This window comes from Pseudomonas sp. Root401 (genome assembly GCF_001425105.1).
GTDB lineage: Bacteria > Pseudomonadota > Gammaproteobacteria > Pseudomonadales > Pseudomonadaceae > Aquipseudomonas > Aquipseudomonas brassicacearum.
Genome location: NZ_LMDO01000012.1, coordinates 55,758 through 286,443 on the forward strand (window position 1 = coordinate 55,758; position 230,686 = coordinate 286,443).

A 230,686-nucleotide genomic window follows, 5' to 3' on the forward strand; every position below is an offset into this window, starting at 1 on the left:
GGAGTTCTCGCTGTTCGACTTCGAGCTGCACGCCACCCACGGCGATGGCCGCAGCGTGCTGCAAGTGCTCGAAGGCGTACGCGACGAAGTGTCGGTCATGCGTCCACCAGCCTACAACCGCTTCCCCAACAGCTTCGCCCACATCTTCGCCGGCGGTTATGCGGCGGGCTACTACAGCTACAAATGGGCGGAAGTGTTGTCGGCCGACGCATTCTCCAAGTTCGAAGAGGACGGCGTGCTCAACGCCGACACCGGGCGTGCCTTCCGTGAGGCGATCCTGGCCCGTGGCGGCTCGCAGGAGCCGATGGTGCTGTTCGTCGACTTCCGTGGCCGTGAGCCGTCGATTGACGCACTCTTGCGCCACAGCGGCCTGACCGAGGACGCGGCAGCATGAGCGAGGGACCTGTGATTACCAAGCGACGCTTTATCGCCGGGGCGGTCTGCCCGGCCTGCAGCGAGCCGGACAAGTTGATGATGTGGAACGAAGACGGCGTGCCGCACCGTGAATGTGTGGCCTGCGGTTATTGCGACACACTCAACGAGCAAGGCCTGTCGGTGCCCAAGGAATTGGGCACCCGGGTCAATACCTCGGCGCTCAAGGCTCCGGACGCCAAGGTCCAGGCGGTGCAGTTTTTCCCCAACCCCAAGTTGAAGAAAAAACCGACTGAATGATCCGGTATCACCTTCCGGGCCCCACGGCCCGGAAGCGATACATATATACCGCCCGCCACCACACCTTCCTTTGCAGACTGTTCATCACGTCCAGACTGAGAGGAAGGCTGCCATGCCCGACGATGCCAATCCGCTGTTGCAGGCCTATGACCTGCCCCCTTTTTCGCTGATCCAAGCCGAACACTTTTCACCGGCCCTTGACCGGATTCTTGCCGAGAGCCGCGCTCAAGTCGCCGAAATCATCAAGACCCAGACACCCTTCCCCACCTGGGACGACCTCGTGCTGGCGATGGACGAGATCCACGCCCGTTTGAAGAGCTTCGGCTATGTGCTGGAGCGACTGAGCTGGAACAGAATAGGCGACGCCTGGGTCCAGGCCTGGCTGGACTGCAGCGAACGGCTACAGGACTTCCAGCGGTCGCTCAAACACCATCCCGACCTGTTTCAGCTTTATCAGCGCTTGGCGAACAGCCCGATAGCCCGACATTTCACGCCGGCGAGAAAAAGAACCCTGGCAAAGGTCCTCCGGCAGTTTCGCCAGAACGGCTTGGCGCACACCGCACAGGCCGACTTGAAAGACCTGCAACTGCGTATCCAAGGCGCCCGGGACTTGTTCCTGGAACACTTGCACGAGGCCAATAAAGCCTGGAGCCGAACGTTTGACGACGAGGCCCGGTTGAGCGGTCTGCCGTCGTCCTTCAAACAACGCATGACCGACCAGGCGCGGATGGCTGGACGCAAGGGCTGGTTGCTGACGCTCAACGAGGAGTCGTTTCGTATCGTCACCCGTTACGCTGACGATCACGCTTTGCGCAAGCAAATGTACGTCGCCTTCAGTACGCGTGCATCGGATCAGGGGCCCCATGCCGGCGTGTTCGACAACGGCGAAGTCCTCGCGCAGTTGCTCAGGGATCGCCATGAGCACGCCACGTTACTGGGCTATTCGAATTACGCTCAAATGGCGCTCGAACCAGAGCAGGCCGAGTCGCCGGAACAGGTCCTGTCGTTCTTGCAGGAACGGCTCGCCCAGCAGCGCAGCGTATTTGCCCGGGACACCGAGCAACTGGAAAAATTTGCCGCAACGCAAGGCTTCAGCGGCCTCCAGCCTTGGGATCATCAATACCTGGCCGAAAAGCTTCGGCGGCAAACGACTGGGGTTTCGGAGCAGGCCACCTGTGCCTGGTTTGAACTGGAGTCGACTTTTGCACAGCTGTTGCTGATCGCCAGGGACCTGTTCGGCGTGAACATCGTTGAACGCCAGGACGTGGCGACCTGGCATCCGGACGTGCGCCTTTTTGAAGTCCGCGAGGGGGACGAGACCGTGGGCTACCTCTATTTCGACCCGTTTGCAGAGGCGAACCAGGACGGTTTTCCCAATACCACCACCCTGCGCAATCGCCGCGTCACCGCCGAAGGCCGGCCTCGGCTCCCCATCGCGGTCTTGCATGGCTGGTTGCCGCGTGGCTCAGGCGCAAACCCGGTGTTGCTGGATCATCGGCAGCTGCGCATCCTCTTTCATGAGTTCGGCCATTGCTTGCATCACGTCTTGACCCGGGCTGAATACCACGAAATTTCGGGCATCTCGGAACTGTCCCGGGGTACGGCCGAATTCGCCGGGGTGTTGTTCGAGCAATGGTGCTTCGCCAAACCCTGCCTGATGCGTGTATCGAAACATCACCAAACCGGGGCGCCCTTGCCGGACACCCTCGCCGATCAATGGCTGGCCTACCTCCATACCCAGACCAGTTGGGACAGCGCCTCGTTCTTGCGTGATGCGCTGTTCGACATGGAATTGCACCGCAGCCACGGCGACGGACGCACCGCCCAACAAGTATTCGATCAGGTCAGCGCACAGGTCGGGCATCTGCCGGTGTCTGCAACCGAGCGCTGGCCCAATGGCCTGGACTACATGGTGACCGGCTATGGTGCCGGCCTCTATGCCTATGCCTGGTCGAGGGAATTGGCGAAAACCGTTTTCCAGAGATTCAAGCGCGACGGGCTGTTCAACCGGGAAACCGGGCAGGCGTTGCGCGAGACGATTTTCGGGCCGGGCGATTCGCGACCGTTGTCTGAGTCGATCACGGTGTTTCTGGGCACGTAGCGATCATCGCTCGGGAAGCACAACCTGAGGGTCGAGGTGACGCGTCGTCGTGGTTGAGTTGACCCAGCTTTCCAGGGAACAAAGGGCAAAGACGCTGGTGCTGCAATCGCCATTCGCCAGCGCCACGCGGAGTTTGTCGACATCGGCCTGCATCATGTAGCGCACCCCGTCCTTGAAGTGATGACTGTCACCGAAGCCCCCTTCGGTCATTTCGTTCAAGGCGTCCTCTTTGCTCCAGCCCTGCACCACCACCCGGTACATGGCGGCGACCAGGCCAGTGCGGTCCGAGCCGTGCTTGCAGTGCATCAGCACCGGTCCCTTGGCTTCGGCCGCCTGGACGGCGCGCAAAGCCCTGAGGATGTCGCTGTCATCGACATGATTGGTGCGATAGGGCAACTGCACTTGCTCGATGCCGGGGGTGGACAGCCAACGCTTGTCCGACTCCGGCAGGAAGGTAATAACCGTGCCGATCCTGAGTTTGCTCAGCAAGGGCAGCGCTGCGCCATCCGGCAGGGAGCTGCGGTAAAGCGTCGGAGACATCTGGTAGAGGTTGTAGGCCTTTTCCACCGGCTGCGCCCATTCAGCGGGCCTTGCGTCAGGGGAATCGGCCGCTTGGGCGGGGATCTCGGCCAGTCCGACGAGCAAGGCCAGGCACAGCAGTGAACGGGAACAGAGCTTGAGCATGCACGGACGACCGAAAACGAAGGAATGCGAGATCAACAGTTTCGGCTCGCTGCGGTTAAAAGCCTGTGAGGAGAACGTCAAAGCGTTGTGAACGATGATCGGGTATTCGGGCTGCTGAATGGCACTGGTCTTAATCGAATGCAACGAATACTGTATGCACATACAGCTTTTCGGAGTACTCCCATGTCAGCTTCACTTCCGCCTCGCGGCCGCGGCACCGCGACCAACCCGCACAACCGCTTCGCCCCGAGTCGCTCGGTGGCCGAAGATGACGGCTGGTATCAGGAAGTCCCGCCGACCCAGGGCACCGAAGTGCGCATCGAAATGGCCAAGACCATCATTACCCGCAACACCTCGTCCGATATCCCCTTCGACCGCTCGATCAACCCGTACCGAGGCTGCGAACACGGCTGCATCTACTGCTATGCGCGGCCCAGCCATGCCTACTGGGACATGTCGCCGGGGCTGGATTTCGAAACGAAGCTGATCGCCAAGACCAATGCCGCCGATGTGCTGGAAGAGCAATTGTCCCGGCGCGGCTATCAATGTGCGCCAATCGCGCTGGGGTCCAACACCGATCCCTATCAGCCTATCGAACGCGAACAACGGATAACCCGGCGGATTCTCGAGGTGCTGCTGCGCTATCGGCATCCGGTGACCATCGTCACCAAGGGTTCGCTGATCCTGCGCGACCTGGACCTGCTGACCGAGCTGGCGCAACAACGCCTGGTGCACGTGATGATCAGCCTCACCACCCTGGACGATGAGCTCAAGCGTATTCTCGAACCCCGTGCGGCGGCGCCCAAGGCGCGGTTGCGGGCGATCAAGGTCATGCGCGAGGCGGGCATTGCCGTGGGGGTGCTGTGTGCGCCGATGATCCCGATGATCAACGACAGCGAGATCGAAAGCCTGCTGGCCGAAGCCCACGCCGCCGGTGCGCAGAATGCCGCCTACGTCATGCTGCGCCTGCCGCTGGAAGTCGCGCCGCTGTTCGAGGAGTGGTTGCAGGCGCACTACCCGCAACGCGCCGCCCATGTGCTGAGCCTGGTCCGCCAGAGCCGTGGCGGTGAACTGTATGACAGCCGCTTCGGTGCGCGGATGCGTGGCGAAGGCCCGTTCGCCGACCTGCTGGCCCAGCGTTTCGCCAAGGCACTCAAGCGCTTGGGGCTTGAGCGTCGCGACGGATACCATCTGGATTGCGATGCCTTCTGTCCGCCGGGCCGACAGATGTCTTTGATTTGATTAAAGTTGACCTTGGAACGGCTGCTGGACATGATCTGCGCCAGTGTTTTGCCACCCCTGGAATCGTTGTCCTAGAGCCTTGGATTTCAGTTTGAGTTAAGTTTCGGCCGCTACCTTGTTCAGCGAGTGACTGACGGGTCGAACACCTCGACCTGGATGTTTTTTAACCAGCCACTGGCGTCAACGTCAAAGAGGATGAATCATGAGTGACAAGGATAAACAGCCGTTGGCTGCGTCGGCTTCAGCCCAACCCGAGGCGGAAACCGCCGATGCAGCGCTGCAGCACATTGTTGACGGCTTTTTGCATTTCCATCACGAGATCTTTCCGCAACAGGAAGAGCTCTTCAAGAAACTCGCCACCGCCCAGAAACCCCGGGCGATGTTCATCACCTGCGCCGATTCGCGCATCGTGCCCGAGTTGATCACCCATAGCTCCCCCGGCGACCTGTTCGTGACCCGCAACGTCGGCAACGTCGTGCCACCTTATGGGCAAATGAACGGCGGCGTCTCCACCGCCATCGAATACGCCGTACTGGCCCTCGGCGTGCAGCACATCATTGTCTGCGGCCATTCCGATTGCGGCGCCATGCGTGCGGTGCTCAACCCCGATACCCTGGAAAAAATGCCCACGGTCAAGGCCTGGCTGCGCCACGCCGAAGTGGCCAAGACCATGGTCCATGACAACTGTCCGTGTGGCGACGAAAAACAGATCATGCCGATCCTCACCGAAGAGAACGTGATCGCGCAGTTGCAGCATTTGCGAACGCATCCGTCGGTCGCATCGCGCATGGCCAATGGTCAGTTGTTCATCCATGGCTGGGTGTACAACATCGAGACCAGCGAGATCAAAGCCTATGACGCGGACCAGGGACGTTTCCTGCCGCTCGATGGCAGCCATCCGATACCGGTGGCGACGCCCAAAGCGCGCTTCTAACCACTCCTAAACATCCTTGTGTGGTTCAGCCTTACCGCTATTTGCGCGGTAGGGCCTCGCCATGCCTGAAGAAAACTTCGGGAGAGTCGCCATGCGTGCTCAATTAAAAGCTGTTCTGCCACGGGAGCTGTTGGCTTCGGTGGTGGTGTTCCTGGTGGCGCTGCCCTTGTGCATGGGCATTGCCATCGCCTCCGGCCTGCCACCGGCCAAAGGCCTGATCACCGGCATCATCGGTGGTCTGGTGGTGGGTTTCCTGGCCGGTTCCAAGCTGCAAGTCAGCGGCCCGGCCGCCGGGTTGGCGGTGTTGGTCTTCGAATTGGTGCGCCAGCATGGCGTGGCCATGCTCGGGCCGATCCTGCTGCTGGCCGGTCTGTTGCAATTGTTGGCCGGACGCTTTCGCCTCGGCTGCTGGTTCCGGGTCACCGCGCCTGCGGTGGTGTACGGAATGCTCGCGGGTATCGGCGTGCTGATCGTGTTGTCCCAGGTCCATGTGATGCTCGACGCGGCGCCCAAGCCGTCAGGGCTGGATAACCTGGCGGCGTTCCCGGCGGCGGTGGCCCAGGCCTTGCCGTCCTTCGGCTGGCAGGCTGGCCTGCTTGGTTTGTCGACGATTGCGGTGATGTGGCTGTGGGAGAAGTTTCGTCCCCACAGCCTGCGCTTCGTTCCCGGCGCCTTGCTCGGTGTTGGCCTGGCGACCGTCGCCAGCCTGCTGCTGGCCTTGCAGGTCAAACGCGTGGAAGTCCCGGAGAACCTCGCCGAAGCCATTGATTGGCTGCGCCCGGCGGACCTGCTGAACCTGGCCGACCCGACGCTGCTGATCGCCGCCTTCGCTGTCGCCTTCATCGCCAGCGCCGAAACCCTGCTGTCGGCAGCCGCCGTGGACCGCATGCACAGCGGTGACCGTGCGGACTTCGACCGCGAACTGTCGGCGCAAGGTATCGGTAACATGCTCTGCGGCCTGCTCGGCGCCCTGCCGATGACCGGGGTGATCGTGCGCAGCTCGGCCAACGTCCAGGCCGGGGCCACCACGCGGATGTCGACGATTTTCCACGGCCTGTGGTTGTTGCTCTTCGTGCTGTTGCTGTCCAGCGTGCTGCAAAGCATTCCGGTGGCGAGCCTGGCGGGGGTGTTGGTGTACACCGGTTTCAAACTGGTGGACCTCAAGGCGTTTCGCAGCCTGGGTCGCTATGGCCGGATGCCGATGTTCACCTATGCCGCAACGGCGCTGGCGATCATCTTCACCGACCTGCTGACCGGTGTGCTGATCGGCTTCGGCCTGACCCTGGCGAAACTGGCCTGGAAAGCCTCGCGACTGAAAATCAGCCTGATCGACCTGCCCCAGGAAGGCGAGATGGAACTGCGCCTGGTCGGCGCGGCCACCTTCCTCAAGGTTCCGGCGCTGACCCAGGTGCTGGGCAGCATACCGACAGGCGCGACCGTGCATGTGCCGCTCAATAACCTGAGCTACATCGATCACTCGTGCCTGGAGCTACTGGAAGAATGGGGCCGGGCGAATGCCAGCAAGGGTTCGAAGCTGCTGATCGAATCCCGCGGGCTCAAGCGCCGGTTGGAAGGGCGGTTGCGTACCACCGTAGGGGTTGGCGCAGCGACCGGTTAACCCTGCCCCTGTGGGAGCGAGCCTGCTCGCGATTGCGGTGGATCAATCGACATAAATGTTGAATCTCCAACCGCTATCGCGAGCAGGCTCGCTCCCACAGGATTTTGCGGTGAGCACAATGATTGTGAACACCCACAGGGGTTGTGTTTTGCTGCTGGATCAAGCCGCTGGCTGATCCAGCTCCAGCCCAACGCCCAGCTGGCGCGACAGGCAAGGCCAGCGCTTCCAGGCAGCGCCCGTGTCCGGGCTGCCGAGTTTCTCCCGGTAAGACTCCACCGACTCCAGCGCAAAGCTGTCTTCGTCGAGCATTTCGTCCACGGCGTGATGCACGGCTTCGTCCAACTGGTTGGCGAAGGGTTCGCCGATCAAATGGTGAGCGATCAGGTTGGCGACTGTCATGTCCAGCGGGATCAGCGGTTGGCTGAAATGCTTGATGTACAGGTCGTTGACCTCCTCTACCAGCCGATGGGCCAGGTAGGCTTCGTCCAGCAGGCTGTCCAGGCCAACGTGGCCCTCCATCAACTTCGGTGGCTGGAGGAAAAACTGTTCGGCGATTTTCAGTACCGGCTTGATCTGCGATTCGATACCGGCTTCGCGGGCCACCTCGTTGGCGGCGTCCAGCAGGTCTGGCACTTGTTCGATGTAAGCGGTGACAAAACGGGTCATGACGCCCTTCGCGTCGATGTCTGGCAATTGGATCGCGGCATGCAGGTGCGGTAGCTGAGCCTCCAGCTGACGGGTCAACTGGCCGGTCTCGGCCTCGTGTTGTTGGGCTTTTTGGATCTGCTCGCGCAATGCGGCGGTGTTCATGACAACTCCAGGAAACAAAGGCAATGAAATAGGGAAGACATAACTTAGCTGGCGCAAAAACACTCCTAAGACCTATTTTTCATAACCGCCCCTTCCTTGCTGCGTCACAGTTATATCGGTTTGCCATCACTCAGGTTCGCATCCTTCTCCATTCGTGGGCTCTAGCGCAAGCCCCGGCTGTTTCAAACGATTTACGCCATCGCGTTGCGAGGTTGCAGGTGCTGTCTATACTCGGGTTGGAATGGAGTTAGCTGATGACACCCGATTGCATGTGCAGCAAGGCGCGGCGAGTCAATTAAGCAGTCTGAATAGCCGATCCCTTGCCGCAGGCTTTACGCCTACGGGATAACAAGAACGATAAGGGGAACCCGCAATGACGCGACATCCACACGTATGGATGGGCCTCCTGTTGTGGTCGATTTTCAGCCAGGCACAAGCGGCCTGGACTGTGAATATGGCGCCTGGAGCGACACAGATCAGCAACGCAGTGTTCGACCTGCACATGACCATTTTCTGGATCTGTGTGGTCATCGGCATCATCGTCTTCGGCGCCATGTTCTGGTCGATGATCATGCACCGCCGGTCAACCGGCCAGAATGCCGCGCATTTCCACGAAAACACCCGCGTCGAAATCCTCTGGACCATCGTGCCCTTCCTGATCCTGGTGTTGATGGCGATTCCTGCCACCGCCACCCTGATCAAGATGTACGACTCCAGCGAATCGGACATCGATATCCAGGTCACTGGCTATCAATGGAAGTGGCACTACAAGTACCTGGGCCAGGACGTCGAGTTCTTCAGCAACCTGGCGACCCCTGCCGAACAAATCCATAACCAGAGCGCCAAGGGCGAGCACTACCTGCTGGAGGTCGACAAGCCGCTGGTGCTGCCGGTCGACGCCAAGGTGCGCTTTCTGGTGACCTCCGCCGACGTGATCCACTCCTGGTGGGTGCCGGCCTTCGCGGTCAAGCGCGACGCGATCCCAGGCTTCGTCAACGAAGCCTGGACCCGTGTCGACAAGCCCGGCCTGTACCGCGGCCAATGCGCCGAGCTGTGCGGCAAGGACCACGGCTTCATGCCGATCGTGGTGGAGGTCAAGAGCAAGCCCGACTACGAAAAATGGCTGGGCGAACGCAAGGCCGAAGCCGCGCAGCTCAAGGAACTGACCAGCAAGGAATGGACGCGCGAAGAACTCATCGAGCGTGGCGACAAGGTCTACCACACCACGTGCGTGGCCTGTCACCAGGCCGAAGGCCAAGGCTTGCCGCCAATGTTCCCGGCACTCAAGGGTTCGAAAATCGCCACCGGGCCCAAGGCTGACCACCTGAGCCTTGTCTTCCACGGCAAACCCGGCACCTCCATGGCCGCGTTCGGCAAACAGTTGTCGGAAGTCGATATCGCCGCGGTCGTGACCTATGAACGCAACGCCTGGGGCAACAACAAGGGCGACATGGTTACGCCTAAAGAAGTGCTGGAACTCAAACAGGCGGAAAGCAAATGAGCCGGCCTGACGTTTGTTCCCGCAACCGCTCGGGGCTCACCGCCCCGGGCCGCCCAGCCCACTCGTTCGAAGGAGACAGGACATGAGTGCTGTGATCGATGACCACGGTCATGCCGACCACGCCCACGGCCCCGCCAAGGGCCTGATGCGCTGGGTACTGACCACCAACCACAAGGATATCGGCACGCTGTACCTGTGGTTCGCCTTCTCCATGTTCCTGTTGGGCGGCTCGTTCGCCATGGTGATCCGCGCCGAGCTGTTCCAGCCCGGCCTGCAGATCGTGCAGCCGGAATTCTTCAACCAGATGACCACCATGCATGGCCTGGTGATGGTCTTCGGCGCGGTGATGCCGGCGTTCGTCGGCCTCGCCAACTGGATGATCCCGCTGATGATCGGCGCACCGGACATGGCCCTGCCGCGCATGAACAACTTCAGCTTCTGGCTGTTGCCGGCGGCGTTCCTGATGTTGGTCTCGACGTTGTTCACAGCCGGTGGCGGGCCTAACTTCGGTTGGACCTTCTACGCGCCGCTATCCACCACCTATGCGCCGGAAAGCGTGACGTTCTTCATCTTTGCCATCCACCTGATGGGCATCAGCTCGATCATGGGTGCGATCAACGTGATCGCCACCATCCTCAACCTGCGCGCCCCCGGCATGACCCTGATGAAAATGCCGCTGTTCGTCTGGACCTGGCTGATCACCGCGTTCCTGCTGATCGCGGTGATGCCGGTGCTGGCCGGCTGCGTGACGATGATGCTGATGGACATCCACTTCGGCACCAGCTTCTTCAGTGCCGCCGGTGGCGGTGACCCGGTGCTGTTCCAGCACGTGTTCTGGTTCTTCGGCCACCCCGAGGTGTACATCATGATCCTGCCGGCCTTCGGCGCCGTCAGCTCGATCATCCCGGCGTTCTCGCGCAAGCCGTTGTTCGGCTACACCTCGATGGTCTATGCCACGGCCGCCATTGCGTTCCTGTCGTTCATCGTCTGGGCGCACCACATGTTCGTGGTCGGCATTCCGCTGGTGGGCGAGCTGTTCTTCATGTACGCGACCCTGCTGATCGCCGTGCCCACCGGGGTGAAGGTGTTCAACTGGGCCAGCACCATGTGGCAAGGCTCGCTGACCTTCGAGACGCCGATGCTGTTTGCCGTGGCGTTCGTGATCCTGTTTTCCATCGGTGGTTTCTCCGGGCTGATGCTGGCCATCGCCCCGGCGGACTTCCAGTACCAGGACACCTACTTCGTGGTCGCGCACTTCCACTACGTGCTGGTGCCTGGCGCGATCTTCGGGATCTTCGCCTCGGCCTACTACTGGCTGCCGAAATGGACCGGCCACATGTACGACGAAACCCTCGGCAAGCTGCACTTCTGGCTGTCGTTCGTGGGGATGAACCTGGCGTTCTTCCCGATGCACTTCGTCGGCCTGGCGGGCATGCCCCGGCGGATCCCCGACTACAACCTGCAGTTCGCCGACTTCAACATGGTCTCGTCCATCGGCGCGTTCATGTTCGGCACCACGCAAATCTTCTTCCTGTTCATCGTGATCAAGACCATCCGTGGCGGCGAGCCGGCACCGGCCAAGCCGTGGGATGGCGCCGAAGGGTTGGAGTGGAGCGTGCCGTCGCCGGCGCCGTATCACACCTTCACTACGCCGCCGGAAGTGAAATGAACACGCAAGCTTCTGTGGGAGCGAGCCTGCTCGCGATAGCGGTAGACCAGGCACACCGCGTCGCCTGCATCGCGAGCAGGCTCGCTCCCACAGGGCTCGGTGCACGGAGCAGGAACCATGGCTGATTCGATTTCGATGAAGAAACTGGTCACCCGCCTGCTGCTGGTGGTGGTGGCCATGTTCATCTTCGGGTTTGCCCTGGTGCCGATCTACGACGTGATGTGCAAGGCCTTCGGCATCAACGGCAAGACCGGCGGGCAGTACGAAGGCGAACAGACCGTCGATGAATCACGGCAGGTGCGCGTGCAGTTCCTGTCGACCAATTCGGTGGACATGGTCTGGGACTTCTACCCCAAGGGCGATGAGCTGGTGGTCAAGCCGGGAGCGGTGAACGAGATGGTGTTCGTCGCCCACAACCCCACCGACCGGCCGATGAGCGCCCAGGCGGTGCCAAGTATCTCGCCGAGCAACGCGGCGGCGTATTTCCACAAGACCGAATGTTTTTGTTTTACCCAGCAAGTGCTGCAACCCGGCGAACGCATCGAAATGCCCATGCGCTTCATCGTCGACCGGGACATGCCCAAGGAAGTGAAGCACCTGACGCTGTCCTACACGCTGTTCGACATCACCGCTCGTCATCCACCGGTGGCTCTAAACACTGACCGATAGCGTGCCCGATAAGGAGAACAATAAATGGCAACTCACGAACACTATTACGTTCCGGCCCAGAGCAAATGGCCGATCATCGCCACGGTCGGGATGTTCGTCACGGTGTATGGCCTGGCAACCTGGTTCAACGACATGAAGGCGGCGCGCCCGGATTCCCACGGCCCGCTGATCTTTTTCGTCGGCGGGCTTCTGCTGGCCTACATGCTGTTCGGCTGGTTCGGCGCGGTGATCAAGGAAAGCCGCGCCGGGTTGTACAGCGCGCAGCTCGACCGCTCGTTCCGCTGGGGCATGAGCTGGTTCATCTTTTCCGAAGTGATGTTCTTCATCGCCTTCTTCGGGGCCCTGTTCTATGTGCGCGTGATTTCGGCGCCAGGCCTGGCGGGGGAAGGCACCAAGGGCCTGTCGGAGATGCTATGGCCGAACTTCGAATATGTCTGGCCGTTGCTGAACAACCCCGATCCTAAACTCTTCCCGCCGCCCAAAGACGTCATCAGCCCCTGGGGCTTACCGCTGCTCAATACCATCCTGCTGGTCAGTTCCAGCGTCACAGTGACCATCGCCCACCATGCCCTGAAAAAAGGCCATCGCGGCGCGCTGAAAATCTGGCTGGCGATCACCGTACTACTGGGTTGCGCCTTCCTGGGCTTCCAGGCCGAGGAATACATCCACGCCTATAAAGAGCTAGGCCTGACGCTGGGCTCGGGGATCTATGGGGCAACCTTCTTCATGCTCACCGGGTTCCACGGCGCCCACGTCACCATGGGCACGATCATCCTGTTCGTGATGCTGATGCGCATCATGCGTGGGCACTTCGACAACGAGCATCAGTTCGGCTTCGAGGCGGCGAGCTGGTACTGGCACTTCGTCGATGTGGTGTGGATCGGCTTGTTCGTCTTCGTCTACATCCTCTGACGCAACCGTTATCAGGGCGGCTCTTTACCAAGGAGCATGCGACACCAACTGGCCGCTGAAGAAACCCCAGGCAATCAAGCCGACGGTGGCGGCGGCCAGGCTGACTCGGATCGCCAGGGCGATGACCAGGCGATTGGAACTGCTGTCGTCCTTGACCAGAAAAAACAGGCCGCTGAACAGGCTGGCAATCGTGGCAATCAGCATCAGGACGATGGCTGCTTTGAGCATTAGGGACACTCCGGGGGGACGCGATGCACGTGAGTATAGCTATCCCGTTCGACGGCTTTCGGACGGCGCCATGAAAGGCTTCCGGCCAGGCCTCGTGCCGTCATTGGTGGTGGCCGTGCTGGTGCCGGTGATGGTGTGCCTGGGGTTCTGGCAATTGAGCCGGGGCGAACAGAAGCGCGTGCTCATGGACACTTACGCCGAGCGCCGCGTGGCACCGCCGATGGACAGCACTGAGCTGGCGCACACCGCCGATCCGGCCTTTCGCCCGGTCACGCTGCAGGGCCAGTTCGACGCCGAGCACAGCATCCTGCTGGATAACCGCCAACACGACGGCAAGGTCGGCGTCGAGTTGCTGCAACCGTTCCTCGACCACCGCACCGGGCTGTGGCTGCTGGTCAATCGCGGCTGGCTACCCTGGCCGGACCGGCGCACCCCGCCGGCCTTCAACACGCCGGAGCAACCGGTGAGCCTCCAGGCCTGGGTCTACGTCGCACCCGGCGCCACCTTCCAGCTCCACGCCGACCCGGCCGATGCGCCCTGGCCGCGACTGGTCACCACCATTGAGCCGGACAAGCTCTGGTCTGATCTCGGCCGCAACGGCTTCGCCTATCAATTACGCCAACAAAGCGGCCCCGGCGCCTACCGGACCGATTGGCCGGTAGTCGCCATGGGCCCGGAAAAACACCTCGGCTATGCCGTGCAGTGGTTCGCCATGGCGGCGGCACTGTTCGGCCTGTTCCTTTATCTCGGATGGCACAACGCAGGGAGACACCATGGGAAGCACCATGAATCCAACCAACACGTCTGAGGCGCCCGTGGCGCACAACCGTCGCAAGGGCCGCCTGCAACTGCTGCTGATCGTGCTCGGGGTGGTCGGCCCGATGATCCTGGCCACCGGCATGTACAAATTCCAGTTCTGGGTGCCCGACAGCCGCAGCTACCACGGCGAACTGATCGGCACCGGCCAGACCCGCGCCGAGATTGGCGTGCAGGCCGATGAACAGCGCTGGCAGATCCTCGTCACCGCACCGCAGGAATGCTCGGTGGATTGCCGGCAACTGGTGTACCTGGCCCGGCAGGTGCAGATCGGCCTCGGCCGTGAAGCCGGCCGCGCCAGTCATGCCCTGGCGATCGCACAACCGCTCGATGCCGAGTACGACGCCCAACTGCAGCGTGAATACCCACAACTGCAACGCTACCCACTGGACCTGCCGGCCTATCAGAAAGGCGCCCAGGGCTCCGGCGGCGCCCAACTGTGGATCATCGACCCCCACAGCAACCTGGTGCTGCGCTACGACGCCCGGGTCAAGGGCAAGGACTTGCTCAACGACCTGCGCCACCTGCTGAAACTGTCGAACATCGGATGAGGGCATCGACATGGCCAAACCTGGATTTCGCCTCGCGCTGTTTGCCACGTTGCTGGCACTGATCGTCGTATTGTTGGGCGCCTACACCCGGCTGACCCACGCCGGCCTCGGCTGCCCGGACTGGCCCGGTTGCTACGGGTTCATCAGCGTGCCCAAGAGCGAAGCCCAACTGGCCCATGCCGAGTTGCATTTCCCCGACACTCCGGTGGAGGCCCATAAAGGCTGGAACGAGATGGTCCATCGTTATTTCGCCGGGGCCCTGGGGCTGATGATTACAGTGCTGGCCGCCCGGGCCTGGATGAACCGTCGCCGCCCCGGCCAGCCTGTGAAGTTGCCGCTGTTCCTGCTGGCCGTGGTCTTCGCGCAAGCGGCGTTCGGCATGTGGACCGTCACGCTGAAGCTCTGGCCGCAGGTGGTCACCGGGCATTTGCTCGGCGGCTTCGCGACGTTGAGCCTGCTGTTCCTGCTCACCTTGCGCTTGTCCGGGGTGTTGCCGGCGCTGACCGTGCCCAAGCGCCTGCAACATTGGGCCACGGCCGGGCTGCTGCTGGTGATCGGCCAGATCGCCCTCGGCGGCTGGGTCAGCTCCAATTACGCGGCGGTGGCCTGCATCGATTTCCCCACCTGCCACGGCCAATGGTTGCCACCGGCCGATTTTGCCAACGGCTTCCACCTGACCCAGCACATCGGCCCGAACTACCTGGGCGGGCAACTGGACAGCGACGCCCGCACCGCCATCCACCTGACCCACCGCATCGGCGCCTTGCTGGTGACCGTGGTGCTGCTGGGCCTGGCCTGGCAACTGAAAACCGTCGGCATGACCCGCTTGGCCGGCCTGGTGCTGGCCGCGCTGGCGGCGCAGATCACCCTGGGCATCAGCAACGTGCTGTTCCATCTGCCGTTGCCGGTGGCCGTCGCCCACAACGCCGGGGGCGCCGCACTGCTGCTGACCCTGGTGCTGGTCAACTATCACGCCCGGACCAGCCTGGTCCGGGTCAAGCATCAAGTCCCGCTGCGCTGGCGGTTCAACCCGCCTAAACACGGCGCCAGCCCCATAACAATAAAAGGAGAGATGCCATGGCAACCTTGACCGGTGAACGCCACAGCCAAGCGATCTGGCGCGATTACCTGGAGCTGACCAAGCCCAAAGTGGTGGTGCTGATGCTGATCACCTCGCTGGTCGGCATGTTCCTCGCCACCCGCGCCGGGGTGCCGTGGACCGTCCTGGTGTTCGGCAACCTGGGCATCGCCCTGTGTGCCGGCGGCGCGGCGGCGGTCAACCATGTGGTGGACCGGCGCATCGACGCCGTGATGGCCCGCACCCACAAACGGCCATTGGCCGAAGGGCGAATCTCACCCACCGCCGCACTGACCTTCGCCGTGGCACTGGCCGTGGCCGGCCAGGCCATGCTGCTGGCGTTCACCAACCCGCTGACGGCCTGGCTGACCCTGGCCTCGTTGCTGGGGTATGCGGTGATCTATACCGGTTTCCTGAAACGGGCGACGCCGCAGAACATCGTCATCGGCGGCCTGGCTGGCGCGGCACCACCGCTGCTGGGCTGGGTCGCGGCCACCGGTCATGTCAGCGCCGAACCGCTGCTGCTGGTGCTGATCATCTTCGCCTGGACCCCGCCGCATTTCTGGGCCCTGGCGATTCACCGCAAGGAGGAATACGCCAAGGCTGACATCCCGATGCTGCCGGTGACCCACGGCGAGCACTACACCAAGATCCATATCCTGCTGTACACCCTGGTGCTGCTGGCGGTGAGCCTGATGCCGTTCGTGATCCAGATGAGCGGGATGCTGTACCTGATTTGTGCCCTGGTACTGGGCGGCAGGTTCCTGCAATGGGCCGTGGTGTTGTACCGTGGCAGTCGGCCGCACGCGGCGATCAACACCTTCAAGTACTCTATCTGGTACTTGTTCCTGCTGTTCATCGCCCTGCTTGTAGATCACTACTTACTGTTGAGCCTATGACTCGAACCCAGAAAACCGTCTTCATCCTCGCGGCCGTGATCGCAGTGATCCTCGGCCTGACCATCAACAAGGTGCTGTCCGGCAAAGGCCAGGGCGACCCGACCGCGCTGATCGACGCCGGCATCATCCTGCTGCCCCAGAGCCGCAACCTGCCGGACGTGAAAATGACCGACCAGGACGGCCAGCCCGTGGCGATGGACGGGTTGAAAGGCAAATGGAGCCTGCTGTTCTTCGGCTACACCTTCTGCCCGGACATCTGCCCGACCACCCTCGCCCAACTGCGCCAGATCAAAAGCGAACTGCCGCCCGAGGCTGTGGATAAGTTGCAGATCGTACTGGTCAGCGTCGACCCCAACCGCGACACGCCCAAGCAACTCAAGCAGTACCTGGGCTACTTCGACCCGCAGTTCATCGGGCTGACCGCCGCCTCAGTGGAAGACCTGCAGAAACTGGCGAATGCGGTGAGCATTCCGTTCATCCCGGCGGATACCAGCAAACCCAACTACACGGTTGATCACAGCGGCAACCTCGCCGTCATCGGCCCGGACGGCACCCAGCGTGGGTTCATTCGCGCGCCACTGAATAATCAAAAGCTGGTGGCGCAGTTGCCGGAGATGCTCAAGCGTAAATAACGGAGCGGGGACTCGCTCCACCTGTAGAAGCTGTGAAGAGCTGTGTAGGAGCTGTCGAGTGAAACGAGGCTGCGATCTTTTGATTTTGATCTTTCACTCATGACTCAATTGTCTGGGGCAAGATCGCAGCCTCGTTTCACTCGACAGCTCCTACACAGCTCCTACACAGCTCCTACCAGCCCCTACCACCTCCTACCAATCCAGTTGTTTCAGGAACACCGTCATTTCCGCGCTAGATAGCTATCGCGAGCAAGCCCCCTCCCACCCCGGACGGTGGTGAACACAATATCTACAACACCCCCAATCCCCCTGCGGGAGCGAGCCTGCTCGCGATGACGCCCGCCCAGACACCCCCTTGGCGAGGGAGCTTGCTCCCGCTCGGCTGCGCAGCAGCCGCAAAACCAGACAATGCAGCTTGCCTGGAAACATGCAGGGGCCTGCTACTCAGGCCAGCGGGAGCAAGCTCCCTCGCCACAGGGGTTAGTGTCGAACCGAATATCCAGCCCAACGCCACCCACTGTGGGAGCGGGCTTGCTCGCGAAAGCGGCGGGTCAGCTTGCATCAATATTGAATGTGCCACCCTCTTCGCGAGCAAGCTCGCACACACTGGGCGGCGGTGAACACAGTATCTGCAACAGCCCCAATCCCCCTGTGGGAGCGAGCCTGCTCGCGATGAAAACGACACGGTCCCAGAGCCAAACAACCCGCCCGTATCACCAAAAAGTCTCCCTCCTACAGCCCCGACCTACACCCCTCTATCAAGCTACGCATCCTTGCGCCTTTGCCTACAACTACGCCAGAATCCGCCCGCTTGTGCGCATTGTCCCCGGGTTCTATTGTCTTTCCTGCCACTGCCCATCAGTGGTCGGGTTTAGTAGCCCGGTTCACATCTCGGTTGTACAAGCTCTATCAGTCAGGTACCTGCCTGTTCTTGATGGTGGCTGTGTGCATGGCGCCCTCGGGCGCGCCGGGTTTGGTGTGATCACCGGTCTACTAACTTGCGCACAGCCGCCACCCTTCCGTTTAGTAGCGAGATGGTGCGGCCTACTATGAGGGTCACACCGATGTACAAAATAACTCCGAATCCACCGGAAACAGGTTCCACCCCACAATCCGCAAAATCCAAAGCCAAGCAGCAAGACGAAACCACCAAACGCGTGCTCGATCACTACTTGCTACCAAAACCGGATAAATCCCAAGACGCCCCCAAACCGGGCCAGCTATACACCGTCGTGAAAGGCCTCGATAACGAATGCCTGCTCGCCAACCTCAGCGAAACCCTGGCTTCGGCTGATGCGATGGTGAGTGATTTGGCGTTTGATCTGGATGGATCGAGGCGTCATGTGGCACAGGGGATTCAGCAGTTGATTGAGCTGAGTTCGTTGTTGGCGAATCGGGTGTTGGATAACGTGGAGCCGCGGCAGTAGTACTTTTTCTCCAATGAAAAAACCCGACGTTTTGCGTCGGGTTTTGGTTCTTCTATCTGCAGAAGCGGACGAATAAGCTGTAAATATTCTCAAATTCCTTTTCCCGCAGATCCCTCCACGGTCCTTCCTAGCGATAGGCTGCAAACGGCCATAAACAGACGTTCGAGCATGCGCTGCTCCCGGCGAGCTTATGAAACGTTCCAATCAAAACCTCCTACCGGTTTACTATTATCCGTCGAGGTTTTTTTAGACATCAAGAGTTCGCGAGATTATTTGCTGGAGTTCATAAGCAACTATAATTGGTAAATCAGTAACGCATTACGTTTTTAGCTAAACACGATCTTCATAATATCTATCCATCAGACTTTCGTGAACAGCGATGACACTATTTAGTTTTATCGCAACTTTATCCAACTCCGCTGCCTCTGCCTCGCACTCCGAGCGGCAACAAATTCTATGAGCAGCATCACAAAAAAATAGTACCGCATTAGTTGCAAGGTAGTAAGCCAAGGATAATTTTTCAGCCTTCTGAGCTTTTAATAGCGCGTGCTTGACATCTATTTCATTAGGAGACAGGTCAATTAAAAGACTATTAAAAATATCCTCTGAAAAGCCGTGAACAGAATCAGAAGTCGGCGCGAATAGAATGTGATAAAAAGCTTCTAACCCCACGGATCTAAAGCGACTGCGAGCGTCAGGCCAATGAGGAAAAGCATCGCTATTGTTTATATCCTTGAATATACCTGAAATATTTTCCATATGATCAGAAAAGATTTTCGCACGCTCTAGATATTTGGCGTCGTCTATTGTTTTTGCGTAATTCAACCAATGAACTGCTCGCTTACTGGAAGACGTAAGGTACGATTTAATAAGTGAGCGAGGTTTGAGAGAATCCCTATCCTTTATGACATACATTAAATTTATTGAGTTTTCGATGGAAACTCGCGCCAAAGACTCAACTGCTGAATAGCAATTAATCTCTAAGCTTTGAAGCATTCCATGATTTATGTCATCGATATTTTCAGCCATTACATAGCATGCGACCTTGGAGATAAACTTATATTCCCCAGCAGCTTTGAGGTCAATTGTTTTTAAAACTCTATAAATATCCCGCTGGCACTCTTTCAATACTCCCAATTGATCTTTGTGGGTTTCATGTTGCTGGGCGTGATCGTTAATACGTTCAATGTTAACCAAGAGCTGAGAGTCCTTCACATGACAATTACTTGAATGGCCATTCACCCATGTGAGCTTCGAACAACTGAGGCGCACCGGGTTTCAACGATATAGTTGAATAACTGTCTTTTGGTTATGATCGCTTATCTGGATAGACAGTTACCACTCCGAAATTTACAGCGGGCAAAGCGAAATTAATCAGCAGCATTTTTTTCATAACAATCTAGTGATTTTATTTGGGGGGCTTTCACCTCCCTCACCATACTAATGTCTAACCGTTATCTGTAACGGGGACTCCCAAGAAGACTCGAAACTCGAACCCGATCACCAAACCCACGGTGTGCTGCCGCGGCGCGTACTGCCTCAATATCGGATTCGACTAGAGAAGGACCTAAGTAAATCCTATCAACTAGTACATCAAGATCGAATTCGATAAACACTCCAAGTTCAGGTACCGCGACACCGAACTCTTCTGCCATCCTAACGGATACCGCTAAACGAAATTCACGCTCCCACGAGAACGCCATGTGTTTGTACCAAAACCGTTCCATCATGCTTAGGTTAAGTCGCCGTTTGAGAAGGTCAACATACGTAACATTTCCACCCCAAAGCTCCTCCTGTGCATACTCAGGCTTTAGGCGGAAGGGTTTCACTGCCGCTATAATCCGCTCAAGAGTCGTTCTAATTGCCACACCCTTCCAATCTTCTGCGTAAAGCTGCCACATCGCATCACTTTCGTACGAGGCGCGATGCCAACAACTTATTTTAGTTAGCCGGCGCAGCTGCTCGAATGCTCTATCGTCACCATTGGGTTCGGTATATCGGGGATCAACTGGAAATCCTGGCGGAAGAACAGCCACAGCCCCTTCAAACGGATCCTGAAACTGCCTAGCTGACGAGAAGTATAAATTTCCCGTTTCCAAAAAATTGACAATACGCTCCGTCTTAAAGTATCGCCACAGCGGCTCAGTCATATCGATGGTTTGATTGGCTATTAAACGCAAGGCTTGTCCTCCATGAAAAACTTAAAAAAACGAGGTGCGTCAGTTATAAACTTTTGATTCTAATCGAACGCTTTTTTCCTATCGAAGGACAATAGGAAGGTCGCGGCGTAGCAGTTCGGTCAGCTCGTGATCTGGAAACTTGTCTATTGCGGCCTTCCACACACGGATCGCATCCTCAACTTCTCCTGCGTTCCAATGCACACCCCCCATATTGAACCACGCTAGCTCATAGTCGGAATTAAGCGCAATGGCACTCTTATAAGCGCTGATCGACTCGCGAACCTGTCCCAGTTTCTCGTAGGCCACTGCGACCTGAAACCAGCTCATATCATCCACCTGAATCTCTTTAGCTTGTAATAGCAAAATCGGCAAACTCTCCTCAGGTCGATTGAGGAAGTTCAGTGCGGTACCGAGGCAATAACCATAGTGCCCGCCAGCAAGATCATACGCGGCCCGAAAGCAGAGCTCCGCTTCCTCCCATTTGTCTTCATCCTGCGCCCAGTGCCCTAGGCGATCCCAGAGATCAGCTGCTGGCTCGTCACTCAAAAACTGGATATTCGCCTCGAATTCACTTTTGAATGCGGGATAAGTCATATCCACGAACAAGCCTTCCGAGCGCAAGTACAGCCTATTCAGCAGACGTTCTCTCACGCCATTGGGACAGTTCGGATGTGCCTTCAGATATCGATCCCAGAATGGGATGCTAAGCCTCGCATTTTCTGGTGAAGTGCGTCCGAAGCAAGCGACTTGCTGACCACACCAGGGCCAGATCCAGTGATAGCTCGCAGCATCACTTAGCAGCGTATTTATCTCGCGAAACGCAGCTTTCCCGTCGCCGAGACTGAAGAAAACGTTTATTCGCCACCCCGAAACCGAAGATTGCTTTCCCAACTCACGTTCGGCGAAAACCACTTGATCAAAATGTTCGAGTGCCTCTTCGTACTCTCCTTTCCGGTGACAATAGAGACCTAAGGCATAGTGCGCTTCGGGAAGCTGAGGATTATGACGCAACGCTTCACGATAAAATTCAGCAGCCTTATTCGCATTGCCTAACTTGTCGTAGCTGGAACCGAGGTTCTTATTGCACTCCGCAAGCAGCGTAAAACCGTGGGTGCCAGTCAGGTGGTGAAGAGCCGCCTCATATGCCTTTGAGGCTTCATCTTCGCGTCCTAGCGCTGAAAACCCGTTGCCAATTGAGTAGTGGAGGCTTCCCACGTCAATACGCCCGTTGTCGAGTCTAGACGCGAGATAGGCAATTCCATCCGTGATGCGAGCAGCGTTGTCGCCACACCCACCCATGCCGAGATTGATCTCCGCCATATAGCAGAAAATCATCGCCTCATGGTCTAAAGATAAGACTGATGCGAACTTCTCAAACGCGGCGCTGATTACGGCATCCGCGCCTCTGTCATAGAGGTTTGCAAGCATCGCTGCAGCCTGCCCTTCATCTACTGGAACATGCAGATCTGAGCAGACCGTTTTTATGGTTTTGAACAGATTTTCGGTACGAGCGGTTGTTTGCGCGACCCGTGCATTTCGTGATGACCAGGCGCCGAACTTCGCCAACGCTGCCAAGGACTTTAGGCGGGCATTGGTAAGAATTTCCGAGAAGTTAACGGTGAGTGTTCGCTGCTGCGCCCAATTTTGCCCGCTATGTTCGTACCGCCGCATTACGGCGTCGGCGGAGCAAAATCGCAGCGTATCGGTAGGAACGTGGTAGCAGACGAAAATTGAATGAGGCTGTACCAGTAAGTAATTTAAATTGGATCGCCGTATATCGATACTGACCGACCCGTCTGCATTTTCATTACCTTCTGTGCCTTTTAATTGGACGTGGATTCTGACGTTCGTAGCACTTTCGCCATCAATAACTTCGATCTGGCTGTCGGTTCCATAATCCTTTCGGTCGGAGGCCTGCAGCACAAAGACTTCGGAGGCTGATATCAAACTCCGAAAAGCCGCTTCCGCTCTGTCTTCCGTTACATGATTACTGTGACGTGTCGGTAGATCGTTGAAGTGATCCATCTTCTGTATCCCAGGCACCAAGCACCTACGCGTAGTGCTTTTGCGGGAATAGTAGCAGGCTTAGTGATGGCAATTGCTACGCCACAATCGGGATCATGCGCGACAACAGCTAAGTGTTGCCGTCCAGAAGGTCCGACACACGCCGTTGTGTAGTTCAACTGCCTTTGAGAGCAGGGCGTACTCCCTGCTTTCACCCGGAACCACCTAGAATTTCTCTATGGCTGTCGGTTAAAAAACAACGCCAATTCGAACGTCAGCTTCTGGCCGTTCTCTGCCGGTCGCCTCTTCGGCGGATATTGGTCAATGCCTAATGCAAACTGTGGTCAGCACCCATGCAATTGGCTGGTCGATAGGAACGAATACGGATGGTCACGCGGGATGCATTTGGGTGGGTCACATTCACTGGAACCGGATGTCAGCATCACTGAAATACACACCCGCCCTCAGGCACGGGTTAGCGGGTAGCCAGGCAGGATCCACCGACCGCTGTCGCCCGGCGTAACTGTGACATGACGTTCCCCGCCGTAATCACCGCTGCAGGCGACATTGGGCAGTTGCTCGCGGCCAGCGCCTCTGCGACCCAGGTATTGCAGGTATAAAACAGCGAATAGCTACCCTCGGCCTGGTAGAACCGGCTCTCTCCATACAGGCCAGGCCCGAGCACCACCAAGGTGCCCGTCGCTGAGTGGGTGAAGGTCCCGGCCACGAACGCGAGCAGTCGTCGGTAGCTGTCCTCCGTCACCCGCACCTCGATGACCTCGCTTGCGGCGAAACGCTGCCTGGGGTCACCGTCAATCTTGACCGCATGCAGCACGGTTGCCGTCGACCCGAACAAGGCTCGCAGGGCCAGGCTCAAGGTGGCCTGTGGGGCTCGGTAAAAACCCTCGTCACCCCAGCCGAACTCAACGAAGTCGCCGTCGCTAAATTCTTCGGCCAGTGCGGGAAGCACCTGAAGCAGATCGGTGCGCGCAATTACCAACCCGGTATGCAGGCCATGATTCACCACATAGAAGGACCGCCAATCGCCACCCTCGCCCCTCGGCGGGTCCGACGCGGTAGCGCAGCCGAACAGCGTGAGGACCAGGGCTAGCACTACAATGCGCATACACAAGGGCTCGCTCACTTAAGGGGACCACTTAAGAAGACGGATTTATTTTCTGATATTAATCCATCCGCCTTTCCCGCTCAGCCAACCTCCTCAAACCGCCGCCGCTTCATGAACAATCCCATCCCTATCACCACGGCAAAAACCGACAGCAACCCCAGATCAAACCCCAACAAGCGGTTCTGACCTGCGACAAAGCAGCCAACCGCACCCGCCGCCACCAACGCCACGCCTAGCCACTTGCGTAGCAGATAGGGTTTGAGGAATCGATCGAGCAGAAAGGAAACCACCAAGGCAATGACCAATTGAGTAATGTCGGACATATACGTCTCCGGTCAGGCCTTGATGATCAATGTCGAGAGGGTGCGTTGCGGGCCGATACCGCCGTTGACCTGCGCCTCGATGCTGACCAGTACGTCGCCAGCATGGTAGGTGGGTAGAATTTGATTGGTATACGCGCGCACACCCACCCCTACAGACGCCGCCAGACTAAATAAGGGGACGGATTTATTTTCTGGGATCCATGTCGACTTCAAAAAATATCAAAGCCTACTGAAAGATAGCTATAACTAGCTGAATTTATTAGTTTTCGCTATACACGACTATCATTCTATATGAGTCGAAATTTTTCCTAATGTTAGATCCGCCCCTTTCCACTGGAAAGGAGGGTTGACTCGTGTGGCTAAGAGATCGGTTGGGCCGTGTGAACCTAGCGGTGGGGGCGTTTGCAGACCAAGCGGCATTCGGCTTTCTTGAGATCGTTCCCACGCTCTGCGTGGGAATGCCTCCACGGACGCTCTGCGTTCGGCTCTTGGGGGACGCAGAGCGTCCCTAGCTGCATTCCCACGCGGAGCGTGGGAACGATCAAATGGCTAAGAGCAAGGAATCACCAGGTCTGCGTTTTACACCCAGACGTCGTTAACCAATCCAATCAATTGAATAGCCTCCTCTTCCGCAGGCTCGGCGAAGATGATGTTCAAATTACCGTAACCGGAATGGTCCCCCACCAAGCTCAACTCGAATCGAGCCCCAGAGGCGTCAGCTTCATAACTCTTCAAATAAGTCAGGTTCTTGGCTTCATTGAAAATCACGTCCAACGTGCCGTTGTAACCATTTCCCAGCCGGGTAAAGCCCAAGGCGGACAAGTCGATCGTGTCTTCACCGACGGTATAGTCAATCAGGCGATCAGTGTGGTTTTCGGTGGCGGTACGGTAGCTGTCGCTCAGTCCGTCGAAGCGGAACACATCGTTGTTACCGCCACCCGCCAATAGGTCCCGGCCCTCTGCGCCAACCAATACATCATTGCCTAGCGCTCCATAAAGGCGATCATCGCCCGCCAACCCTTCGATGATTTCGCCGCGAGCGTTGCCTTGTAAACGATCGGCCCCTTCGGTGCCCGTCAACCTGGCTTGCTGAAACAGGAGGTTGGTTTCATTCAGCGCTTGGCCCAAGTTACCGTCGAAGACCACTTCGAAGCGTTCCCCATCGGCGTTGGCCTCGAAGCTTTTGAGGTAGGTCCGCGTCCCGCTTTCATTGACGCGTATCGCCAGCGTTCCGTCATGTCCATTGCCCAGCCCGAGGAAGCCCAGGGAGGCGAGGTCGAGCGTATCGGTGCTGGGGTCGAAGTCGGTGATTCGGTCGCTATGGGCCGCGGTGGCGGTTCGATAACTGTCTGTGACTGACTGGTAACGGAACGTATCGGCCCCGGCACCGCCCGTCAGCAGGTCACGACCTTGCTGGCCGTCGAGCAGATCGTTACCGGCCCCGCCAAGGATCGCATCGTCGAACGAGTCGGTACCGAGCAAGAAGTCAGCATCGCCGCCACCGTCAAGGTGGTAATAGCCGTCGTCGGGATTGCCAAAGCTGTGGTCCAGGCGGCCGTCGGGGGTCAACTGGACCAAGGCGGCCAGATAGCCGTCCGCGCTCGTACCTTGGCTTCCACCAATCAATAATTTGCCGTCGGCCAGCATGATCATGTCGGCGACTGCGAAAGGAGCGCTTTCCGAGCCCCAACTGACCCGCCCCTGATCGCCGAAAGCGGTGTCGAGCGAGCCGTCGGCATTGAGTCGGACGACGGTCGCCACGCCGCCCGAGGCGCCCGCCAGCAGGATTTTGCCGTCATCCTGGATGACGAGGGCGCCTGCGTGAACATCCAGGGCCAGGCTGCCGCCGTTCGCAAAGCTGCTATCCAGCGTACCGTCCGGGTTGAGGCGGGTCAGGGTATCTTGCCCAGTGACCAATACCTTCCCGTCCCCCTGCAGCGAAACGTCGAACGTGCCACTGGGGTGAATGCCGACGGACGCGGGTAGGTGCAGGATCCCTGCCTCTCCAAAAGACGAGACCAAGGCCCCCGTCGCGTCGAAGCGGGCGATATAGATCTCCCCGGACGGATACCCAGCGCTTGCGAAGAAGCTGCCGTCGCGTTGCACGGAGAACGACGCTTGCTGGCCTAGATCTTCATTCCAATAGAAAGGCACTGTCACGGTGCCGCCGTTCCCGAAACTCGTATCGAGGCTGCCGTCGGCCAAGTTACGACTGATGCCCGACACCCAGACGTTGTCTACGTTCACGTAGCGCGCCACCAGGTAGCCCCCTTCCGGCTGCACGGCGGCATTGCCGCCGTCCTCGATATCGAGCGACACAGGGAGCAGGGATCTACCGTCGCCACTGAAGGTGCGGTCCAGGCTACCGTTGGCATTGAACCGGACCAGGCTGCCGGTGAAGCCTGAATCCTCTTCGCCTCCCAGCCCCAGGCGACTATAAGCACCAAGCCAGATAGCACCGTCCGGATCGACCGCGATACCTGCGATTTTGTCCGAGCCCCATAAGGTCGTGGCGACCATGCCTGTTTTTTGCGCAGTTGAAGCGGCGGGCGAAATGCTCTGGCTCATGTCCAAGCCTCCGATAGATTTGGCGCCAAAAACTATAGACACGGCTCAGTCAGGTTGCCATTTTGCCTTCAACGACCAAGCGACAACCTATATTCTTGAAAATTGGATCCAATATAGCAAATGGGTATATGACGCAAAGAAATAATAGTGTCGTTTATCAAAATGGTTATGTTAGTTTCGCTCTGCCTTGCAATGAAATGCGAACGGCATAATCTTTCAAAAAAATGGAGCTTTTTATGAAACTCGATATGTCCAAACTGATCGTATCTCAATCCGCACTGAGCCTGACTGCAATGGTTGCGCTGTCGAGCGTAAACAAATCTATCGGCGAATAAATTTCGACGGTGATTTATTAGAAGGACTGCCATATCGCTATGGCGGTCCTTCTTTTTATGGAGAGTCCGCTTTCAAGGAGAAATCAAGTGAGCATCTTAATCACAAATGAAGAGTATCGCCAAGATTCCTACGCATTGCTCAATCAATACAAAGAGTCGATGAGCTACTTGGCGAGCGTGTTTAATGATGACTATCAAAAATCCGACTCTGTGACCAAGCTGTCTTGGAAGTCTTTCGCATTCTACAATAAGTGCATCAAAAGCTTGCAAGCCAACGATGCAGATTCAGGCTTACAGTTTTTTCAAGAAGCCAAGCAAAACGAAAGACAAGGATCAGAAGGATTCAGGGTTTCTGGCTTCTCTGAAAACAACCGAAAAGAAGAAATCGACTTGGTTGCCGATGAAGTACGAGAAGAGGCGTCTGGCAAAATCAGCATTGGTTTCATCAGCGCTGATGTTGCTGAGATAGAGAAAGCCAAATTAATAGCAGGCATAGAACTTCTCAAGGCCCAATCGTTAGACCTCTACAATGAAGCTGAGGTCTTAATAGATGAAATAGTCTTGACGGGGCCAGGTGATGAATACCATGTCAGATCGGCCAGCAGTTACAATTTATTAGGGCTGGTTTTGATATGGGCCGATGAAGTCCATAGCCCCATCTATTACGCACAACAAGTAGTCCATGAGGCCGCCCATTTAAGACTGTTTTTAAAAAGCACAGATGATAAGTTTGTTTTGAATCCAGAGAGTGAATTATACACAGCGCCATTCAGGCCTGACGCACGTCCCATGCTCGGTATATTTCACGCACTTTTCGTACTGGCTAGAATTGCACTGGCGATGGCTGGCTTGGGGAAAATAGCGCCTGGAAAACTGGCAGAGGAAGCGCTTGAGAAAGGGCGGGTGGCTGAGAAGAGATTTTTCGCGACCGCAGCGCAGATCAAGCGGGACGGTGTGTTGACGCCCATGGGACAACAGATTTTCGATGAGTGCTTGCAGGAAATGACCAAAATATCACCTTTTCGTAATGTCTATGATGACATGCTGAAAAGTGGATTCTGAGCAATGAACAGTTTTAAAAAAATCGCCCCACATGATTACGCATTCTTATTGCTAGTGGCGCTGATCTGGGGGGGAAACTTCGCCTTGATTAAAGTAGGGCTTGAACAAATCAAACCCTTCGTGATGACCTTCATCAGGTTTTCGCTTTGCGTCTTCCCGTTTGTATTTTTCATGCCAAGACCTAAGATTCCAGCTTATGTGCTCGCCGCCTATGGAATATTGTTTGGTGGCGGAATATGGGGGTGCGCCAACATTGCCATCTATACAGGCACCTCTCCCGGCACTGTATCCCTCATCATTCAGCTCAGCGCATTCATTACATTTATCATTGGCTTGATTGCCTTTAAGGAAAGAGCTTCCAACATCAGCATTATCGCCCTCGCGATATCACTCTCTGGTCTTTTCTTGATGCTAATTAATAACAATCAGGGTTCAGGTCCGTTGGGTATTGCTATCTGCTTGCTCGCGGCTTTTTGCTTTAGCCTGTGCACTTTCATTATTCAAAAATACAAGCCGAAAGACCTGCTACCCTTTATGGTTTGGAGCTTCTTATTTAGCCTTCCAGTTCTATTTGTTCTTGCCTGGTACTTTGAAGGTGCCGAGTCATTCTATAGTCTGAAGGATGCGATGAACTACAAAGTCATAGTGTCGCTGATCTCACAGTCTTACGTGACGACTCTGCTGGGGTACTGGATATGGAACTACAACATCAGAAAATATTCCGGCTCCACCGTGGCCCCCATTGGTTTGCTGGTTCCGTTTTTCGCCATCATCATTTCCTACCTGTTTTTCAGCTACCCGATAAACGGAACAGTCATTCTATCGATAGGCTTGGTTTTCTGCGGCGTGATCTTGTTCAACCTACGACATAGCATTGAGCAGTTGTCTAACAAGACTGCCATACAAAGATGACATAACATTGGCCGCGGGAACGCATGCACCACTTCAATGCCGCTTCGGCCAAACCGCCCAAAAAAAGTGCGTTCCACTGGTCATTCTGGAATGCATTTTTTGCTCGTTAGTTTAACTTTCAAAGTGTCTTAAAAACGGGGTTTTAGCGTGCACAAAAACGCTATGGCCAGTATTGATCATGGTCCAAGCGGTCGTTCACAACGCTCAAGGATGCCGTTCACTTCCGTCATGCCGAAACGCTCACGATAGGGAAATCTTCATGAAGAACTTTTCAAAAGAATTGGCCATTTTTTTAGTCTGCTCAACGGCTTACCGCCTATGTTCCGGGGCATTGGTGGTCTCCCTGACGTGGACCATCCTCAACCAGAACGAAGGTGGTTATTTGCCTTTGGCCTTGGCGATTTTTTGCTCCTTCATTCCGGCCTTCATCACGCCGGTGATTATCAAGCGGCTGTCGGCGCGAATGAACGGGCGAAAAATGAGCAGCTGGTTTACGTTTTGTCTGGCCGGTCTCAGCCTGGTGGTAGGGGCAAGCCGAGACATCACCATCGCTCTGCTAGCCGCCAACCTCTTTGTCTGGCTGGTGTTCATGCTGCTCGAAGCCAGCTTGGATATGTGGTTCACCCAGGTTCAGCGCGGTATGGATGAAGCCTCTGTCAGGCGAATCAGTGGTGCAACCACTGCAACCGGTCAAGCGGCCCTGATGATTGGGCCATTGTTGGCAGCCGGCTTGATGCCGATCCTGCCGGGTATGGGGTTCTTCATTTTTCTGGGCGCAGGATTCCTGCTGGTATCGGCGATTTGTTACATCCGCCATGGTCTCTCGGTGGTGGCACAAGAGGCTAGCGAGACAGTTGCGCCAGCCAAGCTTCCACTCACCCTGTTTGTGCCAATGGTACTGATCTGGCCAATCCTCGGTGCCTTCAACTTCATGCTTCCCGTGTATGTGTCGAGCCATGGCTGGGCGCTATTTGAGCTTGGTGTGCTGGATGCAGTGTTTGGCATGGGGATGGCGCTGGTGGGAGTGCTGATCATTCTGAGTAATACCGGTCGCAATCTATCGGTATTTCTCTCGGGACTGATCGGGCTGGCCGTCATTTCCGCAGCGGTATGGTTTATGGTGCCAGATACCCTGCTGCTCAAGGCGCTGAGCCTGCTGATCCTTGGCATGGCCTTTGGCGGTGCGCGGGTGCATATCCGAGCAGCCATTGCCTACCGCTACAGCGAGGCTGCCGTTGGTGCGTGTGTTAGCCGGGCGAATGCCCTCGCAACGCCGGTCCTGCTGTTAATCCTCAGCCTGCAGCTGGCATTGATCGAGAGCGCGTGGCTGATACCGTTTCTGATGATTACCTTGTCCATTGTCCTATTGCTGCAGACATCGGCGACTCGCTTTGCCCAGGGGCACACGAGCCCGGTAACAGCAGGTGCCTGATAGTCCTTATCCGGGGGTGACATAGCCCCCGATTGGGGCAGGTTTGTCGACAACGGGTTTGGCTGGTCTATCGCTATCGCGAGCAAGCTTTGCTCCCACAGATTTTGCGTCGGCTGAGCTTTTAGCGGATCGGCGGTGGATTGGGGGGTGAGTGCTTCGCACTCAAGCGGGAGCAAGCTCCCTCGCCACAGGTGCGTGGCGTTCAGGGATGGCGATCCAGTTTTTTGAGGAACACGGTCATTTCTTTTTCGGCTTGTTTGTCGCCGTGGGCTCGGGCGGCTTCCAGGCCTTGTTCCCAGGCTTGGCGGGCTGCAGCGGCGTTGCCTTGGCCTTGGTGGGCCTTGCCTAGGAGTTTCCAGGCCGCTGAGTATTTGGGGTCGAATTCGACGCAGCGTTGGAGGTGTTCGGCGGCGCGGGGGAATTCGCCGAGGTCGAGGTAGCCCTTGCCCAGGCCGAAGCGCAGCAGGGCGTTGTCCACGCCCTTGGCGAGCATTTTTTCCAGGGAGTCGAGCATTTTAAAAACTCCTCATGACTAAGATCGTTCCCACGCTCTGCGTGGGAATGCAGCCCGGGACGCTCTGCGTCCCCTCAAGAGCCGAACGCAGAGCGTCCGTAAAGGCATTCCCACGCGGAGCGTGGGAACGATCAGTGGGGTCAGAAGAAGCTCAACCCCACATGGAACAGCTTCTCGACATCGCGGATGTGCTTCTTGTCCACCAGGAACAGGATCACATGGTCGCCGGTCTGGATGGTGGTGTCGTCGTGGGCGATCAGCACTTCTTCGTCGCGGATGATCGCGCCGATGGTGGTGCCGGGCGGCAGGCCGATGTCGCGGATGGCCTTGCCGATCACTTTGCTGGACTTGGCATCGCCGTGGGCAATGGCCTCGATGGCCTCGGCCGCGCCGCGGCGCAGGGAGTGGACGCTGACGATGTCGCCGCGGCGCACGTGGGCCAGCAAGGTGCCGATGGTTGCCAGTTGCGGGCTGATGGCGATGTCGATGTCGCCGCCCTGGATCAGGTCGACGTAGGCCGGGTTGTTGATGATGGTCATGACCTTCCTCGCCCCCAGGCGCTTGGCCAACAGCGACGACATGATGTTGGCTTCGTCGTCGTTGGTCAGGGCCAGGAAGATGTCGGCGTCGGCGATGTTTTCTTCCAGCAGCAGGTCGCGGTCCGAGGCACTGCCTTGCAATACCACGGTGCTGTCGAGGGTGTCGGAGAGGTAGCGGCAGCGCGCCGGGTTCATCTCGATGATCTTGACCTGGTAGCGGCTTTCGATGGCTTCGGCCAGGCGCTCGCCGATCTGCCCGCCGCCAGCGATGACGATGCGCTTGTAGTTCTCGTCCAGGCGGCGCATTTCGCTCATGACCGCGCGAATGTTCGCCTTGGCGGCGATGAAAAACACCTCGTCGTCGGCTTCGATCACCGTGTCGCCCTGGGGCAGGATCGGCCGGTCACGGCGGAAAATCGCTGCGACCCGGGTATCCACATTCGGCATGTGCTCGCGCAACTGGCGCAGTTGCTGGCCCACCAGCGGCCCGCCGTAGTAGGCCTTGACCGCCACCAGTTGTGCCTTGCCTTCGGCAAAGTCGATCACCTGCAAGGCGCCGGGGTGCTCGATCAGGCGCTTGATGTAGTTGGTCACCACCTGCTCGGGGCTGATCAGCACATCCACCGGGATCGCTTCGTTGTCGAACAGGTCGGCGCGGGTCAGGTAGGACGCCTCGCGCACTCGGGCGATCTTGGTCGGGGTGTGGAATAACGTGTGGGCGACCTGGCAGGCGACCATGTTGGTTTCGTCGCTGTTGGTCACGGCCACGAGCATGTCGGCATCGTCGGCGCCGGCCTGGCGCAGCACCGTCGGCAACGAGCCGCGGCCTTGTACGGTGCGGATGTCGAGACGGTCGCCGAGGTTGCGCAGGCGTTCGCCGTCGGTGTCGACCACGGTGATGTCGTTGGCCTCGCTGGCCAGGTGTTCCGCCAGCGAACCGCCGACTTGTCCTGCGCCGAGGATGATGATTTTCATCCAGTCACTCCTATCGAATCGGTCTTAACCGCGTGCGGCGGCGATCTTGATCAGCTTGGCGTAATAGAACCCGTCATGTCCGCCCTCTTGGGCCAGCAACTGCCGGCCGTGAGGCTGCTTGAGGCCGGCCTGGCTGGCAATGTCCAGCTCCCGGGCGCCTGGGGTGCGGGCGAGGAAGGCGTCGATCACGTCGGTGTTCTCGGTCGGCAAGGTCGAGCAGGTGGCGTAGAGCAGCATGCCACCCACTTCCAGGGTCGGCCACAGGGCATCGAGCAGTTCGCCCTGCAACACGGCCAATGCGGCAATGTCGTCCGGCTGGCGGGTGAGCTTGATGTCCGGATGGCGGCGGATCACGCCGGTGGCCGAGCATGGGGCGTCGAGGAGGATGCGCTGGAACGGCTTGCCGTCCCACCAGGTCGCGGTGTCGCGGCCATCGGCGGCGATCAGCTCGGCCTCCAGGCCCAGGCGCTCGAGGTTTTCCTTCACGCGCACCAGGCGCTTGGCTTCCAGGTCCACCGCCACCACGCCGGCCAGCTTCGGCTCGGCCTCGAGGATGTGACAGGTCTTGCCTCCCGGCGCGCAGCAGGCGTCCAGCACCCGTTGACCGGGCGCCAGTTCCAGCAGGTCGGCGGCCAGTTGGGCGGCTTCGTCCTGGACGCTGATCCAACCCTCGGCAAAGCCCGGCAAGGCGCGCACATCGCCCGGGGTTTCCAGGACGATGCCGTCGCGGCTGTACTGGCACGGGATGGCCGGGATACCCGCCTCGCCCAGTAACGCCAGGTAGGCGTCGCGGGTATGGTGGCGACGGTTGACCCGCAGGATCATCGGCGGGTGGGCATTGTTGGCCGCGCAGATGGCTTCCCATTGCTCGGGCCAGAACGCCTTCAGGGATTTCTGCAGCCAGCGCGGGTGAGCGGTGCGGACCACCGGGTCGTGCTCCAGCTCGGCCAACAAGGTTTCGCTTTCCCGCTGGGCGCGGCGCAACACGGCATTGATCAGGGCCTTGGCCCAGGGCTTCTTCAGCTTGTCGGCGCAGCCCACGGTTTCGCCGATGGCGGCGTGGGCCGGGACGCGGGTGTAGAGCAGTTGATAGAGCCCCACCAGCAGCAGCGCCTCGACGTCGGCATCGGCGGCCTTGAACGGCTTCTGCAACAGCTTGGCCGCGAGGGCCGACAGCCGCGGCTGCCAACGGGCGGTGCCAAACGCCAGGTCTTGGGTGAAACCGCGATCACGGTCTTCCACCTTGTCCAGTTGGGTCGGCAGGGAGCTGTTCAGCGAGGCTTTCCCGCTGAGTACGGCGGCAAGTGCCTTGGCGGCGGCCAGACGCGGGTTCATGAGGCGTCCGTCGCTTGGCCGAGGACGGTGCCGACGGCAAATTTCTCACGGCGGCTGTTGAACAGGTCGCTGAAGCCCAGCGCCTTGCCACCGGGCAGTTGCAGGCGCGTCAGGCACAACGCCTGTTCACCACAGGCCACGACCAGGCCGTCCTTGCTGGCGCTGAGGATCTCACCCGGTGCGCCCTTCCCTTCGGCGCAGCTGGCCGCCAGCACTTTCAGGGCTTCGCCGTTCAAGGTGCTGTGGCAGATCGGCCAAGGGTTGAAGGCCCGCACCAGGCGCTCCAGCTCGACGGCTGGGCGGCTCCAGTCGATGCGGGCTTCGTCCTTGTTCAGTTTGTGCGCGTAGGTGGCGAGGCTGTCGTCCTGCACTTCGCCTTCCAAGGTGCCAGCGGCCAGGCCGGCAATCGCCTGGACCACCGCTGGCGGGCCAATGAGCGCGAGGCGGTCGTGCAGGCTGCCACCAGTGTCTTCGGCGCTGATGGGGGTGCTGACCTTGAGCAGCATCGGCCCGGTGTCCAGGCCGGCTTCCATGCGCATCACGGTCACGCCGCTCTCGGCATCGCCCGCTTCCACGGCGCGCTGGATCGGCGCGGCACCGCGCCAGCGCGGCAGCAGCGAGGCGTGGCTGTTGATGCAACCCAGGCGCGGGATATCCAGCACCACTTGCGGCAGGATCAGGCCGTAGGCGACCACCACCATCAAGTCCGGCTTGAGCGCCGCCAGTTCAGCCTGGGCTTGCGCATCGCGCAAGGTCGGCGGCTGCAGCACCTCGATGCCGTGCTCCAGGGCCAGTTGCTTGACCGGGCTGGGCATCAGTTTTTGCCCGCGACCGGCCGGCCGGTCAGGCTGGGTGTAGACCGCGACGATTTCGTGGGGGCTGGCCAGCAGGGCCTTGAGGTGTTCGGCGGCAAATTCGGGAGTGCCGGCAAAGACGATGCGCAGGGGCTCAGTCATGGGTAGCTCTCAATTACAAAGCAGTCGCAAAAAGAAAAAGGCTTGCCGCGGCAAGCCTTTGAAGGGGGGCATCAAGCATTCTGGCGATGAAGTTTTTCCAGTTTTTTCTTGATGCGGTCACGCTTGAGGGTAGACAGGTAATCCACGAACAACTTGCCGTTGAGGTGGTCACACTCGTGCTGGATGCACACGGCCAGCAAGCCTTCGGCGATCAATTCATAAGGCTGGCCGTCACGGTCCAGGGCATTGATCTTGACCTTCTGTGGACGGTCAACGTTTTCGTAGAAGCCCGGCACCGAAAGACAGCCTTCCTGGTACTGGTCCATCTCGTCGGTCAGGGTTTCGAACTCGGGGTTGATGAACACCCGAGGTTCGCTGCGGTCTTCGGAGAGGTCCATGACGACGATACGCTTGTGCACGTTGACCTGGGTCGCGGCGAGGCCGATGCCTGGCGCTTCATACATTGTTTCAAACATGTCATCGACCAACTGACGCACTTCGTCGTCCACTACGGCCACTGGTTTGGCGATAGTGCGCAGGCGCGGGTCCGGAAATTCGAGAATGTTCAAAATGGCCATAAGCTTGATAAATGCACGTGTGAGGTAAAGTCGGGTGGCTGGCCTGGCGTGTCTTGGGATGCAGGCTACCGTTGTAAAACGTTGCTCTTGTGGAGAATAGCTCCTTAAGCAGCGAGCCACGGGGGCTCTGGCGTTTTACGCGAACGCACATAATAAAGGGATTCACCGCATGAGGAAATCACTACTCGCCCTGCTGCTCCTGGCCTCGGTCGGTATCGCGCACGGGCAAGTGCAACTTCGGGAAGGTTTTCCCCAGCAATACACGGTGGTGACGGGGGACACACTGTGGGACATTTCCGGCAAGTACCTGCGCGAGCCGTGGAAATGGCCCGAGCTCTGGCAGGCCAACCCGCAGATCGAAAACCCCAACCTGATCTATCCGGGCGACACCCTGTCGCTGGTCTACGTCAACGGCCAGCCGCGCCTGACCCTCAATCGCGGTGCCTCACGCGGCACCATCAAGCTGTCGCCGCGCATTCGCAGTTCGCCAGTGGCCGACGCCATCCCGAGCATTCCACTGCAAGCCATCAACAGCTTCCTGCTGAGCAACCGCATCGTCGACACGCCTGAGGATTTCAACAAGGCCCCCTACGTCGTCGCCGGCAATGCCGAACGGGTGCTCAGCGGCATGGGGGATCGGGTCTTTGCCCGTGGCTCGTTCGATGCGAACCAGACGGCGTACGGCATCTTTCGCCAGGGCAAGGTCTACACCGACCCCGAGACCAAGGAATTCCTGGGCATCAACGCCGACGACGTCGGCGGCGGCGAGGTGGTCGCCACCGAAGGCGATGTCACCACCCTGGCCCTGCAACGCACCACCCAGGAAGTGCGCCTGGGTGATCGCCTGTTCAGTGGCGAAGAGCGCTCGATCAACTCGACCTTCATGCCCAGCGCGCCGAAATCGGACATCCACGGGTTGATCCTGGACGTGCCCCGGGGCGTGACCCAGATCGGCGCGCTGGACGTGGTCACCCTGAACAAGGGCCGCCGCGACGGGCTGGCCGAAGGCAATGTGCTGGCGGTGATGAAGACCGGGGAAACCGTACGCGACCGCATCACGGGCGAGCGGGTGAAGATCCCAGATGAGCGCGCCGGCCTGCTGATGGTTTTCCGCACCTATGACAAGCTCAGCTATGGCCTGGTGCTGTATGCATCGCGCTCGTTGGCGGTGCTCGACAAGGTCCGTAATCCGTAACGGTTCTCACAAGTTACCAACAGAGTTATCCACAGCTTGTTCCCGTTTGAACGGGGCTCATAACGATCAAGGATTGATCGCATGCCATTACCTGAATCTACGCCGGTTTCCCCTGCGGAACTGGAGGCCCGGCTACGCCTTCACCGCTTGCCGGAGCTGGGATCCAAACGTTTCATGACGCTGATGGAGGCCTTCGGCTCGGCCTCCAAGGCCATCAGTGCACCGGCCAGCGCCTGGCGTGCGCTGGGCTTGCCGCTGGCCTGTGCCGAGGCGCGGCGCAACCCGGATGTGCGTGACGGCGCCGCCCATGCATTGGCCTGGCTGGAGCGTGCGGGCCAGCATTTACTGATGTGGGACCAACCCGACTACCCGGCGCTGCTGGCGCAGATCAGCGACGCGCCGCCGCTGCTATTCGTCGCTGGCGACACCTCGATCCTGGAAAAACCCCAACTGGCGATGGTCGGCAGTCGGCGGGCATCGCGGCCGGGCATGGACACTGCGGCGGCGTTTTCCCGCAGCCTGGCCGGGGCCGGTTTTGTCATCACCAGCGGCCTGGCCCTGGGCATCGATACGGCGGCCCATCAGGCGGCGTTGGATGTTGGCGGGCGCACCGTCGGCGTGCTGGGCACCGGTCTGGAAAATTTTTATCCACAGCGCAATCGTCGACTGGCGGACGCGATGATTGCCCAGGGCAGCGCGGTGTTGTCCGAATTCCCGTTGGACGCGCCGCCCCATGCCAGCAACTTTCCACGGCGCAACCGGATCATTAGCGGTTTGTCCCTGGGTGTGCTGGTGGTGGAGGCCAGTGTCGCCAGCGGTTCGCTGATCACCGCGCGACTGGCGGCGGAACAGGGCCGCGAGGTGTATGCCATTCCTGGATCGATCCATCACCCCGGGGCCCGGGGCTGCCATCAGTTGATCCGCGACGGTGCGGCGCTGGTGGAAACCGTCGAGCACATCCTCGAAGCGCTGCGCGGTTGGCAGCGGTTGCCGCCGGCCTCGGAGCCCGTGCCCGTGACCCATCCGCTGCTGCGCCTGCTGCATGCCGCGCCGCTGAGCAGTGAGGCGCTGGCCGACGCCAGTGGCTGGGGCTTGCCCAAAGTGCTGGCGGCGTTGACCGAACTGGAGATGGAAGGACGCGCCACCTGTGATAACGGACGCTGGTTTGCGCGCTAGGTTTTATGGGGAAGATCGGTAAACTGCCCACAGCCTTATTTGCGTTGCGGGAGAATCTTTCATGGTCAACAGTTGGCGTGTGCAACAAGCCGCGCGAGAAATTCGCGCCGGGGCGGTGATTGCCTATCCAACCGAAGCGGTCTGGGGCCTGGGTTGTGACCCGTGGAACGAGGAGGCGGTGGAACGCCTGCTGGCGATCAAGTCGCGGCTGCCCGACAAAGGCCTGATCCTGGTGGCTGACAACATCCACCAGTTCGACTTCCTGTTCGAAGACTTCCCCGAAACCTGGATGGACCGTATGGCCAGCACCTGGCCGGGGCCCAATACCTGGCTGGTGCCGCACCAGAACCTGCTGCCGGAATGGATCACCGGGGTGCATGACACCGTCGCCCTGCGGGTCAGCGATCATCCCACCGTACGCGACTTGTGCTCGCTGGTCGGGCCGCTGGTGTCCACCTCGGCCAACCCCCAAGGACGCCCGGCGGCGCGCACGCGGATTCGCGTCGAGCAGTATTTCCGCGGGCAGATCGACCTGGTGCTGGGCGGCAACCTGGGCGGACGCAGAAACCCCAGCGTGATTCGCGACCTGGCTACCGGCAAGGTCGTGCGGCCGGACTGATACCGCGTCATCGTTCATCGCGGGCAAGCCTTGCTCCCACAGAGTAAAACCTGTGGGAGTGAGGCCTACTTTCACAGAACATAGCCTGTGGGAGATCTACTTCCACAGAGCATGGCCTGTGGGAACATGGCCTGCTTTCACAGAACATGGACTGTGGGGCATGGCCTACTTTCACAGAACATACCCTGTGGCAGCATGGCCTACTTTCACAGAACATACCCTGTGGCAGCATGGCCTACTTTCACAGAACATACCCTGTGGCAGCCTGGCCTACTTTCACAGAACATACCCTGTGGCAGCCTGGCCTACTTTCACAGAACATACCCTGTGGCAGCATGGCCTACTTCCACAGAACATACCCTGTGGGAGCATGGCCTACTTTCACAGAACATACCCTGTGGCAGCCTGGCCTACTTTCACAGAACATACCCTGTGGCAGCCTGGCCTACTTCCACAGAACATACCCTGTGGGAGCATGGCCTACTTTCACAGAACATACCCTGTGGCAGCATGGCCTACTTCCACAGAACATACCCTGTGGCAGCCTGGCCTACTTCCACAGAACATACCCTGTGGCAGCATGGCCTACTTTCACAGAACATACCCTGTGGCAGCATGGCCTACTTCCACAGAACATACCCTGTGGGAGCAAGGCTTGCCCGCGATGAGGCCATTACAAACACCCTGTAATTCAAGGCAGGAGAACGGTCGACCCCATCGTGCGCCGCGCCGACAGCTCGGTATGAGCCTTGGCCGCTTCCGCCAGTGGATAGCGCTGGTTGATGTCCACCTTGAGCTTGCCGCTGGCGATCATTGCGAACAGTTCGTCGGCCATGCACTGCAGGTTTTCGGCGTTGTTGGCGTAAGTCGCCAGGGTCGGGCGGGTGACGTAGAGCGAGCCCTTGGCCGCGAGGATCCCCAGGTTCACACCGTCCACCGCACCTGAAGCATTGCCGAAGCTCACCACCAGGCCGCGGGGGGCGACGCTGTCCAGGGAGGTCAACCAAGTGTCCTTGCCAACCCCGTCGTACACCACCGGCACCTTCTTGCCGTCGGTCAATTCCAGCACCCGCTGTGCGACGTTTTCCTTGCTGTAGTCGATGGTTTCCCAAGCGCCATGGGACTTGGCGATGGCGGCCTTTTCCGGCGAGCTGACGGTGCCGATCAGCTTCACGCCCAAGGCCTTGGCCCACTGGCAGGCCAGGGAACCCACGCCACCGGCAGCGGCGTGGAACAGGATGGTTTCGCCGCCCTTGAGTTCATAGGTCTGGCGCAACAGGTACTGCACGGTCAGGCCCTTGAGCATCACGCCCGCCGCTTGTTCGAAACTGATGGATTCGGGCAAATGAACCAGGTTGGCCTCAGGCAACACATGCACATCGCTGTAGGCCCCCAGCGGGCCGCTGCCATACGCCACCCGGTCGCCGACCTTGAACCGCGTGACGTCCGAGCCGATCGCCTCGACCACCCCCGCGCCTTCGGCACCCAGGCCTGATGGCAACGCCGGTGGCGGATAAAGGCCGCTGCGGTAGTAGGTGTCGATGAAGTTCAGGCCGATCGCCTTGTTGCTGACGCGCACCTGCTGCGGGCCGGGCTCGGCAGGCGAGTAATCGACGTACTCGAGCACTTCGGGACCGCCGTGGGAACTGAACTGGATACGTTTGGCCATCTTCACTTTCTCCTTGTCGCAGGACTTTTACCAAGCCTGCTATCGGACTCCTAAGCTTGACCGTCGTCAACTGTGGTGTGGGCAAGTGCGGTGGTATCCTGTGCGCCCATTTGCCACCGGCCCGCCATACGCCGCGTAGCGTAGCCCTGATCAAGGTGATGTCATGTCCACTCGCACCGAGGCCGTGAAAGCCTACCTGCTCGACCTGCAAGACCGTATCTGCACCGCCCTGGAAACCGAAGACGGCGGCACTCGCTTCGTCGAAGATGCCTGGACCCGGCCGGCCGGTGGTGGCGGTCGCACGCGGGTGATCGAAAACGGCACGGTGATCGAAAAGGGCGGCGTCAACTTTTCCCACGTCTTCGGCAGCGGTCTCCCACCCTCAGCCAGTGCCCATCGGCCAGAACTGGCCGGGCGCGGCTTCGAAGCCTTGGGCGTGTCGTTGGTAATCCATCCGCACAACCCCCACGTGCCAACCTCCCACGCCAACGTGCGCTTCTTCATCGCCGAAAAGGAAGGCGAAGAGCCGGTCTGGTGGTTTGGCGGCGGCTTCGACCTGACGCCTTACTACGGCGTCGAGGAAGATTGCGTGCATTGGCACCGTGTCGCCGAGCAGGCCTGCGCGCCGTTCGGCCCCGAGGTATACCCGCGCTACAAAGCCTGGTGCGACAGCTATTTCCACCTCAAGCATCGCAACGAGCCCCGGGGCATCGGCGGCCTGTTTTTCGACGACCTGAACGCGTGGGACTTCGACACCTGCTTCGCCTTCATCCGCGCCATCGGCGACGCCTACATCGATGCCTACCTGCCGATCGTGCGCCGCCGCAAGCACGACGCGTTCACCGCCCAGCAGCGGGAATTCCAGGAATACCGTCGCGGGCGCTACGTGGAGTTCAACCTGGTCTACGACCGCGGCACCCTGTTCGGGCTGCAATCGGGTGGACGTACCGAATCGATCCTGATGTCCCTGCCACCGCAAGTACGCTGGGGCTACGACTGGAAAGCCGAACCGGGCAGCGAAGAAGCGCGGCTGACCGAGTACTTCCTGCAGGATCGCGATTGGCTGGCGACGGCCTGAACGAGGATTGTCCATGGACCGCTACGTTGTAATGGGTAACCCGATCGGCCACAGCAAGTCGCCGTTGATCCATCGCCTGTTTGCCGAGCAGACCGGGCAAATCCTGGACTACAGCACGCTGCTGGCGCCCTTGGAGGATTTCGCCGGTTGCGCCCGAGAATTTTTCCGCGAGGGACGTGGGGCAAACGTCACGGTGCCGTTCAAGGAAGACGCCTTCCGCCTGGCCGACAGCCTGACCGAGCGGGCCCAGCGGGCCGGGGCGGTCAATACGTTGAGCAAACTGGCCGACGGTCGCCTGCTGGGTGACAACACCGACGGCGCCGGGCTGGTCCGGGACCTGACCGTCAATGCCGGCTTCAGCCTCAAGGGCAAGCGCATCCTGTTGCTCGGGGCCGGCGGCGCGGTGCGCGGTGCCCTGGAACCGCTGCTGGCCGAAGCGCCGGCCTCGGTGATCATCGCCAATCGCACGGTGGAAAAGGCCGAGTTGCTGGCCGAGTTGTTCGCCGACCTGGGCCCGGTCTCAGCCAGCGGGTTCGACTGGCTGCAAGAGCCGGTCGACCTGATCATCAATGCCACCTCCGCGAGCCTGTCGGGGGATGTACCGCCGATTGCCGCCAGCCTGATCGAGCCCGGCAAGACGGTTTGCTACGACATGATGTATGGCAAGGAACCGACTTCGTTCTGCCGTTGGGCCAAGGAACACGGCGCGGCGGTGGCAATGGATGGCCTGGGCATGCTCGCCGAACAGGCGGGCGAAGCGTTCTACCTGTGGCGCGGGGTACGCCCGGACACCGCGCCAGTGCTGGCCGAACTACGCCGCCAATTGGCGCTGTAGGAATTCTGTGCAGGAGCTGTGCAGGAGCTGTGTAGGAGCCGTGTAGGAGCTGTCGAGTGCAACGAGGCTGCGATCTTTCCCCAGACACCTGAATCTCAAGCGAAAGATCAAAATCAAAAGATCGCAGCCTTCGGCAGCTCCTACAGGGGTTGATTCAGTTCAATCCTCAAAGTGAATCGGGCACTTCTGCGCCCCCTCCAGCTTCAACAACTCCTCCACCACCTGGGGCCGGGCCATGCGCAAGGTCAGGCTACGCCCCTGGCTGCGCAGGCGCCGGGCTTCCTGGTGGAGCATTTCCACCCCGGAATAATCGATGAAGTTGATCTGCTGGGCATCGATGACCACCCGCTGCGCCTGCAACCGTTGCAGGCGTACTTGCAGGTAATGACTGGCGCCGAAAAAGATCGAGCCGCCGACCCGCAGGATCTCCGCCTCCCCTTCGCGAAAGTGCTGCACCCGCGGCTGTGAGGTGCGCTTGAGGTAAAAGAACAGCGAAGCCAGTACACCGGCGTAGATGGCGGTTTGCAGTTCCAGCAGCAACGTGGCCAGGCAGGTCAGGCTCATCACCATGAATTCGGCGCGGCTCACGCGGTACAACGCCCGGATACCGCGGTGGTCCACCAGCCCCCAGGCGATCAGCAAAATGCTGCCGGCCATGGCCGGAATCGGGATGTGCGCGATCAGGTTCGCCCCGGCGACCGCAAACAACGCCACCCACAAGGCCGAGAACACCCCGGCCAGGGGCGAGCAGGCCCCGGCTTCATAGCTGAGGCCGGAACGGGTAAAGGAACCGGCCGACAATGATCCGGAGAAAAATCCGCCAACGATGTTGGAAAGCCCCTGCGCCCTCACTTCCTGATTCGCATCGAGCAATTGCCCGGAACGTACCGACAGCGAGCGGGCGATGGACAGGCTGGTGACCAGCCCGAGCATGCCCACCGCGACCGCCCCGGGCAGCAGGCGCAGGATCAGCTCCAGGTCCAACGGCAACAGCGTGAGCGGCGGCAGGCGCCCGGCAAAGGCACTGACCAGCGCCACATGCCCGAACATCGCCGGCCACAACCAGACCACCAGGCTGCTGATGACCAAAGTTATCAACAGGCTCGGCCAGCGCGGCAGCAGGCGCTTGAGCACCACGCCCAGGACCAGCGTCCCCAACCCCAGCAGCAGCGACGGCTTATCCACAGCCCCGATGTGCTCGACCAGCATCAGCAGCCCCCTCAACGCCGTGGCTTCGTTCGGCAGGTCGAGGCCCAGCAGGTTCGGCAACTGCCCCAGGGCGATGACCACCGCCGCGCCCAGGGTGAAACCCAGCACCACCGAATGCGAGACGAAATTCACCAGCGCACCGAAACGCAGCAACCCCAGCAACCATTGGAAAATGCCCGCCAATACCGTCAGCAGCAGGATCAAGGTGATGTAGTCCTGGCTGGCGGGAACGGCCAGCGGACTGACGGTGGCGTACAAGACGATGGAAATCGCCGCCGTGGGCCCGCAGATCAGGTGCCACGACGAACCCCACAGGCAGGCGATCAGCACCGGCACGATCGCCGCGTACAAACCGTATTCCGGTGGCAAACCGGCAATCAGGGCGTAGGCAATGGACTGCGGCAACGCGAGAATCGCGCCGCTCAGGCCGACGATCAGGTCACGGCCGACACTGGCGCGGGTCTGCCGGGGCAGCCAGCTCAGGAAGGGAAAGAGTGAATGGCGCGTGGGGATTGCCATGGGGCCTCAAGAAATGGGGTTTGGCGCAAGAGTATCAGGTGAACCAAGGTGGCGAGGGAGCTTGCTCCCGCTGGACTTCACTGTAGGAGCTGCCGAAGGCTGCGATCTTTTGATCTTTTGATCTTTTGATCTTTCGCTTGAGATTCAAGTGGCTGGGGAAAGATCGCAGCCTCGTTGCACTCGACAGCTCCTACACGGCTCCTACACAGCTCCTACAGAGTCCAGCGGGAGCAAGCTCCCTCGCCACAAGAGCTCGTCAGAGCTTGGCCTTCACCGCCGCCAGCGCATCCTTGCCATCCACGGTCTTCACACCGTCCAGCCATTTATCCAGGACCGCCGGGTTGGCCTTGATCCAGGCCTTGGCCGCATCGGCGTTGCTGACCTTGTTGTTCACCACCTCGGCCATGATGCTGTTTTCCATTTCCTGGGTGAAGCTCAGGTTGGTCAGCAGCTTGCCCACGTTCGGGCAGGCCTGTGCATAACCTTTGCGGGTCAGGGTGTAGACACTGCCCGTGTCGCCGAAGTATTTCTCGCCGCCCTTGAGGTAGTGCATTTTCAACTGCACGTTCATCGGGTGCGGGGTCCAGCCGAGGAAGGTCACGAATTTCTGTTTCTTCACCGCCCGGGAGACTTCCGCCAGCATCGCCTGCTCGCTGGATTCCACCAGTTTCCACTCGCCCATGCCGAAGTCATTGGTCTTGATGATTTCTTTCAGGGAGAGGTTGGCCGGGGCGCCGGAGCCGATGCCGTAAATCTTCTTGTCGAACTTGTCGGCGAATTTGTTCAGGTCGGCAAAGTTATGCACACCGGCGTCCCAGACGTAGTCCGGGACCGCCAGGGTGAATTCGGTGCCGTCCAGGTTCTTGGCCAGTTGTGTGACGTCGCCAGTGGCCACGAACTTGTCATAGAAACCCTGCTGCGCCGGCATCCAGTTACCCAGGAACACATCCACCTGGCCATCCTTGAGGCCACCGAAGGTGATCGGCACCGCGAGGGTATCGACCTTGACCTTGTAGCCCATTCCGTCCAGCAGGAAACCAGTGATGGCATTGGTGGCGGCGATATCGCTCCAGCCCGGGTCGGCCATCTTCACCGTTTCGCAACTTTGCTCGGCCCAGGCCGAAACACTGCTCAACGCCAACAGCCCAGCGGTCAGTACTGTGGATAACTTTTGCATGGCTTGCCCCTTACGTTATTGGTTTTGGCAGGGTTGTGGATAACGGGCCTTGCGCTCCAGATCGTCGAGGTCGATGTGGTTACGCATGTACTGCTGGCTGGCGTCCACCAGCGGCTGGTGATCCCAGCTCTTGAGTTTGCCCAGGGTCAGCGCCTGGGCGACAAAACGGCGGCGGCGCTGGCTGGCGAGCACCTGTTGATGAATAGCCGGGATGTCCCACTTGGCACGCGCTTCGGCGAGAAAATCGGCGAACAGGGTTTGATGCTCAGGGGATTGGCTGAGATTTTCCAGCTCCTTGGGATCGTTGCGCACGTCGAACAGCAGGCACGGGTCATCTTCGCTGTAGATGAATTTCCACGGGCCGCGACGGATCATCATCAACGGGCTGATGGTGCCTTCGGCCATGTATTCACCGAAGACTTCGTCATGCCCGCCCTGCCCTTGCAGATGCGACACCAGCGAACGGCCATCCAGCGGCAAGCCCGGTTCCAGTGTGCCGCCGGCCAGCTCCACCAGGGTCGGCAGCAAGTCGGCGGTGGACACAGCCGCGCTCACCCGACCGCTGGCGAACTGCCCCGGCGCACTGATGAGCAACGGTACGCGGGCGGCCATTTCGAACCAGTGCATTTTGTACCAGAGGCCCTTTTCGCCGAGCATGTCCCCGTGATCGCCGGAGAATGCGATGATCGTGTCATCCAGTAGCCCAGTGTCTTCCAGCGTCTGCAGCAGCTTGCCGACATTGCTGTCAATGTAGCTGCACGCGCCGAAATAGGCGCGGCGGGCATCCCGAATCTTATCCACAGGCAGTGGTTTGTCCCACAGGTCATAGACCTTCAGCAGCCGCTGGGAATGTGGGTCGAGCGTCGTTTGCGCCGGGGTCTGTGGCAAAGGGATGTCGTTGTCGTCATACAAATCCCAGAATGCCTTGGGAATCGTGTACGGATCGTGTGGGTGAGTCATCGACACCGTCAGGCAGAACGGTTGGTCACCGTCCTCGCGAATGTGGTCGAACAGGTACTGCTGGGCCTTGAACACCACTTCTTCATCGAAATCCAGCTGGTTGGTGCGCACGCACGGGCCGGCCTGCAATACCGACGACATGTTGTGGTACCAACTCGGTCGCACGTCCGGCTCGTCCCAGTTCACCGCCCAGCCGTAATCGGCCGGGTAAATGTCACTGGTCAGGCGCTCTTCGTAGCCGTGCAATTGGTCCGGCCCGCAAAAATGCATCTTGCCGGACAACGCCGTGCGGTAGCCGAGGCGGCGCAGGTAATGGGCGTAGGTCGGCACGTCCGCCGGGAAATCCGCCGCGTTGTCGTACGCACCGATCTTGCTCGGCAGCTGGCCGCTCACCAGGGTGAAACGCGACGGCGCGCACAGCGGACTGTTGCAATAGGCGGCATCGAACACCACGCCCTCGGCGGCCAGGCGCGACAGGTTCGGCAGCTTGATCGGCGAAGGACCGTAGATCGGCAACATTGGCGCGGCCATTTGATCGGCCATGATGAAAAGAATGTTCTTGCGCTTCATGTATTCGCGGCATTCCATAGTAGGCAGTTATGCGACATTGCTGCGATTGAGCATGTAGCCCCCGGGTTTTGGGGTAAAGCCCATGCAGGATAATGACTAGGATAAGCACATCTTATGTATGACGCCCTGGGTAACCTGTCCCTGGAACTGTTCCGTGCCTTTGAAGCCGCCGCCCGCCAACAAAGCTTTACCGCGGCGGCGATTGAGCTGGGCACCACGCAACCGGCCATCAGCCAGCAGATCAAGCGCCTGGAAGAGCAACTGGGTACGCGGTTGTTCGACCGCATCTACCGCGGGATCGAACTGACCGAGGCCGGGACGATCCTGTTCGAGCAGGTCCAGGCCGGCTTGCAAAGCATCGATGCCGGGCTGAGCGCGATCACTGCCCAACACCAGCATGAGGTGTTGCAAGTGGCCACGGACTTCGCCTTCGCCGCCTACTGGCTGATGCCGCGCTTGCATCGCTTTCATGCGGCCAACCCGCAGGTGGACGTGAGCCTGGTGACCAGCGAACGCAACCACAACATGCTCCGCACCGATATCGACGTTGCCGTGCTGTTCGGCGACGGTCGCTTCAAACAAGGCGAAAGTCGCTGGCTGTTCAGCGAAGAAGTCTTTCCGGTGTGCAGCCCGCTACTGCTCAAGGAACGTCCCCTGCCCTTGTCCGCCCAGGCCTTGGCGGAGTTTCCATTGCTGCACCTGCGCGCGGGCAACAGCAGCAGCTGGTTCGACTGGAGCGGCGTCTTTCGCGAGCTGGGCATCACGTCACCGCCGGCCCCAGGGCAGTTGCGCTTCGACAACTACACCTTGCTCATCCAAGCGGCGATTGGCGGCCAGGGCGTTGCCATCGGCTGGCGTCACCTTGTGGATAACTTATTGGCCCAGGGCCTGCTGTGTCGTCCGATCGCTGAAACGGTGCTGTCGCGGCTGGGGTATTACGTGGTCTTGCCCCAGCGTAAACGCCGCGGTGTGTTGATCAGGCAATTCGTCGATTGGCTGATGGAAGAACAGGCCAACAGTGCCGAATCGCTCACGGGACTGCCGCTGCCTTCCATTGCTGTTTAATGCATCTACTCAGCGGCGACAAAACTGACGTGCTCGCCCACGTGCAGGTTCAGGCGCAGCTCATCGGCGATGCCGACCGCCACCCGGTTGAGCCGCTCCAGGGATTCGGCCATGCCGGGTTCGAGGCTGGTGCTGACCTGGCTGAAATGCTCGATACCCAAGCCTGGCGCGGCATAGGGTGCGTTGATCAAGGTCCACTGCAAGGTGCTGTTTTTCAGGGCATCGAGGACTTCTTCGGCGGCATGGCGCTGCAAATCGTCGTCCGTCGGCTCCTCGTCGAGCATCGCAAAGTCGCCCACCAGAAACAGCCGGGGCACATTCACCGCCTGCATGCCAGCGATCAGGGCATCCACGGCCAATACTTGCTCCACCGGGCCGGGAATCAATGTGCGCTCCACTTGTTCGCTGTTCATCGGCAACCCCGGCGCGTTGAGCAGACACACCACGGCGCTGGCACCGGCAACACTCTGCTTGACCCGCTCGGGATCGAAAAGATCACCGGTCTTGGTCCGCAGGCCCGGGCGTGGAGCCAGGGCAGTAAGATCGTCGAGAATGGCGATGACTTCGTGCTGGCGCCGCAGCATTTCAGCCATCAACGCACTGCCGAGGCTGCTCATGGCACCATAAAGCACCACTTTGGTGACCGGGGTTTCGGCGTTTTTCATGGCTGCTTTCCTTTTTATCCCGCGTGTAAAGGCTCTGACCCGCGGCAAACGGCGAGGGTTCGGCCTCTTTTCAAGGAGTGACAGATGCAGCGGATCAAGGGCTACCACGCCCACGTGTATTTCGACGCCCACACCCTCGACCAGGCGCGGGCCCTGTGCGAGGAAGCGGCGCAACTGTTCCCGCTGAAAATGGGCCGCGTCCACCAACGTCCGGTCGGCCCGCATCCGGACTGGAGCTGTCAGTTGGCCTTCGACCCGCAGTACATCGGCGTGGTCTTGCCGTGGCTGGCGCTCAATCGCAAGGGCCTGGTGATTTTCCTGCACCCGGAGACCGGCGATGACCTGATCGACCACACCGAGCATGCGATCTGGATGGGGGCGGTGCGGCCGTTGGATCTTTCGGTGTTTTGATTGGCCGGTGGCGCATCGATTTTCTGTGGGAGCAAAGCTTGCTCGCGATGAAGTAGACACACTCCCACTTGAGAGCCGCGGTGTCTTTATCGCGAGCAAGCTTTGCTCCCACAGGTGAGCTTTACCCCACAGATAAGCTTTGCTCCCACAGGTGAGCTTTGCCCCACAAATAAATTTTGCTCCCACAGATAAGCTTTGCCCCACAGAAAAACTCCATTGTCTGCAACGAAAGCTTGCTGAAAGCTAGCGCGATTAGGATCACCCCCACTACCGGCAACAGACCGGTCGGCCAAAGCGAGTTTTCATGGCTCGTTCGGCCCTTTTAACAACAACAATGGTGATTCTGATGTCCGCTGCTACTCGTCCCGCTGCACCCACTCCATCCGTTCCCCTCGTGCTCTGCATCCTGCGCTGACCTGTCCGGTTCGCATTTCATAGCCGCGCCACGCCTGGAGTATTTCCCATGCTGACTTTCCTTGGCTTCGCCATGGTCATCACGTTCATGTTCCTGATCATGACCAAGCGCCTGTCCGCGCTGATCGCCTTGATCATCATCCCGATCCTGTTCGCCCTGTTCGGTGGCTTTGCGCCGAAAATCGGTCCGATGATGCTCGAAGGCATCACCAAGCTCGCCCCGACCGGGGTGATGCTGATGTTCGCGATTCTGTATTTTGCCCTGATGATCGACTCCGGCCTGTTCGACCCGGCCGTGCGCAAGATCCTCAAGCTGGTCAAGGGCGACCCGTTGAAAGTTTCGGTCGGTACCGCCGTTCTGGCGCTCGTCGTTTCCCTTGATGGTGACGGCGCGACCACTTACATGATCTGCGTGGCCGCGATGCTGCCGCTCTACAGCCGCATCGGCATGAGCCCACGCATCATGGCTGGCCTGATCATCCTCGCCGGCGGCGTGATGAACATGACCCCGTGGGGCGGCCCGACGGCCCGCGCGGCCAGTGCCCTGCATGTGGACCCGTCCGACATTTTCGTGCCGATGATTCCCGCGATGTTGGCCGGTGTGGTGGCGATCCTGGCGATTTCCTACATGTACGGTAAGCGCGAGCGTGCGCGCCTGGGTGAATTGCATCTGGTCGGCGATGAAATCGACCACAGCGAAATCAGCGTTTCCCAGTTCCCGGACGCTCGTCGTCCAAAGCTGATCTGGTTCAACGGCGCATTGACCCTGGGCCTGATGTGCACCCTGATCGCCGGCCTGTTGCCGCTGCCGGTGCTGTTCATGGTGGCGTTCAGTATTGCGATGATCGTCAACTACCCGTGCCTGCAACAGCAGAAAGACCGCGTTGCGGCCCACGCCGGCAGCGTGTTGGCGGTGGTCGGGCTGATTTTCGCGGCCGGTATCTTTACCGGCATCCTGTCCGGCACCGGCATGGTCGACGCCATGTCCAAGAGCCTGCTGGCGGTCATTCCGGAGTTCCTCGGTCCTTACCTGGCGGTCATCACCGCGCTGGTGAGCATGCCGTTCACGTTCTTCATGTCTAACGATGCGTTTTATTACGGGGTGTTACCGGTTCTCGCCGAGGCAGCCAGCCATTACGGCATCACCGCCGTTGAAATGGCCCGAGCCTCCATCGTCGGCCAGCCCGTCCACCTGCTGAGCCCACTGGTTCCGTCGACCTACCTGCTGGTAGCCTTGGCCGGGATCGAGTTCGGCGATCACCAGCGCTTCACCTTGAAGTGGGCAGTACTGGTTTGCCTGTGCATAATGTTCGCCGCCTTGCTGATGGGGATTTTTCCGCTGTTCAGCACTCTATAAAAGCAATGCCCGCTGCGTCGTCTCGGCGGCGCGGCCTAACACTCGCTCAAAGGAACTCACATGGAATGGCTGACCAACCCGGAAATCTGGGTTGCCTTCTTTACCCTGACCGCCCTGGAAATCGTCCTGGGCATCGATAACATCATCATGATCTCGATCCTGGTCAGCCGCATGCCCAAGCACATGCAGGCGCGCACCCGGATCTTCGGCCTGGCGCTGGCCATGGTCACGCGGATCCTGTTGCTGCTGTCCATCACCTGGGTCATGCGCCTGACCGCCGATTTGTTCGAAGTGTTCGGCCAGGGCATCTCCGGTCGTGACCTGATCCTGTTCTTCGGTGGCCTGTTCCTGCTGTGGAAAAGCTCCCAGGAGATGTACCACGCGCTGGAAGGCGAAGACGATACCGGCGAGACACCTACGGGCAAGGGCGGCAGCTTCATCTACACCATCGTCCAGATCGCGATCATCGACATCGTGTTCTCCCTGGATTCGGTCATCACCGCCGTGGGCATGGTCTCCCATGTACCGGTCATGGTGGCGGCGATTATCGTGGCGGTGCTGGTGATGATGCTGGCGGCGGGCACTATCAGCGCGTTCATCGACAAGCACCCGTCGCTGAAGATGCTGGCGCTATCGTTCCTGCTGGTGGTCGGTACCGTGCTGATCGCCGAGTCGCTGGACGTGCATGTGCCAAAAGGCTACGTCTACTTCGCCATGGCGTTCTCCCTGGCGGTGGAAGCGTTCAACATCAAGATGCGTACAGCCATGGCGCGCAAGCGCAAGCAGCAGGATCCGGTGAAACTGCGCAAGGATATGCCGGGTCAGTAACGGTATAGGGCAATGAACGAAGGGGCTCTTGGAGCCCCTTTTTCATGCCCGCGAAAAAGGGGCCGGATGCAAAACCTGTGGGAGCGAGCTTGCTCGCGATGAGGCCATGACATCCAACATCTTCTTTGGCTGCCAGGCCGCTATCGCGAGCAAGCTCGCTCCCACAGGGGTTTGGGCGTTTTCGAGGAATGTATTTTTATGACGGATTTGTTTCAAACGATTCTTTAGCTGTGCAATGCTGGCGCCCGAACCGTTCGCCAACTACAGCTTAAGTACAAGAAAGAAGAATGTGGCATCGTCAATTTGTCCTTTTGGGACGCTAACAGGGGGCTTCTCATGCTGACCCTGCTGAATTTGCTCTCCGCCGTCGCCCTGCTGATCTGGGGCACGCACATCGTGCGTACCGGCATCTTGCGGGTCTATGGCTCGAACCTGCGCCATGTCATCGGCCAGAACATGTCCAAGCGCTGGCTGGCGTTTATCGCGGGCATCATGGTCACGGCCATGGTCCAGAGCAGCAACGCCACGGCCATGCTCGTCACCTCGTTCGTCGGCCAGGGCCTGATGGCGCTGACCCCGGCCCTGGCGACCATGCTCGGCGCCGATGTCGGCACCGCGCTGATGGCTCGGGTGCTGACCCTCGACCTGTCGTGGCTGTCGCCGCTGCTGATTTTCCTCGGGGTGATTTTTTTCCTCTCGCGCAAACAGACCCGCGCCGGGCAAATGGGCCGGGTCGGCATCGGCCTGGGCCTGATCATCCTGGCCCTGCAATTGATCGTCGAAGCCGCAGCGCCCATCACCCACGCCCAAGGCGTGAAAGTGATCTTCGCCTCGCTGACCGGCGACATCCTGCTCGATGCCTTGGTCGGCGCGCTGTTCGCGATGATCTCCTATTCCAGCCTGGCCGCCGTGCTGCTGACCGCGACACTGGCCGGCGCCGCGGTGATCAGCCTGCCGGTGGCCATCGGCCTGGTGATCGGCGCCAACATCGGCAGCGGCATCCTGGCGTTCCTCAGCACCAGCATGCAGAACACCGCCGGGCGCCAGGTGGCGCTGGGCAGCCTGCTGTACAAGCTGATCGGGCTGTTGTTGATCATTCCAGTGCTCGACCCGCTGGTGGGCTGGCTGGACAGCCTGGATTTCAGCCCCCAGGAAACGGTGATCGGTTTCCATCTGCTCTATAACACCGTGCGGTGCCTGGTGCTGCTGCCCAGCGTCGCCCCGATGGCCAGGCTCTGTGCCTGGCTGCTGCCGGAACGTCCGGACACCAACGGCACCGCCAAGCCGCGACATCTGGACCCTACCGCCCTCGTCACCCCGAGCTTGGCGCTGGCAAACGCGGCCCGGGAAACCTTGCGCATCGGCGATCTGATCGAAAGCATGCTCGAAGCCATGCTGGACGTGCTGCGGGGTACGCAGACGGCGGTGACCCAGGAAGTGCGGCGCATGAATGACGACGTCGAAGCGCTGTGCAGTGCCATCAAGTTGTACATGGCGCAAATGCCCCGCGAGGACCTCAGTGAGCAGGACAGCCGCCGCTGGGCGGAAATCATCGAACTGGCGATCAACCTGAAACTGGCCAGCGACCTGATCGAGCGCATGTTGCGCAAGGTCCAGCAACAGAAGACCTCCCAGCGTCGGTCCTTTTCCGAAGTAGGCCTGGAGGAGTTGGCGGGGCTGCACAGCCATTTGATCGCCAACCTGCGGCTGGGGCTGTCGGTATTCCTCAGTGCCGACCGGGAAAGCGCCCGTCAGTTGCTGCGTGAGAAACGTCGCTTTCGGGCGCAGGAACGGCGCATGGCCCATGCCCATGTCAGCCGCCTGCAGCGCAAGGTGGTGCAAAGCCTGGAGACCAGTTCCCTGCACCTGGAGCTGATCGCCGACATGAGGCGCCTCAATTCGCTGTTTTGCGGCAGTGCCTATGTGGTCCTGGAGACCGCCGAGATCGGCGCGCTGGCGGCGGATGAAATTTCCGACATTACCCATTCGCCGTGAACGACTGGCGCATTGGTCAGTCAGTAACAATGTCAGTCAATAACAATGGCTCGGGCCTGAAACCGTTCGCTGGCCCGCCCGCTCCCGTTGTCATGAACACCGCATAGATTCGATAGGGGGAGCGAGCCGACTCCGGGCGACGATCCGCCGATGACGGCCTGCCCGGCACCATGGACCTCCACTCAGCCGCCAGGAAGCCCTTATGCGTTGTCTGTTGTTCGCCTTTCTTTTGCTCGGCTCACTGCCCGTGGTCGCCCTGGACCGGTTCCAGGTCGAAGGCTATATGTTGCCCAACGGCATGCAGTTGATGCTCAAGCCGGGCAGCGAGCGCGGGCATGTGGCGATCCGCTTGGTGGTCGGCGTGGGCCTGGACGACTTCAGTTGCGCCGACAAGGAACTGCCGCATCTGCTCGAACACTTGCTGTTCAGCGGCGTCGATGAGAGCGGTGAAGGCGGCCTGGAAGAGCGCATGCAGGCCTTGGGTGGCGAGTGGAATGCCTTCACGAGCAACGCCGACACCACGTTCGTCATCGAGGCCCCGGCACGCAATCAACGCAAGGTCCTGGACCTGCTGCTGGCGCTGTTGACCCGCACCCGCATCGATGAAAAAGCCCTGGAGGCGGCCAAGCGGGTGGTGGAACGCGAGGACGGTGGCCACTACACCCACCTGCAACGCTGGCTCGATCATCAGGACCTGGGACACAAGGCCAGCAACCAGCTGGCGGTGGAGTTGGGCCTGCGCTGCGCGGAACGGGCCGAGGTCGAGCGCCATACCCTCGCCCGCCTCGAACAAGTGCGCAAGGACTGGTATGCACCGAACAACATGACCCTGATCGTGGTCGGCGACCTCGACCGACTGTTGCCGGCCTACCTGGAGCGCGCTTTTGGGGAACTCGAGCCGGTGGAGCCCAGCGCACACGAGGCGCTGCCGCAGATCCGCTACAAGGCGGTCACCAAGCGCAACCTGATCCATGGCCTGGTCGGCAACAGCGCCAAGCTTCATTGGCTGTTCCCGGAGCCGGTGCTGGATGAGCAGCATGACGAAACCTTCGACCTGCTCAAGGATTACCTGGACTGGGCGCTCTATCGCCGATTGCGCCTGGCCAGTGGCTTGTCCTACGGACCGTGGACCGAACGCGAGGTGTTCGGCGGCGTCGGCTTCTTCAGCCTGAACGCGGATCTGTCCCGCGAAGACTTGCCCGAAGCCGAACAGGCGCTGGAAGAACTGCGCAAGAGATTGCTCAAGGATGGCCTGGACCCCGCCGATTTCGTGCGCATCAAGCGCGCGGCCATTGCCCATCAGTCCTGGGCGGTTCAAGGCAACAGCGCACTGGCCGATTACTACTGGGGCGCCCTGGGCGATTATGAAGACAGCCGTTTCGCCAACCCGGCCCTGCGCCTGCAGGGGGTGAGCCTGGAACAGGCCAACGTGGCCCTGCGCGAACTGCTCAAGGACCCGGGTTACCTGCGCATCGAGAAGCCGTTGCTCAGTGATGATGAGCTGGTTTGGGGGATGGCTGGTTTGCTGGGGTTGCTATTGCTCGGAATGGTGATGTGGCAGGTACGCCGCCGACGTAGGAGCTGACGAGTGCAACGAGGCTGCGATCTTTTCCCTGGCGCTTGAGCCTCAAGTGAAAGATCAAAAGATCGCAGCCTTCGGCAGCTCCTACAGGGAGGTGCCAAGTTTTGCTGAATCCCCTCGCCACAGAGCACTCGTCACATCGATGTCCTGACGATACTCTGTCAGGGATATTTCCTACGACTTACTGTGAAACCACTGAATGCAAAACCTGACTCTCTACATCCAGCGCATCCTTGAACTGATGAAGCGCTATCCAGGGGTCATCGCGCTCGGTGGTTTCATTTCCGGGGTCGGCAGTTTCATGCTGGTGGACCGCCAGCAGGGCCTGGCGACGTGGATCGCCATCATGATGCTGGTGAGCTGGCTCTGGCTGATGGTCGAAAACAGCATGACCCGGCTGTTCGCGCGGATTTTCAAGCGGGAGATCCCCCAGCCGCTGTTGCGCTACGCCACGCAGATGATTCACCAGGAAAGCCTGTTTTTCGTCCTGCCGTTTTTCTTCATCACCACCACCTGGAACAGCAGCCAGCTGATTTTCACCGGCCTGCTGACGATCGCGGCGCTGATTTCGATCACCGACCCGCTGTACTACAAATGGCTGGCGCCCCGGCGCTGGGCGTTCCTGGCGTTGCACACGCTGACGCTGTTCGCCGCCCTGCTCACCGCGCTGCCGGTGATCCTGCACCTGACCACCGACCAGAGCTTCAAGCTGGCGCTGGGCACTGCCATGCTGCTGTCGTTTCCCAGCCTGGCCTCGATCTTCCCGATCCGCACCGTGCGCAACGCCTTGGCGATCCTGTGTATCACGGTGGGGATTGGCGCCGCCGGCTGGGTGCTGCGCTCCTGGGTGCCACCGGCCACGCTGTGGATGACCGAAGTGGCAATCAGCACCCAACTGGAGGATCGCACGCCGGGCGCCAGCCTCAAGGAAGTCAGCGCGGCCCAGATCCGTGGCAACGGCCTATACGCCTACACGGCCATCAACGCGCCGCGCGGGCTTGATGAGCGGATTTATCACGTCTGGCAGTTCAACGGTAAAGAAGTCGACCGCATCGCCCTGGACATCCACGGCGGACGCAAGGAAGGCTATCGCGCCTGGACCCACAAGCAGAACTTCCCGCAGGACCCGACGGGCAAATGGCAAGTACGGGTGCTGACGGAAAATGGCCAGATGATCGGCGTGCTGCGTTTCAACGTGAGTGCTGACGCACCCGAGGCAAAATAACGGCGGTCGTGCTATTAGGTAGCGCTGTTCAAGTCGAACGAGCATGGAGCTTATGACCCCCGGATCCCACACTGGCACTGCCCGGCTGGACACGTCTCGCTCTCCGGCGCAGCTCTGGGTCGGCGGCGACTGGACGCTGGCCCATTACGCGCAGCTCAAGCGCTTGAGCGAATCCTTGCGCGGCCAATATGACGAACACACCCTGATCGACCTCAACGGCCTCGGCGCCCTCGACACCGCCGGGGCTTCGTTGCTGGTGGAACTGCTGGGCTCCGAACGGCTGGGCAAGACCACCGAGCACCCGGATTGCAGCTTGCCGGCCGCCGAGCGGGCGCTGTTGCAGACAGTCTATTGCTCGCTGACGGACTTCTGTGTGCCGGTGAAAGAGCCGCAGGTCAGCGTGCTGACACAGCTGCTGACGCGTATCGGCCGCGCTGTGGAAAAAGTCTGGCAAGACACCCTGCAACTGCTGGGTTTCGTCGGCCTGATTCTGGAAACCCTGGCCCGCAACCTTTTTCGCCCCAGGCGCTGGCGCATGACACCGATGGTCGTTCACATCGAACAGACCGGCCTGGACGCCGCTCCCATCGTCGCCCTGCTGACGTTCCTGGTGGGGGCGGTGGTGGCCTTTCTCGGCGCGACAGTGCTGGCCGATTTCGGTGCCAGCATCTTTACCGTGGACCTGGTGGCGTTCTCGTTCCTGCGTGAATTCGGCGTGTTGCTCACGGCGATCCTCATAGCGGGCCGCACCGCCAGCGCGTTCACCGCGCAGATCGGCTCGATGAAGGCCAACGAAGAAATCGACGCGATCCGCACCCTGGGCCTCGATCCGGTCGAGTTGCTGGTGATTCCACGGGTGCTGGCGCTGTTGGTGGCGCTGCCGATACTGACCTTCCTGGCCATGCTCTCGGGCATTATCGGTGGCGGCGTGGTCTGCGCTTTGTCGCTGGGTATTTCCCCGGCCATGTTCCTGACGCTGTTGCAGTCGGACATTGGCGTGCAGCATTTCCTGGTGGGGATGGTCAAGGCGCCGATCTTTGCCTTCCTGATCGCCGCCGTGGGCTGCCTGGAAGGTTTCAAGGTCAGTGGCAGTGCCGAATCGGTCGGCGCTCACACCACGTCCAGCGTGGTGCAGTCGATTTTCGTGGTGATTGTGCTCGATGCCGTGGCCGCGCTGTTTTTCATGGAGATGAACTGGTGAGCCAACCCTTGCGAGCGCCCTCCGAGGCAGTGATTCAAGTGCGCGGCCTGTGCAATCGCTTTGGCCGCCAGAGCGTGCATGAAAACCTCGACCTGGACGTGTACAAGGGCGAGATCCTTGCCGTGGTCGGCGGCTCCGGCAGCGGCAAATCGGTGCTGCTGCGCAGCATCGTCGGCCTGAACCGGCCCAGCGAGGGTTCCGTGCGGGTGTTCGGCGAAGACTTGCCGAGCCTGCCCCCGGAACAACGTTCGCGGGTGGAACGGCGCTTTGGCGTGCTGTTCCAGAAAGGCGCGCTGTTTTCGTCACTGACCGTGACAGAAAACGTCGCCCTGCCGCTGATCGAGCACGCCGGGCTCAGCCGGGCCGACGCCGAGCATCTGGCGGCGGTGAAGCTCGCGCTAGCCGGGCTGCCACTCTCGGCCGCAGACAAGTATCCCGCCGCGCTGTCCGGTGGCATGATCAAGCGCGCCGCCCTGGCCCGTGCGCTGGCCCTGGACCCGGACATCCTGTTTCTCGACGAACCCACCGCCGGCCTCGATCCCATCGGTGCGGCGGCGTTCGACCAGTTGATCCTGACACTGCGCGATGCCCTGGGCTTGAGCGTATTCCTGGTCACCCACGACCTGGACACCCTCTACACCATCACCGACCGGGTGGCGGTGCTGGCGCAGAAAAAAGTGCTGGTGGCCGACGTCATCGACAAGGTGTCGGAAACCGACGACGCCTGGATTCACGAATACTTCCATGGCCCTCGCGGCCGCGCGGCGTTATCGGCCGCTACACAATCCAACGAGGTTTGACATGGAAACCCGAGCCCATCATGTGCTGATCGGCCTGTTCACCGTCATTGTGGTGGCCGGCGCCCTGCTGTTTGGCCTGTGGCTGGCCAAGTCCAACGTGGACAGCGAATTCAAGTATTACGAAGTGGTGTTCAACGAGGCGGTCAGCGGGTTGTCCCGGGGCAGCTCGGTGGAGTACAGCGGGATCAAGGTCGGCGACGTCGTCAACCTGCGCCTGGACCCGAACGACCCGCGTCGGGTGTTGGCGCGAGTGCGCTTGAGTGGGGAAACGCCAATCAAGCAAGACACCCAGGCCAAGCTGGCACTGACCGGCATCACCGGCACATCGATTATCCAGCTCAGTGGCGGCACGCCCCAGAGCCCGGCGCTGACGGGACACGACGGCGAACCGCCGGTGATTATCGCCGCGCCCTCGCCCATCGCCCGCCTGCTCAACAACAGCGATGACTTGATGACCAGCATCAACCTGCTGCTGCACAACGCCAATCAGGTGTTTTCCTCGGACAACGTCCAGAGCCTGGGCAAGACGCTCGAGCATCTGGAACAAACCACCGGGGTCATTGCCGAGCAGCGCGGCGATATTCGCCAGGCCATGCAGCAACTGGCGTCCATCGGCAAACAGGCCAGCGCCACGCTGGAACAGACCACCGCGTTGATGCGCAACGCCAATGGTTTGCTCAATGACCAGGGCAAACAGGTCTTCGGCAACGCCGGCCAGGCCATGCAGTCCCTGGCGCGCAGCACCGCGACCCTCGACAAGCTGCTGAACGACAACCGCGATTCGTTGAATAACGGCATGCAGGGCCTCAATGCCCTGGCGCCCGCCGTGCGTGAGCTGCGCGAGACCCTGAGCGCCCTGCGGGGGATCTCCCGGCGCCTGGATGCCAACCCCAGCGGCTATTTGCTGGGCAACGACAAGGACAAGGAGTTCACGCCATGAAGCCGTCCAACCGGTTTATCCGCCCTCTTCTCCTGCTGGCAGGATTTGTCCTGGTGGGCGGTTGCTCGATTTTGCCCAAGGCCGATCCTGCGGATGTGTATCGCTTGCCCGCCACCCAGGCCCCGGCATCTGCGGGCACGGCGGTGAACTGGTCGTTGCGCCTGGCCAGCCCGCAAGCCAGCGAAGTGCTCAACAGCCCGAAAATCGCGGTGATCCCCCAGGGCAATCTGTTCAGCAGTTACGCCGCCTCGCGCTGGAGCGACCCGGCCCCGGTGTTGTTGCGCAATCGCCTGCTCGATGGCTTCGCCCAGGATGGACGCGTCAGATTGTTGAGCGTCGCCGACAGCAACCTGCAAGCGGACCTGGAGCTGGGCGGACAATTGCAGGCGTTCCAGACCGAATACCAGGGCACTGCGGCCAGCGTGGTGATTCGCCTGGACGCGCTGCTGGTGCGCGGGTTCGACCAGCGCATCCTGGCCAGTCGCCGTTTTGAAGTGCGCCAGCCGTTGAGCGATGTGAAAGTGCCGGCTGTGGTGGACGGCTTTGGCCGGGCCGGTGACCGGTTGACGGCCGAAGTGGTGGCCTGGACATTGGAGCAAGGCCAGCGTTTCGCAACGCCGACACCTTACTGAAGACTCGATTGGGGCTCAGCCGAAGAACCAGTAGCAAACCCCAATCGCTGCCACGACCCCGGAGAATTCGGCCAGCAGCGCACACCCCACGGCATGGCGCGCCCGCTGGATGCCCACGGCGCCGAAATACACCGCCAGCACGTAGAACGTGGTCTCGGTGCTACCCTGGATGGTCGCCGCCACCAGGGCCGGGAAGCTGTCGACGCCGGAGGTCTTCATGGTCTCGATCAGCATCGCCCGGGCGGCGCTGCCGGAGAACGGCTTGACCATGGCGGTCGGCAAGGCATCGACGAAGCGCGTGTCCCAGCCGGCCCACTGCACCAGGTGCCGGATGCCGTCCAGGCCGAAATCCAGCGCCCCCGAAGCCCGCAGCACGCCCACCGCGCAAAGCATGGCCACCAGGTATGGCAGCAGCGTCTTGGCGACGTCGAAGCCCTCCTTGGCGCCCTCGATGAAGGCTTCATACACCTTGACCTTGCGCAGGGCACCCACCACCAGGAACACAATGATCAGGCCAAACAGCGTCAGGTTGCCCAGGATCGATGACAACCCCGCCAACGCCGTGGCCGAGAGCGTTGCCAGCAGCGCCATGAAACCGCCCAGCACCAGCGCGCCCGGGATCAGATAAGCCAGCACCACCGGATCCCACAAGCGCAGGCGCTGCATGAACGCCACCGACAGCAGCCCCATCAGGGTCGAGGCGCTGGTGGCGAGCAGGATCGGCAGGAACACCAGGGTCGGGTCCGGCGCGCCTTGCTGCGCGCGGTACATGAAGATCGTCACCGGCAACAGCGTCAGCGACGAGGCGTTGAGCACCAGGAACAGAATCTGCGCATTGCTGGCGATGGTCGGGCTGGGGTTGAGGTCTTGCAGGGCGCGCATGGCTTTGAGGCCGATGGGCGTGGCCGCGTTGTCCAGTCCCAGGCCATTGGCGGCGAAGTTGAGCGTGATCAGGCCAATGGCCGGGTGGCCGGCAGGCACCTCCGGCATCAAGCGCAAAAACAGCGGCCCTAGGGCCTTGGCCAGCCAGTCGACGATGCCGGCCTTTTCGGCGATGCGCAGGAAGCCCAGCCACAGGGTCAAGGTGCCGAACAGCAGGACCATCACCTCCACCGACAGCTTGGCCATGGCGAAAATGCTTTCCACCATGGCCGCGAAGATCCCGGCGTTGCCGCCGATCAACCACTGCGCCAGCGCCGACACGGCAGCCACGATAAAGAAGCCAAGCCACAGGCCATTGAGCATCGGTCAAATCCCCCGGAAGATGCCGCGAATGATAGCGGGGCTGGCAGAAACGACAAACCCCGGATTTCTCCGGGGTTTGCTTGGCCTGATGTTGAATGTGCCGCCGCCATCGCGAGCAGGCTCGCTCCCACAGGGAACACTCGTCATTGTGGGAGCGAGCCTGCTCGCGATGGCGGCCTCAAGGCAGGCATCAATTACTGGAAGTTTCCCCCGCCGGCAGCGGCTCCTTGCTGCGCCAGTGCGGCAGGGAGTTCCAGTAGCGCTGGCCCTTGGCATCGTCGTACATGCCTTCCCAGCGGGCGATGACCAGCACGGCCAGGGCATTGCCGATGACGTTCAGGGCGGTACGGGCCATGTCCATGATGCGGTCGACACCGGCAATGAAGGCCAGGCCTTCCAGCGGAATGCCCACGCTGCCCAAGGTCGCCAGCAACACCACGAACGACACGCCCGGCACGCCGGCGATGCCTTTGGAGGTGACCATCAGGGTCAGCACCAGCAGCAATTGCTGGCTGATGGACAGGTCGATGCCGTACAGCTGGGCGATGAAAATCGCCGCGATGCTCTGGTACAGGGTCGAACCGTCGAGGTTGAACGAATAACCAGTGGGCACCACGAAACTGCAGATGGCTTTCGGCGCGCCGTAGGCTTCCATCTTCTCGATCACGCGCGGCAGCACGGTTTCGGAACTGGCGGTGGAGTAGGCCAGCACCAGCTCATCCTTGAAGATGCGCATCAACTTGAGCACCGAGAAGCCGAACAGGCGGGCGATCAGGCCCAGCACCACGAAGGCGAAGAAGGCGATGGCGACGTAAACCAGGATCACCAGTTTCGCCAGCGGCAGCAGCGACGCGAAGCCGAAGTTGGCAACCGTCACCGCGATCAGGGCGAACACGCCGATGGGGGCGTATTGCATGATCATGTGGGTGACCTTGAACATGCTTTCCGACACGCCCTGGAACATTTTCACCAGCGGATCGCGCAGGTCCGATTGCAGGCTGGACAGGCCCAGGCCGAACAATACGGAGAAGAAAATGATCGGCAGCATCTCGCCACGCGCAACGGCGGCGAAGATGTTCGACGGGATCAGGTTGAGGATGGTCTGGATGAACGCATGCTCATGCTGGACTTCCGCGGCCGTGGCCTGGTACTTGGAAATATCCACAGTGCCCAGGGTGCTCATGTCGATGCCGCTGCCCGGCTGGAAGAAGTTGGCCAGCAGCAGGCCGACGACGATGGCGATGGTGGTGACGATTTCGAAGTAAAGGATGGTCTTGAGACCGATGCGCCCGAGCTTCTTGGCGTCACCCACCCCGGCAATGCCGACGATCAGCGAAGAAATCACGATCGGGATCACGATCATCTTGATCAGACGGATAAAGATATCGCCCGCCGGTTGCAGCACATTGCTGATCCACCAGGCCTTCTCGGCACTGAAATGGTTGAGCAGCGCGCCCAATGCAATCCCGAGCACCAGACCGATGAGGATCTGCCAGGCGAGGCTTAGTCGTGCCTTCTTCATATCGTTACCCTTACTTCAGTTGGACTCGGACAGCGGCGCGAACGGATCGTCGATGACGAAAAACATCCGCGCCACTGCCCCCGTTATAAGGTCACCCCGAGCGCGTTAGCGGCTTACTGGCAGGCGAAAAAAGGCGCAACTATTGCGATGCAGGGGGGGCTCGTCTAATGCCGTAAACGCCTACCCTATGCCGAATCGGCATGAGAATTTGCAAACGAAACCCGCCTCCCAAGCAGTTCGAACACGACATTTATGCAGGCATAAGTGCCGTGAACCGGCCATTTCAGCGTAGCTGGGCTTTCTCTCGCAACGGTGGGGGACCGATGAAACGACCGCGAATCGAGACGCGGCCCATGGGAGAAATTGCGCCGGCATTCTCCGATATACGGTCAGGAAAAGGGGGATAAATCGGCGGGAGGAGACAATATGCCGCATCGCTGGGCGGCTCGCGGCGCCCAGTCAGCCAACCGCTCTGGCGCACACATCTGGCGACATAAAGCTCTACGCAAGTTCGCCAAGCCAGGGTGGCTTTGCGAACCTGCGTCGCAGCTTTTACCTGACCCGGCCCTTTCGCAGGCACCCCTTGTGCCCGTAGGTCACTCCGACTCTCATCCGTCAGAACGTCCCAGCCCCCTGGTCATGCACCGGCCCTCCTCGGGCTGTGCAGCAGAGAAAAGCAGGGCTGCTTTTCCCATTTTCAGAATCAGTACCAGTTCGGATCTTTCTTGAGTTGTTCCATTAACAGTTTCTGCATACCTTCATCGGGCTTGCCGAGGAATCTGTAGTCGGCATGCCGCGTCGGGGACTTGTCGGCCGGCAGCCCCGCAGGGACTTCCACCAACATGGCATAGGCCTCGTCCTTGTCGAAACTGAAGGCAACGATCAGGCGCTTGCTGCGACACGTTGCCTGGGTTTCACACAACGGCCCCACCAAATACTTGTCGCCATCTTCCTCGACAGCATTCATCTGGTCCGAATCGCCCGACAGGTTCATCACCCATTCGGGCAGGCGTTCTTCTTTTTTCACGACGTGCTGCCAAGTCTCGCGGTATTGCGGGTCGGCCTCCAGCAACTGGTTGACGCGCATCTGCCCGTCATTGGCAGCCATTGCCATGGCACTGCCGCCCAGCAACAGGGCGGCGGCCAGTCCTTTGAATGAAACGCTCATGGTCAGCCTCGGCCACGACGGCCAAAGAAGAAGGAAGCGATGAACATCACCAGGAACACAACAAAGAGAATCTTGGCGATGCCCGTGGCGGTGCCTGCGATACCACCGAAGCCCAGTACAGCGGCGATGATGGCAATGATCAGGAAGGTAATTGCCCAGCTCAACATGGTGATTCTCCTTACGCTTTTCTATTTAGTGAAGGTCTTGCGGTGATGGTTCCGGCGCAATGGACGACCGGTTCATCGGGTTAAAACACCCAGCGCTCTTCACGCGGCATGGCGCCCGATGGCTGAGCCTGGTCGACATCCATCATGCGCATTGAAGCGGACGCTTCTTCAAGGCTGCTGACGGCGCTGAAATGGGTTTGTGGGGCACGGTGAATCGACACCTGCGGCGCTTCGGGCTGTTGGCTTTCCTGCCAGAGCAACCATTGCTGGGCCGCTACGAGGGTGACCAGCAGCGCCAGGGCAGCCCATAGGCCCTGCTGAATGTGCAGGGAAGAGAGGCGCAATTGGGCAGCACTTTTAAAGTGGGCGGAGCCAAACTGAGCGACACTTTGACGATTCATCCTGAAATTCCTCCCCACCCGAGTGCGGTGATCTGGTTGAGGCGCGCTAACGCCACGTTGACCAGAGCATTGCAGTCGCCGTGCCAGGATTTTTTATTAGGTAAAAACCTTTAAAATCAATAGGTTAACAAATAGATGCAACGTGCAGGGAGCGCATCCTGCACGATGGCGCAAGCGGCAGTCGTGCGTATTGCACGAATACCGGAGAAAAGGCGTAAGGTGGTTTTGGAATTTCCTGTCAGACACAGCCGTCGGAATCAGCGATGCGAACCGTCCGACCCGGACGAATCATAAAAAAAGGAACTCAAATCAGGCTTTTAGGAGTCAGACGTCCACAGGGCCATTCTCGGTGAGTAATATCCCCTCAGAATCGACCATGCAACTTGCCCGATTTTTCTGACACTAACCAACATCATTCATTAAAGGAGCGTAGGAAAAATGGAATCCGCCACTGAGCACCAAGGCCGCATTCTGCTGGTAGACGACGAGTCCGCCATCCTGCGTACATTCCGATACTGCCTGGAAGACGAAGGCTATAGCGTCGCCACCGCCAACAGCGCCGCCCAGGCCGACGCACTGCTGCAACGCCAGGTGTTCGACCTGTGTTTTCTCGACCTGCGCCTGGGGGAGGACAACGGCCTGGATGTCCTGGCACAAATGCGTATCCAGGCACCCTGGATGCGGGTGGTCATCGTCACCGCCCACTCGGCAGTCGATACCGCGGTCGATGCCATCCAGGCCGGGGCGGCCGACTACCTGGTCAAGCCGTGCAGCCCCGATCAATTGCGCCTGGCGACCGCCAAGCAATTGGAAGTACGCCAGCTGTCGGCAAGGCTCGAAGCCCTTGAAGGGGAAGTGCGTAAACCCAAGGACGGCCTGGACTCCCACAGCCCGGCGATGAAAGTCGTCCTGGAAACCGCGCGCCAGGTCGCCAGTACCGATGCCAACATCCTGATCCTCGGCGAGTCCGGCACCGGTAAAGGCGAGTTGGCCCGGGCGATCCATGGCTGGAGCAAGCGCGCGAAAAAGTCCTGCGTCACCATCAATTGCCCGTCACTGACCGCTGAGCTGATGGAAAGCGAATTGTTCGGCCATAGCCGTGGGGCTTTCACCGGGGCCAGCGAGAGTACGTTGGGGCGGGTCAACCAGGCCGACGGCGGCACGCTGTTTCTCGACGAGATCGGCGATTTTCCCCTGACGTTGCAACCCAAGCTATTGCGTTTCATCCAGGACAAGGAATATGAGCGGGTAGGGGACCCAGTCACCCGTCGCGCCGATGTGCGGATTCTCGCCGCGACCAACCTCAACCTCGAAGACATGGTGCGCGACGGACGCTTTCGCGAAGACCTGCTGTATCGCCTGAACGTCATCACCCTGCACCTGCCGCCGTTGCGTGAGCGCGCCGAAGACATCCTGACCCTGGCCGACCGCTTCCTGGCCCGCTTCGTCAAGGAATACGCGCGCCCGGCCCGGGGCTTCAGCGACGAGGCGCGCGAAGCGCTGCTAGGTTATCGCTGGCCGGGCAACATCCGGGAATTGCGCAACGTGGTCGAGCGCGCCAGCATCATCTGCCCTCAGGAAAAAGTCGAAATCAGTCATTTGGGCATGGCCGAGCAACCGGTCAACAATGCGCCGCGCATCGGCGCCGCACTGAGCCTCGACGAATTGGAAAAAGCCCACATCGGCGCGGTGCTGGCCACGGCCGACACCCTCGACCAGGCGGCCAAGACCCTGGGTATCGATGCCTCCACGCTGTACCGCAAACGCAAGCAGTACAACCTGTGAGCGACACCTTATGAAACTGGCGATGAAGCTGCGCACACGACTGTTTCTCAGCATCTCGGCCCTGATCACCGTGGCCTTGCTGGGATTGGTGCTTGGCCTGGTCAGCGTGATGCAGATGGCCAATACCCAGGAACAATCGGTACGCGACAACTTCATCCTGCTGGACCTGGGCCTCAAGCTGCGCCAGACCCTCGGCGATCAGTTGATGATCATGCTTGATGACAAGCCCGACCTGGCTGCGCTGGAGGCCTCCAAGCAGCAATACCTGGCGTTGATCGACGAGGGCATCGCCCACGAACGGCAATTGGACGATTCAGCGGTCAGCTTCAGCCGGGCCAAGGCCGACTACATGGAGTTTCTTGAAGCCTTCACCGCGTCTCGCCAGCAGCCGAGCCAGCTCACGGGCATCAAGGACCTCACCGAAAAATTCAACGTGCTGCGCAATGGACTGATCGAGGGCTATCGCCAGGCCCTGACCAACATCAGTGAAACCCAGGACCGCGCCCGTGAACGCGCGATGTGGATTTCCGGACTACTGGGGTTGGTGGGGTTTGCGGTGCTGATCATCGGGTTTATCACGGCCCATGGCATTGCCCGGCGTTTCGGCGCGCCGATCGAGGCACTGGCCGCAGCGGCGGACGACATCGGCCAAGGCAATTTCGAGGTCACGCTACCCGTTTCCTCGGCCGCTGAGTTGAATCTCCTGACCCGTCGTTTCGGGGTCATGGCCGAGGCGCTACGTGAGCATCAGGCCACCAACGTCGATGAGCTGCTCGCCGGCCAGCAACGCTTGCAAGCGGTGCTCGACAGCATCGACGACGGCTTGCTGATGATCGACCGCCAAGGCCGGCTGGAGCACCTCAACCCGGTGGCCCAGCGTCAATTGGGCTGGGATGAGGAGCGCCTGGGCCAAGGACTGGGCGAGGCGCTGGGACGCCTTGAACTGGATGAAGAATTGCACCTGGTCCTGCGCGGTGGAAGCCTGGAGCGCGCGCCGGAAGACCTGAGCATCGAAGTGGATGGCGAGTCGCGGGTGCTCACCTACAGCCTCACCCCGGTCAGCCATACCCAGGGCCACATTCTCGGCGCGGTCATGGTGCTGCATGACGTCACCGAGCAGCGCGCCTTCGAACGGGTGCGCAGCGAGTTCGTCTTGCGAGCCTCCCATGAGCTGCGCACGCCCGTGACGGGCATGCACATGGCCTTCGGCCTGCTACAGGAGCGCCTGCATTTTTCAGAGGAGTCGCGCGAGGCCGACCTGCTCAACACCGTCACCGAAGAAATGCAGCGGCTGATGCAGCTCATCAATGACCTGCTGAACTTCTCTCGCTACCAGAACGGCCTGCAGAAGCTGACCCTGGCGCCTTGTTCCATCGACGATCTGCTGGAAGCGGCCCGGCTGCGGTTTGCCGAGCAGGCCCAAACCAAGGGTATCGAGCTGCTCGTGGCGATCCAGGGCCCGCTCCCGCGCCTGCACGCCGACGCTGCGCAACTGGATCGCGTGCTCGATAACCTGATCGATAACGCCATGCGCCACACCGCCGAAAACGGCCAGATCCGCTTGCAGGCCCGGCGTCATGGCGAGCGGGTGATCATCAGTGTCGAAGACAACGGTGAAGGCATTGCCTACGGCCAGCAGGGACGGATCTTCGAGCCTTTCGTCCAGGTCGGACGCAAGAAGGGTGGTGCTGGCCTCGGCCTGGCACTGTGCAAGGAGATCGTCCAGCTCCACGGCGGGCGCATGGGCGTTTATTCAAGGCCGGGGCAGGGCACGCAGTTCTACATGGCGCTGGCGGTCTGAGCTCACCGCGTGAAGAGACTCAGGCTTCATCATCGAGACGGCGGCCACGCAGGCGCCGGCCACGGGTAATCAGTTCAATGAGCTGCACCGCGCTGAGGGCATGGGCGAACAGCCAGCCCTGGCCGAACCTCACCCCTTCGCTGCTCAAATAGGAAGCCTGGGCTTCATGCTCGATGCCTTCGGCAATCACCTTGAGTTGCAGTGCATGGGCCATGCGAATGATATGCGGGGCCACGCCGCTGCTGGCGGCATCGTGGCCCAAGGCGTCGATGAAGGCCTTGTCGATTTTCAGGCAGTCCACCGGCAGGGTTTGCAGGTAGGCCAGGCTGCAATAACCGGTGCCGAAATCGTCGATCAACACCTGGTGCCCGACGTCGCGCAGCGATTGCAGGTTGTCCCGGGCGACCAACACATCGACCAGCCCACGCTCGGTCACTTCGAAGGCAATCTGGTGCGCCGACACGCGATGCCGCGCCAGCAGGCGGGCGATCACTTCGCCAATACGCGGCACCATCACATCGCAGGCCGCCAGATTCACCGAGATATACAGCTGCGGATTGGCCCGCAACAGCTGGCCCAATTGATCGAACAGCCGCTGCAGCACGAAATCGGTGATCTGGCGGATCTGCCCGGTGTTCTCGGCCATCGGGATAAACAGGTCCGGGCTGGTCAGGGTGCCGTCCGGTCGTCGCCAGCGCAGCAAGGCCTCAGCCCCGACGCAGTTGCGGCTGCTCAGGTCAAAAATCGGCTGGTAAAGCACCTGCAATTCACCACGCCGAATAGCCCCATGCAGTTCGGCGTCCATGGACTGGCGCTGGCGCGCCAGCAGAAACACCTGGAAACCAATCCCCAGGCCCAGCATCAGGCTGATGGGCAGCATCCACCAGGCATTGGCCGGAACCTTAAAACCGTTGCGCTGGGCGATCAGCACCAGTTGATAGACCGGGCTGTCGGTCGGCATCCGATAGATCAACCGGTTCTGCGTCACTTGCAAGGCATTGTGGCTTGTCGGTGGCCAAGGCTCGACCGGCGGCCAGTGTTGGTCCGTCCCGAGCACGGGAATGGCCCGTTTACCGTTATCCAGGACCACCAGCAGGCTGCTGCCCGGTGGTAAATCGACCACATCGGTCAAATGCCCGCGGGACGTGGCCACCCGAAAGTTGCCGCGGCCCAGCATCAATGCGGCGCGGTCTTCGTCGGGCTCTGTGGTGGTGTTGAGCCAGTAATTGTAGGTCGGCCCGCGGATGTCAGGTGGGCGGGTCACTGACAAGCCGCTCTGGCGTGGACGATTGGAGCAGACGCCGCTGCCATCGATATACACCGCCTCGTAGACAAAACGGTAGTTGAAGCTGACCTGTTGCAATGTAGCGATCATGTCGTCGTTGCATCCGCGCAACGGCTGGTTTTGCAGGTCGTCGAGGCTTTCACGCAGTTGCCCGAAAAGTTGTTCCAGGCGCTGCAGGAAGCGCTCGCCCTGGGCATTCATCTGGTCGCTTTCGCGCTGCTGGATCTGCTGCACGACCACAAGCAGACTCCCCGCCAGCAACAGGACGGTACTTAGGGCAGTTGCCACCATCGCCAGGAAAACGGGGCGATGGAGCCAGCTGTGTAGGGTTTCGCGGGCAGCCGTCATCATGGGTAATCCGAAAGTTACCAATGAGTTATAGCTTCTGATTTGGATTTGGCCCGATTCGTCAGACGGGCGTCATTATTTTGTCTGGTTGAGCACCTGCAGGATCGCCGCGCTTTGCGCATCCGGCGTGCCATCGAAGCGGGTCGGTCGGTAGTGCATCTGGAAGGCGGCCAGCACATGGTGGGTGGCGACGTCCCACTCGCCGGTCTGCGGCGTTGGGTAACCCAGGCGGGCCAGCTCGGCCTGGAACCAACTGGCGGGCGGCAGCTGTGGCGCGAAGACGGCCTGCTGGCGGGCGACGGCCTGTTCGTCTGGCCAGACTCCTAAACCAGCTTGCGCCAGGCGCTTCCAGGGAAACAGCGGCCCCGGATCGAGTTTGCGCAGGGGCGCGATGTCGCTGTGGCCGATGATGCTGCGCGGGTTGATGCCGTTGCGCTGGATGATGTCCTTGAGCAATACGATCAAAGCCTGGACCTGGGCTTCGCTGTAGGGATACCAGAGGCGACCGGTGGGTGTGTCGACAAAACCCGGATTGACGATCTCGATGCCGATGGAACTGGAATTGAGCCAGGTCCGGCCTTCCCATTCACTTTCCCCGGCATGCCAGGCACGTCGGCCTTCATCCACCAGCTTGTAGATGGTCGCGCGTTTATCGTCGCCGATCAGGTAATGGGCACTGACTTCGCCATGGGTCAGCAGGGCCAGTGAGCGCTCCAGGGAAGCCGAGGTGTAATGCACCACCACGAATTGGATGCGATTGTCATGGTTGACGGAGGGGTGACTGGTGTCGAGCCGCGGGCCGCTGGTGCAGCCGGCCAGGATAAATAAAGAAACAATGAGCGAGAAAAATTTCATGGCGGAAGGCAATACGCACTAGGAGTAATGCAACAGTGTAACGTATTGCCTCGCGATGATCCGGTGCGCGCGGCGATATTAAACAAATTGGAACAATTAGCCCCTTAGCCCAATTCCACATGGTTGCGCCCGGAATTTTTTGCCCGATAAAGCGCCTGATCGGCTCTTTTAAGCACCGAATCGCTGTGTTCGCCAGGTTTGAAGGCGGTCAGGCCAATGGATACCGTCACCGTCACCGGCTCGCCCTTGAAATGAAACGGGCAGGCTTCGATGGCCAGGCGCAGCGCCTCGGCCAGCTTGGCGCCGGCCACCAGGGGAGTATCGGGCACCAGCAGGACAAACTCCTCGCCACCAAAACGCGCAATGAAATCACCGCCACGCAGGCGTTTACGCAGGACCGAGGCGATGAGCTTCAACACCCGATCCCCGGCCAGATGGCCGTAGTTGTCATTGATGCGCTTGAAATGATCGAGATCGAGCATGGCCAGCAGCAAGCTGTTGCCGTGTTGCTGCCACTGGGCGACTTCATGCTCCAGGCGCTCGGACCAGGCGGCGCGGTTGGGCAGCCCGGTGAGCGGATCGATCAGGGCTTTTTGCCGCTGTTCCTCGAGATTCTCCCGCACGACCTGGGCATCCTGCTCCATCAGCGCAACGCGATCGGCCAGGCTTTTCAGGCGGGTCGAGACCTCCTGCTCGCGTTGGTCACGTTGCTGGCGGTGGTGGTCCATCGTACCGAGCAAGCCTTCGAGGTGATTCTCGAGCACCTGCTTGAGGCTTTCCAGGTCATCGGCTTCCTTCACGCTGCTTTGCAGGCCGTCCACCTGCTCACGAATCTGGGTGTCCATTTCCCTGGAGGCCGACAGGTTTTCGGCGTGGTCTTCGCTGGCGGCCTGCAGGCTGCTCTGGAATGACTCGAGCCGATCATTGAGGCGCTGCAGGTACGCTTCGAATTCATGTTGGCCGGTGTCCGTGATGGCCAGCATCAGCACGGCCAGATCATCGAGGATCGGCAGCAATTCATACCAGTTCAAGCCATTGCGCAGACGCTCACACATGGCTTCGGCTTGTGGTCGATGACGCTCGGGCAAGGTCAGGTCGCCCAGAAGGCCCAACAGCGTGTCTTCGATATGCTTGGCGACCGAGCTGTAGGACGGCTCCGGCGAGTCGGGCAGGGCGTATTGGGCGTCAGCCACATCGACGGCTTCCAGGGGCTCGTCGAGCTCCGCTGGCGGCAACGAGGGGCCGGGCAGGGCCTGGACAGGCTCTTCGGGCATCAGCTCGTCGGGATTCTCGAGTGCGGGCGCCACAACCGGGCGTTCTTCGGCGACCGGCGTCGGCAGCGGCGCGGGCTCGGGCGCCTGGTCGTGCGGTTCACTGGCGGGCTGAACCACTTCGGCTGCAGGTGTTGGAGCGGGTGTTGGAGCGATCTCGAGCTGCGGCGCAGTCAGGGCAACCGGTTCGGGCGTCGTCTCCAACGCTGGCGCTTGCTCCGCCACCGATGGCTGCGGTGCTGGTGCTGGTGCTGGTGCTGGTGCTGGTGCTGGTGCTGGTGCTGGTGCGACGGATTCTGCGGCCATGGCCGGCGCCACGGCTACGGGCAGGGCGGTTTCCGACGCAGGTACCACGCTGGCCTGGGCAGGCTCGTGGGGCCGGGGCGTCGCGTCCTCATGGCCTTGGCCACCAAACAGCCGTTGCAGCAGGCCGGGGCGACTCGGTTCGACAGGGGCATCCAGGGCACTGAGTGCCTTGCCTTGCAAACCGCTCAATTCGCTGAGCAACAGCGGAATCTCCCGGACCTGGCCGGCCCGATCCTCCAGTTGCTTGGCAAACTTCTTCAGTGACCGGCTGACTTCTTTGGGCAGCGGCAGGCTCTGCAACTGGGCAACCAGGGCGATCAACGCGGTGCTCGTCTGCTCGACCCGGGTTTCGCGGCGCTGCTCGGAATCGAGTACGGCTTTCTCCAGGCGCGGCAGCAGGGCAGCGAGGCCGGCATCCATGTCATCGGTGCGCACCACCTCGCGCATCTCTTTCATGCATTGATCGACCGCCCGGTCAGTGCCCTCGGCGGCCAGGGTGCTGCGCACCAGGCCACGACGCAGCAAGTCGAGCCGAGCCTCCCAACGGCGCTCAAGCTTTTCCTGCTGTTCGATACTCTTGAGGTACTTCTCTCTCCAGCGTTCAGCGTCGTCGCTCATTCATCGGATCCGCGAGGGGCAGGACTCAGCGCGGGGAATGCATCGGCCGTGAGCGAACCTGGCAAACGAATTTCTACCGCGACCGGCAGGTGATCGGAAATGGGTTGGGCCAGCACCTCGACGCGTTCGAGGGTCAGGGTCGGGCTCAACAGGATATGGTCCAGGCAGCGCTGGGGGCGCCAGCTGGGGAATGTCGCTTCCAGTTGTGGGGCGAGCAGGCCGAGATCGCGCAGGGGCGAACTCTGCAGCAAATCGGTGGCATGGGTGTTCATGTCGCCCATCAGCACCTGGTGCTTGTAGCCACCGATCAACTCGCGAATGTACGCCAGCTGCATCGTCCGGGTACGCGCTCCGAGCGCCAGGTGCATCATGACCACGACCAGCGCCTCGGGACCTTCGCCAAAACGCGCGAGGATCGCCCCGCGGCCCTTGGGCCCCGGCAACGGATGGTCTTCGATCGCCCACGGGCGCAAGCGACTCAACACACCATTGCTGTGCTGGCCGAGACGTCCGAGGTTGCGATTGAGTTGCTGGTACCAGTAGGGAAAGGCGCCCAATTGGGCCAGGTGCTCCACCTGGTTGACGTAGCCTGAGCGCAAGCTCCCGCCGTCGGCCTCTTGCAGGGCCACCAGATCGAAGTCCTTGAGCAGGTCGCCGATTTTCTGCAGGTTACCGGCACGCCCGGTGTGCGGCAGCAAATGTTGCCAGCCGCGAGTCAGGTAATGCCGGTAGCGTTCGGTGCTGATGCCCACCTGGATATTGAAGCTGAGCAGCCGCAAGCGGCTGTCGCCAGGCAGGCCCGTGGACGTGACATGATGCTCGTTGACCCGCGGTTCATGCAGGCCAACGATGCGTTCGGTGCTCCAGCGGGCCATGGGCGTGGGCCGCGCTTAGTTGGCGGCAGCCTTGGTGGCCGCTCGCTCTTTGGCGATCAGTTGGTCGGCCAGTTGCAGCGCTTCATTTGCGCCACCGGCAGAACCGATGTCAAAGCGGTATTTGCCGTTGACGATCATGGTCGGTACGCCAGTGATTTCGTATTTCTTCGCCAGTTCCTTGGCCTTGTTGATCTGGCCCTTGATGGCGAAGGAGTCGAAGGTCGCCAGGAACTTGTCCTTGTCGACACCCTGGGTGGCGAGGAAATCCGCCATCTCTTCCTTCTTGACCAGCTTCTTGCCTTCTTTCTGGATCGCGTTGAATACCGCCGCGTGAACCTTGTGCTCGACGCCCATGGATTCGAGGGTCAGGAACATCTGGCCGTGGGCGTCCCATGGGCCGCCGAACATGGCAGGGATGCGTACGAAGTTAACGTCTGACGGCAGCTTCTCGACCCATGGGTTGATGACCGGCTCGAAAGCGTAGCAATGCGGGCAGCCGTACCAGAACAGCTCCACGACTTCGATCTTGCCAGGTGCCGCCACCGGAACGGGGTTGGTCAATTCGACATAGGGTGCGGCGGGCTTTTCAGCGGCTTGGGCAGTTACGCCGAACAGGCTGGCGGCGACGAGCGCGGCGCTGATGATCAGATTACGCATGCTTTACTCCTGGACAATGAGGGGGCCTCGCAGGACCTGTTTCTAAGACAGACCGTGGCGGGTTCAAGTTCTCTAGTGTAACGGCAGCGGCCACAAAAAAGGGCGGCCAAAGCCACCCTTTTGATGCTCGCATCGACAGATTAATCGAGCGTTAACGTTGCAAGGGATGTACGCCCCTCGCAACGCCAGCCAAAGGCCTCAGTGCAGGCCCTGGATGTAGCTGGATACCGCGGCGATATCTTCGTCGCTCAGCTTTTTCGCAATGCTCTGCATCGGCTTGGTATCGCCGTCGTTGGTCCGGCCACCGTCCTCTTTGCGGAAGTCGGTCAGTTGCTTGCCTACGTACTGGGCATGCTGGCCGCCCAAGTGCGGGAAGCCGGCGGCAGCGTTGCCTTTGCCGTCAGGCGAGTGGCAGCCGGTGCAGGATGGCAGGCCCTTGGCCAGGTCACCACCACGGAACAGGGCTTCACCGCGCGCCACGAGCTTGGGATCGGCGGCGCCAACGCTGCCTTTCTGGCTGGCGAAGTAGGCGGAGATATCAGCCAGGTCCTCATCGCTCAGGTTAGTCAGCAGGCCGGTCATTTCCAATACCGTGCGCTTGCCGGACTTGATGTCGTGCAGTTGCTTGTTCAGGTAACGCTCGCCCTGGCCCGCCAGTTTCGGAAAGTTGGGCGCCATGCTATTGCCATCCGGGCCGTGGCAGGCCCCGCATACGGCCGCTTTCGCCTGACCGGCAGCGGCATCGCCAGCGGCGTGGGCTACGCCGGATATCCCCAAGGTCAACAGCAGACTCACGATCAGTTTGTTCATCAGCTAATCCAACTACGGCTAAGGGTTAAAGAGTTATGGACCGGGTTCACTCGCTCATCCACTGGATGATGGCTCGGTAATCCTCGGCACTGCAGTCCATGCACAAACCACGCGGCGGCATCGCCTTGAAACCCTGGGTCACGTGTTGCACCAGCGTCTCCATACCTTGCGCCAACCTCGGCGTCCAAGCTTCCTGATCGCCCTTGCGGGGCGCCATGGGGAGTTGGCCGGAATGACAGGCACCACAAACACGGTTGTACACAGCTTCCGGATCCTGTGTAGCCTGAGCGCTGTAAAGCGGCATCAAGACACCGGCAGCTAGCAGCCATTTCGTCATAAAACGACCTTTTCAGGGTTGGGAACGAGCTGCGTTCTAATGCGCAATTTCGGTCGGTCGCTCCCGTGAACTTCATCCTACGCTGGGACAAAGCGCACACAAAATCTGCGGCATTATATACTGGCGTCACTGAAACGGAAACGACACAGCTTGCCGCGTCCATTCCCGACGCCGCCCACATCGGAAATCCCATGCAACTGAAGAACCCCATCCTCGGCCTGTGCCAACAGTCCACATTCATGCTCAGCGCCGCCAAAGTCGATCAATGCCCAGACGACGAAGGCTTCGAAGTGGCTTTTGCCGGGCGTTCCAATGCCGGCAAATCCAGCGCGCTGAACACCTTGACCCATGCAAGCCTGGCACGTACCTCGAAAACCCCGGGTCGCACGCAGCTCTTGAACTTCTTCAAGCTAGACGATGAACGGCGTTTGGTCGACCTGCCCGGCTACGGCTACGCCAAGGTACCGATCCCGCTCAAGCAACACTGGCAGCGTCACCTGGAAGCCTACCTGGGCAGCCGCGAGAGTTTGAAAGGCCTGATCCTGATGATGGACATTCGCCATCCGATGACCGACTTCGACCTGTTGATGCTCGATTGGGCGGTCGCCAGCGGCATGCCGATGCACATCCTGTTGACCAAGGCCGACAAGCTCACCTACGGCGCGGCCAAAAATACCTTGCTCAAGGTGCAGTCGGAAATTCGCAAGGGCTGGGGCGATGCGATCACCATCCAGCTGTTCTCGGCGCCCAAGCGCATGGGCCTGGAAGAAGCCTACACGGTGCTGGCCGACTGGATGGAATTGGCGGACAAGGGCAGCGAAGAGGCCGAATAAGCCAAATCGCAGGCAAAAAAAACCCCGGACTTCTTATGGGGAGGGGGAAGTTCGGGGTCCAAGTTCCGGACCGCTAGGGCGGGGTCCAGATATCTGCCAACACTTAACACAACATAGGAGCATTGAAGGGCTTCACCAGCCTTTCAAAATCTCTGAGTGGCAATTCACGGGTTTAGTTCAGATTTTTTTGGAAATAACTGTAGGAATCTTCAGAGCTAATGACGCTGCGCCTGGGTTTTCGGTGACTCAATGTGGTGAGGGCGCTTGCTCCTGCTGAGACTCGAAGCGGCCCCGTAGGAGCTGTCGAGTGCAACGAGGCTGCGATCTTTCCCCTGACGCTTGAATCTCAAGTGAAGGATCAAGATCAAAAGATCGCAGCCTTCGGCAACTCCTACAGGGCGCAGCCGAGCGGGAGCAAGCTCCCCTCGCCACAGAAGCCCTTGACCTCGGGGCTCGGGATCAGTGCGCCTCGTCCCAGTTATTGCCCACGCCCACTTCCACCAGCAGCGGCACGTCCAGGGTGGCGGCGGCGCTCATGTGCTGGCGGATTTCCTCGCGTACCTGGTCGACCAGGTCTTCACGCACTTCCAGCACCAGTTCGTCGTGTACCTGCAGGATGACCTTCGCATCCAGCCCGGATGTCGTCAGCCAGCGGTCCACAGCCACCATGGCTTTCTTGATGATGTCAGCCGCCGTGCCCTGCATCGGCGCGTTGATGGCGGTGCGCTCGGCACCTTTGCGCAGGGCCGGGTTTTTCGCGTTGATGTCCGGCAGGTACAGCCGGCGACCGAAAATGGTTTCGACAAAACCTTGCTCGGCCGCCTGGGCGCGGGTGCGTTCCATGTACGCCAGCACACCCGGGTAGCGGGCGAAGTAGCGGTCGATGTAAGCCTGGGACTGCTTGCGATCGACGCCGATCTGCTTGGCCAGGCCAAACGCACTCATGCCGTAGATCAAGCCGAAGTTGATCGCCTTGGCGCTGCGGCGCTGGTCCAGGGTGACGGCTTCCAGCTCAACGCCGAACACCTCGGCAGCGGTGGCCCGGTGCACATCCAGATTATGGCGAAACGCATAGAGCAGGCCTTCGTCCTTGGCCAGGTGCGCCATGATCCGCAGTTCGATCTGCGAGTAGTCCGCCGCCAGCAGCTTGTAGCCTTTCGGCGCGACGAACGCCTGGCGGATGCGTCGGCCTTCGGCCGTGCGGATCGGAATGTTCTGCAGGTTCGGGTCGATGGACGACAGGCGCCCGGTCGCGGCGACGGCCTGTTGATAATTGGTATGGACACGGCCCGTGCGACTGTTGATCTGTTCCGGCAGGCGATCGGTGTAGGTGCTCTTGAGCTTGCTCAGCGAGCGGTACTGCATCAGCACCTTGGGCAGCGGGTAATCCTGCTCCGCCAGCTCGGCTAGCACCGCTTCGGCGGTGGACGCCTGGCCCTTGGCGGTTTTGCTGAGCACCGGCAAGCCGAGCTTTTCATACAGGATCACGCCCAATTGCTTCGGCGAGCCCAGGTTGAATTCCTCGCCGGCGATGGCAAACGCCTCACGCTCCAGCGCCACCAGTTTCTCGCCCAACTCGACACTCTGCACACCCAGCAGGTTGGCATCGACCAGCGCACCCTGGCGCTCGATGCGCGCCAGGACCGGCATCAGCGGCATCTCGATGTCGTTGAGCACCGTGCCCAGGCTTGGCGTGGCGGCCAGCTTTTCCTGCAAAGCCTGATGCAGGCGGAAGGTCACGTCGGCGTCTTCGGCGGCGTAAGGGCCGGCCAGTTCCAGGGAGATCTGGTCGAAGGTCAGTTGCTTGACCCCTTTGCCCGCGATGTCCTGGAAATCGGTCTTGCTCTGGCCCAGGTACTTGAGCGCCAGGCTGTCCATGTCGTGGCGGGTCGCGGTGGAGTCCAGCACGTAGGATTCGAGCATGGTGTCGAAGGCGATGCCCTGGACCAGGATGCCGTTGTTCTGATCGCCACCGATGGCGCAATTGGCCAGGATGTTGGTTTCGAACTTGGCGTGCTGGCCGACCTTGAGCTTGTTCGGGTTTTCCAGCAGGGGCTTGAGCGCCTTGAGCACCGTGTCGCGGTCCAGTTGCTCCGGCACGCCCATGTAGGAATGGGTCAGCGGAATGTAGGCCGCCTCGAAAGGGGCCACGGCGAACGACAAGCCGACGAGTTGCGAGTGCTGGGCATCGCCGCCGTTGGTTTCGGTGACGAAGGCAAACAGCGGCGCTTTGTCCAGTTTGGCCAGCCACGCGTCGAAGCGCGCCTGATCGAGGATGACCTCGTACTTGGCCTCGGCAGCGCCGGGCTGTTCTTCGGCAACTTCGACGATCTCCTGGCCGGCACGCTTGGCGTCCCGCTGGTTTTCTTCGAACCAGCTCTTGAACTCCAGCAGCGTGTACAGCTCGGCGAGTTTCTCGTGATCCGGCTGGCCCATTTGCAGGTCGTCGAGGCCGACATCCAACGGTACGTCGGTCTTGATGGTCGCCAACTCGTAGGAAAGCAACGCCATTTCCTTGTGCTCTTCGAGCTTGGCGGCCAGGGTCTTGGCGCCACGGATCGGCAAGGTGGCGACGATGTCCAGTTGCGCATACAGCTCGGTCAGGCCGCCATTGACGCCTACCAGCAGGCCGGAAGCGGTCTTCGGTCCGATCCCCGGAACACCTGGGATGTTGTCGGAAGAATCGCCCATCAACGCCAGATAATCGATGATCTGCTCGGGAGCGACGCCAAACTTCTCCTTCACGCCAGCCACGTCCAGGGCGCTACCGGTCATGGTATTGACCAAGGTAATGTGCCCGTCGACCAACTGGGCCATGTCCTTGTCGCCGGTGGAGATCACCACCGGGCGGTCGGCCGCCGCGCTGCTGCGGGCCAGGGTGCCGATCACGTCATCGGCTTCGACGTTGTCCACGCACAGCAGCGGGAAGCCCAGGGCCTTGACGCTGGCATGCAACGGCTCGATCTGCACGCGCATGTCGTCGGGCATGCTCGGGCGGTTGGCCTTGTATTCGGCGTACAGCTCATCGCGAAACGTCCCACCCTTGGCGTCGAAGACCACGGCGAACGGACTGTCCGGATACTGCTTGCGCAGGCTCTTGAGCATGTTCAGCACGCCCTTGACCGCACCGGTCGGCAGGCCCTTGGACGTGGTCAGCGGTGGCAGCGCATGAAAGGCGCGGTACAGATAAGAAGAACCGTCCACCAGGACGAGGGGAGCTTGGCTCATGAGCAGGATCAACCTTTTCGGCGGGTCCGGGGCTAGAATAGCGGGACCGTTGACGACAAAGGGACAAGGTTATCATGCGTACACTCAATCGCCTGTTACTGGCTGGCTTGTTTGCAATCACCCCGCTGGCCGTCATGGCGGCGGACGACGCACCTTCGGCGGACCCGGACGTCACCATCCGCACCGAAGGTGACAGAACCATTCAGGAGTATCGGCAAAACGGCTTTCTGTACGCGATCAAGGTCACGCCCAAGAACGGCAAGCCTTATTTCCTGGTGCGTGCCGACGGCACTGATGCAAACTTCATCCGCTCGGACCAGCCGGATATGCTGATTCCGTCGTGGAAAATCTTTGAGTGGTAGTACCGCTCTGCACTTCAACCGGCGCCCGCTGAAGGGCGCCCGTACTGGCAGTTTTAACCATGTCTGTGTTCACGCCCCTGGCTCGGCCCGAGCTGGAAACCTTTCTCGCCCCTTATGGGCTTGGCCGCCTGCTTGATTTCCAGGGGATCGCCGCCGGCAGCGAAAACACCAATTTCTTTATCAGCCTGGAGCAGGGCGAATTCGTCCTGACCCTGGTCGAGCGCGGTCCGGTGCAGGAAATGCCGTTCTTCATCGAACTGCTGGACGTGCTGCATGACGCCGACCTGCCGGTGCCTTACGCCTTGCGCACTACCGACGGCGTGGCGCTGCGGGAACTGGCGGGCAAGCCGGCGCTGCTGCAACCGCGCCTGGCCGGCAAGCACATCAAGCAGGCCAACGCCCAGCACTGCGCCCAGGTCGGCGAGTTGCTGGCGCATCTGCACTTGGCAACCCGCGACAACATGATCAAGCGCAAGACTGATCGCGGCCTGGACTGGATGCAGGAGGAGGGCGCCAAGCTGCTCTCGCACCTCGACGCCGAGCCGCGTCGGCTGCTCGAGGCGGCGCTGGATGAAATCTCGTTGCAGAAAGTCGGCATCCTGGCGCTGCCGCGCGCCAACATCCATGCCGATCTGTTTCGCGACAATGCGATGTTCGAAGGCACGCACCTGACCGGGCTGATCGACTTCTACAACGCCTGCTCCGGGCCGATGCTGTATGACGTGGCCATTGCCTTGAACGACTGGTGCTCGGACGACGACGGCGTGCTCGATGGCCCCCGGGCGCGGGCGCTGCTGGGTGCCTATGCGGCGCTGCGACCGTTTACCGCCACTGAGGCGCAACTGTGGCCGACCATGCTGCGCGTGGCGTGCGTGCGGTTCTGGCTGTCGCGGTTGATCGCCGCTGAATCCTTTGCCGGGCAGGATGTGTTGATTCACGATCCGATGGAGTTCCAGCAGCGCTTGGCGCAGCGGCAGACGGTTCACGCGGTGTTGCCTTTCGCCCTTTAAACAGCTTCGCGAACAAGTCTTGCTCCCACAGCAGTAAGCGACTGTTCCTGTGGGAGCAAGGCTTGCCCGCGATGAAGGCGATGAAATCTTTCAGAAATCGAGTCGCCTATGTCGCGAGCAAGCTTTGCTCCCACAGGGCTATAGCGACTCCAGACACCCCGCCAGATCATTCCCCAATTTCTCCAACAACTGCTCATACCCCTGCGCCGTCGCCGGGGTATAGCCGCCCAGTGCATCGAGCTCCGCCAGCTTCACCGGCAACCCGGCCACCAGGGTTTCGGCCAGGCGCGGGCGCAGGGGCGGTTCGCTGAAGACGCAGGTCTTGCCCACGGCTTGCAAGCGCGTGCGCATTGCCGCCACATGCTGGGCACCGGGCTGGACTTCGGCGGCCACGGCGAACACCCCGGCGTGCTTGAGGCCGTAGTTGTCTTCGAAATAGTCGAACGCTTCGTGAAAGACGAAATACGGCTTGCCCGCGACCCCGGCCAGACGCGCCTTGAGGCGTGTGTCCAAGGCATCGAGACGCTGGTTGAAGCCCTTGAGGTTGCTTTGGTAGCGGGCCGCGTTGGCCGGATCCGCCGCGCTCAGGTCAGCCGCCATCTTGGCGGCGATCACCCGCGCATTGAGCGGCGAGAGCCACAGGTGAGCATCCACGGTGCCGGGGCGATGGTCGTGATCGTGTTCATCGGCGTCATGATCATCATCCTCGTGGGACGCGCTGTCCTGGGCGAAGTGACGCAACTTGAGCCCCGGCAGATCCTGGATGGCGACGGAGGGCCGCGTGCGACCGTTCAACACGCGCGGCAGAAAGCCTTCCATATCGGGGCCGATCCAATACAGCAGGTCCACCGACTGCACCTTGCGTACATCCGATGGCCGCAACGCATAGTGATGCGGTGAAGCCCCTGGCGGCAGCAACACCTCTGGAACGGCCACGCCGTCCTGCACGGCGGCGGCAATCAGTTGCAGCGGCTTGATGCTGGTGAGCACCTTGACGTCGGCCTGGGCCGGGCCAATCAGTAGAAAACTTGCGACAAAAGCGACAAAGAGCGAAAAAAATCGGGACACGATGACCACTCGTAGAGGCGAGAACGGGTAACATAATAACGTCTCTCACTAAACTCGTCGCTGCCCATGCCTATTACCCCCCTTGCCAGTCGTCCTCACGATCACTCCCACTGCGTGCACAGCGCGCTGTCCGAGGCCGACGCCATCTGCGCGCGCCAAGGGGTGCGCCTGACCGCCCTGCGTCGGCGCGTGCTGGAATTGGTCTGGCAAAGCCACAAGCCGCTGGGCGCCTACGACATCCTCGCCGTGCTCAGCGAGCAGGACGGCCGTCGCGCCGCGCCGCCGACGGTCTACCGGGCACTGGATTTCCTCTTGGAAAACGGCCTGGTACATCGCATTTCGTCGCTGAACGCCTTCGTCGGCTGCAACCATCCGGAGCACGCCCACCAAGGCCAGTTCCTGATCTGCCGCGAATGCCACGCCGCCATCGAGCTGGAACAGAAGTCCATCAGCGATGCCATCATCGCCAGCGCCAAGGACGTCGGCTTCGTCGTCGAAACCCAGACCGTCGAAGTGGTCGGTCTCTGCTCCGGCTGCCAGGGGGCCTGATGAGCAATGCGTTGATCCGCCTCGAACAGGTGGCCGTGACGTTCGCCGGGCAGAGCGTGCTGGACAACATCCACCTGAGCGTCGAACCGGGGCAGATCGTGACCTTGATCGGCCCCAACGGCGCCGGCAAGACCACCCTGGTGCGCGCTGTGCTGGGTTTGCTCAAGCCCGACAGCGGCAGCGTCTGGCGCAAGCCCAGGTTGCGCGTCGGCTACATGCCGCAAAAACTCCACGTCGACCCGACGCTGCCGCTGTCGGTGCTGCGCTTCCTGCGCCTGGTGCCAGGCGTGGACCGCGCCCGCGCCTTGGCCGCGCTCAAAGAAGTCGGTGCCGAACAGGTGATCGACAGCCCGGTGCAAAGCGTGTCCGGGGGCGAGATGCAGCGCGTATTGCTGGCTCGCGCCCTGCTGCGCGAGCCTGAGCTGCTGGTGCTCGACGAGCCGGTGCAAGGGGTCGATGTGGCGGGGCAGGCCGAGCTGTACAGCCTGATCACGCGCCTGCGCGACCGCCACGGCTGCGGCGTGCTGATGGTCTCCCACGATTTGCACCTGGTGATGAGCACCACCGACCAGGTGGTCTGCCTCAACCGTCATGTCTGCTGTTCCGGGCATCCCGAGCAAGTCAGCGGCGATCCGGCCTTCGTCGAGCTGTTCGGAAAAAACGCACAAAGCCTGGCGATTTATCACCATCACCATGACCACGCCCATGACCTGCATGGTTCGGTGGTCAGCGCCCCTTCTGCTTCCAATCATGTTCATGGAGATGGCTGCAAGCATGGCTGATTTTCTGTTGTACGCCCTGCTCGCAGGCTTGGCACTCGCCCTGGTAGCCGGCCCCTTGGGTTCGTTCGTGGTCTGGCGGCGCATGGCCTATTTCGGCGACACCTTGTCCCATGCAGCGTTGCTCGGCGTGGCCTTGGGGTTTCTCCTGGACGTCAGCCCGGCGGTGGCGGTGACCGTTGGCTGCCTGTTGCTGGCGGTGGTGCTGGTGACCTTGCAACACCGCCAGCCGCTGGCGTCCGACACGCTGCTGGGTATTTTGGCGCCGAGCACCCTGTCCCTCGGGCTGGTGGTACTAAGCTTCATGCATGACGTGCGGATTGACCTGATGGCCTATCTGTTCGGCGATCTGTTGGCGATCAGTCCGACGGACCTGTCGTGGATCCTCGGCGGTAGCGCGGCGGTGCTGCTGTTGCTGGTGGCGCTCTGGCGTCCCTTGCTGGCCGTCACCGTGCACGAGGAACTGGCCCGGGTCGAAGGCCTGCCCGTGCTGGGCTTGCGCCTGGCGCTGATGCTGCTGATTGCGGTGGTCATCGCGGTGGCGATGAAAATCGTCGGGGTGCTGCTGATCACTTCATTGCTGATCATTCCGGCGGCGGCGGCGCAGCGGCACGCTCGCTCACCCGAGCAGATGGCCCTGGGCGCGAGCCTGCTGGGCATGCTCGCGGTGTGTGGCGGCCTGGCACTTTCCTGGTTCAAGGACACCCCGGCCGGCCCGTCGATCGTGGTCAGCGCCGCCGCGCTGTTTCTGCTGAGTTTTGTCCTGCCTCGTCGAGGGGTGTAGACTTGCTCGCTTTTTGCGCAAATAGAGAGTCGCAGGAATGAAGCCGTTCGCCTCCCGTTATCTGCTCCTTGTCGCATTTTCCCTGCTACTGGGCGCCTGCCAGAGTACGCCGCCGGTCACCCAGGTCCCCGATACGCGGGGCCCGGCCATCGCGCAGCTCGAGCAAAGCCTTGCCAGCAATGAGCTGGCCACCGCCGAAGACCAGTTGGCCGCCTTGCAAGCCCAATCGCCCGAAGACCGCTCGCTGGAACCCTACCAGCGGCAACTGGCCGAGGCGTATTTGCGCCGCAGCCAGATCGATCTGCAAAAAGGCGACGTCAACGCCGCTGCCACCGCCCTGAGCCGTGCCCGAGCCTTGATGCCCAAGGCCCCAGCGCTCACCGGCGAGGTCAACAGCGCCATTGCCGAAGCCCGCAAGGCCGACCTGGATAAAGCCGAGGCCGACCTCAAGGCCGCCGAAGCCAAACCGGTCGCCAAAGTGATCGACCCGAGCGCACCCAGCACCACGGTTGCGCTCAACCTCGCCGATATCCAGCAAATGCGTCGACAACTGGACGCCATCGCCGCCGACGTGGTGAATTATCAGTGTGACGTCAGCATCCAGGCACCGCGCACCGATGATTATCCGTGGTTGGCGACGTTGCTGACCAAACGGGTCAAGAAACTGGACCCGGGGTTTGATTTGAAGCTGCAGAAGCAGATTTTGCGCAGTGTGCCGGCGCAGATGGTGCTGACACCTCGCAAACCCTAAAAGCATCGCGGGCAAGCCTTGCTCCCACAGGGCAACTCCCACAGGGCAATTTGTTCCCTGGTAAGAGTTGCCTCTGTGAAAGTTGACTCCTTTAAGAGTTGCCTCTGTGAAAGTTGACTCCTTTAAGAGTTGCCTCTGTGAAAGTTGACTCCTGTGAGAGTTGATCCTGTAGAGCTGATCTGTGGGAGCAAGGCTTGCCCGCGATAGCGCCCCACCAGACAACAAATCTCTTTAGGCTGGAACCGCCTTGGCCTTCGGCTCCCGCGCCCAAACCCGATGCTGAGCAATCGCCGCGAAAAACCGCGAAAAACCGCTCGCATCCGCATCTTCGATCAACCCCGCATCCACCTCCAGCTTCAACTCCACCAACAACTGCCGGGCCTCACCATGAAGCCCAATGGCCTTCAGATGCTTGTAGGCCTCCAGCACGTAATGCAACGCCACGCCGTCGCGACTCAAGGCCTTGATCGACTCCGCGCCACCGGGCACGAACACCGCGTCGAAGGCAATCGACGGCAAGCCTTCCATGGACGCATCCACCGCCAGCGTTTTCCCATCGGCCGTGGTCACCGGCGCGGAGGTCGGCCCCAGCACTTTGGCGTGGGCGCCCTCGGCCGTCAGGGCCTTCTTGAGCGCATCGATGATCGCGCCATCGACACCGTTGGCCACCAACACCGCCACTTTTCGCGTCTTGATGTCGCCGGACAGCAGGTTCGCCTGGCTCAAGGCCGGAGACTGCTCCAGCGATGGCGTTGGCACATCGACGGTGCCAGCGGTAGGCGCCGGCAGCCCAAGGTTTTTCGCCACTCGCCCGGCCAGTTCCAGGTCGATATTGGCCAGGATCTCATTGACCTGCCGCGCCCGGATGAACTCACGCTCCACCTTGCCCAGCTCGAAGCTGTAGGCAGCGATGATGTGCTCCTGCTCATGAGGGCTCATGCTCTTGTAGAACAACCGCGCCTGGGAGAAATGATCACCGAACGAATCGCTGCGTTGGCGGATCTTGTAGGCGTCGATGCGCTCTGGATAACTTTCAAAGCCGCCGTCTTCCGGGCCGGGCGGGGTTTCCTTCGGCCAGCCGCCGTCGATGGAGTTCGGCTCGTAGGATGCACGCCCTTTGTCGATGGTGGTGCGGTGCATCGCATCACGCTGGCCGTTGTGTACCGGGGTGATCGCCCGGTTGATCGGCAGCTCATGAAAATTCGGCCCACCGAGTCGGCTGATCTGCGTATCGGTGTAGGAAAACAGCCGCCCTTGCAGCAACGGGTCATTGGAAAAGTCGATGCCCGGCACGATGTGCCCGGGGCAGAACGCAACTTGCTCGACCTCGGCGAAGAAATTGTCCGGGTTGCGGTTCAACACTATCTTGCCCAAGGGCGTGATGGGCACCAGCTCTTCAGGGATGATCTTGGTCGGGTCGAGCAGGTCGAAGTCGAATTTGTGCTCGTCTTCCTCGGCAACAATCTGCACGCCGAACTCCCATTCCGGGTAGTCGCCCATCTCGATCGATTCCCAGAGATCGCGACGGTGGTAGTCCGTATCTTTACCCGCCAGCTTCTGGGCTTCGTCCCACACCAATGAACAGGTCCCAGCCTTGGGTCGCCAGTGGAATTTGACGAAGCTGCTTTTGCCTTCGGCGTTGATCATGCGGAAGGTGTGCACACCAAAACCCTGCATCGTGCGTAGGCTTTTTGGAATGGCCCGGTCAGACATCGCCCAGATCACCATGTGGGCCGATTCCGGCACCAGCGAGACGAAATCCCAGAACGTGTCGTGGGCCGAGCCGCCTGTAGGAATTTCGTTATGGGGCTCGGGTTTTACCGCGTGGACGAAGTCCGGAAATTTCACCGCATCCTGAATGAAAAACACCGGCATGTTGTTGCCCACCAGGTCGAAGTTGCCTTCGTCGGTGAAGAACTTCACCGCAAAGCCACGCACGTCGCGTACGGTGTCGCCGGAGCCGCGTGGGCCTTGCACAGTGGAAAAGCGCACGAACACCGGGGTTTTCTTGCTCGGATCTTGTAGGAAACCGGCCTTGGTCAATGCCGAATGCGCGTCATAGCTCTGAAAATAACCATGGGCGCCGGTCCCACGGGCGTGGACGATGCGTTCCGGGATGCGCTCATGGTCAAAGTGCGTGATTTTTTCACGCATGATGAAGTCTTCCAGCAACGAAGGGCCGCGGGGGCCGGCGCGCAGGGTGTTCTGGTTATCGGCGATCTTCACGCCCTGGTTGGTGCGCAACGCCTGTTCGGTGGCGTCGGAGCGAAACTGTTCCAGGCTCTCGAGCTTGGCGTTGGTGTTGCCGCGATCCAGCGTGTCGGTCCCGGCCAGTTGGCTCTTGTTGACCGTGGGCTTTTTGGTACTCATCAGGCATGACTCCTCTTTGCGTTCCTCGCCATGGCCAGGAATCTGAGTTCAATGCCGCAGGTGCATGACCCCGGCATTTCAAGTGGCTTAATGAGTGACCGACGCCGTTTGGCCGTGTTCCTTTTTTATGGCCTTTGATCGCGTTATTGCCAAATGACAGGTCTGATCGCAAATAAATGCTAAGAACCTCTATACGGACAGGCTAAAATGCGCGCCCGGCTAACCGCTGATCCTTTTCCAACGCGCCCCACAAGGTTCGCTACGTGATCGAGTTTCAAGACGTCCATAAAACCTACCGAGTCGCCGGTAGGGATATCCCCGCCCTGCATCCGACCAGTCTGACGATTGAGAACGGTCAGGTCTTCGGCCTGATTGGCCATTCCGGTGCGGGAAAAAGTACCCTGCTGCGCCTGATCAATCGCCTGGAAGATTCCACGGGCGGCAAGATCATCGTCGACGGCGAGGAAGTCACTGCCCTGGACGCCAGCGGCCTGCGCCGCTTCCGCCAGCAAGTCGGGATGATCTTCCAGCACTTCAACCTACTGGCGTCCAAGACCGTGGCCGACAACGTGGCGCTGCCACTGACGCTGGCGGGCGAGTTGTCCCGCAGCGCAATCGACCAGCGCGTCGCCGAGTTGCTGGCGCGGGTAGGGCTGTCCGACCACGCTCGCAAATACCCGGCGCAGTTGTCCGGCGGCCAGAAACAACGTGTCGGCATCGCCCGCGCCCTGGCGACCAAACCCAAGATTTTGCTGTGCGACGAGGCCACCAGCGCCCTCGACCCACAGACCACCGCCTCGGTGCTGCAATTGCTGGCGGAGATCAACCGCGAACTGAAGCTGACCATCGTGCTGATTACCCATGAAATGGACGTGATCCGCCGAGTCTGCGATCAAGTGGCGGTGATGGACGCCGGCGTGATCGTCGAGCAAGGCCCGGTGGCCGATGTGTTCCTGCACCCCAAGCACGCGACCACCAAACGTTTCGTCCAGGAAGACGAGCAGATTGACGAAAGCGAACAGCGCGACGATTTTGCCCACGTACCGGGGCGTATCGTGCGTCTGACGTTCCAGGGCGAAGCGACCTACGCGCCATTGCTCGGCACCATCGCCCGGGAAACCGGCGTGGACTACAGCATCCTGGCCGGTCGTATCGACCGCATCAAAGACACCCCCTACGGGCAACTGACCCTCGCCATCACCGGCGGTGACATGGAGGCGGCGTTTGCCCGCTTCACCGCGGCCGATGTCCACATGGAGGTGCTGCGCTAATGGAACTGTTGAGTTCGTTCTTCTCCAACATCGACTGGCTGGAAATCTGGCTGGCGACGGGCGACACCTTCCTGATGCTGTTCGGTTCGCTGCTGTTCACCGTCCTGCTCGGCTTGCCCCTGGGCGTGCTGTTGTTCCTGTGCAGCCCGCGCCAGCTGCTCGAAGCCCGCGGCGTGTATGCGCTGCTGTCGCTGATCGTCAACATTCTGCGTTCGCTGCCGTTCATCATCCTGTTGATCGTGATGATCCCGTTCACGGTATTGATCACCGGCACCTCCCTGGGCGTGGCCGGCGCGATCCCACCGCTGGTGGTCGGCGCCACACCATTCTTCGCCCGCCTGGTGGAAACCGCCCTGCGCGAAGTCGACCGCGGCATCATCGAAGCGACCCAGGCCATGGGCGCAACGACGCGGCAGATCATCGTCAACGCCTTGCTGCCGGAAGCCCGCCCAGGCATTTTTGCAGCGATTACGGTGACAGCGATTACGCTGGTGTCCTACACGGCCATGGCCGGTGTGGTCGGCGCCGGTGGTTTGGGTGACTTGGCGATCCGCTTCGGCTACCAACGCTTCCAGACCGATGTGATGGTGGTCACGGTGGTGTTGCTGCTGGTGCTGGTGCAGGTCCTGCAAACCGTGGGCGACAAGTTGGTTGTGCATTTCTCTAGAAAATAAGGCCTCGCGCCAATAAACATGAGCCGGCCATTCGCTGGCAGGCGCCGAGAGCAGGCGCCTCAAAAGGAGTTAGCTGAATGAAAAAACTACTGGTTGCCTTCGCTGCCGCCGCAGCGTTTTCCGCCCACGCCGCCGACACCCTGACCGTCGCGGCCACCCCGGTCCCGCACGCGGAAATCCTCGAATTCGTCAAACCGGCACTGGCCAAAGAAGGCGTGGACCTCAAGGTCAAAGTCTTCACCGACTACATCCAGCCGAACGTACAAGTCGCCGAAAAGCGCCTGGACGCCAACTTCTTCCAACACCAGCCGTACCTGGATGAGTTCAACAAAGCCAAGGGCACGAACCTGGTGAGTGTGGCCGGTGTGCACCTGGAACCACTGGGCGCGTATTCCAGTAAGTACAAGACACTCGCCGAATTGCCAGGTGGTGGCAACGTGGTGATCCCGAACGACGCCACCAACGGCGGCCGTGCGCTGTTGCTGCTGGCTAAGGCTGGGGTGATCAAGCTGAAGGATTCGAACAACATCCTGTCGACTACCAAGGACATCACCGAGAACCCGAAGGATCTGAAATTCCGTGAGCTGGAAGCGGCGACCATTCCACGGGTGCTGACCCAGGTGGACCTGGCGTTGATCAATACCAACTATGCGCTGGAAGCCAAGCTTGATCCTTCCAAGGATGCGCTGGTTATCGAAGGTAACGACTCGCCTTATGTGAACATCCTGGTGGCTCGTGAGGATGATAAGGACAGTGAGGCGATGAAGAAGCTGGTTGCAGCGCTGCATACGCCGGAGGTGAAGGCTTTTATTCTTGAGAAGTACAAAGGGGCGGTTTTGCCGGCGTTTTGATCTGATCAGGTGGTAAAAAAACGGGGCTGCGTGGGAATGCAGGCCCGTTTTTTATGCTTGGAAAGGCGTCCATAGCGAGGGAGGCATAGTTGGTTTACCGAATGCGCTACCAAAAAATTTCTAACTGCTTAAAGTGATAAGGCAAGCTCGCTTACGTAACCCGAGACTTTAAAAATAGGGAGCTTAATATTTTTTTATTAGTAAATGAGTATTGCAAAAATCGGATGCTCCAGGTAGATCTGGAAATAAAGTCGAGTGACTAATGTTCATTCTGTTTAAGTACCGGAGACACTCTTGCACTCCATCACTAGGGATGGTTATTTTCATTAGTTCAATAAGCTTATCTGTTTTAGAATGTGTGCGAACCCAGGCTTCCAGATCGATATTATTTGGCCCTCGAGTAAACAATCCCCGTTGACTTACTAAGCGTTTATTTTCATCACTTAAAGGTCTGAAAATTTTCACGGTGGGTTTTTGGTTGTTTATCAATTGTACATTGTCGTTTTTAGCAATAGCTTTATTAATGCTTACAACCGCACTCTGGGACAACGCATATACGCTAAATTTTTCTGACTTAAGGGAGTTTGCTGCGCTTGCAGCAAAAAACAACGCTACAAAAGGGGATTCGGTCCAGTCCAACAGCGGTGTCGCTAAACCGTGGTGTTGTCCTAACGCCCACCAATCATTATCACTTTCCATTCGGGCAGGATTTGCACCACGCCGTCCTCTAGTCTCGAACTTAAACCTTTCAAGATGGGCGTCTCTTATTAATGAAATAGGGCTCTTTATAATTCTATCCAAAGTTGGCTCGAGTTTCCAGCTACTATCACCATGCCCTCTATATACATAGCTTGTATAATCCAACATTTCCTGATTTATGAAATCAGAGAAGTATTTCCATGAGCTGAGCGTATACTCTACAACACTTGGACTTATATCATTGTCTGTCCATCTTGGTGGCCGCGCCATTAACTTCTCCATTCCGTGAGTTTTTATTTAAATAAAACAATGTAGATTGTTTGATTATTTTGCAAACCAATCTGTACCACTTAATCCATCATGCCAAAATATGCTTTCCAAATATTTCTGCACGAATAACGCGCGCCTTCCTATTGTTTGTTCCCTGATACATATATGAAAAATATATTCCAAACTCAGTATCTGGCAGATTTTTACTTTTTAAAACTTCTTCAGCCATAATATCCAATCGACGCTTTAAGTCGGCCGGTATATTTTTGGCAATTGTCAACTCAATGACTAATGTAAAGAAATTTGATTTTCTAAACCACATTGAATCTACATCCAGTCCTATATTTTCAATTATGCTGAATGTCTTCAGTATTTCTCCCTTTCGAGCATTAGCAAGCGGATAATCCTCGTTAAACTCAGCAACACATTTTTCTATTTCATTGTCACGATTGTAGTAGCCACCTCTTTCGAGGGTGGACATCACTTGGAGAACGAAATGAAGATCTGCCATCCTCGTAAACTCAGATTCATGGAAAACACCGTAATTTTCCAAGCCTATATCTTTGGCAATAGACTTAGCGGTCTGAATAAATTTGCCATCATAAACAGCGTTATGAATCTCAATATCTTCAAGCTTGAATTTGGTAAGGTTGATTCGCCTGAATATCTCTCGAACAAGATCATCTTCCACTTTTCCAATATCTCGAACTACTACCTGGTAAGAAAGAAAGGATTCTCGTTCTTCAGGGCCAAGCTCTGAGAAAGCCTTGATAAGCTTCAAAGGTTTATCAAATGTATTCTCCACATAGTTCTGTATCGTCGTAAGCCGCTGTTGGCCATCGATTACTATCTGGCTAGTTCTCATTTTTTTTAAATCAGTTTCCCCTTGGCATACATAGATCTCCGGGAAGGGATAGCCATGTAAAATTGTGTCAAGGAATTGCTCTTGGTGCTCTTGAGTCCAAACAAATTTCCGTTGAAAATCAGGGCGCAAATCTAAACGTTTGGTGTCGATTTTCTCATAGATATCGGCAATTGTTGGATTCGTAACAGATGGCTTTATTTGCATATTAATTTTCATCCCTAATGTTTTTGTATCGCAGCCCTTCCAGCCCACTTACTATGTACGCCTCTAAGTGTTCATAGGTTCGAAATACTCCAGCAGTAACTTTGTAGTTTCCCACAGGTGATTTATTATAAGAAATAGACTCAAAAAAACGAAACCAGGCCTGCTTCAAAACGTCCATCTGAAAAGATATCGGTAACTTATCCGGTCTTATCCATCCCATTGCAGAATATTCTAGGAATTCGTGATACATCGAACGCTCAGACTCTCGGACAACCCGCTTGTTTTTCCTAATTTGCATCTGGTATGCAGAAATTTTATTCATTATGCTATCGAAGAGCTTCGAGGATATAATTGCTACATCGATATCCGAATCATAGTCGAACATTGTGCCCTTGTATGGGCTGAAACCTAATTTTCCAGAGCCGGTAATGTAGACCTCGTGAAAAGAGATGTCTCCGAACTCATTTGTTATGATCTTTTTGAAATCATAATACTCATCTGGCCTGTCCTTGAAAACGAACGGTATACCATGCAGAACATGCTTTCTGCAAAAATCGAGTAGCTCCTTTCGCTCTCTCGCTAGGTCCAGCTTCGCTCTAAAGCTCTCTAAATTCAAGTGAACGTCCATTTAATCTATGGGAATGCTTTAGCTGATATGCCGTAACTCTATCAGTTACGCTAAAGTGTTCCCTGTGAATTTTCAGCTCCGCCGTCAAATTGGAGAGCATTATTATCACTGCCTTAGCCAGGGGCGTGAGATGGCAATATAATGGCACACTCCATTTTAAAAAACGAGAGAAAATGCGAAAAACAAAATATAATAATCTCCTCCGCTGGCTATAATCGATTGAAGATGTTTCCCGTAAAGCCAGTTCAATTTATCAGTTATTAGTCATGTAAAGTCTCTAGCGAAAACAGCAGTTTTTTTAGCTGTAAGAAATTTTTCTGTTCCAAAATATCGTACTCACCAATGCTACTGAGCAGATAAACATCCCTTGCTTTCTTGACGCGATCCAATAGTGGCACGACTTGGCTGGCCGCAAGCTCTAGACAATCGTTGATATCGGCACATGACTTAGGAAATTTATAGCCCTTAGGAGCACTGGCGATAATTACATCGGAGTCTCGTAGTTTCGCAACTCCACTAGATCTAATTTTTTGATCACTTAAACCAATAAATCCCCGATCAGCTAAGTGGTTGGCAATTTCAGCGGTGGAAACATATTCGTCGCTTACAAACTCACTTCGGAAGCGCAGGTAGTCCAAAATACAAAGTTGAAGCCGCTGATCCTCGTCTGGGTGAGAGCCGATGTTTTCGACGAATCGATCCGCCTGTTTAATCGCCGCCTGATGCACTCTATAATCTGCATAGGCAGAATCGTTCATTGGAGGCAGAACAAGGGATTTATACTTTGGCGGCCATTCGAGCATGCCAAGCATAACCGTCTGTAGTATAGTTTTATATGCTCCCTCAACCTCTGCGGACGCTTTGCCTTCATATATCTGAGCGATAGAGCCTGCAAAAAAATCAGCGACTTGAATCAGGACATCATCTTTACTACTCTTAGTTTGAAATGCTTCTCGTCCAAAAAGATCATCCACATATCTTGCTTCTACATACTCTTTGAGATTGGCCTGAAACTCAACTCCTCCGTGTTCGTCGACCATCATCTGTAGATGATCAAATATATTAAACAGACGCTCGTACAGCAAATTATTCACATATTTTATGAACGATTGCTTGAACCGCAGACCTCCATCACGATGCACACGAGTTTTATCAACGACAGTTATAAATAGTCTTATAGGTAGCTCCACCAGCTGCAGCAAAATTCGTTTGCGCCGCTCCGAGTCCTTAGCTCTGAGGTTACTCGACTTTATTTCGCCTACCTGAAAGTTTTGCTTCCTCACAGTCTCAGCTTGCTCATAAGCCTGTGGAAGATCCTTCTCTGCAACAATGACCGAACAGACGACGAAGTATTTAGAGCTTCCAGATTTTGACGTATCCAAATCATGGTTGCCCGACTCATCAACGAAAGCAAATATACGTTCCACTGAACAGTTCCCTTGTCTTCATGCAATAAAGTCAATGCACCATGAAAAGCAGCCTAAGGGCCATATAAACGCAAAGCGAGGCCAAGTGCCACTGCTATTTTCACCTTGAGTAACCGCCAGATGAAAACAGAAAACCCGACGAAAAGTGTCGGGTTTGCTTGCTGGCAGAATGTTTTACTTGCTATCGCGGATCAACGTTATCCAGCACCCGATTCGCCAGCAATGAACTCAGCTCAATCAGTTGCTGGATGCCTAGAAGGATATGACGACGCGGACCTTCTAGGTCGAAAGCTAGGTTGCTGACCATCGCGTCGGCTGCTGCCAGGGTTTCGCTGAGGTTGGCGAGGAGGGATTCGTTGTCGGCGTTTTTTGCGACGGTGAAGAGCTGGCCCGGTTGGGACGCATCTTCTGACGTATCCGGTTTTGGTAGTAGGTAGAAATCCAGAGCGCGTTTGGCGGCTTCGTCGTGCTTCTTAGCGTTGGATTTGGCGTGGCCTGTCTCTGGAGGATTCGGAGTAGGTTTGAACATTGGGACTTTCCTATAGTAGGGCCACCACCATCTCGCTACTAAACGAAAGGAGGCAGCTGTGCGCAAGTTAGTAGACCGGTAAAGTCACCAAACCCGGCGCGCCCGAAGGCGCCTTGCGCACAGCCACCATCAAGTGCAGGCAAACGCCTGACGGGATGACACTCATGCAACCGTAGATGACTAGCCGAGCTACTAAACCCGACCACTGATGAGCAGTGGCAGGGAAACGATAGAGGCCGGGGGCAAGGCGCACAAGCGGGCGGATTCTGGCGTAGTTGTAGGCAAAGGCGCAAGGATTCGTAGCTTGGTAGAAGCCTGGCGGAGAGGGAGTAAACAGAGCTTTTTATTGCCTAGGAATTCGGAGCTAAAGGGCCTGTTTTTACTCGGCGGGAGGCGCTGTAATGCAGATGATGCGATGGGGCTGCTTTGCAGCCCAGCGGGAACAAGCTCCCTCGCCACGTTTGACCGGCTTGGGGATTCGGCGAGGCCGGTGGGAACGACCCAGCCTTTTTCAGCAATCACTTGCTCCCGAACCCCTATCAGCATTTGCCCCTTGTTCGGGCCGAATGACCCTAGGATCTGCTTCATTGTTCTACAACCCCCATGATAAATTCCCCGCCACGACCTCTAATCAATAGAGGGCATTCAGGGAGAGAAGTAAGTGATCAAGTCTTTGTTGGTTGGGACATTGCTGGCAATGGCATCCGCATCGGCATCTGCGATGAGTTGCGATAACCCTAGAAACGCCTATGACAGAACCTATTGCGCGTCGCTGAAAATGGTTCAGTCGGATCAGGACATCAATGATCAATACAAGAAGACGATGAGTGCGCTGAACCCGGATCAAAAGAAAAAAGTGAAAGCCGCTCAAATCCAGTGGATCAAAAATCGTGACAGCGCCTGTTCCAACGATGGCCTGCTCTACCTGGACTGTGCCAACGAGAAGACCGAGGCGCGTATCGTCATACTCAAAGCTGTCGAGCGCGAGTGCCGTGCTGCCGGTTGCGACGACGCCAAGCTGTCGCAAGTCGAGTAAGCCGCCCTCGCTGAAAAACCCGACTTAATGCGTCGGGTTTTTCTTTGGCGGGTTCACCCGCTATCGCGCCTCAACGCTATTCAACACCCGATTCGCCAATACCGAACTCAGCTCTCCTTTGTCCCTTTTTTCATGCCTGGCGCAGGCCACGCACTCTTCAGGCATTGGGAGTTGCGCCAGCGAGGCGAAGATCCCAGCGGGCGGGGCAGCGAGATGTTTCGCTAAATCTCATCTTCACAGTAATTCAGTTGTTTGCATTGGTGGCAGGGTGCCACAATCGTTTTTTTGTTGCGTCATAACCAGGTGGTTCAAATGTATGGCCCAAGATTGCGCAATGGCCAGGATTTTGTAATAGCCGAGCAGGTGCGAACTGACCGATTGCAGCAACTGTTTCGCCAATCCGTTTCTGCGGTTTTTGGTAGTTACCTGGCTGCCATCATACTGAGCTGGCTGTGTTGGGATCGTTTTGAGCACAGCGCTATTTTTTGGTGGCTGGCCATCCTGACCGCATCGACGCTGGTGCGTATCGCGATGTTCGTTGCCTATTTCCGCAGCGACGAAAGTCAGCGCACGCCTCAACACTGGGAACGCAAATACTGGGTCACGCTGGTGCTGTCCGCCAGCATCTGGGGCGGTGGGGCGTTTGTGCTCATGCCGGCGGACGATCTGTTGTCGCAGGCGTTGGTCATGCTCTTTACAGTCGGCATGTCCGTCAGTGCGGTGTCCTGCTATTCGGCCTACCGCGACATGACACTGGTCTCCATTGGCGTGGTGTTGTTGCCGTGCACCGTCTGGCTGCTGTTTCAACCGTCCCCGATCCAAGTCGGCATGGCCCTTTCGATTCTGGTGTTCACGGCATTTGCGGCCCGCGCTACGCACAAAATGTCCCAGGCACTGGAAATCGCCTTTCGACTCACCCGTGAAATGGAACAGGCGAACAGCATTTCAACCCGCGCCGCACAAACCGATGAACTGACCGGCCTGAAGAGTCGACGGGCATTTTTCGAGCATGCCCAGCAGCTTTACAACGAATGCAAGGCCAAGCGGCAAGGGTTGTGCGCGGTCATGTTGGACATGGATCACTTCAAGCACATCAACGACACCTACGGCCATCAGGTCGGCGATCAGGTTTTGCGCCAGATGGGTGCGGTCATCAGTTCATCGTTTCGGGCAACCGATATCCACGGTCGGCTCGGGGGCGAAGAGTTCGCCATTCTGCTCCCGGACACGTCCATTGAGGTCGCCACCCAGATTGCAGAACGGCTCATCGATACGATCGCGGGTTTAATGATCGAGCCTGTTCACCATATATCAGCCAGCCTTGGCGTCGCATCGACGGAGGCCTGCAATAAAGATCTTCACAGCTTGATGAACGACGCGGATAAAGCCCTGTATCGAGCGAAGGCGTTGGGGCGTAATCGAGTGGCTGTTGCTTAGTCGGGTTGGCTTTGCCCTGCGCGAAACCAAAAAACCGCCAATTCGGCGGTTTTTTTGTACTTTTCCCTGATCCGGCGTTTGATCGTGCCCACGCTCTGCGTGGGTATGCATCCCGTGACGCTCTGCGTCACCTTCCGGAAGCGGAACGCGGAGCGTCCCTGCGGCATTCACACGCAGAGCGTGGGGACGATCGAAACCCAACATTCTGCTTATGAATTTCCCTCTCTTTGAAGACCTGCATTTGCGCTGGCCCTGCTGATCCCCCTAGCAATCTCCTTCCCTTGGCTCACCTCGCAGCTCACCCGAGCTGGCGACATTGCAAAGCCCTAAAAATAAATTTCCTTTTAGATCAATCGGTTAATTCAAAATCGGTAAATTTTTCAAAATTTATCTTGCGCGCCAATTATTCATCCGTTAATTTTATCGCGACTGGTTAGCGCGCAAACATTTAGCGCTAAACAATCTCGATCAAACCCATCAGCAAAAGAGGAAACACCATGAACGTTCTCTACACCGCAGTCGCAACCTCCACCGGTGGCCGTGATGGCCGTGCTGTTTCCAGCGACAAGATTCTCGACGTGAAGCTGGCTACTCCAAAAGCATTGGGCGGCGCCGGTGGTGAAGCCACCAACCCTGAGCAGTTGTTCGCTGCCGGCTACTCCGCCTGCTTCATTGGCGCATTGAAGTTTGTCGCCAGCCAAAGCAAACGCAGCATTCCTGCTGACGCCTCGATCACGGCACATGTCGGCATCGGCCAGATCCCTGGCGGTTTCGGCCTGGACATCGACCTGCACATCAACTTGCCAGGTCTGGATCAAGCCGATGCTCAAGCGCTGGTCGACGCCGCTCACCAGGTTTGCCCGTACTCCAACGCGACACGCGGCAACGTCGATGTCCGTTTGCACGTCACCGTCTAACTCACTTCATCTGCGAATAAAAAGGATCAGGACATGAAAACGCTCAACAAAACTCTCATTGGCTCGCTTCTGGCACTGTCCCTCGGCAATGCGTTCGCGACTTCTTCTGTTCAACCTACGTTCGCCGAGGGTGGTTCGGATCGCCTGATCGAAAGCCGTGTGGCTGAAGGCGGCTCGGATCGCCTGATGGAAAACCGCGTGGCCGAAGGCGGCTCCGATCGACTCATCGAAAACCGCGTGGCCGAAGGCGGCTCCGATCGACTCATCGAAAACCGCGTAGCCGAAGGTGGCTCCGATCGACTCATCGAAAACCGCGTAGCTGAAGGCGGCTCGGATCGACTGATGGAAAACAGAGTGGGCTGAACAATCCCTTCACCGCTCCGAAAACCGGTCGAATCAACCCATGTTGCTTCCAAAAGAAAAAACGCCGCTTATCTCTCATGAGGAAGCGGCGTTTTTTTGCAACGTGTCCCAGGATCCTAAACGATGCTATCCACCACACCACCATCAACCCGCAGCGCCGCTCCGGTGGTGGCCGAGGCCTGTTCCGAGCTGGCGTAGATGATCATGTTGGCGACTTCCTCGACGCGCGCCGCGCGCTGGATGATCGAGGTGCTGCGGTGCTGGTTGACGAAATCTGCCGCGACCTTTTCCAGGCTGTCCCCGGTGCGCTCGACGTCTGCCTGGAGCATCTGGGCAACGCCTTCGGAAAGCGTCGGCCCCGGCAACACCGAGTTCACCGTCACGCCCGTGCCGGCGAGGCGCTTGGCCAGGCCGCGAGCAATTGAGAGTTGGGCGGTTTTGGTGAAGCCGTAATGGATCATGTCAGCGGGAATGTTCACGCCCGATTCCGACGAGACAAACACAATCCGCCCCCAACCGCGCTCGACCATGCCCGGCGCGTAGGCCCTGGAAACACGCACGCCCGACATCACGTTGGTTTCAAAGAAGCGCTGCCATTCGCTGTCCGGCGTCTCGAAAAAGTCTTCCAGTTTGAAAATGCCCAGGTTGTTGATGACGATATCGAAGCGTGGGTATCTGGCGATCAGTGCCTGGCAGCCCGGCGCGTTGCTCAGATCGCCAACAAAGCCATCGGCCCTTGAAGCGAGGGCGCCCAAGCGCTGCAACGCGTCCTCCACGCTGCTCCCGCTGCGACCGTTGATAACCACATGGGCGCCGGCTTCCAGAAAGCCTTTGGCTGTCGCAAACCCGATACCGCTGGTGGACCCGGTGACCAACACGTGACGGCCGGTGAAGTCGATGTTCATGAGGGGACTCCTTGATTAATGAACCAGAGGAAGTGCGATATTTCTGACTGGACGCTAGTCCGACGGTTTTAGAGATGGCGGTGCATCCCAACGTCGCCGATATCGCAGGCCCTTAATCATGGACACGATTGAGGCTTTGCGCCTCCTCGTGATCCATCAACCATCAGGAAGCCGACCACACCGCCAACTCATAGCCATCCGGGTCGATGAAGTGGAAACGTCTTCCACCCGGGAACGCGAACACTTCACGGCTGATGGTCGCTCCTGTGGCCTTGAGCCTGAGTTGGGTGGCCTCAAGGTCATCCGCGTACAAGATGATCAACGGGCCGCCCGGGCGCACCGGTTCACCGGTCGTGAAGCCACCGGTCAGGCGACCGTCGCTGAATTCGGTATAGGTCGGGCCGTAGTCGACGAAACTCCAGCCGAACACGCTTGCATAGAAGGCTTTGCTGCGGGCGATGTCGCTGACATTGAACTCGATGTTATCGATTTGACGGTCTTTACCTTGAATGCCCATTGTCGCTTCCTTGGCTGATTTGGGAGTAAGCGAGCTTAGGCCATTTCCGCCTCACCGAGCTTGGAAAAATCGATCCGGACGACAAGGGTTGAGGGCAGAGAAGGAACATAGCTGGCGCCGGTACCCGTGATACCTGAGGTATTGCGGGTGCAAAACGGCGCCATCTCTGCCACGTCTATACTTTAAAGCGTCCTACCAGCCTTTCCAGTTCATGACCCAGCCGTGCGAGTTCGGTACTTGAAGAAGCAGTTTCCTCGCAAGTGCTTGCCGTCTGCTCGGAGATGTCGCGAACGTTGATGACACTGCGATTGATTTCCTCGGCGACTGCGCTTTGCTGCTCCGCTGCGGTGGCGATTTGCTGATTCATGGCTTGAATGATCGATACTTTACTCGTGATGTTTTCCAGGGCGATCACCGCGCGATGGGTAAATTCGACGCTGCTCTCGCCCAACAGCTGGCTGCTTTCCATGCCTGAGGCAACGGCATGAGTACCACTCTGTACACCGGCCACCAGACTTTCAATTTCTTCGGTGGAACGCTGGGTGCGTAAGGCAAGACTGCGCACCTCGTCTGCTACCACCGCAAAGCCACGGCCAGCCTCGCCGGCGCGTGCGGCTTCAATGGCCGCGTTCAGCGCCAGCAGATTGGTTTGCTGGGCCACCGCCTTTATCACATCGAGTACCCCACCGATTTTTTCACTTTGTTCCTGGAGATGACGTACAGCATCGGCCGACTGATTGAGTTCTTCGGCCAAGCGCTTGATCTGCGCTATGGCCTCATTCACGATTTGCTCTCCCTCAGAGGCTTGCTGATCCGCGGCGGATGCGGCAGTTGAGGCCTCTTCAGCATCGCGAGCGACGTTTTGCACCGTTGCGGTCATTTCGCTCATCGCGGTGGCGACATGATCCGTTTCGGTTTTCTGATTATTGACGCCCGCATTGGTTTGCTCGGTGACGGCCGACAGCTGTTCGGCAGCACTGGCAACCTGAATGACGCCGGATCGAATGCCCTCGATCAGTTCATGAAGGTTGAGCATCATCTGCTGAAGACCTGATTGCAGCTGACCCAACTCATCACGCCGATTGACCTGCACGGGCTCACTCAAATCCCCCCTGGCAATACGATTCACGGCCTGTAGCGTGTACTGCAGTGGGTTAACGATTTGTTGGGTAATGATCCACGCTGCGAGTGCGCCCAGTAGCAACGTCAAGGCAGCGACAAGACCCAGCAGAACCTTGGCAGACGCGGCGTCGGCATCGCGCTTGGTATTTTGCGAGTCAATGAGTTTTTGCGTCGTATCGAGCAACAGATCACCGAGTTGCCCCATACGTTTATAGATAGACACTTGGTCGGCATTGGGTTTGGCCAGATCAAGCAGCAGTTGTCCGTATTCTCTGACGGATGTGTTCTGTTGTTGCATCAGTTGCTGGTCAATCGGGGCAGTGAACTGAGTGTTGATGTTTTGCAAGTGGGCTGCCAGATTGTCCAGAATCTTCTGCAGCGGTTGATAGGCATCTGGTTGAGGGTTTGCACCTAAACGTAAACGACTGATTCGCAGGTCTTTGGTGTAATCGCTGATTTGAGCAATTTTCTCGATTTTAACGCCACGGTCGGTCAAGGTCGCAATGGCGTACCAACCCGTGGAAGCGAGTAACAACGCAAGCCCTAGTACCAGGCCGAAGCCCAAGCTTAATTTAGCGCTGACACGGATGTTGCTGATCCAGGCAAACATAAAGACTCCAGTCGTAATTCACGATTGATTGAACATGGCGCCCGGAATGTCGACCATGAACCTGAATGCTTTAGTTTTTAGAGTGGCAACCGAAGTGCTCTGGAGCACAACTCGTCCTCGGATGTAAAAAATATAGTGATATCCAGGGCTATTGGGCCAAGGCACGGCTGAAAGGATACAGCGCCCAGCCTATCGGCGTTTCAAGAGTGGCCAGATTCGAAACTAAGGGGTGGTTTTTCAAACACCAACAAACTGTCTAGTTCTTTAGTCGAATGTTCACGATCGTTCAATTCTGGTGGACCCGCACCTATGTTGCGAGCGCTGGAAACCGTACGGTGTGTAACGGAAGACTCAGATCTGGATGACTTGCTTTAGATAAAGAAACAGCCGGTCTTGGCAGGCTCTGTATCGGGCTTCGAGGCCCTCGACCTCCCACATTCGAGCAAGCCATACCTCATCACATGACGCGTCAATATCATTGACGGTGACGCTCCATACAGTCTGAGCGTGTTGCGTGGCCCGTAGTAATTGCAATAACTCCTCAGTGATTGGAAGCGCTTTAGTCTTAAGTCTTTTTAGCGACATCTAAACCATCCAGGACTAATTAAAGGTCGAGATTGTTTTTGCGTCGCGCACTATAAGGCTCAGTTCATGAAGGCTGTATTCGACTTATGGCTAGCAAGACAGCGCAGAAATAGACTGCGCTTGGTAGTAGTTATTCATTGGGTATATGACGCTTTAATTATTGACTGCTTTATGGTGAGGGCTGGGCATGGCGGGCCTGTATTCAAGGCCGGGTCAGGTAGTTCCCGGCGATAAACATGATAAATCGGCTATCAAGCACCATTCGGAGTTCCAAATACATCACTGATTGGGGAGTAGGCGAATTTGGGCCACTCAGCCCTCGCTAAACTTGGCAAAATCGATCCGGGCGGCAGGGGTTGAGGGCAGAGGATACCTGGTCGTCGACGATCTCTTCACTGGCAAGACGACCCACGATCGCCGCCAGGGTTACGCCGGGGTGCATGACGCACACGTATACGCCGCCAACCTGCGGAAGATAACCAATGATGGGGATGTCATCGGCAGGCATTGGTCTGTATCCGACACGAGCCGATTGCAGATCCAGGGAGACAACGCCGTGGAGTTCGCTTTTGATGGCGCAGGCGGTGCGCAGCGCGATCTCCGATGGTTGGTTTTCCAAGGCGTCGTCCAGATAGTCTTCGGCCGCCAGCAACGCACCCTCCGCGGTTTGCCTCACTTCCATTTCAGGGCTGGAGATGAGGCTGCGCACCAGGTTGGGTGGCGAGGTGTAGCGGATGAAAATTGCCGGGGAGGCGTCTATGGGCAGGCAGACTTCAAGCAGGTCGGTCAGCTTCGTGATGCCGGTGCCGGCTGCCAATACGACGATATCGGCTTCAATGACGCCCGTGGCGGTTTCAACGCCCCACACGGTGGAACCCTGGGTTTTAAAGCCGAGAACCGGCGTTTGAGTGAGCACTTTCGCGCCATTCGCTTGGGCACCGGCGATCAACGCCTGGGTTGCTGCTACGGCGTCCAGCGCTCCTTCTTCTGCCGCATACGAAGCGTGTTGAGGAGGGTTCTTGAGGTTTGGCTCAAGTTCACGGATCTGTGATTGGGATATCCGGCTTGCCGACGCTGTTGAACTCGGGCCGTAAGATAGGGCGCCGGTCCAGCGGATCTTCAGGCCGGGCAGTTGCGTTTCGAGTCGGCGGTATTCCTGGATGGCAGCACCGCGCAATGGCGCGATGGGGTCGGGTTCGTCATGGGAGGTGTTGATCCAGGCGAATGAGCTGCCGGTCACGCCTGACGCGATGCCTTCGGCCTCGACCACCGTGACTTTCGCGCCTTTGGTCGCCAGATGATAGGCCAGGGATGCGCCTACGATGCCCGCACCGATGACGATGACGCGTTTGCCGGGAGCGTTATCCATTCGGCCTCCGTTGGGTTTGCCTGGGGGAATACGTTAGCCCGGTTGGGGCTGCTGCGCAGCCCAGCGGGAGCAAGCTCACTCGCCACTGGAGGGTCGGATCAGTTAGTTAGGCTGCGGCTGTCAGGGCGCTATCGCGAGCAGGCTCGCTCCCACAGGGATTGGGGATGGCAACAGGCCTTCAGTACCACCGCGCCTCGCCCGGCGGGCGTTTCTTGAAGCGTTTCATGCTCCACATGTACTGGCTCGGGTAGGCCCGTACGTAGCGTTCCACCACTTGGCTCATGGCCGCGCAGGCGGTTTCGGTATCGGTGCTGTACATGGCCTCCGGGGCGGCTTCGAGGATGACTTTGTAGCCGGAGCCGTCCGGCAGGCGCAGGGCATGGAGGAAGACGCCGACCGCTTTGCCGCCGGCGAGCATGTTCGGTACGAACTTGCTGGTCAGGGCCTGGGTGGCGAAGAAGGGCACGAAGATACCGGCGGATTCGGCCGGTTCCGGGTCGGCGGGGATGCCCACCTGGCCGCCCTTGCGCACTTCCTTGATGACGCTGAGGATGCCTTCCTTGGTGGATGCGGCGACTTTGTTGCCCAGTTGCACACGCTGCTTGCGCAGCAGTTCATCCACCGCCTTGAGCTTGGGCGGACGGTAGAAAATGATCGGTTTGCACTGGCTGCAATAGAAGTGGTTGAGCACTTCCCAGTTGCCCAAATGGCTGGTAATGCCGACCACGCCTTTGCCGGAGGCCAGCGCTTCTTTCAGCACCTCCAGGCCTTCGACTTCACGCACCAGGTCGATGGAACGCTGGGCCGGCCAGATCCAGGCGCAGGCGCTTTCGGTCAGGGATTTGCCGATGTCCTTGAGGCTCTGGCCCACCAGGCGTTCGCGCTCGGCCGGGTCCATCTCGGGAAAACATTTGGCGAGGTTGATCCGCACCACGTCGCGGGAGCGGTTGGGCAGCTTCCACATGAACCAGCCAATGGCCGAGCCCACCGCTTGCACCGCCCGCCAGGGCAGCAGCGCAAACAACCGCAGAGCGCCGACCAGCAAGGCGCCTTTCAACTTATCCACAGGTCACTCCTGAATGTATGGGCCGTGTTGCGAGCCGGCTATTCTAACCGCCGTTTACCAACTCGGCGTAGCGGTCGCAATCCTGGGTGTGGTCCATGACCATGCCCGAGGCCTGCATCAGCGCATAACAAATGGTCGGCCCGACGAAGGTGAACCCGGCTTTTTTCAAGCCTTTGCTCATCGCCAGTGCTTCGGGCGTGATGGCCGGCACTTCGGTGCGGTCCTTGAAATGGTTGATGATGGGTTTGTCGCCCACGAACGACCAGAGGAACGCCACCGGGTCTTCCAACGCCAGCCAGGCCTGGGCGTTGCGGCGGGCGGCCTTGAGCTTGAGGCGGTTGCGGATGATGCCGGGGTCGAGCATCAGTTCATCGATTTCGGCGTCGCTCATCTGCGCTACCCGCTGCACATCGAAGCCGTACAGCACCTCCCGGTAGCGCTCGCGTTTGCGCAAAACGGTGATCCAGGACAACCCGGCCTGGAACCCTTCGAGCAAAAGCAACTCGAACAAACCCTGCGCATCGCGCAGCGGCGTGCCCCACTCCTGATCGTGATAAGCCATGTACAACGGATCGTCAGAACACCAAAAGCAGCGTGGCATAAGGCTCCAGGGGGCGTGCGCACGAACGAATCGGGTATACTCCCGCTCTTTAAATCGCAGCCCAAGAAACAGGTGAATTTCGTGAGCCAGCCTACGCCAGCCGTGCGTACCTTCCAAGACTTGATCCTCGCCCTCCAGCAATACTGGGCCGAGCAAGGTTGCGTGGTACTTCAGCCCTACGATATGGAAGTAGGCGCCGGCACTTTCCACACTGCCACGTTTCTGCGTGCCATCGGCCCGGAAACCTGGAACGCCGCTTATGTACAGCCCAGCCGCCGCCCGACTGACGGCCGCTACGGCGAAAACCCGAACCGTCTGCAGCACTACTACCAGTTCCAGGTCGTGCTGAAGCCGAACCCGGAAAACTTCCAGGAGCTGTACCTGGGCTCGCTCAAGCACGTGGGCCTCGACCCGCTGGTGCATGACATTCGTTTCGTCGAAGACAACTGGGAATCGCCAACCCTGGGCGCCTGGGGCCTGGGCTGGGAAGTCTGGCTCAACGGCATGGAAGTGACCCAGTTCACCTACTTCCAGCAGGCGGGCGGCATCGAGTGCTACCCGGTCACCGGCGAAATCACCTACGGCCTGGAACGCTTGGCCATGTACCTGCAGGGCGTGGATTCGGTCTACGACCTGGTGTGGGCCGACGGCCCGTTCGGCAAAGTGACCTACGGCGACGTGTTCCACCAGAACGAAGTGGAACAGTCGACCTACAACTTCGAACACGCCAACGTCGAGAAGCTGTTCGAACTGTTCGATTTCTATGAAAGCGAAGCCAAGCGCCTGATCGAGCTGGACCAGCCGCTGCCGTTGCCGAGCTATGAAATGGTGTTGAAGGCGTCCCATACCTTCAACCTGCTGGATGCACGCCGGGCGATTTCCGTGACCGCGCGCCAGCAATACATCCTGCGTGTGCGCACCCTGGCGCGTTCCGTTGCGCAAGCCTACCTGCTGGCCCGTGCCAAGCTGGGCTTCCCGATGGCGACCCCGGACCTGCGTGATGAAGTGTTGGCTAAGCTGGAGGCTGCACAATGAGTGCTCAAGATTTTCTGGTTGAACTGGGCACCGAAGAACTGCCACCCAAAGCCCTGAACACCCTGGCCGATGCGTTCCTCGCCGGTATCGACAAAGGCCTGCAAGCCGCCGGCCTGGGCTACGAAGCCAAACAGGTGTACGCCGCGCCGCGCCGCCTGGCCGTGCTGATCACCGCCCTGGCGACCCAGCAGCCAGACCGCAGCATCAATCTCGACGGCCCGCCACGCCAGGCCGCGTTCGATGCCGACGGCAACCCGACCCAAGCTGCCCTGGGCTTCGCCAAGAAGTGCGGCGTGGACCTGAGCGAAATCGACCAGAGCGGCCCGAAGCTGCGCTACAGCCAGAGCATCAAGGGCAAGCCGACCGCCAGCCTGTTGCCGACCATCGTCGAAGATTCCCTCAATGACTTGCCGATCCCCAAGCGCATGCGCTGGGCCGCGCGCAAGGAAGAGTTCGTGCGCCCGACCCAATGGCTGGTGATGTTGCTCGGTGACCAGGTCATCGATTGCACGATCCTGGCCCAGAAGGCCGGTCGCGATTCCCGCGGTCACCGCTTCCATCATCCACAGAGCGTGCGCATCACCTCGCCGGCCAACTACCTGGCCGACCTGCGCGGCGCTTACGTGCTGGCCGACGCCAACGAGCGCCGCGAACTGATCAGCAAGCGCACCGAAGAGCTGGCCACCCTGCAGGAAGGCACCGCCATCGTGCCGGCCAACCTGCTGGACGAAGTGACCGCGCTGGTGGAATGGCCGGTGCCGCTGGTGTGCTCGTTCGAGGAACGTTTCCTTGAAGTGCCGCAGGAAGCGCTGATCACCACCATGCAGGACAACCAGAAGTACTTCTGCCTGCTGGACGCCGAAGGCAAGTTGCTGCCGCGCTTCATCACGGTCGCCAACATCGAAAGCAAGGACCCGCAGCAGATCATCGCCGGTAACGAAAAAGTCGTTCGCCCGCGCCTGACCGATGCCGAGTTCTTCTTCAAGCAAGACAAGAAGCAGCCCCTGGAAAGCTTCAACGAGCGCCTGCGCAACGTGGTGTTCCAGGAAAAACTCGGCAGCGTCTACGACAAGGCCGAGCGCGTGTCGAAACTGGCGGCGTTCATCGCCCCACGCATCGGCGGCGACGCCCAGCGCGCGGCCCGTGCCGGGATCCTGTCCAAGTGCGACCTGTCCACCGAGATGGTCGGTGAGTTCCCGGAGATGCAAGGCGTCGCCGGTTACTACTACGCCCTCAACGATGGCGAGCCGCAAGACGTGGCCCTGGCACTGAACGAGCAGTACATGCCGCGCGGTGCTGGCGCAGAGCTGCCGACCACCCTGACCGGTGCGGCCGTGGCGATCGCCGACAAGCTCGACACCCTGGTCGGCATCTTCGGTATCGGCATGCTGCCCACCGGCAGCAAAGACCCTTATGCCTTGCGTCGTGCGGCGCTGGGCGTGTTGCGGATCCTGATCGACAAGCAGTTGGACCTGGACCTGAACGACGCCGTGGCGTTCGCCGTCAATGCGTTCGGCAGCAAGGTCAAGTCTGCCGGCCTGGCCGATGCCGTGCTGGAATTTATCTTCGACCGCCTGCGTGCGCGTTATGAAGACGAAGGTGTCGAAGTCGCCACCTACCTGTCGGTGCGTGCCCTGAAACCGGGTTCGGCCCTGGACTTCGACCAGCGCGTACAAGCGGTGCAGGCGTTCCGCAAATTGCCGGAAGCGGCAGCGTTGGCGGCGGTGAACAAGCGTGTGTCGAACCTGCTGAGCAAGGCCGAGCCTTCAGTCAAAGCCGTTGAAGCACGTTACTTTGATAATGCCGCCGAGTTTTCGCTCAACTCGGCGATTCAACAGGCGTATGCGTCGGTACAACCGCTCATGGAAAAACGCGATTATGCCGAGGCCCTGGCGCGCCTGGCGGCACTGCGCGAGCCGGTCGATGCGTTCTTTGAAGCCGTGATGGTGAATGCGGACAACGAAGACGTTCGCAAGAATCGTTATGCATTGCTGGCACGCCTGCGCAGCCTGTTCCTCAATATTGCCGATATTTCCGTGCTGGGTTGAGGAGCTGCTGTTGAAACTGCTGATTCTCGATCGGGACGGGGTGATCAATCACGACTCCGACGCTTACATCAAATCGGTGGAGGAGTGGTTGCCGCTGCCCGGTTCGATCGAAGCCATCGCGCAGTTGAGCAAGGCCGGCTGGACGGTGGCGGTTGCCACCAACCAGTCGGGCATTGCCCGCGGTTACTATGACCTCGCCGTGCTCGAAGCCATGCACGAGCACCTGCGTGCATTGGTGGCGGAGCAGGGCGGGGAAGTCGGGCTGATCGTCTATTGCCCGCACGGGCCGGACGAGGGTTGCGATTGCCGCAAGCCCAAGCCGGGCATGTTGAAAACCATTGCCGCGCGTTACGGCGTGGCGCTGGCGGGTGTGTGGTTCGTCGGCGACAGCCTCGGTGACCTGGAGGCGGCCAAGGCCGTCGATTGTCAGCCAGTTTTGGTAAAGACCGGGAAAGGCGAAAAGACTCTGGGCAAGACCCTACCGGTGGGCACCTTGATTTTTGACGACTTGGCGGCGATTGCCGCTGAACTTATCCACAATTAGAGCTCCCAAGACAACCTGATCAAGGATTGTTCGGGAAGCGCTTGAACAGGCGGGCATTGCCCGCAACGGTAAATGCCGCTATGTCGATATTGCAGGCCATCAGAGCCTTTCTCTTTTACCTGCTGTTGGGCACCAGTTCCTTGCTGTGGTGCTCCTTGAGTTTTTTTATCGCGCCTTTCTTGCCGTTCAAGGCGCGCTACCGTTTCATCAATGTGTACTGGTGCCGCTGCGCGCTGTGGTTGAGCAAGGTGTTCCTGGGCATCAGCTATGAAGTCAAAGGTGCCGAGAACGTGCCTGACCGGCCCTGCGTGATCCAATCCAACCACCAGAGCACCTGGGAGACGTTCTTTCTCTCGGCCTATTTCGAACCGTTGAGCCAAGTGCTCAAGCGTGAACTGTTGTTCGTGCCGTTCTTCGGCTGGGCCATGGCGATGTTGCGCCCGATCGCCATCGATCGCGACAACCCCAAGGCGGCCCTCAAGCAGGTCGCGAAGAAGGGCGACGAACTGCTCAAGGATAACGTTTGGGTGCTGATCTTCCCCGAGGGCACCCGTGTTCCTTATGGAACCGTCGGCAAATTCTCCCGCAGCGGTTCGGCATTGGCCGTGAACGCCGATCTTCCTGTACTGCCGATTGCACACAATGCCGGCAAATTCTGGCCCAAGGCTGGCTGGATCAGGAAACCAGGCGTCATCACTGTGGTGATCGGCGCGCCGATGTATGCCGAAGGCACTGGGCCGCGCGCCATCGCCGAGCTCAATGACCGCGTACAAGCCTGGAATGAACAGACACAACGGGAAATAGGCTCACTGCCTCCGACCCCGACAACACCGGCCACCACCGACCAGCTCGCTGTTTGAGATCTGTGGATAACCTGTGTACCGTTTTTTCGAAATCCGTTGCTTTTATGCTGTAGGTCTATGTTTTTAATACATATTTCCTAAACACATAAAACCCGCCTTCAGGTGCATAAGTTTTTTATAGCACCAAAAAATCGCGGCCTTCGGCAGCTCCTACAGCCGAAGGCCGCGATCTTTTCAATCTTCCAATAACGGGAAACGCAGGCTAAACGTCGTGCCTTTACCCACCACGCTACGGCACTCGATTTTCCCCTCGTGATGGTCAACCACGGCCTTGACCATCGACAGCCCCAAGCCAATTCCATCGACCCCGTGAGCCGAGGAAAACCGTCGGTACTGCCTGAACAGGTCGGGTAGTTCTTCGGCGCTGATGCCTTTGCCCTGGTCGGCAACATTGCAGATCAACCAGCCCGGGGTGCAATGAACCTGCAGCGAAATGCAGGCGTCGGGCGCGCTGTACTTGATGGCATTTTCCAGCAGATTGAACAGGGCACGGGTCAGCAACGGTTGATCCGCCCTCACCATCGCCTCTTCATCTTCTATTTCATGAATCAACTGGATGCGCTTTGCCTGGGCGATGGGCAGCGCCTGGTCGAGCACATCCAGCACCAGCATGGCGAACAGCGTCGGCTGGAATTGATAGGCCTCGGATTCGGCCTTGGCCAATTGCACGAAGCCCTCGGTCAGGTCCAGGGCGCGACGTACCTGGCGCTCGATCTGGTCGAACAGCGGATTATCCCCACCGACCTGATGCCGCTGCACATCGAGCAATGCAAGGATCGCCGAGTGCGGGGCGCGCAAGTCGTGGGAGAGAAAACGCAGCATGACGCTGCGCTGTTCTTCAGCCTCACGTTCGGCGCTCAGGTCCGTGAGGCTCAACAACCAGCCAATCGGCGCGTCGCCATCAACCGGCAACAACGCCGCCCGTTCCAGGCGCAAGCTGCGCTCGCGAATGTCGCGAAACTCCACCAGAGGCAATGTGGATAACCGGTGATGCGCCCCATGCTCCAACCCTGGATAACCCAATTGCCCGAGCTGCTCGAGCACGTCGCCGCCCGCCAGGCCATGACCGAACAGCTCGCGCGCCTTGCGATTGCCAAGCAACAGCTTGCCTTGAGGATCACTGATCATGGTCGCCACCGGCAGGTATTCCAGGCCATCGGCAATGAAGCGGCGGGTGTCGCGGGTTCGGCTCATGGCTTGTTCCAGGGCCATGATCTGACCCTGCAAGCGGTCGCTGCCGGTATAGGAGGCGCGACGACGTTCCGGGAAAACCTTGGGCTCCGCGTCCAGGCGGGCCAGCTCCCAGCCGAAATAGGCCAGCACCACGCTCAGGCGCCGCCAATTCCAGATCAGGTAGCCAAACATGATGCCCAGCACACTTGCCATGGGCGACCACCACCAGCCTCGCGCGCCCAGCACGGCACTGATCAACAGGGCCAGGCTCATGCCGCCCACTGTTGTCCACAGGGCCAGGCGCGGGCGCAACAGCAACAGGCCCAATACACAGGCCACCAAACACACCGACAACAACACAGCACCTGGATGGTTACCCGTCGATTGACTGCTCAATGACAGCAAGGCCGTCAGCGGCAACAGCAACAAACTTATCCACAACCACTCCCGCACCAACTGACGAAACAACCGCTGGACCTGGGTTGGCTCACGACTTTCACGCCGACGTTGGTTACTCATAGGCCTCCTGGCCAAACTCAAGAACTGGGGATTTTTTCACAGGCCTGCCAAGCCCACGACTATAACGGGACTCGATGGGTGGCGCGCTGCTGCCTTTCCCTCTGTGCCGCGAGCCGGTATTGTCGCAGCCAGCGACAGGTCAATGACAACAAATCAGCCAGCGGCTGCGTTTCATTGCCACCTGCAGATGTCCGTTACTCTCGAGATCAAGGAATCGCATTTCATGCGTGTCGCCATACTGGACGATGAACCGGCCGAACTGCGCCGGGTAGAACAGACACTGCAACAAATCCCTGGCAGGGGCGAACAAGCCTGGACCCTGCATAGCTTTGAGCGAGGCGAGGACTTGTTGCGGCAACTGCGCCGGGAAACCTTCGACCTGTTGATCCTCGACTGGCAACTGCCGGACATCAGCGGGCTTTCATTGCTGCGCTGGACCCGCGAGCACATGGATTCGCCGCCGGCCGCCATCATGTTGACCAGCCGCGACGGCGAGCACGACATCGTCCAGGCCCTCAACGCTGGCGCTGACGACTATGTGAGCAAACCCTTCCGGCCCAACGAGCTCAAGGCCCGGGTCACCGCAGTGCTGCGCCGTCACAACCTGCAGCGCGCGCCCGCCAGCGACATGCTGGTGTTCAACGACCTGGCGTTCGACGACGCCGAGCTGACCATCACCCGCGCCGGCATTCCCATCAGCCTGACCGAGCGGGAATACCGCCTGGCCCGGTGCCTGTTCGCCAACCTGGGCCGGCCGCTGTCTCGGGAGTATTTCTACGAACGTTTCTGGACCCACGAAGAAATGACCTCGTCCCGCCCGCTCGACACCCATATCTATCGCCTGCGCAACAAGCTCGGCCTCACCGCGGATCGCGGTTGGCAGTTGCTGACGATTTATGGGTATGGGTATCGGTTGGAGAGTGTGGCGGCGGGGAGTGAGGCGTCTGTCGCGAGTTAGGTCTTTGATTACATCTGTGGCGAGGGGCGGTGCGACGTTTCGCTAAATCCCCTCACCACAACGGATATCAGCCGATCGTCTGCACCAAACTCCCTGCTTTTGCGATCCGACGGCGCTGCACCAGCAACCCGGACGCGACGACCAGTACGCTGAGCAGTCCGGTCGCGAGGATTTCCACGCGGTGGGCTTCCTGGAACAGCATGATGGTCAAGGCTCCCACGATGAAGACGATCACCGCGTAGGTCAGGCCGGGGAACAGCCACATGCTGAAGGCGACTTTTTCACCACGCGCCATGCGCTGTTTGCGCATACGCAGCTGCGAAATCGCGATGACCAGGTACACCAGCAACGCAATCGCGCCGGAGCTGGCCAGCAGGAATTCGAAGACCGCAGCCGGCGCCACATAGTTGGCGAACACGGCGAGGAAGGCCGCCCCGGTCGACAGCATCACCGCCCAGTAAGGTGTACCGCTCTTGTTGGTGCGCTGGGAAACGGCCGGCGCATCACCACGCTTGCCCAACGAGAACATCATCCGCGAAGCCGTATACAGCGCCGAGTTCAGGCAGCTCGTGACCGCCACCAGGACGACGATATCGACGATCAGTTTGGCATTGGGGATGCCCATGCGCTCCAGCACCGTCTGGTAGGAACCGACGCTGGCCAGGAGCGGATCGTTCCATGGCACCAGGGCGACGACGATGAAGATGGAGACGAGGTAAAACAAGCCAATCCGCCAGATGACCGAGTTGGTCGCCTTGGAGATCTGCTGGCCCGGGTTCTTCGATTCGGCCGCCGCGATGGTCACGATCTCGGTGCCCATGAACGAAAACATGGTGGTCAGGATTGCCCCCAACACCGCGCCCATACCGTTGGGCAGGAAGCCCTGGGTGTCGAACAGGTGCGAAACACCGCTGACCTGGCTGGTAGGCAGCAAGCCGAAGATCGCCATCACACCCAGGCCAATGAAGCCGATGATCGCCACCACCTTGACCAGGGCGAACCAGAATTCGAACTCCCCGTAATTCTTCACGCTGAACAGGTTGGTGACCGTCAGCAGCAGGGTGATGACCAAGGTGAAGGCCCAGATTGCCACGTTCGGAAACCAGGCATGCAGGATCGTCGCGGCGGCGTTGGCCTCCAGCGGAATCACCAGGACCCAGAACCACCAGTAGAGCCAGCCGATGGTGAAACCGGCCCAATGACCAATCGCACGGTCAGCATAGGTCGAGAAGGAGCCAGTGTCCGGCGACGCCACCGCCATTTCGCCCAGCATCCGCATCACCAGCACCACCAGGGCACCCGCGGCAGCGTAAGCCAGCAGCACGGCTGGGCCGGCCGCTGCGATAGCGTGGCCGGAGCCAACGAAAAGACCAGCGCCGATGACGCCGGCGATGGATAGCATCGTTACATGCCGGGGTTTGAGCCCTTGCTCCAGATGATTGGAAGTTTGCGTACCGCTCATTGAGACTACCCTTGGTGTTGGATTTATTCGTGTCACCTCGTACCCACCGTTCCACTGTCAATTTAAAGAAACGATGTGTAATTTATTTAACACGCAAGTTCTGCGCCAGAAAATCTGAAAGCCCGTTATCCGGGGCTTTCACCCCGTTCCTAACCCATTGAGCGTGAAGGCTTTGTGCCAAGGTGTTACCGAGTTACACCACTTTTTACCCACAGGCCTGAAAACGGTGCACGTTTTTCAAACGTAAAAAAAAGCCAACGCATATGCGTTGGCTTTTTTTGGAGCGGTGCTGCCGAAGGGATCAGAAATCCAGGTTGGATACCGCCAACGCATTGCTCTCGATGAAGTCACGACGAGGCTCGACCGCATCACCCATCAAGGTGTTGAAGATCTGGTCCGCGCCAATGGCGTCTTCGATGGTGACTTTCAGCATCCGGCGCGAGCCTGGGTCCATGGTGGTTTCCCACAACTGATCCGGGTTCATCTCGCCAAGACCTTTGTATCGCTGGATGGTGTGGCGCTTGGTGCTTTCGGCCATCAGCCATTCAAGGGCTTCCTTGAACTCGGTCACGGCCTTCTTGCGTTCACCACGTTGGATGTACGCACCTTCGTCCAGCAGCGTGCTCAGTTGCGCGCCGAGGGATACGACGGTCTTGTAGTCGTTGCTGCCGAAGAAGTCGCGGTTGAAGGTGACGTAGTTCGACAGGCCGTGGGAGATCAGTTCGACTTCCGGCAGCCAGACGTTACGTTCACGGTCTTCACGCAGGCTGGCTTTGTAGACCAGGCCGGATTTCTCGACAGTGCGCAGGCGCACTTCGTACTGGGCCAGCCAATCTTGCATCGCTGCGTGATCGGACAGTTGCTCCAGGCTCACGGCTGGCAGGTAGATGAAGTGCTCGGTCAGTTCCTGTGGGTACAGGCGCGACAGACGCTTGAGGGTCTTCATCACCAGGCGGAAGTCATTCACCAGGCGCTCAAGGGCTTCACCGGAAATGCCTGGGGCATCTTCGTTCAGGTGCAGGCTCGCGTCTTCCAGGGCCGACTGCGTCATGTACTCTTCCATGGCGTCGTCGTCTTTGATGTATTGCTCTTGCTTGCCTTTCTTGACCTTGTACAGCGGCGGCTGGGCGATGTAGATGTAGCCGCGCTCGATCAGCTCCGGCAACTGACGGAAGAAGAAGGTCAGCAGCAGGGTACGAATGTGCGAACCGTCGACGTCAGCATCGGTCATGATGATGATGTTGTGATAACGCAGCTTGTCGATGTTGTACTCTTCGCGGCCAATGCCGCAGCCCAACGCCGTGATCAAGGTGCCGACTTCCTGGGAGGAAATCATCTTGTCGAAGCGCGCCTTCTCGACGTTGAGGATCTTGCCCTTGAGCGGCAGGATGGCCTGGGTGCGGCGGTTACGACCCTGCTTGGCGGAACCGCCAGCAGAGTCACCTTCCACCAGGTACAGCTCGGACAGGGCAGGGTCCTTTTCCTGGCAGTCGGCCAGTTTGCCCGGCAAGCCGGCGATGTCCAGCGCGCCTTTGCGGCGGGTCATCTCACGGGCCTTGCGCGCCGCTTCACGGGCACGGGCGGCGTCGATCATCTTGCCGACCACCAGCTTGGCTTCGTTCGGGTTTTCCAGTAGGAAGTCGGAGAAGTACTTGCCCATCTCCTGTTCAACTGCGGTCTTCACTTCGGAAGACACCAGCTTGTCCTTGGTCTGGGAACTGAACTTCGGATCCGGCACCTTCACCGAGATGATCGCGGTCAGGCCTTCACGGGCATCGTCACCGGTGGTGGCGACTTTATGCTTCTTCGCCAGCCCTTCCTGTTCGATGTAGTTGTTCAGGTTACGAGTCAGCGCCGAACGAAAGCCCACCAAGTGGGTACCGCCGTCGCGCTGCGGGATGTTGTTGGTGAAGCACAACAGGTTCTCGTTGAAGCTGTCGTTCCACTGCAGGGCGATTTCCACGCCGATGCCGTCTTCACGCTGGACGTTGAAATGGAACACCTGGTTGACCGGGGTCTTGTTGGTGTTCAGGTACTCAACAAACGCACGCAGGCCGCCTTCGTACTTGAACAGCTCTTCCTTGCCGCTGCGCTCGTCCTTGAGGACGATGCCAACACCGGAGTTGAGGAAGGACAGTTCACGAATCCGCTTGGCCAGGATGTCCCAGCTGAAGTGGATGTTCTTGAAGGTTTCGCTCGAGGCCTTGAAGTGAATCTGGGTGCCGGTGCTTTCGCTGTCGCCAACGATCGCCATCGGTGCCTGGGGCACGCCGTGGATGTAGGTCTGTTCCCAGATCTTGCCGCTGCGGCGAACGGTCAGGACCAGCTCTTCGGACAGCGCGTTCACTACCGATACACCTACGCCGTGCAGACCGCCGGATACCTTGTAGGAGTTGTCGTCGAACTTACCGCCTGCGTGGAGGACGGTCATGATGACCTCGGCGGCGGAAACGCCTTCCTCTTTATGCACGTCTACCGGGATGCCACGGCCGTTGTCGCGAACGGTGATGGACTCATCCGGGTGGATGATGATGCTGATGTCGTCGCAATGGCCGGCGAGGGCTTCGTCGATGGAGTTGTCGACCACCTCGAACACCATGTGGTGCAGGCCGCTACCATCGTCGGTGTCACCAATGTACATACCGGGACGTTTGCGTACGGCATCCAGGCCTTTCAGCACTTTAATGCTCGTTGAGTCGTACGTATTTTCTTCGCTCAATGCCTTCACTCCCGATGGTCGTGGGTCTGGGTGATACGGCCCTGTTCCACGTGGAACAGAGCGACTGGCGTTTCCGTCTGCCAGCCTTCCCTCAATAATTCGTGGTCTACACAGGTGATGAACACCTGGCAGCGTAAGTCTTCCAGCAAGCGGCATAGCGCGCGGCGGTGGGCTTCGTCCAGCTCGGACGGCAAGTCATCCACCAGATAAATACACTGGCCGCGGCGGGCCTGGCTGACCAGATGCCCCTGGGCTATGCGCAAGGCACACACCACCAACTTCTGCTGCCCCCGGGACAAGATGTCCGCGGCGTTATGTGCGCCCAATCTGAGACGCAAGTCAGCACGTTGTGGTCCGGCCTGGGTATGGCCCATCTGCTGGTCCCGCTGCAGCGAGCCAGCCAACACGGTGCTCAGTTCCCGATCCTTGTCCCAGCCTCGGTAATAGCTGAGCGTCAGGCCCTCAAGCTCAACCAGTTCGCTCAAGGTCTGCTCGAAGACCGGTTTCAAGGCTTTGATGTAAGCGCGGCGGTATTCATCGATTTCAGCGCTGGCCTGGCACAGTTCCCTGTCCCAAACCGCTTGCGAAACGGCGTCAAGTGTACCATGTCGCAGCCAAGAGTTTCGCTGGCGCAGCGCCTTCTGCAGGCGTTGCCAAGTCGTCATGAAGCGCGGTTCCACGTGGAACACGCCCCAGTCGAGAAATTGCCGGCGAATCTTCGGTGCGCCCTCCAGCAGACGAAAGCTGTCCGGGTTGATCAACTGCAACGGCAGGATCTCGGCCAGTTGTGCCGCGCTGCGGGCGTTCTGCCCATCGATGCGGATCTGGAACTCGCCTTGCCGGTCCCGCGATATCCCCAGGGCGCTATGGCCGCCTTCTGCCAGTTCCACCTGCCCGAACACCGTGCACGCCAGTTGATCGTACTGGATGACCGGTAACAGGCGGGTGCTGCGAAACGAACGGGCAAGCCCGAGCAGGTGCACGGCTTCCAGGACGCTGGTTTTGCCGCTGCCGTTGGCGCCGTAAAGGATATTGATGCGGGGGGAAGGGGAGAAGGTCACCGGGTGCAGATTGCGCACCGCGGTGACCGAGACGCGACTTAAGGACATCTAGCTTCTGCTGGGCATGGGCATGATTACAGACGCATCGGCATGACAACGTAAGCCGAATCGTCGTTGTCGGACTCTTGCACCAGCGCACTGCTGTTGGAGTCGGACAGGATCAGACGCACTTGCTCGGTGGTCATCACGCCCAGCACGTCGAGCAGGTAGCTGACGTTGAAGCCGATTTCCAGGGAGCCGCCGTTGTACTCAACGCCAACTTCTTCTTCCGCTTCTTCCTGCTCCGGGTTGTTCGCCTGGATTTTCAGCTGACCATTGGCCAGTTGCAGGCGGATGCCACGGTACTTCTCGTTGGAGAGAATCGCGGTACGGCTGAAAGCTTCGCGCAGCGCCTGGCGATCGCCCAGGACCAGCTTGTCGCCACCTTTTGGCAGCACGCGCTCGTAGTCAGGGAATTTGCCGTCTACCAGCTTCGACGTGAAGGTGAACTCGCCGGTGGTGGCGCGGATGTGGTGCTGGCCCAGCACGATGCTGACGTTGCCGTCCGGCTCGGTCAGCAGGCGGGCCAGCTCCAGGATACCTTTGCGCGGCACGATCACCTGGTGGCGATCCGGCTGACCGATATCGGCCTGCATCGAGCACATGGCCAGGCGGTGGCCGTCGGTGGCGACGGCGCGGATGACGCCGGCAGACACTTCCAGGAGCATACCGTTGAGGTAATAACGCACGTCCTGCTGGGCCATGGCGAAGCTGGTGCGTTCGATCAGGCGACGCAATTTGCTCTGGTCCAGGCTGCAGGTCAGCGAACCCGGGCCTTCTTCCACAGTCGGGAAATCGTTGGCTGGCAGCGTGGACAAGGTGAAACGGCTGCGACCGGCCTTGACCACGAGCTTCTGCTCATCGACCTTGATGTCGATCAGCGCGTCGTTGGGCAGGCTCTTGCAGATGTCCATCAGCTTGCGCGCCGGCACGGTGATGGAGCCCGGATCGGCCGGTTCTTCAAGTTGCACACGACCGACCAGCTCGACTTCCAGGTCGGTACCGGTCAGCGACAATTGCTGGCCTTCGACAACCAGCAGCACGTTGGAAAGTACCGGCAAGGTCTGGCGGCGTTCGACGACGCCTGCGACCAGTTGCAGGGGTTTCAACAGGGCTTCGCGTTGAATGGTGAAATGCATGGTCTAGTCCCTTGCCTTAATAAGCTGCGCTGGTGGTCATCAAGTGGTCAGTGTACGCAGCAGGTTCTTGTAGTCCTCGCGGATGTCCGCGTCGGATTCCTTAAGTTCGTTGATCTTGCGGCAGGCGTGCAGCACGGTGGTGTGGTCGCGTCCGCCAAACACATCGCCGATTTCCGGCAGGCTGTGGTTGGTCAGTTCCTTGGACAGGGCCATCGCCACCTGACGCGGACGTGCTACCGAACGCGAACGGCGTTTGGACAGCAGGTCGGAAATCTTGATTTTGTAGTATTCCGCAACGGTTCGCTGAATGTTATCCACAGAAACCAATTTGTCCTGAAGCGCCAACAGGTCCTTCAAGGATTCGCGAATCAATTCGATGGTGATGTCGCGGCCCATGAAGTGCGAGTGAGCGATCACCCGCTTGAGGGCACCTTCGAGCTCACGCACGTTGGAGCGAATACGCTGGGCGATGAAGAACGCGGCATCGTGAGGCAGCTCGACCTTGGCCTGGTCGGCTTTCTTCATCAGGATCGCAACCCGTGTTTCCAGCTCCGGCGGCTCGACGGCCACCGTCAGGCCCCAGCCGAAACGCGACTTGAGGCGTTCTTCAAGGCCTTCGATTTCTTTCGGGTAGCGGTCACTGGTGAGAATGACCTGCTGCCCGCCTTCAAGCAATGCGTTGAAGGTGTGGAAAAACTCTTCCTGGGAACGTTCCTTGCGGGCGAAGAACTGAATGTCGTCGATCAGCAAGGCGTCCACCGAACGGTAGAAACGCTTGAACTCGTTGATCGCGTTCAGCTGCAGCGCCTTGACCATGTCGGCCACGAAACGCTCGGAATGCAGGTACACGACCTTGGCATTCGGGTTCTTCTTTAATAGGTGGTTGCCCACGGCGTGCATCAAGTGGGTCTTACCCAAGCCTACGCCGCCATAGAGGAACAGCGGGTTGTAACCGTGCTTGGGGTTGTCCGCGACCTGCCAGGCCGCCGCGCGAGCCAGTTGGTTGGATTTACCTTCGACGAAATTCTCGAAGGTAAAGGTCCGGTTCAGGTAGCTGGTGTGCTTGAGCGCGCCTTCGACCTGGACGGTGCGCTGTTCGGCACGCACCGGCGCCTGCTGGGAGCTGGCACCGGCCATCGGGTCGAAGCTGTCCCGGGAGGGTTCTTCGCTGACCTCGGCGACCTTTTGTGCGTTGCGTTTGCTCGGGGCAGGGGCGGGTGCCGGGGCAGCATGGTTGTTAACCGGTGCCGTTGCAACCTGTTGGGCCTGTGACGCTGCGGCGGCCAGCGGCGCGTTGGGTGCGGCGCGCGGTGCCGAGCTGCGCTTGCTGCCTATTAATAAGGACAACGCAGGCGCCATGCCATTGCCATGCTCGTCGAGCAGTTCCATGACCCGGCCCAGGTACTTTTCGTTGACCCAGTCGAGAACGAAACGGTTCGGTGCATAGACACGCAACTCGTCGCCTTCGGCTTCGACCTGTAGTGGACGGATCCAAGTGTTGAATTGTTGGGCAGGCAGCTCATCGCGCAAAAGCTCTACGCACTGCTGCCAAAGTTCCACTGACACGGATATCCCCTAAGTTGAAAGCCGGTGAGGCAAAAACAAGCGGCCATTGTAGCGAGCAGACGCCCACTTATCCACATGCAGCTTGCTGATCGCCCATGATTTATCAACGCGTTAACCGCGAGAAAGACGACGGGCGGTCAGTGGATAAGCTCTGTGGATAACCGCGCCTGAGGTCGTTGCACAAGTGGGGGCGAAAGTCGGTGGATAACCGGCCTGTGGATAACCACGCATTCCACACACAGCTTATCCGACAGCGCAGCACAGGCTGGCCACTGCTTTCCCCTGTAGTTGTCATTCTCTGTACATGGCGGATTACAAGGGCTGAGCATGGTTATCCACAGACAGGTGGCTGCCTTGCTTTTATAAGCTTTACAGAAAAGCTTTAAATAATTCCCTTCTTTATTTCTATATCTAGCGTCGTGTGATGAATCCGTCCAAGCGTCGGGATATCTATTTAAAGGAAACGCTGGTTGGAAATTGACCTAGAGGCTTGCTTTCTCTAGAATCCCCGGTCTCTTAAAACGGGGGCCATTCCGGCCCGTTGTGGACGAACCAGGTAACACGACATGAAACGTACTTTCCAACCAAGCACTATCAAACGCGCTCGTACCCACGGTTTCCGTGCTCGCATGGCTACCAAGAACGGTCGTGCCGTCCTGTCGCGTCGTCGCGCCAAAGGTCGTGCGCGTCTGGCAGTTTGATAATCCGGCACTGGAGGTGAGTCAGGACTTCAGTCGGGAAAAGCGTCTGCTTACACCCCGGCATTTCAAGGCAGTCTTTGACTCCCCTACCGGCAAGGTTCCGGGGAAAAATCTCCTGCTCCTTGCGCGCAGTAACGATCTCGATCACCCCCGACTAGGGCTGGTTATCGGGAAAAAGAGCGTCAAGCTCTCTGTTCAGCGCAATCGCCTCAAACGTCTGATGCGCGAATCGTTTCGCCTGAACCAGGATTCACTGGTCGGATGGGACATTGTTATCGTCGCGCGCAAAGGTTTGGGTGACGTAGAAAACCCCGAATTGATTCAGCATTTCGGCAAGCTCTGGAAGCGTCTGGCCCGTAACAAGCCAGTACCAGCAGTCAACACCGAAACTGTAGGGGTAGACAGTCCCGATGCGTAAACTGGCACTCGTTCCGATCCAGTTTTACCGCTATGCCATTAGTCCTTTGATGGCCAGCCACTGTCGTTTCTACCCCAGTTGTTCCTGCTACGCGTACGAAGCCATAGAAAATCATGGCCTACTGCGCGGTGGCTGGCTGACCTTTCGTCGTTTAGGTCGCTGTCATCCGTGGAATCCCGGCGGTTATGACCCGGTTCCGCCTATCCCTACCTCCCGTTCTTCTTCGATGGCCGAGTAATCATGGATATCAAACGCACGATCCTGATCGTCGCCCTGGCAATCGTGTCCTACGTCATGGTCCTTAAATGGAACCAGGACTATGGCCAGGCTGCCCTGCCGACTCAGAATGTTGCAGCCAGCAATACCGCACCGAGCCTGCCGGATGCCCCAGTTGGCAACAACGCTGCCAGCAATGACGACATCCCGCGCGCGGCAAGCGATACCAGCGCTCCTGCCGAAGCCCCCGTGGCCGTAAGCAAAGATCTCATCCAGATCAAAACGGACGTGCTCGAGCTGGCAATCGATCCACAAGGTGGTGACGTCGCCCAGCTGAAGCTGCCGCTGTACCCACGTCGCCAGGATCATCCGGAAATCCCGTTCCAGTTGTTCGACAACGGTAACGAGCGCACCTATCTGGCCCAAAGTGGCCTGATCGGTACCAACGGCCCGGATTCGAACCCGGCCGGTCGCCCGGTCTACTCTGCCGAGAAGAAGACTTATCAACTGGCTGACGGTCAGGACCAACTGGTCGTGGACCTGAAGTTCAGCAAGGATGGCGTCAACTACATCAAGCGTTTCACCTTGAAACGTGGCCTGTATGACGTAACCGTCTCTTACCTGATCGACAACCAGAGCGCACAGCCCTGGTCCGGTGCGATGTTCGCGCAACTCAAGCGTGACGCCAGCGACGATCCTTCCTCCAGCACCGCCACTGGCACCGCGACTTACCTGGGCGCTGCCCTGTGGACAAGTTCGGAGCCGTACAAGAAAGTGTCCATGAAGGACATGGACAAGGGCCCGCTCAAGGAAACCGTCCAAGGTGGCTGGGTTGCCTGGCTGCAGCATTATTTTGTAACAGCCTGGATCCCGCAAAAAGGCGACAGCAACGTCGTCCAGACGCGCAAAGACAGCAAAGGCAACTTCATCATCGGTTACACCGGTCCGACATTGACTGCCGCGCCAGGTGCGAAAGCCGAAACCAGCGCCATTCTGTATGCCGGTCCTAAAAGCCAGGCCGTCCTGAAAGAGTTGTCCCCAGGTCTGGAACTGACCGTGGACTACGGTTTCCTGTGGTTCATTGCCCAGCCGATCTTCTGGCTGCTGCAACATATCCACAGCATCGTCGGTAACTGGGGCTGGTCGATCATTTTCCTGACCATGCTGATCAAGGGTCTGTTCTTCCCATTGTCGGCCGCCAGCTACAAATCCATGGCTCGTATGCGCGCTGTGGCCCCAAAACTGGCCGCGCTGAAAGAGCAACATGGCGATGACCGGCAGAAAATGTCCCAGGCCATGATGGAGTTGTACAAGAAAGAGAAGATCAACCCGCTGGGTGGATGCTTGCCGATTCTTGTGCAGATGCCAGTGTTCCTGTCGCTGTACTGGGTGTTGCTGGAAAGCGTGGAGATGCGTCAGGCACCGTTCATGCTGTGGATTACCGACCTGTCGATCAAGGATCCGTTCTTCATCCTGCCGATCATCATGGGCGCGACCATGTTCATCCAGCAGCAGTTGAACCCAACGCCTCCGGATCCGATGCAGGCGAAGGTCATGAAAATGATGCCAATCATCTTCACCTTCTTCTTCCTGTGGTTCCCGGCTGGTCTTGTGCTGTACTGGGTTGTGAACAACGTGTTGTCCATCACTCAGCAGTGGTACATCACGCGTAAGATCGAAGCGGCTGCGAAAAAAGCCGAGGCGTAACTTGCTCTGTGGATAACCACACAAAACGCCCCCTAGTGGGGCGTTTTGCTATCTGCCACTTTTGTCTGGATACCGGTTTATGAGCGCTCCGCGTGAAACCATCGCCGCCGTTGCCACCGCCCAAGGTCGCGGCGGTGTCGGCATCGTCCGTATTTCGGGGCCCTTGGCCAGTGTTGCGGCCAAGGCTATCAGCGGTCGTGAACTCAAACCGCGGTTTGCTCATTACGGTCCGTTTTTCAGTGATGACCAGCAGGTCCTCGACGAGGGGCTGGCCTTGTATTTCCCGGGACCGAATTCGTTCACCGGCGAAGACGTACTGGAACTGCAAGGGCATGGCGGCCCCATCGTGCTGGACATGCTGCTCAAGCGTTGCCTGGAACTGGGCTGTCGCCTGGCGCGGCCGGGTGAATTCAGTGAACGGGCCTTCCTCAACGACAAGCTCGACCTGGCCCAAGCCGAAGCGATCGCCGATTTGATCGAAGCCAGTTCTGCACAAGCGGCACGCAACGCATTGCGTTCCTTGCAGGGTGCGTTTTCCCAGCGTGTGCATAACCTCACCGAACAATTGATCGGCCTGCGGATTTACGTGGAGGCCGCGATTGATTTCCCGGAAGAGGAAATCGACTTCCTAGCCGATGGCCACGTGCTGAGCATGCTGGATAAGGTGCGCGATGAGTTATCCACAGTACTGCGCGAAGCCGGACAGGGTGCCTTGCTGCGCGATGGGATGACCGTGGTGATCGCTGGGCGGCCGAATGCCGGCAAGTCCAGCCTGTTGAATGCCCTGGCCGGTCGTGAAGCGGCGATTGTCACCGAGATCGCCGGCACCACCCGGGACATCCTGCGTGAACATATCCACATCGACGGCATGCCGCTGCACGTAGTGGATACCGCAGGTTTGCGCGACACCGATGACCAGGTGGAAAAAATCGGCGTTGAACGGGCGCTCAAGGCCATCGGTGAAGCCGATCGGGTCCTGCTGGTGGTGGATGCCACCGCACCGGAAGCGGACGATCCATTTGCCTTGTGGCCTGAATTCCTCGAAGTCCGCCCGGATCCAGCGAAAGTTACCTTGATCCGTAACAAGGCCGACCTGACCGGGGAAGCGATTGTCCTTGAGGTCAGCAACGACGGCCATGTGACCATCAGTCTGAGCGCAAAGGCGGCGGGCGAAGGCCTGGAATTGCTGCGTGAACACCTCAAGGCCTGCATGGGCTATGAGCAGACCGCGGAAAGCAGCTTCAGCGCCCGCCGGCGGCATCTTGAAGCCTTGCGCCATGCCAGTGCCGCCCTGGAACACGGTCGCGCGCAGCTGACCTTGGCGGGGGCGGGTGAGTTGTTGGCCGAAGACCTTCGCCAGGCCCAACATTCCCTCGGGGAAATTACCGGCGCCTTCAGCTCCGACGACCTGTTGGGGCGGATCTTTTCCAGCTTCTGCATCGGTAAATAACCCCGCCTTTCAAACCGGGTTTGTCCTCGAAGCCTCTCGAGTCCAACGCAAACCCGGTTCCTCTCCTCTGTTTTTGACACGATTGCCCTTGATGGCGGCTTGCCCGTGGACGCTGCTGCGATCCATCGCGGCGATTTTCTGTGGATTAAGCCCTGTGAATAACTGCCATTGAGGTCGGTTGATAAACTCCCTTCAAAACTGAAGATAACCTCCTCTGTGGATAACAGGCCCATTCATCCACAGGCTTACACCGGTTATCCAAGCCCCTCATTGCCACCTGACCACAGGGTTTTGAATCTCTGTACATATTGAAAATAAAGGCCTGTGTAATGTTATCCACAGATAGGTGGCTCCGTAAGAATAAACATAAAAACAAAGGTTTTATAAATTTCTTTCTTTTTAATTTCTTTAACCGCGAGTTTTCCACAGCTGGTTAAATTTTGTGCAAAGGGTTCTTTAGGAAAGGGGAAGTCCCTATACTTGCCGACCTGGCTCGAAAAACGCTCTGGCCAGGCTCAAGACCTATTTCCGAATTACCTGAATTAAGCAGGCACGAGGTGCGTGGTGGATTTCCCTTCCCGTTTTGAAGTGATCGTCATCGGCGGCGGTCATGCCGGTACCGAGGCAGCACTTGCATCAGCGCGCATGGGGGCAAAAACCCTGTTGCTGACGCATAACGTGGAAACCCTCGGTGCCATGAGTTGCAACCCTGCCATTGGTGGGATCGGCAAAAGCCACCTGGTCAAGGAAATCGATGCCCTAGGCGGCGCGATGGCCATGGCCACCGATAAGGGTGGTATCCAGTTTCGCGTATTGAACAGCCGCAAAGGCCCAGCCGTGCGCGCTACTCGCGCACAGGCCGACCGAGTCCTGTACAAGGCCGCTGTCCGTGAAATCCTGGAAAACCAGCCGAACCTGTGGATATTTCAACAAGCGGCCGATGACCTGATCGTCGAACAGGACCAGGTACGCGGTGTCGTCACGCAAATGGGCCTGCGGTTCTTCGCCGATTCCGTGGTGTTGACCACCGGGACCTTCCTCGGCGGACTTATCCACATCGGTTTGCAGAATTTTTCCGGCGGTCGCGCCGGTGATCCGCCGTCGATTGCTCTGGCTCACCGCCTGCGTGAGTTGCCATTGCGTGTCGGGCGCCTGAAAACCGGTACGCCACCTCGCATCGACGGCAAGTCCGTGGATTTCTCGGTGATGACCGAGCAGCCTGGCGATACGCCGATCCCGGTGATGTCGTTCATGGGCAACAAGGAACAGCATCCACGGCAAGTCAGTTGCTGGATCACCCACACCAACGCCCGCACCCACGAAATCATCGCGGCGAACCTCGATCGTTCGCCGATGTATTCCGCTGCCGGTGAAATCGAAGGTGTCGGCCCGCGCTATTGCCCGTCGATTGAAGACAAGATCCATCGCTTTGCCGACAAGGAAAGCCATCAGGTGTTTATCGAACCGGAAGGTTTGACCACCCATGAGTTGTATCCGAACGGGATATCCACAAGTCTGCCGTTCGACGTGCAATTGCAGATCGTGCAATCGATCCGTGGCATGGAGAACGCGCACATCGTGCGTCCGGGTTATGCGATCGAGTACGACTACTTCGATCCGCGCGATTTGAAGTACAGCCTGGAAACCAAAGCTATCGGCGGTCTGTTCTTCGCCGGGCAGATCAACGGCACCACCGGTTACGAAGAGGCCGGCGCCCAAGGGCTGTTGGCCGGTGCCAACGCCGCACTGCGCGCCCAGGGCAAAGACAGCTGGTGCCCGCGTCGCGATGAGGCATACATCGGGGTGCTCGTGGACGACCTGATTACCCTGGGAACCCAGGAACCGTATCGGATGTTCACCTCCCGGGCCGAATACCGCCTGATCCTGCGTGAAGACAACGCCGACCTGCGCTTGACCGAGAAAGGTCGCGAACTGGGGTTGGTGGACGACGCGCGCTGGGCCGCGTTCTGCAAGAAACGCGAGAGCATCGAGCTGGAAGAGCAGCGCCTGAAAAGCACCTGGGTTCGTCCCGGTACCGAGCAGGGCGATGCCATTGCGGCGAAATTCGGCACGCCGCTGACCCACGAATACAATCTGCTGAACCTCTTGAGCCGTCCGGAAATCGACTATGCCGGGCTGGTGGAAGTGACTGGCCAGGGCGCGGAAGATCCACAGGTGGCTGAACAGGTCGAGATCAAGACCAAGTACGCCGGTTACATCGACCGCCAGCAGGACGAAATCGCCCGTCTGCGCGCCAGTGAAGACACCAAGCTGCCTGTGGATATCGATTACACCGGCATTTCCGGGTTGTCGAAGGAAATCCAGAGCAAGCTCGGTGCGACCCGTCCAGAGACCTTGGGCCAGGCCTCGCGCATTCCCGGCGTCACGCCAGCGGCGATTTCCCTGTTGATGATTCATTTGAAAAAACGCGGCGCGGGCCGCCAGTTGGAGCAAAGCGCTTGAGTTCGATGGTCACCTCGCAACACGCTGAAGAGTTATCCACAGGTGCCCGTCAGCTCGGCGTCAACTTGACCGAAGCCCAGCACGCGCAATTGCTGGGTTATCTGGCGTTGTTGATCAAATGGAACAAGGCCTACAACCTGACCGCCGTGCGCGATCCGGACGAAATGGTCTCGCGCCATTTGCTCGACAGCCTCAGTGTCATGTCCTTCATCGAAAACGGTCGCTGGCTGGATGTCGGCAGTGGCGGGGGCATGCCGGGAATTCCGCTGGCGATCCTGTTTCCCGACTCGCAAGTGACCTGCCTGGACAGCAACGGCAAGAAAACCCGCTTCCTGACCCAGGTCAAACTCGAACTCAAACTGGATAACCTGCAAGTTATCCACAGCCGCGTCGAAGCGTTCCAGCCTGCAGATCCGTTCAACGGGATCATCTCCCGGGCGTTCAGCAGCATGGAGAACTTCAGCAACTGGACTCGCCACCTGGGCGACGCCGATACGCGCTGGCTGGCAATGAAGGGCGTTCATCCGGCCGATGAGCTGGTAGCATTGCCGGCAGACTTCCACCTCGATAGCGAACACGCCTTGGCCGTACCCGGTTGCCAAGGCCAACGCCATCTGCTGATACTGCGCCGCACGGCATGATTGGGAACACAAGCAAGAATGGCTAAGGTATTCGCGATAGCGAACCAGAAGGGTGGTGTGGGCAAGACCACCACCTGTATCAACCTCGCAGCATCCCTGGTCGCGACCAAGCGCCGGGTGCTGTTGATCGATCTCGATCCACAGGGCAACGCCACCATGGGTAGCGGTGTGGATAAGCATGGCCTGGAAAACTCCATCTACGACGTCCTGATCGGCGAATGCGATCTGGGCCAGGCCATGCACTTTTCCGAACACGGCGGTTATCAACTGCTGCCGGCCAACCGTGACCTGACGGCGGCCGAAGTGGTGCTGCTGGAAATGCAGATGAAGGAAAGCCGTCTGCGCAGCGCCTTGGCGCCGATCCGGGAAAACTACGATTACATCCTGATCGACTGCCCACCGTCGCTGTCGATGCTGACCCTCAACGCCCTGGTGGCGGCCGATGGGGTAATTATCCCCATGCAGTGCGAGTACTTCGCGTTGGAAGGGTTGAGCGACCTTGTGGATAACATCAAGCGCATCGCCGAACTGCTGAACCCGGACCTGAAGGTCGAAGGCCTGCTGCGGACCATGTACGACCCGCGCCTGAGCCTGATGAACGATGTTTCGGCCCAGCTCAAGGAACACTTCGGCGAGCAGCTCTACGACACGGTCATCCCGCGTAACATCCGCCTGGCCGAAGCGCCGAGCTACGGGATGCCGGCCCTGGCCTACGACAAACAATCCCGTGGTGCGCTGGCTTACCTGGCCCTGGCGGGCGAGATGGTTCGCCGTCAGCGCCGCAATCCACGCACCGCTGCAGCCCAGCCAACTTAAGGAAACCCCATGGCCGTCAAGAAACGAGGTCTCGGACGTGGACTGGATGCACTGCTCAGCGGTCCCACTGTCAGCTCGCTGGAAGAACAGGCTGTCCAGGTCGATCAGCGTGAGTTGCAGCATTTGCCGCTGGACCTGATCCAGCGCGGCAAATATCAGCCGCGCCGGGACATGGACCCGCAGGCGCTGGAAGAACTGGCCCAGTCGATCAAGAGCCAGGGCGTGATGCAGCCGATCGTGGTCCGGCCGATCGCCAATGGGCGCTTCGAGATCATTGCCGGCGAACGTCGCTGGCGCGCCAGCCAGCAGGCCGGCCAGGAAACCATCCCGGCAATGGTCCGTGATGTGCCGGATGAAACGGCCATCGCCATGGCGCTGATCGAGAACATCCAGCGTGAAGACCTCAACCCGATCGAGGAAGCCGTGGCCCTGCAGCGCTTGCAGCAGGAATTCCAGCTGACCCAGCAACAAGTTGCCGAGGCGGTGGGCAAGTCCCGCGTGACCGTGGCCAACCTGCTGCGCCTGATTGCGTTGCCGGAAGTCATCAAGACCATGCTGTCCCATGGCGACCTGGAAATGGGTCATGCCCGGGCATTGCTCGGTTTGCCGGAAAATCAACAGGTTGAAGGGGCGCGACATGTTGTCGCACGCGGTCTGACTGTGCGCCAAACCGAGGCACTGGTTCGCCAGTGGCTGAGCGGTAAACCGGCCCCTGTCGAGGCACCCAAAACCGATCCTGATATCGCTCGCCTGGAACAGCGCCTGGCCGAGCGCCTGGGCTCTGCGGTGCAGATCCGCCACGGAAAGAAGGGAAAGGGGCAATTGGTGATTGGCTACAACTCCCTCGATGAGCTGCAAGGTGTCCTTGCACACATTCGCTGAAACAATTGCTCTTGTAGCGCGCAGTCGGAAATCACTACCTGACAGTTGAATAGGGGCAGAACCGCCCCTATACTCTGCGCGCATTTTGTCGGCACAAATTATGCCAAGTTATTGAATTATGGCGGCCGACTATTGGAGAGCAAAAGCGATGGAAACCCGCACGCCAAACCGCTTGCCGTTCCATCGTCTGGCAGTTTTCCCGGTTTTGATGGCCCAATTCACCGTTGTACTGATCGCCGCATTGGCGCTCTGGCAATGGAAAGGAGTCGTCGCCGGATACTCAGGGCTTTGCGGAGGCCTGATAGCCTTGCTTCCCAATATTTACTTTGCTCACAGGGCCTTTCGGTTTTCCGGCGCCCGAGCAGCCCAGGCTATCGTCCGGTCTTTTTATGCCGGCGAGGCGGGGAAACTGATTTTGACGGCAGTGCTGTTTGCATTGACGTTCGCAGGTGTGAAGCCACTGGCGCCGCTGGCTGTATTCAGCGTCTTCGTGCTGACCCAACTGGTTAGCTGGTTCGCTCCCCTGCTAATGAGAACAAGACTTTCGAGACCTTAGGGCGTTTGAGGCAACCATGGCAGAGACAACCGCTTCGGGCTATATCCAGCACCACTTGCAGAACCTGACCTTCGGTCAGCTACCCAACGGCGGCTGGGGCTTTGCCCACACCGCAGCAGAAGCCAAGGAAATGGGCTTCTGGGCTTTCCACGTCGATACCCTCGGCTGGTCGGTCGCATTGGGTCTGATCTTCGTTCTTCTTTTCCGCATGGCGGCAAAGAAGGCGACTTCCGGTCAGCCTGGTGCACTGCAGAACTTCGTTGAAGTACTGGTCGAATTCGTCGATGGCAGCGTGAAAGACAGCTTCCATGGCCGTAGCCCGGTGATCGCACCGCTGGCACTGACCATCTTCGTCTGGGTGTTCCTGATGAACGCCGTCGACCTGGTACCGGTCGACTGGATTCCTCAGCTGGCCATCCTGATCTCCGGCGATGCACACATCCCATTCCGCGCCGTGTCGACCACCGACCCGAACGCGACCCTGGGCATGGCGTTCTCGGTTTTCGCACTGATCATTTTCTATAGCATCAAGGTCAAGGGCATCGGCGGCTTCATCGGCGAACTGACCCTGCACCCGTTCGGCAGCAAGAACATCCTGGTTCAAGCCCTGCTGATCCCGGTGAACTTCCTGCTGGAGTTCGTGACCCTGATCGCCAAACCGATTTCTCTGGCACTGCGTCTGTTCGGCAACATGTATGCCGGCGAACTGGTGTTCATCCTGATCGCTGTGATGTTCGGCAGCGGCCTGCTGTGGCTCAGCGGCCTGGGTGTAGTCCTGCAATGGGCGTGGGCTGTGTTCCACATCCTGATCATCACCCTGCAGGCGTTCATCTTCATGATGCTGACCATCGTCTACCTGTCGATGGCGCACGAAGAAAACCATTAAGGCCAGTCTCGACTAGTCTGATGTCCTTCCCGGTCAAACGGGAAGGAGCCCGAACCGGGCTGAGAAACGATTTGTTTTACCGCTTTAATCTAAAAAACCTAAACCATACGACGTAAAAGTCGGGAGGAAAGATGGAAACTGTAGTTGGTCTAACCGCTATCGCTGTTGCACTGTTGATCGGCCTGGGCGCACTGGGTACCGCAATTGGTTTCGGCCTGTTGGGCGGCAAGTTCCTGGAAGGCGCAGCGCGTCAGCCAGAAATGGTTCCAATGCTGCAAGTCAAAATGTTCATCGTGGCCGGTCTGCTCGACGCCGTGACCATGATCGGTGTTGGTATCGCGCTGTTCTTCACCTTTGCGAACCCGTTCGTTGGTCAAATCGCTGGCTAATTACTCGGATGTCTCGAGTAGATTGGTGTGATGGACAACGTAACTGCGAGGTGTTGGCGTGAACATTAATGCGACCCTGATTGGCCAGTCCGTTGCGTTCCTGATTTTTGTACTGTTCTGCATGAAGTTCGTATGGCCTCCGGTCATTGCGGCATTGCACGAACGTCAAAAGAAGATCGCTGATGGTCTGGACGCTGCCAGCCGTGCAGCTCGCGACCTGGAGTTGGCCCATGAGAAAGTGGGTCAGCAACTGCGCGAAGCGAAAGCTCAGGCAGCTGAAATCATCGAGCAAGCCAAGAAACGCGGTACCCAGATTGTCGACGAAGCCCGTGAACAGGCTCGCGTCGAAGCTGACCGTGTGAAGGCTCAGGCTCAAGCCGAGATCGAACAGGAACTCAACAGTGTCAAAGACGCGCTGCGTGCCCAAGTGGGTGCTCTGGCCGTTGGCGGTGCTTCGAAGATCCTGGGTGCCACAATCGATCAAAACGCGCACGCAGAGCTGGTTAACCAACTGGCTGCTGAAATCTAAGCGAGGGCGATCATGGCAGAACTGACCACGTTGGCCCGACCTTACGCTAAGGCGGCCTTCGAGCACGCTCAGGCCCACCAGCAACTGGCCAATTGGTCAGCCATGCTCGGCCTGGCTGCAGCGGTGTCGCAAGACGACACCATGCAGCGCGTGCTCAAGGCCCCGCGACTGACGAGCGCAGAAAAGGCCGCCACGTTCATTGACGTGTGCGGCGACAAGTTCGATGCCAAGGCACAGAATTTCATTCACGTCGTTGCCGAAAACGACCGTCTCCTGCTTCTGCCGGAGATCGCCACTCTTTTTGACCTGTACAAGGCCGAGCAAGAGAAGTCGGTAGACGTGGAAGTGACCAGTGCTTTCGCATTGAACCAAGAACAGCAAGACAAACTCGCCAAGGTTCTCAGTGCACGACTCAACCGGGAAGTGCGCCTGCAAGTCGAGGAAGACAAGTCCCTGATAGGGGGCGTTGTAATCCGCGCCGGCGACCTGGTTATCGATGGCTCGATTCGCGGCAAAATCGCGAAACTTGCCGAAGCATTGAAATCTTGAGTTTGAAGGGGCAGCAGAGCAATGCAGCAACTCAATCCTTCCGAAATAAGTGAAATTATCAAGGGCCGCATCGACAAGCTCGATGTGACCTCCCAAGCCCGTAACGAAGGCACTGTCGTCAGCGTATCTGACGGTATCGTGCGGATTCACGGTCTGGCCGACGTCATGTACGGCGAGATGATCGAGTTTCCGGGCGGCGTCTACGGTATGGCCCTCAACCTGGAGCAAGACTCCGTAGGTGCCGTTGTACTGGGTTCCTACCAGTCGCTGGCCGAAGGCATGAGCGCCAAGTGCACCGGCCGCATCCTCGAAGTTCCGGTTGGTAAGGAACTGCTGGGTCGCGTTGTCGACGCACTGGGTAACCCTGTTGACGGCAAAGGTCCGCTGAACAACACCGAGACCGACGCGGTCGAGAAAGTTGCTCCTGGCGTGATCTGGCGTAAGTCGGTAGACCAGCCTGTACAGACTGGCTACAAGGCTGTCGATGCCATGATCCCTGTCGGCCGTGGCCAGCGTGAGCTGATCATCGGTGACCGTCAGATCGGTAAGACCGCTCTGGCGATCGACGCGATCATCAACCAGAAGAACAGCGGCATTTTCTGCGTCTACGTAGCCATCGGTCAGAAGCAATCGACCATCGCCAACGTGGTTCGCAAGCTGGAAGAAAACGGCGCCCTGGCCAACACGATCATCGTGGCGGCCAGCGCATCGGAATCTCCTGCGCTGCAGTTCCTGGCACCGTACTCCGGTTGCACCATGGGCGAATACTTCCGCGACCGCGGTGAAGACGCGCTGATCGTTTATGACGATCTGTCCAAGCAGGCAGTGGCTTACCGCCAGATCTCCCTGCTGCTGCGCCGTCCACCAGGCCGTGAAGCCTACCCAGGCGACGTGTTCTATCTCCACTCCCGTCTGCTGGAGCGCGCATCCCGCGTTTCGGAAGAGTACGTAGAGAAGTTCACCAACGGCGCAGTGACCGGCAAGACCGGCTCGCTGACCGCTCTGCCGATCATCGAAACCCAGGCTGGCGACGTTTCCGCGTTCGTTCCGACCAACGTGATTTCCATCACCGACGGTCAGATCTTCCTGGAATCGGCCATGTTCAACTCCGGGATCCGTCCTGCTGTGAACGCCGGTGTTTCGGTATCCCGTGTGGGTGGTGCCGCTCAGACCAAGATCATCAAGAAGCTGTCCGGTGGTATCCGTACCGCCCTGGCTCAGTACCGTGAACTGGCGGCATTCGCCCAGTTCGCTTCTGACCTGGACGAAGCGACCCGTAAGCAACTTGAGCATGGTCAGCGCGTTACCGAGCTGATGAAGCAGAAGCAATACGCACCAATGTCGATCGCTGACATGGCGCTGTCGCTGTATGCCGCTGAGCGTGGGTTCCTGACTGACGTCGAAATCGCCAAGGTCGGCAGCTTTGAACAAGCGCTGATTGCTTACTTCAACCGCGATCACGCCGACTTGTTGGCCAAGATCAACGTGAAGGGTGACTTCAATGACGAAATCGACGCTGGCATGAAAGCCGGTATCGAGAAGTTCAAGGCCACCCAAACCTGGTAAGCCGCAGCGGGAGTCGCAAGGCTCCCGCTTGCTAACCTGATAGGTGTTACATGGCAGGCGCAAAAGAGATTCGCAGTAAGATTGCGAGCATCAAAAGCACGCAAAAAATTACCAGCGCCATGGAAAAAGTGGCGGTCAGCAAAATGCGCAAGGCACAAATGCGCATGGCTGCTAGCCGCCCTTATGCGGAGCGCATCCGCCAGGTTATTGGTCATCTGGCCAACGCCAACCCGGAATATCGCCACCCGTTCATGATCGACCGTGCTATCAAGCGCGTCGGTTACGTCGTGGTGAGCAGTGACCGTGGTCTGTGTGGTGGCTTGAACACCAACCTGTTCAAGGCCCTGGTCAAGGACATGGCTGTAAACCGCGAACAAGGCGTCGAGATCGATCTGTGCGTGATTGGTAGCAAGGGTGCGGCGTTCTTCCGCAACTTCGGCGGCAACGTCGTCGCTGCTATCAGCCACCTGGGTGAAGAGCCGTCGATCAATGATCTGATCGGCAGCGTCAAGGTGATGCTGGATGCTTACCTGGAAGGCCGGATTGACCGCCTGTCCGTGGTATCCAACAAGTTCATCAACACCATGACGCAACAGCCAACCGTGGAGCAATTGGTCCCACTGGTGGCGACCCCGGAACAGGAACTCAAGCACCACTGGGACTATCTCTACGAACCGGATGCCAAGGAGCTGCTTGACGGCTTGATGGTCCGGTACGTGGAGTCGCAGGTCTACCAGGCGGTGGTCGAGAACAACGCAGCTGAACAAGCAGCGCGGATGATCGCGATGAAGAACGCTACCGACAACGCCGGTGATTTGATCAGCGATTTGCAGCTGATCTACAACAAGGCGCGTCAGGCTGCGATCACCCAAGAGATCTCGGAAATCGTCGGCGGCGCTGCCGCGGTTTAACGGTTCAAATATTCAGAGGATCCAGCTATGAGTAGCGGACGTATCGTTCAAATCATCGGCGCCGTTATCGACGTGGAATTTCCACGCGACAGCGTACCGAGCATCTACAACGCGCTGAAAGTACAAGGCGCGGAAACTACCCTGGAAGTTCAGCAGCAGCTGGGCGACGGCATCGTTCGTACCATTGCGATGGGTTCTACCGAAGGCTTGAAGCGCGGTCTGGACGTTATCGACTCTGGCGCTGCCATCTCCGTACCGGTCGGTAAAGCGACCCTGGGCCGGATCATGGACGTACTGGGTAACCCGATCGACGAAGCGGGTCCGATCGACACCGAAGAGCGCTGGGGCATTCACCGTCCTGCGCCATCCTTCGCTGAACAGGCGGGCGGCAACGACCTGCTGGAAACCGGCATCAAGGTTATCGACCTGGTTTGCCCGTTCGCCAAGGGCGGTAAAGTCGGTCTGTTCGGTGGTGCCGGTGTGGGCAAGACCGTAAACATGATGGAACTGATCCGTAACATCGCCATCGAGCACAGCGGTTATTCCGTGTTCGCCGGTGTGGGTGAGCGTACTCGTGAGGGTAACGACTTCTACCACGAGATGAAGGATTCCAACGTTCTGGACAAAGTGGCACTGGTCTATGGCCAGATGAACGAGCCGCCGGGAAACCGTCTGCGCGTAGCCCTGACCGGCCTGACCATGGCCGAGAAGTTCCGTGACGAAGGTAACGACGTTCTGCTGTTCGTCGACAACATCTACCGTTACACCCTGGCCGGTACCGAAGTATCCGCACTGCTGGGCCGTATGCCTTCGGCAGTAGGTTACCAGCCGACCCTGGCTGAAGAGATGGGCGTTCTGCAAGAACGTATCACTTCGACCAAGGAAGGTTCGATCACTTCGATCCAAGCGGTATACGTACCTGCGGATGACTTGACCGACCCGTCGCCAGCGACCACCTTCGCCCACTTGGACGCCACCGTCGTTCTGTCCCGTGACATCGCTTCCCTGGGTATCTACCCTGCGGTTGACCCACTGGACTCGACTTCGCGCCAGCTGGACCCGAACGTGATCGGCCAGGAGCACTACGACACCGCTCGCGGCGTCCAGTACGTGCTGCAGCGCTACAAAGAGCTGAAGGACATCATTGCGATCCTGGGTATGGACGAGCTGTCGGAAGCCGACAAGCAGTTGGTATCCCGCGCTCGTAAGATCCAGCGCTTCTTGTCGCAGCCGTTCTTCGTGGCTGAAGTCTTCACCGGTGCCTCGGGTAAATACGTTTCCCTGAAAGACACCATTGCTGGCTTCAAAGGCATCCTCAACGGTGACTACGACCACCTGCCAGAACAAGCGTTCTACATGGTCGGCGGCATCGAAGAAGCGATCGAGAAAGCCAAGAAACTGTAATCCCGGCGCCCGGCAACGGGCGCTAATTTAGGTTGAGGCAATCAGATGGCTATGACAGTCCATTGCGATATCGTCAGTGCGGAAGGGGAAATCTTCTCCGGTCTGGTCGAGATGGTGATTGCGCATGGTGAGCTGGGTGATCTTGGTATCGCTCTGGGTCACGCACCGCTGATCACTAATCTGAAACCGGGTCCGATCCGCTTGATCAAGCAGGGCGGGGAAGCCGAGGTGTATTACATCTCCGGTGGTTTCCTCGAGGTTCAGCCGAACATGGTCAAGGTCCTTGCCGACACTGTGCAACGTGCTGCCGACCTGGACGAAGCCTCCGCTCAGGAAGCCGTCAAGGCTGCCGAGAAGGCCCTGCACGAGCGAGGCGCGGAGTTCGATTACGGTTCTGCTGCTGCACGTCTGGCCGAGGCCGCAGCCCAGCTGCGCACCGTCCAGCAGATCCGCAAGAAGTTCGGCGGCTAAGCCGTCTGCTTTCTGTGTGATTGATTAAAAAGGGTAGCCTCGGCTACCCTTTTTTTCTTTTCCCGACACTCATCATCTGGTCGCAGCCGCTGACCACCCAGGATTGGTAGCCAGTCATGTCTCTTGAAATCGTTATCCTCGCGGCCGGTCAAGGCACCCGCATGCGTTCGGCGCTGCCGAAGGTCTTGCACCCGGTAGCCGGCAATTCCATGCTCGGCCATGTTATCCACAGCGCCCGGCAACTTGATCCACAGCGCATTCACGTGGTGATCGGCCACGGTGCCGATGCGGTGCGCGAACGCCTGGCCGCCGATGACCTGAATTTCGTTCTGCAGGACAAACAACTGGGCACCGGCCATGCAGTAGCCCAGGCCGTGCCGTTCATCACGGCCGATACGGTGCTGATTCTCTACGGCGATGTGCCGCTGATCGAAGTCGACACCTTGCAGCGCCTGCTCAAGCATGTTGCGCCACAACAGTTGGGCCTGTTGACCGTCGAGCTGGATGACCCCACCGGTTATGGCCGCATCGTGCGTAACGTCGATGGCCAGGTGACCGCCATTGTCGAGCAGAAGGACGCCAACGAAACCCAGCGCGCGATCACTGAAGGCAACACCGGGATTCTGGCCGTACCGGCTGAGCGCCTGGGTGACTGGATGAGTCGTCTGTCGAACAACAACGCCCAGGGGGAGTACTACCTGACCGACGTGATTGCCATGGCGGTCAGCGACGGGCTGGTGGTTGCCACCGAGCAGCCGCTGGACGCCATGGAAGTGCAAGGCGCCAATGATCGCCGGCAACTGGCCGAACTGGAGCGCCACTATCAATTGCGCACCGCTCGCCGCCTGATGGCCCAAGGCGTGACCCTGCGCGATCCGGCCCGTTTCGACGTGCGCGGTGAAGTCAGCGTGGGTCGCGACGTGGTCATCGACATCAACGTCATCCTCGAAGGCAAGGTTGTCATCGAAGACGACGTGGTCATCGGCCCGAACTGCGTAATCAAGGACAGCACCTTGCGCAAAGGCGTGGTGATCAAAGCCAACAGCCATCTCGACGGTGCGGTCATGGGAGAGGGCAGCGACGCTGGCCCGTTTGCCCGTCTGCGTCCAGGCTCGGTGCTGGAAGCCCGCGCCCATGTGGGTAACTTCGTTGAACTGAAGAATGCTCACCTGGGCGAAGGCGCCAAGGCCGGGCACCTGACCTACCTCGGTGACGCTGAAGTCGGCGCCCGAACCAACATTGGCGCCGGGACCATCACCTGCAACTATGATGGCGCCAATAAGTGGAAAACCGTGTTGGGTGAAGATGTGTTCATCGGCTCGAACAACTCCTTGGTAGCACCTGTGGATATCTCCAGCGGTGCGACCACGGCAGCCGGTTCGACCCTCACCCAGAATGTGGATAAAGGCCAATTGGCAGTCGGACGCGCCCGCCAACGAAACATCGACGGCTGGAAGCGACCGGAGAAAATCAAGAAGTCCTAAAGTTATCCACAACCCCCTGTGGGAGCGAGCTTGCTCGCGATAGCGGTGTATCAGGTAAAGCAGCATTGCCTGACCTGGCCTCTTCGCGAGCAACCTCGCTCCCACAGTGATTTAGGGGATTTCTGAATTTTTCTTCTGCTGTCTTGACGACTTCCCTTCAATAGGTTTTGATTGCTTACGTTATCTTTCGAATCGAAACTTATACCGCCATGTCGAAACGCAACACACCACAACGCCGTCACAACATCCTTGCCTTGCTCCAGGAGCAGGGTGAGGTCAGTGTGGATGAGTTGGCCAAGCGCTTCGAAACCTCGGAAGTTACGATTCGCAAGGATCTCGCCGCCCTGGAAACCAACGGCCTGCTGCTGCGTCGCTACGGTGGCGCGGTCCCGATGCCGCAGGAGTTGGTGGCCGATAACGGGCAAACCGTCTCCAAGTACAAACTGGCCATTGCCCGGGCCGCGGTGAAGCGGATCCGCGAACATGCGCGCATCATCATCGACAGTGGCAGCACCACGGCGGCCATGATTCCGCAACTCGGCCAACAGCCGGGTCTGGTGGTGATGACCAACTCCCTGCACGTCGCCAATGCCTTGAGCGAACTGGAGCACGAGCCGGTGCTGTTGATGACCGGCGGCACCTGGGACCCTCACTCCGAGTCGTTCCAGGGTCAGGTGGCCGAGCAGGTCCTGCGTTCCTACGACTTCGACCAGTTGTTCATCGGCGCCGACGGCATCGATCTGGTTCGAGGTACCACCACCTTCAACGAACTGCTGGGCTTGAGCCGTGTGATGGCTGAGGTTACCCGGGAAGTGATCGTGATGGTGGAGGCCGACAAGATCGGCCGCAAGATCCCCAACCTGGAGCTGCCGTGGAGCAGCGTCCATACCCTCATTACCGATGATCGCCTGCCCGTAGAGGCTCGCGATCAGATTCAGGCCCGCGGCATCACCGTGATCTGCGCGCCTGTCAGCCAGGAGAAATAGCATGTGTGGAATTGTCGGCGCCGTTGCTGAACGCAACATCACAGCAATCTTGCTCGAAGGCCTCAAGCGCCTGGAGTACCGCGGTTATGACAGCGCCGGTGTGGCGGTGTTTACCAACGACGAGAAGCTCGAACGCATGCGTCGTCCGGGCAAGGTCAGCGAGCTTGCGCAGGCGCTGGAAGCCGAACCGCTGCTCGGTCGCCTGGGTATCGCCCACACCCGCTGGGCCACCCATGGCGCGCCGTGCGAGCGTAACGCTCACCCGCATTTTTCCGGCGACCTGGCGGTGGTGCACAACGGCATCATCGAAAACCACGAAGCCCTGCGTGAACAGCTCAAGGCGCTTGGCTATGTGTTCACCTCGGACACCGACACTGAAGTCATCGCCCATCTGCTCAATCACAAGCTCAAGGACCTGGTGGACCTGACCGTCGCCCTCAAGGCCACCGTCAAGGAACTGCACGGTGCCTATGGCCTGGCGGTCATCAGCACGAAACAACCTGATCGCCTGGTGGCGGCCCGCAGCGGCAGCCCATTGGTCATCGGCCTCGGCCTGGGGGAAAACTTCCTGGCGTCCGATCAGTTGGCGCTGCGCCAGGTCACCGACCGCTTCATGTACTTGGAAGAAGGCGATATCGCCGAAATTCGCCGCGACAGCGTGCAGATCTGGGACCTGGATGGCAAAAGCGTAGAGCGTGAGATCGTCCAGTACCGCGACGGTGCCGAAGCCGCTGACAAGGGCGAGTTCCGCCATTTCATGCTCAAGGAAATCCACGAACAACCGGCCGTGGTGCAACGCACCCTGGAAGGCCGCATGAGCCAGAACCAGGTGTTGGTCCAGGCGTTCGGTCCACAAGCGGCCGAGTTGTTCGCCAAGGTCCGTAACGTGCAGATCGTGGCCTGCGGCACCAGTTATCACGCCGGCATGGTCGCCCGTTACTGGCTGGAAGAACTGGCCGGTATTCCGTGCCAGGTCGAAGTGGCCAGCGAGTTCCGCTATCGCAAAGTGGTGGTGCAACCCGATTCGCTGTTCGTCACCATCTCCCAGTCCGGCGAAACCGCCGACACCCTGGCCGCCCTGCGTAACGCCAAGGAATTGGGTTTCCTCGCCAGCCTGGCGATCTGCAACGTCAGCATCAGCTCGCTGGTGCGCGAATCCGACCTGACCCTGCTGACCCAGGCCGGTCGTGAGATCGGCGTGGCGTCGACCAAGGCGTTCACCACGCAGCTGGTGGGCCTGCTGTTGTTGACCCTGTCCCTGGGCCAAGTGCGCGGTACGCTGGACAAGGGTGTCGAGGCAACATTGGTCGAAGAGCTGCGCCGCCTGCCGGCTCGCCTGGGCGAAGCCCTGGCCATGGACGGTACTGTGGAAAAAATCGCCGAGCTGTTCGCTGAGAAGAACCACACCCTGTTCCTGGGCCGTGGCGCGCAATTCCCGGTGGCGATGGAAGGGGCCTTGAAGCTCAAGGAAATCTCCTACATTCACGCCGAGGCCTACCCGGCCGGTGAGCTCAAGCACGGCCCGCTGGCGCTTGTGGATAACGACATGCCGGTGGTCACCGTCGCGCCGAACAACGAGCTGCTGGAAAAGCTCAAGTCCAACCTTCAGGAAGTGCGCGCCCGTGGCGGCCAGTTGATTGTCTTTGCTGACGAAAAGGCCGGCATGACCAATGGCGAAGGCACCCACGTGGTGCACATGCCGCACATCCACGACATCCTGTCGCCGATTCTCTACACCATCCCATTGCAGTTGTTGTCGTACTACGTCGCCGTGCTCAAGGGCACTGATGTGGACCAGCCGCGTAACCTGGCGAAATCGGTAACGGTCGAGTAAAGGATTTAGCGCGGGCAACGGATCCAGCCGTCCGGCTCTGATCCGAAACGCTCACAGAAACCAACCCCCTGATTCAGGGGGTTTTTTTTGGAGCCCACAAAACTTCATGCCGGTTTGGGGCCGGGAACCGAGATTCAATTGAGCCTTGGTCTGGCAACCCTGTTCGTCGCCTTCAGGGCGAGCCGCTGAACAACTACGTTGACAACATGGGGCATAGGTGATGATATCCAGTCATACGACAACGTATGACATAGAAAATAATAAAAACGAAAGGCGCAGTCATGTCTTCTACATTTACCGCCGAGCGAGTTTGTAGGTCATCGTCCCCACGCGTTATCGCAGGGCGCCAGCTACCTTCCTTACTTTCCGAAAAGCCCCGTGCGGGCTCGCAAGTGCAATCCAATTCCCCTATCCCAACGTTCAGGCCTGTGCGCCTGTCTCGCCAGGCGTTAGCGCTTGGCGTGCTGGTTTTTTGCTCAACTTCAACCCAACGATGAATGGCAGCACCTGGAGAACAATAATGAAGAAAACACTCTGCGCCTCTTTGATCGCCTCTTTTCTGAGCCTGACCGCTGGCACGGCGATGGCCGCCGACGCCAGCACCTGGCCAAGCCGTCCAGTGCAGGTGGTGGTGATTGCCAACGCCGGCGGTGACACCGATTTCAACGCGCGAATGATGGCCAAGTACTTCACCAAGCTCACCGGCAAATCCATGGTGGTGACCAATATGGCCGGTGGGGGCGGGACGATTGCCGCCGATGCGGTCAAGAGCGCGGCGCCGGATGGCAATACCATTCTGTTTACTCACACCGGCCAGTTGATCGTCAACGAAGTCGCGGGACTGTCGGAGGATCGCTTTGATGCGTTTGATATCTCCTGCATCGCCGGCGTCGACAAAGGCGCGGTGTTCGTCTCGGCGAAAAGCTCGGGCATCGACAGCCTCGACCAACTGATTGAAAAGGCCAAGGCCAAGCCCGGCACCATTACCTACGGCACTGAGATGGGCAACTTTTCTCACCTGCAGGGCCTGATGTTCGAGAAGCTCGCCGGCGTGAAACTGAAAATGGTCGACAGCGGCACGGTGTCCGAAAAAATCGTTGCCTTGCTGGGCAAGCGCATCGATCTCGGTGCCATCAGCTATGGCTCGGTCCAGGATTACATTTCCAGCGGCAAGATGACCGCCCTGGGCCAGCCCAACGCTGAGCGCAACGCGCTGCTGGGCGACGTCAAGACCTTCAAGGAACAAGGCGTGGACCTGATCCTGGACAAGCCTTATGTCGTCGCTTTCCCGAAAGGCACTGACCCGGCCATCGTCAAGAAAATGGCCGACACCATGAAAAAGATTACCGAAGAGCCGGAATACGCCGAAGAGCTGAAAAAATCCTTCAAGCAGCCGGTCAGTTTCCAGGGCACCGAAGAAGCTGTTGCCACCTTGAGCAAAACCCGCGACAGCTTCATGCAGTTCAAGGACGAGATGCGTAAAGCCAAATAATTTTACGTAACGGCCCGGGTGTGCGCCGCGTTGGCAAGCACCCGATCGCCAGTCCTTTCCAGCAAGAGGAGCCTGTATGGATTCCTATAAAAGAAACGAGCTGATTGCCGGTCTGGCCATGCTCGGCGCCGGCGTGGCTTATCTGATCTTGACCCTGAGGCTGCCGCATCGCGGTTTCGTCGATGCCGCGTTTGTACCCTGGGTACTCGCCGTCGCGCTGTGCCTATTGGGAGCATTGCAGTTGTGGGCGTGGCGAAAGCTGCCGGACAAGAGCCCTGAGCCGACGGAAAAGCCGGAGTCGATCGATTACCCGACGGTCTTCAAATCCCTGGCATTGGTGCTGCTGTTTACAGCGCTGCTGGAGACCGTGGGTTTCGTGATCATGACGGTGCTTTATCTCTATGCCCAGTTCATCGTGCTGACCCCGGCGGAACAAAAGGTCAAGCACCTTCAATACGCGTTGATAGCGGTCGTTTCGTCAGTTCTGATTTTTTACATTTTTCGCCATGGTTTCGACTTGCTCCTGCCGGTCGGTTTATTGGATTTCTAGGGGACGGCCATGATTGAACTCATGCAAACAGGCTTCGCGGCCGTACTGACACCCTACGTCTTTCTCCTGATCACCCTCGGCGTTGCGGTGGGGATCGTTTTTGGTGCGGTGCCCGGGCTCTCGGCGACCATGGCTATCGCGCTGTGCTTGCCGCTGACTTACTCGATGGGGCCAGGCCCTGGCTTGGCGCTGCTGGTCGCGCTGTTCGTCGGCGCCACCTCGGGAGGGCTGATATCGGCGATATTGCTCAACATACCGGGAACACCGGCCTCCATCGCCACGACATTCGATGGTTGGCCGCTGATGAAACAAGGCCATGGCGTCAAGGCGCTTGGGATTGGCGTGGTGTTCTCGTTTCTTGGCACGATTTTCAGTATCGCCGCGCTGATGTTCATCGCCCCGATCCTGGCGGAACTGGCCCTGAGCTTTGGCCCGCACGAATACTTTTCCATCGCGATTTTCTCGCTGACGTTGATCGCCACGCTGTCTACGGGCTCGCTGGTCAAAGGCTTGTTTGCCGGTGCCCTGGGTTTTGCCTTTTCCACCGTGGGGATCGCCCCGGTCGAGGCCATTCGCCGCTTTACCTTCGACCTGCCGAGCCTCAATGGCGGCTTCGCCATGCTCACGGTCATGATCGGTATGTTTGCCGTCGCCGAAGTGCTGAAGTTTGCTGAAAGTGCGCGCCTGAGCCACCGGGCCAAACCACAGCACGTCAGTATGAAAGGCGTGAAAGGTTTCGGTTTTTCGATGAAGGAATTTGTCGGTCAACTGCCCAACGCCACTCGTTCATCCCTGATCGGCCTCGGTATCGGCATCCTGCCTGGTATCGGTGCCGGTACGTCGAATATCGTTTCTTACATCGTTGCAAAGAAACGCTCCAAGACGCCTGAGGAGTTCGGTAAAGGCAAGATCGACGGCGTGGTCGCCAGCGAGACGGCGAACAATGCCGGTATTGGCGGCGCGATGATTCCCCTGCTGACGCTCGGCATTCCCGGCGACACCACCACGGCGGTGATGCTTGGTGGCTTCATGATCCACGGCATCCAGCCCGGGCCTCTGCTGTTCATCAGCCAGGCACCGTTGGTCTATACGATTTTCGCCGCGCTGATCCTCGCTTCCGTGCTGATGCTGGTGCTCGAGTTCTACGGCCTGCGCATGTTCATCAAGTTGCTGGCGGTGCCCAAGCACATCCTGCTGCCGATCATCCTGGTCTTGTGCGTGGTTGGGGCCTTCGGCTTGAACAGCCGGATCTTCGATGTCTGGGCGGTGTTGCTGTTTGGCTTGCTGGGGTACGGGTTCGTAAAAGCCGGTTTGCCGATTGCACCGTTCATCATCGGTTTCATCCTCGGTCCGATGGCTGAAACCAACTTGCGCCGTGGCTTGATGCTGTCCGATGGCAACTTCGGCGGCTTCCTGACCAATCCCATCTCGGCGGGCTTTCTCATCCTGGCTGCCGCCTCCATCTCCTGGCACCTGGTGACGGTCATTCGCCACAGGAAAAGTGCTGCTATTGAATTGATGCGCAGCTAGCCCGCTGCTTTCGTCCGCATTCGCTGCTGCAACACGAATCCGGGTTGCAGCAGCCGACCCAAACGTTCGGAGCATAGCCATGCAAGACACGCCTCAACTGTCTTCCGCCGACGACGACCGCATTGCCTGGGTGCGCGTGGCCTCGGTGTTCCTGCCATTGGCCAACCCCATCAGCGATGCGAAGGTGTTGACCGGTCGGCAAAAGCCCATGACAGAAATCGCCATGTTGTTCGTGGAAATTGAAACCCGGGATGGCCACCGTGGCCTGGGGTTCAGCTATTCCAAGCGCGCCGGTGGCCCTGGGCAATTTGCCCACGCCCAGGAAGTCGCCCCCAGCCTCATCGGCGAAAATCCCAGCGACATTTCAAAACTGTGGGACAAGCTCTGCTGGGCGGGTGCCTCGGTGGGGCGCAGCGGCCTGGCCACACAGGCCATTGGCGCATTCGATGTCGCCCTGTGGGATCTGAAAGCCAAGCGGGCCAATCTTTCCCTGGCTCGCTTGCTCGGCGCCCATCGTGATTCGGTCCAGTGCTACAACACGTCGGGTGGATTCCTGCACACGCCGCTTGATCAATTAATGATCAATACCGACCTCTCTCGAGAAAAGGGCATCGGTGGCATCAAGCTCAAAGTCGGTCAGCCTGACCAGGCACTGGATCTGCACCGGGTCAGCACCATCCGCAAACACCTGGGTGATGACTTCCCATTGATGGTCGACGCCAACCAGCAATGGGACCGGCCCACTGCGCAGCGCATGTGCCGCCAGTTGGAGCAGTACAACCTGGTCTGGATCGAGGAACCGCTCGATTGCTATGACGCCGAAGGTCATGCCGCGCTGGCGCTGCAATTCGATACGCCGATCGCCACCGGTGAAATGCTCACCAGCGTTGCCGAGCACTGGGAGTTCATCAAGTTGCGCGCGGCCGATTACCTGATGCCCGACGCGCCCCGTGTCGGTGGCATTACCCCTTACCTCAAGGTCCAGGCATTGGCCGAGCAAGCGGGGCTGATGATTGCGCCGCACTTTGCCATGGAGTTGCACATTCATCTGGCCGCCACGTATAGCCGTGAGCCCTGGGTGGAACATTTCGAATGGCTGGAGCCGCTGTTCAACGAGCGCATGGAGACGCGTGACGGGCGCATGCTGGTGCCTACCCGGCCTGGCCTGGGGCTGTCCTTGAGTGAACGAGTGGCGGGCTGGACGGCGAACCAGGCTGAGTTCGGGAAGCGTCCCTAGTGGCAGTACTCGAATTGACCGTCCAGGCCACGAGCCGCTTGAGGGGAGAGATATGTCGTCGTTAAGCCATGAAGTCATCCGACGCATCGAGCAGGTGGTCGGACCGTCAGGGTTGGTGCGTGATCCCGAGCTGATGCGCGGCTATCTGACGGACTGGCGTAACGCCTACCAGGGCCAGGCTGCCTTGGTGGTACGCCCGGCCACCACCGCAGAAGTGGCCGACGTCGTACGGCTCTGCCATGACGCCGGGATTGCCTTGGTGCCGCAGGGCGGTAATACCGGTTTGTGCGGCGGCTCGATCCCTGATGCCTCTGGCAACCAAGTGGTGCTGTCTTTGACCCGGATGAAGCGCATCCGTGAAATCGACTTGGCTAATGAAACCATCACGGTCGAGGCCGGGGTGATCCTGCAGCAGTTGCAGGACGCCGCCACTCAGGTTGATCGTCTGTTCCCGCTGTCGCTGGGGGCAGAGGGCAGCTGCACGGTGGGCGGCAATCTGGCGACCAATGCCGGCGGGACCGCGGTGCTGCGCTACGGCAACATGCGTGAATTGACCCTTGGCCTGGAAGTGGTATTGCCCGACGGGCGCATCTGGAGCGGGTTGCGTGGTTTGCGTAAAGACAACACCGGCTATGACCTCAAGCATCTGTTTATCGGCTCGGAGGGCACGCTGGGTATTATCACCGCGGCGGTGCTCAAACTGTTCCCGGCCACCCACAGCACGGCGACTGCTTGGGTCGCGCTGCCTTCGCCGCAGGCGGCGGTGGACTTGATCGGCCATATTCGCAGCCTGTGCGCCGACCGCCTGACGGGCTTCGAGATGATGTCGCGCCAGAGCCTGGACTTTGTCCTGGACCATGTGACCGGTTGCACTGATCCGCTGGAAACGAAGCACCCTTGGTACGCCTTGATTGAATTGCGCGACACGGTGCCCGACGCGCCCTTGTCGCTGTTGCTTGAAAACGGCCTGGCCCACGCCTTCGAGCACGGTTGGGTCGTTGATGCGGTATTGGCCAGCAGCCAGGCACAGGCCGCAGCGCTATGGGCGCTGCGCGAAGGTATTTCCGAGGCGCAGAATCATGAAGGCCCCAGCCTCAAGCACGACATCAGTGTGCCCGTGAGTCGGATACCGGAATTCATTGAGCGCACCGACAAAGCCCTGCAACAGGACTTCCCGGGCGTGCGCATCGTTTCCTATGGCCACATGGGCGACGGCAACCTGCACTACAACATCAGCAAGCCGGTCGGCGATGCGGACGCTTCGTTCAAGGCCCGCGAACACGCGATCATGCAAGTCATCTATAGGATGACCAGTGCCTTCAACGGCAGCATCAGTGCCGAACATGGGCTGGGACAAGCCAAACCTGACGCGGCGGTCCGCTTCAAGGACCCTCTGGAGATCGAGTTGATGCGTGCCATCAAACGCACCCTGGACCCGGCCGGGTTAATGAACCCCGGCAAGGTTTTCACCGCCGGCCTGGAGTGATCGAGCCGGCCTCTGCTAGCCTCCCGCTCAAATACCAGACATGGAGTGGGTGATGACACAAGTAACCGCCACCAAAGATCGCGTACGCATCAAGCACGTCGAAGTCCTCTCGGATGATTGGTACGTGCTGCGCAAGACCACCTACGACTACCTCGGCCGCAACGGCCAATGGCGCGAACTGACGCGCGAGACCTACGACCGGGGCAACGGCGCCACCATCCTGCTGTACAGCAAGGCCAAGCAGACCGTGGTGTTGACCCGGCAATTCCGCTTCCCGGCCTTCGTCAACGGGCATGACGACCTGTTGATAGAAACCTGCGCTGGCCTGCTGGACAACGACGACCCGCACACCTGCATCCGCAAGGAAACCCAGGAAGAAACCGGCTATATCATCCAGGACGTGCGCAAGGTGTTCGACGCCTTCATGAGCCCGGGTTCGGTGACTGAACGGGTGCATTTTTTCGTCGGCGAATACTTCGATGAAGACAAGCAGCACGCAGGCGGCGGCCTGGAAGCCGAGGGCGAAGAGATCGAAGTGCTGGAGCTGCCCCTCGACCAGGCCTTGGGCATGATCGAGACCGGGGAGATTTGCGACGGCAAGACCATCATGCTGTTGCAGTACGCCAAGCTGCATCGGCTGCTGGATTAGCCCCAGGCCTCCTCCGGGCGACCCTCACCGCCGCCGAATCTTTCGCGATAGGCGGAGGGCGGCAAACCGATAGCGTTCCTGAACGCGGCCCGGAAACTCTCCACCGACCGATAGCCGCAGGCCTGGGCGATGCCGGCCGTGCTCTGGTCGGTGCTTTCCAGCAGCGCTCGTGCCCGGTTCAAGCGTTCCTGTTGCAGCCAGGTCTTGGGCGGCAGGCCGGTGGTTTCGACGAAGCGGCGCAGGAAGGTGCGCTCGCTCATGGCGACGCGGGCGGCCATGTCGCCGACGCTTAGGGGCTGGTCGAGGTTTTCACGCATCCACTGCAGGACGCGGGTCAGTTCGTTGCGTGGTGACTTGCTCACGGGGGCGATGATGAACTGGGCCTGGCCACCGGTCCGTTGCGGCGCCATGACCAGGCGACGGGCCACCGAGTTGGCGATGTGCGTGCCGAAGTCCCGGGCAATCAGGTGCAGGCAGGCGTCGATGCCGGCGGCGCTGCCGGCTGAGGTGATCAATTGCCCGGAATCGACATACAGCACATTCGGGTCAACCGTGATCAGCGGGAAGCGCTCAGCCAGTTCTGCGCAGAATTGCCAATGGGTGGTCGCGGTCTTGCCGTCCAGCAGCCCGGTGGCAGCCAGGGCAAACACCCCCGAGCAGATCGACAGCAGGCGTGCACCGCGGGCATGGGCGCGGCGCAATGCTTGTAATAACGCTTCAGGAGGCGGTTCGTGGTGGCTGCGCCAGCCGGGGATGATGATGGTTCGCGCGGTATCCAGTGCTTCGAGGCCCGCGTCGACGGCTATCCGAAGGCCTCCCAGCGCATGCATCGGTCCAGCGTCGACGGCGACGATTTGATGGCCATACCACGGTACATCCAGCTCAGGGCGAGGCAGGCCGAAGATCTCCAGGGCGATACCAAACTCGAACACGCAAAGGCCTTCATAAACGAGGATTGCCACGGTTCCGGGATGCGCATGCATTTGGCGTAAATCCACCGTTTATTGTCTTGCGCTGCACTGTAGCGGACGGGCCCGTCTCCCTACAATCGATCGCAGGTAATCGGGACAACCAAGACGGTTGAGCCTTTGCAAAGGTGGATAAGGGACGCGAAATGAAGAAAGTCGCCGTGGTGGGCTGCACCGGTGCAGTGGGCATGACCATGCTGCAATTGCTTGAAAATACCGATTATGAAGTGGTGTGCATGGCCTCTGGCCGTTCGGCGGGCAAGCGCTTGAAGGTGGGGAAGGGCGAGCACCTGGTCGAAGCCTTTTCGGTCGAGGGTTGTGCCGCGTGCGATATCGTCTTCCTGTGTGTGTCTGGGGCTTTCGCCTTGGAGTATGGCGAGCGTCTGGCTGAGAACGCCTACGTCATTGATAACTCCTCGGCCTTCCGTTACGACCCGGCGATTCCGCTCCTGGTGCCGCCCATCAACGGTCAGCGCTACAAGGGCGAAAAACTGATCGCCAACCCCAATTGTTCCTCGGCTATTGCGCTGATGGTGCTGGGGCCGCTGCATCAGGCCTTCGGGTTGGAGAGCGCGATCATTTCCACTTACCAGGCCGCCAGTGGTGCAGGGCAGTCAGCGATGCTGGAGCTGCGGGAGAAGGCCAAGTCCTTTAGCGATTATGGCGACCGCGATGACAGCGAGTACTTCGCCCATAACCTGGCCTTCAACGTGATTCCCCAGGTCGATTCGTTCGAAGCCAATGGTTACACCCGTGAAGAAATGAAAGTGGTCTGGGAGCTGCGCAAGGTCCTGGATGAGCCGGCGTTGGCTATCAGCACCACGGCGGTGCGGGTGCCGACCCTGCGCTCCCATGCCGAGAGCCTGAGCCTGCGGTTCAAAGAGCCCATCCAGTCATTGGCGCAGGTGCGTGAGTTGTTGCGCGCGGCGCCGGGGGTTGAAGTGGTGGATGAGCCGGAGTATGGCGCCTATCCGATGCCCATGACTTCCACCTACAAGCATGCGGTGGAAGTCGGACGGATTCGCTACAACCTGATCTATGGCGAGCATGGGCTGGACCTGTTCATCTGCGGTGACCAGTTACTGCGGGGGGCGGCATTGAACGCGTTCGAAATCATGCAATTGATCAAGCATTGATCAAGTCCGGCCCCGAACAATAAAAAAACGCGCCGCCGTGTTCAGGGGTTGCGCGTTTTTCGTTCAGCTGGATTGGGCCTCGCTGTCTTCCTGCATATCGTCCAGATATTCCGGCTGGTCGGTCTGGTCCGGCAGTTCGGTCACGACGCTGAAGTCGCTGATCTCGATGGCGCCGACGCCATGGCCGAGCAGATGGAAGGAAAACGCCTTGCGCTGCTGCGGGTTGTCGAAACGGAGGTTCATCACCAGCGGCTGGTCGGATGTCACCGCGACGTCTGTCGGCAGGTCCATCGACACATCCTGCTCGAACTCCTTGGCCTTGAGGGAAATGTAGGCGGCATGGTCTGCCTCGACGGCGCGGATGGTCAAGCTGACGCGAGTCTGTGAACCCTTGGGCATTTCCAGATATTGGGCACCGATCAGGTTATCGGTCCAGTCGTTGGTGACCTGGGCCGGCAGCGGGATTTTATCCGCACTGCCGAACTGATAGTGCTGGTTCAAGGGGGTGCGCAACAGGGTCTGGTCCAGGGCCGTGGCCCGGGCGCCGATCAGCCTGGCGCGCTGGCCGCTGTATTGCCCGCCATACGTGGCGCGGTCGGCGATGAAGCCTGCGCTGGCGTAGTCACGGCAATGCTGGAGGAAGTCGCACTCGGTAAACGTGCCCTTGCCGTTGTGATAGCGCAGCTTGCCGTTGGTGAACGACATGATTTCCCGGCCCGTCGGGTAGTCCCGGAACATCGAGCGGCCGGACAACGACGTGGGTACCGTAAAGCCGAGGTAATCGAGGATCGAGGCGGTCAGGTCGACGTGGCCGTAGGTGCCGGACTTGATCCTGGGCAACGGCTCCGGCGCCAGCGTCAGGTTGAACCCCCAGGACGAGGCCAGCCGCACGTCGTCGATGCCATGGGATTCGTCCGAGGTGATGACCACCAGGGTATTGTCCAGGATGCCCTGGCGTTCCAAGCCCGCGAGGAAGTTTTCCAGGGCGTCGTCCAGGTAACCCACCGCTGCCTGCTTGGCGGTGTCGTAGCGTTGCAGGTAGTCATCCGGTGCCGAGTAGGGTTGGTGCGTGCCCACGGTCAACAGGGTCAGCATCCAGGGTTTGTCTGCTTGTTGCAGCTGCCCGACATAGTCCAGCGCGCCTTCGAAGAAGGTCTTGTCGTCCTTGCCCCAAGGGAATTCCAGGTAGGCGGGGCGAGTGAACCACTCCATGCCCAGGGTCGTGTCGAAACCGATGTGCGGCATGATCCGGTCCTTGGCCATGAACCGCAGGCCCGCGCCCTGCAGGAAATGCGTGGAAAAGCCGTTCTGGCGCAACTGGGCCGGCAGGCAGGCCTGGTTGCGCTGGGTCTGGTTGAGCATTTCGACGCCTTTGGGCGTGCCGTTGTCGAGTTTATCGTAGTCGCCACACAGCATGGCGTAGAGGCCGCGAATGGTCTGGTGGCTGTGCAGGACGTAATCGGGTGTGTTCATGCCCCGCTCGGCCCAGGCACTGAGGTGCGGCATCAGGTTCTCCTGATAGCTGCTTTTCAAGGCCTGACGGTTGGCGCCCACATAGGCGCCGGGAATGCCCTCCAGGGCGATGATCAGGACGTTGCGCGCACGCCCCGGTTCGGCCAGCAATCTGTTGCCATCGAGGTCCAGGCGAGTCAGCCCCTCCATCGGCGGGGCCGGGTCCACCGCATCGCCGTCGAGCCATTGTCGGGCCTGGTCCTGCCCGGCGGCGATACCTGCGGTGACGAGTTGGTGAGGCAGGTTGAACACGTTCCATTGGTCCACCTCGCTGGGGCGCCAGGCTTGCAGCGCGCCGTGGCTCAGCAGGAGCAACACGGGCACGGCCCAGGCGTGGCGAGGCAAGCGTGGCGCCTGGCGTGGGCGGCTGGTCCATTGAGTCATCAGCCAGAACGCCAGCGCGGCCAGCTGGAGTGCGGCCAGCCAGGGATGAGCGAAGCCGCCGCTGGTGGAGTTTTCAACGAACTGCGGGTCGGTCAGATAAAGTATGTCCGAAGGATTGGGCATCCGCCCGACCGCGCTGACCAGCTCGATGCTGGCCAGCGTCAACGCGCTCCAGGCCAGCAATACCGGGAACGCCAGCCACCCGGGACGGCGATGAAGCAACACGATCAGCAATCCGCCGATACCCAGGTCCGAGAGATAACCCAGCGGGTCGGACCAGCCGAGGGCGAGACGCAGGCCCATGGGGACGAGTAGTACGCAGCCAATCAGGGCGATGAGGGCGGCGCGGGGGTGGGTTGAAGCGCGATAAAGAATATTCACAAGAAACAGGCCTTTCGTTGAAGCCAATCCATTGAACAACACACCAACCCTGTGGGAGCGAGCTTGCTCGCGATTGCGGTGTGTCAGTCCATATGGATTGCGGCTGACCTGACGCTATCGCGAGCAAGCTCGCTCCCACAGAGGGTTCTTCCTTCGGTCATGAAATTGTCATGAGGAGGGATGGTACCAAGGGCAATCGCCCCTGGCCGAGGCAATGTCCCGGTGTCTGGCTGCGCTACGCTGTGGTTCACTGGCCCAGGCCTCTACAATGGCCGCGTAGCGCTGCTTTGAGACGCGCAGAAAACTTGTATCAGGATTTCTCATCGGGGGATGGATGGACAGGTTCCAGGAAATGCAGGTTTTCCTCGCTGTGGCCCAGGCGTCGGGGTTCTCGGCGGCAGCGCGGCGCCTGGGGCTGTCGGCGGCCAGCGTCACGCGGGCGGTGGCGGCGTTGGAGCAACGCATCGGCACGCCATTGCTGGTGCGCACCACCCGCAATGTGTACTTGAGCGAAGCCGGCCAGCGCTTTCTCGAGGACTGTCGCCGGATCCTGAGCGATTTGCAGGAAGCCGAGGATTCGGCGGCCGGCAGCCACGTCCAGCCCCGTGGGCAGTTGACGATTACCGCGCCGGTGCTGTTCGGTCAGTTGTTCGTCACGCCGCTGCTGGTGGATTACTTGCAGCGGTTCCCCGAGGTCAGCATCAACGCGTTGTTGTTGGATCGCACGGTCAGCCTGGTGGAGGAGGGCATCGACGTTGCCCTGCGCATTGGCGAGCTGCCGGACAGCAACCTGCACGCCGTGCGTGTCGGTGAAGTGCGGCGGGTGGTGTGCGGCGCGCCCGGTTTCTTCGCACGCCACGGGCGGCCCCGGCATCCGGAGGACTTGGAGCGAATGCCCGTGGTGGCGTCATCGGCCATTGGCCAGGTCAAAAGCTGGACCTTCATCGATTCAGGCCAACCGTTGGCCGTCCGGCCCGTGCCTCGGTTGGTGGTGACGGCCAACCAGGCGGCGATCACGGCAGCCTGCCAGGGGTTGGGGATGACGCGGGTCCTGTCTTACCAAGTGGCAGGCAACGTGGCGGCCGGGGAGCTGGAAATTGTCCTGGCCGATTTTGAATTGCCGCCTCTGCCGATCCATGTGGTGTACCAGGGCGGACGCAATGCGCCGGCGCGGGTCCGCAGTTTTGTCGATTTCGTCGTCGGTGCACTGCGCGAACATCCGGCCTTGAGCGGTTGAAGCATTGTTTCTCTGGCTGAAACAATGGATTGCATTTCTGGGTGATTCTCTTGGTTTTGCCTTGAGCGGAAGATGACCCCATCGACGCCGTTGTGCTGATGGCGTCACTTGCTGCGGAGTCGACCATGAACCCTATCAAGCACTATCACTTCCCGCTTTCCGGCCATTCCCATCGCGTTCAACTGATGCTCTCGTTGCTCGGGCTGCCTGTCGAAGAGGTCTTCGTCGACTTGGCCAAGGGCGCGCACAAACAGGCGGACTTCCTGGCGCTCAATGCGTTTGGCCAGGTACCGGTCATTGACGATGACGGCGTGGTGCTGGCGGACTCCAACGCGATCCTGGTGTACCTGGCGCACAAATATGGCAAGGGCCGCTGGCTGCCGACCGATCCTGTTGGCGCCGCCCGGGTGCAGCGCTGGTTATCGGCGGCGGCTGGGCCGATCCATGCGGGCCCGGCCACGGCGCGACTGATCACGGTGTTTGGCGCGGCCTACAACGCTGAGGACGTGATTGCCCGTTCCCACAATGTGCTGAAAGTCATTGATCAAGAGTTGAGCAACCGTGCTTATCTGGCGGGTGACGCTGTGACCGTCGCGGACATCGCCGGCTACAGCTACATTGCCCACGCACCGGAAGGCAATGTGTCGTTGGAGGGCTATGCCAATGTGCGGGCCTGGCTGGCGCGGATTGAAGCCTTGCCCGGTTTCGTGGGCATGCCGCGTACGGTTGTCGGGTTGCAAAAGCACGCCTGAAACGGACCCGGTGGCGAGGGGGTTATCTTTCACTGTGGGGGCAAGGCTTGCCCGCGATGAAGGCACTGTGGTCTTTCAGAGATCGAGGCGCCTGTTTCGCGAGTAAGCTTTGCTCCCACACGGTAGAGATAGATCCCTCACCACAGCAATTGCATCGTTCCAGTAGGCCTATGCATAGGAAAGCGCCTTTTCCTCCAGCAGTTCCTCGTATAGCCGCACCCACTTGCGGCCCATCTCTTCGGACGTGAACAACTGGCGGTAACGGGCTTCGGCCCTGGCGCCCATTGCCTGGGCTTGTGCCGGGTTTTCCCACAGGGTGCGCATCGCCTCGCGAAAAGCTTCGGGATTGCTCGGTGGCACCACCAGGCCGGTTTCTTCGTGGATATTGATGTAGCTGGTGCCGGTGCCGATTTCGCTGGAGATCATCGGCTTGCCGAACATCGCGCCTTCGAGCAGCGAGATGCCAAAGGCTTCGGAGCGCAAGTGCGAAGGGAACACGATGGCATAACTCAGTTCCAGCAGCGCGACCTTGTCTTCGTCTCCCAGGCGTCCGAGAAAATGCAGGTTGCGCAGGCCCAGTGCCTCGGCCTGGGTGTGCAGTTGTTTTTCCAGCGGGCCGGCACCCACGATGACCACGGGGTAATCCACGCCTTTGAGGGCGTCGAGCAGAATGTGCAGGCCTTTGTAGTACCGCATTACCCCCACGAACAAAAAGAAACGCTCGCCCAGTTTTGCCTTCCACCCCGCCATGCGCTCGGCGTCAGGCTGTGGATAACTGGTCTTGTTCAGGCCGTAGGTGATAATTCGGGTCTTGGCGGGGTATTCCTTGAGCACATCGCTGGTATGAACATAGTTCGGCGACGCCGCGACGATGCGCTCGGCACCGTCCAGAAAGCGCCGCATCAAGGGGCGATAGAGCTTGAGCAGGTGCCGCTGGCGAACGATGTCCGAATGGTAGGTCACGACGTAGGGTTTTTTCACGGAGGTGAAAAAATGCACCAGGTCCATGAACGGCCAGGGGAAGTGGTAGTTGATCACGTCCGCTTCGGCGGCCAGCTCACGGAATTTCCTGAACACGCTGTAGGAGAAGCCGGTGGACGCCAGTTGGAAGTCCATTCGCGCCTGATGAACGACATGCTGTCGGATCTTGATCGGCTCGGACGCCGGCTGCCTGCTCAGGGCCAACACGGTGTTATCGATACCCAATCGGTCAGTGCTGTCGCACAGCTGGAAGATGACCTGTTCGATGCCACCCATGGAGTCTGGCAAATAGGTTTTGTAAAAGTGCAGGACTCGCATTCAACCTCCCAAGACCTGGCGATACGCTTGGGCGGTGACCTTCGCACAGCGTTCCCAGGAAAAAAGCGCCGCTTGTTGCAACCCCGCTTCGCGACACGCTTGCCAGTGCTGGGGATCTTCCATTAACCGGACCATGGCTTCGCGCATGCCTTGCGGATCGTCCGGCTCGCAATAATTGCCGGCCGGCCCGGCCACCTCGGGCATCGCCGAGCAACGGGTGGTAATTACCGGTGTGCCGCTGGCCATGGCTTCAAGCACCGGCAGGCCAAAGCCTTCGTAGTAGGACGGGAAAATCAGTGCCCGTGCCCCCGCCAACAGTTGGGCGACCTGTTCGTCAGGCAGGTAACCCGCCAGACAAACATGACCGCCGGCCAGGGCGCCTTTCAACTCATCATTGAGCTGTGCCTGTTGCCATCCGCTCATTCCTACGATGAACAAAGGAAAGGTCTGACGTACGGATTCAGGAAGCCCGGCGTGGGCACGCAGGGCCAGTGACAGGTTCTTGCGCGGCTCCAGGGTGCCGACACATAGAAAGTAACGACCGTGCTCCAGGCCATGGGCCTTGAGTACGGCGTCAATGGCTGCGGGTTCGCGCGGATGGAAACGCGCCGCCACGCCCAGCGGAGCGACCCGCAGGCGCTCGGTGGGGAGGCCGAAATGCTGTTGCACTTCGTCGGCGATGAACTGCGAGTCGGTCAGAATCAGTTGCGCCAGCTCCACCGCACGGCCGAGCCGTCGCTCGATTTCCTTCAGGCGTGCCGGCGGTTGCGTTTCGGGGTAGCGCAGGTGCGTGAGGTCATGGAGGGTGATCACCGTCGGCCCCTCGAAGGCCAGCGGCCAAAGGCTGGGTTCGTGATACAGGTCGATGGCCTTTGAACGGCCTTGATCGAAGCGTTTCTGCTCCAGCCAGCGGCGCGCCTGATAGGCTCCCGGAACCCGCCGAAGCCAGGGGCTTAGCTTTGAATAGCCAGGCGCGGCCGTTTGCGGCAACTGCGAGCTCCAACCCCAGCCATGAAACAGCGACAACTGCACATCCGGCTCCCGGGCCAGGGCAGTGGCCAGCTCCGCTACGTAATGGCCGATGCCAGTGCGAGGGGCCTGGAGGATGCGTGTGTTGAGGGCTATCCGCATGCTGTTTCCCGGTCGAGGGCCATTTCATTGATGTGGTACTCGATCCGCTCCACCAATTGCGCACTGGCCTGGTGCCAACTCAGCCATTGCCATTGTTCCAGGTCGCGCTTGGCCGGGAAGACCCCAGTGTGTTCCATGTCGATGACCAGGTTTGCCAGGCTTTGAGGATCGTCGAGATCGAAATAGGCCATGAACTCACCGCCGATTTCCCGAAACACTTCGATATCGCTGCCCATCGCCGGCAAGCCGCGCTGCATGGCTTCCACCAGGGGCAGGCCGAAGCCTTCCACATAGGACGGGAACACCAGCGCAGTGGAGTGGCGATAGGCGTGTTCCAGGCTTTGGTCTGATAGGTTGTTGAACATGAACAGGCGACTGTCGAGTTGCGGATGACGCCGGATACGTTCGATCAGGGCCTCGCACTTCCAGCCGATTTTCCCGACGATGCACAGCCGCGCTTGGGAGCCGGCGGCCCAGGCCCGCTCGAATGCGTCGAGCAGGTAAGCGTGGTTTTTGCGCGGCTCGATGGTGCTGACCATCAGGAATACTGGCTCGGGTTGCTCAAACAACCGCAGCAAGTTCGGGTCTACGGGGTGAGTGGCGTCAATCAGGTCCAGTTCGCTGCCCAGATGAAAATAGTCGAACCAGCGCTCGCGCACCATTTGCTCGCCAATGCGCCGGACCATTTCCTGGCGAACCTGATCGCGAATGGTGGTGGAGATGGCGATGTAGCCGTCGGCGGTGCGGGCAATCCAATCGAACCAATGGTTGAACACCTTGACCAGCCCGGCGTCGCAGAATTGCGGATGGGTCAGGGGGATCAGGTCATAGATCACCGAGATGATCCCGACGCCATCACGCTTGAGCTGTTCGGCCAGGGGAAAGAAACCTGAGTGCCAGGAAGAGTCCAGCAATACCAGTTGATCGCCGGCCCTATGTTTCAGCGGTACGCTGCGTTCCGGGGCAGGCTCGCGTCTTAGGAGGCGATCAAGGATTCGAATGGGGAGGTTCAGGCATGCCAGGGCGAACAGTCGGCAGACAATGTACAAGAAGCGGCGAGCCCAGATCGACTGGTTGAAGGGGCGCCACCGTTCGAGGGTCCGCTGTCGGAGCCAGAACAGGTTGGCGAACTGCACCAACCGTGCCCGCAGGTCAGCCAGATCCAGCCCGTTCGAGGGCAAGGGGGCCAGGCTTTTCACTTCGTACAGCTTGCCCTGCAGCATCACCACGGGAATGCATTCGTGCTTGCGGTCGATGGCTGGCAATTGGCGGATGACATTGCGCACTACCCGCTGGATGCCGGAGTTGTCATTCGGGTGGTCGTATACATAGGTGCAATCCACCAACAGACGGCTCATGGCAACTCCTTTTGCGGCAACGCCTCGACGGCAGTCTGGCTCGAACGCTGGATACTGGTCCGGGCCTGGAGCCAGGAACAGCCGACGAAATCCTCCTGGCGATTATTGATCACGTGAAACACCAACCCGTAGTCGCGCCATTCGAAATTACGATCCAGGTGCGAATCCAGCCGCGACAGGCTGAGCGCGACGGAGTAATTGCCCTTGCCCAAGCGCATGTCGAAGCTGAAGCGGAAGGTGATCTGTTCGCCGGCCTTGAGGTCGGTCACGGCTTTGTCCTGGCGATGGGTATTGATGCCGTACATGGGCTGGCCAAGACGGTCCTTGATCAAAAAGCCCAGCACCAGCCGCTCGATGTCCTGGCGGATTTCAACTCGAACTTGCAACACCATCGGCTGGCCGATCTCGGCCACTTCCACCGGCTGCCCCTGACTGTCGAGCAGTTGTACATCGATGATGCCCGCCTCGCCGGTGCCGGAAATCGTGCGCACCTGGCCGTTGGCGAGCATTTCCTGGCGGACCACCTGGCCTTCGCGCTGGGCCAGCATCGCGTTGTAGTAATCCATCACTTCTTCGGGCTTGCCGCGCATCGCCATGCGCCCGTGTTCAAGCAGGATGGCGGTGTCGCAGATCGACTGGATCGCCGAGCGATCGTGGGACACGATCAGCAGCGTGGTGCCGGCCTTGCGGAAGCTGCGGATGCGCTCGAAGCTCTTGTGCTGGAAGTAGGCGTCGCCCACTGACAGCGCCTCGTCGACGATCAGGATGTCCGGGCGCCGGGCGGTGGCGACGCTGAAAGCCAGGCGCATCTGCATGCCGCTGGAATAGGTGCGTACCGGCTGGTCAATGGCCTCGCCGATTTCAGCAAACCCTTCGATCTCGGGCATCAAGGCTTCGATTTCTTCCACCTGCATGCCCAGCAACTGCCCGGCCATGAACGCGTTCTGGCGGCCGGTGAAGTCCGGATGAAAGCCCATGCCCAGTTCCAGCAGCGCGGCGACACGACCCTGCAACTGGATGTGGCCGCAGGTGGGTTGGGTGGTGCCGGTGATCATCTTGAGCAACGTGCTTTTGCCGGCACCGTTGACCCCGACGATGCCGACGGCTTCCCCGGGCTGGATCTCGAAATCCACGCCTTGCAGGACCCAGTGCAACTGATGACGCTGGCGGGAAAAGGGGATCAACCATTCGAACAGCCGGCTCCAGCGGTTCGGATACTGCTTGTAGGCCTTGCCCAGGCCACTGACGCGCAAATGTCCCATCAGAGTTCGTCCACCATTTCACCGCCGCGCCGACGAAACATGCGCAAGCCCAAGGCGCATAACAGCAGGCCGACCACCAGCAATGGCACCAGCGAGCTCCAGACCGGCCATTGGTTGTAGAGAAACAGGTTCTGGTAGCTCTGCATCAGGGCGGTCATGGGATTGAAGGCGAGCAGTTGCTGGATCGGCGGCGGCAGGATCGTCATCGGGTAAACGATCGGCGTGAGCCAGAACCAGAATTGCAGACAAATACCGAACAACTGCCCGACATCACGGAAAAACACATTGAGGATCCCCAGCAGCATGCCCAGCCCGGCGGCGAACATCACTTGCAGGGCCAGCAGCGGCACCAGGGCCAGCAAGGTCATGCCCGGCCAGCGCCCGGTGATCAACAGGAAACCGAGAAACAGCCCGAGGATGATCGCGAAGTTGATCCCGGCGTTGAACAGCACGATCACCGGCAGGCAGATCCGGGGGAAGCTGATCTTCTTCAGCAGGTTGGCGTTTTCCAGGAACATGCCCTGGCTGCGGGTGGTGATTTCCGCGAACAACCCCCAGGTCAGCAGCCCGGCGCAGAGGTAGACGCTGTAGGCCATGCCGTCTTCGACCCCGGGCAGGCGGGCACGCATGATGTGGGAAAAAATTACCGTGTAGACGAGGATCATCGACAACGGGTTGAGCACCGTCCACAGCGCGCCGAACAACGAGTTGCGATAGCGCGCCTGGAACTCGCGCTTGACGCTGCCAAGGACGAAACCGCGATAGCTCCACAGTGTGCGTTGCAAGGCCAGCAGCATCAGACGGCCCTGCCATAGTGATCTTCGAAGCGGACGATGTCGTCTTCGCCCAGGTATTCGCCGCTCTGGACCTCGATGATGACCAGGTCGATGACGCCGGGATTCTCCAGGCGATGCTTGTGGCCGGCGGGGATGAAAGTCGATTCGTTCTTGGCAACCAGGTGCGAACCCGAGCCGTTGTTGGTGACCTTGGCCATGCCTTCGACCACCACCCAGTGTTCGTTGCGATGGTGGTGCATTTGCAGCGACAGCGACGCGCCAGGCTTGACCACTATGCGCTTGATCTTGAAGCGTGGCCCCTCTTCGAGCACGGTATAGCTGCCCCATGGGCGGCTGACCGTACGGTGCAGGCGATAGGCTTCGTGTTCCTTGTCCTTGAGTTGCCGGGCAACGCGGCGCACATCCTGGGCACGGTCGGCATGGGCCACCAGCACGGCATCGGCGGTGTCGATGATGATCAGGTTCTCCACGCCCAGGGCAGCCACCAGTCGGCCTTCGCTCTGGACGAAGTTGTTCTGGCTGTCGATAAACAGGGCCTCGCCGGTGGCGCGGTTGTTTTGCGCATCGGCGGGCACCAGGCTGGCAACGGCGTTCCAGGAGCCGATATCGCTCCAGTCGAATGCGGCGGGAATCACCACGACGTTGGTGGAGCGCTCCATCAGGGCATAGTCAATGGAGATGTCTGGCATTTCGGCGAAATGCGCTGCGGATAACTCCTGCTGCACACACCCTGAGGTTTCCACCGCCGTGCTGGCCGTGACACAGGCGCGTGCCTGTTCCAGCAGCTCGGGGGCGTGGGCTTGCAGCTCCGCCAGCAGGGTCTTGACCGAGAAGCAGAACATCCCCGAATTCCACAGGAAGCGGCCGCTTTCCAGATACTGCGTGGCGGTCTGCAGGTCGGGTTTTTCGACGAAGCGCACGACCTTGGCCGCGCCCTTGGTATCCAGGGGCTTGCCCCGTTCGATATAGCCGAAGCCGGTTTCCGGTGCCGAGGGCAGCACGCCGAAGGTCACCAGATGGCCGGTTTTGGCCAGTTCCACGGCGTGCTCAACGGATGCCTTGAAGGCGGCCTCGTCCTGGATCAGGTGGTCGGCGGGCATGACCACCAGAATCGCATCGTCACCGTGCAGGGCCTGTACCGCGAGGGTGGCCGTGGCGATGGCCGGCGCGGTGTTGCGACCTGTCGGTTCGAGCACGAAGTGACCGCGATAACGCTCCAGGTGGGCGCTTTGATAGTGGTCGCGGCTCTGGAAGTAGTACTCGCGATTGGTGACGGTGACGATGTCGCCCCGGCCGTCGAACAACCCAGCGGCACGCCGATAGGTCTTGCCCAGCAGCGACTGGCCGTCGGGCAAGAGCATGAAGGGCTTGGGGTGGCCTTCGCGGGACACCGGCCACAACCTCGTCCCGGCCCCGCCGGAGAGAATCACGGGAATGAGCATGGCCTACTCCTTGGCGACGCGTTTCATGTCCGCATCCATCATCAGGCGGATCAGGGTGTCGAGGTCGGTCCTGGGCTTCCAGCCCAGGACGCGTTGTGCCTTGGCCGGGTTGCCGAGTAGCACTTCGACTTCGGCCGGGCGGAAAAACGCCGGGTCGACCTTGACGAAGTCACGGTAGTCCAGGCCCACGTGTTCGAAGGCAATCCTGCACATCTCGCGCACAGTGGTGGTGACGCCCGTGGCCACTACGTAATCGTCGGGAGTGTCCTGTTGCAACATCAGCCACATGGCCTCGACGTAATCGCCGGCAAAGCCCCAGTCGCGCTTGGCGTCGATATTGCCCAGGCGCAATTCCTGCTGCTTGCCCTGCTTGATGCGTGCTGCAGCGTCGGTGACCTTGCGGGTGACGAACTCGATGCCACGCAGTGGTGATTCGTGGTTGAACAGGATGCCGCTGCTGGCATGCAGGCCGAAGCTTTCCCGGTAGTTGACGGTGATCCAGTGACCGTACAGTTTCGCCACGCCATAGGGGCTGCGTGGGTAAAACGGCGTGTGCTCGTCCTGCTGTTCGGCCTGGATCAGGCCGAACATTTCACTGGTGGACGCCTGGTAGAAGCGCGTATGCACGCTGAACTGGCGAATGGCTTCGAGCAGGTGGGTGACCCCCAGTCCATCGACAATGCCGGTGGTCACGGGTTGGTCCCAGGAGGCCGCGACGAAACTTTGCGCGGCCAGGTTGTACACCTCGTCCGGCGTCGACTTGATCACGGCCCGTTGCACCGAGCAGGCATCGGCCATGTCACCGTCAAGGTAAACGATGTCCTGTTCGATGCCCATCTCTCGCAGCCGCCAGCGCGAGTCGCTGCTTCGTCGCGCCACCAGGCCGTGGACCTTGTAACCCTTGTCGAGCAGCAACTTGGCCAGATACGCGCCGTCTTGACCGGTGATCCCTGTGATCAATGCACTTTTCATTCTTGTTGTACCCGTATCTCCCAGTCGGACAGGATCGCCCGCAAGGATTGTTGTGTTGTTGTTTCAGGCGTCCATCCGGTGGCCTGTCGTAGCTTGGCTGGGCTACCACAGACGCGACGCTGTTCTGCGCGGCGAAGACGCGCAGGGTCCTGGATCAGTTGCACGTCGACCTGGGCGATATCGCCCAGTTGTTCGATCAGGCTGCGAATGCTCTGCTCGCGGCCCGAGCAGATGTTGTAGACCTGCCCCGGGACGCCTTTGTCCAGCAGGGCCAGGTAGGCCGAAATCACATCGCTGACATCGAGGAAGTCGCGGGTTACGTCGATATCACCCACTTGCAGCCGGGCCGGTTGCAGGCCCAGCTTGATCCGGCTGATTTGCCGGGCGGCGCTGGCAATGACAAAGCTGTCCTTCTGCCCGGGACCGATATGATTGAACGGGCGGGCCACCAGCACCGGCCAGCCTTCGCTCATGCCCCATTGCAGGCTCAGCAGTTCGGCCGACAGCTTGCTCACCGCATACGGGTTGCGCGGGGAGGGCAGTTGCAGTTCGGTAATCGGCAGTTGGTCTTCGCTGACCTGGCCATAGACATCACCGGAGCTGACGTACAGGAACGTCCCGGTGAAACCCCGGGCCTTGAGGGCCTGGAGCAGGTTCAAGGTGCCCAGCAGGTTGATGTGCAGGGTGCGCGCCGGATCGCGGAAGGCTTCAGGGACAAACGTCTGGCCCGCCAGGTGGACCACGGCGTCGGGAATCTCGGGCCAGAGGCCTTCGAGGGTCTTGGGATCCGTCAGGTCGTAGCGGGCAGCGACAGGCATCACCTGCCACGCCGAATCATGACCGTTCAGTCGAGATTTGATGTGACGTCCAACGAAACCGCTGAGGCCCGTAACGAACAGACGTTTTTTCAAGTACCAGCCTCCTTGACGGTTGCTTCCTCTGTTGCGAACTGAGTGGGAAATTTCCGTAAGATCGGGGAAAAATCACTCAAATCTCGTCCTGAGAAGCGTTTGTTGTAGTTGTTTGGTTGTCAATTTGTGCCAATTTCGACGCAATTTCAACAGCGCAAACCGTGACCGGTCAGTTCTCATATTTATAGCGGGTTTATTCTCGCCGGGCGGTTCACGAACCCTTGGTGGATGTGTTTAGAATGCCGCTCGTCACAGTGTCCCTGGTTTCGATCTTCGAGATGAGCCCAGGGGCGGGACCCTAAAAAAACAAGAACGAGACGGGTAGTGAGATGAACGACGCGTGGCGGCCTCCGGGCCGGCTCGATGCGTGATTCGACCGTCATGAAGTTGGGGCTGCCGGGACGGCGGCGCCATGATGGGATGCCATGAATTTCATTCTTTACTCGGACGTAAACGATCACTCCATCAGCCAGAGCCTCGGCCGCCCTGAGTACAGCTATTACTTCGTGCTCAAGGCCTATCGTCCCGTGCTGGAAAGCCTGGGGTCGGTGCATGTGGTGTCTTCGGTCGACGAGGTCGATCCGCTTTATCAAACATTGCAGCAGGCCGGTCAGGACTGCTTGTTTCTTTCGTTCTCTCCTCCCTACAAGACTCCCGTCGATCTGTTATGTCCGACGGTCTGTGTGGTGGCCTGGGAGTTCGATTCGATCCCGGCCGAACACTGGGACGACGACCTGCGCCATGACTGGAGCCGCACGTTGGCCCGTCATGGCCGGGTGATTACCCTGTCCAGCCACACGGCCGAGGCGATCCGTCGGACCTTGGGCGAGGATTTCCCGGTACTGGTGTTGCCCACGCCGCTGTGGGAGCGTTTCGCAGCGGTTCGTGAGCGCCACCCGAGCTTGCCGATCAACCCGGGAACGACCTTGCGGATCAAGGGTTGCATCATCGACAGCCGACCCCTCGGGCTGTCGGCTGACGGCTTGATCGCGCCGATCCTTGAAGAGTCGCCGTACCCGGACACCAAGCCGCAGCCCCTGACCTGGCGGCGGCGCGCATCCATTTCCCGCCATTACCTGCGCGAACTCATCCGTGCCTTCACCGGCAAGGCCGAGCAGGGTCCTGTGTGGCTGTTCAAGCACAACCTGTTGGGCTGGTATCGCGAGGCGGTCCGTGACCTGATTCCGGTGCCGGCTCGCGTTGCGGTCAGCAGGATCCTGCGGGGGCCGTCGCTGGCCGTCGAGGCCGCTCCAGAGCCAGCACCCTCGGAACACCCCCAAGCCGTCCTGCCGGACACCCACCGAGTGGTCGAGACAAAAGTCAGCGGGGTGGTGTACGTCAGTGTGTTAAACCCCGACGACGGGCGCAAGAACTGGCATCAATTGATTACCGCATTCTGTTGGGCCCTGCGCGACGTCGAGGACGCCACGCTGGTGCTGAAAATGACCCAGAACGATCTGTCGACCTACTACGTCCACTTGCTCACGCTACTGTCCCAGCTGTCGCCGTTCAGTTGTCGGGTAGTGGTCATGCATGGGTATCTGGATCATGAGCAGTTCGCCCGGCTTTATGGCGCGGCGAGTTTCTACGTCAATGCCTCCCGTTGCGAAGGGCTGTGCCTGCCGCTGATGGAGTTCATGTCGTGCGCGAGGCCAGTAATCGCCCCCGACCACACGGCGATGCGTGACTACATCGATTCCGAGGTGGCTTTTATCGTCAAATCCAGCCGCGAACCCGCTATCTGGCCTCAGGACTCGCGCATTCTGTACCGCACGCTGCGCCATCGGCCCGATTGGGGCTCATTGAAACTCGCCTACCAGCAGAGCTACGCCATGGCCAAGCACCAACCACAGGCCTACCAGGCCATGGCCGTTGCCGCCAACGAACGGATGCGCCGCTATTGCGGCTTCGTCCCGGTGCAGCAGCGCCTGGCGGATTTCCTGGCTACGCCAGCCGGTGACGAAGGGCTGCCGCTGGCGGTCCAGGCAGGTACCGCTTCATGTTGATCATCATTTATTCGGAAACCAACCAGAGCAACATTCTGGAAAGCCTCGGCAAACCCGAGTACAGCTATTACTTCGTGCTCAAGGAGTTTCGTCCGGTGCTGGCGCGGTTGGGGCGGGTCGTCAAAGTGACTCGGCCTGACGAAGAGGTCGATCAGTTGTACGCCGATTGCCTGGAGCGTGACGAAGATTGCGTATTCCTGTCATTTTCACCTCCTCATCGCACCGCCGCCCACTACGCCTGCCCGACAATTGCGGTGTTCGCCTGGGAGTTCAGCACCATTCCTACCGAAAGCTGGCAGGGCGAGCCCCGGCACGATTGGCGGGTGGTCCTGGGCGCAACCGGCATGGCGATTACCCATTCCAGCTTCACCGTCAAAGCCGTACGCGAAGTCATGGGGGCGGATTTCCCTATCACCGCGATCGCGGCGCCGGTATGGGATCGTTTTGCCGCTCGCGGCGCGGTGCTCGCCAAGAGGGCCGTGGTGGATCACCTGCGCCTGCAATTACGCGGATTGTTGATCGACAGCCGCATGATCGACCTACAGCCCTACGGTCCTCCAGCGCATCGGGTCGGCACACCGTTGGGGCTTGAAGGCCCGCCCCGGGACCACGAGTTGTTCCTGGACGGTGTGATCTATACCTCAGTGTTCAACCCCTATGATGGGCGCAAGAATTGGACTGACATGATCAGTGCTTTCTGTGCAACGTTCCGTGACGTCCTTGATGCAACGCTAGTGCTCAAGTTGACCCATCACGACATCACCGATGCGCTCAACGATATATTGCACCACCTCTACAAGAATCAACCGTTCAGCTGCCGCATCGTGCTGATTCACGGTTACCTGGCGGACGCGGACTACGAGCGGCTGGTGGAAGCCACCCGGTACGTGGTCAACAGTTCCTATGGCGAAGGGCAATGCCTGCCGTTGATGGAGTTCATGTCCTGCGGCCGCCCGGCGATTGCGCCGCTGAACACGGCCATGGCCGACTACATCGACCACGACAATGCCTTCGTGGTGGATTCGACCGAGGAACTGACCGCCTGGCCCCACGACCCGCGCGCGGCTTACCGGACCCTGCGTTATGTCACCGATTGGGACTCGCTGTGCTCGGCCTATCGCGCCAGCTATGACGTGGCCAAAAACGACCCCGAGCGTTACCGCCGCATGTCGGCCCACGCCGTGCTCAGCCTGGAGAAATTCTGCAGCCAGGCGAACGCCGAGCAGCGTTTGCGGGCGTTTTTCGAACAACTGTCCGAGCGTCGCCGGAACGCGACGCAGCCATGATCCGGCGATGGCTGGCTGAGCGCAGGCCAGTGGTGGAACCTTCGCCACCGCCGGCGGTGGCCGTTTCGCCCCGGGATGCCGGCCTCTGCGACGCGATGCTTGATGGCTGGTTTCGCAGTGAAACCGGCGAATTGCTCAAGGGCTTTGCCATCACGGCCGACGATACGTTGCTGGATGTAGGCTGCGGCGAAGGTGTGGCGACGCTGTTTGCAATGCGCCAGGGCGCGTCCGTGATCTTTACCGACAGCGAACAGGACAAGGTGCGCGACCTGGCTCGCCAGGTCGAGGCCCAGGCCGCTGCGCCGTTCCTGGGTCTGGTCAGCAACAGCCTGCCGCTGCCCCTGGCCGATGGTTGTGCAAACAAGATCGTCTGCATGGAGGTGCTAGAACATATCGATGAGCCAGCGCCATTCATGGCTGAACTGGTGCGCATGGGCCGGCCAGGGGCGCAGTATTTGCTCAGCGTGCCGGCATCGGTGGGCGAGCATTTGCAGCAAGGCATCGCGCCGCCGGGCTACTTTCAAGCGCCCAACCATGTGCAGATTTTCACTGCCGAACGATTTGCCGCGCTGGTGGAGGAGGCCGGGCTGGTAATCGAGCATCGCCAGGCCAGCGGATTTTTCTGGGTGATGGGCATGATTTTCTTCTGGGCCAGCGAACGCGCGGCTGGCCGGGACCTCGAGGGTGCCGTGCGCGACCGCATCCAGGCGCCGTATCCACCGTTGATGGAGCGCTGGGCAAGCCTCTGGCAGGACTTGCTGACGCAACCTGACGGCTTGGCGATCAAGCAGGCGCTGGACCGGTTCATGCCCAAGAGCCAGGTCATCATTGCCCGCAAACCGGGGAATGCATCATGAGCAGCAAGCGAATCATGAACATCGAACAACTGCACGTCGTCATGGCGATGGTCCCTGATTGTGTTGTTGAGTGCACTCGATTATCGGCAGGTCAAACAGGGTTGGACGCAATCCTGACGCGCAACTGATTGAAGCCTGTCTGCCGCCTCACCTTCCTTACCGTCTCTGGAGCGTATTGATGCTGAGCCTTTTAAAAAAACTCACCAAGGGCATGCCCGGGCCCACCGAGCCGGTGACTGACAAGATCGACCCCTATATGCTCGGGTTGCAGGATGCGATGCTCAGCGGCTGGTTCAACCAGCAGACCAACGAGCTATTCACCGGCTTCCCAGTTGCACCTGAAGATACCTTGCTGGATGTCGGCTGTGGTGATGGTGGCAATGTGCATTATTGCGCGATGCGCGGGGCGAAGATCATCATCGCCGACATCGACGCGGCCAAGGTCGAGGCCACTCGCCAGCGCTTGAGCGACACCCCCGCGCGCGGCGTCGAGTGCCACGTGACCGACTGCAACCCGCTGCCCATTGCCGACGCCACGGCCACGCGGGTGGTGTCCACCGAAGTCATCGAGCATGTCGACGATCCGGCGCAGTTCCTTGCCGAACTGGTACGGGTCGGCCAGCCCGGTGCGCTGTACCTGTTGAGCGTGCCGCACCCCAGCTCCGAAGACCTGCAAAAGGACATCGCCGCGCCGGAGTACTTCCGCAAGCCCAACCACATTCGCATCATCAGCGAAGAGCAGTTCAAGGCGATGGTCAGCGAGGCCGGGCTTACGGTGTTGAGCCACAGCCAATACGGTTTCTACTGGTCGATGTGGATGCTGTTGTTCTGGGAGGCCAAGGTCGATTTCAGCAACGCCGACCACCCATTGCTCAATCATTGGGCCGACACTTGGCAAGCAGTGTTGAATTCGCCGCGCGGCCCGCAGATCAAGCAGGCGCTGGATGCGGTGGTGGCCAAGAGTCAGGTGATTATTGCGCGCAAGCCTGAGTGATGCCCTCTGTGGGAGCAAGGCTTGCCCGCGATAAATGCGACGCGGTCCTCCAGGAATTGGGGTGCCTGCTTCGCGAGCAAGCTTTGCTCCCACAGCAGGATCAAATCGCCTCTGCACCATTTTCGCTTCGACCCGAGTGGCGGTAATCTGCCGGGCTTTGATGGGTGATAGCGTTTCATGACTGTTTTTTTCCGACTCTCCCTGGCCCTCACCGTGTTGCTTTTGGCGGGCTGCGAACAACCTCCACCCCCAGCCCTGGATCAACAGCTGTATATCTGGCAACGCCAATGGACGCCGGCCCACGAGTCGGCGCTGCGCCAGAGCCAGGGCGATTTTTCCACGCTGCGAGTGCTGACGTTGCAGGCTTTTCCCGGGGCGGGCTGGAGCCGTGCGCGGATCGATCCGGCCTTGCTCAAGGCTGACGGCCGCCCGCTGATCGCCGTGATTCGCCTGGACGGTCAGCTCAAGGCTTTGGACCAGGACGAGGTGATCGCGCAGATCCAGCAGGTGCTGGGCGATTGGCAAGCCCAAGGCCTGACCCCGGTAGGGGTAGAAATCGACCATGATGCGGGCAACGCACGGTTGCCGGCCTATGAAAAGTTCCTCGGCCAACTGCGGCAAGTCCTGCCGGTCAACGTGCGGCTGAGTATTACCGCGCTACCGGCCTGGCTCGACAGCCCCGCCTTGCCGGGGTTGTTGGAAACGGTGGACAGCAGCGTGCTGCAGGTCCACGCGGTGAGCGATCCACGGCAGGGCTTGTTCGACCCGAAACAGGCCCGGCACTGGGCGCAACGCTGGAGCGACGTCACTACGCGGCCGTTTTATCTGGCCCTGCCGGCGTACGGCGTGGCGCTGCTGACCCAGGAGAGTGGCGTTCCTGTGGTGGAAAGCGAAGTGCCGATCGATCGCGGTGGCGAGCGGCGGGAGTTGCTGGCCGATCCGCAACAAGTGGCCGGGCTTGCGGCAGATTTGCGTGCCGATCCACCGAAACATCTCGCGGGGTTGATCTGGTTTCGCCTGCCGCTGGCCGGCGACCGACGGGCGTGGAGCCTGACCACGCTCGGCGCCGTCGCCCGGGGAGACAACCTGAACAGTCGCCTGGCGTTGCAGTGGGAAGAGCAGGGTGGTTTGTACGATATCCGTCTGGTTAACCAGGGCAATCTCGACAGCCCCTGGCCCCAGCGCCTGACGCTGGCTGTTGGCGCGTGTGACGGCGTCGATGCCCTGGCCGGTTATACGTTGCAACAAACCCCCGGACTGCTTACCTTCACCCGCATTCAGGAAGGCCGCTTGGCTGCTGGCAGCCAACGGGCAATCGGCTGGGCGCGCTGTACGAAAATTGACCAAGGAGGTTTCAATGTTTACCCGTAAGTGGCCTCGTCACCTACTGTGTCTGAGCCTTTGTCTGCCGCTGGGCCCGGCGCTGGCCTGCGGGCCGGATTTCCCGATGCGTCTGCTGGATAACCGCGCCCAGTCGCTGGCCGAATTGCCCGAAGGCAGCTTTCGCTTCGAGGTCAGCCGCCTCGGCCAGGCGATTGCCGGGCTCAAGCCGGCTACCGAGGCGACGCGCAACCCGGACTACAGCTATGACGACCTGCCTTCCTACGTGGAACAACGCAACAAGGCCGAGCAGATCGGCCTGACCCCGCCGCAGCAAGCGGTGGTGGAGCGCCTGCGGGCCCTGACCGATGTCGACCAGGTGGCAGCCGAAGCGGCCAACCTGCCCGATGAGCTGCGCCTGTATGCGATTGGCGCGGCGGCTTTCAACGTGGGTGAGCATCAGCGCGCCGTGGAAGCGTTCCAGCAGTTGCTGGCGTTACCGGCCGACCAACGTCGGTTGCGCAGCACCTGGGCCGCGTACTCCCTCGGGCGGGCGTTGTTCGCCGTGAGCACCGAGGCCGGCAGCGGCGACCCTGTGGTTTTGCAGGACCAGGCGCGAGCGGCGTTTCGCCAGGCCCGCGAGTTGAGCATTGCCGGCTTCAGCGATCCGCTGGAACTGGGTATTGCCAGCCTTGGCGAAGAAGCCCGGGTGGCCTATACCGCGGACGACTGGGACAGTGCCATCGGCCTGTATGCGATCCAGAACCTGCAAGGGTCCCCGGTGGGCTACAGCTCGTTGTTGCAACTGGCGGGTGATTTGAGCGGCCAGCCGGATGGACGCTTGAGCGAACTGCTCAAGACTCAGTTGGTGCAGCGATTGGTCACCGCCTACCTGCTCAGCCGCGTTGGCTGGTGGGACGGTGAAGAACCCTCTGGCGAGAAAAGGTTGGTCAAACTGTTGCAGGCCAGTGCCCGGGACAATCTGGACGACGCCGACCGTTTGGCGGCGGTGAGTTACCAGCACGGCGATTACGCCAGCGCCCAGGCTTTTGTGCAAAAGGCTTCCGACACCGGCCTGGCCTGGTGGGTGCGTGCCAAGCTGGCCTTGCGCGACGGCGACAAAGTGACCGCGGCGGCGGCTTATGCCAAGGCTGCCCAGGCTTTCCCGAACGATGAATCCTGGGGCAACCGGCGCACACCGGATTGGAACTACGAGTCGGTGCAGCCCAAGTGCCGTGTCGAAGGTGAAAGCGCGATCCTGGCCTTGCAGCGCGGCGATTACCTGCAAGCCTTCGATCAGCTCTATCGCGGCCAGAGCAACTATTGGTACGACGCTGCCGCCGTCGCCGAGCGTGTGCTCACGGTGGATGAGCTCAAGCAGTACGTCGACGCCCAAGTCCCGGCACCACCGGCGTTGAGCCAGGAGGATCGGGATAACTACGTGCCGCTGCCGGTGGCTGCGAGCCTGCGCAATCTGCTGGGTCGTCGGTTGTTGAGGGAAGGGCGTTTTGATGAGGCACCGGCATATTTCGATAACGCGGACCTGCAGAACAAGGCCCGCGCCTATGGGCAATTGCGCCAGGACGCGGAGTCCAAGTGGTGGCCAACCCGACGGGCCGAGGCCTATTTCAATGCGTCCTGGATGGCGCGCAACTGGGGCATGGAGCTGCTCGGCTATGAGATGGCGCCGGATTACGCCAGCCTGGGCGGCAACTACAGCCTGGAACCGGTTGAACTGAAGGTCGGGCCGCTGGTGGCCGAAGGCGAAGTGCAACGCCAGCAGGCCAGCGCGGCGCAGCCGGACATGCGTTATCACTATCGGTTTGTCGCCACGGCGCTGGCGAGCCAGGCGGCGGATTATTTGCCGCATACCAGCCAGGCCTTTGCGGCGGTGCTGTGCAAAGCGGTGGGGTACAACTCCAGCCTTGAGGAACAAAGCGCGCTGTATCAACGTTATGTGAAGGAAGGTCCGTATGTGGTTTGGGCCGGGGATTTCGGTCATCAATGCCAGGAACCGGACTTCAGCAAGGCGAACAAACGCTACGTCACCCAGGCCCTGGACCCGATCCGCTCGACGCTGCGACCTTACAAGGTTTGGCTGCAAATGGGTGGTGTGGTGCTGGTAGTGGCGGTGGCGTTGGGGCTGATCAGCCGGCGCCGGCGCAAGGCGCGGATGTCTGCCAATTAAATTGAAATGTGGCCATAGCTTGGCTCTGGCTCGGCTCTGTAGGAGCTGGCGAAGCCTGCGATCTTTTGATCTTTCGCTTGAGATTCAAGTGTCTGGGGAAAGATCGCAGCCTCGTTGCACTCGTCAGCTCCTACAGGCACGGTCCGGCGGGAGCAATCTCTGGCCACAAAAATTGTTAACCCTAGCTTTGCGTCGTTCCTACATCTGCGTCGCCATGCCCTCCACATTCATGGCCGCCTGGCGCAACGCCTCCGAGCGGGTAGGGTGTGGGTGGCAGGTCAGGGCGATGTCCTCGGCCGAGGCGCTGAACTCCATGGCCACGCAGTATTCACCGATCATCTCACTGACGCTCGGGCCCACCAGGTGCACGCCAAGGATCTCATCGGTGCGTTCATCGGCCAGGACCTTGGCGAACCCTTCGGTCTCATGGTTGATCTTGGCCCGGCTGTTGGCGGTGAAGGGGAACTTGCCGACTTTGTAGGCACGGCCTTCGGCCTTGAGCTGCTCCTCGGTCTTGCCGACGCTGGCCAGTTCCGGACGGGTGTAGATGACGCCGGGAATCAGCGCATAGTTGACCTCGGCGGCCTTGCCGGCGATCTGTTCGATGCAGACCATGGCTTCGTCCTCGGCCTTGTGGGCCAGCATCGGTCCGGACGTCACATCACCGATGACCCAGACGCCCGGTGCTTCGGTGCGATGATGCTGGTTGGCAAGCATGCCGCGTTTGTCGGTGCTCAACCCGACGTTCTCCAGCCCCAGACCTTGCGTGTAAGGCCGACGCCCGATGGCAACCAGCACGTAATCGGCGTCCAGGGTCTGTGCTTCGCCGCCCGCCGCCGGCTCGATCTGCAATTGCACGCCGCCGGCCGAGGGAATGGCTCCGGTGACCTTCGAACTCAACTTGAACTGGATGCCCTGTTTACTCAAGGCCCGTTGCAGAGTCTTGCCGGCCTCGCCATCTACCCCCGGGCAGATGCGATCGAGGTATTCGACCACGGTCACCTGGGCACCCAGGCGCCGCCAGACCGAACCCAGTTCGAGGCCGATGACGCCAGCGCCGATCACCACCAGATGCCGGGGCACCTCACTCAGGGACAAGGCGCCGGTGGAGTCGAGGATGCGTTGGTTATCGATGGGCACGCCTGGCAGGGGCATGGGTTCCGAGCCGGTGGCGATGACGATGTCCTTGGCGCTGAGTTCGGTCTTGGCGCCATCGTCGCCGGTAACGGTCACCTTGCCCGAGCCGTCGATGTGGCCCCAGCCTTTGATCCAGTCGACCTTGTTCTTGCGAAACAGAAACTCGATGCCCTTGGTCAGGCCGGCCACGCTTTCGTCCTTCTGCTTCATCATCTGCGCAAGGTTGAGGGTGGGGCTGACTTCAATGCCCAGGTTGGCGAATTCCGTTCCCGTGGCGGCTTCGTACAGCTCCGAGGCATGCAGCAGGGCCTTGGAGGGCATGCAGCCGACGTTCAGACAGGTGCCGCCCAGGGTGGCTCGGCCTTCGACACAGGCGGCTTTCAACCCCAGCTGCCCGGCCCGAATCGCCGCGTTATACCCGCCGGGCCCGCCGCCCAGAATGATCACGTCGTAGTTGCTCATCGCTGTTCTCCTGCTTGGCCTGATAAAAAATTATGTACGTAATATGAGCGTTTCCAGAGATTTCGGTCAAGGCTTAAGTCAAGAGGCCGGCGCAGGCCTTGTCATGAAGAATTCAAAACGGAAATTTCACAGGAATCGTTATAAGGTAACGGCATATAACGGAGCGTCGGTGGCGTCTGTCCACGGGCCCGGATTTTGATCGCCACGAGTGCTGGGGTGGTATGCAAGTCGATCTTGATGTCGAGGGGGCACAGGTGGCCGAATGGCCACGTTTTCAGCGCGCGTCGTTTCAAGGGCGTCGTTTGAAGCAGATCGCTTTCGCCCTGGGAAGCGTGGCGGGCGTGGGCTTGGTACTGGCGTTTTTTATCGGGGTGTTTTCGCCGCAATCCCTGTGGCCGGCGCTGCTGGTCAGCCAAGGTGCGGGACTGCTGGTGCTGGTGGCAGGTGTGCAATCGGCCTGGTGGGTCACTCAATGGCGTAGCAGGGCGCTGCTGCCGGCTGTGGATAACCTGCCGGCGGAAAACGAGCCTGTTGATAACCTGGGCTGGTATGAACGGTTGCTGGAGCGAATTGGTGCTCGCGGGATCGGCCTGCTGAAGCAAATCGGTGCGCCTGCGTTGTGGCTGGCCGGGTGGTCAGTGCTGGTATTGCTGGGCCTGGAGCAAGCCTGGAACTTGCAACTGCCGGCCGCCACCCTCGGTGTCTCGGCCAGTGTGGGAGCGGTGCTGTCGTTATTGTTGGCGTTCGGGCTATTGGTGTTCGAGCGGCAATTGGCCCAGCAATCTCCCGTGGAATGGCCGGAAGCGCCGCCGCTGGCGCAGCTGACGCGGGTGACGATCATCGTGCTGGTGCTCGGCGCTTTGTGTTTGTTGTTCGCCACAGAAACGTCCATCTGGCCGCTGCGCCTGGCCGTGCTGATGGGGCTGTTGCCGGGCGTGGTGGCGGCGGAGTTGTTGCTGCGCGCCGTGTTGTCGTTATTCATCCCGCGCCGGGACGCTCTGGAACCGACGCTGCTGGGGCGTAGTGTCATCGCCGATCTGCTGCGCTGGCCGCCGCAACCGTTGCTGGCCTTGCAGCACGAACTGCACAACCGTTTCGGCATCGACTTGCGCCAGATCTGGGCGTTCAGCTACATGCGCCGCGCCTTTTTGCCGGTGTTGGCGCTGGTGTCGCTGGTGGGCTGGTTGTTGACGGGCGTGCACGAAGTACCGCTGCAGGGGCGTGGCATCTATGAGCGCTTTGGCAAACCGGTGGAGGTGTTCGGCCCGGGCTTGCATGTCGCGTTGCCTTGGCCGTGGGGCAGGGTGCTCAACGTCGAGAATGGCGTTGTGCATGAACTGGCGACCAGCGTCGCGGAGAGTCGGGCAGTGGTCGAGGCTGAACCGGCGGAGGGACCGGCGCCGGCAATCGCCAATCGGTTGTGGGACGCCAGCCATGTGAACGACAAGTCCCAGGTCATTGCCAGTCGTCGTGCCGACCAGCAGAGCTTCCAGATCGTCAACATGGACGTGCGCTTTGTCTACCGCATCGGCCTGACGGACGCCGCGGCGTTGGCGGCGACCTACAACAGCGCCGATGTGCCGACGCTGATCCGCAGCACCGCGAGCCGCATCCTGGTGCATGAGTTCGCGTCGCGCACGCTGGACGGTTTGCTGGGCGCGGACCGTGTCAGCCTCGCCGACGAAATCGGTCGCGCCGTCCAGGCTGATTTGCAATCGCTCGATAGCGGTGTGGAAATCCTGGCGACGGTCGTGGAGGCGATTCATCCGCCGGCCGGTGCGGCCAATGCTTACCACGGCGTGCAGGCGGCGCAGATCGGCGCGCAGGCGTTGATCGCCCGAGAGCGCGGCGCGGCGGCGGAACAGACCAACCAGGCGCAATTGCAAGCCAGCATCGCCCATGACCAAGCCACGGCCACCGCTCGGGAAATCAACGCAAGCGCCCAGGCCGCTGACCTGCGCTTCAATGCCGACCGCAAAGCCTACGCCACGGCGGGGCACGCTTTTGTGCTGGAGCATTACCTGGGCCAACTGAGCCAGGGCCTCGCCAATGCCCGGTTGCTGATTCTCGACCATCGCCTGGGCGGCAACGGTAACGCGCCGACCATCGACTTGCGCACCTTCACGCTGCCGGCAGACCCCGCGTCGCCGCGTAACCCTGTCCCGCCAGGAGCTGCCCATTGAGCCAGTCCTCTTCACACGATCACCACGACCACGCTGGTCACGATCACGGCCATGCCGGTCATCACCATGGTCATCATCACCACCATCATGGCGATCCGCAGCAGGCCGGTCCGTTCCCGTGGCGACGGATGGGTTGGGCGGCGTTGCTGGTGGCGGTTGCCGTTGCGGCTGCGAGCCTGGTGCAAGTTCGCTCGGGGGAGGCCACGGTCATCACCCGTTTCGGCAATCCGGCGCGGGTGCTGCTGCAACCTGGCTTGGGTTGGCGCTGGCCCGCACCGTTCGAGGCGGCGATCCCGGTGGACCTGCGGTTACGCACCACCTCCAGCGGTCTGCAGGATGTCGGCACCCGTGATGGGCTGCGGATCATCGTCCAGGCCTACGTGGCGTGGCAGGTGCAGGGTGACCCGGAAAACGTGCAGCGTTTCATGCGCGCGGTGCAGAACCAACCGGACGAAGCCGCACGGCAGATCCGCACCTTCGTCGGCTCGGCGCTAGAAACCACTGCCGCCAGTTTTGACCTGGCGAACCTGGTCAACACCGATGCCAGCCAGGTGCGCATCGCCGATTTCGAAGCTCAGCTGCGTCAGCAGATCGATCAGCAGTTGCTCACCACTTACGGCGTGCGCGTGTTGCAAGTTGGCGTCGAACGCCTGACCTTGCCCTCGGTGACACTGACGGCGACGGTGGATCGCATGCGCGCCGAGCGTGAGACCATCGCCACCGAACGCACCGCCATCGGCAAGCGCGAAGCAGCGCAGATTCGCTCCGCCGCGGAGCGTGATGCGCGAGTCATGCAAGCTGATGCCACGGTGAAAGCCGCGGATATCGAAGCGCAGTCGCGGGTAGCAGCGGCCGAGATTTATGGCCGGGCATACGCCGGCTCCCCGCAGCTTTACAATCTGCTCCGTTCGCTGGACACCTTGGGCACGATCGTCAGCCCAGGCACGAAGCTGATTTTGCGCACCGATGCGGCGCCATTCCGGGTTCTGGTGGACGGTCCTGGTTCCGTGGAAGGCAAAGGTGGAACACAACCATGAGTTTGGTTCCACGTGGAACAAACGAGTTATCCAGCCCGTGGATCCAGGCTGGGCGCCTAGCGTTTTTGGCGCTTTACGCTGTCACGGTGCTGGCGGCGTTGGCCTGGGTGTTTTCCAACGTGCGGCAGATCGATCCACAGAATCGTGCGGTGGTGCTGCACTTTGGCGCCTTGGATCGCATCCAGAATGCTGGCCTTTTATTGGCGTGGCCTCGCCCTGTGGAACAAGTGGTCTTGCTGCCCGCTGCGGATCGGGTGCTTGAGCGGCGGGTGGAAAATCTGCTGCGTTCGGATGAGGCCCTGCAAGCCGATCGTGTCGCCAGCTTCGCCACCCCGGTCAGCGATGCGCTGGCTGGTTCTGGTTATTTATTGACCGGTGATGCCGGCGTGGTGCAACTGGATGTGCGGGTGTTCTACAAAGTCACCGACCCTTATTCCTTCGTCTTGCAAGGTGAACATGTCCTGCCGGCACTGGACCGGATGGCGACCCGCAGTGCCGTGGCCCTGACCGCAGCCCGGGATCTGGACACCATTCTGGTGGCTCGCCCCGAACTGATGGGCAGCGACAACCAGGCGGCCGAGCATCGCGAACGCTTGCGTGGCGATCTGGTGCAGGGGCTTAACCGACGCCTGGCTGACCTGGCGGCGACGGGGCAGGGGTTGGGGATCGAAGTGATGCGGGTCGATGTGCAATCGAGTTTGCCGGGGCCGGCGGTGAGTGCCTTCAACGCGGTGCTGACGGCCAGCCAGCAGGCCGATAAAGCCGTGGCTAACGCCCGGACTGAAGCGGAAAAACTCACCCAGGCCGCTCGCCAAGACGCCGACCGTGCCGTGCAGGTCGCCCATGCCCAGGCCAGCGAACGGCTCGCCAAGGCTTCGGCCGACACGGCCACGGTGCTGGGCCTGGCGAAGACCCAAGTCAGCGATCCGCAAATGCTGCTGCGCCTGTATCGCGAGCGCATGCCTGCCATCCTTCGCCAGGCCGGTTCAGTGACCACGGTCGATCCGAAAGATGATTCCCGCCTGATCATCCAGGGAGCTGGACAATGACCGCCAAAATCAGTGCTGCACCGATGTTGTCCTCGACGGAACAACGCGTCGCCGCCCGACAACTGACCTTGGCGATGCTCGCCCTCGGCTTGCTCGCATTGGGCCTGGTATGGCGCGGTTGGTCGCCGGAGCAGAGCGGTGTCAGCCAACTGCTGTTGGGATTCGCCTCGCTGTTGGTGGCAGTGCCGGTGATGCGTTCGGCCTGGTACAGCTTGCGTTATCCAAGCCTGCACGGGATTACCGACCAACTTATCGCCCTGGCGATGCTCGGTGCCTGGGCCACTGGCGATCTGCTGACGGCGGCGTTGTTGCCGATCATCATGATCTTCGGGCATGTGCTGGAAGAGCGCAGCGTCATCGGTTCCCAGGAGGCGATCCATGCCCTCGGCCAACTGACCCGCAGCCAAGGTCGCAAGGTGCAGGCCGACGGTTCGATCATCGATGTCGACAACGCGACGCTCCAGCCCGGTGATGTCGTGGAGGTGCGCGCGGGCGATCGGGTACCGGCCGATGGTCGGGTGTTGTCCGGCCAAGCCAGCCTCGACACCGCGCCTATCACGGGTGAGTCGGTGCCGTTGGAGGCCGTGGTCGGCACTGAAGTCTTTGGTGGCGCGATCAACCTCGATGGCCTGTTGAGCCTGGAAGTGACCCGTACCGGCGAAGAATCTACCTTGGGCAAGGTTATCGCCCTGATGCAAAACGCCGAACGCTCCAAGCCACCCATCACTCGTCTCCTGGAACGCTACGCCGGCAGTTATCTGGTACTGGTGTTGCTGCTGGCGGCGGTGACCTGGTTCGTGACCAACGATGCCCAAGCGATGCTGGCGGTATTGGTCGCCGCCTGTCCTTGTGCGTTGGTGCTGTCGGCGCCGGCCACCGCCATTGCCGGGATCGCGGTGGCGGCGCGCCACGGGATCCTGATCCGCAGCTCGGCCTTCCTGGAAGAACTGGCGGACCTGACGTCGTTGGTTGTCGACAAGACCGGCACCCTGACCTACGGCGTCCTGCGCCTGCAATCCATTGAACATGCCCAGGATGCTCCCTCATCGTTGCTGCTGCCTTTGGCTGCCAGCCTCGGTTCGGCCAGCAGTCATCCGGTCAGTCGTGCGTTGGCAGGGCTGGTGGAACAGGAAGACTGCCTGGCGCTGACGGACATCCATGAGCGCCAGGGCTTAGGGGTGGTCGCGATGACTGTTCGGGGCGAAGCGGCGCTCGGGCGGCCGGAGTTGTTTGCACAGCTGGGCATTCAAACGTCAGCGGTCCCGGAGCACGACGGCCCGATTGCCGGCCTGGCCCTGGACGGGCAATTCCTCGCCTGGCTGTTGCTGGCCGACAGCGTCAAGCCGGAGGCACGGGTTGCCATGGCCGAGCTGCGCGAGCTGGGTCTGGGACGTCAGTTGCTGTTGACCGGCGACCGCCAGAGCGTGGCCACGACCCTGGCCCGGGATGTCGGCATCGGCGATCTGCAAGCCCAGGCCCTGCCGGAAGACAAACTCAAGCGGGTCATGGCCGAAATCGACCATGGGTTCCGCCCCATGGTGGTGGGCGATGGCATCAACGACTCCCTGGCGCTCAAGGCCGGGGTGGTCGGCGTTGCAATGGGCGCAGGCGGCGCAGATATCGCCCTGGCGTCGGCAGACATCGTGCTGATCGGCAGCGACTTGCGCCGCCTCGGCACTTGCGTACGATTGAGCCGCCAATGCAGGCGCACGTTGCAGGTCAACGTGATCATTGGCCTGGGCTGGACGCTGGCAATCGTCGCCTTTGCCGCCTTCGGTTGGCTTGGCGCGGCAGGGGCGATGATCGCTGCGCTGCTGCACAATCTCAGTACCCTGCTAGTGTTAGGTAATGCAGGGCGATTGCTGCGGTTCCAGGAGCCACTCCTGAAAATCCAAGCGAAGGGAACCGTTGGATAACCCTTGGCGAACTGTGCGTCACCCTTGCAGTCTCTGTTGGAGAGGGCGCACCCATACTGGCAGTACCCGGCACAAGGAGTGAATTTGGGACGGTGATAGAGAAAGGCTATAAATTCGATAGCCTGCTATTTTTCTATGATGGTCTACCCTCATTTTCAGACGTCTGAAACAAGGGGGGATTTTTCATGCTCGCGCAACTTCCACCGGCCTTACAGAATCTGCATCTACCGCTTCGGCTGCGGCTCTGGGATGGCCATGAATTTTCACTGGGTGACGACCCCAGTGTCACGATCGTGGTCAAGGACCCACAAATGGTCGCGCAATTCACCCATCCCAGCCTGAATGCGCTAGGAGCGGCATTCGTCGAAGGCAAGCTGGAACTCGAAGGATCGATCCACGAAGTCATTCGTGTCTGCGATGAATGGAGCCAGGCATTGATTGAGGACGACGCCGACAACCTGCCGGTTCGATCGCTCCACGACAAGGAAACCGACGCCCAGGCGATCTCCTATCACTACGATCTGTCCAACGCGTTTTATCAGCTGTGGCTCGACAGCGACATGGCCTATTCCTGTGCCTATTTCGAGACGGGCAGCGAAACCCTCGAACAGGCCCAGCAAGCCAAATTCCGTCACTTGTGTCGCAAGCTGCGATTGCAGCCGGGTGACTATCTGCTGGATGTCGGTTGCGGGTGGGGCGGTCTGGCGCGTTACGCCGCACGCGAGTTTGGTGCCAAGGTCTTCGGTATTACCTTGAGCAAGGCACAGCTGATACTGGCTCGGGAACGGGTCAAGGCAGAGGGCCTGGAGGATCAGGTCGAGTTGCAGTTGCTGGATTACCGCGACCTGCCTCAGGACGGTCGCTTCGACAAAGTGGTCAGCGTTGGCATGTTCGAGCATGTCGGCCACGCCAACCTCAAGCAGTACTGCAAGACGCTATTCGGCGCAGTGCGTGAGGGCGGGTTGGTGATGAACCATGGCATCACCGCCAAGCACACCGACGGTCGTCCAGTCGGTCGCGGCGCCGGTGAATTCATTGAGAAGTACGTGTTCCCCAACGGTGAGCTGCCGCACTTGTCGATGATCTCTGCCGAGATCAGCGAAGCGGGGCTGGAAATCGTCGACGTGGAAAGCCTGCGCCTGCATTACGCGCGCACGCTCGATCATTGGAGTGAACGCCTGGAGGACAATCTCGAGGCCGCCGCGAAGGAAGTGCCGGAACAGGCGTTGCGGATCTGGCGTCTGTACCTGGCCGGCTGTGCCTACGCGTTCGCCAAGGGCTGGATCAATCTGCACCAGATCCTGGCGGTGAAGGCCCACGCCGACGGTAGCCATGAGTTGCCCTGGACCCGCGACGACATCTATATCCCTTAGAGAATCGGGGAAATAAGCCGGGCGATCCGCATGCCGATCTTCTGCAGGCGGTGGGTCTCCCGGCTTTCCTGTTTGTCGATTTCCACCGCTTGGGCGAAGTCCTGCTCAAGCATCTGCTCGACCTCGGTGGCGAACGGGATATCCACTGTGAGCAGCATGACTTCGAAATTCAGGCGGAACGAACGGTTGTCCAGGTTCGCACTGCCGATGGCGCTGATTTCCCGGTCGATCAGCACCACTTTCTGATGCAGGAAACCCGGCGTATAGCGGAACATCCGCACGCCGGCCCGCACTGCTTCAAACGCATACAGGCTGGACGCGGCGTAGACGATCTTGTGGTCGGGCCGCGAGGGCAGCAGGATGCGCACATCCACCCCGCGCAGCACCGCCAGGCGCAAGGCCGCGAACACCGCTTCGTCAGGGATGAAGTAAGGCGTTGTGATCCAGACTCGTTCGCTGGCCGCATGGATAGCCTCGACGAAAAACAGCGAACAGGTTTCGTAGGCATCGGCCGGGCCGCTGGTCAACAACTGGCAGAGCACACCGTCGTCCGGGTAGGTGTCTGGCAGGATCAGCGGTGGCAGCGAACGGGCCGCCCAGAACCAGTCCTCGGCAAACGACTCTTGCATACTCCCCACCACCGGGCCGCAGACTTCGACATGGGTGTCGCGCCACGGCGCCAGAGGCGGCTTTTCGCTCATGTATTCATCGCCCACGTTGTGCCCGCCGACGAAACCTAGAACGCCATCCACCGCCACGATCTTGCGGTGGTTGCGAAAGTTGACCTGGAACCGATTGAGCCAGCCGCTGCGGGTGGCGAAGGCTTTCACATGGACACCACCGTCGCGCAGCGCCTGGACGTAGCGGTGGGGCAGGGAGTGGCTACCAATGCGGTCATAAAGCAGATACACCGCCACGCCTTCGGCGGCTTTTTTCAGAAGCAGTGCCTGCAGGCGTAGGCCGAGGCGGTCGTCGTGGATGATGAAAAATTGAATCAGCACGGCCTGCCGCGCGTTATCGATGGCCTGGAAGATCGCCTCGAACGTGGCCTGCCCATTGACGAGCAAGCGCACCTGATTGTTCGCCAGGCACGGTGTGCGCCCCAGCTTGGGCATGGCCCGTAACGAGTCGTAGGCCTGGGACGCGCGGGCGGTCAAAGCTTCTTCGACCCACGGCCGCCAGTTCAGCTCGGAGATCGCCTTGCGCATCTCTTCGTTGGCTTGTCGGCGAGCCTTGATGTAGCCATCAAAGGTGCTGCGCCCGAAAACCAAGTAAGGAATCAACGTCAGGTAGGGAATGAACAGCAGCGACAGGGCCCAGGCAATCGAGCCTTGGGCCGTGCGCACCGTTAGTACGGCGTGGACGGCGGCGATGGAACCCAGGGTGTGGAGCAGCGCGATCAGGTAACCGAAAACATGCGGGCCGAAATAATCCATGGGGCAGCCTTGCTCCGGAAGCTTCAATGCTTAACAGACCATGTTCCATGGCAAATGTCGCTATTTAATTCGCTTGTCCCGGGCCTGAACCGAAGCCTGTGGACGGCGTCTAACGGCCACTTGTCCTCTGGAGTTTATGCAATGAATGTTCGTCTGCTGGGTGTGGCCTTGGCAATTGTCTTGGCGGTTCCGATGGCCGCTCAGGCGCAGATGCTTCAGCCGGGTTTGTGGGAACTGACCACCAGCAACATGAAGGTCGATAACCAGAACTTGCCGGACCTGCAATTGATCCTCGGCCAGTTGCAAACCCAGATGACCCCGGAGCAACGGGCGATGCTGGAAAAGCAGGGCATCACCATGGGCGGTAAAGGCATTCGCGTCTGCCTGACCCCGGCGCAGGTGCAAACCAATGACATTCCGTTGCAAGACCCGCAATCGGGTTGCAAGCAGCAGATCACCGAGCGCACCGGCAATCAGTGGAAGTTTCGCTTCAGTTGCCCGAAAGCCCAGGGTAATGGCGTTGCGACGTTCCAGAGCGATCGTGAATTCACCACCAAGGTCAACGGCACGTTCAATGCCACCGGCATCCAGCAGAACGGCAGCCTCGACACGCGCGCGGTGTGGCTGGGGCAGGATTGCGGGACGGTCAAGCCGAGGGCTTGAAGCGGGTATGAAGTAATCGTTTGGAGAATCTGTGGGAGCAAAGCTTGCTCGCGATGCGGGCAACTTGGTCAATCGCCAAGCGCGTTATCGTTCATCGCGGGCAAGCCTTGCTCCCACAAGTGCTCTATCAGGGCAAGCCTTGCCACAAGTGCTGGATCAAGGCCGACTCAGCGCCTCATACAACGTATTGAGGTTGTATTCGAAAAGACCAGTAAAGGTGCTGGCCTGTCCGCTGGCCGCGAGTGCATCGGAGTACAGCGTGCCGCCGATGTGAGCGCCGCTCTCGTCGGCGATCTGCTTGAGCAGGCGCGCATCCTTGATGTTTTCCATGAACACCGCTTTGACCTTCGCCTGACGGATCTGGGTAATCAGCGCCGCGACTTCTGCCGCCGACGGCTCACGCTCTGTGGATAAACCCTGGGGTGCCATGAACTCGATGCCATAGGCCTGGCCCAGGTAACCGAATGCATCGTGGGACGTTACGATCTTGCGATTGCCTGGTGGCAACGCACCGAGTTTGGCCTTGGCTTCGGCGAGCAGGGCATAGATTTTCTTCAGGTACGCCTGGCTGTTGCGTTCGTAGTCGGCCTTGTTGGCCGGGTCGGCAGCTTCCAATGCCTTGGTGATGTTGCTGACATACAGCTCGGCGTTCGCCAGGTTGTGCCAGGCGTGCGGGTCGGGGATGGTCTCGCCATCCTCATCCAGTGAACGCGGGATGACGCCGCGACTGGCGCTGATCACCGGGGCAGTGGTTTCAGTGCTGGTCACCAGGCGATCCAACCATGGCTCGAAGCCCAGTCCATTCTTGATGATCAGCTTTGCCTTGAGCAATGCCTTGGCGTCGTCTGGCGTGGGTTCGTAGGTGTGTGCGTCGGCGTCCGGCCCGACCATGTTGGTGATTTGGATATGCTCACCGCCGACCTGTCGGGTCATGTCGGCGAGGATGCTGAAGCTGGTCACCACCTGGAGTTTTTCAGCGGCGGACAGGGACATGGACAGCATCAGACTGATTAGCACGAGCAGAACGCGCATCGGGAAACACCTCATTGGGATGTGAGCAAAGGCGGGCGGCGCAGCAAGCCGTGCACCGGACCGAATACCACCGACAGCAGGTACAACGCGCCCGCCACCAGCACGATGGACGGCCCGCTGGGCAGTGAGTAATAGAAGGACAACAACAGACCAAGCCACACCGAGAGGCAACCGAGCAGCGCCGCGATCAGCATCAGGAGTGGCAGGCGACGGCTCCAGAATCGTGACGCGGCGGCTGGCAGCATCATCAGGCCGACCACCATCAGCGCACCGATGGCCTGGAAGCCGATCACCAGGTTCAACACCACCAGGGTCAGGAATACGCCATGGGCCAGCGGGCCAAGACGACTGACGGTTTGCAGGAACAGTGGGTCCAGGGTATCGAGCAGCAAGGGTCGGTAAATCAATGCCATCGCCAACAGGCTGGCACCGGACACCCAGAGCATGCCGGTGAGCGTCGGGCCGTCCACCGCCAAGGCTGAGCCGAATAGCAGGTGTAGCAAGTCCAGGCGTTTACCGGCCATGCCGAGTATCAATACGCCGGCCGCCAGGGAAATGGGATAAATCGCGGCGAGGCTGGCGTCTTCCCTTAGACCGGTTCGCCGAGTAATCCAGGCGGCGAGCCCGGCCATGCTCAGGCCCGCGCCCAGGCCGCCAATGGTCAAGGCGGGCAGGCTCAACCCGGCAAACCAGAAACCGAGGGCGGCGCCAGGCAAAATGCCGTGCGCTACGGCGTCACCAATCAGGCTCATGCGCCGAAGAATCAGGAACACGCCCAACGGCGCCGTGCTGCACGCCAGCACCAGGCCGCCAAGCAAGGCCCTGCGCATGAAGACAAACTCTTGAAACGGTTGCCAGAGATGAGTGGCAGCAAGCATCAGGCCACCCACGTGTGGGGTTGTTGAGCGATCAAGTCGACACTAGGGCCCAGCACGCAGCCGTTGTTGCTGATCAGCAGTGTATGGGGGATGTGTTGGCGGACCGCTGCCAGATCATGGCACACCACCACGACGGTTCGGCCCAGGGCATGCCAGTGATGGAGGTGTTTCCACAGCAGCGCCTGGCCCTGTTCGTCGAGGGCGGCGTGGGGTTCGTCGAGCAACAGCAGTGGCGCTTCGGCCAGGCTCAGGCGAGCGAGCAGGGCACGTTGCAACTCGCCTCCAGACAGCGCCATTAGCGGACGATGTTCGAGTCCGGTCAACGCCCAGTCGGCCAGTACGGTCTGGAGCAACTGCCTGCGCATGGCTGGCGTGTGTCGATTACCCCAGGAACCGGCGGCCACCAACTCTTGCAAACTGATGGGGAATTGCCGATCCAGATGTTGCTGCTGAGGCATGAACGAAACTCCACCACGGCGTGGAACATCCAAGGTGACTTTGCCGGAGAGCGGTTTTTGCAGCCCCGCGAGCACTTTCAACAGGCTGCTTTTTCCCGAGCCGTTGGCACCGATAATGGCGGTGAGACTGCCGGCCGGTCGCTGCATCGCGAGCGGCGGCGTGAGGGGTTGCCCGGGGGCGCCCCAGCGCAGCGCTTGGCAGTTGATCATGATGCGTCCCGGGTCCAGCGGCTTTGCGCCACGGCGTCATGGGCGTGCAGGCTTTCGGCGTGAACGACGCGTACATTCAGGGCAGCGATGTCGGGTAACCGCCTCAGGGCCGTGCTTAATCTTCGCGCGGCGTCTTCGCAGAACATCAGGTTTTGGCCGTTGGCTAGGGCGAAGGCCTGTTCGTCGGCGCGCTTGACGGCGGTCTGCACAGCGGTGCCGAGGGCTGCTTCGGCTTCGTTGATGAAAGACTGCAGCGGCAAATCGTCGGCATCGGCGTTCAGACGGAGGGTCAGGGTCGCCGTACTGCGTTGGCTATGAGGGGTGGCGACGATGCCGTTTGACGAACCTAGCCAGGCCAGGATCTCGGCGTGCTCAAGTTTTTGGTTAGCGAAGTCGTCGACGAATTGCTGTTGGATCAATTGCCGGGCAAGTGCGGCCGAACAAGGGCAGGTGGAGGAATAGGGAATCTGAATGCTCAGTTCCACGTGGAACATTGCGTTTTTCAAGTGGGCTTCGATGCTCACCGGATAGCGTTTCCAACCCTCCAGTGGGCTGATCAACGCCGGACGTTTGAGCAACAGATCGGCATGCACACTGAGCGATGCGGTATGGGACAAACCTTCATGGCTATCGAGAAATTGCTGCAGGATTCGGCGCAATAACGCTGGCGAAAGCGTCGTCTCTTCGAGCAGCTCCAGCGCCAGGTACAAGCGTGACATGTGAATGCCGCGCGCCTCACCGTCATCAAGGCTGACACCCGCGTCGGCCATTGCACTGAGACGCTGGCCGTCGATCAACACCGGTGTTGCGATGCCACACATACCCACCCAATCAAGGGGCAGGGTTTGACGTGAAGCCTGCGCAGCGATGTCGGGCAGGGTTAACGCGTTCATGGTCAAAGTCCATCGAAGGTTCAAAATTAGATGTTATAGTATAACATCTAATTTAAAGAAACCTTTTCCATGAAAGGAGTTTCATTTCCCCAAACGTGCACGTTCCACGTGAAACATCAGCGCGATGAATCCTGGCAACCGTTCATGCGCCCGCATACAAATGCGCCCCCACTACCACCGGAGCTCGAGAAACGATTAAGGGTCGTCCAGCCCACTCGCCGGCTGTATCCGACCCAACTTTCTCCATCCGATGCCAAGCCAGTAAAGAAGGTGAGCTGACCGTAACGGCTGTTTGTTTGCGCCCAATAACGACGACTGGCCGCTTCAAAACCTCGTAAATAAATGGTGTTTCCAGCCGTCGCGACGCTATAGGCATTGCCTTGGCTATCCACGCACGCCAGTAAATTCGCACTGCGGGTGCAGTTCGCCAGGAGTGGACTTTGGGCCGCAGCGCCTAGCGCCCACAGCAACAGCGGGCCCGCAAAAATAAACTTCAGACGATTGCGCATGGATTGCTCTCAGACCAATGAGGACAGGCGGGGCTGGTTGAATGGCGCTGTTATACTATAACATAAAAACAACCGGATCCTGAACCACGCCAAACCCTGGAAACGAGCCGTAGTCGAAGCGGCCGCCCGATGAGGATATACCTGATGCCCAATCGTCTTCCCGTAACCGTCCTTTCCGGATTTCTCGGTGCTGGCAAAAGCACGCTGCTCAACCACGTTTTGCGTAATCGCGACAATCTACGGGTCGCGGTGATCGTCAATGATATGAGCGAGATCAACATCGATGGCAGCGAAGTCCAGCGAGATGTCACCCTGAGTCGTTCCGAAGAAAAACTGGTGGAAATGAGCAACGGCTGCATCTGCTGCACGTTGCGCGAGGACTTGCTCGAAGAAGTTGGGCAACTCGCCAGGGAAGGGCGTTTCGATTACCTGCTGATCGAGTCCACAGGTATTTCCGAACCGTTGCCGGTGGCAGAAACCTTCACATTTCGTGATGAAGAAGGCCGAAGCCTGGCCGATGTTGCGCGGCTCGACACCATGGTGACGGTGGTCGATGGGGTGAATTTCCTGCTGGATTACCAAGCCGCTGAAAGCCTTGCTTCACGGGGTGAAACCCTGGGTGAGGACGATGAACGCTCGATCACCGACCTGCTGATCGAACAGATCGAGTTTGCCGACGTGATTCTGATCAGCAAGATCGACCTGATCAGCCAGCATGAACGGGAAGAGTTGACCGTGATTCTGCAGCGTCTCAACGCCCAGGCACAGATCATCCCCATGGTCATGGGGCAGGTGCCGCTGGGCAGAATCCTCGACACAGGCCTTTTCGACTTCGAACGCGCCGCCCAGGCCCCTGGCTGGCTGCAGGAGCTGCGTGGCGAGCACGTGCCAGAAACCGAGGAATATGGCATCGCCTCGACCGCCTATCGGGCACGCCGACCGTTTCATCCCGAGCGCTTTTTCAGTTTCATCGACCGTCCATGGCCTAACGGCAAACTCCTGCGCTCCAAGGGGTTCTTCTGGCTGGCCAGCAAACCTGAGGAGGCGGGCAGTTGGTCCCAGGCCGGGGGCTTGATGCGGCATGGTTTTGCCGGGCGCTGGTGGCGGTTCGTGCCGAAAAACCAATGGCCGCAGGATGAAGAGAGCACAGCGGCGATCATGAAGAACTGGCTCGCTGCCACAGGCGATTGCCGTCAGGAGCTGGTCTTCATTGGTCAGGACATCAACTTCAGCCAGCTCACCGCTGAATTGGACGCTTGCTTGCTCACAGACGCGGAAATGGCCTTAGGCGCCGAAAATTGGCGCTTGTTACCCGATCCGTTCGGTCCATGGCATGAAGAGGTGGCAGCGTGATGCTGGCGCCCAGTTTGAAAAGGGCGGTGCCGGTACGGCAGGCCCAAGGTGACACGCCAGGGGTATTCACGCAGATCCTGGACGACGGCACCAACCTGGCGGTCTGGCAGCGTCAGCTTCCTGCACACATCAGCGATTTTGCGGCCATGGTGCTGGCGATGGACCAGTCGCTGGCCGAATCACGCGTGCTCGAGTTGCCGGAGGAAGACACGCAGCCGGCGTTGCAGGGCCTGGCTGCAGGTTTCAGCGACCTGAAAGGCTATGAAGGCTTTATCGCCGATGTCTCCTGGCTGGTCAGTGCATTTGCCTGCCTATTGGGTGCCCAATGTGTCGGCCTGCGCCTGCGCACGCTGGACAAGGCGATGTGTCCGCGCTTTCACGTTGACCACGTGCCGGTGCGGCTGCTGACCACCTATGCGGGCGTCGGCAGCCAGTGGCTTGAGGAAGGTGCCATGGACCGTCGACGACTTGCCGAGCCTGAGGCTGAGCCCAGTGATCCGCGCGTGATCCAGCAGTTTCGTTGCGGTGATGTGGGTTTGCTTAAAGGCGAAAAATGGCAAGGCAACGAAGGCCTTGGCCTGATCCATCGATCACCGGAGCTCGCGCCGGGAGAGCGTCGATTGATTCTCACGCTGGATTGGCTGGCTTAAGGCTTGAGCCAGGTGCCTTGGCTCTGCCCTTCGCAAAAGGGCTGCAGATAAGCGGCATCGGTCGCCACGCCGTAATAGTGAATATCCTGGCGGTAAGGCATATTGGCGATCTGGGCGTTGCTGCAAACGCCAAACGCGCCGCCGGGGCATTGATCGACGTATTGCACCTCGACCTTCTGGCCGGCAAGGTTTGGCTGGCAGAAACCATCGGCAAACAGCTTCTGCGGGATGTTGCGGTTCTGCTGGCAGACTTTCACGTCCAGCCGCTCCGCCTGGCTGTGGACCACGCAAGCCTGGGCCAATGCCTGGTTCGAAGTCAGTGCCAGTAACAACCAGCCGATCATTCGCATATTCACCTCCATCGAAAGCCGTCGATTATGTTGCAGCACATTCCCACCCATGTCATCGCCGGTCCCTTGGGCGCCGGCAAGACCAGCCTGATCAGGCATCTGCTGGCGCAGCGCCCGGCCAATGAGCGCTGGGCGGTGCTGATCAATGAGTTCGGCCAGATCGGCCTGGATGCCGCGTTGCTGACCCAGGCGGGCGATGGTATCGCACTGGGCGAAGTGGCCGGTGGCTGCTTGTGCTGCGTCAACGGCGCGCCGTTTCAGATCGGTCTTGGGCGTTTGCTACGCAAGGCCCGGCCAGATCGGCTGTTCATCGAACCCTCGGGCCTGGGTCATCCGGCACAGTTGCTGCGACAGTTGAGCGAAGCGCCATGGCTCGGCGTGCTGACGGTGCAACCCTGTGTGCTGGTGTTGGATGCCCGGGCGATGGCGGACGGCAAGCCCTTGCCCGACGCGCAGCAACAAACCCTGGCGGATGCCGGACTGCTGGTGCTGAACAAGTCCGAGACCCTCACACAAGCCGATCGCGAACGGCTGACGGCGCAACTGCCAGGACGTACGTTGTACTGGACGCAACAGGCTGCGCTGCCGATTGATCGATTGCCAGGCCTTGCGGCTCGGGGCAGCGGAGCTGTGGATAACTTGATCTTGCCCAAGAGCCTGAGCCAGATACCGGCCATTTGGTCCGACCCAACGCTGCCGATCTGCTTGTATCAGCAGCAGGAAGGTGGCTGGAGTATTGGTTGGCGCTGGCACCCTAGCCAGCAATTCGACGCAGCGGCATTGACGCGATGGCTACAAGGCCAAGACTGGAAACGGGCGAAGATGGTTATCCACAGCGTTGACGGTTGGCTTTCAACCAATGCGCTGGAGGGGGCGGCGCTGGGTTGGCAAGCCAGTGAGTGGCGCCAGGATTCTCGGATCGAGCTGATTTTCGATCGGGCGCAAGACGTTGATGGTCTGCAAGCCGGGCTGGCGAATTGTCAGTGTCGCTGAGTCAGCCGTGTTTCATGGCTTCCATTTGTTGTGTTCCTGGCGCCATTGGCTCAACTCGATGACTTCAGCCCTGGGCCTGGCCTGGACCGGTTCAATCGGCGTTGGCGGTGTTTCTTCGAAGGGCATCGGGTAGGGCGCCAGCTCTATTTGTGCGCTGTGGGCACCAAACTGGGTGATGGTGCCCGAATGGCGGCTTTCGCCGGTGACGGTGAACTCGAAGGTGTAGACGCGAGCCAGCCGTCGTCGTCCGCTGGCGTCTTTCACGAAACCGATCTTTTTCAGCGCCACGTTGCCGTCCAGCAGCTCGATCTTGAGGTTGGCGCAATGCTGCACGACCCTCGCCAACGCCCGTTCGCGCAAGCCATGGTTGTGCCACAGCCAGGCGCCGCCGGTAGCCAGCAACATCAGCACGAAAATGTTTCCAAGGGTCAGCATGAACGAAGTGCTCCAACAAGTTGCTGCCAGCTTAACTGTCTCGCCGGTCTGTCGTATAGGCTGCGTTTAGTCGCATACTGCGCGGCTTGAATTTCAATCGTTTTACGGAAATTTCCCGCATGAAACGTACGCCTCATCTGCTTGCCATTCAGTCCCACGTGGTGTTCGGACACGCCGGCAATAGCGCCGCAGTGTTTCCGATGCAGCGGGTTGGCGTGAACGTTTGGCCGCTCAACACCGTGCAGTTTTCCAATCACACCCAGTACGGCCAATGGGCCGGTGAAGTGCTGGCCCCAGAGCAGATACCGGCATTGGTAGAAGGCATTGCGGCCATCGGTGAGCTGGGCCATTGCGATGCGGTGTTGTCCGGTTACCTGGGCAGCGCGGCTCAGGGGCGGGCGATTCTGACGGGCGTGGCGCGGATCAAGGCCGCCAATCCGAAGGCGCTGTACCTGTGTGACCCGGTTATGGGGCATCCAGAGAAGGGCTGTATCGTGGCGCCCGAGGTGAGCGAGTTTCTCCTGGAAGAAGCTGCTGCCGTGGCGGACCTCATGTGCCCGAACCAACTGGAGCTGGACAGTTTTTCAGGGCGCAAGGCGCAATCGTTGCTCGATTGCCTGGCCATGGCCAGGGCATTGCTGGCCCGTGGCCCGAAGGCAGTGCTGGTCAAGCACCTGGCCTACCCTGGCAAGCCGGATGACAGCTTCGAAATGCTGTTGGTGACCGCCGAGGGCAGTTGGCACCTGCGCCGTCCGCTGTTGGCTTTCCCGCGTCAGCCGGTGGGCGTGGGTGACCTGACGTCAGGGTTGTTCCTGGCGCGGATACTGTTGGGGGACAGTCTGGTGGCGGCGCTCGAGTTCACTGCCGCAGCGGTGCATGAAGTGCTGCTGGAAACCCAGGCCTGCACAAGCTATGAGCTGGAACTGGTCCGCGCCCAGGACCGGATCGCCCATCCACGGGTGCGGTTCGAGGCTGTGCCGATCAGTCTCTGATCGCACCCGGGGAAATGCTGCAAATCCCTGTGGGAGCGAGCTTGCTCGCGATGGCGGTCTAACAGTCGACATTGATGTTGAATGTAATGGCCTCATCGCGAGCAAGCTCCCCACAATTGATTTTCGGCGGTCGCTTAGGGCCCGTCTGCCTTGATGTCCTGATAACGCTTTTCCAGTTCCTGGCGAATCTGCCGGCGTTGCTGGGCTTGTTCGTAGCGGCGTTTTTCTTCGCTGTTGTGTGGCTGCAAGGGCGGCACGGCTGCGGGTTTACGCAGGTCATCCACCGCAACCATGGTGAAGAAGCAACTGTTGGTGTGGCGCACCGAGCGTTCGCGAATATTTTCGGTCACGACTTTGATGCCCACTTCCATCGACGTGTTGCCGGTGTAGTTCACCGAGGCCAGGAAGGTCACCAGTTCGCCGACATGAATCGGCTCACGGAAAATGACCTGGTCAACCGACAGGGTCACCACGTAGCGCCCGGCGTAGCGGCTGGCGCAGGCGTAGGCGACTTCGTCGAGGTATTTGAGCAAGGTGCCGCCATGGACATTGCCAGAGAAGTTGGCCATATCGGGGGTCATCAACACCGTCATCGACAGTTGGGCGTTTCCGGGTTCCATAACGTACTCACGGTTCAAGGCAGCAATTCGGGAGTGCACCTCTGCGGGTGCTGGTGGGTGGCCTGCAAACAGGTCACCAGGTTTTAAAAACCACCGATATCGGGACGCTGCGCCTGTGGTTGCCGTCACGCGCCGATGGATCTGTTTCCATATATTGCACCGTCTTTTTGTCGAAAGTCGCGGTGTTACCCTTCAAAAGCCCGTTGTGAGGGCAATTCCTACAGAGGAAATGGATTTCTCCAGCTCTGCGATGAGTCATTTGAACAGGGAGCTCCGACATGCATGCCATTAGTTTCATTCAAGACTTGGCAATCATCATGATGGCAGCGGGGCTGGTGACCGTGCTCTTTCATCGTTTCAAGCAACCGGTGGTATTGGGCTACATCGTGGCCGGCTTCATCATTGGCCCGCATACGCCACCGTTCGGTTTTATTCACGACGAAGACACGATCAAGACCCTGGCCGAGCTTGGGGTGATCTTCCTGATGTTTTGCCTGGGCCTGGAATTCAGCCTGCGAAAGCTGTTCAAGGTTGGGGCCACGGCCTTCATCGCGGCGTTCCTCGAAATCGTGCTGATGATCTGGATCGGCTATGAAATCGGCCGCTGGTTCGAGTGGAGCACCATGGACTCGCTGTTCCTCGGTGCGATCCTGGCCATTTCCTCCACCACCATCATCGTCAAGGCCCTCAACGACCTGAAGATGAAGAACGAGCGCTTCGCGCAGCTGATTTTCGGGGTGTTGATCGTCGAGGACATTCTGGGCATTGGCATCATCGCCTTGCTGTCGAGCATTGCCGTCAGCGGCACCGTGAGTTCCGGCGAAGTGTTCTCCACGGTCGGCAAGTTGTCGTTGTTCATGATCGTCGCGTTGGTCGTCGGCATTCTGCTGGTGCCGAGGGTACTAGCCTATGTGGCGAAGTTCGACAGCAACGAAATGCTGCTGATTACTGTGTTGGGATTGTGTTTCGGCTTCTGCCTGTTGGTGGTGAAGCTGGAATACAGCATGGTGCTCGGGGCGTTCCTGATCGGTGCGATCATGGCTGAGTCCCGGCAACTGCTGAAAATCGAGCGGCTGGTGGAACCGGTGCGGGATCTGTTCAGCGCGATCTTCTTCGTCGCTATCGGGCTGATGCTCGACCCGGCGATATTGCTGCAGTACGCCTGGCCGATTGCGGTGATCACGGGCGCAGTGGTGCTCGGCAAGATGTTGTCCTGCGGCCTCGGTGCCTTTATCGCCGGCAACGACGGACGCACCTCGCTGCGCGTTGGGATGGGCCTTTCGCAGATCGGCGAATTCTCCTTCATCATCGCGTCGTTGGGGATGACCCTGCAAGTCACCAGCGATTTCCTCTATCCGGTTGCGGTCGCCGTCTCGGTGTTGACTACTCTGCTGACGCCGTACCTGATCCGGGCCGCCGACCCACTGTCCGTCAAGTTGGCGACGGTCATGCCGCAACGGTTGACACGGGTGTTGGGGATGTATGGCGAATGGCTGCGCAGCATCCAGCCCCACGGAGAGGGGGCGGTGGTGGCCTCGATGATCAGGCGGATTTTGCTGCAGGTCGGGGTCAACCTGGCGCTGGTCATCGCGATTTTCGTTTCGGGTGGTTTTTTCGCCGAGCGGATGTCGGCGTACCTGCAAGCATGGATCAGCGACCCGAGCTGGCAGAAGGCATTGATCTGGGGCGGGGCGTTGCTGCTGTCGCTACCGTTCCTGATCGCCGCCTATCGCAAGCTCAAGGCGCTGTCGATGCTGCTGGCGGAGATGGGCGTGAAGCCGGAGATGGCTGGCCGCCACACCCAGCGCGTGCGTCGGGTGATCGCCGAAGTGATCCCGATTCTCTCGTTGCTGGTGATTTTCCTGCTATTGGCAGCCTTGTCGGCCAGCATTCTGCCGACCAACAAGTTGCTCGTACTGATCGCCGTGGTGGCGACTGCCGTGGCGGCATTGCTCTGGCGCTGGTTCATCCGCCTGCATACGCGCATGCAGGTGGCCTTGCTTGAAACCCTGGACAACCACAAGGAATAGTCCGGGCATTGACCGGCCGCGGGGCTCAGCTTTCCAGCCAGACGTCCCGCGCCCAGTGCCAGACCGATTCCCAGGTCTCTTCGGCGATCAGTTCTTCTTCGGCCTGCCACAGCACCACAGTGCCGTCTTCTTCGACGCAATAATAATCGTCGCCGTCCTGGCAGATCGGGATCAGGCTGCGGTCGACACCGGCATCCCAGGCATTGGCGGCCACATCCGGCAGGTAGGTGTGGGATTGTGGATCGGTGACGGTCACCGGTTCCAGGCTGCCATAGACGACATCGCTGACGGTCAGCAAAAACTCCCTGAAGACGAATGGGATATCGATGAACAGCTGCTCTTCGATTTCTACCAGCAAGTCTTCGTCGGGCAACTCCAGCGGGACCGGTACGGGCTCGTTGGCTTCACGCAATTGTTCGATGATTTCTTCCACGTCCGGGGATCCTCTTTCTCGATGGCGCGGTTTTATATGGAGCGGTTTATACAGTAGCTCGCTATAGATGCAACCGCGAAATAGAAAACCCCGGCCTGAGCCGGGGTTCTTTTATTTCAACATGCAAAACGGGCAAAGGTTCAACCGTTCTGGCGGATACCGGCCACCAGCCAAGGCTGGTCATCGCCCTGGGCACGTTCCATGTTCCAGCTTTCGCTGAACGCTTCGCCCTTGTCGAAGCGAGAATCCTTCGACACACCGCTGAAGGTCAGGGTGGCGATGGTCTTGTCGGCGCGATCGTCGACGCCGTCCAGCTGCACGTGCAGATTGTCGATGTAGGTGGACTGGAAGCCATCACCCAGTTCGGCCCGCTCGCGCTTGAGGAACTCCAGCAGTTGCGGGGTCACGAATTCGGCGATCTTGTCCATTTCGTTCGCATCCCAATGTTGCTGCAGGGACATGAAGTGGCTGCGCGCGGCTTCGATGAAGCGTTGTTCGTTGAACCAGGCCGGCGCATTGATGACCGGACGGGCGGTCACAGGCGCTGCCGAACCACCGAAGATCGAACCACTGGCAGGCTGCTGGTTGAACACTTCACGCTGCATCGGCGCGTGGCCGGCTGGAGCCAATTGCTCCTGCTGCTTGCGACGACGGGCGGCAATGAAGCGGAAGACCAGGAAGGCGATGACCGCCATGATCAGGATGTCGAAGATCTGCATGCCCTGGAAGCCGTCGCCCATGAACATGGAGGCGAGCAGGCCACCGGCGGCGATGCCGGCCAGGGGGCCGAGCCAGCGCGAAGCACCGCTGGCCTTGGTGGCAGCGCCCGCGGCACCGGCAGCGCCTGCGGTGGCAGCGGTAGAGCCGGCGGCAGAGGACGGTGCCATCTGGCTGGTTTGGTGAGTCGGGGCAGCGCCCGAGCTTTTACCACCGCCAAAGCGCTTGGCGGCATTGGCGTCGATGGCCATCGTCAGGCCAATGCACAGCGCCATGGCGATGCTAAGAAAACGTTTCATATAAAGGCATTCCCATTTGTGGATAGCACGCGCGCCATGTTGCACAGCTGAACTGTTGCTGGCTAGCGGCAGAGTGTTTCGGGCTTTTGCGTGACAGCTTAGGTTCAGCTTGGGCTGTGCAAGAAGGCTTGTTCGCTTTGGGCTGTAGGAAAAGTAAATAAGTTCGGTCGGAAACTAATGTGGGATAGAGAGAGATACCTGTGGGAGCAAGGCTTGCCCGCGATAGCGATCTGTCTGACGCATCTGTGTTGAATGTGCCACCGCCTCGCGGGCAAGCCTTGCTCCCACAGCAAGGTGCTTCTTACGAAATCCTTAGATCGCTTCCAGCTTGGCATACCCCAGCATCAGCCACTTGCTGCCTTCGCTGAAGTTCACCTGCACCCGCGCCTGGGCGCCGGCACCCTCGAAGTTGAGGATCACGCCGTCGCCGAATACCGAATGCCGTACGGTCTGGCCGAGGCTGAAGCCGGTTTCCGGGATGTTGCTGCCGCCGAACAGGCTGCTGGTGCTTTGCTGCTGGCCGCCACCGAACGGACGGCTGACACTGTTGGACAGCCGCACTTCCTGGATCAGGCCCTTCGGTACTTCGCGTACGAAGCGCGACACCTTGTTGTAGGTCTCGCTACCATACAAACGTCGGGTTTCGGCGTAGGTCAGTACCAGATTCTGCATGGCGCGGGTGATACCGACGTAGGCCAGGCGCCGTTCCTCTTCCAGGCGTCCCGGTTCTTCCAGGCTCATCTTGTGGGGGAACAGGCCTTCTTCCATGCCCACCAGGAACACGTAGGGGAATTCCAGGCCCTTGGCGCTGTGCAGGGTCATCAGCTGGATGCTGTCTTCATGTTCGTCGGCCTGGGTGTCACCGGCCTCCAGGGAAGCGTGACCCAGGAAGGCCGACAGCGGCGTCAGGTCTTCGTCTTCTTCGGTGCTTTCGAAGTTGCGCGCGGCGCTGACCAGTTCCTCAAGGTTTTCCACCCGAGCCTGGCCTTTCTCGCCTTTTTCCGCTTCGTGGTAGGCGATCAGGCCGGACTGCTCGATGACGGTCTGGGTCATCAAGTGCAGAGGCATTTCCCCGCACTTGGCGGCCAGGTCTTCGATCAGGTCCATGAAGGCCTTCAGGGCGCCAGCGGCGCGACCGGTCATGCCTTTGTTGGCGACCAGTTGGTGCATGGCTTCCCACATGGACACATGGCTGTGGCGCGCGTGATCGCGAATCGCTTCGACGGTTTTCTCACCGATGCCCCGCGTCGGCACGTTGATCACCCGTTCCAGGGCCGCGTCGTTGCCGCGTCCTTCGATCAGGCGCAGGTAGGCCATGGCGTTCTTGATTTCAGCACGCTCGAAGAAGCGCTGGCCGCCGTAGATGCGGTAGGGGATCCGTTCGCGCAGCAAGGCCTCTTCCAGCACCCGCGACTGGGCGTTGGAACGGTACAGGATGGCGATGTCGCTGCGGGCCAGGCCGGTTTTCAGCGCGCTTTCGATGGTTTCCACCACGTAGCGGGCTTCGTCATGTTCGTTGAAGGCGGCGTAGAGATTGATCGCTTCGCCTTCGCCGCCGTCGGTCCACAATTCCTTGCCCAGGCGTCCGGTATTGTTGGCGATCAGGGCGTTGGCGGCCTTGAGGATGCCGGCGGTGGAGCGGTAGTTCTGTTCCAGGCGGATGACTTCGGCGTCGGGAAAATCCGCCGAATACTGGTGAATGTTCTCGATCTTGGCGCCGCGCCAGCCGTAGATCGACTGGTCGTCGTCACCCACCACCATCAGGCTGTCGCCGCCTTTGGCGAGCAGGCGCAACCAGGCATATTGCACGGCGTTGGTGTCCTGGAATTCGTCCACCAGTACATGCCGGAAGCGCTTTTGATAATGGGCCAGCAGGCCAGGGTGGTCGCGCCACAGGTCCAGCGCCCGTAGCAGCAGCTCGGAGAAGTCGATGACCCCGGCGCGCTGGCACGCCGCCTCGTAGGCTTCGTAGATGCTGCGCATGGTCGCCAGGAACAGGTCGCCGCTGGCCTGGATGTGCTGCGGGCGCAGGCCTTCGTCTTTCTGGCCGTTGATGAACCACTGGGCCTGACGGGCCGGCCAGCGCTGCTCGTCCAGGCCCAGCTCGCGGATCACCCGCTTGACCAGGCGCTGCTGGTCGTCGCTGTCCAGGATCTGGAAGGTCTGGCTCAGCCCGGCCTCCTGCCAATGCGCCCGCAACAAGCGGTGCGCCAGGCCGTGGAAGGTGCCGACCCACATGCCGGCAGGGTTGATGCCCATCAGTTGTTCGATGCGATGGCGCATCTCGGCCGCGGCCTTGTTGGTGAACGTCACCGACAGGATCGAATGGGGCGAGGCGTTCTCGACCTGGATCAACCAGGCGATACGGTGCACCAGCACTCGGGTTTTACCGGAGCCGGCACCGGCCAGGACCAACTGACGACCCACGGAGGCAGCTACGGCCTGACGTTGGGCATCGTTGAGGGAGTTCAGCAGAAGGGAGAGATCATCGCGCATCGGGGCATTCTAGGGTGCGACGTCACCCCGGGCAAACCGAGCTTTGCATCAGCCGATAAAAGACCGCTTGTGGATGACCGGCGGGTCATGGGCTACAGCCATTGGCGGGACTCGCTTCGAAGGGGCGCGAGCCAATGAAATAGCGACTTTTTCCGTATTTTTATGAGCTGGGGCAGTGTGGGATGGCCCATGGCTTGTGTATGCTCGGTGCTTGTTTCGGGTTCTCCACGCTCCACTGAATAAGAACAAAAACAGTGCCAATGACCCTCAATTCCGATCCGGCGGGCCCCTGTGTGGAGCCGCGGGTCATCTGCAAGCAGTACGCCATGGAGATGGCGGTCGAGCGCACACGTCTGCTGTATCAAGGCTCGCTGCTGCCTACGCTGTTCATGTTGCTCAACGGTCTGGTCTGCGCCGCGCTGTTGTGGGAGCCGCGGCGCTATTTCCTGGTCAGCGTCTGGCTCGTCTGGTTGTTGTCGCTGGTGGCCTTGCGGGTGATCCAGGTGGCGGCTTTCGATTCGGCGATGCCCAGCCGCCAGGCACACCCGATCTGGTTGCGTATGTTTTTGCTGGGCTCGGCGATGACCGGCCTGACGCTGGCTGGGGCCGGTATCGCGCTGGTCCCGGCTGACAGTTTCCAGCAGCAGGCCTGGGTGTTCGGCCTGATTGGCGCGGCCGCCCTGTCGGCCAGCGTGGCCTACGCGGTGAGCCTTCCCGCATTCCTGTCCTTTACCTTGCCCTGCCTGTTACCGGCCATCAGCTACCTCTTCTGGGGCGGCGACGAGCAGCAACGCGGGTGGGGCTGGCTTGGGTTGATCGTGCTGGTCTCGCTGAGCGTGGTGGCCTGGCAAGTCAACCGCTTGATCCAAAGCAGCCTGTTGCGACGTTTCCAGAACCAGGCGCTGATCGAGCATCTGCAGCAAGCACAAACCCGCAGCGCCCAGCTCAACGACGCGCTGGCCCGGGAGGTCGAGCAACGCCGTTCTGCGGAGGAAAAACTGCGGGCGGCCCAGGTTGGCCTGGAGGCGCGGGTAGCGCAGCGCAGTCTTGAACTGGAGGTCGCCAGCCAGGCGTTGAGCAAGAGTGAGGCGCGTCTGGCCCTGGCGCTCAAGGCCAGCGAGCTGGGGTTGTGGGACTGGAATCTGCAGACTGACGAAGTTCATCACACTCAGCTCAAGGAGCTCTTCGGCCTGGAGCCCGAATACATCACGGCGATGCTCACTCACCTCACTCCGCGCCTGCACCCTCAGGACCTGCCGGCGCTCAAGCGGGCCTTGGTCGAACACCTCAAGGGCCGCAGCGAGGATTACCAGATCGAATACCGTGTGCGCCACGGCGATGGCCACTGGGTCTGGATCGAGGACCGCGGCCGGGCTGTGGAGCGCAGCGTCAGCGGACGGGTACTGCGTATGGTCGGCACCCGGAGAGACATCAGCACCAGCAAGGAGCTCGAGCAGCAACGGCAACTGGCGGCCACGGTGTTCGAAGCCGCCAGCGAAGGTATCGTGATTTTCGACCCCCACTACGTGCTACTCGCTGCCAATCAGGCGTTCACGCGGGTCACCGGTTTCAATATCGATGACATGCTCGGGCGCAACGTGGTGGACCTGCCGTGCAGTCGCGACGCGCGCCGGCACTACCCCATCATTCGCCAAGCGCTCAAGCAGCACGGTACCTGGCAGGGTGAGTTGGTGGAAGCTCGGGCTAACGGCGAGTTGTATCCGCAATGGCTGCAACTGAACGTCGTGCGCAATGCTCGGGGAAATGTCAGTCATATCGTGGGCTTCTTCGCCGATCTTTCGGCGCGACGCGAATCCGAAGAGCGAATGCGCTATCTGACCCATTACGACGAATTGACCGGGCTGGCCAATCGCTCGCTGTTTCGCGAGCGGCTGCACGAGGCTCATCAGCGTGTGCGCCAGGGCGGACGGCGCAGCCTGGCGTTGCTGCATATCAACCTGGACCGTTTCAAGTTGCTCAACGACAGCCTCGGCCATGACATCGCCGACCAGTTGTTGCAGAAAATGGCACGACGCCTGATCAATGCGCTGCCCGAGGCGGATACCATCGCGCGGCTATCGGGCGATGAGTTTGCGGTGTTGTTCGATGCCTATGGCAATCTTTCGAGCCTGGCGCGGGTGGCGACTCGGCTGGCTGCCAAGCTGCGTGTGCCACTGACCATAGAGGGCCATGAACTGGTGCTCAGTGCCTCGATCGGCATCAGCCTGTTGCCCGACAACACGCGGGAAGTTGCCATGCTGGTCAGCCAGGCGAACATGGCCATGCAACATGCCAAGCATTTAGGGGGCAACAATTTCCAGTTCTACACCGACAGCCTCCAGGCCAGCACGCTGGAGCGCCTGCAACTGGAGAATCAGCTGCGCAAGGCCTTGGAAGAGCAACAACTGAAGGTTTTTTATCAGCCAAAACTGTGCCTGGCGACCGGTCGCCTGAACGCCGCCGAGGCGTTGGTGCGTTGGGATCATCCGGCCATGGGCCGTGTTCCACCGGGGGATTTCATTGGCCTGGCCGAAGAGACCGGGTTGATCGGGCCGATTGGTGAATTCGTATTGCGCCAGGCTTGTTGGCAGGCATGCGAATGGCAGCGCCAGGGGCTCGCGCCGATCAGGGTGTCCGTCAACCTGTCGGTGCATCAATTGCGCCAGGGCAAGCTGGTCAGCCTGGTGCGGCAGGTGTTGGAGGAAACCGGTCTGGCCCCGCAATACCTGGAGCTGGAGTTGACCGAGAGCCAGTTGCTCGACAGCGTTGAACACATCATCGCCACGTTCCAGCAATTGCGTGACCTTGGGGTCAAGCTGGCGATCGACGATTTCGGCACTGGCTACTCATCCCTGAGTTATCTCAAGCGCATCCCGGTGGATTACGTGAAGATCGACCAGGCGTTCATTCGCGGGTTGGGTGAGGGCAGCGTGGATGCGGCAATTACCCGGGCAATCATTGCAATGGCCCACGGGTTGTCGCTCAAAGTCGTGGCCGAAGGCGTTGAGCGGCAGGAGCAGCTCGAATTCCTCAGGAATGAACGTTGCGATGAGGTTCAAGGGTATCTGATCAGCCGGCCGGTGGAGGCTGAAGGGTTGGCTGGGTTGTTGCGGGCGCAACACCTGGCTGAATGAGCCTGAACCACGATGATACTTCCCGTCAGGCAACGAATTCGTCTGACGGGAAGTCATGGGAGCAAGTTATTGGGTGATTGGCCAATGACCAATAGACGATTTCCCCCGGGTTGGAAGCTCAGGACGGGCCTGGAAATCAGCGGATCGGCAGCGTTGAAGGTTTGCGCTACGGCACAAGCTGCTACATCGGGGGATCCTCGGCCAAAACAAAGGGGCAGCGAGGCAATCCAGTTACGTTTTGGACGGGCAAAAAGCCAATTCTTGTAGTATAACTACAAGCTTGCTACATCCCGGCACCTGCCCATAACAAGAGTCCAGCCCCTTGAACCTGTTGCAACACATCGCCCAGTCACGCCACTTGCTACGCAAGTCGGAGCTGAAAGTCGCCGATCACGTACTGCTTGATCCTGCGGCCGTGATGCATAGCTCCATGGCCGATCTTGCCCACAGCGTCGGCATCAGCGAACCGACTATCGTGCGTTTCTGCCGGGCCATCGGTTGCTCGGGTTTCCAGGACCTGAAACTCAAACTGGCGCAAAGCCTGGCCGCCGGCGCGAGCTTCGGTCAGTTTGCGATCCATGAAGACGATTCCGTTGCTGACTACAGCCTGAAAATCTTCGACACGACCCTGCATACGCTGATGGAGGTTCGCGAGAAGCTCGACCCGGTGGCGCTGCAAAAAGCCGTCACGGCCATGTCCCAGGCCCAGCGTGTCGAGTTTTATGGCTTCGGCGCCTCGGGCGCGGTGGCAGCTGATGCCCAGCACAAGTTTTTCCGGTTGCTGCTGACGGCAGCGGCCTATTCCGACCCGCACATGCAGGCCATGTCAGCGGTGACCTTGAAACCTACCGATGTGGCGATCTGCATTTCCCAGTCGGGGCGTTCCAAGGACTTGCTGATCACCGCGAACCTGGTGCGCGAAAGCGGTGCCTCACTGATTACCTTGTGCCCGAGCCAGACGCCATTGGCGGAACTGTCCACGGTGAACCTGGCCATCGACGTGCATGAAGACACCGAGATCTACACGCCGCTGACCTCGCGCATCGCCCACCTGGTGGTGATCGACGTGCTGGCAATGGGGGTCGCCATGGCCCGTGGTCCAAGCCTGGTCAACCACCTCAAGAGCGTGAAACGCAGCCTTCGCAGCCTGCGGCTGTCGCCCAAGTCGGTGAAGGCGCTGGACGACTGAGCCGATTTTGACTTGCTGGGTTTCTGTGGCGAGGGAGCTTGCTCCCGTTGGGCTTAGGTAGGAGCTGCCGAAGGCTGCGATCTTTTGATTTTGATCTTTCGCTTTTGACTCAATTGTCAGTGGAAAGATCGCAGCCTCGCTCCGCTCGACAGCTCCTACACAGCTCCTACGGCCCAGCGGGAACAGGGATCATTTGCCCGAATTCATCGTTCTGTAACGCACGCGCCGCCAAACCGTCATCCCGCGCCGTCATCGTAAAGCTCCCGTATACGTCTTGGGAGTCTCGACATGACCCAGTCCTACGAAGAACGCAGCGCCGTCAAAACCCGTCGTCAGCAGGAAGACCAGCGCCGCATGGCGTTCCGTCGTGCCATCGAAGACCGCTATGAACAGCGCCAGCTCCTGGCCGAAATCAGCGAATTTCCTGACGCGGCAGAGTTCAGTTACTGGCAGGCAGCGCCGGCGGCTTCCCGTCGAAACGCTCAACCAGGTCGATGATCTGAGCGCGCTCACCGCGAACGAATGCCAGGAAGGCGTGAGCCACCGGTGACAGGCGTTTGGCCCTGGCCTGCACCAGGCACCAGCTGCGGTACAGCGGCAACTCCTCCACCGGCAACTCGATGAGTGCGCCGGACGACAATTCCCGGCTCACGGCGTGGCGCGTCAACAGCGCCACGCCCAGCCCGGCCACCACGCATTCACGCTGGGCCTCCGCCGACGCCACCTCCAGCGTCTGGGTGAAATGCACTCGTTTCTCCTTGAAGTACTCCTCGCAGGCCAATCGCGTGCCGGACCCTGGTTCGCGCAACAGCAGCGTATAGGGCTCCAGGTCCTGCAAGCGCAGCGGGCCCATGTGGCACAACGGATGATCGGGCGGCGCCACGGCGACGATTGGATTGTTGAGAAATGGCAGGAATTCCAGGCCCATGTCCTGGGGCACCATGGACATGATCACCAAGTCGTCACGGTTGTCCGAGAGCCGGCGGATGACCTGGCCGCGATTGACCACCGTGAGGTTCAGGTTGACCTCCGGATGCTGGCGCTTGAACGCGGCGAACAGGTGCGGGACGAAGTACTTGGCGCTGGACTCCACCGCCAGCTTCAATTGACCTTGCAGCGAACCCTGCATGTCCGAGAGCTGCATATCGAGGTTTTCCAGGCGTCCGAAGATGTCTCGGCTGGCACGTTGCAGGGCTTCGGCGGCTTCGGTCATGTAGAGCTTTTTACCGACATACTCGAATAACGGCTGGCCAATCAGCTCTTCCAGGGAACGAATCTGTAGGCTAACGGCCGGTTGTGTGAGAGACATTTCATCAGCTGCACGGCTGTAGGACCTCAGGTCGCACACCTCGTTGAAAATCTGCAATTGACGCAATGTCATACGCATCAATGACTTACGCATTTTCTAAGCACCCTGGCCCGAGACGAATAGCTCAACTATAAGTCTTTGTTTATGCACGGCCCAATAAATATTCATTTTTGTTAATCAACAGCCAGGACTAGTGTGGGGCTGCGACCAATTGTTACATCTGGTCACGCGTCGGCCTGAACCCCAGGCCGTGGTATCACCGGCTCAAGGGAACCTCCAATTGATAACAAAGATCCTGATCGCCAACCGTGGTGAGATTGCCGTCCGCATCGTGCGCGCTTGCGCCGAGATGGGCATTCGCTCGGTCGCGGTCTACTCCGACGCGGATCGCCATGCGTTGCATGTCAAACGTGCGGACGAGGCCCACAGCATTGGCGCCGATCCGCTGGCCGGCTATCTGAACCCGCGCAAACTGGTGAACCTGGCGGTGGAAACCGGCTGTGATGCCTTGCACCCCGGCTACGGTTTTCTCTCGGAAAACGCCGAACTGGCGGACATCTGCGCTGAACGTGGAATCAAATTCATTGGCCCCTCGGCAGAAGTCATTCGCCGCATGGGCGACAAGACCGAAGCGCGCCGCAGCATGATCAAGGCCGGTGTGCCGGTCACGCCGGGCACCGAAGGCAACGTATCGGGCATTGAAGAAGCGCTGACCGAAGGTGATCGGATCGGTTACCCGGTGATGCTCAAGGCCACCTCCGGCGGCGGCGGTCGTGGTATCCGTCGCTGCAACAGCCGCGAAGAACTCGAACAGGCCTTCCCGCGGGTCATTTCCGAAGCCACCAAGGCATTCGGTTCGGCGGAAGTGTTCCTGGAAAAATGCATCGTCAATCCCAAGCACATCGAAGCGCAGATCCTCGGTGACAGTTTCGGCAACGTGGTGCACCTGTTCGAACGTGACTGCTCGATCCAGCGCCGCAACCAGAAGCTGATCGAAATTGCCCCGAGCCCGCAGCTGACCCCCGAGCAGCGCGCCTACATCGGCGACCTGTCGGTGCGCGCCGCCAAGGCCGTGGGTTACGAGAATGCCGGCACCGTGGAGTTCCTGCTCGCCGAGGGCGAGGTGTACTTCATGGAGATGAACACCCGGGTGCAGGTGGAACACACCATCACCGAAGAAATCACCGGTATCGACATCGTTCGCGAACAGATCCGCATCGCCTCCGGGCTGCCGCTGTCGGTCAAGCAGGAAGACATCCAGCACCGTGGCTTTGCGTTGCAGTTCCGTATCAACGCCGAGGACCCGAAAAACAACTTCCTGCCCAGCTTCGGCAAGATCACCCGCTATTACGCCCCTGGCGGCCCGGGTGTGCGCACCGACACGGCGATCTACACCGGCTACACCATTCCGCCGTTCTACGATTCGATGTGCCTGAAACTGGTGGTCTGGGCGTTGACCTGGGAAGAAGCAATGGACCGTGGCCTGCGGGCCCTGGATGACATGCGCCTGCAGGGGGTCAAGACCACCGCCGCGTATTACCAGGAGATTCTGCGCAATCCGGAATTCCGCAGCGGCCAGTTCAATACCAGCTTCGTTGAAAGCCACCCTGAACTGACCAACTACTCGATCAAGCGCAAACCCGAAGAGCTGGCCCTGGCCATCGCCGCCGCCATTGCCGCCCACGCAGGCCTGTAAGGAAGTATGACCATGTCCAAGAAGATCTTTGTTACCGACACAATCCTGCGCGACGCCCACCAATCGCTGCTCGCCACCCGCATGCGCACCGAAGACATGCTGCCGATCTGCGACAAGCTCGACAAAGTCGGCTATTGGTCGCTGGAAGTGTGGGGCGGCGCGACATTCGACGCTTGCGTGCGCTTCCTGAAAGAAGACCCGTGGGAGCGCCTGCGCCAACTGCGCGCGGCACTGCCCAACACCCGTCTGCAAATGCTCCTGCGCGGCCAGAACCTGCTGGGCTACCGCCATTACAGCGATGACGTGGTCAAGGCGTTCGTGGCCAAGGCCGCCGTCAACGGCATCGATGTGTTCCGTATTTTCGATGCGATGAACGACGTGCGTAACCTGAAAGTCGCCATCGAAGCGGTGAAGGCCGCCGGCAAGCACGCCCAGGGCACCATCGCCTACACCACCAGCCCGGTGCACACCATCGACGCGTTCGTGGCCCAGGCCAAGCAAATGGAAGCCATGGGTTGCGACTCGGTGGCGATCAAGGACATGGCTGGCCTGCTGACCCCATACGCCACTGGCGAGCTGGTGAAAGCGCTGAAAGCCGAGCAATCGTTGCCGGTGTTCATCCACTCCCACGACACTGCCGGCTTGGCCGCGATGTGCCAACTCAAGGCTATCGAAAACGGTGCCGATCACATCGACACCGCGATCTCCAGCTTCGCCTGGGGCACCAGCCATCCGGGCACCGAGTCGATGGTCGCCGCTCTCAAGGGCAGTGAGTTCGACACCGGCCTGAGCCTGGAACTGCTCCAGGAAATCGGCCTGTACTTCTACGCCGTGCGCAAGAAGTACCACCAGTTCGAAAGCGAGTTCACCGCGGTGGACACCCGCGTCCAGGTCAACCAGGTACCGGGCGGGATGATCTCCAACCTTGCCAACCAGTTGAAAGAGCAGGGCGCACTGAACCGGATGAACGAAGTGCTGGCGGAGATCCCGCGCGTGCGCGAAGACCTCGGCTTCCCACCGCTGGTGACCCCGACTTCGCAGATCGTCGGTACCCAGGCGTTCTTCAACGTCTTGGCCGGTGAGCGCTACAAGACCATCACCAACGAAGTGAAGCTCTATCTGCAGGGCGGTTACGGCAAGGCACCAGGTTTGGTGAACGAGAAGCTGCGTCGCCAGGCCATCGGCAGCGAAGAGGTGATCGACGTGCGTCCGGCCGATTTGCTCAAGCCGGAAATGACCAAGCTGCGCGGTGAAATCGGTGCACTGGCCAAATCCGAAGAGGACGTGCTGACCTACGCCATGTTCCCGGACATCGGTCGCAAGTTCCTCGAAGAGCGCGAAGCCGGCACCCTGACTCCAGAAGTGCTGTTGCCAATCCCTGAGGCGGGCAGCGTGAGCTCGGCGGGCGGCGAAGGCGTGCCGACCGAGTTCGTCATCGACGTCCACGGCGAAACCTACCGCGTCGACATCACCGGTGTGGGCGTCAAGGCCGAAGGCAAGCGTCACTTCTACCTGTCCATCGATGGCATGCCGGAAGAGGTCGTGTTCGAACCGCTCAATGAATTTGTCGGCGGTGGCAGCAGCAAGCGCAAGCAAGCCACTGCACCAGGCCATGTCAGCACCACCATGCCGGGCAACATCGTTGATGTGCTGGTCAAGGAGGGCGATGTGGTCAAGGCCGGTCAAGCAGTGCTGATCACCGAAGCCATGAAAATGGAAACCGAAGTGCAGGCGGCCATCGCCGGCAAGGTCACCGCGATTCATGTAGCCAAGGGCGACCGGGTCAACCCGGGCGAGATCCTGATCGAGATCGAAGGCTGAATAAACAGCCTCGATACAACGTTTTAACCTCGGGGGGGCATGTGCTCCCCTTTTTTTTTGCCTGTCAGAACATCATTCGCCACTGGCCCATCAGCGCACCGTTGCGGTTGTCCTGGCCTGTTTCGCCGCGATAGTTCAGCCCCAGGGTATGGCGTGGTGAAACGGCCAGGTCCAGCCCGGCTTCCAGGAGCAGGCTGTCACGGTCCAGCTCGACCCCTTCGATGATATAGGTATTGCCCCCGCGGACCAGACGTTGATGGGAGCTACCCCTGACGTTGCCATACAAGTGCTTCCAGCCGACATCCAGGCGCGGCGTCAAGCGCATGCCTTGATCAAGCGCGAAGGTACGGGCGAGGCGCAGCCCGAGGTCGCTGCTGTAGTGTTCCTGTGCCTGGCCGTCGTACTGCAACGCGGCGTCCCCACCTTTTTCGGTATAGGCATCGCGTTGGTAGCGTTGGTAGCCCACTTGGACGTAGGGCTCGATATCGAAATGAGCTATATCCAGGTTGTAGCCGACCTGCCCGAAGACCTGCTGTGTCGTGGCATCGTAACGACCCTTGAGGCGATCCCTGAACCCGTTGAAGGCGACGTGGCGTTTGGTGCTGCCGTCATGATTGCCATGAACGGCACCCAGGCGCAGCGCCAGCGGCCCGTCCTGGCGCAAGGCGTACGCGCCGACGAGCCAACTGTCGAGCGCTCCGTCGAACTGATAGCTGTCCAGCCGGGTCTGGGTCTTGCTGCCGATAATGCCCAGCCGCCAATCGGGGCTGACAGCCCAGTCGGTTCCCAGCATCAAACCTTTTGTCGAATGCTTGAGAGCATAGCTGCCCAGCTGTTTGGCGAGGCTGCCGCTGTTGCCGATGGCCTGGAGCCAGACTTGGCCGTCGGCATGCACGCTTTCTGAGTTTCGCTGGTCCATGGCCGAGAGCATTCCGGTGCCGATTGGCGCGATGCTGCTCAAGGTGGCATTGCCCAGATCGGCGGTGTCGTAGCCAGCTAACTGGTCGATGGCGTTGACGGCGGTATGCAGGTTGGTACCGAGCAGCGCATTGACGGCTGCGTTGGGTTGCGCGACGGGAGTGGTGTGCGGCTGGCTGGTGGGTTTCGGTTCAATGCTGGCCACTGGCGACGCTTGGCGGGGATGTTGGGCCGGATCGACTTTCGCTTGGGTGGTAGGTGACCGGACGGCCGCTACATTGTCGACAGGCTTGGGCGGCAGTGGCGTGGCCGTTTGCGGATCTTCGATACTGTTGGTGAATCTTTCTGCGTTTTCGTTCTTTGCTGCAACCTTGAGGGGGATGTCGTTGCGCGCATAGGTCAGGCCAACCTCCGTCCCGCTGTAGTGCGGGGTCGCCGTCATGAAGGTGAGATTGCTAATGACCGTGCCGAACTCACCCTCAATGTTCCCCGCTCGGATCACCGTGTGCTCGCTCGTGCCCATGTTTTCGACCGGTACAGCATCGATTTTCAGGGTCGTGTTGTTCAGTGTCGCGGTGTCTTCAACGTTGATCGTCGAGCTACGACCATCAGCATCGACGCCATAGATCAGCTCTGCGCCGCTCAACAGCTCGAAGTTTCCTTTGATCGAGGGGGCACCGGTCTCAGGCCCGACCCTCAACTGACCCGCTACGCTCAGAAATTCCACGGATCCATTGCCGCTGAAACTGGCGTTCTCGCGCACATGGACACCGCCATTGACTGTGCCGGAATTTGTCATGCGGGCGCTTGGTTCGATGATCACGTTGTTGGCGACAACCCCCTTGTTATCGAACGCACCGAGTACCCCGATCTGTCCGTCGATATGGCCGGTGTTGGTCAACGTGGTCTCCGGCTCGATCACTCCCCAACCAGCGAAATTCCCGGTGTGCTCCCATTCGCCTTTAGTGACATGCAAAGCCTCGAAATTGCGGGTCTCAGGTACTTTGGAGTGTTGAGCATCGCCCAATCGCAGAACGTTGGTTCCGCCACCTCCATCAACAGTCCCGCCGAACGTGCCATTTGCGCTGACGTTGACCAAGTCATTGGTCTTAGTCAGTTTCATGCCTTTTTTGCGGGGGGTGACAATACTGTGATGCTTAGTGTCTGTAGCTTCTTCGAGCGCTTTGAGACGCTCTTGAAACTCGGCCGTCGTAGGAGTCTCGGCAGGTGACTGAGCCATCGAAACCTCGACACAGCCGAGCGCCAAGGCTATTGCCAGAGCGAGATGTTGGGGAAGATATGAGTGTTGGGTAGGCATTGAGTACGACCTCTCATGAATGAGGTCGAACTTTAAAAATTTCATCCCGGGTCGCGATGCCAGCCGTCTCCTAGCCGCTGGCGAGACATAGCGATGGAGCTTGTAGGCTGCCCACGCTGTGATCACAGCATCACCGCGCCGGCCTCCGTGGCTCGAAGCATTGCCCTACAGCATACCCAGACCTTTCTGCGTGGCTGAATTCCGAGATCTGTCTGTCAAATATCGAATCTGTAAACCCGTTCCGGGTTTCGCGTAGGATAGCTCCGAGATCAAGAAACCCGGTTTTTTGTCATTAGGGCCTCGCCTATAGTTCTCTCGTCATCGACAAATCGGTGACCGATCTTAGCCGGTCGAACAAGAGTGCACGAGCGCCCCCAACGGCGGCGCTTTTTGCTGCCTCCGCGAACGGCGGTAGCTCCTAACTCAAGAGAGCAATCCGATGATCAAGTTCCATCCCCTTCAAGCAAATACCAGCGCCGGAGCCACGCTTTTTATCGACACGGAAGCCGGCGCCTCCGATCTTTTGGAAACTGCTGCGCATCGCATCAAAGTGGCTCGAGATTTACTCAACAGCGTTTCCTGTCTATGCATGAAAAACGCCGAAGGCTATGACCTGGAGCACTTCACCAGCGCCGCGCATCTGCTGTTGCAGGACGGTTGCGATGCGTTGGAGGTGTTGGGATGGCGTGTCGATGGAGAGGGTGATCTCCAGGCGCAAGCTAGTAGCAATCCGCCTTCAAACCAGACAGGTTCTGTCAGCTCAACCGTTTAGCCGATGAATTAGCATTGTTATGATAAGGCTGTATATTCATACAGCTTTATCGATTTTTGAGCTGGTGGCTGGGTTTGCCGAGCCGATTGCTAATTGTTGATTACCTTTTTTTAACGCAACATCGCGTAAGGGCGATAGCCGGGGCGTCTAGACCTTCAAAGCAAGGTAGAATCGCGACCCGCTATGGGGGGTGTATGGCAAAAGAGGCGCAAATGACATTTGCTGAGCTGGACGTTCCATTTGCTTTGAAGGCGCCGGTTCAGTCGTTGGTTACCGCCAGGGCTACGGCTCGTGCATTGGCTGCCGGGTTCCCTATAGACAAACAGTTGAGCTTGGCAAGAGCATTTGGCGTTCGGCTAATTGAAGCTTGGTGGCGCGGCCTCAACCAGGATGAAATCGCTCCTCAGGAGCTTCGTGCACCGATTGCCGAATTTGAAACCTCAACACTTTCAGACGCCGCCAGCTTGCTTGCCGAGCAGATCGGTACGGCAGCCGCAGAATTCGACGCTGAGACGGCTGCCTATCAGATAGGGCTTACTTACACCAGTATGCTGCCCGTGGAGCATCGTGGAGAGTATGGGATTTTCTATACGCCTCCAGCTCTAACCGCGCGGCTTATCGATCAGGCCACGTCAGCGAATGTTGATTGGGCGAAATGTCGTGTTCTGGATCCGGCGTGTGGCGGTGGTGCGTTTCTCGCACCCATTGCGCAGCGAATTATGAAGGAGCTTGCACAATGCAGCCCGAGACTGCTGCTGCAAAGTATCGGTAACCGGCTGCACGGCTTTGAAATAGATCCGTTCGGAGCCTGGCTCAGCCAAGTTACTTTGGACGCAGTATTGCTGCCCATCAGTCGCCCGTCGGGTCTGCGCTTACCTGTCATGATCACGGTTTGTGATTCGTTGCGGAATAATCCGCCTAAAGACGGATTCGATTTGGTCATCGGTAATCCGCCGTATGGCAAAGCCAAGCTCGATCTCGAAACGCGCGAGTTGTATAAGCGCTCTCTATACGGTCATGCCAATCTTTACGGACTGTTTACTGACTTCGCCATTCGCCAAACCAAACCGGGTGGGCTGATCGCTTTTGTGACCCCTACTTCTTTTTTGGCGGGGGGGTATTTCAAAAATCTGCGTGCGCTGATTGGCCAAGAAGCACCTCCGATTTCCATAGATTTCGTTGCGGCCCGTAAAGGCGTTTTTGATGATGTTCTTCAAGAAATGGCTCTCACCACTTACCGTAAGGCTGGCGAAGACGTTCCGGTTGTGGTCTCTGAAATAATATCTGCGGAGGGTGTGACTGAAATTAGAGAGACGGGGTCAATCGTCCTGCCAAAAGACCGCACTTTGCCTTGGCTGCTACCTCGGAATCCCAACCAAACGAAACTTGTGGGAAGGCTTTCTGAGATGCCACATCGTCTTGTTGACTGGGGATACAGAGTCAGTACGGGGCCGTTGGTCTGGAACCGTCATAAATCGCAACTGACCTACCAAGCTGGTAGCAGTCGGCTACCGCTTATTTGGGCTGAAGCAATTACAGTCGACGGGGAGTTTGTTTTTCGAGCGGAGAAGAAAAACCATGCTCCCTATTTCGAGCTGGCGCCCTCTGATCAATGGCTGGTCACGACCCAGCCCTGTGTGCTTTTACAGCGCACCACTGCCAAAGAGCAGAGCCGTCGTCTTATCGCAGCCGCGTTACCAATAGATTTCCTTCAGTCGCATGGGGGAGTGGTGATAGAGAACCATATCAACATGGTCAGACCCATCACAGACGCTCCCAAAGTTAATACTGCTGTGCTTGCTGCTTTTTTGAATAGCGGGGCGGCTGACCGTGCGTTTCGTTGCGTCAGTGGTTCTGTAGCAGTTTCAGCCTATGAGCTTGAATCCTTGCCTTTACCCGATCCGGCGGCCTTGAAGGAGCTAGCAAGGTTGGTTGAAGCTGACGCTTCAAAAGAGTCCATCGAAGCAGCTTGTTCCAAACTTTTCTAAGGAAGAAATGTGCTACCACCTCATGTTTCGCGATCGTTGATATCCGAAAGGCTGCCTCTGATTTTTCCAGAGGGAACGCCTAACCGTTCTTACTGCATACGCGAGCTGGCTGCGAGCACAGTTTTTGCGATGCTTTATATCGGCGCAGTCGAAGGTGCGGATGTCTGGCTTGGGCCGGTGCATGTATATCGAATGACAGATACGCAGGCTGAAGATTGCTGTGAGAACGCTCGCTTAACTTACCGGACCAATTTGCGGAAAAAGGCCTTTCAGGTTCCAGGCGTTCGTTGGTATGCAGACAATACCCGTGAGCCTATTCGCGACGAAACATTGAGAGAGGGTTTGTTGGTTGTGGGGGCCGTGCTTGAGCGGCCGGATATACCTACGACATCGGGGCTGCCTCGTTATGCACTTAAGGCGGACCTTGCGGCTCTTTTCGACCCTGACCTAGCAGGTGAGGACTTGTCTGCTGCCATCTTAGCCTGGCAGGAAAAACATCTGTCGCGTAGTGCGAGAGCTCGTGTGTCCCTTATGCGAGCAGGTACGGCAGGAAGAGATGGTGTTTTAGTATCTTTCCCCAATGGTGACACCCGTCGGCTCGTTCCGGGGCCTAGCTCAGACATATCGAAGGCAGTTGTGGAGGTTTTTGCTGTCAAGTTCTTGGAACAGCCAGGTGTTATCTGGCTGAGTGAATCAGGTAACAAGGTTGCTCATCCCGATCTTCAGCTGGCTTCAAACATTGGGCTGGATATTGAGGCGCAGAAAAATCTTCCTGATCTGATTCTGGTAGATCTCGGTCCTATCGAGCCATTAATCGTCTTTGTCGAGGTCGTTGCGACCGATGGAGCTATTACCCCGCGCAGGCAAGAGGCGTTGTACGCGATAACAGACAGAGGGGGCTTCAGTCGCTCACAGGTCGCTTTTGTAACGGCTTACGCAGACAGGGAGGCAGCTGGATTCAAGAAAACCATCACGGGTTTGGCTTGGGGGACTTTTGCTTGGTTTATGTCTGAGCCTGATAACCTGGTGCTTCTTCAGAATGGTGTGCGTCGGCTCGCAAGCCTCAACGTATTTATTGAGGCGAAAGCCCCGTTGGACCCCTAATTCCTGAGTCCGAAGGGCGAGTTTGATATCCATTGTTTGATTGTTGCTGTCTTATACCCACGTCAACTGCGCTTGAGATAAGCCTTCCCATAATGCCGCTCCATCCGCGCCTGAATCAGCTCCAACGCAATGGACATCAACCAATAAATAATCGCCGCCGTCGTCAGCATCTCGATATAGCGATAACTGGAACGCCCATAAGACTGCGCCAGAAACATCACCTCCCAAACCCCCATCACCGAGATCAGCGAAGAATCCTTGAGCATGGAGATGAATTGGTTGGTGGTCGGCGGGATGATGGTGCGCATGGCCTGGGGCAGGGTGACGCGCCAGAAGATCACGGTTTCGCTCAGGCCCAGGGCGAGGGAGGCTTCGCGTTGGCCGTTGGGGACGCCGAGGATCCCAGCGCGGAAGATCTCGCTCAGGTAGGCGCCGTAGTTCAGCGACAAGGCGATGATCCCGGCGGCGATGGCGCCCGGGACCACGCCCAGTTGGGGCAGGCCCAGGTAGATCAGCAGAATCTGGATCAGCAGTGGCGTGCCGCGAAAGAACGACGCATAGAAACTGGCGATACCGAACGCCACCGCGCTGCTGGACAGCCGCGCCAGGGCGGTGATGAAGCCCAGCAATGACGACGTGACGATCGAGCACAGGCACAGGAACAACGTCAGCACCGCGCCTTGCAAAAAGCCATTGGGCGCCAGGTGCACGCCCAGCAGGTTCGGCAGTTTGTCGAGGATGATGGAGAACTTCAGGTCGAAGCTCAGGAAGAAACTCGCGAACAGCACCAGCATGGCCGCCCAGGTCAAATACAGCCGGGTGCGAAAGCCGAAGATTTTTTGCAGGCGTGATTCAGCCACCGGTGGCGGTGGCTGAGGGGGTGGAAAAGAAGTCATTGGGTAATGTCGGCGCCGATCCATTTTTGCGAGAGTTTGCTCAAGGTGCCGTCCTGTTTCAACTGGGCAAAGACTTCACGCACCTTGTTGTCCCACTGGGCGTCGCCCTTTTCGATGGCCACCGAGTTCGGCTCGGAGTAGAGCACCTCGCCGGCCAGCTTGAAGCGCTTGTCTTCGGTCAGGCGCGGCTGTGCGGTCACCAGGTTGGTCAGCACCGCGTCCAGTCGCACCCCGGCGCCCAGGCCCAGATCCTGGAAGGCCACGTTGTCGGTGTCGTATGGGGCAATCTGCACGTCCTCGAACGGATAGCTCAGTTGAGTATCCTCGGCGCCTTCGATCACCAGGTTCTTGTTCAGGTAGCTCTCGTAGCTGGAAGCGCTGGTCAGGCCGACCTTCTTGCCGCTCAGGTCTTTGGCGCCGTGGATACGGTCGTCCTTGGCGTTGACCACGATCACCGCTGGCGAAGCGTAGTACTGCACCGGGAAATCGAACACTTCGGCGCGTGCCTTGCTCGGCGTCATGGAGCAGATGCAGATGTCATAGCGCCCGCTCCAGTGACCGGCCGCGATCACGTCCCAGGAAGGAGTTTCCAGGCGCAGCTTCACGCCCAGTTTCTGCGCCACCGCCTTGGCGACGTCCACGTCAAAACCGTCGAGCTGGTTCTGATCGTTAAGGAACGAGAAGGGCGGATAGCTTTCCATCAGCACGCCGACCAGTTCTTTTTTCTGTTCGACGCGATCCAGCGTGGCGCCGGCGAACGCTTGCGAAGAGGCAGCCAGCAGAGTCAGGCCCAGGGCCAGCAGTGGTTGTAATTTCATGTGAGGGCCCTGATAGAAAAATAAGTTGTAGTTCACCGAATGGTGCGTATTAAATAGTTATAAGAACAACTCCGGTAGTGAGTATTTTTCATAAGCTTATGAGTGAATCGCATATGGGCTCAGCAACGACAGTCATTCTCGATGGCGGCATGGGCCGCGAACTGCAACGCCGGGGCGCGCCGTTCCGACAGCCCGAGTGGTCGGCGCTGGCCTTGAGCGAAGCGCCCCAGGCGGTAGAAGCCGTGCACGCGGCCTACATTGCCAGCGGCGCCAACGTGATCACCAGCAACAGCTATGCGGTGGTGCCGTTTCATATTGGCGAGGCGCGTTTCGCCGAAGAAGGCCAGGCCCTGGCCGCGCTCGCGGGCGAGTTGGCGCAGCGGGCAGTGCGCGCTTCGGGTAAAGCGGTGCAAGTGGCCGGGTCGCTGCCGCCCTTGTTCGGTTCCTATCGGCCGGATCTGTTCGACGCTTCCCGCGCCAGTGAATTGCTCGCGCCCCTGGTGAACGGCCTGGCGCCCCATGTCGACTTGTGGCTGGCCGAGACCCAAAGCTCCACGGTCGAAGCGCGGGCGATTCACGTCGGGTTGCCGAAGGACGGCAAGCCGTTCTGGCTGTCGTTCACCCTCAAAGACGAAGACACTGATGAAGTGCCACGCCTGCGTTCCGGCGAACCGGTGGCGGACGCCGCTGCGGTGGCGGCTGAGCTGGGCGTCGAGGTGCTGTTGTTCAACTGCAGCCAGCCAGAAGTGATCGGCGCGGCCATCGATGCCGCGCGGGACACCTTCGCGCGCCTGGGTGTGAAGATCCACATCGGTGCCTACGCCAACGCCTTCCCGCCGCAACCGAAGGAAGCGACGGCCAACGATGGGCTCGATCCGCTGCGCGAAGACCTTGATCCGCCAGGCTATCTCCAGTGGGCGGCGGACTGGCAAAAACGCGGGGCCAGCCACCTGGGCGGCTGCTGCGGGATCGGGCCGGAGCATATTGCGGTGTTGGCGCAAAAGCTGGTCTAAGGGGTTGGCGGTCGGAGGGTAATAAATACATTGGCTGTTCGACCGCCATCGCCGCATCCTTTCAAGCGTGCAATCCCGCCGCCGCAAACATCGGCTTACGCTTTTCTCCAAAGCCCGTAGCCACACCTATACATATGTACGTCATTCCCGCTGAAACGGCGCGATAGGGTCCCAGCCCTACTCATCACCGGGACACCTGAATGACTGTCTTCCCTGAAAATGCATCTGGCGTGACGCCGCAGGCTGCCGGCGTACGGCTCAAACCCATCAGCCTGTTACCCCACGGTATTCGATTTCAACCCCATGAATTCGCCGATCAATGGCTAAATCAATGGGGCCTTATTGGCGATACGCGGGTACAGGTCACTTATCAAGAGGTCGAGACAGTCGATTCGGCCGCTCAAAGAAAAACCTCATCGGTGCCTCTGCGTGACGCCGTGACACGAGGCTTTTTGATCGCCCATCAAAGCAGGGCGACCGCTGAGCCTTCTGCGCGCGAGGGTTGGGTTTATCCCCACCGAAGTCATATGTCCCTGGACTTCTCCTCACTGCGGGTCAACGGTAAAGGTCTTTCAGCAGACGTCTTGCAGCAACTGCACGCTGGCATCGCGCCCGGCTACCAGGGTATTGGGCAGCCCGTCATTACGGAGGTGGACGCCCAAGGCAATCTGCTCGGCCCCCGTGAAAAAGAACAGATCAGGCAACTGGGGCACCTGGATGCCAATCAGGTGAAACTGGCGCGTCTGTTCGCCGCTTTGCCAACGTTCGATACCGTGCTCAAGCGTCTGCTGGTCAACCGCATCAAGGCAAAGATCCCTGAGCGGAAATTCCGCGCCTCACGGCTCCAGGGCATCGACCCGGATCACTGGTATGTGAACCACTTTGATGTGGACTCGCTCGGTGGTCGTTCATTGACCGCCTCACAGTGCTTTACCGACGTGATGTTGGGCTGTTTGGCGACGGATACACCGCCCACTTACTCGCGCGGTGGCGTGGGCTTCTACACCCGTCCGGACTCGGTGCAAGAGCTCGACAGCGTATTCGTCAGCCCGCTGGACGCGAAAATTCCAGCGATCATGGAGTCCGTGTTCTATATCGCCGACCCCGCAACCAATGACAGCTTGAAGCAGCAGTTGCGTGACGATCTCAGCGCCTTTCGCCACGACAGAAACGACGCAGGCGCGCTCGATACGTCGCCCACTGAAGCGGCACTTGCTCATCTGTTGTCCCGACGGTTCCTGCACCTTTTCGACTTGTACAAAGTCGATCGGGATCCGGCCACCCCGTTAACCCAAAGTGCGCGAACCCTGCAGGATGAAGAGGATCGCCTGCTGGACCTCATCACCACTCACCCGTCCAGGGCGGACAGAAGCCGGTTGCTGCGAGCGCCCATCCCCCATGTCTACGCCGTCATGCTCGACATGGGCGCTGCGAAACCACAGAAATGGCCTGCTGCGATGGTGATCAAACGCACGGATCAACTCTCGCTGTTCCTGTACTCCCTGGAAGGAGGAATACAGCGCTTCCGTTCTTTCCAGGACCTGGTCAATCACGTCAGCCCGACCTACGCGGGACAGAAGCGTGGGATCCGGGATATTGCTTCTGAACTGTCCGAGTCTGTTTTTGCGGTGGCGGCGGATGACCTGCTGCTGCACCAACGCACCGCGCTGGAAACGGTCCTGAATACCTCGGAAAACGCGACACTTACTTTGGCGGCTTATGCGCTGAAGGCTGAAGATGCGCTGGGGTTGCCCATGTTGTCGCTGGCCGGGCCGCTGGCGGTGCGCCGGGAAACCCTGGTCGAAAACAACCGTCCCGATTTTTATGCAGCCGCAACACGTGCGGAAAAGTCGAACTACCGCAGCCTGGAAGCGCAGGTATTGGAAGCCGCCTACACACTGGCGAGTAGCGATATCCCGACGTTGTTGCAATTCACCCGCCAGAAGATCAAGCAGTACCTGCAACACGCGGTGCACCCCGGCGTTGATCCCGACCCGGACAAGACCCTGGTCACGCTTTCCTATGGCCAAGGCGCCAACCCAAGGCAGTCACGTATCGCCAGCCTGACCGAGTTGATGCTCGATAACCTGCGCCCGGCTCAATACCCGAACGCAATGAGAGAAGTGCTGGCCGTCTACCTTGCCGATCAAGATGGTCAGCGTATCCGCCACCCGGCCAACGGCTTCCTGATCACGTTGACGGGAGGCGAGCTTGCCAGGATGGCGACGCACATTGATGCCGGCGGCCGTTATGAAACCCTGCTCCGGAAGGAAATGAATAAACCTGACTACAAGGCAGCCTGGCAGGCGGCCTACCTGGCCAATATGAAATTCAAAGGCCATGAGGCCGGGCTCAGGGGCGATGAAGTCTTCAAGAGCACCGTGCTCGATAGGGCCTTCCATCCACCGAAGCCCAAGAAGTTGATCGCGCTCTGGCTGCAGGCTGTTCTGCAATCGCCCGCTGCCGAGACACGTGCCCTGGTCCAGGGGCGAAGCGTGCAGGTCTATGCGCTTGTGCTGGGTGGAAGTGTCGGGGCTGGTGGGCAGCATGGGACGATGGGCAATGCGATCAGCATTGATGGCGTCCTGGTTTTTTCCGATCAGGACGGGCCGGACATCAAGGGAACCGTGGGTGTCTATTTTCCGGACAGCCCCGAGGGTAATGACTTTCATGAGTTTTCCAGCCTGGGCGAGGGGGTGGCGGGGCTGTTGCAACAAGAGCAATGGCAGGGATATTTCCGCTCACGTATTTGCACCCTCGATCCTGAAGAGATAAAGCGCACGTTGGGGCAACAGCGTGGCCGACCGTTGATCCGCGGCGCGTTGATCCCTGGCAATTTTCTCGAGGCCCTCCACCGCGCGCACGTCAACTTCCACAGCGCTTATGCCGATCACCGCTCCAACAGCAACCGGGATGTTCATCGCCAGACGGCTGCCAGGCTGGTAATGATGGCGATGGAAACGTTCATGGACCTGGCCGGCATCTTCCTGGTTCCCGGATTCCAACTGCTCAAGAGCGCCATCAAGACCGGGTGGTTGATGGTCAGGACCGGCGCTGTTCCAGCGAACCTGACCACCTTGGTCTTTGTCCACAGAGTGGCCAATTATGGCGGACGAGGGTTGGCGGGTGGCGTGAGTGTTCCAGTACGGGGACAGTCCTCTTTCCTGGCCGTGACGGCGCGCCAGAGCCAGGGCGAAACATTGGCTGGCCTGCCTTTGGAAGACGCGCTTTACCGCCGTTATGCCGTGACGGATACCTCGTTGCTACAAGGGCTGGCCGCCGATGCCCAGGGCTTTTATCGCCCCACGCTCAATAACAGCGTCACGCGTCCGGTGTACGTGCGACAACCCGATGGGACGGTGTTCCGGGTGCACGACCATACGAAGTTGACGGCGACCGAGGCCACCCTTGTCGACCCTGCTACCGGGTTGAGTATCCGTTCCAGCGGCGTGATGAGAAGTACCGTGGCACGGATGCCCAATGGCGAGTGGCGCGCTGTGGGGTTTGGTCGGGGTGGTGGAAAGCGTCCGGCACCGGCTGAACCAGGTCCCTCGAAACCCAAGGTGCCTGCTCCGTCGTCGGCGTCTGTTTCCGACTCGATCCGTACGCCAGGGGTCTGGAACACACAAGTCATGGAACTGGTCCCGGCCATCATCACGCGCCTTGCGAACTGGCCGCAAAACCGCAGCTTGCTGATCGTTGACGAGATAACGGCAAACCGTAGGTGGTCGGTGCGTTTTACCCCAGGTCAGGAGGAAAGCGTTTACCCGAGGGGCAACCACCCGGGTCGAACGAGCACCGATATCGTCTTGAGACGAACGGCCCAGAACCATTACAACCTGGATCTGGTTGACGACATCGTGGAGATAGATGCCGATGGCGACTGTTTTTTCAATGGCATCGCCCGAGGTTTGAATGAAGGGCAAGCGCAGGAGACTTTTTCGATGCAGGGGCTGCGTAATGCAGCGGCCGACTATGTCGATCAACACCCGGAATTGAATCAGTACATGGTGTCGCGAGCCTCCGGGGTCCGACAAGCGCTCTTTGAAAATGCCCCCTGGCTGGAAAACCTGCTGGACGAGGAGGCATTGTCCGATCTCAGCCGGATTATCTACGGTGCCCCCAACCCGTATCGCTTGTTTCAACCGACCCAGGATTACCTGAGGTTGTACGCAAACAGCGTCGGTCGCCGGACGCTGTTTGCGGCGCGAGAGGCTGACCTGCCACCGGAGGTGCTGCAGGAAATCGGGCGCTATTTATCGCCCCGGTCCCCAGAGCAACTGATGCCGAGCAGTGCACCGTATTACACCCGTGAGAACCAGACCCTGCGGCAATTTTTCCAAGATACTTTGTTGGGCCCTGTCGAGGATTTGCACCTCAGCGAACTGCTCAATAATGAATTCCTCCGGCTGTCCCAAGGCGTGATCCATATCATGCTGGAATACGGAGTCAGGGCCCGGCAACTGACCGACCATCACCCCAGGAATCAATTGGCCTACGTCAAGTTCGACCAGGCCAGGCATGGTCATCTTGATGATAACCAGCTTGAACAATTGCTCGACGGTGCCTACCTGGTGGACCGCGACGACCTGGATCAGGTGAAGGTGAGATTCGAGCGTGAAACGGGGCGGGTAATCGATGACGACTCAGAACTGATGGAGCAGTACATTTATTACGACCGGGCTGAAAACACCCGTGATCTGCTCATCGCTTCCCTCGCGCGTTTCCCCGATTTGTTGAGGCGGGCGAGTCTCCTGCTGAGGTCTGCGGTTATTTCATCCAACCTGGACGGCATGTTGCCTGTGAATGTGGTTGCCAGATGGCTGCGTAATCCGGCGCTCTCCGAGCAACGACTGCGAGTCATCTCTGAATATGCCGATACGCGTTACAAAGAGGTGGTGAGGCACGGCGATATCGATATCCATTGGATGCGATTGTTCGATGACAGCAATCTGCAGAATATCGTCACCCATCAACGGCTACTGACGGCGTTTTGGGATTTCCTGGAAAGGCCGCCGGTGAAGGCTGGCGAGGTCGACCAGGCGCCTGTCATCCGGTTATTCAGCGCCCCGGGGCAATTGCCCTCCAATACCCGAGTGAACATTTTGTTCAATACCCCAAATCTATGGAGCTCGCTGCAACGTCTCCCCAGGCATCACGCCGTGCAGATCTGGGACGATCTGATTGGATCTCAATTTAGCGACTCCGTGATTCAATTCACGCTCGAGCGCCCCGGCGTGCTTCGTTCCGCGCTGGATTTTGTGCTCGCATTAAGAGGCAATCTTCGTGCGAACCGGATTGTCAGGGAGCTGTTCAGCGTCGACCAAAGCCGCGCCCAACAGTATCTGTACAATTTTGATTTCCCGGTCAATCGCTTGGGGCACAGCCTTTTGGATTTTGTGACGTATCTGGAAAGCCACATGGCCGTGCCGGACTGGGCCTGGCAGTACCTGAAGAGAGGGGTGACACCCGAATCGCTCAAGACTTTTGGAGAGATGAAACCGAAACCGGTGTGATCGGGCGGTTGGCAGCCAATGAGTTCATTGCCTGATTAATCGCCATCGCGAGCAAGCTCGCTCCCACAGTCAATCTGTGATGACCACTTAATCCAGGTCCACAACAGATCCACTGTGGGAGCGAGCTTGCTCGCGATGGCGGAGCGTCAGGCCCCGATACCTATGCCCGACACTCCACTAACCCGCGCACCTGCCCACCCTCGCGCTGATTGTCCTCACTCAACCAGCGCTCGAAGCCCGCGGCGATCGCCGGCCATTCCGAGTCCAGTATCGAGTACCACGCGGTGTCGCGGTTCTGGCCCTTGACCACCATGTGCTGGCGAAACACCCCTTCAAACGTGAACCCCAACCGTTCGGCCGCGTATTTGGAGCGGGCATTGCCGTTGTTGCACTTCCATTCCAGCCGGCGATAACCCAGGGCGAAAGACTCCTTGGCCAGTAGATAGACCGCCTCGGTGCTTTTTGGCGAGCGCTGCATCGGTGCGCCGAAGGTCACGTGGCCGATCTCGATGCGGCCCTGGGCCGGGACGATGGACATCAGGCTGAGAATGCCCTGCACCTCGCCGCTGGCGCGGTCGATCACGCTGAAGAAATACGGGTCGGTGTTGGCCGCGTGGTTGTTCAGCCAGGCATCGAACGCACCGCGATCCTTGAACGGACCATAGGGCAAGTAATCCCAGAGTTTCGGGTCGGCGCCGGGGCCTTCGAGGGCTTGCCAGAGGCCATCGGCATGCCGCGCCGGATCGAGTTTTTCCAGGCGGATGAAGCGCCCTTCGAGCAACTGTGCAGAGGGCGCCGGGACACCTTTCCAATCGGCGAGTGAAGTCGACATGCTGCGCTCCTTAAAGGGCTTTGCGAAATTGAATGAAGCCTGGGCGCTCGGCGATGCGCTCGTACAGCTGGATCGCCGTGGCGTTGGTTTCGTGGGTCAACCAGTGCACCTTGCAGCAACCATCGGCCTTGGCCGTGGCGTAGACGAATTCGATGAGCTGGCGACCCACCCCGGTGCCACGGCTCTGTTCCGTGACCAGCAGATCTTGCAGGTAGCAGGAATTCTCGATGCTCCAGTTCGAACGGTGATAGATGAAGTGCACCAGTCCCACCGCCGTGTCGCCATCCCAGGCGAGGGCAGCATGGGTCGGTTCACGCTCATCGAGCAAGCGTTGCCAGGTGCTTTGGCTGACGGCGTCCGGCAATTCGGTCTTGTAAAACCGCAGGTAGGCTTGCCACAGCGGCAGCCAGGCGGTGTGATCGTTGGCGCTGACGAGGCGGATTTCAGGTTGGCTCATGGTCACTCCTTGGACAATTGTTCGGGCATCAGGTGGGCGAGCGCCCGGTCCTGCGGGTCGGGGCTGGCGGCGAGGCCGTTGCGTACGCCGGCGGCATCCGCGGGGCTACGGTTCTGGCTGAGCTTGCGCTTGCCCTCCAGGCGCTGGATGGGCAAGGCGAAGCCGACGATGGCCTTGAGCATGCTGTCGATGTACTCCGGCGGTGCATCGTCGATTTTCCAGGGCTGGGCGCGACCGGTTTCGTGGCGGTCGGTGAGGGCGCCCACCAGGTTTCGCAGGCGATGAGCATCGCTGAACACCTCGGCGCTGCCATAGGCGTGTACGGCCACGTAGTTCCAAGTCGGCACGACTTTGCCGTGTTCGGCCTTGCTGGCGTACAACCCTGGGCTGACGTAGGCATCGACCCCGGCGAATATCACCAGGGCTTCGGCCCCGGCTTCCAGGTCGCGCCATTGAGGATTGGCCCGGGCCATGTGGCCGTAGAGGCTTCCGTTCGGCCCTTGTTGCGTGTCCAGCAACAGCGGCAGATGACTGGCCTGCAAACCGTGTTCACCCTGGGTGACCAATACGGCCAGGCGGCAATCGCCGATCATCTGGTGCAGTTCGGGCAGGTCTTCGACGGCAAAGGCTTTGGGGTTGTACATGATGATTTTCCTTGGCGAATGCGAGCATCCTAGGCAGGCTATTGGTCTGTTGTAAGAGCCACTTCCGGCCAATTCGATAGGTCCATTCGTGAGGGCTGCCATGCACAACGCCACGCCGCCATTGTCGTTCAACCCCGCGGGCATCGAGCTGGATCGCCGCCAAGGGCTCAGCCGCCAGCTCTACCAGGCGTTGCGTACCCGGGTGCTCGATGGGCGCCTGGCCAGCGGCACGCGCCTGCCGGCCAGCCGTGACCTGGCGGCGGCCTTGTCGATTTCGCGTAACAGCGTGGTGCGTGCCTATGACCAGCTCTACGCCGAGGGTTTCATCGAAGGGCGGGTCGGTGATGGTACATATGTGGCAAAACTGTCCTCGACGACGTTGCCGCTGAAAAACATATCCACAAAAGTATCCACAGGGTTTTCAACAGGCTTACCCACAGCCTTATCCACAGATTGGCTCGATTTACCTGTGGGTCCATCCAGTAAAGTTATCCACAGCGGCGCGCTGAACCGTGTCGAAAAACACCATTTGGCCCCACCGCCCAGCGGCCCGCCGCGGGCGTTTCGGGTCGGTGTACCGGCTTTCGATCTGTTCCCTTTCGACGTCTGGGCCAAGCTGAATGCGGCTTTCTGGCGCAAGCCGGATCTGCAGCAGCTGTGTTATGGCGATTCCCAGGGCGATGCGCGCTTGCGCGGGTTGATCGCGGCGTACTTGCGCAGCTCCCGGGGGCTGCACTGCACGGCTGAACAAATTGTGATCACCAGTGGCGCACAGCAGGGCATCAGCCTTTGTGCACAGCTGTTGGTCGACCCGGGCGACGTCGTGGCGGTGGAAAATCCCGGCTATCGTGCGGCCGGGCATGCGTTCGCCGTTGCCGGTGCCGACGTCCGGGGCGTGCCGGTGGATGGCGATGGCTTGGATTGCGCTGCGCTGGGTACGTTGAGCCACTGTCGGCTGGCCTACGTCACACCGTCCCATCAATACCCGACCGGGGTGGTCATGAGCCTGCCACGGCGGTTGGAACTGCTGGCCTGGGCCGAGCGCAACGACGGCTGGATCGTCGAGGATGACTACGATGGCGAGTACCGCTACAGCGGCGCGCCACTGGCGCCCTTGGCTGCACTGGATCGCCAGGGGCGGGTGCTTTACGTCGGCACGTTCGGCAAAGTGGCGTTCCCGGCCCTGCGCCTGGGCTACCTGGTGCTGCCGCCTGGCCTGGTCAACGCCTTCGCCCGACGGCGCGCCGTGGACGTGCGCCACTCCGAAGTCAGCACCCAGGCGGTGATGGCCGAGTTCATGGCCGCCGGGCATTTCCAGCGGCATATCCGGCGTATGCGCAGGGCCGCCCTGGTTCGGCGTGATGCGTTGCTGGCGGGCTGGCCCACGGCGGTTGCGGGTGTCGGAGCCCTGCCCACTGTCGTCGCCGGGCTGCATCTCACGGTCCCGGTAGAGAGCATCGAGCGCGAGCGCGAACTGATCGCCCAAGCGACGAATGTGGGTGTGGAAATCAATGGCCTGAGCAGTTATTGGTTGCCCACCACGCCGTCGCAGGTGCGCGCCGGGCTGGTGCTGGGGTTTGCGGCGGTCCCGCCAGCGGCGATCGGCACCGCGCTGGCGAACCTGTCGAAGGCCTGGAAACCCTGAGGGCGCGCCGCCGGGGCATCGGCGGCGGCCCTGGCTTTATGGTCGCTCCTTTGGAAAAAACACCTGCTGGGCCTGGTCCACGGCAATTTCGCTGCGGTAATGATTGATCAACTGACGCTGGCTAAAGCCTTTTGTAGAGACGTCGGCTATCCCCAGAACCACCTGCTCCACTGTTTTCAGGCGTGCCGAAAGGAACGTACGGGCAGGCACCCAGTTCGTGGAGTAGTGAAAGTCGGCGAACCAGAGCGTCTTGTTGGTTTTCTTGTCCTTGATTTCATACCTGTCGAGGTAACCATGTATGCGGCCCTTGATGCGTTGGCGGTTTATCCGTTTGGTGATGGAAATACGGTTTCGGTCTTTCAGCCAGATCACGCCGCTCATGGTCGGAGGGCTCTGCTTGATGATGTTCAGTACAGTTTCGAATTCCTGTTCATAGAGCGATTTCGATTCTCTCTTGAGGCGCAATCGCAAGGATTCGGCCGAGCGCTGCTGCGCCTCTGATATTTCAATCGTTTCGTTGGTGGCAACGCCTTGTGCCTGGTCGAGTGCCTTCCTGATCGCGATGCCGACCTTCTCCATCCTGCTGGCGTGGGCATTGAGGATCATTGCCACACCGGCCGGTGTCCGGCCTGGCTTTTTCAAGTCTTGTTCAATTTGCGCCTTGAACGCGGTCAGCCCGTCGATCAGGGCTTGGCCTTTGCGAACGCTCGTGTCCAGCGCAGGGACTGCCAGGGGAGGCGGGTCGGCCATCACGTGGGGCGCCCATTCGCCGGTTTCCTTGCGGTGGAACGAGACGATGATTTCATCCGAGAACGGGTTCTTCACATCGACCCAATCCGTTTCCTCGTGCAGCTGCGATAAGCGAGGCTCACCGCTGATGACGCCCCAGAAGCGTGCCCTGATGAATTTTTTCCTGGCCCGCGGACGTGGCTCATGAGGGCTGCCTGACCTTCGCCGGTTGCTTCGCTCATCGAGGGCTTGCGCCAACTGCTCCAACGCTCGCTTTTTACATTCACCCATCTGTTTGACCAGCCGAGTGAGTTGTACGGGGCTGGTGCTGCCTCGGTATTCGGTGCCCATGTAGTCGAGATGTTCTTCGATGGCGGCAAACTGTTCCGTCAGGCTGCCGAGCGCATCGATTTGTTCATCCAGCCGGATCATGCTTCGCTCATCCATGGCGTCGCGCAGGCTCTGGAAGGCCACCGTGGCGTTGTCGACAATTCGGTTAATTTCCACCCAGCCTTCAGGCATCGTCTCGACGCTTTCAAGAGACAGGCAGAGGTGGCGGTACATATCCAGCTGGATAAGTCGCAGATCGTCACTTTTGTAGACCGGCATCTTTGCGCGGTACTGGCGGACAAACTCAAAGCCTTCGCGTCCCATCTCCTTGAGCCTGGAAAAACGTGTCTCCATGTAGTCCAGGCGCTCGATCATGTCGTGACCGGCGTTGATCATGGTGTTGGCAGCATCGATGTGTTGTTGCTCCAGCGCCTTGACCTCGGACGTGATCATGCCCATGGCATCGGTCAGGGCAGGCGTAAAATGCTCTCGCAATACATCCATTTCCGCGAAGGTGAAATTCACTTGCGCGTTCAGATAACCAAGGCTGACGCGAGGGTAATCGGGGCGTGACTGGAAGACCGGCCATTCAATCAGGGTCTTCAGCGCTTGTTCGTAATTTTCTCGTTGGGCTTCCAGGGTCGTCAGATACGCCTCACGCTTGGTTTCCCGGGCCGCGCCGGACGCCTGGTTCATTTCCTGCGCGTCCATGGTCAGCAACTTCTGGTTCGCCGGTTTCTGTTCTTCAAACTGGTTGAGTTCGGCCAGAAGCTCCACGCTGCGGCGTCGTGCCTCGGCGACGACCCTCTGTCGGGCACCTTTCGAGCCGCCGCCGCGTAAGCGCAAGCGGGTATCGATCTGCCACTGGCCGCGCACATCATGGATCAGCGGAGGGCCGGTGCGGACTCCGTCAATCATGCAGACCAAATCGCCCTCTACGGTGACTTCGAACCATTTCCCCGCCATCTTCGCGTACCACTTCCTACCCGTCGCATAGAGGCCCCTGAGCGCGCCTTCGGCCCTGGGTTGCCCAGGTGAGTCGGGGGCCGCGATGCTGAAGCTATCGAGCAGATTGGCGCGCTTGCTCGACCTGCCGATCAAGGCACCGCTGGTATGAATGACCTCGTAGTGCTCTTGTGGCAGCTCTGTCTTGGTGAGCGGCGCAAGCGTTTCGACAATGATCTTGGGTTTGAGCACCGGCGGGATTTCCGGTGGGGCAATCTCCGGGGCCTCTGTCGGACGGCTACCTTTGCTCGCCCTGGTGCGGTCAATCACGTAATGGATGATCCCCAAGGAGACGTTCAACAACACATCGACAAACAGCGCCCACTTGGCCTGGCTACTGGTTTCTTCGTCACTCTGCGTCAGCTCTTCAAGGTCGTTCAGGATCTGCCAGAGCCAGGTCGTGGTGGCCACCGTGGTGCCGAGGTAGGGCAACGCCAAATTGAAAATCAGCCAACCGGCCTGCTTGAAAGACTCCCAACGGCTTTCGCGATTGGAGACCGACTGATGATCGGCGAGCGTGACCAAGGCATTGGCGTTGGCCCGGAACAACAGTGGCAGGAAGTCGTCGCCCAGGGTCTCGTCGCCAAGGCTGACAGGACCATTATTGGACAAGGTCTCCAGCGGGGCTGCGACGAACTCCACGATGGTCCAGGGCGAGGGCAGGGCGCCTGGAAAGACATCTCGGCCATAGGTTTCGCGTACCCCATCGGGCAGCCACGCCAGTACCGATTGGCGCAAGGGGGCGTTTTGCCTGATGGTGTACAGCAAGTTGCTGAACGACGGGAACTGCCACAGCTGCGGTTCAAGCAACGGTCGATAAAGCAGGCAAGGACCGGCACTTGGCGTCTGCGGGCCGATCACGAACATGTTGGCAACGATGTCCTCTGAAAGCCCCAACTGCAGCTCGGGCACGAAAGCCAGTTTGCGCAGGACGATGGTTTGCCCGTCTACCTTGCGGTCGTCTTCCTGGGGTTCCATCAGCGCCGCGACATAACGACAACCGCGCTCATCGATATTGCCCCGCCCACGGAGTTTGCCCTCCAGCGCAAGCATGGGTAGCTGTATGCGCACCTGTGAGGTGTACAGGTTTTCGCGGCGGAGCGACTCCGCCGGGTCATTCAGCAGTTTGCGCTTGATCAGGTCGGGATAGACGCTACCGATATCGACTTGGGTGATGAGCTTCTCGACGTAGTCCACCGTCAACCACGCGGGCAACACGGTCGCGTCGAGGGCCCTCACCGTCTTGTTGCCCGGGGGCAGGGCAATCAGGTTTTGCAAGGCCAGGTCGACGAGGTTGAAGCGCGTGGTATCGAATTTGAAGGGCACAACGAAGGTGCCCCAGACAACCGGGCTTTTTATCTCGATCTCGATTTTTTCCGGGTCCAGCGTCGAAGCGTCGTCGTGGTCGGATTGCATCTGCGTTTTCAGCGCCTGCGCCGCATACGTTTTGATAGGGGGAATGTCGTCCAGGTAGGTTTTGCCGGCGTGGGAGCTGCTCAGTGCCGAGAGGTTCTTCATGTATTGGGCGAACAGGATCTGGTCGGAAACCGACGCGGCCTGCAGCCATTCGGGCAACTGTTTTTGGAACCAGCTTTCGCCAGGCCCTACGTCCACTCCGCTGGGGGCCGGTGGTTCGTCTTCTGCATAGCCCGGATTCAGACTGATGCTGGGGATGCCAAGGATCTTGACCTGCACGGCGATGATCCCGCAGGCCTTGCTGTCGAAAATATTGCCGCTGGGCTCATAGAGCCGCCAGCGAATTTTCGTCGGGTGCACCAGGGTGCCCAGATGCTCAGGAAGGGCTTGCCCCAACGCGTGCCGTGAAGCGAACTTTTCATAACCGTTGAGCAACGAGTGCACAAGGATGACCTCCTTGTTGTCGATCAGGCCGATCAGCACCACCAGCGAGTTTTCATTCACGCGGTTGATCTCGTCGCCGTCGACCTCCTCGATGTCGACCAGATACGCGTGGCTGTCGTAGCTGTCGTTACGGTCTTGTGGGTCGGGGTACAGGAACAGTTGCCGGGCCATGTCGCATTCAGTCGCCGTCCAGCCTTCGATCTGCTTGACGTCCCAGAGCTTGCGCAGCGTGTGGGAGAGCTCATGCCAGCGCGGGCCGTAATTGCCGAACGGCATGTTCCAGTACGCCAGTTGCTGCTCCTGGCTGGCCGGTACCATGGCCGGCACCAGCTCGTTGATCAAACGGCCGATCTGGTCGATGCGCACCGGCAAATGCACCTCGGGCGCGGTGATCGGCAGTTGGGTCAGGAAGTGCAGGCCTTCGATCAACAACGTGGGTTTGCTCTGGTCCACCCGCGAGGCCAGCAAATCGCTGAGCGATTCATAGCGGGTGGGGCGCGCCACGATCTCGCCACCAACAATGTCCCAGGCCGGTTCGCCGATGACGGTGGTATGCGGGTCGAGATCCAGTGAGGGGTAGAGCTTCTTGAGTGCGTTGCGCAGCAGCATGGCCGCCACTTCCGGGTAGGTGGGGCCTGCGAGCAGTTGGTTGACCAGCGCGCTCCTGATACTCGCGTTGAACGCCGGGGCGGTGCCGGTAGGGTCTGATGTCATCTGAGTTGTCCCTGTCTCGAGATGGATGAAAACCCCGAAGCCGAACGCTTCGGGGTTTCCATGCTAGAGAGGCAAGGGACGGGGCAGGTGGTAACTATGTATACGCTGGTGGGAGCAAGCCTTGCTCCCACAATGGCCTTTATCTCCCAACGGCTTTTACTGGCCGGATTTGATCCGGGTCCAGGCCCGTGTGCGTGCGCGCTCGGCGTCCCTGGGCAAGGGTTGCAGGGTGTAGAGCGTGGTCATGGCCGCTTCAGTCGGGTACAGGTTGGGGTTGCCGCGGATCGCCGGGTCGACCATCTCGGTGGCGTCCTTGTTCGGGTTCGGGTAGCCGACAAAATCGCTGACCGGCGCAATCACCTGCGGTTGCAGCAAGTAGTTGATGAAGGTGTAGGCGTCGTCCGGGTTTTTCGCGCCTTTGGGGATGGCGAGCATGTCGAACCAGATCGGCGCGCCTTCCTTGGGCAGGCGCATGTCCACAGTCACGCCGTTCTTGGCTTCCTTGGCGCGGTTGGCGGCCTGGGAAAAGCTGCCGGAGTAACCCACCGCCACGCAGATCTCACCGTTGGCGATGTCGGCCATGTACTTGGACGAGTGGAAATAGGTGATGTACGGGCGCACCTTCATCATCAGCGCTTCAGCCTTGGCATAGTCCGCCGGCTTCTTGCTGTTGGGGTCCAGGCCCAAGTGCTGCAAGGCCAGGGGCAGGATCTCCGA

198 protein-coding genes (2 of these 198 only partly in view) are annotated in these 230,686 nt (G+C 59.7%); 114 read left to right on the forward strand and 84 right to left on the reverse strand.

Annotated features, from left to right (window positions below; translation table 11 throughout):
- The 3 genes from prlC to ASC85_RS10280 all read left to right on the forward strand — a co-directional run.
- Positions 1–394: the end of an oligopeptidase A gene (prlC, locus tag ASC85_RS10270; RefSeq protein WP_013691985.1), read on the forward strand. The gene continues 1,685 nt to the left of window position 1, outside the view; the window shows 394 of its 2,079 coding nt (coding positions 1,686–2,079); its start codon lies beyond the left edge, outside the window; it ends in the stop codon at positions 392–394.
- Positions 391–672: a YheV family putative zinc ribbon protein gene (locus ASC85_RS10275; RefSeq protein WP_038856965.1), complete on the forward strand. Its 282-nt coding sequence runs from the start codon at positions 391–393 to the stop codon at positions 670–672. Before prlC ends, ASC85_RS10275 begins: the two co-directional genes overlap by 4 nt.
- A gap of 112 nt (positions 673–784) precedes the next feature.
- Positions 785–2,773 carry a M3 family metallopeptidase gene (locus ASC85_RS10280; protein ID WP_057449244.1) on the forward strand — a complete coding sequence of 663 codons (1,989 nt, stop codon included), beginning with the start codon at positions 785–787 and terminating at the stop codon, positions 2,771–2,773.
- A 3-nt stretch (positions 2,774–2,776) separates the two neighbouring features.
- Here the strand turns inward: ASC85_RS10280 and ASC85_RS10285 are convergent, their stop codons facing one another.
- Entirely contained in the window at positions 2,777–3,457 is a 681-nt protein-coding gene (locus tag ASC85_RS10285) for a phosphatase domain-containing protein (RefSeq protein WP_057449576.1), read from the reverse strand.
- A gap of 183 nt (positions 3,458–3,640) precedes the next feature.
- On the opposite strand from ASC85_RS10285, the gene ASC85_RS10290 reads away from it, so the two are divergent.
- From ASC85_RS10290 to ASC85_RS10300, 3 genes are all read left to right on the forward strand, one after another.
- Positions 3,641–4,699, forward strand: coding sequence for a PA0069 family radical SAM protein (locus ASC85_RS10290; protein WP_057449245.1), 1,059 nt, complete (start codon positions 3,641–3,643; stop codon positions 4,697–4,699).
- Positions 4,700–4,901: 202 nt separating this feature from the next.
- Positions 4,902–5,633 (forward strand): carbonic anhydrase, encoded by a 732-nt coding sequence (locus ASC85_RS10295; protein ID WP_057449246.1) that lies wholly within the window; start codon positions 4,902–4,904, stop codon positions 5,631–5,633.
- A gap of 91 nt (positions 5,634–5,724) precedes the next feature.
- Complete coding sequence (locus ASC85_RS10300) at positions 5,725–7,251, forward strand: SulP family inorganic anion transporter (RefSeq protein WP_057449247.1); 1,527 nt, start codon at positions 5,725–5,727, stop codon at positions 7,249–7,251.
- A 159-nt stretch (positions 7,252–7,410) separates the two neighbouring features.
- On the opposite strand, the gene ASC85_RS10305 is transcribed toward ASC85_RS10300, so the two are convergent.
- A complete protein-coding gene (locus ASC85_RS10305) occupies positions 7,411–8,061 on the reverse strand; it encodes a hypothetical protein (RefSeq protein ID WP_014335872.1) in 651 nt (216 codons plus the stop codon).
- A gap of 373 nt (positions 8,062–8,434) precedes the next feature.
- On the opposite strand from ASC85_RS10305, the gene coxB reads away from it, so the two are divergent.
- The 4 genes from coxB (at position 8,435) to ASC85_RS10325 (ending at position 12,812) form a co-directional block, all read left to right on the forward strand.
- Complete coding sequence (coxB, locus tag ASC85_RS10310; protein ID WP_057449248.1) at positions 8,435–9,562, forward strand: cytochrome c oxidase subunit II; 1,128 nt, start codon at positions 8,435–8,437, stop codon at positions 9,560–9,562.
- Positions 9,563–9,644: 82 nt separating this feature from the next.
- On the forward strand, positions 9,645–11,231 hold the full coding sequence (ctaD, locus tag ASC85_RS10315; RefSeq protein WP_057449249.1) for a cytochrome c oxidase subunit I: 1,587 nt from the start codon (positions 9,645–9,647) through the stop codon (positions 11,229–11,231).
- Between the two features lie 117 nt (positions 11,232–11,348).
- Positions 11,349–11,900, forward strand: a complete 552-nt coding sequence (locus ASC85_RS10320) for a cytochrome c oxidase assembly protein (RefSeq protein WP_057449250.1) — start codon at positions 11,349–11,351, stop codon at positions 11,898–11,900.
- 24 nt (positions 11,901–11,924) lie between these two features.
- The gene (locus ASC85_RS10325; protein ID WP_014335868.1) at positions 11,925–12,812 is read left to right on the forward strand and encodes a cytochrome c oxidase subunit 3; all 888 of its coding nucleotides are present in this window, start codon (positions 11,925–11,927) and stop codon (positions 12,810–12,812) included.
- A gap of 24 nt (positions 12,813–12,836) precedes the next feature.
- On the opposite strand, the gene ASC85_RS10330 is transcribed toward ASC85_RS10325, so the two are convergent.
- Complete coding sequence (locus ASC85_RS10330) at positions 12,837–13,040, reverse strand: twin transmembrane helix small protein (protein ID WP_014335867.1); 204 nt, start codon at positions 13,038–13,040, stop codon at positions 12,837–12,839.
- A gap of 70 nt (positions 13,041–13,110) precedes the next feature.
- Here ASC85_RS10330 and ASC85_RS10335 point away from each other — a divergent pair, with 70 nt between their 5' ends.
- The 6 genes from ASC85_RS10335 (at position 13,111) to ASC85_RS10360 (ending at position 18,443) form a co-directional block, all read left to right on the forward strand.
- Positions 13,111–13,848: an SURF1 family protein gene (locus ASC85_RS10335; RefSeq protein WP_057449251.1), complete on the forward strand. Its 738-nt coding sequence runs from the start codon at positions 13,111–13,113 to the stop codon at positions 13,846–13,848.
- The gene (locus ASC85_RS10340) at positions 13,814–14,407 is read left to right on the forward strand and encodes a hypothetical protein (RefSeq protein ID WP_057449577.1); all 594 of its coding nucleotides are present in this window, start codon (positions 13,814–13,816) and stop codon (positions 14,405–14,407) included. The genes ASC85_RS10335 and ASC85_RS10340 overlap by 35 nt, the downstream gene beginning before the upstream one ends.
- 10 nt (positions 14,408–14,417) lie before the next feature.
- Complete coding sequence (locus tag ASC85_RS10345) at positions 14,418–15,497, forward strand: COX15/CtaA family protein (protein WP_014335864.1); 1,080 nt, start codon at positions 14,418–14,420, stop codon at positions 15,495–15,497.
- Positions 15,485–16,384 (forward strand): heme o synthase, encoded by a 900-nt coding sequence (gene cyoE / locus ASC85_RS10350; RefSeq protein ID WP_046064684.1) that lies wholly within the window; start codon positions 15,485–15,487, stop codon positions 16,382–16,384. The genes ASC85_RS10345 and cyoE overlap by 13 nt, the downstream gene beginning before the upstream one ends.
- On the forward strand, positions 16,381–17,016 hold the full coding sequence (locus ASC85_RS10355) for an SCO family protein (RefSeq protein ID WP_014335862.1): 636 nt from the start codon (positions 16,381–16,383) through the stop codon (positions 17,014–17,016). The genes cyoE and ASC85_RS10355 overlap by 4 nt, the downstream gene beginning before the upstream one ends.
- A 1,064-nt stretch (positions 17,017–18,080) precedes the next feature.
- Positions 18,081–18,443 carry a DUF6124 family protein gene (locus ASC85_RS10360; protein ID WP_057449252.1) on the forward strand — a complete coding sequence of 121 codons (363 nt, stop codon included), beginning with the start codon at positions 18,081–18,083 and terminating at the stop codon, positions 18,441–18,443.
- Between the two features lie 330 nt (positions 18,444–18,773).
- On the opposite strand, the gene ASC85_RS32105 is transcribed toward ASC85_RS10360, so the two are convergent.
- The 7 genes from ASC85_RS32105 to ASC85_RS10385 all read right to left on the reverse strand — a co-directional run bounded on the left by ASC85_RS32105 (position 18,774) and on the right by ASC85_RS10385 (position 26,644).
- Positions 18,774–19,640: a DUF5677 domain-containing protein gene (locus ASC85_RS32105; protein WP_156395631.1), complete on the reverse strand. Its 867-nt coding sequence runs from the start codon at positions 19,638–19,640 to the stop codon at positions 18,774–18,776.
- A gap of 257 nt (positions 19,641–19,897) precedes the next feature.
- The gene (locus ASC85_RS10365; RefSeq protein WP_057449253.1) at positions 19,898–20,623 is read right to left on the reverse strand and encodes a DUF2971 domain-containing protein; all 726 of its coding nucleotides are present in this window, start codon (positions 20,621–20,623) and stop codon (positions 19,898–19,900) included.
- Positions 20,624–20,701: 78 nt separating this feature from the next.
- Positions 20,702–22,648: a tetratricopeptide repeat protein gene (locus ASC85_RS10370; protein ID WP_057449254.1), complete on the reverse strand. Its 1,947-nt coding sequence runs from the start codon at positions 22,646–22,648 to the stop codon at positions 20,702–20,704.
- A 454-nt stretch (positions 22,649–23,102) separates the two neighbouring features.
- Positions 23,103–23,753 (reverse strand): DUF2459 domain-containing protein, encoded by a 651-nt coding sequence (locus ASC85_RS10375; RefSeq protein WP_057449255.1) that lies wholly within the window; start codon positions 23,751–23,753, stop codon positions 23,103–23,105.
- An 80-nt stretch (positions 23,754–23,833) separates the two neighbouring features.
- Positions 23,834–24,076: a hypothetical protein gene (locus tag ASC85_RS10380; RefSeq protein ID WP_057449256.1), complete on the reverse strand. Its 243-nt coding sequence runs from the start codon at positions 24,074–24,076 to the stop codon at positions 23,834–23,836.
- Between the two features lie 12 nt (positions 24,077–24,088).
- Positions 24,089–24,217, reverse strand: a complete 129-nt coding sequence (locus ASC85_RS33450) for a hypothetical protein (protein WP_269085254.1) — start codon at positions 24,215–24,217, stop codon at positions 24,089–24,091.
- 438 nt (positions 24,218–24,655) lie between these two features.
- Positions 24,656–26,644 carry a M10 family metallopeptidase C-terminal domain-containing protein gene (locus ASC85_RS10385; protein ID WP_057449257.1) on the reverse strand — a complete coding sequence of 663 codons (1,989 nt, stop codon included), beginning with the start codon at positions 26,642–26,644 and terminating at the stop codon, positions 24,656–24,658.
- Positions 26,645–27,066: 422 nt separating this feature from the next.
- On the opposite strand from ASC85_RS10385, the gene ASC85_RS10390 reads away from it, so the two are divergent.
- From ASC85_RS10390 to ASC85_RS10400, 3 genes are all read left to right on the forward strand, one after another.
- On the forward strand, positions 27,067–28,041 hold the full coding sequence (locus ASC85_RS10390; RefSeq protein ID WP_057449258.1) for an aKG-HExxH-type peptide beta-hydroxylase: 975 nt from the start codon (positions 27,067–27,069) through the stop codon (positions 28,039–28,041).
- A gap of 3 nt (positions 28,042–28,044) precedes the next feature.
- Positions 28,045–28,953, forward strand: coding sequence for a DMT family transporter (locus tag ASC85_RS10395; protein ID WP_057449259.1), 909 nt, complete (start codon positions 28,045–28,047; stop codon positions 28,951–28,953).
- A 259-nt stretch (positions 28,954–29,212) separates the two neighbouring features.
- On the forward strand, positions 29,213–30,385 hold the full coding sequence (locus ASC85_RS10400) for a hypothetical protein (RefSeq protein WP_057449260.1): 1,173 nt from the start codon (positions 29,213–29,215) through the stop codon (positions 30,383–30,385).
- Positions 30,386–30,587: 202 nt separating this feature from the next.
- Here the strand turns inward: ASC85_RS10400 and ASC85_RS10405 are convergent, their stop codons facing one another.
- From ASC85_RS10405 to def, 5 genes are all read right to left on the reverse strand, one after another.
- Entirely contained in the window at positions 30,588–30,899 is a 312-nt protein-coding gene (locus ASC85_RS10405) for a tetratricopeptide repeat protein (protein WP_057449261.1), read from the reverse strand.
- A gap of 140 nt (positions 30,900–31,039) precedes the next feature.
- Positions 31,040–32,413, reverse strand: coding sequence for a Trk system potassium transporter TrkA (gene trkA / locus ASC85_RS10410; protein WP_057449262.1), 1,374 nt, complete (start codon positions 32,411–32,413; stop codon positions 31,040–31,042).
- Positions 32,414–32,437: 24 nt separating this feature from the next.
- Complete coding sequence (rsmB, locus tag ASC85_RS10415) at positions 32,438–33,748, reverse strand: 16S rRNA (cytosine(967)-C(5))-methyltransferase RsmB (protein WP_057449263.1); 1,311 nt, start codon at positions 33,746–33,748, stop codon at positions 32,438–32,440.
- Positions 33,745–34,704 (reverse strand): methionyl-tRNA formyltransferase, encoded by a 960-nt coding sequence (gene fmt, locus ASC85_RS10420; RefSeq protein ID WP_057449264.1) that lies wholly within the window; start codon positions 34,702–34,704, stop codon positions 33,745–33,747. Before fmt ends, rsmB begins: the two co-directional genes overlap by 4 nt.
- Before the next feature lie 71 nt (positions 34,705–34,775).
- Entirely contained in the window at positions 34,776–35,282 is a 507-nt protein-coding gene (def, locus tag ASC85_RS10425) for a peptide deformylase (RefSeq protein ID WP_057449265.1), read from the reverse strand.
- A gap of 169 nt (positions 35,283–35,451) precedes the next feature.
- Here def and ASC85_RS10430 point away from each other — a divergent pair, with 169 nt between their 5' ends.
- The 3 genes from ASC85_RS10430 to ASC85_RS10440 all read left to right on the forward strand — a co-directional run bounded on the left by ASC85_RS10430 (position 35,452) and on the right by ASC85_RS10440 (position 38,272).
- Positions 35,452–36,477, forward strand: coding sequence for a LysM peptidoglycan-binding domain-containing protein (locus ASC85_RS10430; protein WP_057449266.1), 1,026 nt, complete (start codon positions 35,452–35,454; stop codon positions 36,475–36,477).
- 81 nt (positions 36,478–36,558) lie between these two features.
- Positions 36,559–37,653: a DNA-processing protein DprA gene (gene dprA, locus ASC85_RS10435; RefSeq protein WP_057449267.1), complete on the forward strand. Its 1,095-nt coding sequence runs from the start codon at positions 36,559–36,561 to the stop codon at positions 37,651–37,653.
- A 61-nt stretch (positions 37,654–37,714) separates the two neighbouring features.
- The gene (locus ASC85_RS10440) at positions 37,715–38,272 is read left to right on the forward strand and encodes an L-threonylcarbamoyladenylate synthase (RefSeq protein ID WP_018603585.1); all 558 of its coding nucleotides are present in this window, start codon (positions 37,715–37,717) and stop codon (positions 38,270–38,272) included.
- 691 nt (positions 38,273–38,963) lie between these two features.
- Here ASC85_RS10440 and ASC85_RS10445 read toward each other — a convergent pair.
- Complete coding sequence (locus ASC85_RS10445; protein ID WP_057449268.1) at positions 38,964–39,941, reverse strand: NADPH:quinone reductase; 978 nt, start codon at positions 39,939–39,941, stop codon at positions 38,964–38,966.
- 163 nt (positions 39,942–40,104) lie between these two features.
- On the opposite strand from ASC85_RS10445, the gene hemF reads away from it, so the two are divergent.
- On the forward strand, positions 40,105–41,019 hold the full coding sequence (gene hemF, locus ASC85_RS10450; protein WP_014335847.1) for an oxygen-dependent coproporphyrinogen oxidase: 915 nt from the start codon (positions 40,105–40,107) through the stop codon (positions 41,017–41,019).
- 13 nt (positions 41,020–41,032) lie between these two features.
- Positions 41,033–41,854: a shikimate dehydrogenase gene (gene aroE, locus ASC85_RS10455; RefSeq protein ID WP_057449269.1), complete on the forward strand. Its 822-nt coding sequence runs from the start codon at positions 41,033–41,035 to the stop codon at positions 41,852–41,854.
- A 159-nt stretch (positions 41,855–42,013) separates the two neighbouring features.
- Here aroE and ASC85_RS10460 read toward each other — a convergent pair whose 3' ends face one another.
- The 3 genes from ASC85_RS10460 to betC all read right to left on the reverse strand — a co-directional run bounded on the left by ASC85_RS10460 (position 42,014) and on the right by betC (position 46,289).
- Complete coding sequence (locus tag ASC85_RS10460) at positions 42,014–43,582, reverse strand: SulP family inorganic anion transporter (RefSeq protein ID WP_057449270.1); 1,569 nt, start codon at positions 43,580–43,582, stop codon at positions 42,014–42,016.
- Positions 43,583–43,838: 256 nt separating this feature from the next.
- Positions 43,839–44,759 (reverse strand): choline ABC transporter substrate-binding protein, encoded by a 921-nt coding sequence (gene choX, locus ASC85_RS10465; protein WP_057449271.1) that lies wholly within the window; start codon positions 44,757–44,759, stop codon positions 43,839–43,841.
- Between the two features lie 15 nt (positions 44,760–44,774).
- The gene (gene betC, locus ASC85_RS10470; RefSeq protein WP_057449272.1) at positions 44,775–46,289 is read right to left on the reverse strand and encodes a choline-sulfatase; all 1,515 of its coding nucleotides are present in this window, start codon (positions 46,287–46,289) and stop codon (positions 44,775–44,777) included.
- Between the two features lie 114 nt (positions 46,290–46,403).
- Between betC and ASC85_RS10475 the strand changes: the two genes are divergently transcribed.
- A complete protein-coding gene (locus tag ASC85_RS10475; protein ID WP_057449273.1) occupies positions 46,404–47,354 on the forward strand; it encodes a choline sulfate utilization transcriptional regulator in 951 nt (316 codons plus the stop codon).
- A 5-nt stretch (positions 47,355–47,359) separates the two neighbouring features.
- Here the strand turns inward: ASC85_RS10475 and ASC85_RS10480 are convergent, their stop codons facing one another.
- Positions 47,360–48,019 carry an NAD(P)-dependent oxidoreductase gene (locus ASC85_RS10480; RefSeq protein ID WP_057449274.1) on the reverse strand — a complete coding sequence of 220 codons (660 nt, stop codon included), beginning with the start codon at positions 48,017–48,019 and terminating at the stop codon, positions 47,360–47,362.
- 84 nt (positions 48,020–48,103) lie between these two features.
- Between ASC85_RS10480 and ASC85_RS10485 the strand changes: the two genes are divergently transcribed.
- The 10 genes from ASC85_RS10485 to ASC85_RS10530 all read left to right on the forward strand — a co-directional run bounded on the left by ASC85_RS10485 (position 48,104) and on the right by ASC85_RS10530 (position 59,404).
- Complete coding sequence (locus ASC85_RS10485; protein ID WP_057449275.1) at positions 48,104–48,430, forward strand: DOPA 4,5-dioxygenase family protein; 327 nt, start codon at positions 48,104–48,106, stop codon at positions 48,428–48,430.
- A gap of 463 nt (positions 48,431–48,893) precedes the next feature.
- The gene (locus tag ASC85_RS10490; RefSeq protein ID WP_014335839.1) at positions 48,894–50,201 is read left to right on the forward strand and encodes a CitMHS family transporter; all 1,308 of its coding nucleotides are present in this window, start codon (positions 48,894–48,896) and stop codon (positions 50,199–50,201) included.
- A gap of 60 nt (positions 50,202–50,261) precedes the next feature.
- On the forward strand, positions 50,262–51,029 hold the full coding sequence (locus ASC85_RS10495; RefSeq protein WP_057449276.1) for a TerC family protein: 768 nt from the start codon (positions 50,262–50,264) through the stop codon (positions 51,027–51,029).
- Positions 51,030–51,365: 336 nt separating this feature from the next.
- Positions 51,366–53,024: a Na/Pi cotransporter family protein gene (locus tag ASC85_RS10500; RefSeq protein ID WP_057449277.1), complete on the forward strand. Its 1,659-nt coding sequence runs from the start codon at positions 51,366–51,368 to the stop codon at positions 53,022–53,024.
- 202 nt (positions 53,025–53,226) lie between these two features.
- Positions 53,227–54,609: a M16 family metallopeptidase gene (locus ASC85_RS10505; RefSeq protein WP_057449278.1), complete on the forward strand. Its 1,383-nt coding sequence runs from the start codon at positions 53,227–53,229 to the stop codon at positions 54,607–54,609.
- A gap of 196 nt (positions 54,610–54,805) precedes the next feature.
- Complete coding sequence (locus tag ASC85_RS10510) at positions 54,806–55,831, forward strand: DUF5924 family protein (RefSeq protein ID WP_057449279.1); 1,026 nt, start codon at positions 54,806–54,808, stop codon at positions 55,829–55,831.
- Between the two features lie 52 nt (positions 55,832–55,883).
- Positions 55,884–57,032, forward strand: a complete 1,149-nt coding sequence (locus ASC85_RS10515) for an ABC transporter permease (protein WP_057449280.1) — start codon at positions 55,884–55,886, stop codon at positions 57,030–57,032.
- Entirely contained in the window at positions 57,029–57,832 is an 804-nt protein-coding gene (locus ASC85_RS10520; protein WP_057449281.1) for an ABC transporter ATP-binding protein, read from the forward strand. The genes ASC85_RS10515 and ASC85_RS10520 overlap by 4 nt, the downstream gene beginning before the upstream one ends.
- 1 nt (position 57,833) lies before the next feature.
- A complete protein-coding gene (locus tag ASC85_RS10525) occupies positions 57,834–58,772 on the forward strand; it encodes an MlaD family protein (protein ID WP_057449282.1) in 939 nt (312 codons plus the stop codon).
- The gene (locus ASC85_RS10530; protein ID WP_057449283.1) at positions 58,769–59,404 is read left to right on the forward strand and encodes an ABC-type transport auxiliary lipoprotein family protein; all 636 of its coding nucleotides are present in this window, start codon (positions 58,769–58,771) and stop codon (positions 59,402–59,404) included. The genes ASC85_RS10525 and ASC85_RS10530 overlap by 4 nt, the downstream gene beginning before the upstream one ends.
- A gap of 15 nt (positions 59,405–59,419) precedes the next feature.
- Here ASC85_RS10530 and ASC85_RS10535 read toward each other — a convergent pair whose 3' ends face one another.
- From ASC85_RS10535 to ASC85_RS10550, 5 genes are all read right to left on the reverse strand, one after another.
- Positions 59,420–60,649 carry a nucleoside recognition domain-containing protein gene (locus ASC85_RS10535; protein WP_057449284.1) on the reverse strand — a complete coding sequence of 410 codons (1,230 nt, stop codon included), beginning with the start codon at positions 60,647–60,649 and terminating at the stop codon, positions 59,420–59,422.
- A 190-nt stretch (positions 60,650–60,839) separates the two neighbouring features.
- On the reverse strand, positions 60,840–62,171 hold the full coding sequence (gene gltP, locus ASC85_RS10540) for a glutamate/aspartate:proton symporter GltP (RefSeq protein WP_053189427.1): 1,332 nt from the start codon (positions 62,169–62,171) through the stop codon (positions 60,840–60,842).
- Between the two features lie 703 nt (positions 62,172–62,874).
- Entirely contained in the window at positions 62,875–63,339 is a 465-nt protein-coding gene (locus ASC85_RS10545; protein ID WP_003196251.1) for an inhibitor of vertebrate lysozyme family protein, read from the reverse strand.
- A gap of 2 nt (positions 63,340–63,341) precedes the next feature.
- On the reverse strand, positions 63,342–63,506 hold the full coding sequence (locus ASC85_RS31040) for a DUF1328 domain-containing protein (RefSeq protein ID WP_003177151.1): 165 nt from the start codon (positions 63,504–63,506) through the stop codon (positions 63,342–63,344).
- A gap of 80 nt (positions 63,507–63,586) precedes the next feature.
- A complete protein-coding gene (locus tag ASC85_RS10550; protein ID WP_057449285.1) occupies positions 63,587–63,907 on the reverse strand; it encodes a hypothetical protein in 321 nt (106 codons plus the stop codon).
- Between the two features lie 438 nt (positions 63,908–64,345).
- Here ASC85_RS10550 and algB point away from each other — a divergent pair, with 438 nt between their 5' ends.
- Together algB and ASC85_RS10560 are read left to right on the forward strand one after the other, a co-directional pair.
- The gene (gene algB / locus ASC85_RS10555) at positions 64,346–65,692 is read left to right on the forward strand and encodes a sigma-54-dependent response regulator transcription factor AlgB (RefSeq protein ID WP_003196247.1); all 1,347 of its coding nucleotides are present in this window, start codon (positions 64,346–64,348) and stop codon (positions 65,690–65,692) included.
- Between the two features lie 10 nt (positions 65,693–65,702).
- Positions 65,703–67,493 carry an ATP-binding protein gene (locus ASC85_RS10560; protein WP_057449286.1) on the forward strand — a complete coding sequence of 597 codons (1,791 nt, stop codon included), beginning with the start codon at positions 65,703–65,705 and terminating at the stop codon, positions 67,491–67,493.
- A 19-nt stretch (positions 67,494–67,512) separates the two neighbouring features.
- Here the strand turns inward: ASC85_RS10560 and ASC85_RS10565 are convergent, their stop codons facing one another.
- From ASC85_RS10565 to ASC85_RS10595, 7 genes are all read right to left on the reverse strand, one after another.
- Complete coding sequence (locus ASC85_RS10565; protein WP_057449578.1) at positions 67,513–69,126, reverse strand: EAL domain-containing protein; 1,614 nt, start codon at positions 69,124–69,126, stop codon at positions 67,513–67,515.
- Between the two features lie 75 nt (positions 69,127–69,201).
- Positions 69,202–69,981, reverse strand: coding sequence for an N-acetylmuramoyl-L-alanine amidase (locus tag ASC85_RS10570; protein ID WP_057449287.1), 780 nt, complete (start codon positions 69,979–69,981; stop codon positions 69,202–69,204).
- Positions 69,982–70,085: 104 nt separating this feature from the next.
- On the reverse strand, positions 70,086–72,176 hold the full coding sequence (locus tag ASC85_RS10575) for a GGDEF domain-containing protein (protein ID WP_057449288.1): 2,091 nt from the start codon (positions 72,174–72,176) through the stop codon (positions 70,086–70,088).
- Positions 72,173–73,051 (reverse strand): endonuclease/exonuclease/phosphatase family protein, encoded by an 879-nt coding sequence (locus ASC85_RS10580; protein ID WP_057449289.1) that lies wholly within the window; start codon positions 73,049–73,051, stop codon positions 72,173–72,175. The genes ASC85_RS10575 and ASC85_RS10580 overlap by 4 nt, the downstream gene beginning before the upstream one ends.
- A 15-nt stretch (positions 73,052–73,066) precedes the next feature.
- Positions 73,067–73,708, reverse strand: a complete 642-nt coding sequence (locus ASC85_RS10585) for a thiol:disulfide interchange protein DsbA/DsbL (RefSeq protein WP_003196235.1) — start codon at positions 73,706–73,708, stop codon at positions 73,067–73,069.
- 198 nt (positions 73,709–73,906) lie between these two features.
- Positions 73,907–74,518 (reverse strand): c-type cytochrome, encoded by a 612-nt coding sequence (locus ASC85_RS10590; RefSeq protein WP_057449290.1) that lies wholly within the window; start codon positions 74,516–74,518, stop codon positions 73,907–73,909.
- Between the two features lie 46 nt (positions 74,519–74,564).
- Complete coding sequence (locus tag ASC85_RS10595; RefSeq protein WP_057449291.1) at positions 74,565–74,855, reverse strand: c-type cytochrome; 291 nt, start codon at positions 74,853–74,855, stop codon at positions 74,565–74,567.
- A gap of 191 nt (positions 74,856–75,046) precedes the next feature.
- On the opposite strand from ASC85_RS10595, the gene yihA reads away from it, so the two are divergent.
- Complete coding sequence (yihA, locus tag ASC85_RS10600) at positions 75,047–75,688, forward strand: ribosome biogenesis GTP-binding protein YihA/YsxC (protein ID WP_003196227.1); 642 nt, start codon at positions 75,047–75,049, stop codon at positions 75,686–75,688.
- Between the two features lie 459 nt (positions 75,689–76,147).
- On the opposite strand, the gene polA is transcribed toward yihA, so the two are convergent.
- Positions 76,148–78,916: a DNA polymerase I gene (gene polA / locus ASC85_RS10605; RefSeq protein WP_057449292.1), complete on the reverse strand. Its 2,769-nt coding sequence runs from the start codon at positions 78,914–78,916 to the stop codon at positions 76,148–76,150.
- Between the two features lie 74 nt (positions 78,917–78,990).
- Between polA and ASC85_RS10610 the strand changes: the two genes are divergently transcribed.
- Both ASC85_RS10610 and ASC85_RS10615 read left to right on the forward strand, forming a co-directional pair.
- Positions 78,991–79,278 carry a DUF2782 domain-containing protein gene (locus ASC85_RS10610; protein ID WP_014335817.1) on the forward strand — a complete coding sequence of 96 codons (288 nt, stop codon included), beginning with the start codon at positions 78,991–78,993 and terminating at the stop codon, positions 79,276–79,278.
- Positions 79,279–79,337: 59 nt separating this feature from the next.
- A complete protein-coding gene (locus tag ASC85_RS10615) occupies positions 79,338–80,288 on the forward strand; it encodes a homoserine kinase (RefSeq protein WP_057449293.1) in 951 nt (316 codons plus the stop codon).
- Between the two features lie 138 nt (positions 80,289–80,426).
- Here ASC85_RS10615 and znuA read toward each other — a convergent pair whose 3' ends face one another.
- Complete coding sequence (gene znuA, locus ASC85_RS10620; protein ID WP_057449294.1) at positions 80,427–81,356, reverse strand: zinc ABC transporter substrate-binding protein ZnuA; 930 nt, start codon at positions 81,354–81,356, stop codon at positions 80,427–80,429.
- Between the two features lie 66 nt (positions 81,357–81,422).
- Here znuA and zur point away from each other — a divergent pair, with 66 nt between their 5' ends.
- The 4 genes from zur to ASC85_RS10640 are packed head-to-tail and all read left to right on the forward strand — an operon-like array spanning position 81,423 to position 84,219.
- Positions 81,423–81,905, forward strand: coding sequence for a zinc uptake transcriptional repressor Zur (zur, locus tag ASC85_RS10625; protein ID WP_057449295.1), 483 nt, complete (start codon positions 81,423–81,425; stop codon positions 81,903–81,905).
- Complete coding sequence (gene znuC, locus ASC85_RS10630; RefSeq protein ID WP_018602784.1) at positions 81,905–82,687, forward strand: zinc ABC transporter ATP-binding protein ZnuC; 783 nt, start codon at positions 81,905–81,907, stop codon at positions 82,685–82,687. Before zur ends, znuC begins: the two co-directional genes overlap by 1 nt.
- Positions 82,680–83,468 carry a zinc ABC transporter permease subunit ZnuB gene (gene znuB / locus ASC85_RS10635; protein WP_003196213.1) on the forward strand — a complete coding sequence of 263 codons (789 nt, stop codon included), beginning with the start codon at positions 82,680–82,682 and terminating at the stop codon, positions 83,466–83,468. Before znuC ends, znuB begins: the two co-directional genes overlap by 8 nt.
- Positions 83,469–83,505: 37 nt before the next feature.
- A complete protein-coding gene (locus tag ASC85_RS10640; protein ID WP_057449296.1) occupies positions 83,506–84,219 on the forward strand; it encodes a PA5502 family lipoprotein in 714 nt (237 codons plus the stop codon).
- Between the two features lie 231 nt (positions 84,220–84,450).
- Here ASC85_RS10640 and katE read toward each other — a convergent pair whose 3' ends face one another.
- Positions 84,451–86,592, reverse strand: coding sequence for a catalase HPII (gene katE / locus ASC85_RS10645; RefSeq protein WP_269085253.1), 2,142 nt, complete (start codon positions 86,590–86,592; stop codon positions 84,451–84,453).
- Between the two features lie 260 nt (positions 86,593–86,852).
- Between katE and ASC85_RS10650 the strand changes: the two genes are divergently transcribed.
- The 3 genes from ASC85_RS10650 to ASC85_RS10660 all read left to right on the forward strand — a co-directional run bounded on the left by ASC85_RS10650 (position 86,853) and on the right by ASC85_RS10660 (position 89,385).
- Positions 86,853–87,860, forward strand: coding sequence for a methionine ABC transporter ATP-binding protein (locus ASC85_RS10650; RefSeq protein WP_057449298.1), 1,008 nt, complete (start codon positions 86,853–86,855; stop codon positions 87,858–87,860).
- Positions 87,860–88,534 (forward strand): methionine ABC transporter permease, encoded by a 675-nt coding sequence (locus tag ASC85_RS10655; RefSeq protein ID WP_003196204.1) that lies wholly within the window; start codon positions 87,860–87,862, stop codon positions 88,532–88,534. The genes ASC85_RS10650 and ASC85_RS10655 overlap by 1 nt, the downstream gene beginning before the upstream one ends.
- Before the next feature lie 77 nt (positions 88,535–88,611).
- Entirely contained in the window at positions 88,612–89,385 is a 774-nt protein-coding gene (locus tag ASC85_RS10660) for a MetQ/NlpA family ABC transporter substrate-binding protein (RefSeq protein WP_003196203.1), read from the forward strand.
- A 183-nt stretch (positions 89,386–89,568) separates the two neighbouring features.
- On the opposite strand, the gene ASC85_RS31045 is transcribed toward ASC85_RS10660, so the two are convergent.
- From ASC85_RS31045 to ASC85_RS10680, 5 genes are all read right to left on the reverse strand, one after another.
- On the reverse strand, positions 89,569–90,354 hold the full coding sequence (locus ASC85_RS31045) for an FRG domain-containing protein (protein WP_156395632.1): 786 nt from the start codon (positions 90,352–90,354) through the stop codon (positions 89,569–89,571).
- Between the two features lie 88 nt (positions 90,355–90,442).
- The gene (locus ASC85_RS10665; protein ID WP_057449299.1) at positions 90,443–91,435 is read right to left on the reverse strand and encodes a DUF262 domain-containing protein; all 993 of its coding nucleotides are present in this window, start codon (positions 91,433–91,435) and stop codon (positions 90,443–90,445) included.
- The gene (locus ASC85_RS10670) at positions 91,425–92,039 is read right to left on the reverse strand and encodes a hypothetical protein (RefSeq protein WP_057449579.1); all 615 of its coding nucleotides are present in this window, start codon (positions 92,037–92,039) and stop codon (positions 91,425–91,427) included. The genes ASC85_RS10665 and ASC85_RS10670 overlap by 11 nt, the downstream gene beginning before the upstream one ends.
- 272 nt (positions 92,040–92,311) lie before the next feature.
- Complete coding sequence (locus ASC85_RS10675) at positions 92,312–93,478, reverse strand: DUF3800 domain-containing protein (protein WP_057449300.1); 1,167 nt, start codon at positions 93,476–93,478, stop codon at positions 92,312–92,314.
- 181 nt (positions 93,479–93,659) lie between these two features.
- Positions 93,660–94,007 (reverse strand): DUF6124 family protein, encoded by a 348-nt coding sequence (locus ASC85_RS10680; protein ID WP_057449301.1) that lies wholly within the window; start codon positions 94,005–94,007, stop codon positions 93,660–93,662.
- A 661-nt stretch (positions 94,008–94,668) separates the two neighbouring features.
- Between ASC85_RS10680 and ASC85_RS10685 the strand changes: the two genes are divergently transcribed.
- The 4 genes from ASC85_RS10685 to ASC85_RS10700 all read left to right on the forward strand — a co-directional run bounded on the left by ASC85_RS10685 (position 94,669) and on the right by ASC85_RS10700 (position 97,760).
- Positions 94,669–95,043: a lysozyme inhibitor LprI family protein gene (locus ASC85_RS10685; RefSeq protein WP_003196186.1), complete on the forward strand. Its 375-nt coding sequence runs from the start codon at positions 94,669–94,671 to the stop codon at positions 95,041–95,043.
- 312 nt (positions 95,044–95,355) lie between these two features.
- Positions 95,356–96,480 (forward strand): GGDEF domain-containing protein, encoded by a 1,125-nt coding sequence (locus ASC85_RS10690; RefSeq protein WP_057449302.1) that lies wholly within the window; start codon positions 95,356–95,358, stop codon positions 96,478–96,480.
- Positions 96,481–96,977: 497 nt separating this feature from the next.
- Positions 96,978–97,397 (forward strand): organic hydroperoxide resistance protein, encoded by a 420-nt coding sequence (locus tag ASC85_RS10695; RefSeq protein WP_003196182.1) that lies wholly within the window; start codon positions 96,978–96,980, stop codon positions 97,395–97,397.
- A gap of 33 nt (positions 97,398–97,430) precedes the next feature.
- A complete protein-coding gene (locus ASC85_RS10700) occupies positions 97,431–97,760 on the forward strand; it encodes a hypothetical protein (RefSeq protein WP_057449303.1) in 330 nt (109 codons plus the stop codon).
- 116 nt (positions 97,761–97,876) lie between these two features.
- Here the strand turns inward: ASC85_RS10700 and ASC85_RS10705 are convergent, their stop codons facing one another.
- From ASC85_RS10705 to ASC85_RS10735, 6 genes are all read right to left on the reverse strand, one after another.
- Positions 97,877–98,665, reverse strand: a complete 789-nt coding sequence (locus tag ASC85_RS10705) for an SDR family NAD(P)-dependent oxidoreductase (RefSeq protein WP_057449304.1) — start codon at positions 98,663–98,665, stop codon at positions 97,877–97,879.
- A gap of 163 nt (positions 98,666–98,828) precedes the next feature.
- Positions 98,829–99,182 carry a VOC family protein gene (locus tag ASC85_RS10710; protein WP_003196176.1) on the reverse strand — a complete coding sequence of 118 codons (354 nt, stop codon included), beginning with the start codon at positions 99,180–99,182 and terminating at the stop codon, positions 98,829–98,831.
- 175 nt (positions 99,183–99,357) lie between these two features.
- Positions 99,358–100,914: a methyl-accepting chemotaxis protein gene (locus ASC85_RS10715; RefSeq protein ID WP_057449305.1), complete on the reverse strand. Its 1,557-nt coding sequence runs from the start codon at positions 100,912–100,914 to the stop codon at positions 99,358–99,360.
- Between the two features lie 907 nt (positions 100,915–101,821).
- A complete protein-coding gene (locus tag ASC85_RS10725; protein WP_057449306.1) occupies positions 101,822–102,868 on the reverse strand; it encodes an NAD(P)/FAD-dependent oxidoreductase in 1,047 nt (348 codons plus the stop codon).
- A gap of 178 nt (positions 102,869–103,046) precedes the next feature.
- Positions 103,047–103,934 (reverse strand): lysophospholipid acyltransferase, encoded by an 888-nt coding sequence (locus tag ASC85_RS10730; protein ID WP_003196168.1) that lies wholly within the window; start codon positions 103,932–103,934, stop codon positions 103,047–103,049.
- Between the two features lie 43 nt (positions 103,935–103,977).
- Entirely contained in the window at positions 103,978–104,535 is a 558-nt protein-coding gene (locus ASC85_RS10735; protein WP_030139014.1) for a DNA-3-methyladenine glycosylase I, read from the reverse strand.
- An 81-nt stretch (positions 104,536–104,616) separates the two neighbouring features.
- Here ASC85_RS10735 and glyQ point away from each other — a divergent pair, with 81 nt between their 5' ends.
- The 4 genes from glyQ to ASC85_RS10755 all read left to right on the forward strand — a co-directional run bounded on the left by glyQ (position 104,617) and on the right by ASC85_RS10755 (position 109,022).
- Positions 104,617–105,570, forward strand: coding sequence for a glycine--tRNA ligase subunit alpha (gene glyQ, locus ASC85_RS10740; RefSeq protein ID WP_003177094.1), 954 nt, complete (start codon positions 104,617–104,619; stop codon positions 105,568–105,570).
- On the forward strand, positions 105,567–107,618 hold the full coding sequence (gene glyS / locus ASC85_RS10745; protein WP_057449307.1) for a glycine--tRNA ligase subunit beta: 2,052 nt from the start codon (positions 105,567–105,569) through the stop codon (positions 107,616–107,618). Before glyQ ends, glyS begins: the two co-directional genes overlap by 4 nt.
- A gap of 4 nt (positions 107,619–107,622) precedes the next feature.
- Positions 107,623–108,162 (forward strand): D-glycero-beta-D-manno-heptose 1,7-bisphosphate 7-phosphatase, encoded by a 540-nt coding sequence (gmhB, locus tag ASC85_RS10750; protein ID WP_164488480.1) that lies wholly within the window; start codon positions 107,623–107,625, stop codon positions 108,160–108,162.
- 80 nt (positions 108,163–108,242) lie between these two features.
- Entirely contained in the window at positions 108,243–109,022 is a 780-nt protein-coding gene (locus ASC85_RS10755; RefSeq protein WP_057449309.1) for a lysophospholipid acyltransferase family protein, read from the forward strand.
- A 177-nt stretch (positions 109,023–109,199) separates the two neighbouring features.
- Here the strand turns inward: ASC85_RS10755 and ASC85_RS10760 are convergent, their stop codons facing one another.
- Entirely contained in the window at positions 109,200–110,717 is a 1,518-nt protein-coding gene (locus ASC85_RS10760; RefSeq protein ID WP_057449310.1) for a PAS domain-containing sensor histidine kinase, read from the reverse strand.
- Between the two features lie 223 nt (positions 110,718–110,940).
- Here ASC85_RS10760 and ASC85_RS10765 point away from each other — a divergent pair, with 223 nt between their 5' ends.
- Positions 110,941–111,675: a response regulator transcription factor gene (locus ASC85_RS10765; RefSeq protein WP_057449311.1), complete on the forward strand. Its 735-nt coding sequence runs from the start codon at positions 110,941–110,943 to the stop codon at positions 111,673–111,675.
- Between the two features lie 67 nt (positions 111,676–111,742).
- Here ASC85_RS10765 and gabP read toward each other — a convergent pair whose 3' ends face one another.
- From gabP to dnaA, 5 genes are all read right to left on the reverse strand, one after another.
- Positions 111,743–113,137, reverse strand: a complete 1,395-nt coding sequence (gene gabP, locus ASC85_RS10770) for a GABA permease (protein WP_057449312.1) — start codon at positions 113,135–113,137, stop codon at positions 111,743–111,745.
- A gap of 301 nt (positions 113,138–113,438) precedes the next feature.
- Positions 113,439–115,856, reverse strand: coding sequence for a DNA topoisomerase (ATP-hydrolyzing) subunit B (gyrB, locus tag ASC85_RS10775; protein WP_057449580.1), 2,418 nt, complete (start codon positions 115,854–115,856; stop codon positions 113,439–113,441).
- A 5-nt stretch (positions 115,857–115,861) separates the two neighbouring features.
- Positions 115,862–116,965, reverse strand: a complete 1,104-nt coding sequence (gene recF, locus ASC85_RS10780) for a DNA replication/repair protein RecF (protein WP_003196148.1) — start codon at positions 116,963–116,965, stop codon at positions 115,862–115,864.
- Between the two features lie 26 nt (positions 116,966–116,991).
- Complete coding sequence (gene dnaN / locus ASC85_RS10785; protein ID WP_003196145.1) at positions 116,992–118,095, reverse strand: DNA polymerase III subunit beta; 1,104 nt, start codon at positions 118,093–118,095, stop codon at positions 116,992–116,994.
- A gap of 39 nt (positions 118,096–118,134) precedes the next feature.
- The gene (gene dnaA / locus ASC85_RS10790; protein WP_057449313.1) at positions 118,135–119,661 is read right to left on the reverse strand and encodes a chromosomal replication initiator protein DnaA; all 1,527 of its coding nucleotides are present in this window, start codon (positions 119,659–119,661) and stop codon (positions 118,135–118,137) included.
- 566 nt (positions 119,662–120,227) lie between these two features.
- On the opposite strand from dnaA, the gene rpmH reads away from it, so the two are divergent.
- The 27 genes from rpmH (at position 120,228) to nudK (ending at position 147,464) form a co-directional block, all read left to right on the forward strand.
- Positions 120,228–120,362: a 50S ribosomal protein L34 gene (gene rpmH / locus ASC85_RS31050; RefSeq protein ID WP_003213577.1), complete on the forward strand. Its 135-nt coding sequence runs from the start codon at positions 120,228–120,230 to the stop codon at positions 120,360–120,362.
- A 16-nt stretch (positions 120,363–120,378) separates the two neighbouring features.
- A complete protein-coding gene (gene rnpA / locus ASC85_RS10795; protein WP_003207107.1) occupies positions 120,379–120,780 on the forward strand; it encodes a ribonuclease P protein component in 402 nt (133 codons plus the stop codon).
- Positions 120,773–121,018: a membrane protein insertion efficiency factor YidD gene (gene yidD / locus ASC85_RS31055; RefSeq protein ID WP_010465488.1), complete on the forward strand. Its 246-nt coding sequence runs from the start codon at positions 120,773–120,775 to the stop codon at positions 121,016–121,018. The genes rnpA and yidD overlap by 8 nt, the downstream gene beginning before the upstream one ends.
- 2 nt (positions 121,019–121,020) lie before the next feature.
- Positions 121,021–122,703 carry a membrane protein insertase YidC gene (yidC, locus tag ASC85_RS10800; protein ID WP_057449314.1) on the forward strand — a complete coding sequence of 561 codons (1,683 nt, stop codon included), beginning with the start codon at positions 121,021–121,023 and terminating at the stop codon, positions 122,701–122,703.
- 79 nt (positions 122,704–122,782) lie between these two features.
- Complete coding sequence (gene mnmE, locus ASC85_RS10805) at positions 122,783–124,153, forward strand: tRNA uridine-5-carboxymethylaminomethyl(34) synthesis GTPase MnmE (RefSeq protein ID WP_057449315.1); 1,371 nt, start codon at positions 122,783–122,785, stop codon at positions 124,151–124,153.
- 564 nt (positions 124,154–124,717) lie between these two features.
- Positions 124,718–126,616, forward strand: coding sequence for a tRNA uridine-5-carboxymethylaminomethyl(34) synthesis enzyme MnmG (gene mnmG / locus ASC85_RS10810; RefSeq protein WP_057449316.1), 1,899 nt, complete (start codon positions 124,718–124,720; stop codon positions 126,614–126,616).
- 5 nt (positions 126,617–126,621) lie between these two features.
- Positions 126,622–127,257, forward strand: a complete 636-nt coding sequence (gene rsmG, locus ASC85_RS10815; protein ID WP_177343168.1) for a 16S rRNA (guanine(527)-N(7))-methyltransferase RsmG — start codon at positions 126,622–126,624, stop codon at positions 127,255–127,257.
- Positions 127,258–127,275: 18 nt separating this feature from the next.
- Positions 127,276–128,073: a ParA family protein gene (locus ASC85_RS10820; protein WP_003207100.1), complete on the forward strand. Its 798-nt coding sequence runs from the start codon at positions 127,276–127,278 to the stop codon at positions 128,071–128,073.
- A gap of 9 nt (positions 128,074–128,082) precedes the next feature.
- A complete protein-coding gene (locus ASC85_RS10825; RefSeq protein ID WP_003207098.1) occupies positions 128,083–128,955 on the forward strand; it encodes a ParB/RepB/Spo0J family partition protein in 873 nt (290 codons plus the stop codon).
- Positions 128,956–129,103: 148 nt separating this feature from the next.
- Entirely contained in the window at positions 129,104–129,511 is a 408-nt protein-coding gene (locus ASC85_RS10830) for a F0F1 ATP synthase subunit I (protein WP_013694636.1), read from the forward strand.
- 16 nt (positions 129,512–129,527) lie between these two features.
- Positions 129,528–130,397: a F0F1 ATP synthase subunit A gene (atpB, locus tag ASC85_RS10835; RefSeq protein WP_014340989.1), complete on the forward strand. Its 870-nt coding sequence runs from the start codon at positions 129,528–129,530 to the stop codon at positions 130,395–130,397.
- 131 nt (positions 130,398–130,528) lie between these two features.
- Entirely contained in the window at positions 130,529–130,786 is a 258-nt protein-coding gene (gene atpE / locus ASC85_RS10840) for a F0F1 ATP synthase subunit C (protein WP_003097235.1), read from the forward strand.
- A gap of 58 nt (positions 130,787–130,844) precedes the next feature.
- On the forward strand, positions 130,845–131,315 hold the full coding sequence (locus ASC85_RS10845; RefSeq protein ID WP_003187193.1) for a F0F1 ATP synthase subunit B: 471 nt from the start codon (positions 130,845–130,847) through the stop codon (positions 131,313–131,315).
- A gap of 12 nt (positions 131,316–131,327) precedes the next feature.
- Positions 131,328–131,864 (forward strand): F0F1 ATP synthase subunit delta, encoded by a 537-nt coding sequence (locus ASC85_RS10850; RefSeq protein WP_003207094.1) that lies wholly within the window; start codon positions 131,328–131,330, stop codon positions 131,862–131,864.
- A 21-nt stretch (positions 131,865–131,885) separates the two neighbouring features.
- Positions 131,886–133,430, forward strand: coding sequence for a F0F1 ATP synthase subunit alpha (gene atpA, locus ASC85_RS10855; RefSeq protein WP_003207093.1), 1,545 nt, complete (start codon positions 131,886–131,888; stop codon positions 133,428–133,430).
- Positions 133,431–133,480: 50 nt separating this feature from the next.
- Positions 133,481–134,341: a F0F1 ATP synthase subunit gamma gene (atpG, locus tag ASC85_RS10860; protein ID WP_014340988.1), complete on the forward strand. Its 861-nt coding sequence runs from the start codon at positions 133,481–133,483 to the stop codon at positions 134,339–134,341.
- 27 nt (positions 134,342–134,368) lie between these two features.
- Positions 134,369–135,745 (forward strand): F0F1 ATP synthase subunit beta, encoded by a 1,377-nt coding sequence (atpD, locus tag ASC85_RS10865; protein WP_003207089.1) that lies wholly within the window; start codon positions 134,369–134,371, stop codon positions 135,743–135,745.
- Positions 135,746–135,790: 45 nt separating this feature from the next.
- The gene (locus ASC85_RS10870; RefSeq protein WP_003207087.1) at positions 135,791–136,216 is read left to right on the forward strand and encodes a F0F1 ATP synthase subunit epsilon; all 426 of its coding nucleotides are present in this window, start codon (positions 135,791–135,793) and stop codon (positions 136,214–136,216) included.
- A 116-nt stretch (positions 136,217–136,332) separates the two neighbouring features.
- Positions 136,333–137,700, forward strand: coding sequence for a bifunctional UDP-N-acetylglucosamine diphosphorylase/glucosamine-1-phosphate N-acetyltransferase GlmU (gene glmU / locus ASC85_RS10875; RefSeq protein ID WP_057449318.1), 1,368 nt, complete (start codon positions 136,333–136,335; stop codon positions 137,698–137,700).
- 209 nt (positions 137,701–137,909) lie between these two features.
- Positions 137,910–138,686, forward strand: coding sequence for a DeoR/GlpR family DNA-binding transcription regulator (locus ASC85_RS10880; RefSeq protein ID WP_003207082.1), 777 nt, complete (start codon positions 137,910–137,912; stop codon positions 138,684–138,686).
- Position 138,687: 1 nt separating this feature from the next.
- On the forward strand, positions 138,688–140,520 hold the full coding sequence (gene glmS / locus ASC85_RS10885) for a glutamine--fructose-6-phosphate transaminase (isomerizing) (protein WP_057449319.1): 1,833 nt from the start codon (positions 138,688–138,690) through the stop codon (positions 140,518–140,520).
- A 520-nt stretch (positions 140,521–141,040) separates the two neighbouring features.
- A complete protein-coding gene (locus ASC85_RS10890; protein WP_057449320.1) occupies positions 141,041–142,012 on the forward strand; it encodes a tripartite tricarboxylate transporter substrate binding protein in 972 nt (323 codons plus the stop codon).
- A gap of 76 nt (positions 142,013–142,088) precedes the next feature.
- Positions 142,089–142,562 carry a tripartite tricarboxylate transporter TctB family protein gene (locus ASC85_RS10895; protein ID WP_057449321.1) on the forward strand — a complete coding sequence of 158 codons (474 nt, stop codon included), beginning with the start codon at positions 142,089–142,091 and terminating at the stop codon, positions 142,560–142,562.
- Positions 142,563–142,571: 9 nt separating this feature from the next.
- Positions 142,572–144,092, forward strand: a complete 1,521-nt coding sequence (locus ASC85_RS10900; protein WP_057449322.1) for a tripartite tricarboxylate transporter permease — start codon at positions 142,572–142,574, stop codon at positions 144,090–144,092.
- Positions 144,093–144,171: 79 nt separating this feature from the next.
- Positions 144,172–145,329, forward strand: coding sequence for an L-talarate/galactarate dehydratase (locus ASC85_RS10905; RefSeq protein ID WP_057449323.1), 1,158 nt, complete (start codon positions 144,172–144,174; stop codon positions 145,327–145,329).
- Positions 145,330–145,381: 52 nt separating this feature from the next.
- Positions 145,382–146,815, forward strand: a complete 1,434-nt coding sequence (locus ASC85_RS10910) for an FAD-binding oxidoreductase (protein ID WP_057449324.1) — start codon at positions 145,382–145,384, stop codon at positions 146,813–146,815.
- A 52-nt stretch (positions 146,816–146,867) separates the two neighbouring features.
- Positions 146,868–147,464: a GDP-mannose pyrophosphatase NudK gene (gene nudK, locus ASC85_RS10915; protein ID WP_057449325.1), complete on the forward strand. Its 597-nt coding sequence runs from the start codon at positions 146,868–146,870 to the stop codon at positions 147,462–147,464.
- Here nudK and ftrA read toward each other — a convergent pair.
- Positions 147,461–148,447 carry a transcriptional regulator FtrA gene (gene ftrA, locus ASC85_RS10920; RefSeq protein WP_057449326.1) on the reverse strand — a complete coding sequence of 329 codons (987 nt, stop codon included), beginning with the start codon at positions 148,445–148,447 and terminating at the stop codon, positions 147,461–147,463. The genes nudK and ftrA overlap by 4 nt on opposite strands.
- A gap of 131 nt (positions 148,448–148,578) precedes the next feature.
- Between ftrA and ASC85_RS10925 the strand changes: the two genes are divergently transcribed.
- The gene (locus tag ASC85_RS10925; RefSeq protein WP_057449327.1) at positions 148,579–149,568 is read left to right on the forward strand and encodes an aspartate-semialdehyde dehydrogenase; all 990 of its coding nucleotides are present in this window, start codon (positions 148,579–148,581) and stop codon (positions 149,566–149,568) included.
- A 63-nt stretch (positions 149,569–149,631) separates the two neighbouring features.
- Here ASC85_RS10925 and ASC85_RS10930 read toward each other — a convergent pair whose 3' ends face one another.
- Positions 149,632–151,845 carry an LTA synthase family protein gene (locus tag ASC85_RS10930; RefSeq protein WP_057449328.1) on the reverse strand — a complete coding sequence of 738 codons (2,214 nt, stop codon included), beginning with the start codon at positions 151,843–151,845 and terminating at the stop codon, positions 149,632–149,634.
- Between the two features lie 334 nt (positions 151,846–152,179).
- Here ASC85_RS10930 and ASC85_RS10935 point away from each other — a divergent pair, with 334 nt between their 5' ends.
- A complete protein-coding gene (locus tag ASC85_RS10935) occupies positions 152,180–153,082 on the forward strand; it encodes a LysR substrate-binding domain-containing protein (protein WP_057449329.1) in 903 nt (300 codons plus the stop codon).
- A gap of 125 nt (positions 153,083–153,207) precedes the next feature.
- Positions 153,208–153,834, forward strand: a complete 627-nt coding sequence (locus ASC85_RS10940) for a glutathione S-transferase family protein (protein WP_057449330.1) — start codon at positions 153,208–153,210, stop codon at positions 153,832–153,834.
- 168 nt (positions 153,835–154,002) lie between these two features.
- Here the strand turns inward: ASC85_RS10940 and ASC85_RS10945 are convergent, their stop codons facing one another.
- The 8 genes from ASC85_RS10945 to ASC85_RS10980 are packed head-to-tail and all read right to left on the reverse strand — an operon-like array spanning position 154,003 to position 163,006.
- Positions 154,003–155,133 (reverse strand): glycosyltransferase family 4 protein, encoded by a 1,131-nt coding sequence (locus ASC85_RS10945; RefSeq protein ID WP_057449331.1) that lies wholly within the window; start codon positions 155,131–155,133, stop codon positions 154,003–154,005.
- Positions 155,134–156,264, reverse strand: coding sequence for a glycosyltransferase family 4 protein (locus tag ASC85_RS10950; protein WP_057449332.1), 1,131 nt, complete (start codon positions 156,262–156,264; stop codon positions 155,134–155,136).
- The gene (locus ASC85_RS10955; protein WP_057449333.1) at positions 156,255–157,622 is read right to left on the reverse strand and encodes a glycosyltransferase family 4 protein; all 1,368 of its coding nucleotides are present in this window, start codon (positions 157,620–157,622) and stop codon (positions 156,255–156,257) included. The genes ASC85_RS10950 and ASC85_RS10955 overlap by 10 nt, the downstream gene beginning before the upstream one ends.
- Positions 157,619–158,884 (reverse strand): ABC transporter ATP-binding protein, encoded by a 1,266-nt coding sequence (locus ASC85_RS10960; protein WP_057449334.1) that lies wholly within the window; start codon positions 158,882–158,884, stop codon positions 157,619–157,621. Before ASC85_RS10960 ends, ASC85_RS10955 begins: the two co-directional genes overlap by 4 nt.
- Complete coding sequence (locus tag ASC85_RS10965; protein ID WP_014340968.1) at positions 158,884–159,681, reverse strand: ABC transporter permease; 798 nt, start codon at positions 159,679–159,681, stop codon at positions 158,884–158,886. The genes ASC85_RS10960 and ASC85_RS10965 overlap by 1 nt, the downstream gene beginning before the upstream one ends.
- Positions 159,681–161,123, reverse strand: a complete 1,443-nt coding sequence (locus ASC85_RS10970) for a mannose-1-phosphate guanylyltransferase/mannose-6-phosphate isomerase (RefSeq protein ID WP_057449335.1) — start codon at positions 161,121–161,123, stop codon at positions 159,681–159,683. The genes ASC85_RS10965 and ASC85_RS10970 overlap by 1 nt, the downstream gene beginning before the upstream one ends.
- Positions 161,124–161,126: 3 nt before the next feature.
- Positions 161,127–162,095: a GDP-mannose 4,6-dehydratase gene (gmd, locus tag ASC85_RS10975; RefSeq protein ID WP_057449336.1), complete on the reverse strand. Its 969-nt coding sequence runs from the start codon at positions 162,093–162,095 to the stop codon at positions 161,127–161,129.
- Positions 162,092–163,006, reverse strand: coding sequence for a GDP-mannose 4,6-dehydratase (locus tag ASC85_RS10980; protein WP_057449337.1), 915 nt, complete (start codon positions 163,004–163,006; stop codon positions 162,092–162,094). Before ASC85_RS10980 ends, gmd begins: the two co-directional genes overlap by 4 nt.
- A gap of 425 nt (positions 163,007–163,431) precedes the next feature.
- Here ASC85_RS10980 and ASC85_RS10985 point away from each other — a divergent pair, with 425 nt between their 5' ends.
- From ASC85_RS10985 to ASC85_RS11010, 6 genes are all read left to right on the forward strand, one after another.
- Complete coding sequence (locus ASC85_RS10985) at positions 163,432–165,012, forward strand: glycosyltransferase (RefSeq protein ID WP_057449338.1); 1,581 nt, start codon at positions 163,432–163,434, stop codon at positions 165,010–165,012.
- Complete coding sequence (locus tag ASC85_RS10990; protein ID WP_057449339.1) at positions 165,006–166,298, forward strand: glycosyltransferase; 1,293 nt, start codon at positions 165,006–165,008, stop codon at positions 166,296–166,298. Before ASC85_RS10985 ends, ASC85_RS10990 begins: the two co-directional genes overlap by 7 nt.
- Positions 166,295–167,155, forward strand: coding sequence for a class I SAM-dependent methyltransferase (locus tag ASC85_RS10995; RefSeq protein ID WP_057449340.1), 861 nt, complete (start codon positions 166,295–166,297; stop codon positions 167,153–167,155). Before ASC85_RS10990 ends, ASC85_RS10995 begins: the two co-directional genes overlap by 4 nt.
- A gap of 178 nt (positions 167,156–167,333) precedes the next feature.
- Positions 167,334–168,149, forward strand: coding sequence for a class I SAM-dependent methyltransferase (locus ASC85_RS11000; RefSeq protein WP_057449341.1), 816 nt, complete (start codon positions 167,334–167,336; stop codon positions 168,147–168,149).
- A 177-nt stretch (positions 168,150–168,326) separates the two neighbouring features.
- On the forward strand, positions 168,327–169,520 hold the full coding sequence (locus ASC85_RS11005) for a DUF3142 domain-containing protein (protein ID WP_057449342.1): 1,194 nt from the start codon (positions 168,327–168,329) through the stop codon (positions 169,518–169,520).
- Positions 169,507–171,657, forward strand: a complete 2,151-nt coding sequence (locus ASC85_RS11010; protein ID WP_057449343.1) for a hypothetical protein — start codon at positions 169,507–169,509, stop codon at positions 171,655–171,657. Before ASC85_RS11005 ends, ASC85_RS11010 begins: the two co-directional genes overlap by 14 nt.
- 198 nt (positions 171,658–171,855) lie before the next feature.
- Here ASC85_RS11010 and lpdA read toward each other — a convergent pair whose 3' ends face one another.
- Positions 171,856–173,256, reverse strand: coding sequence for a dihydrolipoyl dehydrogenase (gene lpdA, locus ASC85_RS11015; protein WP_057449344.1), 1,401 nt, complete (start codon positions 173,254–173,256; stop codon positions 171,856–171,858).
- Positions 173,257–173,477: 221 nt separating this feature from the next.
- On the opposite strand from lpdA, the gene ASC85_RS11020 reads away from it, so the two are divergent.
- The 5 genes from ASC85_RS11020 (at position 173,478) to cfaB (ending at position 180,814) form a co-directional block, all read left to right on the forward strand.
- Positions 173,478–175,439 carry a protease modulator HflK gene (locus ASC85_RS11020; protein ID WP_057449345.1) on the forward strand — a complete coding sequence of 654 codons (1,962 nt, stop codon included), beginning with the start codon at positions 173,478–173,480 and terminating at the stop codon, positions 175,437–175,439.
- Entirely contained in the window at positions 175,436–176,476 is a 1,041-nt protein-coding gene (gene hflC / locus ASC85_RS11025; RefSeq protein ID WP_057449346.1) for a protease modulator HflC, read from the forward strand. The genes ASC85_RS11020 and hflC overlap by 4 nt, the downstream gene beginning before the upstream one ends.
- Positions 176,473–177,525, forward strand: coding sequence for a protease modulator HflK (gene hflK / locus ASC85_RS11030; protein WP_057449347.1), 1,053 nt, complete (start codon positions 176,473–176,475; stop codon positions 177,523–177,525). The genes hflC and hflK overlap by 4 nt, the downstream gene beginning before the upstream one ends.
- Positions 177,522–179,441 carry a heavy metal translocating P-type ATPase gene (locus ASC85_RS11035; protein WP_046063341.1) on the forward strand — a complete coding sequence of 640 codons (1,920 nt, stop codon included), beginning with the start codon at positions 177,522–177,524 and terminating at the stop codon, positions 179,439–179,441. Before hflK ends, ASC85_RS11035 begins: the two co-directional genes overlap by 4 nt.
- 185 nt (positions 179,442–179,626) lie before the next feature.
- Positions 179,627–180,814, forward strand: a complete 1,188-nt coding sequence (gene cfaB, locus ASC85_RS11040; RefSeq protein ID WP_046063340.1) for a C17 cyclopropane fatty acid synthase CfaB — start codon at positions 179,627–179,629, stop codon at positions 180,812–180,814.
- Here cfaB and cls read toward each other — a convergent pair.
- Positions 180,811–182,250 (reverse strand): cardiolipin synthase, encoded by a 1,440-nt coding sequence (cls, locus tag ASC85_RS11045; RefSeq protein WP_046063339.1) that lies wholly within the window; start codon positions 182,248–182,250, stop codon positions 180,811–180,813. The two genes, cfaB and cls, sit on opposite strands and share 4 nt — an antisense overlap.
- 141 nt (positions 182,251–182,391) lie before the next feature.
- Between cls and ASC85_RS11050 the strand changes: the two genes are divergently transcribed.
- On the forward strand, positions 182,392–182,913 hold the full coding sequence (locus tag ASC85_RS11050; protein ID WP_057449348.1) for a DUF3617 domain-containing protein: 522 nt from the start codon (positions 182,392–182,394) through the stop codon (positions 182,911–182,913).
- 156 nt (positions 182,914–183,069) lie between these two features.
- Here ASC85_RS11050 and ASC85_RS11055 read toward each other — a convergent pair whose 3' ends face one another.
- The 5 genes from ASC85_RS11055 to ASC85_RS31075 all read right to left on the reverse strand — a co-directional run bounded on the left by ASC85_RS11055 (position 183,070) and on the right by ASC85_RS31075 (position 186,893).
- Positions 183,070–183,945: a metal ABC transporter substrate-binding protein gene (locus ASC85_RS11055; protein ID WP_046063337.1), complete on the reverse strand. Its 876-nt coding sequence runs from the start codon at positions 183,943–183,945 to the stop codon at positions 183,070–183,072.
- An 11-nt stretch (positions 183,946–183,956) separates the two neighbouring features.
- A complete protein-coding gene (locus ASC85_RS11060) occupies positions 183,957–184,823 on the reverse strand; it encodes a metal ABC transporter permease (RefSeq protein ID WP_003207012.1) in 867 nt (288 codons plus the stop codon).
- Positions 184,823–185,491, reverse strand: a complete 669-nt coding sequence (locus ASC85_RS11065; RefSeq protein WP_057449349.1) for a metal ABC transporter ATP-binding protein — start codon at positions 185,489–185,491, stop codon at positions 184,823–184,825. The genes ASC85_RS11060 and ASC85_RS11065 overlap by 1 nt, the downstream gene beginning before the upstream one ends.
- A complete protein-coding gene (gene folE2 / locus ASC85_RS11070) occupies positions 185,488–186,384 on the reverse strand; it encodes a GTP cyclohydrolase FolE2 (RefSeq protein ID WP_046063335.1) in 897 nt (298 codons plus the stop codon). The genes ASC85_RS11065 and folE2 overlap by 4 nt, the downstream gene beginning before the upstream one ends.
- A 116-nt stretch (positions 186,385–186,500) precedes the next feature.
- Positions 186,501–186,893: a glutamine synthetase gene (locus ASC85_RS31075; protein WP_082097963.1), complete on the reverse strand. Its 393-nt coding sequence runs from the start codon at positions 186,891–186,893 to the stop codon at positions 186,501–186,503.
- Between the two features lie 144 nt (positions 186,894–187,037).
- Between ASC85_RS31075 and zigA the strand changes: the two genes are divergently transcribed.
- Together zigA and ASC85_RS11080 are read left to right on the forward strand one after the other, a co-directional pair.
- Positions 187,038–188,246 (forward strand): zinc metallochaperone GTPase ZigA, encoded by a 1,209-nt coding sequence (zigA, locus tag ASC85_RS11075; protein WP_046063334.1) that lies wholly within the window; start codon positions 187,038–187,040, stop codon positions 188,244–188,246.
- Positions 188,246–188,896: a DUF1826 domain-containing protein gene (locus ASC85_RS11080; RefSeq protein ID WP_057449350.1), complete on the forward strand. Its 651-nt coding sequence runs from the start codon at positions 188,246–188,248 to the stop codon at positions 188,894–188,896. The genes zigA and ASC85_RS11080 overlap by 1 nt, the downstream gene beginning before the upstream one ends.
- On the opposite strand, the gene ASC85_RS11085 is transcribed toward ASC85_RS11080, so the two are convergent.
- Positions 188,893–189,246 (reverse strand): hypothetical protein, encoded by a 354-nt coding sequence (locus ASC85_RS11085; protein ID WP_057449351.1) that lies wholly within the window; start codon positions 189,244–189,246, stop codon positions 188,893–188,895. The two genes, ASC85_RS11080 and ASC85_RS11085, sit on opposite strands and share 4 nt — an antisense overlap.
- Positions 189,247–189,273: 27 nt before the next feature.
- Here ASC85_RS11085 and ASC85_RS11090 point away from each other — a divergent pair, with 27 nt between their 5' ends.
- The gene (locus ASC85_RS11090; RefSeq protein WP_057449352.1) at positions 189,274–190,239 is read left to right on the forward strand and encodes a CobW family GTP-binding protein; all 966 of its coding nucleotides are present in this window, start codon (positions 189,274–189,276) and stop codon (positions 190,237–190,239) included.
- A gap of 12 nt (positions 190,240–190,251) precedes the next feature.
- Here the strand turns inward: ASC85_RS11090 and ASC85_RS11095 are convergent, their stop codons facing one another.
- Entirely contained in the window at positions 190,252–190,674 is a 423-nt protein-coding gene (locus tag ASC85_RS11095) for a DUF3301 domain-containing protein (RefSeq protein WP_046063331.1), read from the reverse strand.
- 119 nt (positions 190,675–190,793) lie between these two features.
- Here ASC85_RS11095 and pdxY point away from each other — a divergent pair, with 119 nt between their 5' ends.
- Complete coding sequence (gene pdxY / locus ASC85_RS11100) at positions 190,794–191,666, forward strand: pyridoxal kinase PdxY (RefSeq protein WP_046063330.1); 873 nt, start codon at positions 190,794–190,796, stop codon at positions 191,664–191,666.
- A gap of 134 nt (positions 191,667–191,800) precedes the next feature.
- Here pdxY and ASC85_RS11105 read toward each other — a convergent pair whose 3' ends face one another.
- Positions 191,801–192,286: an acyl-CoA thioesterase gene (locus ASC85_RS11105; protein WP_014340939.1), complete on the reverse strand. Its 486-nt coding sequence runs from the start codon at positions 192,284–192,286 to the stop codon at positions 191,801–191,803.
- 278 nt (positions 192,287–192,564) lie between these two features.
- Between ASC85_RS11105 and ASC85_RS11110 the strand changes: the two genes are divergently transcribed.
- Positions 192,565–194,316 (forward strand): cation:proton antiporter, encoded by a 1,752-nt coding sequence (locus tag ASC85_RS11110; protein WP_057449353.1) that lies wholly within the window; start codon positions 192,565–192,567, stop codon positions 194,314–194,316.
- Positions 194,317–194,341: 25 nt separating this feature from the next.
- On the opposite strand, the gene ASC85_RS11115 is transcribed toward ASC85_RS11110, so the two are convergent.
- The 3 genes from ASC85_RS11115 to uvrD all read right to left on the reverse strand — a co-directional run bounded on the left by ASC85_RS11115 (position 194,342) and on the right by uvrD (position 198,261).
- Positions 194,342–194,749 carry an SMI1/KNR4 family protein gene (locus ASC85_RS11115; protein WP_003187120.1) on the reverse strand — a complete coding sequence of 136 codons (408 nt, stop codon included), beginning with the start codon at positions 194,747–194,749 and terminating at the stop codon, positions 194,342–194,344.
- Positions 194,750–194,889: 140 nt separating this feature from the next.
- Positions 194,890–195,765, reverse strand: a complete 876-nt coding sequence (locus tag ASC85_RS11120) for a Tim44 domain-containing protein (protein ID WP_057449354.1) — start codon at positions 195,763–195,765, stop codon at positions 194,890–194,892.
- 312 nt (positions 195,766–196,077) lie between these two features.
- Positions 196,078–198,261 (reverse strand): DNA helicase II, encoded by a 2,184-nt coding sequence (uvrD, locus tag ASC85_RS11125; protein ID WP_018613920.1) that lies wholly within the window; start codon positions 198,259–198,261, stop codon positions 196,078–196,080.
- Between the two features lie 260 nt (positions 198,262–198,521).
- Here uvrD and ASC85_RS11130 point away from each other — a divergent pair, with 260 nt between their 5' ends.
- The 3 genes from ASC85_RS11130 to ASC85_RS11140 all read left to right on the forward strand — a co-directional run bounded on the left by ASC85_RS11130 (position 198,522) and on the right by ASC85_RS11140 (position 203,082).
- Positions 198,522–201,395: a putative bifunctional diguanylate cyclase/phosphodiesterase gene (locus tag ASC85_RS11130; RefSeq protein ID WP_057449355.1), complete on the forward strand. Its 2,874-nt coding sequence runs from the start codon at positions 198,522–198,524 to the stop codon at positions 201,393–201,395.
- 322 nt (positions 201,396–201,717) lie between these two features.
- On the forward strand, positions 201,718–202,584 hold the full coding sequence (gene hexR, locus ASC85_RS11135) for a transcriptional regulator HexR (protein WP_003187110.1): 867 nt from the start codon (positions 201,718–201,720) through the stop codon (positions 202,582–202,584).
- 288 nt (positions 202,585–202,872) lie between these two features.
- A complete protein-coding gene (locus ASC85_RS11140; protein ID WP_057449356.1) occupies positions 202,873–203,082 on the forward strand; it encodes a PA3496 family putative envelope integrity protein in 210 nt (69 codons plus the stop codon).
- Here the strand turns inward: ASC85_RS11140 and ASC85_RS11145 are convergent.
- Positions 203,024–203,986: a LysR family transcriptional regulator gene (locus ASC85_RS11145; RefSeq protein ID WP_057449357.1), complete on the reverse strand. Its 963-nt coding sequence runs from the start codon at positions 203,984–203,986 to the stop codon at positions 203,024–203,026. The genes ASC85_RS11140 and ASC85_RS11145 overlap by 59 nt on opposite strands.
- A gap of 187 nt (positions 203,987–204,173) precedes the next feature.
- Here ASC85_RS11145 and ASC85_RS11150 point away from each other — a divergent pair, with 187 nt between their 5' ends.
- Positions 204,174–205,589 (forward strand): acetyl-CoA carboxylase biotin carboxylase subunit, encoded by a 1,416-nt coding sequence (locus ASC85_RS11150; RefSeq protein ID WP_003206982.1) that lies wholly within the window; start codon positions 204,174–204,176, stop codon positions 205,587–205,589.
- A 12-nt stretch (positions 205,590–205,601) separates the two neighbouring features.
- Positions 205,602–207,410, forward strand: coding sequence for a sodium-extruding oxaloacetate decarboxylase subunit alpha (gene oadA, locus ASC85_RS11155; protein WP_057449358.1), 1,809 nt, complete (start codon positions 205,602–205,604; stop codon positions 207,408–207,410).
- Positions 207,411–207,474: 64 nt separating this feature from the next.
- Here oadA and ASC85_RS11160 read toward each other — a convergent pair whose 3' ends face one another.
- Entirely contained in the window at positions 207,475–209,646 is a 2,172-nt protein-coding gene (locus ASC85_RS11160) for an autotransporter outer membrane beta-barrel domain-containing protein (protein ID WP_057449359.1), read from the reverse strand.
- Between the two features lie 439 nt (positions 209,647–210,085).
- Here ASC85_RS11160 and ASC85_RS11165 point away from each other — a divergent pair, with 439 nt between their 5' ends.
- The 3 genes from ASC85_RS11165 (at position 210,086) to ASC85_RS11175 (ending at position 213,510) form a co-directional block, all read left to right on the forward strand.
- The gene (locus tag ASC85_RS11165; protein ID WP_057449360.1) at positions 210,086–210,418 is read left to right on the forward strand and encodes a hypothetical protein; all 333 of its coding nucleotides are present in this window, start codon (positions 210,086–210,088) and stop codon (positions 210,416–210,418) included.
- A gap of 212 nt (positions 210,419–210,630) precedes the next feature.
- The gene (locus ASC85_RS11170) at positions 210,631–212,406 is read left to right on the forward strand and encodes an HsdM family class I SAM-dependent methyltransferase (protein ID WP_057449361.1); all 1,776 of its coding nucleotides are present in this window, start codon (positions 210,631–210,633) and stop codon (positions 212,404–212,406) included.
- Between the two features lie 9 nt (positions 212,407–212,415).
- Entirely contained in the window at positions 212,416–213,510 is a 1,095-nt protein-coding gene (locus tag ASC85_RS11175) for a BsuBI/PstI family type II restriction endonuclease (protein ID WP_057449362.1), read from the forward strand.
- A 62-nt stretch (positions 213,511–213,572) separates the two neighbouring features.
- Here the strand turns inward: ASC85_RS11175 and ASC85_RS11180 are convergent, their stop codons facing one another.
- Both ASC85_RS11180 and ASC85_RS11185 read right to left on the reverse strand, forming a co-directional pair.
- A complete protein-coding gene (locus ASC85_RS11180; RefSeq protein ID WP_057449363.1) occupies positions 213,573–214,406 on the reverse strand; it encodes an amino acid ABC transporter permease in 834 nt (277 codons plus the stop codon).
- Positions 214,403–215,224, reverse strand: coding sequence for an ABC transporter substrate-binding protein (locus tag ASC85_RS11185; RefSeq protein ID WP_003206974.1), 822 nt, complete (start codon positions 215,222–215,224; stop codon positions 214,403–214,405). The genes ASC85_RS11180 and ASC85_RS11185 overlap by 4 nt, the downstream gene beginning before the upstream one ends.
- Before the next feature lie 113 nt (positions 215,225–215,337).
- Here ASC85_RS11185 and ASC85_RS11190 point away from each other — a divergent pair, with 113 nt between their 5' ends.
- Together ASC85_RS11190 and ASC85_RS11195 are read left to right on the forward strand one after the other, a co-directional pair.
- Entirely contained in the window at positions 215,338–216,237 is a 900-nt protein-coding gene (locus ASC85_RS11190) for a homocysteine S-methyltransferase family protein (RefSeq protein WP_057449364.1), read from the forward strand.
- Positions 216,238–216,437: 200 nt separating this feature from the next.
- A complete protein-coding gene (locus ASC85_RS11195) occupies positions 216,438–221,753 on the forward strand; it encodes a hypothetical protein (protein ID WP_057449365.1) in 5,316 nt (1,771 codons plus the stop codon).
- 160 nt (positions 221,754–221,913) lie between these two features.
- Here ASC85_RS11195 and ASC85_RS11200 read toward each other — a convergent pair whose 3' ends face one another.
- From ASC85_RS11200 to ASC85_RS11210, 3 genes are read right to left on the reverse strand one after another with little or no spacing between them, the layout of a single operon-like run.
- Entirely contained in the window at positions 221,914–222,585 is a 672-nt protein-coding gene (locus tag ASC85_RS11200; RefSeq protein WP_057449366.1) for a GNAT family N-acetyltransferase, read from the reverse strand.
- A gap of 10 nt (positions 222,586–222,595) precedes the next feature.
- On the reverse strand, positions 222,596–223,042 hold the full coding sequence (locus tag ASC85_RS11205) for a GNAT family N-acetyltransferase (protein WP_057449367.1): 447 nt from the start codon (positions 223,040–223,042) through the stop codon (positions 222,596–222,598).
- 2 nt (positions 223,043–223,044) lie between these two features.
- Complete coding sequence (locus tag ASC85_RS11210; RefSeq protein WP_057449368.1) at positions 223,045–223,686, reverse strand: FMN-binding negative transcriptional regulator; 642 nt, start codon at positions 223,684–223,686, stop codon at positions 223,045–223,047.
- 100 nt (positions 223,687–223,786) lie between these two features.
- On the opposite strand from ASC85_RS11210, the gene pdxR reads away from it, so the two are divergent.
- Positions 223,787–225,331, forward strand: coding sequence for a MocR-like pyridoxine biosynthesis transcription factor PdxR (gene pdxR, locus ASC85_RS11215; protein ID WP_057449369.1), 1,545 nt, complete (start codon positions 223,787–223,789; stop codon positions 225,329–225,331).
- Positions 225,332–225,367: 36 nt separating this feature from the next.
- On the opposite strand, the gene ASC85_RS11220 is transcribed toward pdxR, so the two are convergent.
- Together ASC85_RS11220 and ASC85_RS11225 are read right to left on the reverse strand one after the other, a co-directional pair.
- A complete protein-coding gene (locus ASC85_RS11220) occupies positions 225,368–229,969 on the reverse strand; it encodes a dermonecrotic toxin domain-containing protein (RefSeq protein WP_057449370.1) in 4,602 nt (1,533 codons plus the stop codon).
- Between the two features lie 156 nt (positions 229,970–230,125).
- A protein-coding gene (locus ASC85_RS11225; protein ID WP_057449371.1) for a polyamine ABC transporter substrate-binding protein crosses the window boundary here: on the reverse strand, positions 230,126–230,686 show its 3' portion. 540 nt of this gene lie beyond the right edge of the window; the window shows 561 of its 1,101 coding nt (coding positions 541–1,101); its start codon lies off the right edge, out of view; it ends in the stop codon at positions 230,126–230,128.

Bases quoted from the DNA above. Each gene is read 5' to 3' on its own strand.
- zigA (WP_046063334.1), top strand. From the start codon at position 187,038: ATGCCCAATCGTCTTCCCGTAACCGTCCTTTCCGGATTTCTCGGTGCT.
- ASC85_RS10440 (WP_018603585.1), top strand. From the start codon at position 37,715: ATGGTCAACAGTTGGCGTGTGCAACAAGCCGCGCGAGAAATTCGCGCC.
- ASC85_RS31040 (WP_003177151.1), bottom strand. From the start codon at position 63,506: ATGTTGAGCTGGGCAATTACCTTCCTGATCATTGCCATCATCGCCGCT.
- ASC85_RS10945 (WP_057449331.1), bottom strand. From the start codon at position 155,133: ATGCGAGTCCTGCACTTTTACAAAACCTATTTGCCAGACTCCATGGGT.
- ASC85_RS10595 (WP_057449291.1), bottom strand. From the start codon at position 74,855: ATGACGAAATGGCTGCTAGCTGCCGGTGTCTTGATGCCGCTTTACAGC.
- ASC85_RS10300 (WP_057449247.1), top strand. From the start codon at position 5,725: ATGCGTGCTCAATTAAAAGCTGTTCTGCCACGGGAGCTGTTGGCTTCG.
- ASC85_RS11180 (WP_057449363.1), bottom strand. From the start codon at position 214,406: ATGACTTCTTTTCCACCCCCTCAGCCACCGCCACCGGTGGCTGAATCA.
- yihA (WP_003196227.1), top strand. From the start codon at position 75,047: ATGCAACTGAAGAACCCCATCCTCGGCCTGTGCCAACAGTCCACATTC.
- ASC85_RS10370 (WP_057449254.1), bottom strand. From the start codon at position 22,648: ATGGATCACTTCAACGATCTACCGACACGTCACAGTAATCATGTAACG.
- ASC85_RS10950 (WP_057449332.1), bottom strand. From the start codon at position 156,264: ATGCGGATAGCCCTCAACACACGCATCCTCCAGGCCCCTCGCACTGGC.
- ASC85_RS10280 (WP_057449244.1), top strand. From the start codon at position 785: ATGCCCGACGATGCCAATCCGCTGTTGCAGGCCTATGACCTGCCCCCT.
- ASC85_RS11195 (WP_057449365.1), top strand. From the start codon at position 216,438: ATGACTGTCTTCCCTGAAAATGCATCTGGCGTGACGCCGCAGGCTGCC.
- ASC85_RS10530 (WP_057449283.1), top strand. From the start codon at position 58,769: ATGAAGCCGTCCAACCGGTTTATCCGCCCTCTTCTCCTGCTGGCAGGA.
- ASC85_RS11085 (WP_057449351.1), bottom strand. From the start codon at position 189,246: ATGCGAATGATCGGCTGGTTGTTACTGGCACTGACTTCGAACCAGGCA.
- gabP (WP_057449312.1), bottom strand. From the start codon at position 113,137: ATGAGCGGTACGCAAACTTCCAATCATCTGGAGCAAGGGCTCAAACCC.
- ASC85_RS11120 (WP_057449354.1), bottom strand. From the start codon at position 195,765: ATGAAACGTTTTCTTAGCATCGCCATGGCGCTGTGCATTGGCCTGACG.
- recF (WP_003196148.1), bottom strand. From the start codon at position 116,965: ATGTCCTTAAGTCGCGTCTCGGTCACCGCGGTGCGCAATCTGCACCCG.
- znuB (WP_003196213.1), top strand. From the start codon at position 82,680: ATGGCTGATTTTCTGTTGTACGCCCTGCTCGCAGGCTTGGCACTCGCC.
- ASC85_RS11095 (WP_046063331.1), bottom strand. From the start codon at position 190,674: ATGCTGACCCTTGGAAACATTTTCGTGCTGATGTTGCTGGCTACCGGC.
- ASC85_RS11065 (WP_057449349.1), bottom strand. From the start codon at position 185,491: ATGATCAACTGCCAAGCGCTGCGCTGGGGCGCCCCCGGGCAACCCCTC.
- ASC85_RS10405 (WP_057449261.1), bottom strand. From the start codon at position 30,899: ATGCTCGACTCCCTGGAAAAAATGCTCGCCAAGGGCGTGGACAACGCC.
- cls (WP_046063339.1), bottom strand. From the start codon at position 182,250: ATGGATTATTTCGGCCCGCATGTTTTCGGTTACCTGATCGCGCTGCTC.
- ASC85_RS10965 (WP_014340968.1), bottom strand. From the start codon at position 159,681: ATGCTGCTGGCCTTGCAACGCACACTGTGGAGCTATCGCGGTTTCGTC.
- ASC85_RS10765 (WP_057449311.1), top strand. From the start codon at position 110,941: ATGCGTGTCGCCATACTGGACGATGAACCGGCCGAACTGCGCCGGGTA.
- ASC85_RS10610 (WP_014335817.1), top strand. From the start codon at position 78,991: ATGCGTACACTCAATCGCCTGTTACTGGCTGGCTTGTTTGCAATCACC.
- ASC85_RS10580 (WP_057449289.1), bottom strand. From the start codon at position 73,051: ATGGCCCGCTGGAGCACCGAACGCATCGTTGGCCTGCATGAACCGCGG.
- polA (WP_057449292.1), bottom strand. From the start codon at position 78,916: ATGAGCCAAGCTCCCCTCGTCCTGGTGGACGGTTCTTCTTATCTGTAC.
- ASC85_RS10445 (WP_057449268.1), bottom strand. From the start codon at position 39,941: ATGGCCAAACGTATCCAGTTCAGTTCCCACGGCGGTCCCGAAGTGCTC.
- ASC85_RS11165 (WP_057449360.1), top strand. From the start codon at position 210,086: ATGATCAAGTTCCATCCCCTTCAAGCAAATACCAGCGCCGGAGCCACG.
- ASC85_RS10655 (WP_003196204.1), top strand. From the start codon at position 87,860: ATGGAACTGTTGAGTTCGTTCTTCTCCAACATCGACTGGCTGGAAATC.
- glmU (WP_057449318.1), top strand. From the start codon at position 136,333: ATGTCTCTTGAAATCGTTATCCTCGCGGCCGGTCAAGGCACCCGCATG.
- dprA (WP_057449267.1), top strand. From the start codon at position 36,559: ATGCCATTACCTGAATCTACGCCGGTTTCCCCTGCGGAACTGGAGGCC.
- ASC85_RS10330 (WP_014335867.1), bottom strand. From the start codon at position 13,040: ATGCTCAAAGCAGCCATCGTCCTGATGCTGATTGCCACGATTGCCAGC.
- cfaB (WP_046063340.1), top strand. From the start codon at position 179,627: ATGCTCGCGCAACTTCCACCGGCCTTACAGAATCTGCATCTACCGCTT.
- ASC85_RS10995 (WP_057449340.1), top strand. From the start codon at position 166,295: ATGATCCGGCGATGGCTGGCTGAGCGCAGGCCAGTGGTGGAACCTTCG.
- ASC85_RS10990 (WP_057449339.1), top strand. From the start codon at position 165,006: ATGTTGATCATCATTTATTCGGAAACCAACCAGAGCAACATTCTGGAA.
- ASC85_RS10485 (WP_057449275.1), top strand. From the start codon at position 48,104: ATGCAGCGGATCAAGGGCTACCACGCCCACGTGTATTTCGACGCCCAC.
- ASC85_RS11200 (WP_057449366.1), bottom strand. From the start codon at position 222,585: ATGTCGACTTCACTCGCCGATTGGAAAGGTGTCCCGGCGCCCTCTGCA.
- ASC85_RS11080 (WP_057449350.1), top strand. From the start codon at position 188,246: ATGCTGGCGCCCAGTTTGAAAAGGGCGGTGCCGGTACGGCAGGCCCAA.
- ASC85_RS10380 (WP_057449256.1), bottom strand. From the start codon at position 24,076: ATGTCCGACATTACTCAATTGGTCATTGCCTTGGTGGTTTCCTTTCTG.
- oadA (WP_057449358.1), top strand. From the start codon at position 205,602: ATGTCCAAGAAGATCTTTGTTACCGACACAATCCTGCGCGACGCCCAC.
- ASC85_RS10695 (WP_003196182.1), top strand. From the start codon at position 96,978: ATGAACGTTCTCTACACCGCAGTCGCAACCTCCACCGGTGGCCGTGAT.
- ASC85_RS10690 (WP_057449302.1), top strand. From the start codon at position 95,356: ATGTATGGCCCAAGATTGCGCAATGGCCAGGATTTTGTAATAGCCGAG.
- ASC85_RS10510 (WP_057449279.1), top strand. From the start codon at position 54,806: ATGCAAAACCTGACTCTCTACATCCAGCGCATCCTTGAACTGATGAAG.
- ASC85_RS10925 (WP_057449327.1), top strand. From the start codon at position 148,579: ATGAAGAAAGTCGCCGTGGTGGGCTGCACCGGTGCAGTGGGCATGACC.
- ASC85_RS10970 (WP_057449335.1), bottom strand. From the start codon at position 161,123: ATGCTCATTCCCGTGATTCTCTCCGGCGGGGCCGGGACGAGGTTGTGG.
- ASC85_RS10760 (WP_057449310.1), bottom strand. From the start codon at position 110,717: ATGAGTAACCAACGTCGGCGTGAAAGTCGTGAGCCAACCCAGGTCCAG.
- ASC85_RS10870 (WP_003207087.1), top strand. From the start codon at position 135,791: ATGGCTATGACAGTCCATTGCGATATCGTCAGTGCGGAAGGGGAAATC.
- ASC85_RS11140 (WP_057449356.1), top strand. From the start codon at position 202,873: ATGACCCAGTCCTACGAAGAACGCAGCGCCGTCAAAACCCGTCGTCAG.
- ASC85_RS11210 (WP_057449368.1), bottom strand. From the start codon at position 223,686: ATGTACAACCCCAAAGCCTTTGCCGTCGAAGACCTGCCCGAACTGCAC.
- ASC85_RS10940 (WP_057449330.1), top strand. From the start codon at position 153,208: ATGAACCCTATCAAGCACTATCACTTCCCGCTTTCCGGCCATTCCCAT.
- ASC85_RS10890 (WP_057449320.1), top strand. From the start codon at position 141,041: ATGAAGAAAACACTCTGCGCCTCTTTGATCGCCTCTTTTCTGAGCCTG.
- ASC85_RS10570 (WP_057449287.1), bottom strand. From the start codon at position 69,981: ATGAAATTTTTCTCGCTCATTGTTTCTTTATTTATCCTGGCCGGCTGC.
- ASC85_RS10490 (WP_014335839.1), top strand. From the start codon at position 48,894: ATGCTGACTTTCCTTGGCTTCGCCATGGTCATCACGTTCATGTTCCTG.
- ASC85_RS11145 (WP_057449357.1), bottom strand. From the start codon at position 203,986: ATGCGTAAGTCATTGATGCGTATGACATTGCGTCAATTGCAGATTTTC.
- fmt (WP_057449264.1), bottom strand. From the start codon at position 34,704: ATGACTGAGCCCCTGCGCATCGTCTTTGCCGGCACTCCCGAATTTGCC.
- ASC85_RS10345 (WP_014335864.1), top strand. From the start codon at position 14,418: ATGGCCAAACCTGGATTTCGCCTCGCGCTGTTTGCCACGTTGCTGGCA.
- ASC85_RS11035 (WP_046063341.1), top strand. From the start codon at position 177,522: ATGACCGCCAAAATCAGTGCTGCACCGATGTTGTCCTCGACGGAACAA.
- ASC85_RS10935 (WP_057449329.1), top strand. From the start codon at position 152,180: ATGGACAGGTTCCAGGAAATGCAGGTTTTCCTCGCTGTGGCCCAGGCG.
- ASC85_RS10325 (WP_014335868.1), top strand. From the start codon at position 11,925: ATGGCAACTCACGAACACTATTACGTTCCGGCCCAGAGCAAATGGCCG.
- dnaN (WP_003196145.1), bottom strand. From the start codon at position 118,095: ATGCATTTCACCATTCAACGCGAAGCCCTGTTGAAACCCCTGCAACTG.
- choX (WP_057449271.1), bottom strand. From the start codon at position 44,759: ATGCAAAAGTTATCCACAGTACTGACCGCTGGGCTGTTGGCGTTGAGC.
- ASC85_RS10355 (WP_014335862.1), top strand. From the start codon at position 16,381: ATGACTCGAACCCAGAAAACCGTCTTCATCCTCGCGGCCGTGATCGCA.
- ASC85_RS10700 (WP_057449303.1), top strand. From the start codon at position 97,431: ATGAAAACGCTCAACAAAACTCTCATTGGCTCGCTTCTGGCACTGTCC.
- ASC85_RS11060 (WP_003207012.1), bottom strand. From the start codon at position 184,823: ATGCTTGCTGCCACTCATCTCTGGCAACCGTTTCAAGAGTTTGTCTTC.
- ASC85_RS11205 (WP_057449367.1), bottom strand. From the start codon at position 223,042: ATGAGCCAACCTGAAATCCGCCTCGTCAGCGCCAACGATCACACCGCC.
- ASC85_RS10545 (WP_003196251.1), bottom strand. From the start codon at position 63,339: ATGAGCGTTTCATTCAAAGGACTGGCCGCCGCCCTGTTGCTGGGCGGC.
- ASC85_RS31075 (WP_082097963.1), bottom strand. From the start codon at position 186,893: ATGCGCAATCGTCTGAAGTTTATTTTTGCGGGCCCGCTGTTGCTGTGG.
- ASC85_RS10960 (WP_057449334.1), bottom strand. From the start codon at position 158,884: ATGGGACATTTGCGCGTCAGTGGCCTGGGCAAGGCCTACAAGCAGTAT.
- hflK (WP_057449347.1), top strand. From the start codon at position 176,473: ATGAGTTTGGTTCCACGTGGAACAAACGAGTTATCCAGCCCGTGGATC.
- ASC85_RS10910 (WP_057449324.1), top strand. From the start codon at position 145,382: ATGTCGTCGTTAAGCCATGAAGTCATCCGACGCATCGAGCAGGTGGTC.
- ASC85_RS10400 (WP_057449260.1), top strand. From the start codon at position 29,213: ATGAAGAACTTTTCAAAAGAATTGGCCATTTTTTTAGTCTGCTCAACG.
- folE2 (WP_046063335.1), bottom strand. From the start codon at position 186,384: ATGAACGCGTTAACCCTGCCCGACATCGCTGCGCAGGCTTCACGTCAA.
- ASC85_RS10705 (WP_057449304.1), bottom strand. From the start codon at position 98,665: ATGAACATCGACTTCACCGGCCGTCACGTGTTGGTCACCGGGTCCACC.
- ASC85_RS10285 (WP_057449576.1), bottom strand. From the start codon at position 3,457: ATGCTCAAGCTCTGTTCCCGTTCACTGCTGTGCCTGGCCTTGCTCGTC.
- ASC85_RS10660 (WP_003196203.1), top strand. From the start codon at position 88,612: ATGAAAAAACTACTGGTTGCCTTCGCTGCCGCCGCAGCGTTTTCCGCC.
- mnmE (WP_057449315.1), top strand. From the start codon at position 122,783: ATGAGCGCTCCGCGTGAAACCATCGCCGCCGTTGCCACCGCCCAAGGT.
- rsmG (WP_177343168.1), top strand. From the start codon at position 126,622: ATGGTCACCTCGCAACACGCTGAAGAGTTATCCACAGGTGCCCGTCAG.
- ASC85_RS10715 (WP_057449305.1), bottom strand. From the start codon at position 100,914: ATGTTTGCCTGGATCAGCAACATCCGTGTCAGCGCTAAATTAAGCTTG.
- ASC85_RS10335 (WP_057449251.1), top strand. From the start codon at position 13,111: ATGAAAGGCTTCCGGCCAGGCCTCGTGCCGTCATTGGTGGTGGCCGTG.
- yidC (WP_057449314.1), top strand. From the start codon at position 121,021: ATGGATATCAAACGCACGATCCTGATCGTCGCCCTGGCAATCGTGTCC.
- ASC85_RS10515 (WP_057449280.1), top strand. From the start codon at position 55,884: ATGACCCCCGGATCCCACACTGGCACTGCCCGGCTGGACACGTCTCGC.
- ASC85_RS10560 (WP_057449286.1), top strand. From the start codon at position 65,703: ATGAAACTGGCGATGAAGCTGCGCACACGACTGTTTCTCAGCATCTCG.
- ASC85_RS10880 (WP_003207082.1), top strand. From the start codon at position 137,910: ATGTCGAAACGCAACACACCACAACGCCGTCACAACATCCTTGCCTTG.
- ASC85_RS11005 (WP_057449342.1), top strand. From the start codon at position 168,327: ATGACTGTTTTTTTCCGACTCTCCCTGGCCCTCACCGTGTTGCTTTTG.
- ASC85_RS10460 (WP_057449270.1), bottom strand. From the start codon at position 43,582: ATGGCAATCCCCACGCGCCATTCACTCTTTCCCTTCCTGAGCTGGCTG.
- pdxR (WP_057449369.1), top strand. From the start codon at position 223,787: ATGCACAACGCCACGCCGCCATTGTCGTTCAACCCCGCGGGCATCGAG.
- ftrA (WP_057449326.1), bottom strand. From the start codon at position 148,447: ATGCATGCGCATCCCGGAACCGTGGCAATCCTCGTTTATGAAGGCCTT.
- coxB (WP_057449248.1), top strand. From the start codon at position 8,435: ATGACGCGACATCCACACGTATGGATGGGCCTCCTGTTGTGGTCGATT.
- rpmH (WP_003213577.1), top strand. From the start codon at position 120,228: ATGAAACGTACTTTCCAACCAAGCACTATCAAACGCGCTCGTACCCAC.
- trkA (WP_057449262.1), bottom strand. From the start codon at position 32,413: ATGAAAATCATCATCCTCGGCGCAGGACAAGTCGGCGGTTCGCTGGCG.
- ASC85_RS31045 (WP_156395632.1), bottom strand. From the start codon at position 90,354: ATGGCGCGGCCACCAAGATGGACAGACAATGATATAAGTCCAAGTGTT.
- uvrD (WP_018613920.1), bottom strand. From the start codon at position 198,261: ATGCGCGATGATCTCTCCCTTCTGCTGAACTCCCTCAACGATGCCCAA.
- zur (WP_057449295.1), top strand. From the start codon at position 81,423: ATGCCTATTACCCCCCTTGCCAGTCGTCCTCACGATCACTCCCACTGC.
- ASC85_RS10525 (WP_057449282.1), top strand. From the start codon at position 57,834: ATGGAAACCCGAGCCCATCATGTGCTGATCGGCCTGTTCACCGTCATT.
- ASC85_RS10575 (WP_057449288.1), bottom strand. From the start codon at position 72,176: ATGAGCGACGACGCTGAACGCTGGAGAGAGAAGTACCTCAAGAGTATC.
- nudK (WP_057449325.1), top strand. From the start codon at position 146,868: ATGACACAAGTAACCGCCACCAAAGATCGCGTACGCATCAAGCACGTC.
- atpG (WP_014340988.1), top strand. From the start codon at position 133,481: ATGGCAGGCGCAAAAGAGATTCGCAGTAAGATTGCGAGCATCAAAAGC.
- ASC85_RS11160 (WP_057449359.1), bottom strand. From the start codon at position 209,646: ATGCCTACCCAACACTCATATCTTCCCCAACATCTCGCTCTGGCAATA.
- ASC85_RS10830 (WP_013694636.1), top strand. From the start codon at position 129,104: ATGGAAACCCGCACGCCAAACCGCTTGCCGTTCCATCGTCTGGCAGTT.
- glyS (WP_057449307.1), top strand. From the start codon at position 105,567: ATGAGTGCTCAAGATTTTCTGGTTGAACTGGGCACCGAAGAACTGCCA.
- ASC85_RS10640 (WP_057449296.1), top strand. From the start codon at position 83,506: ATGAAGCCGTTCGCCTCCCGTTATCTGCTCCTTGTCGCATTTTCCCTG.
- lpdA (WP_057449344.1), bottom strand. From the start codon at position 173,256: ATGAGCAACTACGACGTGATCATTCTGGGCGGCGGGCCCGGCGGGTAT.
- pdxY (WP_046063330.1), top strand. From the start codon at position 190,794: ATGAAACGTACGCCTCATCTGCTTGCCATTCAGTCCCACGTGGTGTTC.
- ASC85_RS11020 (WP_057449345.1), top strand. From the start codon at position 173,478: ATGCAAGTCGATCTTGATGTCGAGGGGGCACAGGTGGCCGAATGGCCA.
- ASC85_RS11130 (WP_057449355.1), top strand. From the start codon at position 198,522: ATGACCCTCAATTCCGATCCGGCGGGCCCCTGTGTGGAGCCGCGGGTC.
- ASC85_RS11220 (WP_057449370.1), bottom strand. From the start codon at position 229,969: ATGACATCAGACCCTACCGGCACCGCCCCGGCGTTCAACGCGAGTATC.
- hemF (WP_014335847.1), top strand. From the start codon at position 40,105: ATGTCCACTCGCACCGAGGCCGTGAAAGCCTACCTGCTCGACCTGCAA.
- ASC85_RS10535 (WP_057449284.1), bottom strand. From the start codon at position 60,649: ATGCTCAATGGCCTGTGGCTTGGCTTCTTTATCGTGGCTGCCGTGTCG.
- atpE (WP_003097235.1), top strand. From the start codon at position 130,529: ATGGAAACTGTAGTTGGTCTAACCGCTATCGCTGTTGCACTGTTGATC.
- ASC85_RS11010 (WP_057449343.1), top strand. From the start codon at position 169,507: ATGTTTACCCGTAAGTGGCCTCGTCACCTACTGTGTCTGAGCCTTTGT.
- ASC85_RS10275 (WP_038856965.1), top strand. From the start codon at position 391: ATGAGCGAGGGACCTGTGATTACCAAGCGACGCTTTATCGCCGGGGCG.
- ASC85_RS10590 (WP_057449290.1), bottom strand. From the start codon at position 74,518: ATGAACAAACTGATCGTGAGTCTGCTGTTGACCTTGGGGATATCCGGC.
- ASC85_RS10665 (WP_057449299.1), bottom strand. From the start codon at position 91,435: ATGAAAATTAATATGCAAATAAAGCCATCTGTTACGAATCCAACAATT.
- ASC85_RS10825 (WP_003207098.1), top strand. From the start codon at position 128,083: ATGGCCGTCAAGAAACGAGGTCTCGGACGTGGACTGGATGCACTGCTC.
- ASC85_RS10505 (WP_057449278.1), top strand. From the start codon at position 53,227: ATGCGTTGTCTGTTGTTCGCCTTTCTTTTGCTCGGCTCACTGCCCGTG.
- ASC85_RS10585 (WP_003196235.1), bottom strand. From the start codon at position 73,708: ATGCGTAATCTGATCATCAGCGCCGCGCTCGTCGCCGCCAGCCTGTTC.
- aroE (WP_057449269.1), top strand. From the start codon at position 41,033: ATGGACCGCTACGTTGTAATGGGTAACCCGATCGGCCACAGCAAGTCG.
- ASC85_RS11000 (WP_057449341.1), top strand. From the start codon at position 167,334: ATGCTGAGCCTTTTAAAAAAACTCACCAAGGGCATGCCCGGGCCCACC.
- ASC85_RS10360 (WP_057449252.1), top strand. From the start codon at position 18,081: ATGTACAAAATAACTCCGAATCCACCGGAAACAGGTTCCACCCCACAA.
- ASC85_RS10680 (WP_057449301.1), bottom strand. From the start codon at position 94,007: ATGTTCAAACCTACTCCGAATCCTCCAGAGACAGGCCACGCCAAATCC.
- ASC85_RS10955 (WP_057449333.1), bottom strand. From the start codon at position 157,622: ATGAGCCGTCTGTTGGTGGATTGCACCTATGTATACGACCACCCGAAT.
- ASC85_RS10550 (WP_057449285.1), bottom strand. From the start codon at position 63,907: ATGAATCGTCAAAGTGTCGCTCAGTTTGGCTCCGCCCACTTTAAAAGT.
- yidD (WP_010465488.1), top strand. From the start codon at position 120,773: ATGCGTAAACTGGCACTCGTTCCGATCCAGTTTTACCGCTATGCCATT.
- ASC85_RS10305 (WP_014335872.1), bottom strand. From the start codon at position 8,061: ATGAACACCGCCGCATTGCGCGAGCAGATCCAAAAAGCCCAACAACAC.
- ASC85_RS11050 (WP_057449348.1), top strand. From the start codon at position 182,392: ATGAATGTTCGTCTGCTGGGTGTGGCCTTGGCAATTGTCTTGGCGGTT.
- ctaD (WP_057449249.1), top strand. From the start codon at position 9,645: ATGAGTGCTGTGATCGATGACCACGGTCATGCCGACCACGCCCACGGC.
- def (WP_057449265.1), bottom strand. From the start codon at position 35,282: ATGGCCATTTTGAACATTCTCGAATTTCCGGACCCGCGCCTGCGCACT.
- ASC85_RS10735 (WP_030139014.1), bottom strand. From the start codon at position 104,535: ATGCCACGCTGCTTTTGGTGTTCTGACGATCCGTTGTACATGGCTTAT.
- gmd (WP_057449336.1), bottom strand. From the start codon at position 162,095: ATGAAAAGTGCATTGATCACAGGGATCACCGGTCAAGACGGCGCGTAT.
- atpB (WP_014340989.1), top strand. From the start codon at position 129,528: ATGGCAGAGACAACCGCTTCGGGCTATATCCAGCACCACTTGCAGAAC.
- rsmB (WP_057449263.1), bottom strand. From the start codon at position 33,748: ATGAACCCGCGTCTGGCCGCCGCCAAGGCACTTGCCGCCGTACTCAGC.
- ASC85_RS11105 (WP_014340939.1), bottom strand. From the start codon at position 192,286: ATGGAACCCGGAAACGCCCAACTGTCGATGACGGTGTTGATGACCCCC.
- algB (WP_003196247.1), top strand. From the start codon at position 64,346: ATGGAATCCGCCACTGAGCACCAAGGCCGCATTCTGCTGGTAGACGAC.
- ASC85_RS10500 (WP_057449277.1), top strand. From the start codon at position 51,366: ATGCTGACCCTGCTGAATTTGCTCTCCGCCGTCGCCCTGCTGATCTGG.
- betC (WP_057449272.1), bottom strand. From the start codon at position 46,289: ATGAAGCGCAAGAACATTCTTTTCATCATGGCCGATCAAATGGCCGCG.
- ASC85_RS11170 (WP_057449361.1), top strand. From the start codon at position 210,631: ATGACATTTGCTGAGCTGGACGTTCCATTTGCTTTGAAGGCGCCGGTT.
- ASC85_RS10850 (WP_003207094.1), top strand. From the start codon at position 131,328: ATGGCAGAACTGACCACGTTGGCCCGACCTTACGCTAAGGCGGCCTTC.
- ASC85_RS10725 (WP_057449306.1), bottom strand. From the start codon at position 102,868: ATGGATAACGCTCCCGGCAAACGCGTCATCGTCATCGGTGCGGGCATC.
- gltP (WP_053189427.1), bottom strand. From the start codon at position 62,171: ATGAAGAAGGCACGACTAAGCCTCGCCTGGCAGATCCTCATCGGTCTG.
- ASC85_RS10820 (WP_003207100.1), top strand. From the start codon at position 127,276: ATGGCTAAGGTATTCGCGATAGCGAACCAGAAGGGTGGTGTGGGCAAG.
- ASC85_RS10430 (WP_057449266.1), top strand. From the start codon at position 35,452: ATGAGGAAATCACTACTCGCCCTGCTGCTCCTGGCCTCGGTCGGTATC.
- atpA (WP_003207093.1), top strand. From the start codon at position 131,886: ATGCAGCAACTCAATCCTTCCGAAATAAGTGAAATTATCAAGGGCCGC.
- cyoE (WP_046064684.1), top strand. From the start codon at position 15,485: ATGGCAACCTTGACCGGTGAACGCCACAGCCAAGCGATCTGGCGCGAT.
- ASC85_RS11055 (WP_046063337.1), bottom strand. From the start codon at position 183,945: ATGCGCGTTCTGCTCGTGCTAATCAGTCTGATGCTGTCCATGTCCCTG.
- ASC85_RS10905 (WP_057449323.1), top strand. From the start codon at position 144,172: ATGCAAGACACGCCTCAACTGTCTTCCGCCGACGACGACCGCATTGCC.
- ASC85_RS10495 (WP_057449276.1), top strand. From the start codon at position 50,262: ATGGAATGGCTGACCAACCCGGAAATCTGGGTTGCCTTCTTTACCCTG.
- ASC85_RS10475 (WP_057449273.1), top strand. From the start codon at position 46,404: ATGTATGACGCCCTGGGTAACCTGTCCCTGGAACTGTTCCGTGCCTTT.
- ASC85_RS10565 (WP_057449578.1), bottom strand. From the start codon at position 69,126: ATGACGGCTGCCCGCGAAACCCTACACAGCTGGCTCCATCGCCCCGTT.
- atpD (WP_003207089.1), top strand. From the start codon at position 134,369: ATGAGTAGCGGACGTATCGTTCAAATCATCGGCGCCGTTATCGACGTG.
- ASC85_RS10755 (WP_057449309.1), top strand. From the start codon at position 108,243: ATGTCGATATTGCAGGCCATCAGAGCCTTTCTCTTTTACCTGCTGTTG.
- ASC85_RS10985 (WP_057449338.1), top strand. From the start codon at position 163,432: ATGAATTTCATTCTTTACTCGGACGTAAACGATCACTCCATCAGCCAG.
- ASC85_RS10375 (WP_057449255.1), bottom strand. From the start codon at position 23,753: ATGCGCATTGTAGTGCTAGCCCTGGTCCTCACGCTGTTCGGCTGCGCT.
- ASC85_RS11090 (WP_057449352.1), top strand. From the start codon at position 189,274: ATGTTGCAGCACATTCCCACCCATGTCATCGCCGGTCCCTTGGGCGCC.
- ASC85_RS10895 (WP_057449321.1), top strand. From the start codon at position 142,089: ATGGATTCCTATAAAAGAAACGAGCTGATTGCCGGTCTGGCCATGCTC.
- znuC (WP_018602784.1), top strand. From the start codon at position 81,905: ATGAGCAATGCGTTGATCCGCCTCGAACAGGTGGCCGTGACGTTCGCC.
- ASC85_RS10395 (WP_057449259.1), top strand. From the start codon at position 28,045: ATGAACAGTTTTAAAAAAATCGCCCCACATGATTACGCATTCTTATTG.
- ASC85_RS10295 (WP_057449246.1), top strand. From the start codon at position 4,902: ATGAGTGACAAGGATAAACAGCCGTTGGCTGCGTCGGCTTCAGCCCAA.
- ASC85_RS10290 (WP_057449245.1), top strand. From the start codon at position 3,641: ATGTCAGCTTCACTTCCGCCTCGCGGCCGCGGCACCGCGACCAACCCG.
- ASC85_RS11185 (WP_003206974.1), bottom strand. From the start codon at position 215,224: ATGAAATTACAACCACTGCTGGCCCTGGGCCTGACTCTGCTGGCTGCC.
- ASC85_RS10615 (WP_057449293.1), top strand. From the start codon at position 79,338: ATGTCTGTGTTCACGCCCCTGGCTCGGCCCGAGCTGGAAACCTTTCTC.
- ASC85_RS10385 (WP_057449257.1), bottom strand. From the start codon at position 26,644: ATGAGCCAGAGCATTTCGCCCGCCGCTTCAACTGCGCAAAAAACAGGC.
- ASC85_RS10340 (WP_057449577.1), top strand. From the start codon at position 13,814: ATGGGAAGCACCATGAATCCAACCAACACGTCTGAGGCGCCCGTGGCG.
- ASC85_RS10710 (WP_003196176.1), bottom strand. From the start codon at position 99,182: ATGGGCATTCAAGGTAAAGACCGTCAAATCGATAACATCGAGTTCAAT.
- ASC85_RS11190 (WP_057449364.1), top strand. From the start codon at position 215,338: ATGGGCTCAGCAACGACAGTCATTCTCGATGGCGGCATGGGCCGCGAA.
- ASC85_RS10320 (WP_057449250.1), top strand. From the start codon at position 11,349: ATGGCTGATTCGATTTCGATGAAGAAACTGGTCACCCGCCTGCTGCTG.
- ASC85_RS11110 (WP_057449353.1), top strand. From the start codon at position 192,565: ATGCATGCCATTAGTTTCATTCAAGACTTGGCAATCATCATGATGGCA.
- ASC85_RS10480 (WP_057449274.1), bottom strand. From the start codon at position 48,019: ATGAAAAACGCCGAAACCCCGGTCACCAAAGTGGTGCTTTATGGTGCC.
- ASC85_RS10900 (WP_057449322.1), top strand. From the start codon at position 142,572: ATGATTGAACTCATGCAAACAGGCTTCGCGGCCGTACTGACACCCTAC.
- glmS (WP_057449319.1), top strand. From the start codon at position 138,688: ATGTGTGGAATTGTCGGCGCCGTTGCTGAACGCAACATCACAGCAATC.